We start from the raw sequence: 205,342 nt of genomic DNA on the forward strand, positions 1-205,342 counted from the left end.
CAGCGGCGCCACCGGCGTACCGGGTGCGGTAGCAGGGTCATCCCGGTCCAGCGTAGCCGACAGCGCCCGCAAGGGAGCGGCGGTGATGAGGTCAAGCGCAGTTTCGCTTTTGCTCTGCCAGGTCTGCAGGTGATCCAGGGCCGAGGGGTGGATGCTGTCGGTCATGCGCGGCCTGTCCAGTTGGCAGCACCAGTTGCAGGCCGGTCCAGGAGCCTCCGGACGCAGGCTATGTGAAGGGGCATGGGCGAAACGCAGCAGGCATGCACGACAGGGTCTCCTCGTTGAAATCTGTCGCCTATGCTCGCTGCCTCCGGCACACCGCACAATCTGTCATATTGGAAGCGAGACTTTTGTTTTTTCGAAACCTACCCAGATCCAGTACATACCCGAGGGTGCCATGCAGTTCGACCTCAAAGATCTAAGACTCTTTGTTTTGATAGCACAGACTGGAAGTTTGACAAGGACTTCAGAGCAATCACATCTATCTCTGGCGGCCACCAGTGCACGCATCCGGGCACTGGAGGAACAGGCAGGCATGCCTTTGTTGATTCGAGAGGCTAGAGGGGTACGACTGTCGGCCCCCGGTGAGGCCTTTCTGCACCATGCGCGGGCCATGCTGCAGCAGTCACGTCAGCTTCAAGCCGATCTGCAGGAGTATGGCGCGGGGCTGCGCGGCCATGTGCGTGTGTTCGCCAACACCACGGCAGTCACGGATTTCATGCCCGACATCCTGGCCGCCTACCTCACTGAGCATCCCCATATCAACGTGGATCTGCAGGAGCGCCCGAATGCAGGCATTGCTGCCGATATCCGCGACGGCCGCGCCGACCTGGGCATTGTTGCCGGAACCGTGGACACCCATGGACTACGCACCATGCATTTCAGCACCGACCGACTGGTGCTGGTGACACCTGATGCGCCGCGCTGGGCCGAGCTGGATCATGTGGCGTTCTCCGAGGTACTTCACGAGCGCTTTGTGGGCATGCACCGCGGCAGCACGCTGCAGACCTTTCTCGACCAGCTGAGCCAGCAACTCGGGGCTACGCTGAAGCTGCGCATACAGTTGTCCAGTTTCGACACCATGTGCCGCATGGTCGCTGCCGGCGTAGGCATCGCTGTCGTGCCTGAGACGGCGGCACTGCGCTATCGCGGCACGCAGCGCGTATGCCGTGTGCCGCTGACCGATGCCTGGGCCGTGCGTCCCCGCTATATGCTGGTGCGCGCAGAGCAGCCTGTATCGGCGCAGTTGCAGGAGTTGATCGAGGCCATCGCGGTCTATCACGAGCACATGTGAAAAAGCGCTGTCCTGGCGGTTAGAACGACGCGGCAGCGAGCACGCGCGTGCGCAGACGCGGCAGGTCGATGACCGTGATACCGCCGTATTCGATCTCGATCAACCCTCCTGCGGCCAGGCGGCGCAGCGCCGCGTTGCAACGCTGGCGCGACAAGCCAGAGAGATTGGCGATCTCCTCTTGGGAAACACGCAGGCGCGGGTCGCTGCCCGGGTGCAGCCAGGGGTGGAACAGGCCCACCAGTGCACGCGCCACCTGACTGTCGGTATCAAGCAGATGGTGGGCCGCAAAGTTGCCTAGAAACCAGTGCATGCGCTCGTTGATCTGACGCAGCAAAAAGGCTTCGAAGCTGCGCTCGCTGCCGCGCAACCACTCGAAGACCTCGGCAGGCATCAAGGCCACGCGGCTGTCGCGCAGCGCGATCACGTCTGCCGTGCGCGCCACTCCGCGCAGCACCGTTCCCTCGCCGAACCAGCTGCCCACCGACAGGCCGCCCAGCGTGACCGAGCGACCGTCGGCGCTGCTCACCGACCATTTGAGCAGCCCTTCGATGGCGCCATACCAGTGCCGGGGCGCATCGCCCATGCGGCACAGCGCAGTGCCCGCGGGCAGGTCCACCTCGCGCATCTCGGCACGCACGCGTTCGCGCACGGCAACGTCGAGCGCGGGAAACCAGGCCGAGCCGGACAGCAGTTCATCGAGGGTGGGACGGGCCGCGGCCGTTGAGCGGTGATGACGGACGATGGTGAAGCTCCTTGCGTACTTACCCCGAGGTCAAATGTCATCGCAACGACTGATTAGTGAAGGGGTGAAAAAAATAATAGCTGACGACCCAACCCCACGCATCAGGAGACGCCATGAGCAAGCGCAAGGTGATCGTGACCATTGCCCCCACGGGCGGCATGGCCCACAAATCGCAGAACCCCTATCTCCCTACCCAGCCGGACGAAATCGCCGAGGACGTGGTGCGCTGCTGCAATGCGGGCGCCAGCGTGGCCGCCATCCATGCGCGCCGCCCCGACGACGGCGCCACCTGCAATGCCGACATCTACCGCGACATCAACACCCGCATCCGCGCTGCGGGCTGCGACATCGTGATCAACAACTCCACGGGCGGCGGCGTGCACGGCGACATGGTGCGCGAGCTGCAGGGCGGGCGCTGGGAAATCGCCTGGGAGGAGCGCATCAAGGGCATGGACGCAGGCGCCGAAATGTGTACGCTGGATGCAACCACGCTGAACCTGAGCTTCGGCGGGCGCGAGATCCTCATGGACACACCGCTGTCCCGGGGCCGCGAACTGGCCGTAGGCATGAAGGCGCGCGGCATCAAGCCAGAGTGGGAGGTCTTCGCCCACACCCACATCCTGCAGGACGTGACCACGCTGATCGAGGAAGACCACGATGCCGCACCGCACTTCATCAACCTGGTGATGAACGTCCACCGCAACTTCCAGAACGCCATGCCGTTCTCTCCGCGCTACCTGCAGCAGATGGTGGACGTTCTGCCCGCCAACAGCATCTTCTGCGTCAGCGGCATCGGTCCCTCGCAGCTGGAGGCCAATGTGGCTGCGCTGCTGCTGGGCGGCCATGCGCGTGTGGGGCTGGAGGACAACCTCTACTACCGCCAGGGCGAGCTGGCCACCAATGTACAGCTGACCGAGCGCATCGTGCGCCTGATCCGCGAGCTCGACATGGAGCCCGCCACACCCGAGGAAGCGCGTCAGATCATGGGGCTGCAACGCAGTGGCATGCCGCTGCCCGCGTTCGCGCCCGCCGCCATGGCACAGGCAGCCTGAACCGCACACGACGCAGCACAGTTCGCACAACAACGAGGAGACAGCATCATGAACTTCACATGCAAGGCCCTGGCGGGCGCCTTGACGCTGGCCGGTGCGGCCACGGCAGCAGCCCAGATTTCGGACGATGTGATACGCATAGGCTTCATCAGCGATATGTCGGGCGTGTACCGCGACTACGACGGACCTGCAGGCGCAGAAGCCATACGCATGGCCATCGCCGACATGGGTGGTGCCATCAACGGCAAGAAGATCGAGCTGGTGGCGGCCGACCACCAGAACAAGGCCGACATCGCCGCAGCCAAGGCGCGCCAATGGTTCGACGTGGAGCGCTTCGACATGCTGATCGGCGGCGTGAATTCGGGTGCGGCGATTGCCATGGCGGGCGTGGCTCGCGACAAGCGCAAGCCCTATTTCGTGGTCGGCTCGGGCGCCTCCAGCCTCACCAACGAGCAGTGTTCGCCCTACACGGTCATGTATGCCTACGACACGGTGGCCATGGCGCGCGGAACGGCCAGCGCCGTGCTCAAGAGCGGCGGCAAGCGCTGGTTCTTCGTGACGGCCGACTATGCCTTCGGCAATGCGCTTCAGGCCGATGCCGCCAAGGTGCTCGAAGCCGGCAGCGGCAACGTGGCCGGTGCGGTCAAGCACCCGCTGGGCGCCAGCGACTTCTCGTCCTTCATGCTGCAGGCTCTGGCCGCCAAGCCCGATGTACTGGCCCTGGCCAATGCGGGTGGCGACACGGTCAATGCGATCAAGTCGGCAGCGGAATTCGGGCTGGCGCAGAAGATGAAGCTCGCGGGCATGATCATCACCATTCAGGACGTGCACGCCCTGGGCCTGAAGACGGCACAGGGCATGTATCTGACCGACAGCTGGTACTGGAACCAGAGTCCCGAGGCCAGCGCATGGGCGCGGCGCTTCTTCGACAAGCACAAGCGCATGCCTACCTCCTTCCATGCGGGCGACTACTCCGCCACGTTGCAGTACCTCAAGGCCGTGCAGGCCGCGGGCACGGATGATGGCACCAAGGTGATGGAACAGCTCAGGAAGACCCGTTTCAACGACATGTTCGTCAAGGATGGCTGGCTGCGCGCCGACGGCCTGATGGTGCATGACATGCATCTGATGCAGGTGAAGACGCCGGCCGAATCCAGAGAGCCCTGGGACTACTACAAGGTGGTCGAGACCATCCGGGGCGAGGCCGCCTGGACTACCCGCGCAGAGACACGCTGCACACAATGGAAGACATCATGAGCGCGGCCGCACCCGCGATACGGCGCGTTGCCGTGGTTGGCACCGGCGTGATCGGTGCCAGCTGGGCGGCATTCTTTCTGGCGCACGGCCTGGAAGTGACGGCCACCGATCCTGCACCCGGCGCCGAACAGCGCCTGCGCGAAGCGGTGCAGCGCCACTGGCCAACCATGCAACGCATGGGACTGACGGATGGAGCTTCGCCCGAGCGCCTGCGCTTCGACGCCACACTGGAGCGTGCGCTGGACGGCTGCGACTTCGTGCAGGAAAGCGGCCCCGAGCGCGCCGATTTCAAGGCTGACCTCTATGCGCGCCTGGACGCTGCCACGCCGCCGCAGGTGCTGCTGGCCAGCAGCAGCTCGGGCCTGCCGGTCAGCGGCATGCAGGTGCGCTGCAAGGCGCCGCAGCGCGTGGTTCTGGGACATCCCTTCAATCCGCCGCACCTGATTCCGCTGGTGGAGGTGGGTGGTGGCGATGCCACCTCGCCAGACAGCATTCAGCGCGCCATGGACTTCTATGCAGCGCTGGGCAAGCGCCCCATTCACGTGCGGCGCGAGATCGCTGGCCACATCGCCAACCGCCTGCAGGCCGCGCTGTGGCGCGAGGCCTTTCACCTCGTTGACCAGGGCGTGGCCAGCGTCAGCGACATCGACACGGCCATCGCCCACGGCCCCGGACTGCGCTGGGCGCTGATGGGGCCATTCATGAACCTGCATCTGTCTGGCGGACAGGGCGGCATTCAGCATCTGCTGGAGCACCTGGGCGGCCCCATCGAGAGCTGGTGGCACGATCTTGGCAATCCAGCCATGACGCCGGCGCTCAAGGCTCATGTGGTGCAGGGCGTCACCGAGGCGCGCGGCATGCGCGATGAGGAGGAGCTGGAACGCACACGCGACGAGCTGCTGACCGACCTGATACGCGCCAAAGCCCAGGGTTCGCTGTTCTGAGCCCACCTGGAGGAGCACGCATGCAAGCCATAGACTTCCTGTCCGATCCGCAACAGATCGCCCCGCCGAGCAGCCTGCGCACCGATTTTGACGACGGCAGCTTCGTGCTACGATCGCCCGTGGCACTGAGGCCCTATGCGCGCTGCGTGGGCGACTGGCTCGAGCGCTGGGCGCGCGAAACACCTGCGACGCCGGCTCTGGCCGAACGCACGCCCGACGGCTGCGGCTGGCGCATGCTCCTCTGGGGCGAGCTGCGCGAGGCCGTGGGACGCACGGCCCAGGGGCTGCTGGACCTGGATCTGCCCCCCGGCCCGGTGGTCATCCTGTCGGACAACGCCATCGATCACGCGGTGCTGATGCTGGCCGCCATGCACGTGGGCCGGGCAGCCTGCTCGCTGTCCAGCGCCTATTCACGCACGGCGCGCGACTTCGGGCGGCTGCGCCAGATGCTCCAGGCACTGCAACCCGCGCTGATCTACGCATCGGATGCACGCGTGTACGGACCGGCACTGGCGGCCTGCGAAACCCGCGCGCCCTGCGTCTTCAGCGCGCATGCACAGCACTGGCCGGGGGGGCTGGATTTCGGGGCGCTGATGGCCAGACCCGAGACAGTCTCCGTGCGCACCGCCTATGAAGCCATCGCGCCCGACACGCATGCCAAATACCTGCTGACCTCGGGCTCCACCGGCACGCCCAAGGTGGTCATCAACACGCACCGCATGCTGTGCGCCAACCAGCAGCAAATGGCGCAGACCTGGCGCTTTCTTGAGCAGGAAAAGCCCGTGCTCGTGGACTGGCTTCCCTGGAGCCACACCTTCGGCGGCAACCACAACCTGCATCTGGTGCTGGCACATGGCGGCACGCTTTACATAGACGAGGGCCGGCCCGCGCCGGGTCTGATCGAAAAGACGGTGCGCAATCTGCGCGAAGTCCGCCCCACGCTGTGGTTCAACGTGCCGCGCGGCTTCGACATGGTGTTGCCGCTGATGGAGGCCGACGACACGCTGGCAGCGGACATCCTCTCACGCCTGCGGCTGGCCTTCTACGCGGCAGCGGCGCTGGCCCCCTCCACCTGGAGGCGGCTGGAGGCAGTGGCCGCACGCGTGCGCCCGGGCCGACCGCTGTGGCTGACCACGTCGTGGGGATGTACCGAGACTTCGCCAGCCATCACGTCGGCCCACTGGCAGCTCGCTGGCGCGGGTTGCATCGGTGCACCTCTGCCCGGGCTGGAGCTCAAGTTCGTGCCCAACGGCAACAAGCTGGAAATGCGCGTGAAGGGCGTGTCGGTGTTTCCCGGCTATCGCCATGCACCACGCGAAACGGCTGCGGCCTTCGACGAGGAAGGCTACTACCGCATTGGCGACGCCGGCTTTGTCGTGGACGAGCTGCAGCCCGAGCGCGGCGTCATCTTCAACGGCCGCGTGGCCGAGGATTTCAAGCTCTCCAGCGGCACCTGGGTCTCGGTGGGAACGCTGCGCGTGGAACTGGTGTCGCGCCTTGCACCACTGGTGCAGGACATCGTCATCGCAGGCCACGACCGCGACGAGCTCGGTTTGCTGGTGTTTGCCTCGCCCGCGGGCGCGGCCGACCCTGCGGCCCTGACACAGGCGCTGCGCCGCGTGATGCATGAGCAGCGCAATGCTGGCGCGGGCAGCTCGCAAAGCCCCGGCTGCGCGCTGGTGCTGGTGGAGCCACCCGACGCAGAGGCCGGCGAGATCACCGACAAGGGCTATATCAACCAGCGCGCGGTGCTGGCGCGGCGCGCCGATGCGGTGCAACGTCTGTTCGCTTCAAAGGATGCATCGGTCATTCGCTGCAATAGCTAAAACCATAGCATCCATCGCAAGTCAGTATTCAAATCTTGACTCAAACAATCCAGATCTGAAGTATTACAAGCGATGACAGCTATCAAATCAAATAGTCGCGTCAGGCGTGCTTCGCCTGCTCCAGCTCCTGCGCCAGCGTACGCACGAGCTCAGCCGCAGGCATGGCGCGAGCCAGCGGTGCGCCCTGGCCGGCCCAGTGCGCGGCATAGTCGCTGCTGCCCTGCGCGCTGGCTGCCTGGTGCAGCGCCTTGCCTGCGTCATACACCATGGGATAGGCGGGCAGTGCTCCCGCATAGTCTCGCCCCAGCTGGTGCAGACGGTTGAACATGCCGCGCGCAGGACGCCCGGAAATGGCGGCGGTGATGGCCGTGTGCTGTGCGCTGTCGCCTTGCAGCTCGGCGCGGTAGGCCTGGCTGGCAGCGGATTCGGGGCAGAGGATGAAGGCCGTGCCCATCTGCACGGCACAGGCTCCGAGCTGCAGCGCGGCGGCAATGCCCGCCCCGTCCATGATGCCGCCTGCGGCGACCACGGGCAGGCGGGACTCGCGCGCCAGCAGCCGCACCAGCGCCAAAGTCCCCATCAGTCTGTCCTGCTCGGGCACGAAAGCGCCGCGATGGCCGCCCGCCTCCATGCCCTGAGCCACGATCACATCCACCCCGGCCTGCTCGATCTGGCGCGCCTCATCGAGACTGGTGGCACAGGCCAGCGTGATGATGCCGGCAGCGCGCAAGGCATCGACAAAGCCCTGCTCCGGCAGGCCGAAATGAAAGCTCACCACGGCGGGGCGCAGCTCCAGCAGCATGGCCTGCAACCGCGCATTGCCCAGCGCAGACTCGTAGATGCAGCGCAGGCCAGACGGCACGGACGCGCCGTAGCGCTCGAACTCCGGCGCCAGATAGCGCAGCCACTGCGCTTCGCGCTCGGCATCTGCGACCGGCGCACGGTGACAGAAGAGGTTGACGTTGAAGGGGCGATCGGTCAGCGCACGCGTCTGCTCGATGTGCTGGCGCGCCTGCTCGAGGCCGTAGGCGCCTATGCCGACCGAACCCAGGGCGTATGCATTGCTCACGGCAGCCGCCAGCTGCGGGGTCGAGGTCCCGGCCATCGGGGCCTGAATGATGGGATGCTGCAGACCCAGACCTGTCATCCACAAAGGTAGTTTGCTCATCGCACGTCTCCTGGTTGTCACTTTTCGATATGGATCATTGCGCCGCGCGGGCCAGGCGGCTGGAGGCCACCAGCAGCGCCCCCAGGCCCAGCGCCGCGCAGCCCAGCACGAACAGCTGGCGATAGCTGCCGCTGCTGGCGTAGACAAATGCCATCAGATAGCCGGAGCTGGCCTGCAACAGCGCAAATGCCGCCGTGGCATAGCCCCACATTTTCTTGTGCTGGCCGGGGCCGATGAGCTGCATCAGATAACCCGAGGTGATGGCCGCCATGCCCGGTGACAGCGCCCCCACCACAAAACCCGACAGCGCATGACCGCCGAAACCGGCCCAGACCAGCGGCAGGCCGATGGCCACGGCCTTGAGGGCATAGGCGCCCGTGGTCGTTCCCCACCAGCCCCAGCGCGTGGCGCAGTAGGCCGCACACAGCGGCCCGATCATCGCGCCAAGCCCGAAGAATGCCCATTGCGTCGAAGCATAGGCGCCGCCCAGCTGCAGCTCGCGATCCAGGTAGTCCACCCAGAACACGGTGTGCGGCACAAAGCCGAAGGCGTCGCAGGCATAGGCGGTCAACACCAGGATCACCGCCAGGCTCCATGGCGTTGCACCGGACGTTGCGGCCGTCGCCGTGGGCTGGACCGCCACCGGCGCATGCAGCGGGATCTGGCGCGCGGCATGCCATCCGCTGTAAAGCGCCAGCGCACATAGCGCCGTCAGCGCCCACCAGACCGCGCTCAGGCTGCTGCGCGCAAACATGGGCACCAGGGTGGCGGCCAGCAAGGCTCCCACGCCAATGCCGCAGAACATCAGCGGGCCCAGCGTGGCGCGGCGCTGCGGTGCGGCCGCAGCCATGGCCACCGACGGGCCCAGCACCATCAGCGCGGCCCCGGCAATGCCCGAGATCAGCCGCCAGACAAAGAACAGGGCCATGGGCTGGGGCAGGCTGCAGCCGGCAAAGCTGAGCATCACGGCCACCCAGCAGATCACCAGCACGCGCAGCGCGCCCATGCGCTCGGCCAGCGGCGCGGCGACCAGGGCCCCGATCAGATAGCCGAGCAGATTGGCGGCCCCCAGGTAAGCCACCTGCTCGCCGCTGAACCAGCCCGCATGGACCATCTGCGGCATCAGCGCCGTATAGGCGAAACGGGCCAGGCCGACGCCGCTCAAGGTGGCCATGAAACCGGTCAACAGCAGGGGAAGTTCTTTGCGCTCGATCACAGCTCGGGTTCCGGAGGGTAATTGGCATCAAGCCTAAACGCTGTGACGCGATCATGTCCAATGATTCAAAATGATGACTTGCATCTCATTTCAAGATATTGGAGCCGCATATGCAACTCAAATCCCTGCGCATGTTCGAAGCCGTCTGTGAAAGCGGCAGCTTTGGTGCCGCTGCCCAGCGGCTGCACACCGTGCAGTCCAATGTCACGGCCCATATCAAAAAGCTCGAGGACGAAGCGGGCGTGCAGCTGCTGATGCGGGCCAACCCGGTCTTTCCCACTCCGGCCGGACGTACGCTGCTGGAATCTGCGCGGCAGATGCTGCAGTCGCATGATCAGGTGCTGGCCATGCTGCAAACCCGGCAGTTTGCTGCCGGCCAGGTCAAGGGGGCCTTGCGCATAGGTTCCATGGAAACCACCGCCGCCCTGCGCCTGCCGCCCCTGCTGGCCAAGTTGCGCAGGCTGCATCCGGGCATAGACCTGGAACTGGATGCCCAGCCCACGGCCGCCTTGCTGATGGAGCTGGCAGCCGGCCACATCGACTGCGCCTTCATCAATGGAGCCGCACCGCAGAGCGAGCTGCATTCCTGGCCGCTGTTCCGCGAAGAGCTGGTGCTGGTCAGCGGACAGCCGCTGACGCGCTTCCCCACTGCGGCGGACTTCGGCAACGCCGTGTTCCTGGCATTCCGCCAGGGCTGCAGCTACCGCCAGCGGATCGAGCTGCTGATGGCTTCGATGGGGGTGACGGCGGTGCGCATCATGGAGCTGGGCATGCTGGACACCATCCTCGGCTGCGTGGCAGCCGGCATGGGTTATGCGCTGCTGTCGCGCTCTCTGGTCGAAGCTCAGCAACAGCGCTTTGGCGTGCACTGGATGACCTTGCCCGGCAGGAGCGGACAGGAGCTGGCCTTTGTCGATACCTGTTTTGTGACCGCCGCCGTTGAAGGCTGGTCTCCCGCATTGCACGCATTTGCGCAGGTGTTGGGCGTCGATCCCCGAACCGCGCAGGCACGGCCCGTGCCGCTGGCCCTGGCTGCCTGAGCACGCCAGGCATCACGGCTGCATCAGCGCACGGCGGTATTGCAAGGCCTCGGCCAGATGGGCCTGCGTGATGGAATCAGAGCCAGCCAAATCGGCAATGGTGCGTGCCACCTTCAGGGCCCGGTGCGTGCCGCGCGCCGACCAGCCAAGGCGCGCTGCAGCCTTGTGTGCAAAGGTCAACGCCTCGGGCTCCAGCTGCAGATGCGTGTCGAGCTGCACCCCCTGCAACTGATGATTGGGCAGGCCCTGGCGCTGCAAGGCCTTGTCCCTGGCCGCACTCACGCGTTGCTGCACGGCAGCGCTGCTCTCGCCCTCGGGCGCTGCCAGCAGCTCCTGGGGCGACAGTGCCGCCACCTCCACATGCAGATCGATGCGGTCCAGCAAGGGCCCGCTGATGCGCGCCTGATAACGCGCCACCTGATCGGGCGAGCAGCGGCAGGCCCTGATGCGCGATCCCCAGTAGCCGCAGGGGCAGGGATTCATGGCGGCCACCAGCTGGAAACGGGCCGGAAACTCCGCCCTCTGCACGGCCCGCACGATGGTGATGCGCCCGGTCTCCAGCGGCTCGCGCAGGGCCTCCAGGGCGCTGCGCGCGAACTCGGGCAGCTCGTCCAGAAAAAGCGCCCCGCAATGGGCATAGGAGATTTCGCCAGGCCGGGGCGGAGAGCCGCCGCCGACCAGCGCAATGGAGCTGGCCGTGTGATGAGGCGCGGCAAACGGTCGCTGGCGCCACAGCTGCGGCGTGAAACGGCCGCTGAGGCTGGCAATGGCTGCGGCTTCGAGCGCTTCCTCGTCGGTCATGCCCGGCAGCAAGCTGGCAAAGCGCTGGGCCAGCATGGATTTTCCCGAACCCGGAGGGCCGATCATCAGCACACCATGTGCGCCGGCAGCTGCAATTTCAAGCGCGCGCTTGGCCTGCATCTGGCCGCGCACCTCGCGCAGATCCAGCGACTGCAAGGAGGCCTCGGCAGGTCTGGAGTGCACCCGCTGCCAGCCCTCCACGTCATCGCCCTGCTCCGCCAGGGTGGCGTCATGCGCAATGAACTGCCTGACCACATCCAGCAGATGCGCAGCGCTGAAGACTTCGATGGCCGGCACGAAAGCGGCCTCCTGCGCACTGTCCGGCGGCAGCACCAGCCGCACGCGGTGCTGCTGACGCTGCAAGGCCAGCGCCGTTGCCAGGGCCCCGCGCACCGGGCGCAGCGCACCGGTCAGGGACAGCTCACCCGCAAACTCATAGTCGGCAAGCCGCTGAGCATCGATCTGCCCGCTGGCCGCCAGAATGCCCAGCGCTATTGGCAGGTCAAAGCGGCCGGAATCCTTGGGCAGGTCTGCGGGAGCCAGATTGACCGTGATGCGCTGGTTGTTCGGGAACTGCAGCCCCGCATTGACGATGGCCGCGCGCACACGCTCGCGTGCCTCCTTGACCTCCACATCCGCCAGGCCCACCAGGGTGAACGAAGGCAGGCCGTTGGCCAGATGGACCTCCACAGTGACGCCTGGTGCCTGCAAGCCCAGCAAGGCACGACTTTGAACCAGAGCCAGACCCATCACGCCCCTCCCCTTCAAGCCGGACTGTAGGGTCTAGCGTATGCGCCAGCAGCTCAAACAGGCAATAGGGGTGTGCACAGGCCGTCAGCCGGCGGCGTCATCACGGGCAGGCGGCCTGCCGGCGGCCCGCCCACGACGGCGCTCGGCCTTGGGAAAGCTGCCCTGCTCCTGCATGCGGGCCGCCCGATTGCGCACGCGCTCGAACACCTGCGACAGCACCTGAAGCTCGGCATCGCTGACGTCGCCGAGCAGCTCCTGGTTGATTGCCTGAATCTGCGGAAACAGCTGCACATGCAGCGCCAGCCCGGCTGGCGTCAGCTGGACCATGGCCTGGCGTCCGTCGCCGGCCATGCCCTGCTTGTGCAGCAGCCCCTTGGCAATCAGCGTGGAGATGGTGCGCGAGGTGCGCGTGCGATCGAGCTGCGCCAGCTCCGCGAGCCGGGACGGCTGCATGGCGCCCTTGGTGGCCAGCAGGCCGATCATGCGCCACTCGCGCCGGGTAATGCCGAAGCCGCCCTCGCACAGGCGCACCACCATGGTCCCGGCAGAGCTCATCAGGCGGGCCAGATGGTAGAGGAACAGATCGTCCAACTCGGACGGCTGCCGCCAGGGGTGGCGCTGCACCTTGGTCATGGATGTTTGTGGGTTTTCTCTAGGAATGATGGATTAGATCCATTATCGAGTCACTGCTTACAGTGGCTCCAAAGAAAACGACAGGAGACACCATGCCTTGCACCCGTATCGCCCGCCGCACTCTGGCCGGGCTGGCGGCCGCCGTGCTGCTCACGGCAGCCCATGCGGCCGATACCTGGCCCGCCAAGCCCATACGCATCATCGTTCCCACACCGCCCGCCGGCCCGTCCGACATCGCCGTGCGCCCGCTCGCAGCGGCCGTGCAGAAGGCCCTGGGCCAGGCCGTGATCGTGGAGAACCGGGCCGGGGCCAATGGCAATATCGGGGCAGCCGAGGTCGCCCGCGCCCCAGCCGACGGCTACACCTGGCTGTGGGCCATGGACCCGGTGCTCACCGTCAACAAGCATATCTACAAGAACATCGGCTACTCCAGCGATGCCATCGTGGTGCTCAATGCCGCCGCCAGGTTCTCGCAGACCCTGATCTGCAACCCCGGCCTCGGCTTCAAGTCCGTCAAGGACATGCTGGACGCCGCCAAGTCGCGCGAGCTGACCTATGCCACGGGTGGCGCGGGCTCGCCCGGCCATCTGGTCATGGAGTCCCTGCTGTCCAGCACCGGCGTGAAGATGGTGCATGTGCCCTACAAGGGGCCGGCACCGGCCATGCAGGACCTGATGGGCGGCCAGGTGGATTGCGGCTTCCTGGCCGCCCCCACGGTGCTGCCCCAGATCCAGAGCGGTCGCGTCACCGCCCTGGCCACCACGGGGCGCACGCGCTCGCCCCTGCTGCCCGCATTGCCCACGATTGCCGAGTCCGGCTACCCCGACTTCGACGGCACCTACTGGCTGCTGCTGGCCGCCCCCAAGGGCGTTCCTGCCGAGATCCAGAAGCGCTTTCTCGCTGCCATGGATGCCGCCATCCGCTCGCCGCAGCAGCAGGAGCGGGTCAAGGCCGTGGATATCGAGATGGTGGGCAGCAGCCCCGAGCAGGCCCAGGCCAGGGTGCGCGAGATCTCGGACAAATGGGAAGCGCTGGCCCGCAAGATCAATCTGAAACCCGATTGAGGCCGCAGGCCTGGCCGCCGCCCGCCCGAGCTGTTCTGCCCGGTGTCGACGCGCACTTACACTGCCCACTTTCCCATCAGCAATGGCGTGAGACCGCGGCGCGGATCACAGACCAGGAGAGACATGACGATGCAAAGAAGAATCTTCGGCAAGCTCGCGGCGGGGCTCGGCCTGAGCGCAGGATTGCTGGGCAGCGGCGCGCTGCAGGCCCAGGAGACCCATGCCCTGTTTCCCAACAAGACACCGCTGCGCATGGTGGTCGGCTATCCGCCCGGCGGCGCCACCGACCGCGTGGCACGCATCGTGGCCGACCGCCTGCAGGCCCGGCTGGGCAGCCCGGTGATCGTGGAAAACAAGCCCGGCGCGGGCGGCCGTCTGTCGGCCCAGTACGTGAAGAACGCGCCCGCCTCCCAGCCCGCCGTGCTGCTGGCCAATCCCGCCGTGATGGTGGTGGCGCCGCTGGTGTTCCCGGACTCGGGCTACGACCCGGAAAAGGACTTCCGCCCCATCAGCGAGGTGAACCGCTACGAATTCGGCCTGGCCGTCGCCAGCGCCGTGCCCGTGAAGGAGCTGCCGCACCTGCTGGCCTGGCTCAAGGCCAATCCGCAGCAGGCCAATTTCGGCGTACCGGCCACGGGCAGCCTGCCGCACTTTTTCGCGCTGATGCTGGGCGAGACCGCCAAGGTGCCGGTCGAGGTCGTGGGCTACAAGGGCTCGGGCCCGCTGCTCACCGACCTGATGGGCGGGCAGATCCCCATCGCCGTGGACACCTTCGACACCCAGATTGCCCAGCACGAAGCGGGCAAGCTGCGCGTGCTGGCCACCTCGGGCGAGCGCCGCAGTGCCATGGCGCCCGGCATTCCCACGCTCAAGGAGCTGGGCGTGAACCTGGTCGGCACGGGCTGGAACACCTTGTTTGCCCCGCAGAGCATGGCGCCGGCCACGGTGCAGCGCCTGTCCCAGCTGGTGCAGGAGGTGATGAAGGAAGCCGACACGCAGCACAAGTTCGCCGCCTCCAACCTGGTGCCCGTGGTCAGCAGCGCGCAGGACACGGAAAAAATGCTCAAGGCCTACCGCGCGCAATGGGCGCCGGTGGTGCAGCGCTCAGGCTTCAAGCCCTGATATTTGAGGAGCACCTATCGCTTGTCACTAAACATTTTCAGCATCAAATCTATTCAGAATCCTTTGTTAACAGGCGATAGAAGCTCCTGTTTTTGAATGTTCTCCGCTCTCCCATGACCGACTCCCGCCCCAACCTGATCTTCATCCTGGCCGATGACCTCGGCTATGCCGACCTGGGCTGCACCGGTGCGCGCGATGCACACAACAACGCCACCGACGTCTCGCCGCGCCTGGACGCCATGGCCGCCCAGGGCCTGCGCTTCACGCGCGGTTACTCCAACTCCTCGGTGTGCTCGCCCACGCGCTTTGCGCTGGCCACGGGCCGCTGGCAGTACCGCCTGCGCGGTGCGGCCGAGGAACCCATCGCCAGTGTGCATGGCGACAAGGTGCTGGGCCTGCCGCCCGATCACCCCACGGTGGCCTCGCTGCTGCGCGATGCCGGCTACGCCACGGCCCTGGTCGGCAAATGGCATCTGGGCTACCCTCCGCATTTCGGCCCGCGCCTGTCGGGCTACGAGGAGTTCTACGGCTTTCACGCCGGCGGCGCCGACTACTTCGCCCACTGCGATCCGCGCGGGCGCCCCGACTTCTGGCGCAACGAGGAGCCGCACACCGAAGACGGCTACCTGACCGATCTGCTGAGCCGCCGCGCCGTGGACTTCGTCAAGCGCCAGACGGCCGAGCAGCCCTTCTACCTCTCGCTGCACTACAGCGCGCCGCACTGGCCCTGGCTGACGCGCGAGGACCGCGCCGAGTCCGAACGCCTGCAAGGCATGGGCAAGCATATCGACGGCGGCTCCATCGACACCTATCAGCGCATGATCCATCACATGGACGAAGGCATCGGCTGGCTGCTGGATGCGCTGGAGGAAAAAGGCATGAGCGAGAACACGCTCATCGTCTTCACCAGCGACAACGGCGGCGAGCGCTTCTCCAATACCTGGCCTTTCGTGGGCCAGAAGATGGACCTGCTCGAAGGCGGCATCCGCGTGCCTTTGCTGGCCCGCTGGCCGGCGCGCATGACGGCCGGTGCCGTCTGCGACACGCCCAGCCTGACCATGGACTGGTCGGCCACCTTCCTGGCTGCAGCGGGCGTAGCCGCACATGCCGACTATCCGCTGGACGGCATCAGCCTGCTGCCCCTGATGCAGGATCAAAGCTGGGTGCCCGAGCGCGACCTGGCCTGGCGCATGAAGCACCGCGAGCAAAAGGCCTTGATACGCGGCGACTGGAAATATCTGCAGATCGAAGGCATCGAGTACCTGTTCCACATCGGCAACGACCCGCGCGAGCGCGCCAATCTGCGTGATCGCGAGCCCCGGAAGCTGGCCGAGCTGCGCAGCGCCTGGGAGCATTGGAATCAGGACTTGCCGCCGATTCCGGAGGAAGCCAAGGTCTCGCTGGTATTCACCAAGGCAGACCTGCCGCAGGCCAGCTTCTGAGCTGCGCGCGACCTGCAAGCCCATCGCCCTGGCGGTGGGCTTTTTTGCGTCTGCGCCCAAACAAAGAGCATGCACTCACTTGCAAATCACCTGTTTGGTGCAAAAAGCCGCGCAAAAGCCGGGCCATGGCGGTGCATCGCAAAAACGCACCGTTTTGGTGCAGTCCATCCAGCCCACCAGCCAGGTGGCGAAAGTTGCGCTCAGTGATTGTGAAAATTCGTAGCTTTTTGTACTCGACAGCTATGGCCCGCTGCCTGTTTCAGCCCGATGACGGCGAACCGCGCCGCGGCGGCCGCAGAGACTGGCACGGTCTGTGCTTTAAGAGTTCATCCGAGATTTTTGCCACGAAATTTTCAAACCGGAGGAACCCTGAATGCCTAGTCCCGCTGCAAGCCGTTTCAAGACTTTCGCCAAGACCGCTGCCCTGGCCTGCGCCGTTGTCGCCCCCATGTGGGCCCATGCACAGCTCTCCGCCAACGTCGCCCTGACCACCAACTACAAGTTCCGCGGTCAGGACCAGGACGCCAGCCGCACCAAGGCCATCAAGCCTGCGCTGCAAGGCGGCTTCGACTACACGTTCGGCGAAAGCGGCTTCTACGTCGGCAACTGGAACTCCTCCGTGGACTGGCTGCCCGGCAACTCGCTGGAAACCGACTTCTACGGCGGCTACAAGTTCAAGGCCGCCGATGTGGACTGGGACGTGGGCATGCTGACCTATGTCTACTCTGGCAATGCCAACGGCAACACCACCGAGATCTACGGCTCCGGCACCTATGGTCCGTTCACGGCCAAGTACTCGCACACGGTGTCCAAGGACTACTTCGGCTGGGCCGGCGCCAAGGCGGGCTCGGGTCTCAAGGGTCGCAACACCGGTTATCTGCAGTTCTCCTACAGCCAGGAAGTGATGCCCAAGGTGACACTGAAAGCATCAGTTGGTTACACCCATTTCTCCAGCGACATCAAGGACCTGGGCGTTCCCAACTATGTGGACTACAGCGTCGGTGGTGCCTATGACCTGGGCGACGGCTTCTCTGCAGCAGCAGCGGTGACCGGCGCCAACAAAAAGGCCTACTTCGGCGATGTGAACAAGGCGCGTCTGATTCTGACGCTCTCCAAGACTTTCTAATTTTTCAGGAGCACGTCATGAAAATGGTGATCGCCATCATCAAACCCTTCAAGCTCGACGAAGTGCGTGAAGCTCTTTCTCAAATCGGTGTCCAAGGCATCACCGTGACCGAAGTCAAGGGCTTTGGCCGTCAGAAAGGTCACACCGAGCTGTACCGCGGTGCCGAGTACGTGGTGGACTTTCTGCCCAAGCTGAAGATCGAGGCCGCGATTGCCGACGATCTGGTGGACGCCGCCATTGACGCCATCGAGGGCGCGGCCCGCACCGGCAAGATCGGCGACGGCAAGATCTTTGTGCAGGCGCTGGAGCAGTCGATCCGTATCCGTACAGGAGAAACCGGCGACGCGGCCCTGTAAAGGCTCAGTCTCTCTGGAACCGTTTTGAGAAAGATTGCCATGACCAAGAAATTATTGAGCGCAGGCCTGGGACTGGGCCTGCTGGCTGCAAGCGCTGCTGGCTTTGCCCAGGAAGCCGCCACCGCAGCCGCCGCAGCAGCACCTGTGGCCGAAGCCGCAGCCGAGGCTGTTCCCACCCTGAGCGCCGGCGATACCGCCTGGATGCTGACCTCGACCATGCTGGTGATCCTGATGGTCATCCCCGGCCTGGCACTGTTCTACGGCGGCCTGGTGCGCAGCAAGAACATGTTGTCCGTGCTGGCGCAGGTCTTCGTGATCTTTTCGCTGATCACCGTGCTGTGGGCCATCTACGGCTACTCGCTGGCCTTTGGCGGGGAAGGCAAGTTCTTCGCGGGCTTCGACAAGCTGTTCCTCATGGGCATCACGCCTGACACGCTGTCGTCCATGCTCAAGACCATCCCCGAATACGTGTTCGTGGCCTTCCAGTCCACCTTCGCCGCCATCACCGTGGCGCTGATCGTGGGTGCGTTCGCCGAGCGCATCAAGTTCGCGGCCGTGATCGTGTTCTCCGTGCTGTGGTTCACCTTCAGCTACATCCCCATGGCCCACATGGTGTGGGGCGGTGGTCTGCTGGGTGCCGATGGCGCACTGGACTTCGCTGGCGGCACCGTGGTGCACATCAACGCCGCCGTGGCCGGCCTGGTGGGTGCCTACATGCTGGGCAAGCGCATCGGCTTCGGCAAGGAAGCCCTGCCTCCTCACAGCCTGACGCTGACCATGGTGGGCGCTTCCCTGCTGTGGGTGGGCTGGTTCGGCTTCAACGCCGGCTCTGCCGGTGCCGCCAACGGCATTGCCGGCCTGGCCTTCATCAACACCATCCTGGCGACCGGCGCTGCCGCCATCTCCTGGATCGTGGCCGAAGCGCTGCTGCGCGGCAAGGCCTCCATGCTGGGCGCTGCCTCGGGTGCTGTGGCCGGTCTGGTGACCATCACGCCCGCTGCCGGTTTCGTCGGCCCCATGGGCTCCATCGTCATGGGCATCATCGCAGGCCCTCTGTGCTTCTGGGGCGTCTCCGGCCTGAAGCACCTGCTCAAGGTCGACGACGTCTGCGACGTGTTCGGCGTCCACGGTGTCGGCGGTATCCTGGGTGCCATCCTGACCGGCGTGTTCTGCGCCAAGGGTCTGGGCGGTATCGAGCCCGAGGGCTACAACATGGCCCATCAGCTGTGGGTGCAGGTCGAGAGCGTGCTGGTGACCATCGTCTGGTCCGGCGTGGTCTCCTACGTGGCCTACAAGATTGCCGATCTGACCGTGGGTCTGCGTGTCTCGGAAGAGTCCGAACGCCAAGGCCTGGACATCACTTCCCATGGTGAGGTGGCCTACACCCGCTAATCGGCAGGCTCTTCGCAAGTTCAGTTTCATTACGTTGCCCCGCAGTGCAAGCTGCGGGGCTTTTTTTATTCACGCCTGCTTTTCAAAAAAATCAAAGATCGGCCCTTCCTGCCCCGGGGGCGCCCCGGCTACCATGCAGGCCATGGATTCAGCCACCAGCCAAATCAATCAGCTCAGCGAGCGCATTCGCGCCGCTGCCAGTGACAAGACCCCGCTGCGCATCTGCGGCGGCGGCAGCAAGGACTTCTACGGCCTGCGCCTGCAGGGCGAGCCGCTGTCCACGCGCGCGCTCAGCGGCATCGTCAGCTATGAGCCCAGCGAGCTGGTGGTCACCGTGCGCGCCGGCACGCCGCTGGCCGAGCTGGAAGCGAGCCTGGCCGCCCAGGGCCAGTGCCTGGCCTTCGAGCCGCCGCACCTGGGTGCCGGCAGTACCGTGGGCGGCATGGTCGCCGCAGGCCTGTCGGGCCCGTCGCGCGCCAGCGTGGGCGCAGTGCGCGATTTCGTGCTGGGCCTGGAGATGATCAACGGTCAGGGCGAGCTGCTGCGCTATGGCGGCCAGGTCATGAAGAATGTGGCCGGCTATGACGTCTCGCGCCTGATGGCGGGCAGCTGGGGCACGCTGGGCCTGATCACCGAAGTCAGCCTCAAGGTCCTGCCCGTGGCTCCAGCCGAGGCCACGCTGCGCTTTGACGCCTGCAGCCAGGCGCAGGCACTGGACTGGCTCAATCACTGGGGCGGTCAGCCGCTGCCGCTCAATGCCAGCAACTGGCTGGAAGAAGACGGCAAGGGCACGCTGTATCTGCGCCTGCGCGGTGCCCGCGCGGCCGTGCAGGCTGCCACGCTGCGCCTGGGTGGCGAGCGGCTGGACAATGATGCCGTCGCCGCCGACTGGAGCGCCAGCCGCGATCTGAGCCTGCCCTGGTTCCAACAGCGCGCTGCCAATCATTGTCTGTGGCGTCTGTCCGTTCCCGCGACCGCAGCACCGCTGCAATTGCCCGGCGATGCCGGCGGCCCCTTGATCGACTGGCATGGCGCACAGCGCTGGGTGCAGGCCCCGCGTTCGGCCGCCGCAGCCCTGCAGCAGCTGGCGCAGGCAGCCGGTGGCTCCGCCTCGCTTTTCAGGGCCGAGGAAGGCAGCCAGACAAGCGCCAATAGCGATCTCGACACGCATGCACAGGCCAGCCCGGCAGGCCGCACATCGGCACAGCTGCATGTCCGTCTCAAGCAGGCCTTCGACCCCGCCGGCATTCTCAATGTGAACCGTCTCTCGGCGCATTGGTAAGAACAAGGACAGCACCCCATGCAAACCAATCTCGCGCCCGAATACCGTGCCACGCCAGAAGGCCAGGAGGCCGAAGCCATCTTGCGCAAATGCGTGCATTGCGGCTTCTGCACCGCCACCTGCCCCACTTACCAGACCCTGGGCGATGAGCTGGACGGCCCGCGTGGCCGCATCTATCTGATCAAGCAAGTGCTCGAAGGCCAGACACCCACGCGGGCCACGCAGCTGCACCTGGACCGCTGCCTGACCTGCCGCAACTGCGAATCCACCTGCCCCAGCGGCGTGCAGTACGGCCATCTGGTCGATATCGGCCGCAAGATCGTCGATGAACAGGTCGAACGCCCCACGGGCGAGAAGCTGCAGCGCTGGCTGCTCAAGGAGGGCATGAACTCCCCGCTGTTCGCCCCCGCGTTGAAGCTGGGCCGCGCCGTCAAAGGCCTGCTGCCCGAGTCGCTGGGCGAAAAAATACCGGCCACCCAGGATGCCGGGGCCTGGCCCGCACGGGAACATGCGCGCAAGGTGCTGCTGCTGGCAGGCTGCGTGCAGCCTGCCATGATGCCGCGCATCAACTACGCCACGGCCCGCGTGCTGGACGCCATGGGCGTGCAGACCGTGATTGCCGACAAGGCCGGTTGCTGCGGCGCGGTGAAATTCCACCTCAACGACCAGGACGGCGGCAAAGCCCAGATGCGCGCCAATATCGACGCCTGGTGGCCGCTGGTGGAACGCGGCGAAGTCGAGGCGATCGTGATGAACGCCTCGGGCTGTGGCGTCACCGTCAAGGAGTACGGGCATCTGCTGCGGCTGGAGCCGCAATACGCGGACAAGGCCGCGCGCATCAGCGCCTTGACCCGCGACCTCAGCGAATTGCTGCCCGACATGCTGCCCGAGCTGGTGGACAAGCTCAAGGACCGCATCACGGTGCCCCGGGCCCCCGTGGCCTACCACCCGCCCTGCACGCTGCAGCATGGGCAGAAATTGCGCGGCGGCGTGGAGGCGGGCCTGCGCGAGCTGGGGTTCGATCTGCGCGTGGCGCGCACCGAATCTCATCTGTGTTGCGGCTCTGCCGGCACCTACTCGGTGCTGCAGCCCGAAATCTCGCACCAGTTGCGCGACCGCAAGATCGCCGCACTGGACGAACCGTTCGCGCCCGAAAAGCCCGCAGCGATTCTCTCGGCCAATATGGGCTGCATCGTCCATCTGCAAAACGGCACCGAAGTCCCGGTCATGCACTGGGTGGAGCTGCTGGATCAGGCGCTGGCCACCGGCTGACACCCCCGCATGCCACTGCAGTTTGCAATGCTGGCATGATTGGGGGTTTTGTTTTCCCAGGCCCACGGGCTTTGCCATGACTGAAATCGTGTCTGAATCACAAGAGCAGAAAGCCACGCAAGCGGCATCGCAGCACAGCGTGCAGGACTCGCAGCCCGGCTCACGCTCGCGCCGAGGCGGCCGTGGCCGCCAGAACCCGGCTCCTGCAGCCAAAGCCGCCCCGCAGGCCACACGTCCGCAACATCCCTTGCTGGAGCAGCTGGCGCAGTGGCACCCGGCCCTGTTCGGCGAGCAGTTGCTGCCCTTCAAGCGCGGCATTTTTGAAGACCTGCTGGCCGCCCACCCGGAGCTGGACAAGGACGCTCTCAAGAGCGCGCTGCAGCAGCACACCCGCTCCGGTCGCTATCTGGCGGCCATGGCCAGCGGCCAGCAGCGCCATGACCTGAGCGGCCAGCCCGTGGAGGCCACGCTGCCCGAGCATGTTCACCACGCGCTGATCGAAGTCTTCCGCCGCCGCCAGCAGCGCACGCAGGAAGACCTGACGCCCAAGCTACGCAACCGTATCGTCGTCGCCTACGAAGCCTCCGGTCTCACGCGCGAGGATTACGCCGAGCGCGTGCAGGGCCGTGACGAAAAGACCAATGCGCTGGTGGCCGATGCGCTGGCCGAGGCCGACGCCCGTGCCGCCAAGGACGAAGCGCTGCTGCGCTCCTTCCAGCTCAGCGGCCAGACTTCGGAGCAGGAGTTCGCCGAGATGTACGGCATGAATCCGCGCCAGGTCGCCCAGCAGCTGGAACGCGCGCGTCGTCGCCAGCAGAATATTCAATAAAAAATAGCTGCTGATGCCCATTTAATAGGCACCAGCAGCTATTGATTTTGAATAGATCAGGCCGCGCCGTAGCCCATGACGGCCTTGGTTTCCAGGAAATCGCGGAAACCGTGCTCGCCCCATTCACGGCCATTGCCTGACTGCTTGTAGCCGCCGAACGGCGCATTGAAGTCAGGCCCCGCGCCGTTGAGGTGCACCATGCCTGTACGCAGGCGCGCGGCCACGCGGCGCGCACGCTCCAGGCTGCCCGACTGCACATAGCCCGAGAGGCCGTACACCGTGTCGTTGGCCATGCGGATGGCGTCTTCCTCGTCGTCGTAGGGAATCATCACCAGCACGGGACCGAAGATTTCCTCGCGCGCGATGGTCATGTCGTTGCTCACGTCGGCAAACACCGTGGGTTTGACAAAGTAGCCCCGGGTCAGCCCCTCGGGGCGGCCCGTACCGCCCGCCACCAGGGTCGCGCCCTCTTCAATGCCCTTGCGGATAAGGGCCTGGATCTTGCCCCATTGCGCCTCGCTGACCACGGGCCCCATGTGCATGCCCTCGGCCAGCGCATCGGCCACGGTCGCTGCGGCGGCAACGCTGCGCGCGATCTCCACGGCCTGACCATGCAGGGCGCGCGGCACGAACATGCGCGTGGGGGCATTGCAGCTCTGGCCCGAATTCATCAGCACCGCCTGCACGCCCTGGGTCACGGCCTTTTGCAGGTTGGCGTCGTCCAGCACGATGTTGGCGGACTTGCCGCCCAGTTCCTGGGCCACGCGCTTGACGCTGTCGGCCGCGGCCTTGGCCACGGCAATACCTGCGCGCGTGGAGCCGGTGAAGGTCATCATGTCGATGCCCGGGTGGGAGGACATGGCCTCGCCCACGCCGGGGCCGTCGCCATTGACGAGGTTGAAGACGCCGGGCGGCACGCCCGCCTCGTGCAGCACCTCGGCCACGAGCAGGGCATTGAGCGGAGCGACCTCCGAGGGCTTGAGCACCATGGTGCAGCCAGCAGCCAGGGCCGGAGCGACCTTGCACATGATCTGGTTGATGGGCCAGTTCCAGGGCGTGATCATGCCGACCACTCCCACGGGTTCATGCACGACGGCCGTGCTGCCCTGCACCTGTTCGAAGGCGAAGTTCTTGAGGACCTCGATGGTGGAGCCCAGATGGGCTACCCCCATGGCGGCCTGCGCCGCCTTGGACAGCCACAGCGGCGCCCCCATCTCCTGCGAGATGGTCTGCACAAAGTCGCCGTAGCGGCGCTGGTAGACCTCCAGCACCTTGGCCAGCAGGGCCAGGCGCTCTTCGCGGCTGGTGCGCGAGTAGCTCTCGAAGGCGTGGCGTGCGGCGGCCACGGCCTTGTCCACGTCGGCGGCCGAGCCCATGCTGATGCGGGCGATGGCCTGCTCGCTGGAGGGATTGATGACGTCCAGGCTGCGCGGGCTGACCGGGTTCACCCATTGGCCGTCGATGTAGAACTGCAGATGGTCTTGCATAAGGCTGTTTCCTTGGTATCGAGTCAAAAGAAGAGGTTTGCAATCTGGGCCCGCCGGTGCGTGGCTGGGACGCACCGGCGGGCCGGCGGTCCGGCGTACCGGCGTGGTGAAGTGCAGGCTTCAGGGCTTGGGCCGAATGGCGTCCGCCGTGCCCTGGATGAAGGCCTTGAGGGACTCCACGTCATCGCCCGACAGCTTGCCCGTGAAGTCCGGCATGCCGCGCGCCATGGCCGGGCCCTTGAAGACGAAGTTGGGCAGGTTCTCGATATAGCTCGCGTCCATATAGCCCAGATTGGGAATGTTGCCGCCACGGTCCACTCCCGGCACGCCGTGACAGAAAACACAGTTGGCCACATACAGCATGGTGCCGGCCTCGACCTTGGCGGGATCGTATTTCACGCCCTGCAGCAACTGGCCCGTGCGCTGGGCCACGAACTCCGGCATCTTGGCCTTGCCGCCCACAACGAAGGTATAGACCGTGCCCGGCCCCTGGCGCTCGGTGGCGCGTGCAGCCAGACCGTAGACACCGCCCCAGCCCACGGCCACCGAGACATACTGCTTGCCGTCCACCATATAGGTGCTGGGCGCTGCCACCACACCGGTGCCCGTGGGCGCTTCCCACAGTTTCTCGCCGCTGGCCGCGTGATAGGCCACGAGGCGGCCATCAGCCGTTCCCTGGAACACCACATTGCCAGCCGTAGTCAGCGTGCCGCCGTTCCAGGGCGAGACATGCTCCACGCTCCAGGCGGCCTTTTGCGCAACGGGGTCCCAGGCCAGCAGGCGGCCGAAAGGTTTGCTCTTGGGCGGCTCGGCATTGAAGAACTTGGCCGTGTTCCAGCCAGTGCCCGACTGGGGCTTGCCCGGTTCGGCCTGGTTGAACTCCCATTTCTTGTCGTCCATCAGGTTGACGGGCACGTTCTGCGCAGGCAGATACACCAGGCCCGTCTGCGGGTTGAAGGACATGGGGTGCCAGTTGTGCGCGCCATACGGGCCCGGCACCGCGTCCTGGGGCTTGCTGCCGTCGCGCGCTGCGGCAATGCCGATGGGCTTTCCGTGCTTGTCGTAGCCGCTGGCCCAGTTCACGGGCACGAAGTTCTTGGCCGAGATGAACTTGCCGTTGGTGCGGTCGAGCACGAAAAAGAAACCGTTCTTGGGCGCATGCAGTATGACCTTGCGCGGCTTGCCGGCGATCTTGATGTCGGCGAGGATCATGGGCTGGGTGGAGGTGTAGTCCCAGTTGTCGCCCGGTGTTTCCTGATAGTGCCACTTGTATTTGCCGGTGTCGGGATCAAGGGCCACGATGGAGGCCAGATACAGGTTGTCGCCGCCCTTGGGGCTGCGCACCTTGTGCGACCAGGGCGAGCCATTTCCCGTGCCCACGTACATGGTGTTGAGCTCGGCATCGAAGGTCATGCTGTCCCACATGGTGCCGCCGCCGCCGGCCTCCCACCATTTGCCGCTGGGGTCCCAGGTCCTGGCGGCGCGCTTCATGGACTCGTCCTCGAAGGGTTTGGACGGATCGCCGGGTACGCTGAACCAGCGCCATTTCTGCTCGCCGGTCTCGGCGTCATAGGCCGTGATATAGCCGCGCACGCCATATTCGGCACCGCCGTTGCCGATGATGACCTTGCCCTTGAACACGCGCGGCGCGCCGGTGATGGTCAGCGACCCCTTCTGCCCCTCAAAGGTATTCTTGTGCCAGACCTCCTTGCCGGTGGCGGCGTCCAGCGCGATCAGACGGCCATCCCACGCACCCACATAGACCTTGCCCTTCCACAGCGCCACGCCGCGGTTGACGACGTCGCAGCACCCCTTGAAGCCGGTGCTGCGGTCGATCTGCGGGTCATAGGTCCAGATCCTGTTGCCGGTACGGGTGTCGATGGCATGCACCACGCTCCATGAAGCGCTGACGTACATGATGCCGTCCACGACGACAGGCGTGGCCTCCACGCCGCGCGTGGACTCGAGGTTGTACGACCATGCCAGGCCAAGGTCCTTGACGTTGGCGGCATTGATCTGATCGAGGCGGCTGTAGCGGGTCTCGGCATAGTCCACGCCGATGGTGGGCCAGTCAGGGGTCTTGGCAGCATTGGCGCGGATGAAGGCGCCGTCGACGCGCTGCACGGCGGCAGCGGCCTGCGCTGCGGGGTCGGTTTGCGCGAAAGCCGCTGCGCTCCCCAGGCAGGCGGCCAGCATCCAGGCCATGCGGCCGGGCCATCCATGAGAGTTGTCGATCAGCCGTTTCATCGATGTCTCCTGTTGTGATTGCTATGCCGCAAAGCATGGTGTATCGCCTGTTTTTCTTCATGATCGGGATTTCCCCAGGCTCGAACTGTTCCATTGCGGAACACATTGACCGCTCCTGCGAACAGCCTGGACATGACATGAGCGTTGATGAGCCACGCGCGATGGACGCGCTACAGCAGTGCTTCTCGAGCACCGGTGCGGAGCGTGCCCTGCAGGCTCGCCGCCAGTTCTTCGAGGCCGGCATACGTCCCTCGGGCCTGGTCAGCGAGGCGGTCATCCAGTCCTGGCTGCGCAGCCAGCGCCAGCATTGCAATGGACGGCGGCTGGCTCTGGCTCCCGTCAGCCCCAGCCGGCTGCATGCCACGCAGGAGCGCTGCCGCGGCCTGCTGCTCGCGCTGCAGCACGAGCTGCCAACCCTGGAGCAGGCCCTGGCGGGCACCGGCACGCGCGTGATGCTGACGGACGACAAGGGCATCGTGCTCCATGTCTCCCCGGCATCCATGCGGCCCCGTGACGAGCGGGTCGGCCTGAACATGTCCGAGCAGGCCATGGGCACGACCGCACCGGGCATCGTCGCCGCCACCGGCCAGGCCTGCACCGTCACCAACGGCGAGCACTATTTCGACGAGCTGCACGCCTTCCGCTGCGCAGCAGCACCGATACGCGACGTGCACGGCCGCCTGGCCGGGGTGCTCAACCTGATGGTGGAGGAGCAGCATTTCAGCTTCGGCGCCAGTCCCGTGGTCGGCATGTACGCCACGACCATCGAAAACACCTTGCTGCAGGCGCAGTCGCACGAGCATCTGGTGCTGCGCTTTCAGGTGACGCCAGCCCTGCTGCATACGCCGCTGCAGGCGCTGATGGGCGTGGCCGCCGATGGCCGCGTCGCCTGGATGAACGGCACCGCTGCCCAGCTCATCGGCCAGCCCGGGCATGCAGCGTGCAGCGCGCTGGAGCTGCTGGGCCATGATCTGCCGCGATTGCTGCAACTGAGCGGCCAGCCCGGCCCCGCGCCCCTGCGCCTGGCCAGCGGCCTGGGCGTCTGGATGCAGGCGCATCTGCAAACTTCGCACGGCCTTGGCACGCACCTGGACGCCAGCAGCGCGGAAGACCTGGCCTGCCCCGTAGCCCCCGAAGCAACGCATGTCGCCGAGGCACCGCCTCTCGCGACGCTGCGCGAGCACGGCGCGCAGCTGATCAGGGATACGCTGGACCAGCATGGCGGCAATGTCTCCCAGGCCGCGCGCGCCCTGGGCATCTCGCGCGGCACGCTGTACCGCCGTCTGCGTGGCAGTCGGGATGGGGCGTTCTGAGCCCATTCCCGACCCACGGCGCAAGACTCTTTTGCGTTCACCCAGGGTTACGCCCTACCCCGCACGGCCCCACAATCCTCGCCGCGCTGCACCAGCCTGCAGCCAAGGAGCTTTTGTATGTGGTTGGGTTTGTCGCTGTTTTATGTGGGTGCCGTGCTGTTTCTCAACGGCCTGTGGATGCTGGGCAAGATTGCCGACAAGGAAATCTGGGTCATCAACATCTTCACCGGCGTGGTGTCGCTATGCATTGGCCTGGCCAGCATATTCGGCCCGGCGGCCGACGCGGCATCGGTCAAGAGCGGTGCGCTGACCCTGCTGTTCGCATTCACCTATCTCTGGGTGGCTTTCAATCGCTTCAGCGGTGCTGACGGCCGGGGTCTGGGCTGGTTCAGCCTGTTCGTGGCGGTCACCGCCGTTCCCGTGGCCCTGGATACGCTGACCAGCGCCAGCTCGGGGCTGGACTGGTGGATGGGCGTCAACTGGGCTGCCTGGGCCGTGCTCTGGGCCTTGTTCTTCGCACTGCTGGCCCTGAGGAAGAGCATTGAGCGCCCCACGGGCTGGCTGTGCATCGCGCAAGGCGTGCTCACGGGCTGGGTTCCCGGATATCTGATCCTGGCCGGCAAGCTCCTGTAACCCGGCCAGCGCTTCGCTGCGGCGCGGCTCCCGCAGGATGCTCTGGTGTCGCTGCGGGCTACTTTCTCGGGATTCTGCCCAAGGTCGCCAGCAAGGCCGCGCCCATGATGAGGGCGCCACCGGCCAGCGTGCGCGCCGAAAGCGCCTCATGGGCGATCAGCACCGAGGAGACACTGGCAAACACCACTTCGCTGAGCATGACTACCGAAGTCACGCCCGACGGCAGATGGGCGGCACCGAATTGCAGGGCCCAGTTGCCCAGCATCAGCAGCACGGCCAGACCCAGCGCCACCTGGACCCAGCTGCCGTCGAAGGCCGGAAAGCCCGGCACCACGCCCAGGCTGCTGGCGCTCAGGGCTGTCAGCAGGCCCATGCTCATGCAGCCGGCAAACATGGCCAGCATGCGGGCCTGGGCCGGAATGCCTTGAAAGCGGCGCAACAGCACATTGGTCAACGCGAACATGAAGCCGCCAAACACGGCCAGCGCATCGGCCAGGGTCAGTCCGGCAAACAGCCCCGACAGCGAGGCATCGGCGGGCAGCAACACCAGCACCACACCGCCAAAGGCCAGCAACAGCCGCAGCAGCGCCATCGGCGTGGGCTTTTCGCCCAGCAGCTTCCAGGCCAGCAGTACCGCCCAGGCCGGCATGAGATAGAACAGCAGGATGACGCGCACCACGTCGCCCACGGTCACTGCCCAGTTGAAGGCCACGTTGTTCAGGCCCGAGCTGGCCGCCAGCAGCAGGAGCACCGGGTATTGCCAGGCCTGCCTCAGGCTGGCCGGGCGCAGCGTCAGCAGACCAGCCAGCACCAGTGCATACATCAGTGCCGTGGCCCATAGCGGATGCAGGCCGGCCTCATGCATGAGACGAAACGGCCACCATGACAGACCCCAGATCAGGGCATTGAGCAGCAGCGCAAATACAGGCAGTGGACTATGCATAAAAAAGGCTTCTAACGCTTACTCTGCAAGCGCTAGAAGCTATTGATAGTGTAGTAAATGCAGCGCGCTGGCTGCAGGGCTTCAATGGCAGTCGCGACGGGCGATGTCCAGCAGTTTCTCGACCTCTTGCGGGTGCTTTTTGCAGTTATTCCAGTGCCAGAGGCCGATCAGCACCATGGTAGCGGCGACCAGCAGACCGAATACCGTGATCGCACCAAAAGCAGTCAATCCCATTTTGGTGGACAGGCTGTAGAAACCGCCCATGGCCAGGATGGCCAGCTGCTCGTTGAAGTTCTGCACCGCAATCGAGCGACCCGCACCCATGAGGTTGTGGCCGCGGTGCTGCAGCAGCGCATTCATGGGAACGACCAGGAAGCCGCCCAGACCGCCAAGCAGAATGAGGAAGGGCACGGCCACCCAGAGATTGTCGATAAAGATCATGCAGACCACGAGCAGGCCCATGAGCACGCCCATGGGAATCACCCGCGTGGCATTGTCCAGGCGCATGCGCATGGAGGCCAGCACCGCACCGACGGCCGTGCCTATGGCCACCACCCCTACCAGGGCAGATGCCTGGGTGGTGCTGTAGCCCAGGGCCGCAGCGCCCCAGGCCAGCACGATGTAGCGCAAATTGCCCGACGCGCCCCAGAACAGCGTGGTCGTGGACAGCGAGATCTGGCCCAGCTTGTCGGCCCACAGGCGTTTGCTGCAGCGCCAGAAATCAGGCAGCAGGCCCAGCAGATTGGCAAGCAGGCTCTTGCTCGGGTCTTCACGCAGCGGACGCATGGCCACGCCTGTCAGCGGGATGTGCAGATTGAACCAGGCCGCCACGATGTAGATCAGGATCAGCACGGCAATCGCGGCCTCGGCCGGGCTATCCACGCCGGTGCTGAAATACGGGAAGTCAAAGCCCAGCAGATGCTCGGAGATGGTCGGCCCCACCAGTTGGCCGCCCACCAGCACTCCCAAAATGATGGAGGTGATGGTCAGGCCCTCGATCCAGCCATTGGCCTTGACCAGCTGGGAGGCCGGCAGCAGCTCGGTCAGGATGCCGTACTTGGCCGGCGAATAGGCCGCTGCGCCCAGGCCGATGATGGCGTAGGCGATCAGCGGATGATGGCCGAAAAGCATCATCAGACAGCCCACCACCTTGATGGCGTTGCTGATGAACATGACCCGTCCCTTGGGCAAGGCGTCCGCAAAGGCTCCGACAAAGGGCGCCAGAACCACGTAGAACAGTGCGAACATGGGCACCAGGGCAGCACGTTGCCACTCGGGGGCACCATTGGCACGCAACAGCTCTACAGCGGTCACAAACAAGGCGTTGTCTGCCAGCGAGCTGAAAAACTGCGCTGACATGATGGTGTAGAAACCGCGCTTCATGAATTAGCTGTAACTGGCACCGGGCGGACCGATGCCAAGAAATAAGAGACCCCGTGGCAAGTGACTGGCGGTTATATCACGCAGGCTCCGGCTGACAGTGCCAGAATCCCACTGGTCTGATTGAGAAAAACCATGCCTCGTCCCATTACTGTCACCATCCATCCTGAAGCCGTTCGCCACAATCTGGAGCGGGTACGGCAAGCCGTCCCGGATGCCAAATTGTGGTCCGTGATCAAAGCCAACGCTTATGGCCACGGTATCGAAAACGTGTTTGAGGGGCTGCGAGCGACGGACGGTTTTGCCATGCTGGACCTGGATGAAGCCCAGCGCGTGCGCCAACTGGGCTGGCGCGGCCCCATCCTGCTGCTCGAAGGCGTGTTCGAGCTGCGCGACCTGGAAATCTGCTCGCGCCTCGGTATCTGGCATGCCGTGCACTGCGACGAACAGATCGACTGGCTGGCCGCCCACAAGACCCAGGTCGGTCACCGTGTATTCCTCAAGATGAACAGCGGCATGAACCGGCTGGGCTTTACACCCGAGCGTTTTCGTGCGGCTTATGCGCGGCTGAACGCCCTGCCCCAGGTCGACGAGATCTCGTTCATGACCCATTTCAGCGATGCCGACGTGGCACATGGCATCGACCATCAGCTCAAGGTCTTCCACGAAACCACGCTGGACCTGCCCGGCGAGCGCAGCATCAGCAACAGCGCCGCCACCTTGTTGTATGGCGATGAGAGCAATGTGCGCTGCGACTGGGTGCGCCCCGGCATCGTGCTCTACGGCAGCTCGCCAGACTTCCCCGCTCACGACGCGGCCCACTGGGGGCTTGAGCCGACCATGACGCTGTCGTCCAAAATCATAGGCATTCAGGAGCTGCAGCCCGGAGATACCGTGGGCTATGGCTCGCGCTTCCAGTGCGACGCTCCGCTGCGTCTGGGTGTGGTGGCCTGCGGCTATGCGGACGGCTATCCGCGCGTCTGCCCCACAGGTACGCCGGTGCTGGTGGAAGGTGTGCGCACCCGCACGCTGGGCCGCGTCAGCATGGACATGATGGCCGTGGACCTGAGCCCCGTGCCCAGGGCCAGACAGGGCAGCGAGGTCACGCTCTGGGGCCGCGCCAGCAATGGCGCCGTGCTGCCCATCGACGAGGTGGCCGCTGCCGCCGGCACGCTGGGCTATGAGCTGATGTGCGCCGTGGCTCCCCGCGTGCCCAAGCTGGTGGAAGGTGTGGGCAGGTAGGCCGCGGGCAGCGACTTCTTGATGAACTCAGAAGGCGTGCGACATGCCTGCGCCCAGCGAGGTGCTGCCGCCCTTGTGGTCCAGCCGCTGGTGGCCCAGGCTGAGGTATAGCGTGGTGCGTCTGGACAGCGCATGGTCTGCGCCCAGCGAATAGAACAGACGGGTATCGTCATCGAGCTTCTGCCGCCCCACGCCGGCCCTGAGCGTGGTCTGTGCGGCCAGCTTGTGCGTAGCACCGACCGAGAGCACGCGCGAGCGCCCCAGGCCCTGTGCCCTGCGGCTGTCGTCGGTCGAAGCCATCAGCGTCGTTTCGCCCAGTGTGGTGACGCCCAGCCGGTACTTGACGGCCCCAAACAAGGCCCGGTCGCCGCTGCCGTTGCGGTCAAGCGCCAGCAGGCCTGACAGCGGGCCACGGGCATATTCCAGCGATGCCGCATAGGGCTTGCCACCGCCCGCTCCCTGGGTACGCTCAGGCGATCCGCTCAGGTGCAGGGTGAAGCCGCCAAGCGTGGGCGAGTCATAGAAAATGCCGTTCGGCGTACGGCCGAATTCGGGCGCGCCGTTGTTGCTGACACGATCCGTGGGCGCGTAATAGAACCACTGGTACCAGGCCGAGGAGGCCACGCGATTGATATGGCCCCAGGGATCGAACTTCCAGTCATGGGCCCAGAGTGCCGACAACGCCCGCCCCAGGCGCACATGCCCCCAGTCGCCGCGCAGGCCGACGGTGGATTCACCGTGCCAGAAGGGCTTTTGCCCAAAGCCTTCGTTCAGACCGGTGTCCAGATCCAGCCGGTGGCTGAGGCGAAACGTGGTCTTGAGTCCGCCTCCCAGATCCTCGACACCCGAAAATGTGATGTGGCTGCGTTGAATCGTGCCCAGTTGTGCCGTGCCCTTGAAGTCGCGATAAATGCCCAGATCAAGCAGACCGCTGATCTGGACCTGGGAAGACTGGCCCCATGCCGCACCCAGCGCAAACATGCCCAGCGACGCGGCCAGACCTCTAGAAAAACCTATCAAAATCGCTCCTGGCTGCGAGGTTGAGAATCAAGAATCCGCACGCGCCCAAGCGCGATCGCACCACGGGCCCACGAACGGACCAGGGGTCGGAGAGTTCGGTTTGTTAACGGTCAAATCGACGAAGACCAGAGCCAGGGCCTTGTGCGCCCCTGGCCTGACAGTGCAGGCCCCGCCGCCCGGCAGTGTCAGCCTGCCAGCTCCTGCAGCGCCGCCAGCAGCTGGTTCACGTCTGCCTCGGTGTGCAGCGCCGACAGGGCGATGCGAAGCCGTGCCGTGCCCACAGGCACGGTGGGGGGACGGATCGCCGGCACCCATAGGCCATGACGGCTCAACCCCTCCATAAGGCTGAGCGCAGCGTCGTTGCCGCCCACCACCAGCGCCTGCACGGCGGTGTCCGATGGCAAAAGCCGCCAGCCCTTGCCCTGCAACAAGGGCTGCAGACCCGCGCGCAACTGGGCGATACGGGCCTGCAACTGCAGGCGCAGGGCGCTTTCCTGCTCTATCAGCTGCAGACTGGTTTGCAATGCACGCGCCAGCATCGCGGGTGCAGCTGTCGCAAAGGTATAGCTGCGCGTTTTCTGCAGCAGCCACTCGATCAGCAGTTCATGCCCTGCCACAAAGGCGCCCGAGACGCCGGCCGCCTTGCTCAGCGTGGCCATGTACAGCACGCGTGGCGAAGCATTGGCCCCCGTCAGCCCTGCGGCCGCCAGGCTGCCGCGGCCTTGCGGGCCAAGCACGCCGAAGCCGTGGGCATCGTCGAGCAGCAACAGGGCGTCGTAACGCTCGCACAACGCCAGCAGACCCTCGATATCAGCCACATTGCCGTCCATGCTGAAGACGGCATCGCTCACCACCAGCTTGCGCTGCACCGCGCAGGCAGCCAGCAACTGCTCCAATGCGGCCAGGTCGCCATGCCCGAAACGGTGGATCTGCGCGCGCGATAGGCGGCAGCCATCGATCAGGCTGGCGTGGTTCAGAGCGTCCGAAAAAATGGCATCGTCCGCGCCCACCAACGCCGGGATGATGCTGGCATTGGTGGCAAACCCGGCATAGAAATAAAGCGCACGGGGCAATTGCACAAAGCGGGCCAGCTCTTCCTCCAGCGCGGCATTGGCCGTGCTGTGGCCGTTGACCATGGGAGAGCCGCCCGAGCCTACGCCAAAGTCCTGCGCCCCCGCGCAGGCCGCCTCGATCATGGCTGGGTGCTGGGCCAGCCCCAGATAGTCGTTGCTGCAGAACTGCAGCATGGGCTGCCCGTCGACCAGAATGCGCGCGCCTTCCAAGGGCGCCACGGTACGGCGGGTGCGGCGCAGTGCGGCGGCGTCCAGGGCAGCCAGCTGCCGTGGAATATCCTGCAGCCAGAAATTGGAAGATGTGGTCATTGCCATTCCTTGGGCAAAGAGAAACTGGTCAGGCGAGGATCGGGATTGGCCTGCCAGGGAATATCGGCCAGCAGCGGCGCACCAAGCCGTCCCAGCTGGTTGCGCAGCCAGTCCATGTTTTCCTCCGGCACCAGCATCTGTGGCTCCACACGGCTGGCCACCCAGCCCGCCAGCGGCAAGCCGGCGGCGCGAATCGCCTCGGCCGTCAGCACCGCATGGTTCAGGCAACCGAGCTTGAGGCCCACCACCAGCACCACCGGCAGCTGCAGCGCCACGGCCAGATCGGCAATGCACAGAGTCTCGGACAGCGGCACGCGCCAGCCGCCCGCGCCCTCGACCACCACGGCATCGGCCTGCGCCGCCAATTGCCGGTAGGCGTCCAGAATCGGAGCCAGCGTCACCTCCACGCCCGCGCGCCGGGCCGCGATATGCGGCGACATGGGATCTGGCAGCAGCACGGGGTTGTCCAGCGCCGCCGGCACAGCCAGCGTGGAGGCAGCGCGCAGGGCCACCGTGTCTTCGTTGACCCAGCCGCCCTGCCCGTCGGGATCGGCGCCTGCGGCCACGGCCTTCATTCCCGCCACGCGCGAATGATGGGCTGCCAGCGCGTGCAGCAGTGCGCAGCTGGCCAGGGTCTTGCCCACACCGGTATCGGTGCCCGTGACGAAACAGCCGATCATGCTTTTCCCTTCTTCGCGGCAAGCTCCGCTTCCTGCTGCAAGGTGGTGTTCAGCGCGGTCAGCGCGGCCTGACCCAGGTGGGTGATATCGGCATCGTCCAGCACATAGGGCGGCATGCAGTACAGCGTGCGTCCTATGGGGCGCAGCAGCAGGCCCAGGTCCAGCGCCGCCTGGTTGTAGCGCTGTGCAAAGTCCGGCAAGGAGGTATCGATGTCCCAGGCCCAGATCATTCCCTGCTGGCGCGCGTTGCTGACGCGGGGGTGAGCATTCAGCCCGGCGAATGCAGCACTGATTTTTTCAGCCAGTTGCCGGTTGGCAGCCAGCTGGTCCAGCTGCTCGAACAGCTCCAGCGTGGCCACGGCAGCGCGGCAGGCCAGCGGGTTGCCGGTATAGGAGTGCGAGTGCAGAAAGCCGCGCGCAGCATCGTCGTCATAAAAGGCGGCATAGACCTCATCGGTCGTCAGCACGGCAGACAAGGGCAGCGTGCCGCCCGTCAAGCCTTTGGACAGGCAGATGAAGTCCGGTCTGACACCTGCCTGCTGATGGGCAAACAGGCTGCCGGTACGGCCAAAGCCCACGGCGATCTCATCCACCACCAGATGCACTGAATAGCGATCGCACAGCGCCCGGGCCAGACGCAGGTATTCGGCGTCATGCATGGCCATGCCGGCGGCGCACTGCACCAGCGGCTCCAGAATCAGGGCAGCAGTCTCCTGGTGATGCACTTGCAGCCAGGCCTCCAGGCCCTCTGCTGCGCGGCGCGCCACATCGGCAGCGGATTCGCCGGGCCGGGCCTGGCGTGCATCGGGGCTGGGCACGGTGGCCGACAGGCGCACCAGAGGGCCGTAGGCGTCGCGGAACAGCGCAATATCGGTCACCGACAGCGCGCCTACGGTCTCGCCGTGGTAGCCGCCGGCCAGACCCACGAAACGGTGCTTGGCAGGCTGCCCCTGGTTGCGCCAGTAATGGGCGCTCATCTTCAGCGCGATCTCGGTGGCCGAAGCGCCGTCGCTGCCGTAGAACGCATGGCCCAGGCCGGTCAGGCCGGCCAGGCGCTCGGACAACTCGACCACGGGGGCGTGGGTGAAACCGGCCAGCATCACATGATCGAGCTTCTGCAACTGCTCGGTCAGCGCCGCCCGGATATGCGGATGCGAATGACCGAACAGATTGACCCACCAGGAACTGACTCCGTCCAGATAGCGACGGCCATCGGTATCCACCAGCCAGGGACCGCTGGCATGGTCGATGGCAATCGGCGGCGCGGCTTCGTGCCGCTTCATCTGGGTGCAAGGGTGCCAGACATGGCGCACGCTGCGGCCGGCAAGACTGTGGTCCATCAAAAACTCCTGAGGCGAATCACCGCCTTGCCAGATCGCAGGCACGGCAGGGCCCGACCTGCGCAAGATGCCAGGCTAGGCAATCCGGAAAGAGAAGCCCCGACGCAATGGCCGGGGGAGATTCAGGGATCAGCTTGCGGCCGATGTCCCCAGGCCCTTGAGGCCCAGCTTGCGCATCAAGCTTGTATCGGCCTCCACATCGGGATTGCCGGTCACCAGCAGCTTGTCGCCGTAGAAGATGGAATTGGCCCCGGCCATGAAGCACAGGGTCTGCACGGCCTCGCCCAGTTGCTGACGGCCCGCCGACAGGCGCACACGGGCCTTGGGCATGGTGATGCGCGCCACGGCGATCACACGCACGAAGTCCAGCGGATCCACCGGCTCGCTGTCGGCCAGCGGCGTGCCGGGCACGGGCACCAGGCTGTTGATGGGCACGGACTCGGGATAGGGCTGCATGTTCGCGAGCTGGGCAATCAGGCCGGCACGGTGGACCTCGGTCTCGCCCATGCCGATGATGCCGCCGCAGCACACGCTGATGCCCGCATCGCGCACGGCCGCCAGCGTGTCCAGCCTGTCCTGGTACTGGCGCGTGCTGACCACATCCTTGTAGTACTCGGGCGCGGTATCGAGATTGTGGTTGTAGTAGTCGAGACCCGCATCGCGCAGCGATGCCGCCTGGTGCGGCTGCAGCATGCCCAGCGTGGCGCAGGTCTGCATGCCCAGCCCCTTCACGGCACCGATCAGCTCGTTCATCTTCTCGATGTCGCGGTCCTTGGGCGCGCGCCAGGCGGCGCCCATGCAAAAGCGGGTGGCTCCGGCATCCTGAGCGGCCTTGGCGGCGCGGGTGACTTCCTCCACGCTCATCAGTTTCTCGGCCTTCACTCCCGTATCGAACTCGGCCGACTGCGGGCAGTAGCCGCAGTTCTCGGGGCAGCCGCCGGTCTTGACGGACAGCAGGGTCGCCAGTTCGATCTCGCCCGCCGGCCAGTGCTCGCGATGCACGCTCTGGGCGCGGTGCAGCAAATCCAGAAATGGCATATCCAGCAGGGACTGCACTGCCTCCACGGGCCAGCGCTGCGCTTCGGGGGCCGCGACGGGCTTGGCCGGCGCATGCCAGTGCATGGTCTGGCTGCCGCAGGCGGCGGCTTGCTGCGCGTCGGCGGCGCGCACTGGGTTGTCTTGCTCGGGCACGGAATAGGACATCGCGGTCTCTCCTCAATCGGGGGAATGCCGCGCATTTTGGGCAAAAAAATCAAGGATTTACAGAGCCCGCATGCAAATAGTTGCCCACCAAAGAGTTGCCGCAAGAAGCGCTATCTTTGAATGCCATTTCATTGCATTTGACAGATTTTCAGCGCACATTCGAAACATTCAGCCATAACTTCCGTCAACTGCCACCCTTGTGCACTCAATTCAGCGCAATGCATCGGATTCATGCGTTGAATTTCAACGAGGAAGAGCGTAGATATCGGCAAAAAACACAGTATTTGGCGGTTTTTGCCAGGACAAGGCCTGGATCAGGGCCAGAAACGGTGCTGGGCCGTCCGCGCAAAGGCGGACAAACACCCCAAAACTGGCGGATTTAATTCCCTCAACTCTTGTTGGACATTCGCGCCGGGCGCAAAAAAGCCGCAGCAAGGCTGCGGCTGGAGGACGGGAGGCTGGGGTTCAGAAAGCGTGAGCCATGCCAACACCGAACGAAGTTCCCGAGTCCGCACCGTACTCGTAGCTCTTGCGCCCCAGGCTGGCATAGAGCGTGGTGCGCTTGGACAGCGCGTAGTCGGCCCCCAGGGAATAGAAATGGTTGGTCTGCTCCTGCATGCGCTGGCGGCCATAGCCGGCCTTCAGCGTGGTCTGCCCCATCTGGTAGGTGGCACCCAGCGTCACGGCCTTGGCCGAGAGTGCCGTCTGGGCCACGCGCGAATAGTCCCAGGCGGCCATCACGGCGGCCGCGCCAAAGCGGTATTTGCCAGCCACGAAAGTGTCCTTGTCTCCGCTGCCGTTGCGCTCGAAGGCCAGCATGCCGCTCAGGCTGTCAGAGTCGTAGTTGAGGGAGGCCGAATAGCCACGCCCCTCACGGCGCAAGGTCAGCGGCACCTCGGTTCGCTCCGGCGAGGCGCTCAGATGCAGGGTGAAACCGCCCACCGTGGGCGAGTCGTAAAAAATGCCGTTGGCCATGCGCCCATATTCGGCCGTGCCGTTGTTGCTGTAGCGGTCGGTAGGCGTGAGGTAGTGCCACTGGTACCAGGCCGGCGAGGAAATGCGGTTGAAATTGGCCCAGGGGTCGAACTTCCAGTCCTGCGACCACATGGCCGACAGGGCGCGGCCCAGGCGCAGATGACCAAAGCCGCCTTGCAGGCCCACCGTGGACTCGTCATGCCAGAACGGCTTGCTGCCCTGATCCTCCAGACGCCCGGTGTCGATATCGAAACGCGCGCTCAGGCGGAAGGTGGCCTTGAGACCGCCGCCCAGATCTTCCCAGCCCGCAATCGCCAGATTGCTGCGCTGGATCGTGCCGGCCTGGGCCGTGCCATCAAAGCCGCGATAGATGCCGCCGTCGATCAGACCGCCAATGCTGACGTTGGAAGACTGGGCTGCCGCAGGCAGAGCGGCAGACAAAAGAGTCAAACATGTGGAACAAGCAATGCCAGTACGCAAGCGCATGCCGGTGGTTCTCCTTGAATTGTGAAGTCACTGCCCCCGCAGCCAGCCCATGGCACAGCAGAAGACAGAGAAGGTCGAAGACCTGTGAGATGAGGCGATGACAGGCAGTCAGGCACTGCCTGATGCACTGAAGACAGCCGGAACATGGATGGCAGCGGGGCTGCCAATTCCGACCCGAGAAGCCTGCTCAAAAAGCAGGCAACGGGACGCATTATGAAAGTCTGGCCTGCACAGAGTCCAGTCCGCCGTCAGCTTGGTTCAGCCGCTGCGCGCCACGCCGGAAGCGGCCCAGATGCGATTCATCTCGCTGCAAAAAGGCTGGGCACAGGGTGCCAGACCCTGGTACTGACAGCCTTCGGTCATGCACAAATTCGAACGGTGCTCGCTATTGCGGCGCGGCACAGGCAGGGCATTGGCAGCCTGGGCTGCTGCCATCATCAGCCAGGGATCGGACTTGTTCTGCAGCAGCTGCTGCACTTCCTGCGCCAGCGCCGGTGCGGGCATGGCCAGAGGCAGACCGGCCATCTGTGCCGGAGTCGCCTGAGCAGCGCTCGCCGTGACGGGCTGCAACTCCAGCCACAGCAATGCGCTGGTAGCAAGCGTGCTGGTCGCCGCAGGCGACTGCGGCTGCACCACCAGAGCCAGAGGACCGCTACTCAAGACACCCGGATCTGCCATGGGCAGGCGCAGGGTCGTCCCCGTTCCCAGGGCTGCCGGAATGCTTGCCGCACCCACAGCCTGCGCCCAGGCGGCTGGCACCTGCAATGTCAGAGAAAAGCTGCGCTCGCCTTGCGGTGTGACCAGCGTGCCCTGCTGCACCAGCCAGTTCTGCAGCTGGGGCAGACGCGGTGTGGCAGCGCCGCCAGCAGCGGTTGCAGCCATGCCCTGCTGTGCCTGCTCCAGCGCCACGGCCGCCGTGGGCGACATGGCCGCAGCCGTCTGCAAAGCCGAGCTGGGCGGCTGCGCGCCGGACACCGCAGCCTGCGCCAAGGCCTGCATCAGCGCAACCGATCCCTGCTGGCCGGCCAGCAGTTGCAAGGGCTGGGTCTGTCCCTGCAGGCTGACCTGAACCTGCGCGAGCAGGCTTTGCACAAACTGCTGCACGGCCGCTGGCAGGCCCTGACTGGGCCAGCTCGCCGCAGGCGCACCGGGCTGGGCCTGCACCTGCAGGGCCAGTTGCGCAATCAGATGTTCAAAGGCCTGGATCTTGAGGTTCTGCAAGGTTTGCGGCGACCACTGCACGATGCTGGTCGCCGGGGGCGTCGCCTGAGCGGCGGGCAGTTGCTGCGCTGCGGGAAGATCCGGGACAGCGGCTGCAGCCACATTACCGGCCTGCGCAGCCGCCTGACCCGTGGGCACGGACACGGGCAGTACGGAGGCAACGGGTTGCAGTGGTGCAGTCATGCGGTCGTCGGTGGCGGGGCATCAAAGCCGGAATCAGGCCATTGTGCCCGCCCCTGCAGACAAGCATCGGAAAAAGAGCTGCCGGTGCTTGTGGCTCAAGCACCAGGGCTGCCCGGATCGTGCCGGGGCCGCATGGTTCACGCGGGTCAGGGGCGAACCATTGCGGGCGGAATCAGGCTTCGGCCGGGTAGAACAGCTTGCGCGTGGCCGTGGCCTGCACGGCCTTGGCAATGGCACCGATATGGTCGGGTGTGGTGCCGCAGCAGCCGCCCACGATATTGACCAGACCTTCGGCCGCGAATTCGTGCACCAGACGGCTGGTGATCTCGGGCGTTTCGTCAAAGCCGGTGTCGCTCATGGGATTGGGCAGGCCGGCATTGGGGTAGCAACTGATAAAGGTGTCGGGAGCCGCCTTGGCCAGCTCCTGCACATAGGGACGCATCAGCGTGGCGCCCAGCGCGCAGTTCAGGCCCACGGACAGCGGGTTGCTATGGCGCACGCTGTGCCAGAAGGCGGTCACGGTCTGTCCGCTCAGAATCCGGCCCGAGGCATCGGTGACCGTGCCGCTGATCATGATGGGCAGGCGCTCGCCGGTCTGCTCGAAGGCCTCGTCCACGGCAAACAGCGCGGCCTTGGCGTTGAGGGTGTCGAAGATGGTCTCGACCAGGATCACGTCGGCACCGCCTTCAATCAGCGCCAGCGTCTGCTCCAGATAGGCCTGGCGCAGCTGCTCGAAGGTGATGTTGCGCGCAGCCGGGTCGTTGACATCGGGGCTGATGGAGGCCGTCTTGGGTGTGGGGCCCAGGGCACCGGCCACATAGCGCTTGTGATCGGGCGTGCTGTACTTGTCGCAGGCCGCACGCGCCAGCTGCGCGCTCTTGAGGTTCATCTCATAGGCCAGATCGGCCATGTGATAGTCCTCCTGCGCAATCGTGGTCGCACCAAAGGTATTGGTCTCGATCAGATCGGCACCGGCAGCCAGGTATTTCTCATGGATGTCGCGAATCACGTCGGGACGGGTCAGCGACAGCAGCTCGTTGTTGCCCTTGACGTCATAGGCGAAGTCCTTGAAGCGCTCGCCCACAGCGTCGGCACCGGCATAGCCTTCGCCGCGGTACTGCGCCTCGCCCAGCTTGAAACGCTGAATCATGGTGCCCATCGCACCGTCAAGAATGACGAGGCGCTTGGCAAGCGTTGCGGGCAGCTCCTGGGCTCGGGTGTAGGCGGGGGTGGGGTGCGACTGGCTCATAGACCGCCATTGTAGGAAAGCTGGCAGGCTTTGCCGGGCAGCCGGGCATTGCCCTGCCGCCAGCGCCTATTCCGATGGCTGGCCTGCCGGGTAGCGAGCCTTGGCCATGCGGAACGTCAGATTCCAGCGCTCACTGCCAAGCAGCGGGTGCTGGCCCGGCTTGAGCGGGGCGACACCATGAAACACCAGGCGCGAAGGCCCGCCCCAGACCAGCACATCGCCATGGTTGAGCGCAAGGCGCCGGGTGGAACTCTGGCGCGTCAGCCCGCCCCAGAGAAAGCTGCAAGCCAGGCCCAGCGAGACCGAGACTATGGGCGCCGCAAAGTCATGCTCGTCCTGGTCGCGGTGCAAGCCCATGCGCGCACCCGGCTGATAGCAGTTGATCAGGCAGGCATCGGGCGCAAAGCCCGGATAGCCGGCCAGCGCCGCGGCCCTGGCGGCCTGCTCGCCCAGAAAAGCCGGGATGGCAGGCCAGGGCTTGCCGGTCTGCGGATCGGCAGCGCTGTAGCGGTAACCCTGCAGATCCGAAATCCAGCCCCAGCCGCCGGCGTTGGTGATCGCCACCGACATGAACTTGCCGCCGGGCACCTGCATGGTGCGAAACGCTGCCCGTGTCTGCAAGGCCCTCACCTCGGCCACCCAGCGCTGCTCCTCGGCTGTCGCAAAGCCGCGCAGCAGCACGGCACCGTCATCAATGATTTCGGCGGGCAGGGGTTCGTCAGGAAACAGCGAAAGCGTCATTGCAACGCCATCATAGGCCTGGCCGATGGCTGCCCCTCCCAGCCGCCAGCCAGCGCCTGATACAACGCCACGGCGGCACGCAGGCCACGCACGCGGCTGTCGGCCGCAGCGTCCTGGGCCGCGTAGAGGTCGCGCTGCGCATCCAGCACCTCGTACAGGCCCACGCTGCCCAGGCGGTAGCGGCGCTGCGCGAGCTGCTCGGCCCGTGCTCGCTGCTCGGCGGCCTGGGCCAGATGGGCATCCTCGGTGCGGGTGCGTGCCAGGCCCACCAGGGCGTTCTCGGTGTCCTCCAGCGCCAGCAGCACGCTTTGCTGGTACTGGGCCAGCGCGACCTGGGCGCCCGCTTCGCTGGCAGCGATGCGCGCGCGTACGCGGCCCACGTCGAGGAAAGACCAGTCCACGCCCAGGAACACGTTGCGGCTGGCGCTACCGGCCTCGAACAGCGCTCCCGTGCTGGGAGCAGAGCTGCCCAGCAGACCGCCCAGAGACAGGCGCGGGAACAGCTCTGCCGTGGCCACGCCCACCCGCGCCGTAGCGGCATGCAGACGCGCCTCGGCGGCGGCCACATCGGGGCGACGGCGCAACAGCTCGGCGGGCGTGCCGGGAGCGATGCTCTGCGGCAACTGCGGCAACGCCGCCGGCGCGTCCAGCGCCGCGATCAGAGCCTCGGGCACCTGGCCGGTAAGCACGGCCAGCCGGTGCTGGGCCACGGCGATCCGGGCCTGCAGCGCCGGAATGCGCGAGCGCGTGCTCTCCAGCTGCGCCTGGGCGCGCGCCAGGTCGAAGTTGGTGCCGCTGCCATGCGCCAGCCGCAGCTGCACCAGGCGCAGCGTGTCCTGCTGATTGGCGGCATTGGCCTCGGCCAGATGCAGGCGCTGCTGCCAGCCGCGCAGATCGGCGTAGCCGGCCGCGACCTGGGCCGCAATGGCGACCTGCAGCGCAGCCAGATCGGCGGCACTGGCGCGCAGGTCGGCGCTGCCGGCCTCGATGTTGCGACGCACACGACCAAAGAGGTCCAGCTCCCAACTCGCGTTGATGCCGGCGCTGTAGCTGCGCTGGCTGCGCGGCCCGCTTTGTGCCCCGCTTGGTGCCTGGCTTTCGCTGCGTCGTTGCTGCAGCGCCTGGCCCGATATGGTGAGCGTGGGGAGCTGATCAAGACGGCTTTCTCCCAGCAGGGCCTGGGCCGCATCGAGTCGCGCCAGCGCACCGCGCAGCTCCTGGTTGGCCCGCAGGGCCTGCTCTACCAGCTGCGTCAGTTGCTCATCCTGGAACTGGCGCCAGAACGCGGCATCGGAGCCGGTCTCGGGGGATGCCAGCTGCGGGACTGCAGACGGCTCGGCCCGCGCGAACTGCGCGCCGGCCTGGGGCAGCTCGGGCGCGCGGAAATCGGGGCCGACCGCACAGCCTGCCAGCAGGGCCGAAAGGCCCGCCACGGCACATGCCAGCGCATGCCGACGCAAGGGTTTGCAGATCTCAGACATGACTGCCCTCCAGGGATGCGGGTGACACAGCAGAGGCCGGCTGGACGGGCGCGCAAGCGGCCAGCGAACGGCCCGAAAAACGGCGCAACGTGACGTAGAACACCGGCGTGAGGAAGAGGCCGAACAGGGTCACGCCCAGCATGCCCGAGAACACCGTCACGCCCGTGGCCGCCTGCACCTCGCTGCCCGCGCCGCTGCCGATCAGCAAGGGCACGGCACCCGCGATGAAGGCGATGGAAGTCATGACGATGGGCCTCAGCCGCAAACGGCAGGCCTGCAGCGCGGCATCGACTGTTGCCGAACCGCGCATCTCCAGCTCGCGTGCGAACTCCACGATCAGAATCGCGTTCTTGCAGGCCAGACCCATGAGCACCACCAGACCAACCTGCACGAAGACATTGTTGTCCCCCCCGGCCAGCCATACGCCAAACAGCGCCGCGCAGATGCAAACGGGCACGATCAGGATCACGGCCAGCGGCAGGGTCCAGCTCTCGTAGAGCGCGGCCAGCACCAGAAACACCAGCATCACGGCGATCACGAAGACCACGGCTGCGGCGTGGCTCTGCTCGACCTGCTGGTAGCTCAGATCCGTCCAGGCCAGCTCGATCCCGCGCGGCAGCGTGCGCTGCGCGATCTCCTGCAGCTTGGTCAGCACCTCGGCCGAGGACAGCAGGCGCGGATCGGAGTCGCCGATCAGGTCGGCGGCCGGAAAGCCGTTGTAGCGCAGCACCGGATCGGGTCCGTAGCTGGGCACCACGGTGACCATGGAGCCTATGGGCACCATCTCGCCGCGCGCATTGCGCGTGCGCAGCTGGGCGATGTCCTCCACGGCCTGGCGGTAGTCGGCATCGGCCTGCAGCATTACGCGCCAGACGCGGCCGAAGGCGTTGAAGTCGTTGACGTAGACCGAGCCCAGATAGGCCTGCAGGGTCTGGAACAGATCGGTCAGCGCCACGCCCTGGGCCTTGGCCTTGATGCGGTCCACCTTCACTTCCAGCTGCGGGATGTTGGACTGGTAGCTGCTGACCGGGTAGGTCATGCCCGGTGTCTTGGCAATCTCGGCCTGAAAGGCCTCAAGCGCCTGCTGCAGCGCTGCATAGCCCAGGCCCGCGCGATCCTGCAGGAACAGCGAATAACCCGATCCGTTGCCCAGGCCCTGGATGGGGGGCGGCATCAGCGCATAGGCAAAACCGCCCTCGATCTGCGCGAACTTGGCGCCCAGCTCGGCATTGATGGCCTCGGCGCTGCGTGTGCGCTCGCCGAAGGGCTTGAGCATGATGTAGGAGCTGGTCAGATTGGGCGTGGTCGTGGACTGCAGCGCATTGAAGCCCGCGAAGGCGGCGACCATGTCCACGCCATCCACGCTCTTGGCCGTCTCCACCATCTGGCGCGTGAGCGCATCGGTGCGGTTCAGCGAAGCGCCCTCGGGCAGCTTGGCACCGGCAAACAGGTAGAGCTTGTCCTGCATGGGGATGAAGCCCCCGGGCACGGCGTGGAACAGCACGGCGGTGCCGGCCAGCAGTGCCGCATAGACCGCGAACACCAGGCCGCGTCGACGCAGCGAGCGCCCCACCGAATTCTGGTAGCCGTGGGCGCTGCGGTCGAAGAAGCGGTTGAAGGGCCGGAAGAACCAGCCCAGGCCCTTGTCGATGACACGCGCCAGCGCGTCGCGCGGTGCGCCGTGCGGCTGCAGCAGCTTGGCCGCCAGTGCCGGCGACAGGGTCAGCGAGTTGATGGCCGAGATCACCGTGGAGATGGCGATGGTCACCGCGAACTGCTGGTAGAACTGGCCCGTGACGCCGCTGAGAAAGGCCATGGGAACGAAGACCGCACACAGCACCAGGGCGATGGCGATGATGGGCCCGGAGACCTCCTTCATGGCCAGATGGGCCGCCTCCTGCGGGCTGTGGCCCTGCTCGATGTAGCGCTCCACGTTCTCGACCACGACGATGGCGTCGTCCACCACGATGCCGATCGCCAGCACCAGGCCGAACAGCGTCAGCGTGTTGATGGAATAGCCCAGCAGGTACAGGCCCGCAAAAGTGCCGATGATGGACACGGGCACGGCCAGCAGCGGAATGATGGAGGCGCGCCAGGTCTGCAGAAAGACGATGACCACCAGCACCACCAGGATCACGGCCTCGATCAGCGTGCTCTGCACGGCCTTGATCGAGTCGCGCACAAAGACCGTGGGGTCCCAGACGGATTCGAAGGCCACGCCTTCGGGCAGGTCCTTGGAGAGCCGGTCCATGGCCGCGTAGACCTGCTCGGCCACGCCCAGCGCATTCGCTCCCGGCGACAGGAAGATGCCCACGGCTGCCATGTTCTTGGTGTCGCTCCACGAGCGCAGCGTGTAGTCGCTGGCGCCCAGCTCGATGCGCGCCACGTCGGCCAGACGCACGACCTGACCACCTTCGCCGCTCTTGAGCACGATGTCGCCGAACTCTTCGGCCGTCTTCAGCCGCCCGCGCACATTGATGGACAGCAGCTTGTCGGACTTCTGCGCACTGGGCTCGGCGCCCAGCTGGCCGGCCGAGACCTGGATGTTCTGCTCGCGGATCGCGGCGATCACCTCGCCGGCCGTGAGCTGGCGTGCCGCCACCTTGTGCGGGTCCAGCCAGACGCGCATCGCATAGTCGCCGGCGCCGTAGATGCCCACATCGCCCACGCCGGGAATGCGCGCCAGCACATCCTTGATCTTGAGCGTGACATGGTTGCGCAGATACAGCGCATCATGCGCGCCGTCCCGGGACACCAGGCCCACGTACATCAGCGGCGTGGACGCCTGCTTCTGCGTGGTCACGCCGAACTGCCGCACCTCCTCGGGCAGCCGGCTCTGGGCCTGGCTGACGCGGTTCTGCACGCGCACGGCTGCGGTGTCCGGGTCGATCTCGGGGCGGAAGGTGGCAACCACCTGCAGGCTGCCGTCCGAAGCCGCGACCGACTTCATGTACATCAGGCCTTCGACCCCGTTGATGGCTTCCTCCAGCGGCACGGCCACCGACTCGGCGACCTCCTTGGGATTGGCCCCCGGATAGGTGGCGCGCACCACCACGCTGGGCGGCACGACCTCGGGATATTCGCCCACCGGCAGCTGCGGAATGGCCACCAGGCCAACGGCGAACATGATGATGGAGAGCACGACCGCGAAGATGGGCCGGTCTATGAAGAATTTGGAGAAGTCCATGGCACTCCCCCTTACTGCGCAGCGGCGGGCACGGGCTGCGCGGCCGCTGATGCCACCGGCCTGGGATTGACGGGCATGCCGGGGTAGTAGATGCGCTGCACGCCGCCCACCACCAGCCGGTCACCCGCTGCCAGGCCTTTTTCCACCAGGCGCCGGCCATCGACCATGCGACCCAGCGTAAGGTCGCGGCGCTCGGCCAGATTGCCTTCGCCCACCACATAGACGTACTTGCGGTCCTGGTCGGTGAGCACGGCCTTGTCGTCGATCAGCAGCGCCTGGGTCTCGGCCTCCTGCCGCTCCGGGCCGCTTTGCATCTGCACGCGTGCGAACAGGCCTGGCGTCAGCATCCGGTCGGGGTTGGCCAGGCGCGCGCGCAAACGCATGGTGCCCGTGCCCGGCTGGAGCTGGTTGTCGCTGAAGTCCAGCGTGCCCGCATGGGCAAAGCCGCTGTCGCCAACCAGGGCGACGCGCACCGCGCGGCCCTGGCCGCTCAGGCCGGCCTTCTGGTAGCGCAGAAAGCTGTGCTCGTCGGCATCGAAATACGCATACACCGGGTCCTGCGAGACCAGGGTGGTCAGCACGCTCTGGTCGGCCTGGGCCATATTGCCCACGGTGAGCAGTGCGCGGCTGGCACGGCCCGTGATGGGCGCGCGCACCTCGGTGAAGTCGAGCTGCAGCCGTGCGGTGGCCAGCTCGGCCTCTGCCGCACGCACCTGGGCCGTGGCCTGGGTCAGCGTTGCGGCCCGCGTGTCGGCTTCCTCGCGCGAGACCGCATTCTCGGCCACCAGCTGGCGCGCGCGCTGGTCCTGCGTCTGCGCCAGCCCGGCAGCGGCACGCGCGCGTTCGAGCTGGGCCTGGGCGCTGGCCAGGGCCGCGCGGTAGGGCCGCTGGTCGATCACGAACAGCAGTTGGCCTTTCTTCACCTCCTGGCCCTCGGCGAAGGCGATGCGCTCGATATAGCCCGACACGCGTGAGCGCAGCTGCACCGACTCCACGGCCTCGATGCGGCCGTTGAACTCGTCCCAGGGGCGTATGGCCTGCAAGGCGACCTCGGCCACCTGTACCTCGGGCGCGGGCGGCGGGCCGTTGCTGGCATGGGCATCGCCCGCGCCGGGACGGCCGCAGCCTGAAAGCAGGGCCAGCGCCGCGAGGCCGCCGGCCAGCAGCAAGGGCCGCAGCGGCGGCGTGGAATGGACTGACATATGGACTCTCCCTGAATGAATGCGCCCGCCCTGCTGGCGGCAGCAGGCCTGACGGAACGACCGCCTCTGCCGATAAGACGCAGGAGCGGCCATGCTTGTGACAAGCATTGGCAGGTGGCTGGAAGAGATTCAATAAAGATAGCTGCTATCGCTTTTCAATAAACAACTTCAGGCACAAAACTATCTGAAATCGTTTTTCATCAAGCGGATGCAGCTATGAATAGCAGAAGAACTCCGACCAGCGCATGGGCCGTTGATTGCGGCTCCACCGGCTATCGATCACAATCGCGGCATTCTTCAAGTTCAAGTGAACTTTAAGTCAAGCCCCGGAGAAAGACATCATGAAAATTGAGGATGATCCGCTGATGAGCATCAGCGACTTCGCGCAGCGCAGCGGCGTCAACGCATCGGCGTTGCGCTACTACGAGTCGCTGGGTCTGATCGAATCGGTGCGAAGCAGCAGCGGAAGGCGACGCTACCACCGTTCGGGCCTGCGGCGCATCGCCTACATCGTGTTTGCACAGCGCGTTGGGTTCACGCTGGAGGAGATCGCCGCGCAGCTGGCGCGGTTGCCGACGCGGCATGTGCCCACGGGCGGCGACTGGCAGAAGATGTCGCGCATCTGGCAGCAGCGGCTGGACGAGCGCATCGACGAGCTGCAGCGCCTGCGCGACAGCCTCAACCAGTGCATAGGCTGCGGCTGTCTGTCGCTCAAGGTCTGCAGCATGTACAACCCCGGCGACCAATGCCAGCGCGGCGGCCCGGGGCCGCGCCGCTGGCTAGGCGACGAGCTGCAGGCCGAGGGCCACTAGCCTCGGCTCAGCGGCCGCTGGCTTGGGCGAAGGCCAGCACGGCCTGCAGCAGACGCTGCATGGTGGGCTGGATGCGCGCCGCGACCTCGGGCAGGTAGTCGAACGGCATCTGCTCCTGCATATAGCTGGACTGCGTCATCTCCAGCTGCACGGCGTGGAAGCCCTGCTCCGGCTGACCATAGTTGCGCGTGATGAAGCCGCCCTTGAAACGGCCATTGAGCACGCTGGTGTGGTCCGGTGCCTGCCGTGCAATGTCCAGCAGCTGCTGGGCCAGTGCCGGCGCGCAGCTCTTGCCGTCGGCGGTGCCCAGGTTCAGGTCGGGCAGCTTGCCCTCGAAAAAGCGCGGCAGCACCGAGCGGATGCTGTGCGCATCCCACAGCATGGCCACGCCATGCTGGCTCTTGATGCGATCGAGTTCGGCGCGCAGTTGCGCATGATAGGGCTGCCAGTAGAGTTCGCGGCGGCGCGCGACTTCGGCCTCGTCGGGCTCCAGGTCCTTGCTGGCATAGAGAGGCTCGCTGTCGAAGCCGTCGACCGGGCACAGCCCCGTCACGCTCTGGCCCGGATAGAGGCTGGCACCATCGGGCGGACGATTCAGATCGATGACATAGCGCGAATGCGTGGCGGCCAGAATGGATGCGCCCAGTGCCTTGGCGAAGTCGTAGAGCTGCGGCATGTGCCAGTCGGTGTCATGAACTTCGCGCCCTTCGGGCGTGAGCTTGGCCGCAATGTCGGCCGGCACATGGGTGCCGGTATGCGGCATGGAAATCAGCAGCGGTGCCGTACCCTGGTGAAAGACAAAGGGGGCGATGGCTTGGCTCATGGAGCGTCTCTCTTCTGTCAAAAATCTGAATGCAGCCGCCCTCAGGCGTTCTGCAGCAATGCCTTGCGGGTCTGCACAAAGCCTTGCTGAGCGACTTCGTGCAGCGCATGGCGGCCTGACTGCACGCGCTGCTGGCCGCGAACCCAGACATCGGCAATGGCCGAAGTGCGATGGCTGGCAAACACATGGGCCGCATGACCGCTGTCGGCAGGCAGCCCGTTGAGGGCGACATGGCGGGCATCGAGCACCACGAAGTCGGCCTGCTGGCCTACGGCCAGACCAGCAATGGCGCGACCCGAAGCCTGGGCACCGCCGGCCACCGCCTGCAAGGTCATGGAGGTCGCCACCTGGGGCTGGGCGCCGCCGCCAAGCACATTGCGCTGGCGCAGGCTCAGGCGCTGGCTGTATTCGAGCATCAGCAGCTCTTCGGCGGCATTCACCGAAGCATGGCTGTCCGAGCCAATGCCCCAGCGGCCGCCATGCCTGAGCCACAGCGGCATGTCGAAAATGCCGTCGCCCAGATTGGCTTCGGTGGTGGGACAGATGCCGGCCACGGCCGCGCTGCGTGCCGCGCCTGCATATTCCTCGGGCGTCATGTGCGTGGCATGGATCAGGCACCAGCGCGCATCGACGGGTGCATGGTCGAGCAGCCATTGCACGGGGCGCTGACCGCTCCAGGCCAGGCAGTCATCCACCTCTTGGGTCTGCTCGGCGATATGGATGTGCACCGGAGCCTTGGGCAGCATGGCGTGCAGGCCTGCGAGCGCGGTCTTGAGGCTGTCCGGCGGCACGGCGCGCAGCGAGTGCGGAGCCAGGCCCAGAGCTGCCTGCTGCGCCCTGGTCACGGGCTCCAGTTGCTGCAGCAGGGAGAGCATGCTGTCCGTGCTGCGAATGAAGCGGGCCTGATCCTCGCGAGGCGGCAGGCCCCCGAAACCGCTGGTCTGATAGAGCACGGGCAGCAAGGTCATGCCGATGCCGGTCTTCTGCGCCGCACGCAGCAGCGCCAGGGACAGGCTGGCGTCGTTGGCATAGGGCTTGCCACCGGCATCATGGTGCACATAGTGGAACTCGCACACCGAGGTGTAGCCCGCCTCCAGCATCTCCAGGTACAGCCAGGTCGCAATCGCCTCCAGCGCCTCGGGCGTCATGCGATTGGCAAAGCCGTACATCAGCTTGCGCCAGCTCCAGAAACTGTCCTGCGCCTGACCGCGGAATTCGGTCAACCCGCCGAACGCGCGCTGGAAGGCGTGCGAGTGCAGATTGGGCATGCCCGGGATCAGCGGGCCGGCCGCCTTGGCGGCGTCCTCCGCCTCCCCGGCCTCGCCGCTTTGCGGGTCCACATCGGTCAGCACTTCGGTCAGCTGGCCGCTCTCGTTCCAGCTCAGCAGGACATTGCGCGCCCAACCCGTGGGCAGCAAGGCGTCTGCGGCAAACAAGGTACGCGAAATGGATGAGGATGCAGTCATGGTGATGGTCTCTGTGAGGCGAAAAAGATCAAACCGCGCAGCTCATGCAGTCACGCGCTCAGTCTGCTCCATCGCAGCGAGCAAAGCCAGAACAAAACGCGCGTTGTCCTTCTCGGTACCTATGGATACGCGCAGAAAATTCTCGAAACCGGGCTCCTTCCAGGGCTTGACGATCACGCCCTGTCTGAGCAGCGCCTCCGTCACCGGTGCATTGGGACGGCCCAGGTCGAGAAACAGGAAGTTGGCTACCGAAGGCGCAATGCGCAGACCTTGCAGCGGCTGGCCCGGCTCTGCCAGCGCCAGCAGCTGTCTGCGCAGATCCTCGCGCAGCGCCACCGTGGTCGCCACGCCGCTGCGCATGTGCGCAGGATCGTTCCAGGCCGCCAGCGCCGCGCGCTGGGCTGCCATGTTCACGTTGAAGGGCGAACGCACCTTGTCCATCAGGCTCACCAGCTCGGCGCTGTCGGCCATGCCGTAGCCCACGCGCAGACCGGCCAGGCCCCAGGCCTTGGAGAAGGTGCGCAACACGATCCAGGGTCCGACCCGCGCATCCAGCATGGCCAGCACATCGGGGTAGTCGTCGTCATGCAGCGCGTATTCGTAATAGGCCTCATCCACCACCAGCACGGTGTTGGCGGGCGTGGCCTCCAGCACCTGCGCAAACTGCGCAGCATCCAGCATGCAGCCCACGGGGTTGGACGGGTTGGGCAGGAAGGCGATCTTCGGGGCCTTGGCCACGGCAGCGCACCAGGCGCTCACATCGAAGCCCAGTTCCTCGTTCAGTTCGAGGAGCTCGACCTCCGCGCCCATCATCTTTGGATAGATTTCGTGCAGGCCGAACACGGGACGCTGGGTCACCACCAGATCGCCGGGAGCGAGAAAGACCTCGCAGAGAATCTTGATCAGGTCTTCCGAGCCGTCGCCGAACACCAGACGCCCGGCGGGCAGCCCGGTGCGCTCGGCAATGGCTTCGCGCAAGGCCGTGCAGTTGGCATCGGGGTAGTTACCCACATCGTTGGCCACCTCGGCAATCGCCCGGCGCACCGAGGCGCTGGCACCGAAGGGATTTTCATTGCTGGCCAGTCGCGCGATATCGGTCACGCCATAACGCGCCCGCACCGCTTCATTGGACAGGCCGGCGTTGTACGCGGGCAGCGGGCGCACCTGGGCACGGGCCAGCGAAGCCACCAGAGAATTCGTCATAGATCAAACACCTTTCCGGGATTCATCAGGCCCATGGGATCGAGGGCCAGCTTGATGGCCCGCATCGCCGCCAGCTCTGCGGGCGTGCGGCTGTTGCTCAGATAGGGCTTTTTGTGCAGGCCGATGCCGTGCTCCGCGGAGACGCTGCCCTGCATCTCGCCCACGATGCGGTAGAGAAGCTCCTCCACCTGCTCGCATTCGCCGTTGACGGTCTTGCCATCCACCGAGACATGGAGATTGCCGTCGCCCACATGGCCGAAGTACAGAGCCTGGTGACCGGGCCAGCGAGTGGCAAAGGCCTGCATGCAGGCTTCGGCAAAGCGCCCGATGTCGGCCTGGGGCAGGCTTACATCGAAGTTGATGGCGGGATGCATATTGTTGTTGAGCTCGGCCGGTGCCTCGCGCAGCTTCCACAGCTGCTGCACCTGAGCGCCCGACTGGGCCACGATGGCATCGAGCACCTCGCCGGCTTCCATGGCTTGCTCGAGCACCTGCTGCACATCGCCTTGCAGCTGCGCCTCGTTCTTGCCGTCCACATTGATCAGGGCCAGCAAGGGGTAGCGCTGCTCAAAAGGCGCAGCGAGCTTGAGCCAGGCCATGGAGGCCTGCACAAAGCTGTCCCACATCAGCTCATAGGCCGCGACGCTGTTGCCGAAGTGCGATTGCATGCGCTTGAGCACGGCCAGCGCCGAGTCGAAATCGGGCATGGCCACCAGCGTCGTGGCCGTGGCCTGCGGCGCCGGACGCAGGCGCAGTAGAACGCGCGTGATGATGCCCAGCGTGCCTTCGGCACCGATGAAGAACTGCTTGAGGTCGTAACCCGTGTTGTTCTTGATCATGGGGCGCAGCATGGGCAGCACCGTGCCGTCGGCCAGCACCACCTCCAGGCCCAGCACCTGCTCGCGCATCATGCCGTGCTGCAGCACTCCGTTGCCGCCCGCGTTGGTGGAGACATTGCCACCGATCTGGCAGCTGCCGCGAGCGCCGAGATCCACGCCGAACACCATGCCGACATCGACGGCAGCCTCCTGCACTGCTTGCAGGGTGACGCCGGCCTGCACCTGCATCAACCCGGTCTGGGCATCGATGTCCTCGATGCGGTTCATGCGATCAAGCGACAGCGCGACAGCACCCTCCGTAGGAACCGCGGCACCGGCCAGCCCGGTCAGCCCACCCTGCGGAACCACCGCAATCCTGTGGGCGCTGCACAGACGCATGACGGCGCTGACTTCCTCCGTGGTGCGTGGGCGCACCAGCGCCAGCGGCTGCTGGGGCGGCGTGCCGCTCCAGTCGGTGCGGCTACGCTCCGGCGTGTCCGTGCCGCGCAGGGCCACATCGGCGCCCAGGGTGGAAATCAGTTCATTGAGAAATTGTTCGTGAGACATCAGCAACCTTTCGCGCTCCCCGCTTCAGGCTTTGGCTTGCTGCGCAATCCGGCCCTGGCGCACCACAGTGCAGTCCGGCTTGCTGCCGAACCAATAGGCCAGCTCTGCAGCCCGCTGCACGGGCCAGAGCACGAAATTGGCGGGACGGCCCACGGCAATCAGGCCTTGCTCGTCCTGCAGGCCCAAAGCATGCGCAGCGTGCCGGGTGATGCCGGCCAAAGCCTCGGGAACCGTCAGACGGAACAGCGTGCAGGCCATATTGGCCATGAGCAGCAAGCTCAAGCACGGGGAGGTACCCGGATTGTGATCCGTAGAAACGGCCATCGGGACCTTGGCAGCCCTTAATTCCTCAATCGGAGGCACTTTGGTGTCGCGCAGCGTGTAGAAGGCCCCGGGCAGCAGCACGGCCACGGTGCCAGCCTTCTTCATCTCGGTGATGCCGTGCTCGGACAGGTGCTCGATATGGTCGCAGGAAAGCGCGCCATAGCGGGCCGCGAGGGCAGCACCCTCCATATTCGACAGCTGCTCGGCATGCAGCTTGACGGGCAGGCCCAATGCCTTGGCCGCCTCGAAGACCTGCTCGGTCTCGGCCAGCGAGAAGGCAATGCGTTCGCAGAACACATCGACGGCATCGACCAGGCCTTCGGCGGCCAGCGCCGGCAGCATGACCTGACAGACCAGATCCGTGTATTCCTGGCTGCGGCCCGCATACTCAGGCGGCAGCGCATGCGCGCCCAGAAAGGTGGTGCGCACGGTCACTGCACACAGCTCGCCCAGGCGCCTTGCGGCACGCAGCTGCTTGCGCTCGTGCTCCAGGGCCAGTCCGTAGCCCGACTTGATCTCGATGGCCGTCACACCTTCGGCCAGCAACTGTTCCAGACGCGGCAACGCCAGCGCCACCAGCTCGTCCTCCGAAGCCTCGCGCGTGGCCCTGACGCTGGAGACGATGCCGCCGCCGGCCCTGGCCACTTCCTCGTAGCTGGCACCGGCCAGGCGCATGGCGAACTCGCCCGCGCGCTCGCCGCCATAGACCAGATGGGTGTGGCAGTCGATCAGGCCTGGCGTGGCCAGTCGCCCTGCGCCATCGTGCCTGGGCAGCGCCAGGTATTCGGCTGGCATGGCGTCCTGCGGTCCCACCCAGACCATTCGGCCCTCCTGCACCACGATGCAGGCCAGCGTGCCTTCGGGAATATCCGCCACCTCGGAAACATACAGCTCCGGCGCCAGACGCAGGTTGTGCCAGCAGCCGTCGGCGGAGACTGCGGGATGGGGATTAGCTTGCGCCATGGCGATGCTCCTCGTGTTCGATGACGACAATTCAGGCTATGAAACTCCTGATTTCATAGCTACCAGCGCCTGCCCCTTTTAACTTTTCAGATCAATCTTCATTGAAACGTCCGTTACAAAGGCGCAAACCGCTCCTGTTTCAGGTGTGCGCTGTCAGGCTGACCAGGATCAGCCTGGCATCCTCGCCCTGCGGCACCAGCGACTCGGCCCCGGTACTGCTCCACCACAGGCCCTGGCCGGTCTCCAGCACCCGGCCGTCGGCAGCTTTCCAGCTGCCCTGCAGCACCATGCACAGTCCCGCAGCGCTGAGCCCCGGCTCGGCCTGGCCGGCGAGCAGCTCCAGCCCTGCCGACCATTGTCCACGCCGGGTCATGACATTGAAATCGCTGGACGGCCCGCCCTGCAGATCGCAATCGAGAGCCGTATCGCCCGAAAAGGCGAAGGGCTGCCAGCGATCGGTCAATGCGTGCTCGATCTGGCCCTGGACGCTGTGCAGCCGCACCCCGTCGCCATCGAGCAGCATGATCTGGCGGTCTATGCCCGGAAATGCCGAAAACGGGCCTGCCTGGGCAATCGTGGCCACGCTCACGCGCCAGCCAAAGCTGTCCATGCCCGCGCCCTGCGGCCAGCAGGCAATCTCGCGCGTGCTGCCGCCCCCGTTCTTCCAAGGGCTGGGCGCAATCTGGTTCAGGTCAAAGCGTTGCATCGATCAAAAGCACAAAAACTACAACAAAACGCAGCTTAAAACTGGCGCGCCCCAGGCGAGAGACAGCGAGGAAGGGCCGCCCCGCACCGAGGCTGTCGTCCCCCTCCCGCGCAGCGAGAGAGGGGGAAGGCGCGTAAGCGCCTCAGGGGGTGACAGTTACTTGACCATCGGCAAGTTGAGCCCATGGCGCTTGGACGCTTCCACGGCAATCTCGTAGCCTGCATCGGCATGGCGCATCACGCCGGTGGCGGGATCGTTCCAGAGCACGCGGTTCAGGCGGGCCGCAGCCTCGTCCGTACCATCGGCCACGATCACAACGCCGGCGTGTTGCGAGTAGCCCATGCCCACGCCACCGCCGTGGTGCAGGCTGACCCAGGTGGCGCCGCCCGCCGTGTTGAGCAGGGCGTTGAGCAGCGGCCAGTCGGAGACGGCGTCGGTGCCGTCCTTCATGGCTTCGGTCTCGCGGTTGGGGCTGGCCACCGAGCCGCAGTCCAGGTGGTCGCGGCCGATCACGATGGGCGCCTTGAGTTCGCCGTTCTTGACCATTTCATTGAAGGCCAGGGCCGCCTTGTGGCGCTCGCCCAGACCCAGCCAGCAGATGCGCGATGGCAGGCCCTGGAAGGCGATGCGTTCCTTGGCCATGTCCAGCCAGCGGTGGGTGTGCTTGTTCTCTGGGAACAGCTCCTTGATCTTGGCATCGGTCTTGTAGATGTCCTCGGGATCGCCCGACAGCGCCACCCAACGGAACGGGCCCTTGCCTTCGCAGAACAGCGGACGGATGTAGGCAGGCACAAAACCGGGGAAGTCGAAGGCGTTCTTCACGCCTTCGTCCAGGGCCACCTGGCGGATGTTGTTGCCATAGTCCACCGTGGGAATGCCCATGGCCTGGAAGTCCAGCATGGCCTGCACATGCTGGGCGCAGCCCTTGGCGGCGGCCTTCTTGAGCGTGGGGTGCTGGCCGGGGTCGGCCGCGGCGGCGTTCCATTGCTCCACGGACCAGCCCACGGGCAGATAGCCGTTGATCAGATCATGGGCGGAGGTCTGGTCGGTCACGATGTCGGGACGGATGCCGCCGGCCTTGGCACGCCTGACCAGCTCGGGCAGGACTTCGGCCGCATTGCCCAGCAGCGCGATGGAGACGGCCTCGCCCTTTTCGGTGTGATGCTTGATCAGGGCCAGCGCGTCGTCGATATCCTTGGCCTGCTTGTCCACATAGCGGGTGCGCAGGCGGAAGTCGATGCTGGACTGCTTGCATTCGATGGCCAGCACGCAGGCGCCGGCCAGCACGCCGGCCAGCGGCTGGGCACCACCCATGCCGCCCAGGCCGGCAGTAAGAATCCACTTGCCGGTCAGGTCGTTGTTGTAGTGCTGGCGGCCGGCCTCGACAAAGGTCTCGAACGTGCCCTGCACGATGCCCTGGGCACCGATGTAGATCCAGCTGCCGGCCGTCATCTGGCCGTACATGAACAGGCCCTTCTGATCGAGCTCGTTGAACTTTTCCCAGTTGGCCCACTTGGGCACCAGGTTGGAGTTGGCCAGCAGCACGCGCGGCGCATCGGGGTGGGTCTTGAACACGCCCACGGGCTTGCCCGACTGGATCAGCAGCGATTCGTCGGCTTCGAGCTTCTTGAGCTGAGCCAGGATTTCGTCATAGCACTCCCAGTTGCGGGCCGCGCGGCCGATGCCGCCGTAGACGACGAGCGCCTTGGGGTTCTCGGCCACATCCGGATCCAGATTGTTCTGGATCATGCGATAGGCCGCTTCGGCGAGCCAGTTCTTGCAGTGCAGCTCGCTGCCGCGGGGAGCGCGGATTTCTCGGCTGGCGTCGTAGCGGGGGTCTTGCTTGGCCGCGCTGATGATGGCGTCGTTGGCGTTCATGGTCGTATCCTTCAAGAATGGGTGGGAGGATTCAGCCGGCTTGCACGGCGTAAGTGGCACCAGCAAAGTTCCTGTCTGCGCCTGTGGTCGCGGCAGGAGCAGGGCTGGGGTAAATCATCTGGCCGGGCACGTTCATGCTTCTCCTGGCCAGCGGGTAGTAGACGAGCGAGGTGACGATCAGGCTCACGATCCAGGAGATGTCGGCACCGTTCATGGCCTTGGCCAGCGGGCCCACATACATGGCCTGGTTGATGAAGGGAATCTGCACCACAACGCCCATCACATAGCAGGACAGGGCCGTCCAGTTGTAGGCGCCATAGCGACCCTGGCTGTCATAGAGCGCCGGGATGTCCACTTTTTCCTTGGAGACCAGGTAGTAGTCCACCAGATTGACGGCGCTCCAGGGAACGAAGACGGTGAGCAGCAGCAGCACGAAGTTCTTGAACGTGGCCAGGAAGTTGGAGCTGGCCAGCAGGGCCACCAGCACCGTCACCAGCACAAAGCCCAGGATGTAGAGCAGGCGCGATGTCGCGGTGAACTGCGTTTTCCGGTTGAAGGCGCTGACCGTTGTCAGCACGGTCATGAAGCCGCCATAGGCATTGAGGCAGTTCACGGTGAGCTTGCCGGTGACGATGACCAGGTAGATCACCACCGCCAGCGGGCCAGCCAGCTGGCCCATGAAGCCGACCTGGTTCTTGATGAAGTTGGCGCCCAGGGCGGCGACCAGCACACCGAAGGTCATGGCCAGCTGCGAGCTGATGACGCTTCCGCTGAACGTGGTCCAGAAGGTGGCGGCGGTCGAGGTCTTGGTGGGCAGATAGCGCGAATAATCGGCCACATAGGGGGCGAACGTCATCTGCCAGCCTGCCGACAGGGCCATGGCCGTGAGAAAGCTGGCCCAGGTGAAAGGCTTCTGGCCGAACGCCGAGACCACATCGAACTGGTGGCACAGCTGCCAGGCCAGATAGCCAAAGCCCAGAATGCCGACCACGGTGGAAATGCGCCCCACCACATGGATGAGCCGGTAGCCCACCACGGCGACCAGGGCCGTGAGGGCGCCGAAGATGATGATGCCGACCGCAGGGCTGTGGAAGCCGAACATCAGATTGATGGCCTGACCCGAGAGCACGGTGCCCGTGGCCGCGAAGCCCACATACATCAGGATCACCAGCACCAGCGGCAGGGCCGCGCCCTTGACGCCGAACTGCACGCGGCTGGAGATCATCTGGGGCAGCCCCAGGCGCGGCCCCTGGGCCGAGTGCAGCGCCATGACGATGCCGCCGAGAATGTTGCCGATCACAAGACCGAGGATGGCGGTCATGGCTTCGGCGCCGAACACCACGGCCAGGGCGCCGTCCACCACCGCCGTGATCTGCATGTTGGCACCGAACCAGAGAGTGAACTGGCTGGAGGGCGTGCCGTGGCGCTCGCTCTCCGGAACCATGTCGATGGTTCTGCTCTCGATGGCGCCAGAGGAACCCAGCGTTGCTGTATCAATACTCATGAAATTGCTCCGTCAATCCCTCTGGATGTCTCTTATATGTCCGAACAACTTTCATTAATTTCCATAAAGTTGTCTATACGAATTTTGTGATTTACTCCTGCCAACGTCAATCATCTAGACAGCTTTTCTAATCCGAACAAACCCTATGTCGCGAACCGATACCACCGCCGCCGTACCTGCGTTCCAGCGCATCAAAGACCATGTGCTGCAGCAGATCCACAGTGGCGTATGGCAGGAAGGCCAGGCCATTCCCAGCGAGGCTGCGCTGGTCAAACAGTTCAATGTGGCGCGCATGACAGTCAACCGTGCCTTGCGCGAGCTCAGCGACGAAAAGACACTGACGCGTGTCCAGGGCTCGGGCACGTTCGTGGCCCAGCAGAAGTACCAGGCCACCCTGGTCGAGCTGCGCAATATCGCCGACGAAATTGCGGCTCGCGGTCACCGCCATCGGGGGGAGCTGCAGCGTCTCGAGCGCAGCAAGGTCGACACCGCCCTGCTGCGCCAGTTCGAGCTGAACGCCGCCCCCCATCTGTTTCACTCCGTGGTCGTGCACTTCGAAAACGATGTCCCCATCCAGGTCGAAGACCGCTATGTGAACCCGGCCGTGGCTCCCGACTATCTGAGCCAGGACTTTGCAAGCCAGACGCCGAATGCCTATCTGGTGCGCGTGGCTCCACTGCAGGGCGTGAGTTTCTCCATCGAGGCGAGCATGCCCACGCCAGAGGTGGCGGAGCTTTTGCGCATGGAGGTCACCGAACCCTGTCTGGTGCTGCGCCGCAGAACCCGCTCCCAGGGCCAAGTGGCCTCGGTTTCGGCCCTGTGGCACCCGGCATCGCGCTACCAGTTCGCGGGCAGCTTCTGACCCGCCGCCCGGGCAAGCGCTGCCGGAATGTCGCCCTGCCGCAGCGAGAACCGCTACTGCCCGATGCTTGCGGCGTGACGACATGGCGCTGGCTCAGGCCGCGTTGCTCGGCAGAATGCTCTGCAACACCTCGGGCCAGGCGGTTTCCAGCGCCCACAGTCGCATGATTTCGATATCGGGCGCCAGGTAGCGGTCCTTGTCCAGATAGGGCACCTGACTGCGGATCAGCGCGTACTGCTCCTCGATCAGCGGCGAGCTCTTGAGTCGGCGGTCGAAGTCCATGCCCTGGACTGCGGCCATGGCCTCCACACCCACGATCACCGCCGTGTTCCTGGCCATGTCGGCCAGGCGACGCGCGCCATAGGTGGCCATGGAGACATGGTCTTCCTGGTTGGCCGAAGTGGGCAGACTGGTCACGCTGCTTGGGTGCGCCAGACACTGGTTTTCGGCCGCCAGGGCGGCCGCCGTGACCTGGGCAATCATGAAGCCCGAGTTGACGCCGCTGTCCTCGATCAGGAAGGCCGGCAGGCGCGACAGTCCGGTGTCCAGCAGCAAGGCCATGCGACGTTCGGAGATGGCACCGATTTCAGCAATCGCCAGCGCCAGGATGTCGGCCGCAAAGGCCACGGGTTCGGCATGGAAGTTGCCGCCCGAAATCACATCGCCGTTGTCGAACACCAGCGGATTGTCCGAGGCGGCATTGGCTTCTATGACCAGCACGCGCCCAGCATGGCTGAGGTTGTCCAGGCAGGCACCCATGACTTGCGGCACGCAGCGGATGGAATAGGGATCCTGCACACGTCCGCAATTGGGGTGCGAGGGATCGATGGCACTGCCGTCCAGCAGGGAACGCACGGCGGCGGCCACGGCAATCTGCCCCTGCTGGCCTCTGGCCTCGTGAATGCGCGCATCGAAGGGCTTGATGGAGCCCTGTATGGCTTCCAGCGTCAGGCAACCGGCCACCAGGCCTGCGGCCAGCACGCTTTCAGCCTGGAACAGACCCGCCAGCGCCAGCGAGGTGGAGACCTGGGTGCCGTTGAGCAGTGCCAGCCCTTCCTTGGGGCCCAGCACAAAGGGCTCCAGACCGATATGTTTCATGGCTTCGCGGCCGGAGACGAGCTTGCCGTCCACTTTGGCCTGCCCCTCGCCGATCAGCACGCAGGCCAGGTGCGACAGTGGCGCCAGATCGCCCGAAGCGCCCACCGAACCCTTGGAGGGAATCACGGGCAGGACATCGGCATTGGCCAGCGCCAGCAGCGCGTCCACCAGCGCCGTGCGGGCTCCCGAATGCCCGCGGGCCAGACTCACGGCCTTGGTGGCCAGAACCAGACGCACCACATGGTCCGGCAGCGGATCACCCGTGCCCACGCTGTGCGAAAGCACCAGATTGCGCTGCAGCTCGGCCAGACGCTCATGCGCGATCTTGGTCGAAGCCAGTTTGCCGAAACCGGTGTTGATGCCGTAGACCACCTGGTCTTCATCGACGATGTGCTGCACATGCGCTTCGGCCTTGCGCATGGCGCCATAGGCGGTCTGCGCCATGCTGAGCTGCACGCCGCCGTCCTGAATGCGGCGCAGCTGAGCCAGCGTGAGCTCGCCGGGATGCAGTTCCAGTTCGGAGTTCGAGAGCTCTTGGGTGGTGGTAGTGTTCATGGCTATACCTGTCTATACAGTCAAGAGAAACAAAAACGTACTGAGGGATTCAAGGGCCTGGCCGGGATCAGCCGCCGTGCACTGAATCGGTTCGGAAACGGCTACCGAGTCGGTAGCGCATGCCTGGATGCACGCAATGCACCCAGGTGATCGGGACGCCGCGCAGCCAGGTACGGCGCGTGAGCATCAGGCAAGGCTGGTCGATAGCCATCTGCAGCAGTCGGGCCTGTTCGGCCGTCGGCAAGATCGCATCGACCACATGTTCGATCTGGTCGTACTGCACATTGCGCACCAGATAGACCGAGGGCTGCACGGCAGAGAAATCCTGGTCCATGAAGTCAGGGACCAGCCGGGGGTTCACATAGCGGTCTTCGATCTGCACCGGCAGCTCGTTTTCGAAGTGCACGCCGTGCAGATGAAAGACCGAAGCGCCGACCGCGAGATCCAGCGCCGCAGCGACTTCGGGCGAGGCGGACTCGCGGCGCATATCGAGCAGCTCGAAGCGATGATCGTGGCCGCGCTGGGTGATCTCTTCACCGATATTGGCAATGCGCAGCAGGGTCGATTGCGGCTTTTCTTCGGCCACGAAGGAGCCGACCCCCGCCACACGCACGATCACGCCCTGCTCGGCCAGCTCGCGCAGTGCGCGGTTCACCGTCATGCGCGCCACGCCGAACTCGTTGACCAGCTCCTGCTCGGAAGGCACGCGCGCACCGGCCGCCAGCGAGCCGTCGCCGATCTTGCGCAGCACATGGTCCTTGACCTGCTGATACAACGCGAGCGGCATCTGGGCTGCAGGAGCCGTTTTACGCTGGGCAGGATCTCGGACATTCATGATGCGGGCCTCAGTGAGCAGCCGCAGCCAGTGACTCGGCGCGAATCTCTTCCGTCAACCGGGCCTTGAGCTCCATGAACTCGGGCGAGGTCTTGACGGTGTAATGCCGAGGGTGCGGCAGGTGAACCGGAATGTCCGCCTTGATGCGCCCCGGACGCGCGCTGAACACGGCCACGCGATTGGCCATGAAGATGGCTTCATCGATATCGTGGGTCACGAACATCACCGTCTTGCGTTCGGCCTCCCAGATGCCCAGCAGCAATTCCTGCATCAGCACCCGGGTCTGGTTGTCCAGCGCACCGAAGGGCTCGTCCATGAGCAGGATCTTGGGGTCGTTGGCCAGCGCACGCGCGATCGCCGTGCGTTGCTGCATGCCGCCCGACAGCTGCTTGGGATAGTGATTCTCGAACCCGCGCAGGCCCACCTTGGCAATGAAGTAGTCGCTGCGCTCTTTTTGGACGGCTTCGCTCACGCCTTTCTCGCGCAGCCCGAAGCGGATGTTCTGGGCCACGGTCAGCCAGGGGAACAAGGTATAGCTCTGAAACACCATGCCGCGGTCGGCGCCGGGCTCCTGCACCAGCTTCCCGTCCAGCAGCACCTGCCCCGTCGTCGGGAAATCCAGACCCGCAACAATGCGCAGCATCGTCGATTTGCCGCAGCCGGAGGGCCCGAGAATGGTCACGAAATCGTTCTCCCGGACCTCGAAATCCACCGGCAGCAGCGCCTGTGTGCTGACGCCTTTGTGGCTGGTGAAGGTGCGCGAAACGCCTTGAATGGACAGCTGGTTCATCACAGGGAACTCCATTCGAACATGCGACGGTTGACGGTTTTGAAGATGAAATCCGACACCAGACCGATGAGCCCGATGATGATGATGCCGAAGATGATCTGTCCGGTATTGAGCAGTGCCTGACTGTCGGTGATCATGTGTCCGATGCCCGAGGACGAGCCGATCAGCTCGGCAACGATCACATAGGTCCAGGCCCAGCCCAGAACCAGACGCAGGGTTTCCGCAATGCCAGGGGCAGCACCGGGAATCAGCACCCGCTTGACGATGCCGGTATTGCTGGCGCCCAGGGTGTAGGCGGCCTCCACCAGGTCCTTGCGCGCACCGCCCACGGTCACAGCCACCATGAGGGTGATCTGGAACACCGAGCCGATGAAGATGACCAGCAGCTTCTGGGCCTCGCCCACGCCGGCCCAGAGGATCAGCAGCGGAATAAAGGCCGAGGCGGGCAGGTAGCGGCAGAACGAGACAAAGGGCTCGAAGAACGCCTCCACGGGCTTCCAGGCCCCCATGGCAATGCCCAGCGGCACGGCCACGATGCTGGCCAGGATGAAGCCGCCCATGACGCGCCATACGGTCATGCCGATGTCATGGTGAAAGTCGAACTCCGTGAACAGCAGAATGCCTTCGCGCAGCATCGTCAGCGGGCTGGCGAGAAAGGTCGGAGAGACCAGTCCGCCAAAGGTGACGGCCGACCAGATCAGCAGGAACAGCACGAAGAAGCCCGTGCCCAGCAGCCATTTGGCCTTGGGACTGACAGGCTCCAGAGGGGCCATATAGCGCCGGCGAGCCGGCCTCACGGAAGGCGATGCCACCTGAACCGATGCGGGTGATGCAGACTTGATAGAAGGTGATACCGCTTCCATGTGCAACCTCTTTGCGCTTACTTGATGAAGCTGGCGTCGTACATGACGCCGTAGTTCTCAGGAATGCTGCGAATCACGCCGGCTTCCTTGAGGATGGCGGCAGACTCCTTCATGAAAGGCAGCAGATCGCTGGCAAAGAACTTCTGGTTGGCCTCCTTGTCCGACCATTTCAGAAAGGCTGCCGACTTGCCGAACTGCTCGCCGCTTTGCTTGACGGCCGCACCCATGATTTCGTAGCTCTTTTCCTTGTCGGAGTTGATCATGGCGATGGCATCGAAATAGGACTGGGTCAGCGCCTTGGCGGCTGCCGTGTTGGCCTTGAGCCACTTGGGATCGCAGCCCACGGTATCCATCACCATCGGGTAGTCGATGGTGGTGGCCAGAATCTTGCCGGCGCTGGGGTTGGCGCGCACCGTGGACAGGTAGGGCTCATAGGTCATGGCCGCATCGTTCTGCCCGGAGACAAAGGCCTGGGCCGCAGGCTGGGGCTCCAGCGACACGGTCTTGATGTCCTTCATGGTCATGCCATTCTTGTTCAGCATCCAGGCCAGACCGAAGTAGGGAGCCGTGCCCGGTGCGCTGACGGCGACGGTCTTGCCTTTCAGATCGGCGAAGTTCTTGACGTCGTTGCGCACGGCAATGCCATCTGCGCCATAGGACTTGTCCATCTGGAAGATCTGCACGATGGGCACGCCATTGGTGTTCCAGGCCACATGCGTCTCCACGGTGGTGGCGGCACATTGCACGGCACCCGAGGCCAGAGCCAGATGCCGGTCCTTCTGGGGAATCATCTTGATTTCGACATTGAGGCCGTTCTTCTTGAAGATCCCGGCCTTGTCCGCGAGCGTCAGCGGCGCGAAGCCTGTCCATCCCGACATGCCCAGGACGATCTTGGTCTCCTGAGCCGCTGCATGTTGTGCAGCAGACACTAGAACGGTTGCGGCTAATGCCAGTTGCCAGATTGGAACGCGACGTGTCGATTTCATGGGACTCTCCTCGGTCGATGCCAGAGCAGTTCGGTTGTTGATGCGGACTTCAAGCCTTGCACGACAGTGCAGACAGCGAAGTTTGCGATTGCTGATTGAACATGTATATACAGGCTTACCCGAGCGTCATAGATGCCGCATTTCCCAGCTGTATAGACATGAGTCAACAATCCACAAGAGCAAGCTATGTGCCAACTCGCTCGCCCAGAGACCGCCTCCGCCGGCTCCTGGGGACGCGCACCAAAACCGCACCCGGGTTGCGCTAGTCGGGTGCAATCACGCTTTTTGCCACGGTCAGAAATGGTGCAATCAGCGCCGAGGCATTGCTCCTGGGCACCGACAGCACCACGGCCTGCTTGGCGACGCGGCCCTTGATTCTTTTGCAGACCAGCCGCTTGCCGTCGTGGGTTCGGTCGACCACCGGCCGCGTGGTCAGAACGCTGACGCCATGCCCGTTGGCGACCATGGAGCGGACAAGCTCTATCGACGCCAGTTCATAGTTCACCGTGGGAACCACGCCCGCTTCCCGAAACAGCGAGAGAAAGTATTCGCGGCTCTGCGGCAGGTTGATCAGCAGCAACGGCGACTGGGCCAGCTCCGCCAGGCTCACGCTGGGCGCCGCAGACAGGGCATGCCTGGCAGGCAACAAGGCATAGGGCGGCAATGCGGCAACCGGGTGCATGGTCAGCAAAGGGCGAGCCAGGCCCAGGTCATATTGCAGTGCGGCATGAATCTCCCCGCGCTCCACTTGCCGCGTCAGGGAGGCGATGTCCCCTTCGATCAGCTCGATATCTATGGACGGGTGGCGCTTTTGCATCTGGGTGAGCAACTGCGGAATCCACAGCGCGCCCAAAGTGCTCAGAAAGCCCAGCCTCAGCGTGCCGGAAACCGCCTGCTTGCGTGGCTCCTGAAGCAGTTGCGCTGCTTCGAGCAGGCTCAGGGCCTCCCGGCTTCTGGCCAGCCCGGCCGCGGTCAGGTCCAGTCCGACGGCATGTTTGCGCACGAACAGTTGCTCGCCCCATTGGGCTTCGAGGTCGGCAATCGCCTTGGAAATGGAGGGTTGTGAAACATTGGTGGCCAGCGCCGCCCTGGCCGTGCTGCCATGGCGTGCCGCAGCCACGAAGTACTCCAGCTGTCGCAGATTTATCTGAATCAATTTTTCGAATCCAGTGAATGGGAAATGAATATTTTCCATTGATTCATGTTTTGGGCAGCATGCAGACATCGCTTCAGATCAACAGCGGGAATCCCATGCCTGAATCCACCGAAAAATCTGCATCCCGTCCGCTGGACGGCATCCGCATCCTCGACTTCACCCGGGTTCTGGCGGGCCCCATGTCCACGGCCTTGCTGGCCGATCTGGGCGCGGAAGTCGTGAAGGTGGAGCCGCCCCAGGGCGACGACTACCGCGCCATCGGACCCATGAAGAACGGGCAAAGCGCCTTGTTCACGGTCATGAATCGCAACAAGCAAAGCCTGGTGCTGGACCTCAAGCATGCGGACGCGGTCGCCGTGGTGCATGAGCTGGCCCGGCAGGTCGACGTGGTGGTCGAGAACTTCAGGCCTGGCGTAGCCGAGCGCCTGGGCATCGGCCCCGAAACGCTGCGCGCCCTCAATCCCCGGCTGGTGTATGTCAGCGTCTCCGGCTTCGGCCAGACCGGCCCGCTGGCCCACCGCCCTGCCTACGACATCATTGTTCAGGCCATGAGCGGCCTGATGGAGGCCACCGGCGAGTCGCAAGGTGCGCCCACCCTGGTCGGCGAAGCGGTCAGCGATGTGGTTGCAGGCCTGTTTGCCTCCTGGGCGACACTGGCGGCCCTGCTGCAGGCGCAGAGAACCGGAGTCGGTCAGCATGTCGATGTCGCCATGTTCGACACCACGCTGAGCTTTCTGGCGACATCGATGTCGCGCTATCTGTTCACCGGCCAGCCTGCGCGGCGTGTGGGCAACCGGCATCCGCTCTCGGCGCCGTTCGGCGTCTACAGGGCACGTGACGGCCATTACGCCCTGGCCGTGCTTAACAAGAAGCTGTTCGATGCCACCGCAGCCGCCATGGATCTGCCCGAGCTGGCCAGCGATCCGCGCTTTGCCAGCGACGAAGCCCGCTCGGCCAACGAGCCCGCCTTGCGCGCCGCGCTGGAGGGCTGGAGCACGCAGCACGATGTGGCCGATGTGGTCGCGCGGCTGGAGAGCGCAGGGGTTCCCGCAGCTCCCATCTGGAATATCGAGCAGGCCCTGAATTCCGAGCAGATCCGCTCGCGTGGCCTGCTCTGCGAGGTCGAGGACGAACGCCTTCCGGGCCTGCAGCTGCCGACACAGCCCGTGCACTTCAGCGGCGCACTGCCCAATCGTGCGCAACGCGCACCGGCCCTGGGCGAACACACGGAGCTGCTGCTGCAAAGCTGGCTGGGCCGCAGCACGGACGCCATTGCCGCCTTGCGCGAAGCAGGCGCCCTGGGTTGATTTTGATAGCAAGAAAACAAGGAGAGACCGCCATGTCATTGATTCGTCTGGGCGCGACCGAAGAAGATCAGGCCGTTGCCGATGCCGTTGCACGCTTTGCCGAGGAAACCCTGGCGCCCTTGGCCCAGGCCATGGACGAGGAAGCCTTTTCCGCCACGCGCCATGTGCCCGGCCTTTCCGCGCTGGGCGTGATGGGCATGAATCTGCCGGAGCGCTTCGGTGGGCCGGGCGTCACCCCCACCGCCATGCTGATGTCGCTGGTCGCCATCTCGCGTGCCTGTGCAGCGACCTCGTCCATGATCGGTGCCCACTACCTGGGCACGGATGCCGTTCTCATTGGCGGCGATGACAGCCAGCGTGAGCAATGGCTGCCGCGCTGCGCCAGCGGGGAATGGCTGGCGGCCTTCGCGCTGACCGAGCCGCGTGGCGGCTCTCACCCTGCAGACATGCGCACCCGGGCCGTGCGCGACGGCGACGACTATCTGATCACGGGCGTCAAGCACTTCATCTCGAATGCGGCAGAGGCCCGCTTCATGGTGGTCTTCGCCAAGACCGATGCGGAGGCTGCGGCACGCGGTGTCAGTGCCTTCATCGTGCCGCGCGAGCTGCCCGGCATACAGATTTCGTCGCCCGAAAAGCTCATGGGCATCCGCGGCGGCCATGCTTTTGAAGTTTCGCTGGACGGCGTACGCGTCCCGGCGGCCAATCGCCTCGGCGCCGAGGGCACCGGCTTCAAGACCGCCATGAAAGTGCTGGACAACAGCCGCCTGGACGTGGCGGCGACCTCGCTGGGCATCGCCGAGGCCGCGCTCAAGGCGGCGGCCGACTGGGCCAACCAGCGCCTGGTGGGCGGCGAACCGATCGCCAACAAGCAGGGCATACAGTTCAAGCTTGCCGACATGAAGCTGCGCCTGGAAGCTGCCTGGGGCCTGACCATGCAGGCCCTGGCACTGCGCCAGCAGGGGCAGCCCTTCACCCAGCAGTCGGCCATGGCCAAGCTGTTCGCCTCGGAGATGGTGAGCTTCGTGACCGACGAAGCGTTGCAGATCCATGGCGGCTACGGCTATACCCGTGAGATGCCGCTGGAACGCTATGTGCGCGACGCCCGCATCCTGCGCATCTACGAAGGCTCTTCCGAGATTCAGCGCACCATCATCGCGCGCTCCGTATTGAACGCATAGAAAGGCGCAGCGGCATCCGGCCGGATTTGCTGGTGTAATCCACTCCATGGACAAACACTCTTCCATGTCGCTGCACGGGAAAATTCTCACCGAGATCGAACAGAACATTCTCAGTGGCCGCTGGCCGCCCGGCTATCGCATCCCGTCGGAGATGGAGCTGACCGTCCATTACCAATGCTCGCGCATGACGGTGAGCAAGGTGCTGAACAAGCTGGCAGAGGCCGGTCTGCTGGTGCGCAAGCGCAAGGCGGGAAGCTTTGTGACGCGCCCGCAAACCAGCTCTGCCGTGCTCGAAATCCCCGATCTGCGCCAGGTGGTGCTGGGCATGGGTCAGGAGTATTCGAGCAGGCTGCTCGGCCGCACGCAGCGGCGCAGCACGCGCGAGGACATGGAGGCCATGCGCATGGTCCGGCCGGCCGCCATCGTCCATGTGCTGTGCCTGCACATGGCGGGATCCCGGCCGTTCTGTATCGAAGACCGCCTGATCAATCTCGAATCCGTGCCGGACGCCGAGCACGAGCCGTTCACCGAGCACAGCCCCAGCTCCTGGATGGTCAACCATGTGCCCTGGAGCTCGGCCGAACACCGCATCCGCGCCGAGGCAGCCAGCGAGGAAACCGCCGGCCTGCTGGAGATCAAGCCCGGCTTTCCCTGCCTGGTGATCGACCGCCGCACCTGGACCGGGCAGTTGCCCATCACCTTTGTGCGCCTGACCTATCCCGCCGATCTCTACGAGCTGGATGCGCATTTTTCGCCCTCCACCATAGGGCAGGCTGGCTGATTGCGCATAACCCGGCCCGGGCAGCGCGTCGGGTCGCGGCGCACAATAGGGCCAGTCCTGATGCTTGCATCTGAGGTCAAATCCACCTCAAACCCATATACAGCAAGCGCTACCAGCTATCGATTCAAGAGTACCCGGTGTCTTCCGCGCAATCCATTCTGCAAGCCGTTTTTGGCTACGAGCAATTCCGTGGCCCCCAGCAGGCCATCGTCTCGCATGTCATCAACGGCGGCGATGCGCTGGTGCTCATGCCCACGGGCGGCGGCAAATCACTGTGCTATCAGGTTCCGGCCATTGCGCGCCAGCAACTCGGCCATGGCGTGACGATCGTGGTCTCGCCGCTGATCGCGCTCATGCACGACCAGGTCGGCGCACTGCATGAGGCCGGCATCAGCGCCGCCTATCTGAACTCCACCCTGAGCTACGACGAGACGCAGGAGGTGGAGCTGCGCCTGCAAAGCGGCGACATCACCCTGCTCTACGCCGCTCCCGAGCGACTCAACACGCCGCGTTTTCTGGGTCTGCTCGACGACCTGCATGCCCAGGGCAAGCTGTCGCTGTTCGCCATCGACGAAGCGCATTGCGTGAGCCAGTGGGGACACGACTTCCGCCCCGAATACCGCGCGCTGAGCGTGCTGCACCAGCGCTATGCCGATGTGCCGCGCATCGCGCTGACGGCCACTGCCGATGCGCTGACGCGCGCCGACATCATCGAGCGCCTGCAGCTGGAAGCGGCCCAGCATTTCATCAGCAGTTTCGACCGCCCGAACATCCGCTACAAGATCGCCGAGAAAAAGGACGTCAGCAACCAGCTGCTGCGCTTTATCGAACGCGAGCACGAGGGCGAGGCCGGCGTGGTCTACTGCCAGTCGCGCAAGCGTGTCGAGGAGCTGGCCCAGACCCTGGTGCAAAACGGCATCAATGCCCTGCCTTACCACGCGGGCCTGCCCCAGGAAATGCGCCAGAACCATCAGGACCGTTTTCTGCGCGAAGAAGGCGTGGTGATGTGCGCCACGATTGCCTTCGGCATGGGCATCAACAAGCCCGATGTGCGCTTTGTGGCCCATGTGGACATGCCCAAGAACATCGAGGGCTACTACCAGGAAACCGGCCGTGCGGGCCGCGACGGCCTGCCCGCCGATGCCTGGATGGCCTACGGTCTCAGCGACGTGGTCAACCAGCGCCGCATGATCGACGAGAGCCCGGCCGAGGAGCAGTTCAAGCAGGTGATGCGCGGCAAGCTCGATGCCCTGCTCGGTCTGGCCGAGGCCACGGACTGCCGCCGTGTGCGCCTGCTGGCCTATTTTGGCGAGCAGTATGGGCAGGAGCCGAGCCTGGATGGCAAGCCATTGCAGGCCGTTGCCCGCACCCATTGCGGCAACTGCGACAACTGCCTGGAGCCGCCCGCGCTATGGGACGGCACGGATGCGGCGCGCAAGCTGCTTTCCACCATCTTCCGCGTGCACGAGGCCAGCGGCCTGACCTACGGTGCGGGCCACATCATGGACGTGCTGCGCGGCAAGGAGACGGACAAGGTCACGCAGTACGAGCACGACAAGGTGTCCACCTTCGGCATCGGCAAGGAGTATTCGGAGCCGCAGCTGCGCGCCGTGATGCGCCAGTTGCTGGCCACGGGGGCCCTGGGCCTGCACAAGGTAGTGAGCGAAAACAGCGGCCATGTGTTCGACACCCTGTGTCTGGCCGCGGGCTCGCGTGCCGTGCTCAAGGGCGAGATACAGGTGCAGCTGCGCGAGGCCGTGGCCGCTTCACGCAGCAAGAAGCAGAGCAAGAAGTCCGCCGCCAATGCGGCTGCGGTCAATCTGGGCCCCGATGCACAGGTTCGCTTCATCAACCTCAAGGCCTGGCGCGCCGAAGTGGCCAAGTCTCACAATCTGCCGGCCTATGTGATCTTCCACGACGCCACGCTGGCATCGATTGCCGAACTCAATCCCCAGAGCCTGCAGGAGCTGCGGGGCGTGAGCGGCATGGGCACCAAGAAGCTCGATGCCTATGGAGCCGAGGTGCTGCGCGTGGTGGCCCTGGGCTGATCGGCCCGCCGCGGCGGCCTCCGCGCCACCTGGCCAGCCTGTGGCGACTCGGCCCCGGGGCCTTGGGCCTGCAGAAACCGCAGCGGCAGAGCTGCCATGCCGGTTTCAAGTCCTTGATGCCGCAGCAAGCCGGCAATAAGGACCTCTCCACAATTCCCACACAAATGCTCGACAGCCCGGAAATATTGCAAACGCACACTGCTGCCGCATACCGTTGACCGAATCCATTTTTGCGGAGCGCTTTCTGCTGTGATCAATACTGCCCAATTGCTGGCTGACGAAGCCAAATACTGCTCGTTTGGCGACACCGTCCACTACGTCAATCCTCCGAAGATCTTCACGGGCTGCGAAGGCAGCTATATGTACGACGATGCCGGCACGTCCTACCTCGATCTGCAGATGTGGTATTCGGCCGTCAACTTCGGCTACAAGAACAAGCGTCTTGAAGCCAAGATGATCGAGCAACTGCAGGAGCTGCCCCAGGTGGCCAGCCAGTATCTGCACCCCACCAAGATCGAACTGGCCAAGTTCATTGCCGAAGACGCCAAGGGCAAATGGGGCCATGACGGCCGCGTGCACTTCAACGTGGGCGGCGCGCAAGCCATCGAGGACTCGCTGAAGGTCGTGCGCAACGCCAGCGGCGGCAAGAGCCTGATGTTCGCGTTCGAAGGCGGCTACCACGGCCGTACGCTGGGCGCTTCCTCGATCACCTCCAGCTACCGCTATCGCCGCCGTTTCGGCCACTTCAGCGACCGAGCACAGTTCATCCCCTTCCCCTACCCCTTCCGCCGCCCCAAGGGCATGACGGCAGAGGAGTACGCGGAATCCATCGTGGCCGACTTCCGTCGCAAGTTCGAAAACGAATACCACGCGGTCTGGGACCCCAAGACCAACCAGTGCGAATACGCAGCCTTCTACATCGAGCCCATTCAGGGCACCGGTGGTTACGTGATCCCGCCTGCCAACTTCTTTACCGGCCTGAAGAAGGTGCTGGACGACCACGGCGTACTGCTGGTGGTCGATGAAATCCAGATGGGCTTCTGGCGTACCGGCAAGCTGTGGTCGGTGGAAAACTTCGGCATCCAGCCCGATGTGCTGGTGTTTGCCAAGGCCCTGACCAATGGTCTGAATGCGCTGTCCGGCCTGTGGGCTCGCGAAGAGCTGATCAACCCCACGGTGTTCCCGCCCGGCTCCACCCATTCCACCTTTGCCTCCAACCCGCTGGGTACGGCCCTGGGCCTGGAAGTCATGAAGATGACCCACGAGATGGACTTCGGTCGTCAGGTGCGCGAATCGGGTGCCTACTTCCTCGAAGGCCTCAAGGAGCTGCAGAAGCGCCACAAGGAAATCGGCGATGTGGACGGTCTGGGCCTGGCGCTGCGTGCCGAAATCTGCACCGAAGACGGCTTCACGCCCAACAAGGCGCTGCTGGACAAGATGGTGGACATCGGCCTCGAAGGCGGCCTGGAGTACCAGGGTCAGAAGCGCGGCCTGGTGCTGGACGTGGGCGGCTACTACAAGAACGTGATCACCTTCGCTCCGTCGCTGATGATTTCGCGCAGCGAGATCGACGAAGCCATGGTGCTGCTGGATCAGTTGCTGACCAAGGCCAAGAAGGCCTGATTCCCAAAAGCGGCTTTGCCTGGGCGGCCCCGCCGCTTCCCCCTCTCTCTTCGGGAGGGGAACGACAGCCTCTCTGTGCGGCGGCGGGGGCCGCCCAGGTCTTGCTCGCTGTCTCTTGCTTGGGTTGTGCCAGTTTTCTGCGTTGCAGACACACTCAGGCGCCATCAAAACCGACTACAAAAAGGCGAAATGGCGACGGAAAATTTCCGCAACCAGCTCGAACCCAGTGGCTTGCTGCAGCAGTTCACCAACCATCCTCCAGAAGGCTTTGCCTTGCTGAAGGAATGGCCGGCGCCAGCATTCACCGCCCCTTTCGATTTGCTGACCACCGCAGATGACGCGCTCAAGGCGCGTCTTTTGTCGTGGCCGGGCGGCCGCTGGCTGAGCACCAAGCTCAGGCTGACCACGGACTTCATCGGCACCACCGTCAGCGAATATGCGCCGCTGCCGCGCGTCGTGGATGCCGCGACGCTGGCCCGGCAGCTGCGCGCCATGGCCGGGCGCACCCTGCTCACCATCGTCAAGGATTTGCCCCAGGCATCGCCCCTGCTAAGCGAGGAAGACAACTGCTTTGCGCAGGAGTTGGCTGACACGCTTTCGGAGCAGGGGTTCATTGCCCTCGAAGGCCAGGCCCTGGCCTATGTGCCCATCAGCTTTGCCAGTGCGGACGAGTATCTGGCCGGCCTGTCCAAAAACCGCCGCAGCAGCCTCAGGCGCAAGCTCAAAAGCCGCGCACAGCTCTCCGTCCAGCGTATCCCCACCGGCGCAGCCTTTGCCGCTGATGCCCGGGTGGATGCCTACTACGCGCTGTTTGATGCGGTGTACGCGCAAAGCGACATTCACTTCGACAAACTCACGCGCGGCTTCTTTGCCGACTTGCTGCGCGATGCGGACAATGGCGGCATGGTGTTCGAGTATCGCGACGCGCAAAGCGATGCGCTGCTGGGCTGGAATCTGTGCTTCGAGCATGACGGCAAGCTGATCGACAAATACATAGGCCTGTCCTACCCCGCAGCGCGCGAAGCAAACCTCTATTTCGTGAGCTGGATGGTCAATCTCGAATACGCACTGGAGCGGGGTCTGTCCCACTATGTGGCGGGCTGGACCGATCCCGAGGTCAAGGCCCAGCTCGGCGCCAGCTTCACCATGACGCAACATCTGGTCTTCATCCGCAACCCCTTGCTGCGCGCTTTGGGCCGGCGCTTTTCCGGTCTGTTTGAAAGCGATCGCCAGTGGAGTGACAAGCCATGATGCAACAAACACCTGTGGTGCTGGATGTCGACGGATCGGTTGGCCCGCTGACCCAGGAAAGGCGCTTGCCGCTCGCTGATTGGCAGGAGCTGGTGCGCTTTGGCTGCGGCCTGCGCAGCTTCAGGCGCTTCAGCCAGGCCATGCAGGAGCAGCTGCCCGCGCAGCACGGCACCGTGCTCATGGGCAGCGGCGACTTTCACCATCTGAGCTGGCCGCTGATCGAGCGCTGCATCGCCCAGAAGGGCTTCAGTGCCAAGCATCCGCTGCGCGTGGTGGTGCTGGACAACCACCCCGACAATATGCGCTTTCCCTGGGGCGTGCACTGCGGCTCCTGGGTGCGGCGCGTGGCCATGCACCCCGCCGTGTCGCAGGTCCATGTGGCAGGCATTACCTCGCAGGACATTGGCTCGGCCCACGCCTGGGAAAACTATCTGCGGCCGCTGCGCGCCGGCAAGCTCACCTACTGGAGCTGCGGCGTGGACACCGGCTGGGCCAGGCGCGTGGGCGCGGGCAAGGCGTTTCGCAGCTTTGCCGATATCGCCGAGCTGGTACAGGCGCTGTCCAGCCATCTGCATGACTGGCCGCAGGACACGTATCTGAGCATAGACAAGGATGTGTTCGCCGCCGAAGTCGTACGCACCAACTGGGACCAGGGCCGGATGCTGGAAGAGCAGGCCGTGCAGCTGATCGATGCGCTGCGCGGACAGATCGCGGGCAGTGACATCACGGGCGACGTGTCGTCATGGCACTATGGCACCTGGTGGAAACGACTGATGAGCGCGGGCGACGGCCAGGACACACAGATTGACGCCGCTACGCTGGCCGGCTGGCAGGCCGGGCAACATGCATTGAACCAGCGGCTGATACAGCGCATAGCACTCAGCAGCACGAGTTAGAGCGATTTCACCGATCACTTTTCAACACTTCGCTTCAAGGAGCTGACATGCTGGATCGGTTGACCGAAAAATTGCTGCAACACGCATTTGCACCTCTGGTCACCACGGGACGGCTCGAAGTCATCACTCCTTCAGGAAAGGCGCTAATCTTCGGCGACGGCGGCCAGCCTCAGGCGCGCCTGCGCTTTGCCGACAGACGCGCCGTCCTTGCGCTGCTGCGCGACCCCGACCTCAACTTTGGCGAGCTGTTCATGCAGCAGCGCCTGCTGGTCGAGCAAGGCACGGTCTACGACGTTCTGGAGCTGGTGCTGCGCGGTGCGAGGCATGTGCCCGTCAGCGCCACGGTGCGCGTGCTCGATGCCTGGCGCATGAAGCTGCGGCCCTTGCTGCAGAACAATCTGCGCGGCAAATCGCGTGCCAACGTGGCGCATCACTACGATCTGGACGACCGGCTCTATCAGCTGTTTCTCGACAGCGAGCGCCAGTACTCCTGCGCCTATTTCGAGCAGGGAAGCGAAGACCTGGAAACGGCACAGCTGGCCAAGAAGCGCCATATCGCCGCCAAACTGCTGATCGAGCCGGGCCAGCGCGTGCTCGATATCGGCTGCGGCTGGGGCGGTCTCTCGCGCTATCTGGCCGAGGTGGCCGGCGCCGACCATGTCACCGGCATCACGCTGTCCACGGAACAACTGGCCGGCGCGCGGTCCAGGGCCTCGCAGTCCATCCATGGCGAGCGGCTGGAGTACCGGCTGGAAGACTACCGCGACATGAATCGCGAAACACATGGCCCCTTCGAACGCATCGTCTCGGTCGGCATGTTCGAGCATGTGGGCACGAGATTCCATGACGCCTTCTTCCGCAAATGCCATGAGCTGCTCAGCGAGGACGGCGTGATGCTGCTGCACTTCATCGGCAACAGCGATGTGCCCGACTTCAACAATCCCTGGATAGAGCGCTACATCTTTCCCGGCGGCCATATTCCGTCGATGTCGGAGTTCACGCCGGCCATCGAGCGCGCGGGGCTGGTGATCTGCGATATCGAGGTGCTGCGCCTGCACTATGCCCAGACCCTGCGCCTGTGGCGCGAGCGCTTCATGGCACGCCGCGCCGAAGCTGCAGCCCTGTATGACGAGCGCTTCTGCCGCATGTGGGAGTTCTATCTGTCCATGTCGGAAACCGCGTTCCGCTACCAGGACATCGCCATCTTCCAGGTTCAGCTGGCGCGCAGGCAGGATGCCGTGCCGCTGACGCGCGACTATGTGCACCAGCGCGAAGGGACACTCAAAAGCAGGGAGGCGGCCCTGGGCCTGACCGCGCCAGCCATGGCGGGCGCTGCAAAAATCAAAGCATCTACCGCTTGACTGGTATCGATTTAAACATCAAAAAGGCTTGAAGTCTTTTCATATCAAGCGCAACAAGCTATCGTTTCCTAAACATCAGGCATGTTGAACCACGGACCGGAGGTGGCCCGCCAGTTCGGCAAACCGTGCCTCATCCAGCCACGGGCTGTTGCTGATGGCCAGCAGGCGCTGCGCCCAGTCACGCGCCTGGCCGACGGTGTCGCCCCGCGCAGCACCCAGCACATGGTCGTAGCGGCCATAGTCGGGCAACACATGGACAAAGGGCAGGGACAGACCCCAGCCACTACCCCAGTGCGCGCGCAGCACGGCGTCCCTTGCCTGCTGGCTGGGCATGCGCAGCAGGATCACCGGCCACACGCCCCGCGCCCCGGGAACGGCATCCTGCACGACTTCCAGCCCGCAGGCCTGTAACCGGGCGATGCGCAAACCGGCCTGCTCGGAGGTCTGTTGCTGAAATGCTGCCAGCCGCCGCAATGCCTTGGCACCCACGCTCTGGCGCCAGCGCCCCAGACGGTGCTGGGGAATGAGATCGTCGAAGTCATCGCCTGCGGCCTCTACCCAATCACCGCGGGACAGTGATTTCTGCAGCGGCTTGCCGTAGGCCATGCGCAGCCCGCAGGGCCGGTAGAGCATGGCGTAGCCCAGCAGCTCGATGCTGCGGCGCAGCTCCCACCATGGGCTGAGGCGCGTGGCGGCGCCGGCGGCGTGCAGCGCGGCACGCATGGAGGGCTCGCGTGCCATCAGCACGCCGCCTTCAAAAGTGCTCAGCCCCTTGCCGACGGCCAGGCTGAAGAAACCGATGTCGCCCTTGAGGCCCACCGAAGCTGCGTCGCTGCGTGCGCCCAGCGCCTGGGCCGCATCCTCGATCACATAGGCGCCCACGGCACGCGCGCATTGCAGGGCGGCGTCCACATCGGTCACACGTCCGCACAGGTGGGTTGGCAGCACGGCCAGTGTCCGGTCGCTGCACAGGCGCTGCAGGCAGACCGGGTCCATGTCCAGCGCATCGGCACGCAGATCGCACAGACGCAGCTGCAGCCCGCACTGCGCAATCGCCAGCGCCACCAGCGGACAGGTATAGGCCGGTGCAACGACTTCGCTGCGCCCCGGACTGAGGGCGTGCAGGCTGCGCAGGGCCACCATCAGGGCCGAGGTGCCCGAGCATTCGAGCTGCACCTCCTCCACGCCCAGCCACGCGGCCAGCTGCGCTGCCAGGCTGCCCGCCCCCGAGGGCCAGAGATCGCCGAGCTGCAGTGGCAGGCCTGCCGTTGGCGGCACGGTGGGCTGGCGCATCTCAGGCGGCCTGCTCGGCCTCTGGCTTCTCGCTCACGGCCAGGCACATGATGCCGGCCACGATGAACAGACAGCCAATGATCTGCGGCCAGCCAATGGGCTCGTTGAACAGCCAGTACGAGATCGCCAGCACCGAGATGATCTCCAGATGCGAGGCGGCGAATGCCGGGCCGATGGGAGCGTGCTTGAGCAGGCTCATCCAGGTGAAAAAGGCCCCGATGTAGCCCACGAAGGCACCGTAGATCCAGGGCTGGCTGAACACGCGCAGCAGCCAGCCGGTCGAGAACTCCAGCGGCAATGCGGAATCACCGGCCTGCTTGAAGCTGAGCTGCGCCAGCGTGTCAAAGGCCATGAGAACCAGAAAGCCGACAATGTAAAAACGCTTCATAGCCGACAGCCCTCAATGCAATCCAACGATGGCCACGCCTATGGACACCAGCACGATGCCGGCCACGCGCATGGGCGCGAGCTTTTCACGAAACAGCACCCGGCCCAGAATCATGATGGCAACGATGTTGATCGAGCCCAGCAGCACCCCGTCCGACAGCGGCACCAGCGACAGAAACGCCAGCCAGACCAGAAACTCCGCGACATAGCAGGCAATGCCCACCCACAGCCAGGGCCTGGCCAGCATGAAGCGCCAGCGCTCCGTGCCATTGCGATGCCCGGGTTCACTGGCCGCGGCCTTGAAAGCCAGCTGTCCGCCACTGTCCACCAGCACATTGAGTATCCACAGCGTCACCACCAGGGGCGAGAGATCACTACCCATTCGCACCCCTGGCAGGCGCCGCCGAGCTGGCAATGCGCGCGATGAATTCGTTGAGTTTGGCAATCACGGTGCGGCGCTCGCGGTCGATGGTGATCATGTGATAGCAATTGTCCAGCAGCACCAGCTCGACATGGGCGTTGACCGCGCCGCGCTGGATATCGTGGGCATTGCTGACCGAGGAAATATCGTCTTCCCGGGCATGAATGACCAGACAGGGCGAGCGCAGCTGCGCCAGTCGGGTCTGCACATTCGCAGACAGGGCGCGCAGCTCGATGACGCTCCACCAGGGATTGCCGGGCAGACCCGCCGCAGAGCTGTCGCCGCTGTTCATCTGCTCGACCACGCGCGCGCGCAAGGCCTCGTCCTTGATGCCATAGGGCGGCGCCTCCATGAAGACGCTGTTGCGACCGATGCCCAGCAGGCGGAACAGCGGCAGCAGGAACGCCAGCTTGGTATAGGCCGGAATGCTCCAGCCGTCATAGCGGAAGGTGGTGGACAGCGCACAGACGCCGGCCACCTTGTCGGGATGGCGCTCGGCCACGGCCAGCGACAGCAGCGCCCCCATGGACAGACCGCCGACCACCACATGGTCCACATGCAGCGAAAAGCGCTGCAGACCCGACTCCACACTTGCCAGCCAGTCCGTCCAGCGCGCGGCCACCAGGTCTTCCATGCTGCCGCAATGTCCTGCCAGTTGCACCCCGTAGACCGTGAAGCCCTGCTTGTTCAGACCTTTGGCGAGCAGGCGCATCTCGGCCGGCGTGCCGGTCAGGCCATGAATCAGCAGCACGCCCGTGCGGGCATTGCGGCCTTCGCCGGGCATGACGAACTCATGCGGCGTCACGCACAGCTGCTGCAAATCCGGCTGCTGCAGCAGCCCCAATCCATCGGCGGCATTCATGCAGTCTGCTCCATGCCGAGCAAGACCTGCTCCAGCAGCTGGGTGGCCTGCGCAAAATGCTCGAAGCGCGCATGGGCAATCCCCTGGCTCTCGCAATAGTCGATGAGCTTGTACTTGGCCAGCACGAAATCCGCCTTGCCGGAAACGCAGAAGTCCGACGTGCTGTCGCCGATATAGAGCACCCGCCCATGCACCGCCTGCTGCTCGGCAAGGCGCTCGCACTTGCAGTTGCCGCTGGCTCGTGCGCAGTGATTGCTGGCCCAGGGCGAATCCAGTCGCCAGCTGCGCTCTCCCGTCTGCACCAGATGATTGGCGATGACTTCCAGATCCCCGAGTCCATGGCGTGCGAGCACATGGCGAATCGCATAGTCGATGCCGTCGCTGACGACTTGCACCTTGATGCCATGCAGCCTGGCCTCGGCCACGAAGCCGGCAAAGTGCTCGTCGATCGCTATGCCGTCCAGATGGTTCTGCAGCTCGGCCTCGCTCATGTCCAGCAGGGCCACCTGACCCTTCATGCATTCGCGCGAGCCGATCTCGCCACGTTCCCAGGCGTCTTCCAGTTCCTGCCAACCCGGCTTGCCAAAGCGGTTGAGCAGGGTATCGGTCACGTCCAGCAGGCTGATGGTGCCGTCGAAATCGCTTTGCACCATCCAGCCGGTCGAAGCTGTACCTGCAGGCGACGGGAAAATCTGAATGCGCTTATTCATGGAAACTGACCCTCACGTTCTGACCGACCTTGACATTGGCGGGCGGCTGGTCAAATGCCAGCACGCATTCCACAACTCTTACCGGGCCCCGCTGCGCGTCGTCCTGCAGCCGGGCCGTGCCGTAGACGGGACTGATGCGCAGCACGGTCGCAGCAGGAAACTCCTGGCGGGCAGCGCTGCCGTCTGCGTCAACGACCACCTGGGCTTTCATGCCTTCGCGAATCGCCGTCACATAGCTCTCGTTGACTTCGGCCCGCACGATCAGGGGGCGCTTGGGCAGCAGCACGGCCACCGGGCTGCCGCTTTGCAGCATGCTGCCGCCCTGGGCCAGCAGGCGCACCACGACGGCGGCCTCGGGCGCACGCAGCTCGTGGCGCTGCAGCAGGGCCCGCAGCTGCTCTGCCTTGCGCTTGGCGACCGTGACTTCCGCAGCCGCAATATCCACTTCGGACTGTGCGTCGCGCAGAGCCTGCACGGCCTCGTCCACACTCTGCAGATCCGCCGCGCCCTGTTTGGCTGCAGCCTGCCAACGCGTCAGCGTGGCCTTGAGCGCGGGCAGGCGATCCTGGCGCGTCTTGAGCTTGGTCTGTGCCAGCTGCAGCTCGGACTCCGCCACCGCCAGATCGGCACGCGCCGCATCGTCCGCGAGACGCAGCACCAGCTGGCCTTTCTGCACGCTCTGACCTTCCTTGACCAGCAATTGCTGCACCATGCCCGATGCGGCCGACGACAGATCGAGCAGACCGCCTTCGACGTCGATCTTGCCCCGCGCAACCGCCACCTGGCTTTGAGGCTTGGTCTGGGCTGCAGCCGGTGTGACCACGGAGGCCGCGTCCTGAGACGGAGAGCACCCGCCCAGCATCAGCACGGCCGCCGCCAGCAGCGGCGCGCCCGACACAATGCTGAGACGAAATGGGCTTGGGTTCATTGTTTATTCCTTGATGGGGCTGTTCTGGCGCCAGTCGCTGCGAATGGCGCCGTCTTCCATGCCCAGCACGCGATCGGCGTGGCGCACCAGACGCGGGTCATGGCTGACGCAGAGCACCGTGGTGCCGTGCTTGCGCGCTGCGCGGTGCAGCAAGTCAATGACGCGCTGACCGCTCTCGGCATCCAGTGCACTGGTGGGCTCGTCGGCAAACAGCAGACGGGGCTGCTTGGCCATGGCACGTGCGATGGCCACACGCTGCTTCTCGCCGCCCGACAGCTGGGCCGGGCGCATATGACTGCGGTGCGAGAGCCCCACTTCATCGAGCGCCTCCTTGGCGCGGCGCGATGTCTCGGCGCTTCTGAGGCCCATATAGCCCAGCGGCAGTTGCACCTGCTCCAGTGCCGTCAAGGCCGGAAACAGATTGAAGCCCTGGAAGACGAAGCCCGTATGGCGCAGACGAAATTTCTCCAGCGCCGCCGTGCCGAGCCTGGCCAGGTCCTCGCCCAGTGCCAGCGCATGGCCGGCATCGGGCTTTTGCAGTCCCGACATCAGCGACAGCAGCGTACTTTTGCCGCAGCCCGACGGGCCGGAGATCAGGCTCAGCTCCCCCGCGTAGAGGCTGACGGACAGCCCTTGCAGCACATGTACCTGGACGATGCCCGACACAAAGGACTTGTCGAGGCGCACGGCCTCGAGACTGGGCACAGCCTCCTTGGCTGCAGCAGGTGTTTTGACGCGTTCCATGGTCTCGGCTTGCATGTTTCAGGCCTTAACGCAACAGGGTTGCCGGGTCGGCACGCAGCAGGCTGCGCATGGCGCCCAGACCCGACAGCAGCGACAGCACGGCCACCAGAAAGCCGCAGGCGAGTACTGCGGACAGGTTGAGGGCCACAGGGACGCGATAGGCGGCTGCAATGCTGAGCAGCACCGCGCTGGCCAATGCCGCCAGCACAAAGCCCAGACCGCCAATCCAGCAGGCCTGCTCGACCACCACGCGGCCCAGGGCCGCCCGGCTCACGCCCAGGGCATTGAGCACCGCATACTCGCGGGCGGATCCTGCCACCACCGCCTTGAGCGACTGGCTGGTCACGATGGCGCCCACCAGGCAGACGATGACGGCCATGAAGAGCACGCCGGCACCGGCGCCGGTATCGAGCATCCAATAACGCTGAGAGCGGCGCGCAAAGGCATCCGCCGTCCAGACCTCGTACGGGCCGAAGCTGCTGCTGGACTGGCTCAATCTCGCCTGTGCCTCGCTTGCCTTGGCTCCTTGCTTGAGACGCGCCACGAAATAGGTGCTGCCATGCTCGGCACTGGTTTCTGCAATTTCACGGGCCGTGCTGAGCGATGCGATCACGTTGACGCCGCCCAGCCCGCGCAAGCCGTCGACGGCAGCCACGATCTTGACCGCATGGTTGTTGATCCAGGCCGTGCTGCCTTCCTGCGCACCCAGAGTCCCCAGGTCCGCCCTGTCCACAATCACGGCACCGGGTTCGCGCAGCAGCTGTCGCTGCCAGGAGGTGAGCACCTTGGTGAACATCATGGAGTTGTCCGCAGTGCTGACGCCCGAGAGATAGACCGACACTCCGCCTCCGGTCGCGCCCTGGGCGCCGGCGCGAGCTCGCCAGTCGCCATCGACCCAGACATAGGATTCCACGGCCGCGACATCGGGGTCCATGCGCAGACGCATCTCCACATCGCTGCCGATATTGCGCCCGAAGTTTACGCTTTGCGTACCCGGATAGCCCACCCAGAGGTCAGCCGAAGAAGCCGTCACGTAGATCGCCGCAGAGCCGAAGATGCCCAGCACCAGGGCGGCCTGCATGGCCAGCAGAACGCCCGAAAATCCCACGGCGAACACCGAGGGGACAAAGCGCCTCCACTCATAGATCAGCGTCTTGCGCGCCAGGGCAATCATGGCTGGACCTCGGAGACCGCGGCATCGATGGGCGCAGCGCCCACGGCCTTGTAGAGCGCCACATAGGCCAGCGCCTCGGCAGCCCTGGCGGTTGCCAGCTCGCTCTGGTTGAGCAGGCTGGCGCGGGCGTTGTCGATACCCGCAAATTCGCTGGACAGGCCGAGTTGCTGACGCACTGCCTGGGCCTTCTCGCGCCCGGCATGGATCTGCCTCTCGGACTGCAGCAGCTGCTGCCTTTGCTGCTGGGCGGCAACCGCCGCCAGCGCCGATTCCGCCTCGGCAATACCGTTGAGCACAGCCTGGCGGTAGGCCTTGATGCTGGCCTGCAACGCCAGCTCCTTGCCGTCCGCCACGGCACGGCGGCGACCCCAGTCAAAGAGCGGAATATCGATCTGCGGACCGACCATGGGGATGGAGTCCGAAGTCGTGCGGTGATTGCGCGTCAGGTTGTAGGCATACAGCAAGGACCCCGTCAGGGTCAGCCGCGGATAGAGCGCCGCGCGCGACACGCCGACCTCGGCCGCGGCCTGCTCCACCGCAGCCTCGGCACTTTGAATATCGGGGCGATTGCGCAGCAGGTCTGCCGGCAGCACGGCAAGTGCCTGTACTGCGGGCAACGCGGCATCGCCACTGGGCTGCAGCCATTGCGGCTCGGCGCGCTCGCGCCCCAGCAGGGCTGCCAGCGCATGGGCGGCACGCGCCTGGGCTTCGTTCAGGGTGGACAGCTGGGACTCTGCGGTGCGCAGCTGCAGCTGTTGCTGCTCCAGAGACTGGGCATCGGCCAGCCTCTGCGCATGCCGAACCTGCAAGAGCTGCAGCTGTCGCTGTGCTTGCTGCAACTGCTTTTCGGCGAGACTGCGCTGCACCTGGGCCAGCCGGATATCGAGATAGCGGTGCACCACATCGGCCACCAGGGCCACCCGCGCCGCATGCAGCTGGGCTTGCGCGTCCAGCACACCGGCCGCGCCTGCACGGCGTGCTGCGGCGGAATCGCCAAACAGGCCCAGATCCCAGCTCACATCAATGCTGGCATGAAAGTAGGTGTCAACTGCCGCAATATCCTGCAAGGTCCGCGCTCCGGTATTGACCGTGGGGCGAAAAGCCGCATCGGCCGTGCCTGCCAGCAAGCGCTGCTGACGCAGGCGCAGCACGGATTGAGCCACGTCAAGGTTCTGGGACAGCGCCTCGTCCACCAGCGCATTCAGCGCGGGGTCATTCCAGGCACGCCACCAGCGGGCCAGCTCCGCAGGGTCCGACTTTTGAGCCGACTCCTGCTGCTGCCACTGAGATGGCGTGGTCCGGTCCAGCCTGACTGCCTCGGGCGCAGCACAGCCTGCCAGCAACGACAAGGCGCACAGACACAGGCTGCCCATGCGAAGACGCGAGACGTGGGAGGGAAATATCACAGCGCAGTTGGCTCAAGCTATAGGTGTCACCCGGGAACCTGCAGAAAGCAGAAACAGCTTTCCATCCTCGCCATTGGACGGCAGCAAGCTTTCGCCAGATTGCAGGGTTTATGTAGGAATTATGGAGAGCCGCTGCCATTCGTTTATTGCAGCGGCAACGCACATAATGTGCAAACAACAAGATTCAGGGAGTCCCGCAGATGCATGACTTTGCTGCACAAAAAACCATGGCTACTTTTGCTCAACCTGCTTCCACGCCCCTGGTGCTTGTAGTCGAAGACGAACCCGCCATTGCCGGCGTGCTCAGCGCCTATCTGGAACGCGACGGCCTGCGCATCCGCATGGCGCAGGACGGCGAGGAGGCCCTGCAAAGCTTTCGCCAGCTGCGCCCGGACCTGGTGCTGCTCGACATCCACCTGCCCAAGGTCGATGGCGTGGATGTGCTGCGCATGATTCGCAACGACAGCGATGTCCCCGTCATCATGGTGACGGCCCTGGCCGACGATGTGGACAAGCTGCTGGCACTGCGCCTGGGGGCGGACGACTATGTGGTCAAGCCTTTCAACCCTCCCGAGGTGGTGGCACGGGTACGTGCCGTGCTGCGCCGCACCCAGGCCAAGCCTGCGCCGGTGGCAGCCCCCATTCGCGTCGGACCCATAGAGATCGACGTGGAAGCCCATAGCGCAGCCGTCTACGACGATGCGGGCCAGGCCGTCCCCCTGGCGCTGACGCTCACGGAATTTCGACTGCTGGCCTGTCTGGCGGCCCAGCCGCGCCGCTGTTTTTCACGCGCCTACCTGATTGAGAACTGCCTGCCGGAAAGCGACGCTCTGGAGCGGGTGATCGACTCCCATCTCTCCAAGCTGCGCCGCAAGCTGCAACTGGCCGGACAGGACGGACTGATCGAGACCGTGCGCGGTATTGGCTATCGTCTATGGCCCTGGGACTGAACCGCATCTGGGTCCGCTTTGGCCTGTGGATCACGGCGGCCGTGCTGCTGGCCATTGCCTCGCTGGCGATTGGCGTGCTGGCGTTTTCCGAGCTGCAGTACCGCGAGTTCTATCGCCACCTGCCAAGCCCCGTCAAGACCGAGCTGGAAGCGCTGAAGTCCCAGGATCTGGAGGACAGCCCCAGAGCCTTGCAGATCTACTCCGAGTACTGGGAAGGCGACCGCCTGTTCGGCGAGAAATGGTCGCTGGTCATCGGTCTGGCCGTCAGCCTGCCTTTCGGCATGGCCGTGGGTTTCTGGATCTCCCGCCGCATCACCAGTCCGCTGGCCTCCATGGTGGAAGTGGCTGCGCGCGTGGAGCGCGGCGACCTGGCCTCCAGGGCCGTCAAGGGCAATGCCCATGGCGAGATGGCAGAAATGATCGATGCCTTCAACGGCATGGTCGATTCGCTGGAGACCCTGGAAGCGGAGCGGCTGGCCACGGCCGCCTCCATCTCCCATGAGCTGCGTACCCCTTTGACGGTGCTACAGGCAAGACTGCATGCGATCTGCGACGGCGTCATCGACTCCAGCCAGGCCGAAATGAAGACACTGCTGGCCCAGGTCGAGCACCTGGGACGACTGGTCGGCGACCTGCACACCCTGTCAATGGCCGACGCCGGGCAGTTGTCCCTGCGCAAGGAACGCATAGACCTCGCCGCACTGGTCGGCGATGTCGTCGAGGAGCTGCACCCGCAGCTGCAAAAGCTGGACATGGCCTTGTCACTGGATCTGCCCATGCAGGACGGCGATGGCAGCACCGACATCAAAGCCGACACCGACCGCTTGCGCCAGATCACCACCAACCTGATCAGCAATGTGCTGCGTCATGCCAGCAGCGGCCATTGGCTGAGCATCCGGGTGCATGCGAGCTCAGACCACCAGAACCAGTCATGGGTGATTCTGGAAGTGGGCGATGCGGGCCCCGGCCTTGCCGCCGAGGTCCAGGCCCATCCGTTTCAGCGGTTTGTCCAGGCACCAGGCAAGCGCCGCCGGGAAGGCTCGGGCCTGGGCCTGTCCATCGTCAAGGCTCTTGTGACCTCACAGGGCGGCACCGTCAGCACGGGCGTCTCCGAGCGTGGCGGTGCCCTGTTTACGGTGCGCTTTCCGCGTCTCTGACTCTGGAGTCCGCGTTCAGCCCCGGATAGAGATCGGCCATGATCTGCTGCAGGCTTTGCGAGAGCAGCTCCGTGATGGCGACTCTTTGCGCATCGGTGGCCACCCCTGCGGCATTTGCTTCGCGCAACTGCGCCCAGAGTGCCGCCCATTGCGCAGCATGTGCCTGCACCGCGACCTGGGCCAGCTCACTCCATTGGCTGGGTGCCGCCGGGCTGGTGTAACGCCCGCGACCGCGGCCAAAGTGCGAGATCAGCAGGTACTTGAGCAGTACCTGGCTCACGCTGGCGTTCAGATAGTCGCCAGAGAGTCGAAAGCTCTGCTGCTCCTGGTCGAACATCTTGTTCGCTCCCCAGGCCACGCCTCCAAAGGTGAGGGCCCCCAGCAGCGCGCCCACCAGGGCACCGGCACCCAGCGTCAAGCCTCCGGCCATCAGATCGGCCCCCAATCCTGTGGCCGCACCGGCAGTCAACGCACCCCACAAGCTGGCCGCCTGCGCATCCACAGGCGTGGTGATCTGAAGCTGGCTGCGCAGTTGCTCCTGAATCTGACTGGCCGCCTGACCGTCGAGTCCATGAATCTCGAGCAAGCGCTGCGTGGTCTGCACATCCGCCTGACGCAAAGTCTGCAGCAGCCGCTGCACGGCCGCCCTGGCCTGGGCTCCGAGCCGCTCTTCACCCTCTGCCGGTTTGCCCAGCTTGGCGGTGAGCTGGCTCAGGCTTTGCCAGGCACGCGCCAGCAGCCTGCCTTGCTCGGGATCGAGCTTTTCATGCAGCCCCGCAGCCGTCAGCAGCTGCTCTGCCATGACCGCCAGACTCGCCTGCTCGCGCTGTTGCTGCTGCCAGGCCCGCTGCTCCAGCAGACGCTGGTAGGCGGGCTGTTTGGAGCTGGGCAACAGTGGCGCAATGCTCTGCATCATCCTGCGCTCATGCCACCAGCTGCGCGTGAAGGCGTCGAGCACGAGCACGTCGCGCACCACGCTGTGAAAGCTCTGCGTCGCCTGCTGCCAGCGCCGCAGATCCTGCTGCGTTTGAGCGGCCGTGGTGTCGCTGCCGATCTGGTTGAGCAGCACGATGACCGGCTTGTTCAACCAGGCCAGTATGTTCATCTCGGCGCTCCAGTAGCCGGCATCCGCCGGGTCTTCTGCGGCGTTGACAAGGTAGAGCATCACATCCGCATGATCGCGCGCGGCGAGCAGGGCGCGCTGGCTCAGGTAAAAAGGCTTGTCGCGCCAGCGATCCCAGACATTGCTGAGAAACCAGCCCAGCGGATTGCCTTGCTGCCGCAGGCGCTCATAGAGCCGCACGGAGTCGCCGAAACCCGGTGTGTCCCAAAGCCACAGCTCATCACCCTGCTGCGTTTTCTGAAGCAGATAGCGCTGTGACTGCGTGGTCACATGGGCGGCATCATCAATCTCGCCGACGTCGTCGGCCATCAGCGTACGGGTCAGCGTGGTCTTGCCGATATTGGTGTGCGACAGCAGACACCACTGAACGCTGCTGTCGATTGGAACCAGTTCCTTGCTCTCGCTCATCATCACACTCCTGCGCCGGGCACCAGGGTCGCGTTCAATCCCGCGCTGCGCACAAATTCCCGCCACAGCTGCTCGCGCTCCTGCACGCGCGCCGGGGCACCGCTGTTGCGCGCACGAAAGTCCGCCGCCCATAGCCACACATCGGTCTGCGCGCCCCAGCGGTTCAGTACCTGCGCCAGCAGCACGCCGTGGATTTCCGCCTCGGGCGTAGCGGCCAGGTTGAGCAACAGCACCTGCTGTGCGTCAACGACCGCAGCGTCCGGCAAGGGCGATCCATAGGCCAGCACCGGCAGCAGCGCAAGCTGCGCCCCAGCGCCGTAGCTCTGCGCCACATGGTTGCGCAGGGCGGCTTCGCGCTCGGGCGTGATGTCCAGGCTGTAGGGCTGCACCAGCAGCGCCGTGGCGCGCCCCGCCCAGTCACGCTGCAGCTTCTGGAAATAAGGCTGCTGCAGCGGCAAGGTCAGATGCTGGCTCAACCACCAGACCCTGGCACCCTGCCACAGCGCAAGCAGCAGGCGCGGCACCACCACCATCAAGCCCAGCAACCAGCTGTAGAGCTGCACCCAGCGCGGCCCCGCATCTGCGGCATCACCGGCCGACCAGCCTTGCAGCGCCTGGATCTGGGCCAGACTCCACGGAGCCAGACCCAGCAGATGCTGTACCGGCGCAAACAGCAGATTCAGACAGGTCTGCACGGCGGAGGGCGAGAGAAACGTGCTCTCCCAGCCCACTTGATAAGCCCTGGTCAGGCCGGTCAGCCATAGCGATGCCAGCGCACCCAGCGCCAGCATGGCGGCCCCCAGATGCAGGCACACAAGCCATTGCGCGTGGCGCGGCCGCTGGTTGACCTGCCACCAGTTGCGCTCGAAGTTCAGCGCCATCTTGCGCAGCCCCGTGCCGCGCGAAACACTCCACTTCCTTGCCTGCAGCTTCTGCAGCCAGCCGCCGGGCGCTGCCGCAGCGCCCTGCCCCTGTTCGGGCTCCAGCGGAGCAATCACCGCCTTCTTGTGCCGCACCAGACTGCGCAGCCAGGTCAGCAGCAACAGCGCATAGACCAGCAGATTCCACAGCACGATACCGATCAGGGAGGCAGAGAGCAGGTCCACCCGATGCGGGTCGGTGATCGCATGGCCCGCAAAACCCAGCGCAAACGCCGCAGCCATTACGGCCAGCACCATCCAGCGCGAAATGCCGGCGCGCTGCCGGGCCATCGCGCGTATGTCGGCAGGCAGCTGCGCCGCAGCAATCACGCGTTGCGCCCGCTCATGCAGAAAGCCTTCGAACGCCGCACGGCCGCCGCCCCTGGTCTTGCCCTGGGCATGCAGACACTCCTGCGTGATGGCAGTGCAGCGCTCGGCCGTTGGCAGCGCCTCGTGCGCAGCGGCAGTTTCCAGAGCATGGGCAAAGACAATATCGCGGGCTGAGCTGGCTTTCATGCCCTTATTGTGTTTCAGAGCAAGAGAGGGCGTCGCAAATATCAAAACAATAGCTGTCAGCACATTCTTCGTGGGGGCTGCAGGCATTTCTCACGACTCTTCCATCGGGACTTGCCTGCAAGCGCCCCAAGCCCGCCATGTGCTATGAATGCAGCTTTGCTGCACAACACCCCAGGAGACAAGCCATGACCCAGAACCCCCAAGCCATGCCCGATGCCCAGGGCTTCTTCGGCCCCTATGGCGGCCAGCTCGTGCCACCCGAGCTCAAGCAATGCATGGACGAGATCGCAGCAGCCTATGAAGAGATCGTCAAACGCCAGGATTTCCAGGACGAGCTGGCCGCACTGTTTGCCGACTATGTGGGCCGACCCAGCCCCATCTTTCACGCCAGACGCCTGTCCGATCAGCTGGGCGGCGCGCAGATCCATCTCAAGCGCGAGGATCTGAATCACACGGGGGCGCACAAGATCAACCACTGCCTGGGCGAGGCACTGCTGGCCAAGTTCATGGGCAAGAAAAAAGTCATTGCCGAGACCGGCGCCGGCCAGCATGGCGTAGCCCTGGCCACGGCCTGTGCACTGGTGGGCATTCCCTGCGAGATTCACATGGGCCAGGTGGATATCGAGAAGGAACACCCCAACGTCACCAAGATGCGCATTCTGGGCTGCAATCTGGTGCCCGTCACGCGCGGCGCGGCCACGCTGAAGGAGGCCGTGGACAGCGCCTTCGAGGTCTATCTGCAGGACCCCGTCAACACCATTTACGCGATTGGCTCGGTGGTCGGCCCCCACCCCTTTCCCATGATGGTGCGGGACTTCCAGTCCATCGTCGGTCGCGAGGCACGCGAGCAGTTCCAGACCCGGCACGGCAAGCTGCCCGACCATGTGGCAGCCTGCGTGGGCGGGGGCAGCAATGCCATGGGAATCTTCACGGCCTTCCTGGGTGACGCGTCCGTGCATCTGGTGGGCGTGGAGCCTGCCGGCGAGGGCGTGGACAAGCCCGGTCGCCATGCCGCCACGCTGTCGGTTGGCAAGCCCGGCGAGATTCACGGCATGAAGTGCTATGTGCTGGAGAACGCCGACGGCACGCCGGCCGCCGTGCACAGCATCGCCTCGGGCCTGGACTACCCCGGCGTGGGCCCGCAGCACAGCTATCTCAAGGACATAGGGCGCGTGGACTACCAGTCTGTGGACGATAAGGAATGCCTGAATGCCTTCATGACGCTGTCGCGTGTGGAGGGCATCATCCCGGCACTGGAAAGTGCGCACGCCGTGGCCTGGGCCATGCGCGAAGCGCCAGGGCTCGGCAAGGACCAGCATATTCTGGTCAATCTCTCGGGACGCGGCGACAAGGATGCCGATTACGTCGCCAGGAAGCTGGGGCTGTAACAGCCGTATCCCGCACAGTGCTGCCACCCCGCAGCCCTGTGCTTCGGAGCGTGAAATGCTCTGAGGGCACGGTCACACAACCGTCATCAACAACCGCAAGCATGAGGCGATATCCATCCATGCCTGAAACCATGTCCCATACCCGCCACCCCGTCTTTGCTCTGACCTTGCTTGCCGCCCTTGCCCTGAGCGCCTGTGGCGGTGGAGACGGCCCGACGCCGGCACCTGCGCCGCAGTTTCTGACGCTGGACGGCAAGCAGCCCCAGGTCATCGCCCACCGCGGCTATTCGGGGCTGTACCCCGAGCAGACACAGATGGCGTATGAGAAAGCCATCGATGCCGGTGCCGACATGATCGAGCTGGACATGCACCTGAGCCGCGACTGCCAGCTGGTGGCACGCCACAACGCCTGGCTCAGTGACAGCACCAATATCGCCGAGGTCGCCAAGATCAATGCCTATGTGGCTGGCCGCAAGCGCAACACGCCCGGCGTGCTGGTCAACGTGAAGTACCCGCCCATTGCCGCCAATGGCCCCGCGCAGTACCTGAGCGACCGCATCGATCCGAACAATCAGAAGTCGGTGCTGCAGGCTCTGGTGGTCGATGGCGAGGACCACACCGGCGACTGGTCCATCTCGGACTTCACCCTGCATGAGCTGCGCACGCTGTTTGGCGGCACCACGCTGGACAACCGCGCCGATCGCCCCAGCGAATGGAATGGCAAGCTGCCACTGATCAGCGCACAGGATGTGATCGATATCGCGCTCGCCAAGGGCAAGGCGGCAGGCCGCACGATTGCCGTCTACGCCGAGACCAAGAACCCTTACTGGAACAACCAGCAGGCCATTGCCAACAGCTGCGGAACGGGTGAGCACCCCTTCGAGGACGCCGTGATGGCGCTGCTGGACAGGAACAATCTCAACCGCAAGGAAGCGCCCATCTACATCCAGAGCTTCGACCCCGACAGCCTGAAGTATCTGCGCAAGGCAGGCATGCGGGCCAAGGGAGTGCAGCTGATCGATGGCAACGACTACAACTTCAGGGACGGCTCCGTCGGCTATATCACTGCCGACGAATGGACCTTCATCAGCGGCCGCCCCTATAGCTGGACTCTGGCCGGCGATGCGCGCACCTTCGCGGTCATGCAGACGCCGGCAGGCCTGGCCGAGATCAAGACCTATGCCGACGGCATCGGTCCCTGGAAACCCCAGGTGCTGGCCCATTCCGTCGTTCCCTACAAGGACGGTGCAGGCCTCAAGGACGTCAACGCGCTCAAGGACACCGGCCTGATCGCCAATGCGCACAAGGCCGGTCTGGTGGTGCACAGCTTCACCTTCCGCAGCGAGGCCAGCCGGCTCGCGGGCATCTTCAAGGGCGACCCGCTGCAGGAATATCTGGCTTACTACCGTCTGGGCATTGACGGCGTATTCACCGACTTCACGGCCGATGGCGTGAAGGCCCGCGATGCCTATATTGCCGAGCTGAAAAAGCAATAGGCCAGGCTCGTTGCCGCCGCAGCCTGCGGCGGCGGACTGCCACGGCCCACAGGCATTGTGATCCGTGACGCCAGGCTGTGATCCGGCTTGTGCCTCAGCGCAGCCCGCCGATATAGCGTGCCGAGGTGCGCAGTATCTCGGCGGCCTTGGTGGTGACCGAGCTATCGCTCTGTGCGGTCTCGGCCGGCGCCGCATGCCGAGGCTTGTCGCCGCTCCAGCTGTCCTGCAGGCGCCGGGCCAGGCGCGCCAGCTCTTCGTCCTGTTGCTCTCGCGCATGCTCCAGCGCAAAAGCCACCATGGCCTGTGCATAGGCCTGGTTGCAGGCCATCCATTCGGTATCGGTCACCCGGCCTGTCTTGCGGCGCAACACCACATGCAGATGTGCGGCCACTGCCACTCGCTCGCTGTCCTCCATACACCGCTCCTGTCTTTGATGGATCACTAGTGCTGACGCTCCAGATGCAGGCTGATATCCAGGCCTTCCATTTCCTGCACGGCATCCACCCGCAACGGCATCAGCAGACGGATCAGCACCAACACCCCGGCCGTGGCTGCGGCGCTGTAGGCAGCCACCGCTGCCACGGCAATCAGCTGATTCAGCACCGTGGCGCCTGTGCCCGCGATCAGGGGATCGGCAAACACCGCCGTGAGGATGGAACCGGCAATGCCGCCCACGCCGTGCACGCCGAAGACATCGAGCGAGTCGTCGGCCCCCAGCCGGCGCTTGAGCCAGGTTGCGCCCCAGAAGCAGACAGCGCCCGCAATCAGGCCTATCCACACCGCACTGCCCACCTGCACAAAGCCCGCAGCCGGGGTGATAGCCACCAGTCCGCCCACCATGCCCGAGAGCAGGCCCAACAAGGTCGGTGCGCCGCGCACAAGCCACTCCACCACCATCCATGCCAGTCCCGCGGCCGAGGCCGCCACCAGCGTGACCACAAAGGCCAGCGCTGCACGCCCGTCGGCGGACAGGGCCGATCCGGCGTTGAAGCCGAACCAGCCGAACAGCAGCAACGCCGTGCCCATGGCCGTCCAGCCCAGGCTGTGCGGCTCGAAGGGCTCGGTGCCATAGCCACGCCTGCGCCCCATCATGAAGGCACAGACCAGCGCCGCCACACCCGCGTTCACATGCACCACGGCACCGCCGGCAAAGTCCAGTGCGCCGAGCTGGTTCAGCCAGCCGCCGCTCTCCCACACCCAGTGCGCCACCGGGGCATAGACCACCACGCTCCACAGCGCGGCAAACACCAGCAGGGCCGCAAAGCGCATGCGCTCTACCACGGCCCCCACGATCAGCGAGGTGGTGATGATGGCGAATGCGGCCTGGAACAGGGCATAGGCAGCCTCGGGCAGATGCGGCGCCAGGTGGCTGACCGAGATCACGCTGCGCCGGCCATCAAAGTGCAATGAGGCAAACCAGGCGCGCCCCAGATTGCCAAGCCAGGGAGAATCGGCAGTAAACGCGAGCGAGTAGCCGAGGCCGAACCAGGTCAGGGTCACCACACAGGCCACCGCGAACACGGCCACCATGGTGTTGACCACATTCTTGCGACGCACCAGCCCCGCATAGAACAGGGCGATGCCCGGCAAGGTCATCAGCAAGACCAGCGCCGACGCAACCATGACCCAACCGGTATCTGCCTTGTCGATGGCAGTCAATGGCACCATTTCCATGCACTCCCCCCTGCTTGTTTGCTTTGACAAGAAAAGGAAGCAGGTTCCATGCCAGTGCCATGTCTATCTTCTGTCGCTGCATTACTGATAGCAGTCCGCGCTTTTTCATCAATGAGTTCAAGCTCGTTGCATATGAATCAGGGCTTGCAGCTTGTGCTTGGGCCTGAGCCCGTTATGCTCGACAAGGTCCATCGTTGCTGCACTGATTCATGACCTGGCTGCTGCTGACTCTTCATGTATTGCTGATCACCGGTTTCGGCCTGCGTATCCTGCTGCGCCGGGACATGCGGCCCGACGTGCGCCTGGCCTGGCTCATGGTCATCGTGCTGCTGCCCTATCTGAGCTGCCTGCTGTACTACCTTTTTGGCGAGGTAGCCCTGGGCCGCGTACCAGGCCGCAGAAGACTCAATGTGCGCGAGTTCTGCCAGCCCCACAGCAGCGCCGCTACCGATGCCGACCGCAGCCCGCAGGCACTGCCGACCATTCCCGGTCAATGGCTGCCGGCCTTTCGCTATGCCTCGTCCATCAACGGCTTTGTGCCGCGGCCCGGCCACAGGGCCGAGCTGATGCGCGATGGCGCGCATGCCCGGGCGCAGATGCTGGCCGACATGGATGCCGCACGCCACGAGATCAATGTGCTGTACTACATCTGGCTGGACGACGGCACCGGCACCGATATGGCCCATGCCCTGATACGCGCCGCGCAGCGCGGCGTGACCTGCCGTGCCATGGTCGACGGACTGGGATCGCGCGCACTGACGCGCTCGCCACTGTGGCAGCAGATGCGGCAGGCCGGCGTGCACCTGGCGATTGCCCTGCCCATCAGCAATCTGCTCAAGGTCATGCTGACCAGCCGCATCGACCTGCGCAACCACCGCAAGATCACGCTCATAGACGGCAGGATCAACTATTGCGGCAGCCAGAATTGCGCCGACGAGGGCTTTCACATCAAGGCTCGCTATGCACCCTGGGTGGACATCATGCTGCGCCTGCAGGGACCCGTGGTCATGCAGATGCAGCAGGCCTTTGCCAGCGACTGGGCGCAGTCCGATGCGAGCTTTGCACCACCGGCAATAGAGGCCGAGGCCGAGGCCGGTGCTGCCGCTGACGACGGCTTCCATGCCGTTGCGATTGCCGAAGGGCCGACGGAAAGAGCACGCTCAACACCCCAGCTGGTTGCCAGCCTGCTGGCCTGCGCGCAGCGCGAGGTCGTGATCTCCACCCCCTACTTCGTGCCCGACAGCACGGTGCTCGATGCCTTGTGCGCCGCAGCGCTGCGTCAGGTGCAGGTCACGCTGATCCTGCCCGCCCGCAATGACTCCTGGATAGTCGGTGCCGTCAGCCGCAGCCACTACTGGCGGCTGCTGAGTGCCGGCGTCCATATCCACGAATTCCGCCCCGGCCTGCTGCATGCCAAGACCCTGTGCCTGGACGGCTCGGTCAGCCTGATCGGCTCCACGAATCTGGATCTGCGCAGCTTTGACCTGAACTTCGAGAACAATGTGCTGCTGCATGACGAAGCCATCACCGAGGCCATCCGTCAGCGCCAGCAAAGCTATCTGCGCGAGTCCGATGCAGTGACGCTGGAACAGGTGCGTGCCACCCGCTGGTGGAAACGCATCTGGGACAACCTGCTGGGTGCCCTGAGCCCTCTGCTGTAGACCCTGGTGCCCAAACTTTGGGCATGCTCACCGCCCGCGCACCACGCACGTGCACACAGGCTGCCGATCTCGCACCAGGACGGACAACCACCCCGATTTCATGCATGAAAGTCAGGGCTGACCCTCTTCGAAATTACGGAAATCTGCAGGAATACCCTCTGCTGGCACGCCTTTCGCTTGCCTACATTCTTGTATGCAAGTTGCAGTCAACTTGCATACAAGATTCCACAACTTGCGAAAGACGACTATGCGCCGCTTTGTCAGATCACTGTTCGGACAGGTGGTGATCGCACTCATACTGGGTGTGCTCGCCGGACTACTGGCCCCTGAATGGGCCGTGAAACTCAAACCCCTGGGTGATGGCTTCATCAAGCTCATCAAGATGATCATTCCCATACTGGTGTTCTGCGTGGTCGTGCACGGCATTGCCGGCGCGGGCGACCTCAAGCGCGTCGGTCGCGTGGGCGTCAAGGCCCTGATCTATTTCGAGGTGCTGACCACCATCGCCCTGGGCATGGGCCTGGTGCTGGCCTTTGTCTTCGAGCCCGGTGTGGGCATGAACGTGGACACCAGCAAGCTCGACGCCTCGGCCATGGCGGCCTACGCCAGCAATGCCGACAAGCTGACCAGCGGCGGCACGGTGGATTTCTTGATGAAGCTCATTCCCACCACCGTGGTGGAAGCCTTCGCCAAGGGCGACGTCCTGCAGGTGCTGCTGTTCGCCGTGCTGTTCGGCTGCGCGCTGACCATGCTGGGTGAGCGCGGCAAGCCCGTTTCCGAGCTGGTGGACACCTTGTCCATGGCCCTGTTCAAGGTCATGGGCATCATCATCAAGCTGGCACCGCTGGGCGTGCTGGGTGCCATCTCCTTCACCGTGGGCCAGTACGGCATAGGCTCGCTCAAGCAGCTGGGCATGCTGGTGGCGCTGTTCTACGTTTCGGTGCTGATCTTCGTCTTCGTGGTGCTGGGCCTGGTGATGCGCCTGTCGGGCTTCAGCCTGATCAAGCTGCTGCGCTATCTGCGCGAGGAACTGACCATCGTCTTCGCGACCACCTCCTCTGACAGCGTGCTGCCCCAGATCATGGCCAAGCTGCGCAACATGGGTGTGCGCGACTCCACCGTGGGCCTGGTGATTCCCACCGGCTATTCGTTCAACCTGGACGCGTTCTCCATCTACATCACACTGGCAGCGGTCTTCATCGCCCAGGCCACCAACACCCCGATCAGCATGTCCGACCTGCTGACCATCCTGGCCATCGCGCTGGTGACCTCCAAGGGTGCGCACGGCGTACCGGGCTCGGCCATCGTGGTGCTGGCCGCCACCCTGCATGCCATCCCCGCCATCCCTGCGATCGGCCTGGTGCTGGTACTGTCGGTGGACTGGTTCATAGGCATTGCACGCGCTCTGGGCAATCTGATCGGCAACTGCGTGGCCACCGTGGCCATCGCCGCCTGGGAAGGCGACATCGACCGCGAACGTGCCCATGCGGTACTTGACGGCAGAGCTGAGCCACGGACCGAGAACGAAGAGCCTGCATCTGCTATGGTGCCGCCTGCCATAGTCCCCATCCCTCAGTCCAGCCATTAATAAAGCCAGCAATGACTCCTGCCTCTCCCCAGCACATCGCGGAACGCGTCGTCGAAGCCATCCTGGCCCAGAAACTGGCACCCGGCGAACGACTGGGAGAGCAGGAGCTGGCCAACAACTTCGACGTCAGCCGCACCGTGGTGCGCGAAGCGCTGATGCAGCTGCAGGCTCGCGGCTTTGTCCAGGTCCAGGCCCGCAGGGGCTGGTACGTGGTCCAACCCTCTGCTGCCGAGGCTATGGACGCGTTCTCTGCCCGGCGGATCATCGAGACCGGCATCTTGCAGGAAGCTGGCAAGCCGCTGCAGCGCGTCATCACCAGGCTGCGCCGCCATATCGCCCAGGAGCAGAAAGCCATCGCCGGTGCGGACAGCGCTACGCGCTCCTTCCTGCTTGCGGATTTCCATGTCTGCCTGGCCGAACAGATGGGCCACCGGCTGCTGGCCGACACGCTGCGTGATCTGACGGCACGCACCACCCTGGCGGCCACGCTCTATCAGTCCACGCACAGCGCCAGCCAATCCTGCGCCGAGCACGAACGCATCGTGGCCGCCCTGGAACGCGGCGACACCGAGGGTGCCAAGGCGCTGCTGCTGGAACATATAGGCATGGTGGAGCGTTCGCTGGAAATCCGTGCAACCGGGACCGAGGAGCCCGGTGACCGACTGCGTGCCACGCTCGCACCTGTGCTCAAGAAGTAGCCCCTGAGCGGCGCACTCCAAACCCAAAAGCCAGGGTCGTCCCTGGCTTTTTTCATTCGCAAAGCATGCCTGTGAAGCGGGTTCAGCCCAGATTTGGCGCCAGATAGCGGCGCAGCTCCTCGATATCCATCGCACGTCGCTGAGCCATGTCGGCGAGCTGGTCTTCGCCGATCTGGCCCACGTTGAAGTAGCTGGCCTCGGGATTGCCGATGTAGAAGCCGCTCACGCTGGATGCCGGGTTCATGGCCAGGCTCTCGGTCAGCGTCATGCCGATCTCATCGGCCTGCAGCGCCTTGAACAGGTCGATCTTGGCCGTGTGATCGGGGCAGGCAGGGTAGCCGGGCGCGGGGCGAATGCCCTTGTAGGCTTCCTTGATGAGTTCCTCGTTGCTCAGGTCCTCGTCTTCGGCATAGCCCCACAGATCCTTGCGCACGCGCTGGTGCAGGCATTCGGCAAAGGCTTCGGCCAGGCGGTCGGCCAGGGCCTTGAACATGATGCCGCTGTAGTCGTCCAGCGCAGCTTCGAATTCCTTGTCCTTCTTTTCGGCGCCGATACCGGCTGTCACGGCAAACAGGCCGGCATAGTCGGCAATGCCCGACTCCTTGGTGGCCACAAAATCGGCCAGGCAGCGGCTGGGGCGCATCACAGGCCGTCCATCCGGGCCGTCCACGGCCTGCTTTTCGGTCTGCTGGCGCATGCCGTACCAGGTGGTCAGCACCTGGCTGCGCGATTCGTCGGTGTAGAACACGATGTCGTCGCCCACGCGATTGGCCGGGAACAGGCCCATCACGCCATTGGCCTGCAGCCAGCGGCCGTCGATGATCTTCTGCAGCATGAGCTTGGCATCGGCCAGCACCTTGCGCGCTTCCACGCCCACGACCTCATCGTCGAGGATGGCCGGGTAGGGACCCGCCAGATCCCAGGTCTGAAAGAACGGGCCCCAATCGATGTACTGGGCAATTTCGGCCAGGTCGAAGTTATTGAACACGCGACGGCCCAGGGTGCGCGGCACCACGGGGGCATGGTTCACCACGGCAGCATTGGCGCGGGCCTGCTCCAGCGTCCACAGCGGCGTCTTCTTCTTGTTGGCATGCTGGGTGCGCACCTTGTCGTAGTCGGCGCTCAGCTCGTCCAGATAGGCCTGCTTGCCTTCGCCCAGCAGGCTCTGCGCCACGCTGACCGAGCGCGAGGCGTCGGGCACATAGACCACGGGGCCGTCGTACTTGGGCGCAATCTTCACGGCCGTATGCACGCGCGAGCAGGTCGCACCGCCGATCAGCAACGGAATCTTCTTGATGCGGAAGTAGTCGTCCTTGTCCATCTCGCCGGCCACATACTGCATCTCCTCGAGGCTGGGAGTGATCAGGCCCGACAGGCCGATGATGTCCGCGCCCTCGGCCTTGGCCCTGGCCAGGATCTCGTGACAGGGCACCATCACGCCCATGTTGATGACTTCGAAGTTGTTGCACTGCAGGACCACGGTGACGATGTTCTTGCCGATGTCGTGCACATCGCCCTTGACGGTGGCGATGACGATCTTGCCCTTGCTGGTCACGTCCAGGCCCGCCGCTTCCTGCTGGCGCTTCTCTTCCTCGATATAGGGCACCAGGTGGGCCACGGCCTGCTTCATCACGCGCGCGGACTTGACCACCTGGGGCAGGAACATCTTGCCGGCACCGAACAGGTCGCCGACGATATTCATGCCATCCATGAGCGGGCCTTCGATCACGTGCAGCGGGCGGCCGCCGCCCTGCACCACGATCTGCTGGTAGGCCTCTTCGGTGTCTTCGGTGATGAAGTCGGTGATGCCGTGCACCAGGGCGTGCGACAGACGCTCGCCCACGGTCTTCGGTGCCTCGGCCGTGCCGCGCCACTCGAGCTTCTTGCTGTCGTCCTTGGCCGCGCCCTTGGCGCTGTCGGCGATCTCCAGCAGACGCTCGGCTGCATCGGGGCGGCGGTTGAGCACCACATCCTCCACGCGTTCGCGCAGCTGTGGCTCCAGGTCGTCATACACACCGACCATGCCGGCATTGACGATGCCCATGTCCATGCCAGCCCCGATCGCGTGATAGAGGAATACGGTGTGGATGGCCTCGCGCACGGGGTCGTTGCCGCGGAAGGAGAAGCTCACGTTGGAGACGCCGCCCGAGACCTTGGCGCCGGGCAGGTTCTGCTTGATCCAGCGCACGGCCTCGATGAAATCGACGCCGTAGTTGTTGTGCTCTTCGATGCCGGTGGCCACGGCAAAGATGTTGGGGTCGAAGATGATGTCCTCGGGCGGGAAGCCCACTTCGTCGACCAGAATGCGGTAGGCGCGTTCGCAGATCTCGATCTTGCGCGCAAAGGTGTCGGCCTGGCCTTTTTCGTCAAACGCCATCACCACGGCGGGCGCGCCATAGCGCTTGACCAGCTTGGCGTGCTTCTTGAACTCCTCGATGCCCTCCTTCATGGAGATCGAGTTGACGATGCCCTTGCCCTGCAGGCAGCGCAGGCCGGCCTCGATCACGTCCCATTTGGAGCTGTCCAACATCACCGGCACCTTGGCGATATCGGGCTCGGAGGCAATCAGATTCAGAAAGCGCACCATGGCGGCCTTGCTGTCCAGCATGGCCTCGTCCATGTTCACATCGATCACCTGGGCACCGTTTTCCACCTGCTGGCGCGCCACGGCCAGCGCTTCCTCGTACTGCTCGTTCAGGATCAGGCGCGCAAAGGCCTTGGAGCCGGTGACGTTGGTGCGCTCGCCCACGTTGACGAACAGCGTCTCATCGCCGATGAAGACAGGCTCCAGGCCCGACAGGCGCATGGGAGGAATGGCGGTGGAAGGGGTAGCAGCGGACATCAGCTCACCTGTGTGAAAACCAGAAACAGAATCGAAAACAGGTGAGCGCCGTTGTCAGTACGGGCAGATCGCCAACCGGATCTGCCACCCCGAGCCTGACGGGTCAAACATCTCTGGGATGACCGGCTGCAGCGCTCCTCGGGGGTGAAGCCCGACATTCTACGGCGAGGGCGGGCAATCAGGGCTTCAAGGCGCTTTGCCCATTGGCGGCAGAGGCGCGCTGCCTGCGGATGGCTATAGCAGATTCGACTTTGCGCACTCCAGAAACAGGAGCACGGTAAAAGGTAATTTCGCAAAACACGAATGTAGCCATCTCATTTCAAGCATATTCGTGGCATGGTGCGCATCCGCAAGGAATGACGCACACCGCTTTCCTGCTCTCAAGCAGCCCGGCACCGACGGGCCGCCGGCCATGAGTGGGCAAGCACCTACAGCCCCTATCTTTGAGTCTTTGGCACCATCGACAGCAAATGTCCGGTCCATGTGCTCAGCCATGCACAGCCGATGGCCTGCCATTCGCGGACAGGCAATCCGGCCGTCGCATGGAACCCCCTGGAGATCCTCATGAACGTGACCTTCGGCGCGTACTACACCCTCATCATGGCCGTGCTTGTGCTCATGCTCGGCAAGCTCATGACCAGACATATCCGCTTTCTGCGAGACTTCAATATTCCCGAGCCGGTGTCCGGCGGCCTGGTCGTGGCGGCCATCATCTTCATGCTGCATCAGACCACGGGACTGGCGCTGAGCTTCGAAGGCAGCCTGCAGTCGGCGTTCATGCTGGTGTTCTTCTCCTCCATCGGCCTGAGCGCGAACTTCGCCAAGCTGCGCGAGGGTGGCTCTGCGCTGTTCCTCTTCCTGGGTGTGATTGCCGTCTTCATCATGATGCAGAACATCGTGGGCGTGAGTCTGGCTTCCTTGCTGGGACTCGATCCGCTGATCGGCCTGGTCGCGGGCTCCATCACGCTGGTGGGCGGTCACGGTACGGCCGGAGCCTGGGGCTCGGTGCTGGAAAACCAATACGGCCTCACGGGAGCCACCACCCTGGGCATTGCCTGCGCCACTTTCGGCCTGATCATCGGCGGCCTGGTGGGCGGCCCGCTGGCCAAGCGGCTGATCACGCGCCATCAGCTGGCCCAGCCGCTGACCGAGTCCGAGCAGCTGCGCGCCGATGCGCCCACCGTGAGCGAAGGCAGCGCGGTCGCCAACTTCGAGTCGCCCAACAAGGCTCCGCGCCTGATCACGGCCGATGCGGCGGTGGAGACGCTGGCCCTCTTCGCGGGCTGCCTGGCCTTTGCCGAATTCATGACCGGCCTGACCATGGGAACAGTCATCCAGCTGCCTACCTTTGTCTGGGCGCTGGGCGGCGGCGTGGTCATCCGCAACGTGCTGGACTATATGTTCGGCTTCAAGGTCTTTGACCGCGCCATCGACGTGTTCGGCAATGCCGCGCTGTCCATCTATCTGGCCATCGCGCTGCTGTCGCTCAAGCTGTGGGAGCTGACCGACCTGGCCGGCCCGCTGATGGTCATTCTGGCCGCGCAGGCCATCGTCATGACGCTGTACGCGGCCTTCGTGACCTTCCGCATCATGGGCCGCAACTACGATGCCGCCGTGCTGGCCGCCGGCCACTGCGGCTTCGGCATGGGCGCCACGCCCACGGCCGTGGCCAATATGCAGGCCATCACCAACCAGTACGGACCTTCGCACAAGGCCTTTCTGATCGTGCCCCTGGTCGGTGCCTTCTTCATCGACATCATCAACGCCTTTGTGCTGCAGGCCATGCTCAGCATTCTTCGCTGACCGCTGCATCAGGCCCAAAAAAGAAAGCGTGTTCCCGGTAAACAGGAACACGCTTTTTTCATGGCTGCCCACGCTTGCCGGGCAAGCGTGACAGGCAGGTCAGGCCGGGATCAGGCCGCCACAGCCTGGGCCGAAGCCGGCAGGCCGAAGAGGCGGTCGAACGCCCAGTTGAAGGCAAAGGTGTAGACCATGAAGAACACCAGCAGGCCAGCTTCCATGACGGCGGCTTCCCACAGCGAGATGCCGAACCACCAGGCCATCAAGGGGATCAGCATGGCGGCGATGCCGCCTTCGAAACCGATGGCATGCACCACACGGCGCATCAGGGAACGGCCCTTGACGCTCTGGCGCGCTTCCCATTTCTCGAACAGGTAGTTGAAGCTCAGATTCCAGCAGATCGCGATCACCGAGGCGGCCACGGCCATGACGCCGGAATCGCTGGCCTTCTGACCGATGGCCATGAAGATCAGGCTGGAGACGATGATGGCGATGGTTTCGTACAAGCCCACGTAGAGGATGCGACGCTTGGGGCCCTGGAGGCCCGTGGCTTTGATGGGGGCTGCAAAGGCAGCGGTATTTTTGAGAGACGCGGCAGAGGAGGAAGCGGATGCCATCGCTGAGGCTTGTTGAGACATGGGCCGCAGTGTATGTTCTGGAAATTGAAGATAAAAGTCAGTTCCTATCAATTTTTCTGACAGATCGACACCATGCCCTTTAGCGCCGACCAGGTCCCGCTTTTTCTCGCCGTGCTCGATGCCGGCTCCTTTTCAGCAGCTGCACGCAAGCTGGGGCGTGTGCCGTCGGCCGTCAGCATGGCCATTGCCCAGCTGGAGGCAGAGCTGGACCTGCAGCTGTTCGACCGCAGCGGACGCGAGCCCGTGCCCAGCGCCGCGGCCCGCGCACTCGAGCCCCAGGCGCGCCTGCTGGCCGAGCAGCTGCAGCTGCTGAACTGGCAGGCCCAGAGCCTGCACGCAGGGCTGGAAGAGCGGCTGACGCTGGCCATCGCCCCCGAGCTGCTGGCCACGCACTGGAGCGAGCCGCTGCACCAGCTGGTGCAAGAGTTTCCGGCCCTGCCCATCGAGGTGCTCGCGGCGCCTCAGGTCGATGCGCTGGAGCTCTTGCATGCGGGCCGCGCCCATCTGGCCCTGGTGTTCGAGCGGCCCGCCATGGATGGGCGCGAGGGTTTCCAGGAAATGGGCCGCGAGACGCTGGTGGCCGTGATGTCGCCGCAATTCGAGCCCTGGAAGCAGGCGCTGGCCGAGCATGGACCGGGCCGCTCCGCACCGCCGCAGCTCACGGTGGAGCAGCTGGCCGCCACGCGCCAGGTGCTGGTGGCCAGCCGCGACCCGCAGCAGACCGATCCGCGCTTTGTGTTTGCACGCCAGCTCTGGCGCACGGACAGTCACCAGGCAGCGCTATCGCTGATCGGCGCAGGCCTGGCCTGGGGCTGGCTGCCCAAGGGACTGGTGGAATCGCATATCGGCAGCGGCGCGCTGATGGAGATTCCCGTGCTCAACCTCAGCAACGGCACGACCTTGTTTGTGGACTGGGTCTGGTCCAAGGAGCGCCCCCAGGGCCTGGCCACGCGGCGCTTTGTGGAACTCATGGGCAGGCAGCCCACGGGCCGCTGAGCCCGGCGCGCGGCACTAGGCTTCTCGCCCCAGGCTGGCGCGCGCCGCGGGCGCCAGCAGCGCCGCGAACTCGCGCGCCGCAGCGCTGTAATGGCTGCCGCGACGCCACAGCAGTCCGGCCGTACGCACCAGCTGCGGGCCCACCAGGTGTATGGCCACCATATCGCTGGCCTGCTGGGCCGCGCGCTCGGGCACGATGGTGGCCATGTCGCCCCAGCGGCACAGCGCGATCAGCGATTCCACCGAGCCCATTTCCACACGCAGGCTGGGCGTGACGCCCGCGTCGCGCAGGCCGTTGTCGATCAGACTGCGCGTGTAGAAGCTGCGCGGCAGCAGCGCCAGCGGCACGTCGACCAGCGACTTGACCGCCAGCGTGCGCCGCCCGGCCAGCGCATGCGAGGGATTGACCAGCAGCATCATGCGTTCGTCGAACAGCGGCAAGGCCTCGAGTTCGGTGCGCTGCGGCGGATGAAAGCTCACGCCCAGGTCCAGGCTGCCGTCGAGCAGGCCGGCCTCCACGGGCGGCGCCAGCAGCTCGCGCACCACCACGTTGACCTTGGGATAGGCGCGCGTGAAGGCCGCCACGGCCGGCGCGACCAGGGTGTTGAGAAAGGTGGGGATCACGCCCAGGGTAAGGGCGCCGGTCTGCAGCTCGCTGAGATCGGCCAGCGCCATGCGCCCGGCCTCGATCTCGTGCAGTGCGCGCTCGGCATAGTTGCGGAACACCACGCCGGCCTGCGAGAGCTTGAGCCCGCGGCCTATGCGCTCGAACAGCACCATGCCCAGCTCCTCCTCCAGCTGACGCAGGCCGTGCGACAGCGTGGACTGGGTCACGAACAGATTGCGCGCCGAGGTCGTCAGGTGCTCGGTCTTGGCAATGTCGACAAAGTAGCGCAGCTGGCGCAGTTCCATGGGCGGCTTCCGGGTAGATACATCGATGTCATCGAACAATACCTCAAAAATAATTCAGTAGATCAACAGCATTCATGGATTTACGCTGGCGACCATCGCAGCCATGCAGCTGCCCGCCCCAACGCCTTCCGCCCTCACGGCCTCTTGCCCATGACCACCAGCTTCCCCATCGAACGCATTACCGCGCGCATCCTGGACATTCCCACCATACGCCCGCACAAGCTGTCGTTCGGCGCCATCAACCGCCAAAGCCCGGTCATCGTCCAGCTGTGGCTGCGCAACGGCGCCACGGGCTTCGGCGAGGCCGCCACCATCGGCGGCCCGTCGTGGAACGAGGAGTCGCCCGAGAGCATCTACCACGCCATCACCAACCATCTGGCCCCGGCCCTCGCGGGCCAGGACGGCGCGCGCATCGAGGCTTGTCTGGCCCGCATGGACCTAGCCTGCCGCGGCAATGCCTTTGCCAAGAGCGCCGTGGAAATGGCCTTGCTCGACGCCGTGGCACGCAGCCTGCAGGTTCCCGTGTGGCAGCTGCTGGGCGGCAAGCAGCACGACAGCCTGCCCCTGGCCTGGACGCTGGCCAGCGGCGATGTGGAACGCGACCTGGCCGAGGCCCAGCTGCGCCTGGACCAGGGCCGCCACCGCATCTTCAAGCTCAAGATCGGTGCCCGAGCGCCCGAGGCCGATCTGGCCCACGTGAGCCAGATCGCGCGCGGCCTGCAGGGCCGCGCCACGCTGACCGTGGACGTGAACCAGGCCTGGGACGGTGCCACGGCGCGGCGTTTTCTGCCGCCCATGATCGAGGCCGGCGTCAGCCTCATCGAGCAGCCCGTGGCCCAGTGGAACGTGTCCGCGCTGCGCGAGCTCACGGCCACGCTGCCGTCCACTGCCCTTGTCATGGCCGATGAGAGCGTGTGCACGCCGCACGACGCCATGCGCCTGGCGCGCGAGCAGGCCTGCCACGTGTTCTCGCTCAAGGTCGCCAAGCACGGCGGTCTGCTGCGCACGCGCCAGGTCGCCGCCATCGCCCAGGCCGCCGACATCGGCTGGTACGGCGGCACCATGCTCGAAACCTCGATAGGCTCGGCCGCCTCGGCCCATGTGTTCGCCACGCTGGGCGGGCGCCACCACAACTGCGAACTGTTCGGCCCCCAGCTGCTGGTGGACGACATCGTGACCGAGCGCATGCCGATTGCCGACTTCGCCCTGCAGTTGCCCGACGGCCCCGGCCTGGGCGTGGAAGTGGATCCGGCCCAGCTCGACCGCTTCGACCGCGCGCGCCAGGGCCTGCAACCCACGCACATCGACCTCGCTGCCGCAGCTTCATCCGCCCCCGTGTCTGCGCCTGCCCCTTCAGTCCGCTGACACCGCACCAACTACAACATTCATCTTCAGGAGACATCCACCATGCAACGCCGCCTTCTCTGCACCCTCGCCGCCCTGCCCGCCGTCCTCGGCCTGAGCGCCCTGGCCTCCGCCGCCCATGCCCAGACGCCCGAGGCCAACTGGCCCAGCAAACCCATTCGCTGGATCGTGCCCTTCCCGCCGGGCGGCGCCATGGATGCCATCGCCCGCACCCTGGGTGAGAAGGCCGCGCGCACGCTGGGCCAGCCCTTCGTCATCGAGAACCGCCCCGGCGCGGGCGGCAACATCGGCGCCGACTTCGTGGCCAAGTCCCCGGCCGACGGCTACACGCTGATGATCACCTCCATCGGCATGGCCACCAACAAGCCGCTGTACCGCAAGCTCAGCTATGACCCGATCAAGGACTTCGCGCCCGTGGGCGTGCTGGCCGTGGTGCCCAACATCCTGGTCACCAACTCCACCCAGCCCCAGATCAAGAGCGTGGCCGACGTGGTGGCCGCGGCCAAGGCCGCGCCGGGCAAGCTGACCTATGCCTCGGCCGGCAACGGCACCTCCATCCACCTGGCCGGCGAAGTCTTCACCTCGCTGGCGGGCGTGGACATGCTGCACATCCCCTACAAGGGATCGGGCCCCGCCGTCTCCGACCTGCTGGGCGGCCAGGTCAACTACATGTTCGACTCCATCACCTCGGCGCGTCCCCACATCCAGTCGGGCAAGCTGCGCGCGCTGGCCGTGACCACGGCCAAGCGCTCGACCAGCATGCCCGACGTACCCACCATGGAGGAAGCCGGCATCAAGGGCTATGAAGTCTCGCCCTGGTTCGCCGCCTTCATGCCCGCCGGCACGCCGCCGGCCATCGTGAAGAAGCTCAACCAGACCTTTGTGGCCGCCATGAAGCAGCCCGACGTGATCGAGCGCTTCCAGGCCATAGGCGCCGAGGTCGTCGGCTCCACGCCCGAGGAAGCGGCGCGTCACCTGCAAACAGAAAGCCAGCGCTGGACACGACTGATCAACGAGCGCGGCATCCACATGGACTGAATGCGCCACGCCCGTGCGGGTCGGCCGCCGCTTGAGCAGCCGCCGGCCATGCGCTAGGCTGGACGCTTCGTCACACCATTGAGGGCCGCCGCCCATGCCGCAATCGATCTTCACCAGCAGCGATGCCGCGCTGCGCGAACGCTGGAAGGCCCTGCAACCGGGCGCCGCTGCCGTCAAGGCCGGGCGCTGCGAGCTGGCCGGGTTCGATCCCGGCGCCAAGCCCTTCTCGGGCGGCAGCAAGTCCCAGGACAAGGCCGGCGTCGAAGCCCTGGCCGAGGAGCTGGACGCACTGCAGAACCTGTTCTATGCCGACCGGCGCTTCAAGCTGCTGGTCATACTGCAGGGCATGGACGCGGCCGGCAAGGACGGCACGCTGCGCGCTGTCTTCGGTCGCATGTCGCCGCTGGGCGTGCGCTCCGTGGGCTGGAAGGCGCCCACCGAGGTGGAGAAGTCCCACGACTACCTGTGGCGCATCCACCAGCAGACGCCGGGGGCGGGCGAGATCGTGCTCTTCAACCGCAGCCAGTACGAGGATGTGCTGGTGCCCGTGGTCAACGGCTGGCTCACGCCCGAGCAGCAGACCCAGCGCTATGCGCAGATCAACGACTTCGAACGCATGCTCAGCGAGACCGGCACGGTGATCGTCAAGTTCATGCTGCACATCAGCAAGGACGAACAGCGCGAGCGGCTGCAGCAGCGGCTGGACGACCCCTGCAAGCACTGGAAGTTCGACGAGAACGACCTCAAGGTGCGCGCCCAGTGGGACGACTACCAGCAGGCCTACGGCCGGCTGCTGGCTGCCACGCACACGCCATGGGCGCCCTGGACGATTGTGCCCGCCGACTCCAAGACCCACCGCAATCTGATGGTGGCCACGGTGCTGCGCGAGGTGCTGGGCAATCTGGAACTGAAATACCCGCCCGGCGCACCGGGGCTGGATCACATCCAGGTCCGGTGATACGGACAGCGCCCGCAGCCAGCAGACATCGGCACTGCGCTTCGCTCTCATAAAAAGAGCTTATATCGCTTGTGATCAATGACTTTCAGAATAAAAAGTATCTGAAATCATTCATCAACAAGCGGTAGAAGCTCCTTTTTTATGCCGCCAGGATGGATCAGAACTGCCAGCCCAGTGCGCCCAGGCCGTCGAACTCCATCTCGAAGCGATCGCCGGCCTGAAGCGGCATGCAGCCGCACCAGGTTCCTGTCGTCACCACGGTGCCGGCAGGCACGCTGCCGTATTCGCGCGCCACATGCTGCAGCCAGTCCACCAGCAGCCAGGCCGGATCGCCCAGGCTGTGCGTTCCGGTGAAGCGCTGCGGCGAGCCGCCATTCACGGTCACCGTGCACAGCTGCTGCGCCCAGTCGCGCCCGGCGATGACGGAAGCGCTCTGCCACTCGCCCAGCGCCAGTCCGCCATGGCACTGGCCGTCCGCCAGCAAGGCCAGGGCCGGGGCCTTGGTGCCGTCGCGCCAGCGCACATCCACCCATTCCACGGCCACGCAGACGGCGTCCACCAATGCCAGCGCACTGTCGTAATCGAGGGCTGCGGCCTGCTCTGCGCTCACCTCCCGGCCTATGCGCAAGGCGATCTCGGCCTCGGCATTGCGCAGATTGAAGACAGTGGCCGGCGCAGGCACCGGATTCAAGCCCTGACGAATGCCGTCCTCGGGCAGCGGCACATGCAGCAGCGCGGCATTGCGCCCCGGGCCGCCGGACTTCCAGTAGCGCGGCGCGCGATCGGCGGGCCACCAGTTCCAGCTGCGCGCCAGCGCGCTCTGCACGGCACGCGCATCGGCGGCCTCGCGCATCAGCACTGCCACGTCGGCGCCCCGGGCCTGGGCCGTGCCCAGCTTGCGCGACCACCACAGCGCATCGGCCGTGGCATAGCTGTCTTCAGGCAAATCGGGCCACAGTGCCTTCCAGTCAGGCAGCACCTCGTCCTGCGTCTGCAGCTCGGGCGCCAGGCCTATGGGCGGGGTATTCGCAAACGGTGCAGGGCCGCACCAGCCGCTTTGGCAATCTTGGTTTTCAGACATGGCGGCAATGATGGCAAATTTCCTGTCGCCCCGCCACTCATCCGGCACCCGGACCGCATCCAGAGCGGCTTTCCGATGGTTATGCACAAAACGCATAGCATCTCAAACAAGAAGCCTTGGACAGGAAAATTCGGCGCGCGCACACTGTGAATCCCGGACAGCAAGGGCTTACAACGACCTTGCTCCACTCAGTCAACCAGGCCTACATCATGCAAGCCAAAGACTCTTCAGCGCTGTCCACAGCGCATGCTCTGCCTTCCTACCTCAACCCCGATCATCTCGGTCCCTGGGGCATTTATCTGCAACAGGTCGACCGTGTCACCCCCTATCTGGGCTCGCTGGCCCGCTGGGTGGAAACGCTCAAGCGCCCCAAGCGCATCCTGGTCGTCGATGTGCCCATCGAGATGGACGATGGCCGCATCGCCCACTTCGAGGGCTACCGCGTGCAGCACAACCTGAGCCGCGGCCCCGGCAAGGGCGGCGTGCGTTTCCACCAGGATGTGACGCTGTCCGAAGTGATGGCCCTGTCGGCTTGGATGAGCATCAAGAATGCAGCCGTGAACGTGCCCTACGGCGGCGCCAAGGGCGGCATCCGCGTCGATCCGCGCCAGCTGTCCAAGGCCGAACTGGAGCGCCTGACCCGCCGCTACACCAGCGAAATCGGTCTGCTGATCGGCCCCACCAAGGACATTCCGGCACCTGACGTGAACACCAACGGCCAGGTCATGGCCTGGATGATGGACACCTACTCCATGAACACGGGCGCCACGGCCACCGGCGTGGTCACGGGCAAGCCCGTGGACCTGGGCGGTTCGCTGGGTCGCGTCGAGGCCACAGGCCGCGGCGTGTTCACCGTGGGTGTGGAAGCTGCCAAGCTGACCGGCCTGAATGTGCAGGGCGCACGCGTGGCCGTGCAGGGCTTCGGCAATGTGGGCGGCACGGCAGGCAAGCTGTTTGCCGACGCCGGCGCCAAGGTCGTGGCGGTGCAGGACCATACGGGCACCATCCGCAACGCCAACGGCCTGGATGTGGCGGCCTTGCTGGAGCATGTGGGCAACACCGGCGGCGTGGGCGGCTTTGCCGGCGCCGAGGCCATGGATGCAGCCGACTTCTGGGGCGTGGATTGCGACATCCTGATCCCCGCGGCACTGGAAGGCCAGATCACCAAGGACAACGCAGGCCAGATCAAGGCCAAGCTGGTGATCGAAGGCGCCAACGGCCCCACCACCCCCGAGGCCGACGACATCCTCAACGAAAAAGGCGTGCTGGTTCTGCCCGACGTGATTGCCAATGCCGGCGGCGTGACCGTGAGCTATTTCGAGTGGGTGCAGGACTTCTCCAGCTTCTTCTGGACCGAGGACGAGATCAACGCCCGCCTCGTGCGCATCATGCAGGAAGCCTTTGCCGGCGTCTGGGCCGTGGCTCAGGAGCACAAGGTGACGCTGCGCACCGCCACCTTCATCGTGGCCTGCAAGCGCATTCTCCACGCCCGCGAAGCGCGCGGCCTGTATCCATAAGCAGACCCTGAGGCGCTTTGCGCCTCCCCTGGCCGGGCGCCCCCTCTCCACAGGCTTCGTGCCAACGGAGGGGGCGATGCCTTCGCCGGGGCAACCCGGCCGCGAGGCGGCACTTGCTCGGCATCTCTTTCTTGGGATGTGCCTGTTTTAGTGCGAGCACAACGAAAAAAGCCTTCTGTTTCCAGAAGGCTTTTTGTTGGTTGCGCGAGAAGGATTTGAACCTCCGACCTTTGGGTTATGAGCCCAACGAGCTACCAGACTGCTCCATCGCGCGGTAATTTGTTTCTCAACAGCAGCTGCTGTGTCGATAGGCGCAATTGTAGCCTAAATCGGCCTGTCATGCGGAGCAGTTATATAAACGCGCGCTTTTCATGGTTACTGGCTCTGAAATTTGTCGCCCGCTCCGCATGGGCGGCAGCATTTGCGGCCCGGGCCAGTCGGTATAGTTGCCGCCCATGGCCAAAGAGAAAACCACTTTCACCTGCAACGCCTGTGGCGGCACCAGCCCGCGCTGGCTGGGCAAATGCCCGGGCTGCGGCGCCTGGAACAGCCTGGTCGAGACCGTGGCCGACTCCGCCTCGGGCGGTAAGAACCGCCTGAGCCAGCCCCAGGGCTATGCAGGCCTGGCCAATGCCCAGCCCGTCACCCCGCTGTCGGCCATCGAGGCCCAGGATGTGGCGCGCACCCCCAGCGGCATCGAGGAGCTGGACCGGGTGCTGGGCGGCGGCGTGGTCGAAGGCGGCGTGGTGCTGATCGGCGGCGACCCCGGCATAGGTAAGTCCACACTTCTTTTGCAAGCCATGGATGCATTGCACCGTATCGGCCTGCCCACGCTCTATGTGACGGGCGAGGAAAGCGGCGCCCAGGTGGCGCTGCGCTCGCGCCGGCTCGGGCTGGACAACAGCCAGGTCAATGTGCTGGCCGAGATCCAGCTCGAGAAAATCCTGGCCACCGTGGAGGCCACCCAGCCCGCCGTGGTAGTCATCGACTCGATACAGACCGTGTATTCGGACCAGCTTTCCTCGGCTCCGGGCTCCGTGGCCCAGGTGCGCGAATGCGCGGCCCATCTCACGCGTGCGGCCAAGACCACAGGCATCACCATCATTCTGGTCGGCCATGTAACCAAGGACGGCGCGCTGGCCGGCCCGCGCGTGCTCGAGCACATGGTGGACACGGTGCTCTACTTCGAAGGTGACACGCACAGCAACTTCCGCCTGGTGCGCGCCATCAAGAACCGCTTTGGTGCCGTCAACGAGATCGGCGTCTTCGCGATGACGGAAAAAGGCCTCAAGGGCGTGACCAACCCCAGCGCCATCTTTCTGAGCCAGCACAGCGAGCCCGTGCCCGGCAGCTGCGTGCTGGTGACGCTGGAGGGCACGCGCCCCATGCTGGTGGAAATCCAGGCCCTGGTGGACCAGGGCGGCCCGGCTGCGCGTCGCCTCTCGGTCGGCCTGGACCGCGACCGGCTGGCCATGCTGCTGGCCGTGCTCAACCGCCATGCAGGCGTGGCCTGCGCCGACCAGGATGTCTTCGTCAATGCCGTGGGCGGCGTGCGCATCAACGAGCCGGCAGCGGATCTGGCGGTGATGTTGGCAATCACTTCCAGCCTACGCGGCAAGTCGCTGCCCAAGGGCTTTATCGCGTTTGGCGAGGTCGGTCTGGCCGGCGAGGTGCGCCCTGCACCGCGCGGTCAGGAGCGACTCAAGGAGGCGGCAAAGTTGGGATTCACTATCGCCGTGGTTCCCAAGGCCAATGCCCCCAAGAAGCCCATCGCCGGCCTGACCATTCATGCCGTGGAGCGCGTGGATGAGGCCATCAACATCGTGCGTGGCATTGGCTGATGTATTTTGATAGCTGCTTGCGCCTTTCAGCCCTCAATTTCAGCTAATAAATTAGTTGAAATCGTTGATTGAAATACGTATTCAGCTACTGTTTTTGAAAACCCCTTGGTCACAGCAGCCTGTGTGGGCATACGCACTGTCCGCAACCTCAAACCCATACCCTCGTAAGACAATAAGCCCATGAATTTGCGCAATATTTTGGTTCCCCTGGGCTTGATCGTGCTGATGATCGCAGCCTACAACTCTGCGGGCTGGCCTGGCGTGGCGGCCGTGGCAGGCGGCATCCTCATGTGGGGGCTGCTGCACTTCACGCGCCTGATGACCATCATGAAGAAGGCGTCGGACCGGCCTATCGGCTATGTGGGCAGCGCCGTGATGCTCAATGCCAAGCTCAAGCCCAAGGTCCCGCTGGTCCATGTGGTGGCCATGACCCGCTCCCTGGGCCAGCGCCTGTCCGAAGAAGGCCAGAGCCCCGAGATCTACCGCTGGACCGACGGTACACAGTCCCATGTGACCTGCGAGTTCGTCGGCGGCCGTCTCATGAAATGGGAGCTGCAGCGTCCCGAGCCCAAGGAAGACCTGAACCCGACTACTACGGAAGCAACAGCCCGGACATCGGAGCCGACCTCCCCCTAAAATGGCAGCTTCAGGAGACAAGCGCTGCCGCCTATCCGGCAGCAGCGCCCGCCGAACACACAACCCATAGAGGATGGTTTTATGAGCCCTGTTGTTCCCTCGATGTCCGACCGCGACGGAAAGATCTGGATGGATGGCCAGCTGGTGGAGTGGCGCGATGCCAAGATCCATGTGCTGACCCACACACTGCACTATGGCTGCGGCGCCTTTGAAGGCGTGCGCGCCTACGAAACCGAACAAGGCACGGCCATCTTCCGCCTTGAAGAGCACACCAAGCGCCTGTTCAACAGTGCCAAGATCCTGCGCATGCAGATCCCGTTCAGCCAGGAGCAGGTCAATCAGGCCCAGGTCGAGGTGGTCAGGGCCAACGGCCTGAAATCCTGCTATCTGCGCCCGCTGACCTGGATTGGCGACCGCAAGCTGGGTGTCTCGCCCAAGGGCAACACCATCCACCTGATGGTGGCGGCCTGGGCCTGGGGCGCCTATCTGGGCGAGGAAGGCATGCAGCGCGGCATCCGCACCAAGATTTCCAGCTTCACCCGCCACCATGTGAACATCACCATGAGCCAGGCCAAGGCGGTGAGCAACTACACCAACTCCATCCTGGCCAATACCGAGGCTCTGGACGACGGCTACGACGAGGCCATCCTGCTGGACGCATCGGGCTTTGTCTCCGAAGGCTCGGGCGAGAACATCTTTGTGATCAAGGATGGCGTGATCTACACCCCCGACCTGTCCGCCGGCGCACTCAACGGCATCACGCGCAACACCGTGCTGCACATCTGCAAAGACCTGGGCCTGGAAGTGGTGCAAAAGCGCATCACCCGCGATGAGCTGTATATCTCGGACGAGCTGTTCTTCACCGGCACCGCCGCAGAAGTCACGCCCATCCGTGAAGTGGACCGCATACAGATCGGCGAAGGCCGCCGTGGCCCGATTACCGAGAAAATCCAGACGGCCTATTTCGACATCGTCAACGGCCGCAACCCCAAATACGCACACTGGCTCACCAGAGTGTGAATTCCCCTGAGTGGCTTTTCCGCTTCCCCCTTGGGAGGCGCATCGTCGCTCAGGGATGGCCCTTGCTCGGTGCTTCTGACTTCAGTTGCGCCCGCATTGCCGGCCATGCTTCATTTTTGAAAACACGAAAGACACGAGAAATGACCACGAACGCCGTCGTCGAACTGGCCGCCAAAGACCTGAATGCCCAGGGTGGTGTGTTCTGCCCCAGCCCCAAGGCCGATATGAAGCTGTGGAACAGCCACCCCAAGGTCTACCTGGATGTGGCCAAGACCGGCGACGCCAAGTGCCCTTATTGCGGCACGACCTACCGCCTCAAGGCCGGCGAGGTGTTTGCCGGCGGGCATTGATTCCCCCGAGCCCCAAGGCATCTGGTCGCTCCAGCGAACGACCAGATGCTTTTTTCATTTGCGAGCCACGATAGCGAGCCATGCGCATTCTTCACTTTGTTACCGGAGGCTTCTCCGGCGCCACCCAGGTCGCCGTGGACCTGAGCCTGGCCGCGCTGCGCACGCCCGGCCATGAGGTTCTGCTGGTGCTGCGCCGCAAGCCCAGCACGGATGAACGCAAGATCGAGGCCCTGCGCCAGCAAGGCCTGCAGGTCGTCGTGGTGTCCAACTGGCTGCATGCGCTCACCGTCTGGGAGCTGCGCAAGATCATTCGCGGCTTCAAGCCCGATGCGGTGTTCGCCCATGGTTTCAGTGACCATATCTGGGGCCGCCGCGCGGCCGCGGCCGAAGGCGTGGCGCATATCTTTCATGTGGAGCACAACTCGCGCGAGCGATACACGCCGCGTCGTCTGCGCCAGGCCCTGGCGCTGGAGCCGTTCACCCAGGCCCACATCGGCGTCTCCGAAGGCGTCAGGACCAGCCTGGTCGAGCGGGGTTTCCCGGCCGAAAAATGCATTGCCATCTGCAACGGCATCGATCTGACGCGCTTTGCCCAAGATGCCATTCCCCAGCACTGGCAGGAGCGCGAGCCGGCGATTTACATGGCTTCACGCTTTGCGCGCCAGAAGGATCACGACACGCTGATCAGGGCCATGGCCGCTCTCAGGCAACGCGGCCTGACGCCCACACTCTATCTGGCCGGTGCAGGCAAGAGTTCGCTCAGGGCCAGAGCCGAGCGGCTGGTGGCCGAACTGGGGCTTGAGCAGCAGGTTCGCTTCCTGGGCAATGTCTCGGACCTGCCCCAGCGACTGTCCAGGACGCAGATCTTTGTTCTGGCCACGCATTGGGAAGGCATGCCTCTGGCCCTGGTGGAGGGCATGGCTGCAGGCTGTGCCTGCGTCGTCTCCGACGTCATCGGAGCCCGGGAAGTCGTAACTCCCGAGGTGAACGGCCTGCGGGTGCAGGAGTCAGACCCCGACTCCATGGCGGATGCACTGCAAAGACTGCTCCAGGACCCAGACCTGGCCCAGCGCCTGGGCTCGGCAGCGCGTGCTCATGCACTCAGCCACTATGGGCGCGAGCAGATGTGGGGCCAATATCAAAGGCTGCTGCCGGTCAAGGCTTGAGCACCGCCGAGACCTGAGGTTTTGCGGCCCGGAAATTGCCCCAGTTCAATGCCAGCTTCATCTTGAATTTGCGTATTTTCTGCAGGCGGTTCGTCGGTGCCGCCTGCTGGGCCCAGATGCTGCTGACCTCGCTGGTGTCGTCCAGGGCAATGACCGAGGGATAGACACCGTAAACACGCAGGTCGTTTTCAAACCAGAAGCGGATATCCACATCCACCGGCCGGTCGAAGGGAACACGCGCCTCCAGCATCTTGCGGGCACCGGAGCGGCTGATGACGTAACCAGCGGCAAAGCTGGGCACCCGCTGATAGGAGATCAGCTGCAAAGACCCTTCTACCAGCGGCCCTTGGTTGGCTATCTTTTCCGGCTCGCGTCCATAGAGCTTGATCATGTCCCAGCTGCCATCGGCGGGCAGGGCTTCGATCGCCGCCAGCGCCTGGGGCAAATCCGGCAGAAGCCGCACATCGTCCTCGAAGACCACCATGGCAGGCGCATCGCCATCCAATAGCTGCTGCCATGACCGCAGATGGCTGGCGTAGCAGCCCTTCTCTCCGTTGCTCAGGGGTTTGAAGTAGCGACCATGGCTTTGAGGGGCACAGAAGTAATGTCTTTGCTCGGCCTGCGACAGATCCGCCCACCACACGGCAGGCAGGCGCGATGCCGCCAGCCCCATTTGCGCGAACTGCGCAGTCATGCGCTCGCGACGCTCCGCGTCCTTGGACAAATTGATAAAGACAATGGGTAATGACGACATACACTTCTGCACCGAACACAAGACCTGCAGTGTAGGTTGAAGCCCATTGCCTCGCAGAAGAACCCGATACAACTATGAATGTGCCTACATCCGTCGCGCCTCAACCCGGCCAGCCCGGCAAGCGGGCGGCTTCCCTTGCTCATGCCCTGGATACCGCCTGCTTTGCATTCTTTGCACTGAGCCTTTGCGTGCCTTCGGGCTACTCCTACGGATCCACGGCCCTGGCTCTTCTGGCTCTGGCCGGTTCCGTCGCCGCTCGCCCCAAAGGCCCTGCTCGGCGTGAAACCCTGGTGCTGGTGGGGCTGATGCTGGTGCTGGGACTGCTCTGGAGCCTGTCCTTTGATCGCTGGTTCTCGGCGGCAGGCTGGGGCTACGGCGCGAAATATGCCTTGGCCGCTCTCAGCCTCTGGTATCTGTGCAAATCGGGTGTCCGGCTCTCGGCCATTGTCTGGGGCCTGGCCCTGGGCTGCGCGGGTGCCCTGGCCATTGCCGTGTACCAGGCCGGCGTGCTCAAGATGCCGCGTGTATCCGGCTTTACCAATGCCATCCAGTATGGCGGCATCGCCATGTACCTGGGTTTTGCCACCTTGTCGCTGGCCGTGCTGGGCCGCTGGAGCAAGTCCCGGGCCGCTGCCCTGGGCCTGCTGGGTGCATGCGGTGTCTTTGCGTCCTTTCTTTCCGACTCCCGCGGCTCCTGGGTGGTGATACCGCTGCTGATCGCGGCCATCTGGCTGATGGCCTGGCTCAATGGCTACAAGCGTCTGGCCAGCATGGCTGCGGCAGCAATGCTCATGCTGGGGCTGATCGTGGCAGTGCCTGCCTACCAAAAGCTGGAACAACGCAGCGCCGAAGCCGCCCGGGAAGTCTCGCAGTATCTGCAGGATCCCCAGAAATATGCGGTGACCTCGGTCGGCCAGCGCCTGGAGCAATGGCGGCTTGCGATTCATCTGATTGAACAGCGCCCCTTCAGTGGCTGGGGACTGGCTGGCTACCCTGCGGCCAAGAAACAGATGGTCGATCAAGGCCTGGCCCATCCCTCGGTCATGGAGTATGGGCATGCGCACAACGAAATCCTGGACATGTGGGTCAAGCGCGGGCTGCCAGGCCTGATCCTGCTGCTGGCGTTCTATGCCGTGCCTGCCGCGATTTTCTGGCCCACGCCGCGCCGGCTGGCACGTGCCGATGCGGCGCAGCGCCCCAGGCTGCTGGCCCTGCGTGCAGCAGCCACCCTGCTGCCACTGGCTTATTTCGGCTTTGGCTGGACCCAGGTATTCTTCGCGCACAACAGCGGCAACATGTTCTACATCTTCAGCCTGGCCGTGCTCTGGGGCGGTATCTGCAGGCTGGAAGCCCGGGCTCCCGCATCGGCTCAGGACTGAGCCCTGCCCGGCAAGCCCAGGGCCAGGGCTCCCAGAGCCCCCTGGCCCAAGGCAAAGACACCATACAAGAGGCCGACCCCGACGGCCAGAACCGCAGGCACGCCGAACGGAGCCAGCGCCGCAACGGCTGCGGCTTCACGGGTGCCCCAACCGCCCACACTCACAGGCAGTGCCGCCATCAGGAATATGGGGGCGATGACGAAGCCCCAGGCAGCCGGCGGCAAATGCAGGCCCAGAGCCATGGCGCCACAGGCCAACGCTGCGGCGGACAGCAATTGCACCAGGGCCGAGGATGCGGCTTGCAGCCAAAGCTGGGACAGAAAGTCGGGGCTGTCGGCTGCCATGCGCACAGGCTCCAGCCAAGCGCCGGGCAGCCTGAACCAGTTGCTGCGCAAACCCTGCAGCAAGGCCCAGGGCAGCAGCAGCCAGATCACGGTGACAGCAAGCAGCAGCGTGATGAAGAGAGCGGTATTCAGGCGCACCCAGGGAGCCAGGGTGGAAGCGCAAGCCACCGCACCCAGACCGCCGATCGCGCACAGCATCCACAGGCCGCTGACCCTATCGAGAATCACCGAGAGATTGCTGGCCGCCTTGGCCTGCCCGGTCTTCTGCAGCGCTATAGCGCGATAGACATCACCGCCCACCACAGCGCCGGGCAGCAGCACATTCAGGCCGATGGCCTGAAAGTACCAGCGCATGCTTGAGGCCACCGGCATCTGGGCCCCCAGCCACCGCGCCATGGCACGCCAGCGCCATGCCGAGACGACGTTGGAGGCGATGGAAATCCCGAAACCTCCCAGCAGCCACCAGGGGTTGGCCTGTTGCAGCCGGCCCCAGAGTTGAACGGGGTTGGCGAAGTAGACAACGGCGGCCAGCAAAGCGATGCCCATCAGGGCCCGGACAAACGCCTTACGCGTCTTGCTCACAGGAGCGTGGTCTCGGTTTTCGCAGCCTTGTTTTCGGCCCTGTATTCGACGGAGCCGTAATCCTTGGCGTAGTACTGAAGACCGCTGCCCGACTCGTAATAGATACGTGTCAGCAGCTCGCCGATCAGACCTGCCGCGATGAACTGCATGCCCATCAGCACCAGCATGACCCCTGCCATCAACAGGGGGCGGCCGCCAATCGATTCACCCATGATCTTCTGCGCCAGCAGCCACAGCAGAATCAGCACGCCAGGCGTGGCCATCCACAGTCCCATGCCGCCAAAGGCATGCAGCGGGCGCTGGCGAAAACGCATGAAGAAGACAATGAAGATCAGATCCAGAATCACCCGGAAAGTGCGATCTATGCCGTACTTGGAGACACCGCGCGTGCGTGCATGGTGACGCACCGGAATCTCCGTGATACGCGCGCCGGCATCACGCGCCAGCGAGGGAATGAAGCGGTGCATCTCACCATACAGGCGAATGCGGTCGATGATTTCGCGGCGGTAGGCCTTCAGTGCGCAGCCGTAGTCATGCAGCTGCACATTGGTGAACTTGGAAATCAGGCGGTTGGCCAGCACCGAAGGCAGACGACGCGACAGCGCCTTGTCCTGGCGGTTCTTGCGCCAGCCCGAGATCATGTCCACATCGGGATCGTTTTCCAGACGCTCCAGCAACAGCGGAATGTCGCCGGGTTCGTTTTGCAGGTCGGCATCCAGCGTGACCACATAACGGCCGCGCACGCGGTCAAAACCGGCCTGCAGGGCGCTGGACTGCCCGTAGTTGCGTACCAGACAGACGGCACGCACCCAGGGATGCTGTTCGGCCAGCTCGCGCAGACGCTTGGCACTGCCATCCGTCGAGCCATCGTCCACCGCAATCAGTTCGTAGCTCAGCGGCTGGGTGCGCATGGCCTCGTCAATACGGGCCACCAAGTCGGGCAGATTATCGAACTCGTTATAAACAGGAACAACGATGGAAACTTCGGGATTGGAATCGTGCACGGACGTCATGCTCAATGATTTTGGATAACAGTCACCTATACTAACTGAATACCCCAGGTGCCATTTGCGCCAGGCCCATTGTTTGGCCTGCAAAGCCAAGCGCAATCGTAAGTGCGCACTATCAAAACATGTGCACTCGCCAAATCCTATGGCATCAAACTCCTCGACTTCTATTCGCCCCGACTGGCAGCAAGCCCTATATGCCAAGCCATGGATATGGCTGGCTCTTTTAGTTTGTGCCCATATCGTTTCCCGCATCAGCATTTCCGCGGGCATGAAATGGGATGAGTCCGAACAGATTCTCTGGGCCCAGCAATTGCATCTGGGTTATGGCCCGCAGCCGCCTCTGTATACCTGGATGCAATGGGCGGTCTGCCAGGTTCTCGGCCCCTCGGTGCTGGCACTGGCCCTGCTCAAACATCTGCTGATCGCCCTGACCTATTGCCTGGCCTGGCTGGCGGGCCGGGAGTTGCTCGATCGCAAGGGCGCTTGGTGGGTGGCCGCAGGTCTGCTGCTGATGCCGCCTTTCGGCTGGGACTCGCTGCGTGACCAGACCCATACGGTGATGGTGACGGCCATGACCATGGGCTTGTGGTGGGCGGTACTGCGCCAGGTTCAAAAGCCGCAAGTCATTAATTTTGTCTGGATCGGCCTCTTCTGCGGTCTGGGCATGCTGTCCAAATACAGCTATGCCATGCTCATTGGCGCCTTGTTCGTGGCCTCCATGACGGTGACACAGGTACGTCGCGCCATCTTCGCCAGGGGCTGGTGGCTGGCTCCGCTGGTGGGCTTGCTGGTGTTTGCGCCCCATGCCTTCTGGCTGGCCTCGCACTGGGGCATGGCAACCACCGAGACCGTACAGAAGATGTCCATCTCCACCGAGGCTTCGCATCTGAAAGGTCTGGGCAATCTGCTCAAGGCCCTGCTTTCCACCCTGGGTCTGTGGCTGATTGCCGCCGTGCTCAGCTATCGCTCCAGACTCTGGAAGCCCGGCACCGACGCGTCTTTGCCCAGCCAGGAATGGGCCAGGCCTTTGCTGCGCAACTACCTGCTCATCATTGCTGTCTGCCTGCTGGGCATGGTGCTGGCAGCTGATGTCACGGACTTCAAGCAGCGCTGGATGCTGCCTCTGACGGCCATTGCACCACTGGCCCTGTATGTCTGGCGCCCGGCACTGCTGGAGCAGGGCGTGGGCCGCATGTTCACCGTCTTCGTCATCGTCTTTGCCCTGATCTTTCTGATCATGGCCACGCTGCGCCCCTGGCAGGGCGGTCGCAAGAACGATCCCGACGAGCTCAACCATCCGGTCAAGACACTGGCCCAGGAACTGCGCAAGGCCGGTTATGAGGGCAAGGGCGTCATCGTCGGCTCGGACCATATGATGGCTGCCATGCTGCATTCGCAGTTCCCGCAAACCTACGCCCTGGGCTGCTCCGATGGTGCACAGCTGAGGCAGTGCCTGTCTCAGGCCGGCGCCGATACCGCAGGCGGCCTGCTGTTGATCACACGCGCCGACAAGCCCGTCGCGGGCTGGTGGGACGGCATCTTCACCACCCAGGCAAAAACCGCGCTGCAGACACTGAACATGCCTTTCGAGAAAATGCCTGCCAGCGCAACACCTGCGCAATACCAATATCTCTGGATTGCCCCATGAATCCCGTTCTGATCACCGGCTGTGCCGGCTTTATCGGCATGCATTGCGCCAAGCGACTGCTTGAGCAAGGTGTGCCCGTGGTTGGCATCGACAACCTCAACAACTACTACGACGTGGCGCTCAAGCATGCCCGCCTCGCCGAGTTGCGCCCACACGCCCACTTCCGCTTTGTGGAACTCAATCTGGCGGACCGGCAAGGCATGACCGACCTGTTTGCCGAGGTAGCCCCCAGCAAAGTTCTGCACCTGGCCGCACAAGCCGGGGTGCGCTATTCCATCGATCAGCCCGACGACTACACCGACTCGAATCTGCTGGGCTTTGGCAATGTCCTGCAAGGCTGCCGCAAACACCAGGTGGAGCATCTGGTCTATGCCAGCAGCTCCAGCGTCTATGGTGGCAACACCAAGATGCCGTTTGCCGAAAGCGATGCGGTGGACCACCCCATCAGCTATTACGCAGCCACCAAGAAGGCCAATGAGCTGATGGCCCATAGCTATGCGCACCTGTACGGCATTCCCACCACAGGTCTGCGCTTCTTCACGGTATATGGTCCCTGGGGCCGCCCCGACATGGCCTTGTTCAAGTTCACCAAGGCCATGCTGGCCGGCGAGAGCATCGATGTCTATGGCGAAGGCAAGCTGGTGCGCGACTTCACCTATATCGACGATATCGTCGAAGGCGTCATGCGCGTGCTGGACAAGCCCGCCACGCCCGACGCCAGCTATGACAGCCAGAACCCCAACCCTGGCACCAGCACTGCGCCCTATCGCATCTTCAATATCGGCAACAGCGCCCCCACCGTGCTGATGGACTACATCGCCGCCTTGGAGGGCGCCCTGCAAATTACCGCTCGCAAGCAAATGCTGCCCATACAGCCCGGAGACATGCACAGCACGTCGGCGGACACAAGAGCCCTGCAAGCCTGGGTCGGGTTCTCGCCAGCCATGCCCATGGCCACCGGCGTGCAGCATTTTGTGGATTGGTATCGCTCTTTTTATCGCGTGTGAAAGCTGATGTATTTGTGACTCTTGGGGGCCACAAGATCTGGGAGCCAGCCATGGCCTGGGCTATGTCTCCATAGGCCGCCCCGCCCAAACACCGCACAGAAACAAAAAGCCCCGCAGGCCGAAACCTGCGGGGCTTTTTTTGGGGGAGCCGGATCAGACCAGAGGCAGACAGATCACAAAGCTCGCACCGCTACGGCCGTCCTGGCGTGCCTCGCAGTGCACCGTGCCACCATGCCGCTCGGCGATCGAGCGCACCAGCGACAGGCCAAGACCCACACCGCCGGAGCGCTCGCTGGCGCCAGGCAGGCGATAGAACTTTTCGAAAATACGCTCACGCTGCGCCTGGGGAACGCCAGGGCCATGGTCCTCGACGCGAATCACGGCCATACCGTCCTGCCTGGACAAGGACAGCGTGATCTCGCCCTCGCTGTAGCGGCGCGCGTTCTCCAGCAGATTGCGCACGGCGCGGCGCAGCAGTTTCGCGATACCTTGCACCTCCAGCGGACCATCGGTCTGCATCTCCAGATCGGCATCGATGCGTGCACATTCCTCGGCCGCCAGACCGATCAGATCGACCGACTCCACCGTGCCCACATCGACCTCGCTGGAGTCCAGCCGGCTGGCCAGCAGGATCTCGTCAACCAGTTGATCCAACTCGCCAATATTGCGCTGGATCTCGGCCTTGGCACGTGCACTGGCCGGATCGTCGCCCATGAACTCCAGGCCCATGCGGATGCGCGTCAGCGGCGAACGCAGCTCATGCGAGGCATTGGCCAGCAGAGACTTGTGAGAGGTCATCAAGGTCTCGATACGCGCGGCAGCGGCATTGAACTGGTGTGCAAGATCCGCCACCTCATCATGGCCATGCTCGGGTACGCGCACCGACAGATCGCCCTCGCCGAAGCGCTTGACGCCGCGCTGCAGGTTTTCCAGACGTTTGAGCAGGCGACGAATGATGGGGAACACGCCCACAACCACCGCCACGCCGACCAGGCCCAGCATCCACAGAAAGCCGAACGGTGGCCGCAGCCAGAAGGCCACGGCACCATCACGCGGCGGAGGGCGGCCCTCACGCCACTCGCGCGGCGCCATCCACAGCTCATAGACCTGCCCGTCCCTGGCGGCAATTTCAAAACGCACGCCATCTACGGGCGAGCCGGAGATGCGGTTGCCACGCCCCTCCACCAGCACCTCGCCCTCGGGACCTTTGAGCACCATCTCGCGCGATGGCGGGGTGGTGCTGTTCTGCGCGCGCTGTTCCTCGGCAATATTCCAGGCCCAGGCCACGCAGAGCGTGAGCACGGCCACGCCGACCACCACGGCCAGCCAGATGCGCAGATACAGGCGCTGAGAGAAGACATGCAGCAGCTTCATCAGTCTTGTTGCTTGGCAAAAACATAGCCCACACCGCGCACCGTGAGAATGCGCTTGGGAGCCTTGGGGTCAGCCTCGATCGCGGCGCGGATGCGGCCCATGTGCACGTCGATCGAACGATCGAAGGCCTCCAGTTCGCGGCCTCTCACGGCTTCCATGATCTGGTCGCGCGTCAGCACGCGACCGGCGCGCTCGGCCAGCGCCACCAGCAGATCGAACTGGTAGGAAGTGAGATCGGCCTGCTGCTCGCCCACCGACACGGTACGGGCATCACGATCGATTTCCAGGCTGCCGAAGCGCATGACGGCATTCGCGGGTGCCGTCTGGCTCTCGCCACCTTTGCGGCGCAGGATGGCGCGAATGCGGGCCAGCAGCTCGCGTGGCTCGAAAGGCTTGGGCAGATAGTCGTCGGCGCCCAGCTCAAGGCCGATGATGCGGTCCATGGGATCGCCCTTGGCGGTCAGCATCAGCACCGGGACCTGTGCGGGGGCACCAGGCATGGAACGTATGCGGCGGCAGACTTCAAGGCCGTCCATATCCGGCAGCATCAGGTCCAGGATCACCAGATCGGGCAGCTCGACCGAGCCGCCATCGCTGGGCTGCAGCTGTTCCAGGCCGCTCTTGCCATCGGCCATATGGGTCACTTCCAGGCCGTTATTGCCCAGATAATCGCTCACCATTTGCGCCAGGCGAACGTCGTCCTCAATCATCAGAAGTTGGTGCGTGCTCATAGGGGGCAGTGTAGTCATGCTCGCGCCTCGATATTTCTTCAAGGCACCATGCTGCAGCACGCAGATGATCTGCTCTTGTCTGGCGCGTAAAGTTCGGTAAACGCTACACGCCTCAAAAAACAATAGCTAACAGCGCTTTCCCATCAAGCACCAGAGCCCATTTTCACTCTTGATGCCAGGAAAATCAGCAGCAGCACCGGGAAGCCCATCAGCGCCGTGGTGTGGAAGAACGACTCGTAACCATAAGTATCGACAAACACCCCCGAGAAGCCCGCCAGCCACTTGGGCGCCAGCAGCATCATGGAGCTGAACAGCGCATATTGCGTAGCCGAGTACTGCACATTGGTCAGGCCCGAGAGATAGGCGATGAAGGCTGCCGAGGCGATCCCCCCGGCGAGATTGTCGGCACTGACCACCCAGACCAGCGCCGCGACGTCGTGGCCGCGCGTGGCCAGCCAGGCAAACAGCATATTGGTGCAGGCCGACAGCACGGCTCCCAGCATCAGCACACGCATCACGCCCCAGCGCACGGCCATGGTGCCGCCCACGAAGCCGCCCAGCAGCGTCATGATGACGCCGAACACCTTGGTCACGGCTGCCACCTCTTCCTTGGTGTAGCCCATGTCCACATAGAACGGGTTGGCCATGATGCCCATGACCACGTCGCTGACGCGATACAGGCCGATCAGCGCCAGCAGCAGCAGCGCCTGCCACCGATAGCGGCCGATGAAGTCGGCAAATGGCGCAATCAGCGCGCCCTTGATCCATTCGGCGGCATTGCGTGCCGGTGCCATGGGGCGGGTTTCAGGCTCGGGCGAGAGCAGCACCGTGATCATGCCTACCAGCATGCTTGCCGCCATGGCCGTATAGGCCACATGCCAGGCTTGCACCATATAGCCCTGCACATCCCCCTGCACCTGTGCCGCCACCCACAGAACGCCGGCTCCGGCCCAGATCATGGCTAGGCGATAACCGGTCTGGTAGGTGGCAGCCAGGGCCGCCTGGTCGTCGAGCTTGGCGGACTCTATGCGATAGGCATCAAGCGCTATATCCTGCGTGGCCGAGCCGAAAGCCACCAGCACTGCGCACCACACCAGGGGTTGCAGCGATTGCTTGGGGTCCATGAACGACATGCCAAGCAGGCCCGCCACGATCAGCAGCTGCGAAAACAGCAGCCAGCTGCGGCGGCGGCCCAGCATCCGCGTCAGCGCCGGCAGGGGCAGACGATCCACCAGCGGAGACCACACCCATTTGAAGGCATAGGCCAGACCCACCCAGCTCAGGAATCCGATCGTCGTGCGGTCGATATCGGCCTCGCGCAGCCAGAAGCTCAGGGTACCCAGCACCAGCAGCAAAGGCAGGCCGGCCGAAAAGCCCAGAGCCAGCATGCGCAGGCTGGTGGGTTGAGCGTAGACCTTGAAGGCCTGACTCCAGCTGCGCTTGGGCTTGATGGCGACGTCTGCGGAAGAGGGATTGCTGCTTGTTTGGGACGACTCGGTCATGGTCTGATTCTCTGAGGCAGAGGGCATTATCGGTTGCCCGTGCCAGTCGCCGGGCGCTACCATTGCCCCGACCGCCGTCTCTTTCTGTAAGCAGGATTGACCCATGAGCCGTGACACCGCATCCCCGCGCCCTGTGCTTGACCAGGCACAGGCATCGGTGCGCAGTTACAGCGGCGAGCATCAGGCCCATGCCCACGACTATGTCCAGATCCTGTTTGCGCTGCAGGGCCGCATGGAGCTGGAGGTGGCCGGCAGACCCAGCTTTGTAGACAGCGCCTGCGGCATGGTCATCCCTGCAGGGGCCGACCATGGTTATCTGGCCGCGCCGCAAACCCAGGTACTGGTGATCGATGCGCCCATGGCCGAGGGGCTGGACAAGCTGCGCCGCTTTGCCGTGCCACCGGCGCTGCGCTTTCCTCAGTCGAGCCTGTCGGCCGCCGCGCAAATGGCACTGGTGCTGCAGGCCCCAACCTTGCTGCAGCGGCGTGGACTGGATCTGCTGCGGCTGCAGCAGCAGGTCCAGGCCGCCTTGCACGAAAGCTGGCCCACGGCCAGACTGGCGGGCTTGATGCACCTGAGCGTGGCCCAGTTCCATGCCCGTTTTGTGGAGCTGACTGACCGCACCCCGCAGGACTGGCTGCGCGGCCTGCGTCTGGATGCTGCCGTGCTGCAGCTCAAACAGGGGACGGCACTCGAAGCGACCGCCTTGCGCTGCGGCTACGCCTCGGCAAGCGCCCTGGTCTATGCATTGCGGCGCGAACGCGGCGTGACATCGCGTCAACTGCGTGAGCCGCGTTGAGCCGGCGCACTTCAAGCGTTTCTCGACAGATGGGCGGCCCGGGCCCGCGCATGATGGCTCACTCATGTCTGTCACTTCCGCTATCTCTTCCTCATCGTCCCGAAATGCTTTGGGTCCTGTCGGTCTGGTACTGGCCGCCGCCATGCTCTGGGGTACCACGGGCACGGCACAGTATTTCGCGCCCGCACAGCTCTCGCCCTACTGGGTGGGCGGCCTGCGCATGGTCATGGCCGCACTGTTCTTTGGCGCGCTGGCGCTGCTGCTGGACCGAGGCCATGCACGCCAGCCCATGCGCTGGGCGCGTATCGTGTTCTGCGGCCTCTGCATGGCCATCTACAACCTCAGCTTCTTTGCCGGCGTCAAGGCCAGCGGCGTGGCCCTGGGTACGGCGCTGGCCATAGGCAGCGGCCCCATCTGGGCCGGTCTGATGCAGGCCGTGGTGCAAAAGCGCATGCCCAGCTCCCAATGGTGGCTGGGCACCTGCACCGGCGTGGGCGGAGGCATTGTCATGGCGCTGGCCGCCAGCGACAGACAGCATCTGCCATGGGCGGGCATGGCCCTGTGCCTGCTCGCCGGTCTGTCCTACGCCGCCTACGCCCTGGTCAATCAGGCCCTGGTGATGCAATCGCGTGTAGCCACGGTCAATGCCTGGGTCTTTGCCTATGCGGCCCTGCTGTCGCTACCCGTTTCGGCCTGGCTGGGCGGGCCGCTGCAGATCAGCGCCGAAGGCTGGGCCGTGGTGATCTATCTGGGCATGGTCGCCACGGGATTTGCCTATCTGCTGTTTTCCGTGGGCCTGCGCGGCATGTCTGCCGCGACCGGTGTGGCCCTGAGCAAGGCCGAGCCAATCACCGCCTTTGCGCTGTCGCTGCTGGTGGTGGGCGAGCGGCCGGCCTGGTGGTCCGTGCTGGGTCTGCTCGGCGTGATCGGCGGTCTGTGGCTGGTGGTGCAGGCAGAGCGCAAGACTGCAGAAACCGTCTGACCCGAGGCCGGCTGCAGCTCGCTTAGACTTGGCGCTCATGCACGCCCTCATCTCATCCCTGCGCCTGCCCGCCACCCGCAGTTGCCTGCTGCTTGCACTGGCCTGCGCGCCGCTGATGCCTGCACAGGCGCAGGTGGAGGTCGGCAAGGCATCCGTCATGCGTCAGCTGGTGCCGGCCGAGACGCTGGAGAACTCGGCGACCCAGCAGTACCAGGAGCTGCTGCAGAAAGCCAAGGCCCAGGGTGCGCTGGCAGATGCCGGCAACCCGCAGCTGCAACGCCTGCGCACCATTGCCCAGCGCCTCATCCCTTATGCCGCGCAATGGAATCCGCGCGCCAGCCAATGGCGCTGGGAGGTCAACCTCATAGGCAGCAAGCAGATCAACGCGTTCTGCATGCCCGGCGGCAAGATCGCCTTCTACACCGGCATCATCGACCAGCTCAAGCTCACGGATGACGAGATCGCCATGATCATGGGCCACGAGATGGCCCATGCCCTGCGCGAGCATTCGCGCGAGCAGCTGGCCAAGAACCAGGCCACCAGCATAGGCATATCGCTGGGCGCGCAACTACTGGGTCTGGGCGATATCGGCAATGCTGCGGCACGGCTGGGAGGGCAATTGCTCAGCCTCAAGTTCAGCCGCAACGACGAAAGCGATGCCGATCTGGTCGGACTGGAGCTGGCAGCCCGCGCCGGCTACAACCCGCAGGCCGCTGTGAGCCTGTGGCGCAAGATGGGCCAGGCCACCGGCGAAGGCGGCATAGGCTTTCTCTCCACGCACCCGACAGGCCCCGATCGCATCCGCCAGCTGGAAGGAAACGTGCCGCGCGTCATGGGCCTGTACGAGCAGGCACGCAGGCGCTGAACACCGGCGACAAGGCGGCTGAAAACCCGCTTTTCGCCAGCCATGCGGCGCTCTATATTGGGCTGTGACAAGCGCACAGCACAGGAGTGATCGCACATGCAGGCCCTGGACACCCATGAAGTCTTCAACCAGTTCGATGAGCTGACCGACATCAACCTGCTGCAGGCAGATACTGCCTTGCAGGAAGTGCTGCAGCGCCAGCAGGCCCAGAGCTTTGTACCGGCCCTGAGCCGCTTTGCCCAGCAGCTTGGCGAAAAGCAGAACTGGGAGCATGCCGAGCTCGCCAACCACCATACCCCCGAGCTGCAGCGCTTCGACGCGCGCGGGCGTGTGCTTGATGCCGTGGAATTCCACCCCAGCTGGCATCGCCTCATGGAGCTGTATCGCGAGCAGGGTCTGATCTCTCTGCCCTTCGAGAGCCAGGGTCGCGGTCGCTGGAGCGCCTGGGCCGCCGGCTTCTACCTGCACGGCCAGGTGGAGCAAGGCACGCTATGCCCGGCCACCATGACCACAGCGGCCATCCCCGTGCTGCAAAAAGAGCCGAGGCTCTGGAGCCAGTTGAAGGCCCAGTTGTTCAACCACGAGTACGACGCACGCGATCTGCCGCTGGCCCAGAAAAAATCCATCTGGATAGGCATGGGCATGACGGAAAAACAGGGTGGCTCGGACGTGCGCGCCAACACCACGGTGGCCCGTCCGGTGCATGAGGGCGGCCGCGGCGGCGAATATCTGCTGCGCGGCCACAAATGGTTTTTCTCGGCCCCCATGTGCGACGCCCATCTGGTGGTGGCGCGCATGGCCACGGCAAGCGGCGACCTCGGCGGTCATGCCTGCTTTTTCGTGCCGCGCTGGCGCCCCGATGGCAGCAAGAACCCGGTTCGTGTGCAGCGCCTCAAGGACAAGGTTGGCAACCGCAGCAACTCCAGCGCGGAAGTGGAGCTGCAGGACGCCTGGGGCATTCTCATGGGCGAGGAAGGACGCGGCATTCCCACCATCATCGAAATGGCCAGCTATACGCGCTTGAACTGCGTGCTGGGCAGCGCAGCCATTGTGCGCAGCGCCACCGTGCAGTCGATTGCCTATGCACGTCAGCGCTCGGCCTTTGGAAAGCATCTTGCAGATCAGCCGCTGATGGCCTCCGTACTCGCGGATCTGGCACTCGAAAGCGAAGCCTCCATGCAGCTCGCCATGTATCTGGCGCAAGCCTATGAGTCGGAGGCCGACGGCGACCTGCTGGCTCGTGCCTGGAAACGCATCATGACTCCGGCCGCCAAGTTCTGGGTCTGCAAGCGCTCGGTGGAGATCACGGGCGAAGCCATGGAGGTCTTTGGCGGCAACGGCTATGTGCAGGAAAGCATCGTCTCGCGCCTGTTCCGTGAAGCGCCGGTCAACTCCATCTGGGAGGGCTCGGGCAATGTGATGTGTCTTGACGTTCTGCGCGCCATGGGCCGCGAGCCAGAAGCTGCGCGCCTGCTGCTGCAGGATCTAGGCGATATGGCTGCCGACCACCCCCTGCTGACGGCGATGGCGCAATCGCTGGCCAGGCGCCTGTCTGCCGCACCCGATGCACTGGAGCCGCAAGCGCGCCGACTGGTGCAGGACTTGTGTCTGCTTGCCCAGGCCTGCCTGCTGCACAGGCACGCGCCCGCGGCCATGGCCGATGGCTTCATCCAGACCCGCCTTGGCGCACAAGGCGGGTCCATGGTGGTCGGAGCGTTCGACCCTGCGGGGCTCGATATCGCAGCCATACTTGAGCGCGCCCTGCCCGCCTGAATCCGCTCAGGCCGCGACCAGTGTCTTCAGCTGCCTGAAGCTTTGCGCCAAGCTCTTGCCGCTGGTGTCCAACACATGGTCGGCCTTGGAATAAAAGGCCGATCGGCCGTCCAGAATCCGGCGCAAATCGTCCATGGCCTCAGGGTTGGCCGCCATGGGCCGCGTGTCGCCCTGGGCCACGACACGGCCCATATGCTCGTCGGGCTGGGCCTGCAGCCAGACCGTGGTGCAGTGGCTGAGCAACTCATTGAAGGTCGCGGGGTCCGAGACAATGCCACCCGGAGTGGCAATCACCACATCGCTGTAGATCTGCACAGCCTCTTCCAGTGCACGACGCTCGTAACGGCGATAGGCACCTGCGCCATAGAGGTCGTAGATCTCGCGCACGCTGCAGCCGGCCACCCGTTCGATCTCCTGATTCAGCTCCAGAAACGGCACATTCAGCTGCTCTGCCAGCATGCGGCCCAGCGTGGACTTGCCCGCGCCGCGCAGGCCTATCAGGGCAATGCGAGAAGCCCGGTGCGGGTCTCCACTGGGCGCCGTCCCAAGAATCTCTCCGGCCGCCAGCCGCACGCGCTGCAGATCGGCCTCGCTGCGGCCCTCGAGCAACTCGCGCAGAAGCAGCCATTCGGCGCTGGCCGTCGTCACATCGCCCAGCAACTCGGCCATGCTGCACTGAAGTGCCTGTGCGATCTGCTGCAGCACGAGGATGGAGACATTACCCGTGCCGTATTCGAGATTGGCCAGATGGCGCTCGGACACCACGGCCGCAGAAGCCAGCCCGCGGCGCGTGAGACCGCGGCGCGCACGCAGATTGCGCACCCTCTCGCCCAAGGCCTGCAGCAACGGGCTTTTGCCCGCCTCATCCCCTTCCGCAACCGACGCGGATGCCATGTCTAACTGATCCATAAAGCTCCTCAGAGGCCGTGAATGATAAACAGTCGGGGTTAACGCGAATCATGCAATATATTGCTTGACACTGCATTGTCTCGTATTTATCTTTTAATTGCACGCACAATATTGCATGTTTCACCAAAGATTTGATGCTGATCAGAACAGCACTTCAGGAGACCCCCATGACTGAGTTACTGGCCAACCATATGGCAGGCCGCTGGCAAACCGGCAGCGGCCCGGGCAGTTTGTTACGAGATCCGGTACTGGGGGCCGAGCTGGTGCGTGTCGACGCCACCGGGCTTGATCTGGGTGCCGCCTTTGCCTTTGCACGCGACACCGGAGGCAATGCCTTGCGCGCCCTGAGCTACGCCCGGCGCGCCAGCCTGCTGGCCGATATTGCCGCCGTGCTGCAAAGCCGGCGTGACGCGTACTACGAGATCTCCACCGCCAACAGCGGCACCGTCAGAAACGATAGCGCCGTCGATGTGGACGGCGGTATCTACACCCTGAATCAATACGCCAGATGGGGCGCAGCGCTGGGCGACGCCAGACATCTGAGCGACGGCGAAGCCGTCGCGCTGGCCAAGGACGGAGCCTTTCTGTCCCGCCATATCCAGGTTCCGACGCGCGGTGTGGCGCTGTTCATCAACGCTTTCAACTTTCCTGCCTGGGGACTGTGGGAAAAGGCGGCACCGGCCCTGCTCTCGGGCGTGCCCGTCATTGTCAAACCGGCCACGGCCACCGCCTGGCTGACACAGCGCATGGTCAAGGATGTGATCGACGCCGGCATATTGCCCCCGGGCGCGCTGTCCATTGTCTGCGGCAGTGCCGCCGGCTTGCTGGATCAGCTGCAGCCCATGGATGTGGTCTCCTTCACAGGGTCTGCGGACACTGCAGCGACCATCCGCTCTCACGCGGCCATCAGCCGCCATTCGGTGCGCAGCAATATCGAGGCCGACAGCGTGAACTGTGCAATGCTGCTGCCCGGCCATGGCCCGGACAGCGAAGCCGCCGCCTTGCTGGCGCGTGAAGTGGTGCGCGAAATGACGGTCAAGTCCGGCCAGAAATGCACGGCCATACGCCGCGTGCTGGTGCCGCAGGCCCTGTATGACACCCTGGCCCAGGCCATCAGTGCGCAGCTGGCGAAGATCTCCGTGGGCAACCCGCGCAACGACGCCGTGCGCATGGGATCTCTGGTCAACCGCGAGCAGTACGACAGCGTGCAGCAAGGCCTGGGCCGCTTGCTGGAACACACCACGGCCCTGCATGACGGCCGGCGCAATGCGCTGATCGATGCCGACCCGGCGATTGCGGCCTGCGCCCAACCCGTGCTGCTGGGCACCCAAGACCCCGATGGCAGTGCACTCGTGCATGACATGGAAGTCTTTGGCCCGGTGGCCACGCTCCTGCCCTACCGTGACCTGGCCCATGGCCTGGCACTTGCGCATCGCGGCCAGGGCTCGCTGGTCTGCTCGATCTACGGTGATGACGACCAGGCCCTGGCCGCCAGCGCCACCGAGCTCGCCGCCAGCCACGGCCGCGTGCACGTGGTCACGCCCGCTGTCGCCAAGCTGCATACGGGCCATGGCAATGTCATGCCCCAGTCCCAGCATGGAGGTCCGGGCCGCGCCGGTGGCGGCTCCGAACTCGGCGGCCTGCGGGCACTGGATTTCTATCATCGCAAAAGCGCCATACAAGCTGCACCGCAGGTTCTGCAGGCACTGGCCGAAACGACGGGAGCATGAGCCATGACCGACTTCAGCCAAGCTTTCAACTTTGCCCAGCATCTGTTTGATCTCAACCAGGGGCGCGGTGACAAGAACGCCTACACCGATGACCAGGGCACGCTCAGCTATGCGCAGTTGCAGGAGCAGGCCCGCCGCATGGCCCACGGCCTGCTCGCCGCCGGCATCCATCGCGAGGAGCGCGTGCTGCTGGTCATGCACGATATGCGCGAGTGGGTGATCTCCTTTCTCGGAGCCATGTACGCAGGTGTGGTGCCGGTGGCGGTGAATACCTTGCTCACCGCAGCCGACTACGCCTACATGCTCGAACATTGCCGAGCGCAGGCGATTCTGACCAATGGCGCGCTGGTTCCCGTGGTGCAGCAGGCCCTGGAGCAGGCGCAGCATGAGGTCAACCATATCTGGGTCGCCAGACCCGAGGAAGCATCGCCAGGCCTGCCACCGGCCTTCGAGGCGCTGCAGCCTTGGCTGCAGCAGCAAACGCCACTGGCCCACGCAGCCAGGACCATGGGCGACGACCCCGGCTTCTGGCTCTATTCCTCAGGCTCCACCGGCAAGCCCAAAGGGGCGGTGCATACCCATGCCAACCCCTACTGGACGGCCGAGCTGTATGGCAAACCAGTGCTGGGCCTGAACGAAAACGATGTCTGCTTTTCCGCCGCCAAGCTCTACTTCGCCTACGGCCTTGGCAATGCCCTGACCTTCCCTCTGAGCGTGGGAGCCAGCGTGGTGCTGATGGCCGAGCGCCCCACGCCGGAAGCCACTTTCAGACGCTGGACCGAGCACCGGCCCACAGTGTTTTTTGGAGCGCCTACGGGCTTTGCGGGCATGCTGGCTCACCCCGCCTTGCCGACACGCGAACAGGTCAGCCTGCGTATGTGTTCGTCGGCCGGCGAAGCCCTGCCGGCCGAGGTTGCCCAGCGCTTCAAGAACCACTTCGGTGCCGATATAGTGGATGGCATCGGCTCCACCGAAATGCTACATATCTTCCTCTCCAACCGCCCGGACGATATACGCTACGGCAGCACCGGAAAGCCTGTGCCCGGCTATGCGGTGGAGCTGCGCGGCGAGGACGGACAGCCCGTGGCCGATGGCGAGATCGGCGATCTCTACATCAAGGGCCCGAGCGCTGCCCTGATGTACTGGGCCAACCGCGACAAGACGCGCGACACCTTCCAGGGCGCCTGGCTCAAGAGCGGCGACAAATATGTGCGCGATGCCGATGGCTACTACACCTATGCGGGCCGCAGCGACGACATGCTCAAGGTCAGCGGCATCTATGTCTCGCCATTCGAGGTCGAGTCCACGCTGCAGCAGCACCCTGCCGTGCTGGAAGCGGCCGTGATCGGCGTGACCGACGAGCAGGGCCTGACCAAGACCAAATCCTATGTGGTGTGCAAGCCCGGACAGAGCGCCAGCGAGGACGAACTCAAGGCCTTTGTGAAGAACCGGCTGGCTGCCTACAAATACCCGCGCTTCATTGAATTCGTGGACGAACTGCCCAAGACCGCAACCGGAAAGATCCAGCGCTTTCGCTTGCGGGAACTGGACACGAAACCGCGCTGACGGCCTGCTGCAAGCGCGCAAAAAGCGTTAGCAACAGCGTCATCCAACTAGGGCAATCGCTGGTATTGCTTTAAACCTAAAGTTGTTAGAGTGCGCTCGTGCATCAGTGCGAACCCCAGCACCACAGCCAGTCATATCCCTTGATCTGAGAACAAGCCGGCATTCATCCATCAACCAGCAGGAGACAAGCATGAGCAAGCAATGGGCAATATGGAGCGCAATCGCACTGGCTGCCGCCGCAAGCGGCAGCAGCGCCATGGCGCAGGAGAAGATCAAGGTCGGCTTCATGCTGCCTTTCAGCGGCACTTATGCAGCTCTGGGCGTGGCGATCGAGAACGGCTTTCGCATGCAGGTCGCCGAACAGGGCGGCAAGCTGGGCGGACGCGAGATCGAATACTTCAAGGTCGACGACGAATCCGACCCCGCCAAGGCCACGGACAACGTCAATCGTCTCATCAAGCGCGACAAGGTCGACGTGATCATCGGTACCGTGCACTCCGGCGTGGCGATGGCCATGGCCAAGGCCGCCAAGGAAAGCGGCACCGTGCTCATCGTGCCCAATGCAGGAGCCGATGCAGTCACCGGCCCCATGTGTGCTCCCAATATCTTCCGCAGCTCCTTCTCCAACTGGCAGACCGCCTATCCCATGGGTTTGGTTGCCGCCAAGGAGGGCAAGAAGACCGCCATGACCATCACCTGGAAATACGCGGCGGGTGAGGAAGCGGTGAATGGCATGAAGGAAGGCTTCGAGAAAAGCGGCGGCAAGGTCACTAAGCAGCTGACGCTACCGTTTCCCAACGTTGAATTCCAGGCCCTGCTGACCGAGATCGCAGCGGCCAAGCCCGATGCGGTGTTCTCCTTCTTTGCGGGTGCAGGTGCCGTGAAATTCGTCAAGGACTATCACGCCTCTGGCCTGTCCAAGACCATTCCGCTCTACGGACCGGGCTTTCTGACCGACGGCACGCTGGACGCCCAGGGCGAGGCCGCCCAGGGCATGCTGACCACGCTGCACTATGCCGACGAACTGGGCACGGCGCGCGACCAGGCCTTCCGCACCAACTACGCCAAGAACTACAAGCTGCAGCCCGATGTCTATGCCGTGCAAGGCTATGACGCAGCGCAGATGCTGGCCGTGGGCCTGAAGGCGGCCGGCGGCGACATCGGCAAGAAGGATGTCTTCCGCACCGCCATCGAAAAAGCCACGATTGCCAGCCCGCGCGGCGACTTCACCTTGAGCAAGGCCCACAACCCCGTGCAGGACATCTATCTGCGCAAGGTCGACGGCAAGGAAAACAAGAAGATCAGCGTGGCGGTGAAGGCGCTGGCGGACCCGGCCCGCGGCTGCCGCATGTAACAGAAGCAAGCCATACCGCCCTGGATACGTCGCTGCTCTGCGCATGCCGCACCTTGGGTGCCGGCCCCGGCAGAGCGCCTCGTCTCCAACGCGAATCCGTGATTCGCGGGGCGGTAGCTGCCGCTGCTTCAGCCCTCCCGCTTCAACAAGGATTGCCGTGGATCTCGCCACTTTTCTGGTGCAGTGTCTGAACTCGATTCAGTACGGACTGCTGCTGTTTCTGCTGGCCTCCGGCCTGACGCTGATCTTCGGCATCATGGGAGTGATCAACCTCGCCCATGGCAGCTTCTACATGATCGGAGCCTACGTGGCGTTCTCGCTGGCACCTTATCTGGGCCAGCATTTCATCACCATGCTGCTGGTCGGCGTGGTGCTGGCCGTGGTGCTGGGCTATTTTCTCGAATGGGCATTCTTCAGCTTTCTCTACGAACGCGATCACCTGCAGCAAGTGCTGATGACCTATGGCCTGATCCTGGTGTTTGAAGGCCTGCGCGCCATCCTTGTAGGCAACGATGTGCATGGCGTGGAAAAGCCGGCCTGGCTGGCCGGCAGCTTTCCTCTCATGGGCATGATGCAGTACCCCTGGTACAACGTGTTTGCCGCCGCTGCCTGCCTGCTGGTGGCGCTGCTGATGTACTACACCGTCAACCGCACGCGCCTGGGCATGATGATTCGCGCCGGTGCCAGCAACCGCGACATGGTGCGTGGCCTGGGCATCAACATCAAGCGCCTGTACCGCATCGTGTTCGCCGTGGGCGTGGCCCTGGCTGCCCTGGCCGGCATGATCGCGGCGCCCATGAGTTCGGTCTATCCGAACATGGGCTCCAGCGTGCTCATCATCTGCTTTGTGGTGGTGGTCATCGGCGGCATTGGATCGATTACCGGAGCGCTGATTGCCTCGCTGCTGGTGGGCTTTGTGGATACCTTCGGCAAGGTGTTCTTCCAGGAACTCAGCGGTATGAGCATCTATCTGCTGATGGCCGTGATCCTCGTATGGCGCCCTGAAGGCCTGATGGGGAAAAGATGATGAAGTTTCCCTTGAGCTCCTTCGCGCCTTCCCCCTCTCTCGCTACGCGAGAGGGGGACAACACCTTCGCTGCGGGATGGACCTTGCCCGGTGTCCCCTGCTTGGTTCATGCCAGTTTTGCAAGCAGTGCCAAGGATCATTGATATGAGCGACACCTCCTATACGCCGCTGCCGCAATCCAATCAGGCCTATGCCGAAGCCCCTGCCGTCACCAACCAGAGCCGCCCGATTCGCGCGCACAGCGTCTGGGTAGGGGTGGTGCTGCCGCTGGCCGCCGCAGTGCTGCTGGCGGCCGCCCAGCCCTTCTGGTCGGCCTATCTGTCCGATCTGGTGGTCAAGATCATGATCCTGTCCATCTTTGCGCTGAGCCTGCATATCCTGGTGGGCGGCGCAGGGCTGGTCAGCCTGGGCCATGCAGCCTACTTCGGCCTGGGTGCCTATGCGGCGGTGAAGGCCGCTGGCCAGGACGGCAGCAACTTTCTCGTCATGCTGGGCGCCGCAGTCGGCGTCTCGGGCCTGTATGCGCTGGTGGTGGGCGCCCTGAGTCTGCGCACCAAGGGCGTGTACTTCATCATGGTCACGCTGGCATTCGCGCAACTGGCTTTCTTCGTCGTGCACGACGTGGGCTACTTTGGCGGCAGCGACGGCATCTACCTGATGCAGCGCCCGGCCATCGGAGCACTGGACATGGAAAGCAGCAGCACGCAGTACTTCGTGGTACTGGCCGCACTGGTGCTGGTCTATGCCTTCATCGCCATGCTGCGTCACTCCCGCTTCGGCCATGCGCTGGCCGGTATCCGGGTCAACGAGCAGCGCATGCGCGCTGCCGGCTTTGCCACCTATGGCTACAAGCTCGCCGGCTTTGTGATCGCCGGTGCGCTGGCGGGGCTGGCGGGCTTTCTGCTGGCCGCACGCGATGCCGTGGTCAACCCCGAACTGCTGGCCTGGCACCATTCCGGCGAGGTCCTGCTGATGCTGATTCTGGGCGGTGTGGGTTCTCTGCGCGGTGCGGTGCTGGGCACCATCACCTTTGTGCTGCTCAAGGAGCTGCTGAGCACCCATGCCATCGTGGGCAATGCCGCAGACCACTGGCAGCTGACGCTGGGCCTTGCCATCATCGCGCTGGTCGCGCTGCTGCCCAAGGGCCTGGTCGGCATCAACGATAAATGGCAGAAGAAGGCAGCAGCGCGGACCGGCAAGTCGCCAGAAGCTGTCGAGCAAGGAGCGGATCATGGCTGATGCAGGCAATGCTCCAAAGATGTCCGTGCGCGGCCTGACGCGGCGCTTTGGCGGGCTGGTGGCCGTGAACAATGTGGACCTGGATCTGCATCAGGGCGAGGTCCATGCCGTCATCGGCACCAACGGCGCAGGCAAGTCCACGCTGATCAACATGCTCTCGGGCGAGATAGCGGCCAGCAGCGGCAGCATTGCACTTGAAGGCCAGGACGTCACGCAGATGCCGCAGCCACTGCGCGCCAAGGCCGGCATCGGCCGCAGCTACCAGCGCACCACCATCTTCCCTGAGTTCACGGTGCTGGAGAACTGCCGGCTCACGGCCCAGGCCCAGGCAATGCCCAGGCCCTGGCGCATCTGGGAGTCGGCCCAGCATTGCGCGGCCAGCATGCAACGGGCGCAATCTGCGCTGCAGCGCGCCGGTCTAGCCCAGCATGCCGGGCGCATCGCCGGCAGCCTGAGCCATGGTGCCAAGCGTCAGCTGGAAGTCGCCATGTGCCTTGCCACGGCACCGCACGTGCTGCTGCTGGACGAACCTCTGGCAGGCATGGGCGCCGAAGAGACAGAACGCATGCTGGAGCTGCTGCAGGAGCTCAAGTCCGCACATGCCGTGCTGCTGGTGGAGCACGATATGGATGCCGTTTTTCGCATTGCCGATCGCATCACCGTCATGGTCAACGGCAGCGTGGTGGCCACGGGCACGCCCGATCAGATTCGCAACGACCCGGTCGTGCGCACCGCCTATCTGGGAGAGGAAGAGCATGCTTGAAACAAAGCACCCCCTGAGCGGCTCTGCCGCTTCCCCCTCTCTCGCTGCGCGGGAGGGGGACGGCACCATCGCTGCGGGGCGGCCCTCGCTTGGTGCCTCTGGCACAGGCACGCGCCCACATTCCGGGGCTTCGAACCATGCCATGTTCAGCCTGCAGGAGGTGCACAGCTTCTACGGCGACAGCCATATCCTGCACGGCATCTCGCTGGATCTGCCCCAGGGCCAGGCCGTGGGCCTGCTGGGCCGCAACGGCATGGGCAAGACCACGCTGATCCGTACGCTGATGGGCTATGTGCCGGCGCGTTCGGGCCAGGTGTTTGCCGATGGCAAGGACGTGACGAATTCCGCCCCCGAGAAAATGGCGCGTCTCGGCATTGGCTATGTCCCCGAAGGGCGCGGCGTCTTCCCCAACCTCTCCGTCAAGGAAAACCTCTTGATGAGTGCCAGAGCCGGCCTGGACGGCAGCCGGGGATGGACCTACGAGCGTGTACTGGAAACCTTTCCACGCCTCAAGGAGCGACTGTCCAACGGCGGAGATCAACTCTCGGGCGGCGAGCAGCAGATGGTCTCCATCGGCCGCGCGCTGATGACCAACCCCCGCCTCATGATTCTCGACGAAGCCACCGAGGGGCTGGCTCCGCTGGTGGTGGCCGAAATCTGGCGCGTGATTGCCCAGATCCGCGAGACCGGCATCTCCACGCTGATCGTGGACCGCGACTACAAGAAGGTGCTGGCCCATACCGACAAGGCCGTGGTGATGGAAAAAGGCCGGCTGGCCTTGCAGGCGGAGTCTGCGGATCTGCTGCAGCAGCCGCAGAAGCTGTCGGTGTTGCTGGGAGTGTGACTGTCGTCTTGTTGTGATAGCTGTTCACGCCTGATAGATAAGCGTTTGAGACCTCCTCCGTTTGATGTTTGGAGTGAAACTGGGTACCTGATTTATGGACAGAGGCCGGGACGAAACCCGGCCTATATCCTCAAAACAAAGCGGTCTCGCAAACCAAAACCTACTGAACCCCGCCCAACGAAGCAGCATCCAGTCGCACATTCTTTGCGGCCTCGGGCGGCAGGATCGCCATCGTCAGGCTGCAGTTGCAGGTCAGTTTGCCTTCCTCATCGCGCAGCTCCACCGCCCAGACATGCGTGGTGCGCCCGAGGTGCGTGGGCCGCGCCGTGGCGGTGATCCAGCTGCCCTTGCGGCCTGCGCGCACATGGCTGGCGGTCACGCTCAGTCCCACGCAGCGATAGCCTTCGGGAATGCTGCAGGCCGCAGCCATCGACCCCAGCGTCTCGGCCAGCACCACGCTGACACCGCCGTGCAAGATGCCGTAGGGCTGGCAGGTGCGTTCATCCACATGGATGCGGGCGCGCACATAGTCGTCGCCGTATTCGGTGAACTCAATGCCCAGATGGGAAATTGCAGTGTTTGCGCTGCCTGCGTTCAGCGCTTTCAGATCGAGCTCTCGGGTCCAGATCGCCATACCAGTCCTTGTGGTGCATGAAAAAAGGACGCTCCTTGCAGAGCGTCCTTCGATGCTAAGGACTTGGAGCAGCAGACGCCAGCACCAAGCGGACTAGCTCGCAGCGATCAGCCCACCCACACCCCGAGTCAGAGACACCAAGCAAGGGGCTAGGCGGCCCCACCGCCCCGCAGCAATGGTGTCGTCCCTGGGGGAAGCCGCGAAGCCGCCCAGGCGCAGCAGCTCAGCGGGAGCCTATTCAGGCGCGCATATCGCCCTTGTCCATGAAGCGCTGATGCCAGGACAGCGCCTCGGTCAGGATATGGGGCGTGTGCTGTGCACCCTGCTGGCGCGAGCGGTCGAAATAATCCTGCAACTGGGCGCGGTAGTCCGTATGGACGCATTGGTCGATGATGACCTGCGCACGCTGCTTGGGCGACAGGCCGCGCAGATCGGCCAGACCTTGCTCGGTGACGATGATCTGGGTGTCATGCTCGGTGTGGTCCACATGCGAGCACATGGGCACGATGCAGCTGATCTTGCCGTCCTTGGCCACCGAGGGCGTGACGAAAAAGGACAGATAGCCGTTGCGGGCAAAGTCGCCCGAGCCGCCGATGCCGTTCATCATGCCCGTGCCCATGACATGGGTGGAGTTGATGTTGCCGTAGATGTCGGCTTCGATCATCGAGTTCATGGCGATGATGCCCAGGCGGCGCACCAGCTCGGGATGGTTGGAGATTTCCTGCGGGCGCAGGATGATGCGCTCACGGTAGAAGTCGATGTTGTCCTCGAAATCCTTGTAGGCTGCCGCAGACAACGAGATGGAGGTGGCCGAGGCCTTGCTCATCTTGCCCGCGCGCAGCAGATCCAGCATGCCGTCCTGCAGCACTTCGGTAAAGCCCAGCAGGTTCTCGAACGGGCCGGTCAGCAAGCCTGCCAGCACGGCATTGGCCACATTGCCCACGCCCGACTGGATGGGCAGCATTTCCTTGGGCAGGCGGCCCATCTTCATCTCGTGGGCCAGGAAGTCGATGATGTAGCCCGCGATCTTCTGCGAGTTTTCGTCCGGTGTGGCAAACACATTGTCGCGGTCGCCCTTGTGGGTCTCGACCACGGCGACAACCTTGGCGGGGTCCACCTTCAGGTAGGCATCGCCGATGCGGTCGTCGGCATGCGTCATGTTGATGGGCATGCGGCGCGGCGGGATGGCCGTGCCGTAGTAGATGTCGTGCATGCCCTCCATCCGGGCAGGCGGCTTGGTGTTGACCTCCAGAATCACCTTGTCGGCAATCTCCAGCCAGGTCTTGTTGTTGCCCACGGCCGTGGACGGGATCAGCAGGCCGTCGGCGGTCACGCCCAGTACCTCGATCACGGCGACGTTCATATGGCCCAGAAAGCCGAACCAGGCATGCTGCGCCACGTGGGACAGGTGCATGTCGATGAAGTCGATCTCACCTGAGTTCACGGCCTTGCGCGCGATGGGATCGGTGTTGAAGGGCAGGCGCTGACCCAGGGCATGGGCTTCGGCCATCACGCCATCGCACTCGGCGGCGGTGGACGCGCCGGTCCAGACATTGATCTTGTAGGGCTTGCCCTGGGCATGCTCGGCCTTGGCGCGGGCCGCAATGGCCTGGGGCAATGCCTTGGGGTAGCCGGCTCCGGTGAAGCCGCTCATGCCGACATTGACACCGTGGGGAATCAGGGCGGCTGCCTCTTCGGCCGTCATGACGCGCGAGAGGAATTCTGGGTAACGTACGCGATCTGCGATGGACATTGCATGCTCCAACTAAAAAAAACCGCCCGGGTAGGGCGGCATATCTCCAGCGAGAAATGTTACCAGCGCGGAACATTAATACCGGGATTCTCGGCAAAGGCCCCGCGCTGCTGTCAGGGGAATGTTCCCCCGATTACATGTTGGCACTCACTTGGCCTGTACCTTGGTTTCAGATTTGCGCTCGCCCATGGCCAGCAGTGCGTACAGGATGATGGCGCCGAAGGTGGCGCAGCCGATGCCGCCCAGCGCGAATTCGCCGAACCTCAGCGTGAATTCTCCGGTACCCAGAATCAGGGTGATGGCAGCCACGATCAGGTTCTTGGTGTCGGAAAAGTCCACCTTGTTGTCCACCCAGATCTTGGCGCCGGCAATGGCGATCAGGCCGAACACCACGATGGAGACACCGCCCATGACGGGCAGGGGAATGGCCTGGATCAGCGCACCGAACTTGGGCGAGAAGCCCAGCAGCACGGCCAGCAGGGCCGCCACAAAGAACACGGCCGTGGAGTAGATGCGGGTCGCCGCCATCACGCCGATGTTTTCGGCATAGGTGGTCACGCCCGTGCCGCCGGCGGCGCCGGAGACCATGGTGGCCACGCCGTCACCGATGAAGGCCCGGCCCATGTACTGGTCCAGGTTCTTGCCCGTCATGGCCGTCACGGCCTTGATGTGGCCCAGGTTCTCGGCCACCAGGATGATGACCACGGGCACGATCAGCAGCATGGCGTTGCTGGTGAACACCGGCGCATGGAAGCTGGGAATGCCGAACCAGGCGGCATTGAGCACGCCGCTCAGATCCACGGGCTTGCCCCAGCCCAGGCCGTTGGTGAAGACGGCGTAGAGCACGCTGGCAATGATCAGGCCGATCAGAATCAGCAGGCGCTGCAGCATGCCGCGCGTGAACACGGCCACCAGCGCCACGGACACAAAGGTCAGCGCCTGCATCCAGGATTCGAAGTTGTTGGACGCCATGTTCTTGATGGGAATCGAGGCCAGGTTCAGGCCGATGATGGCCACCACGGCGCCCGTCACCACGGGCGGCATGAAGCGTTCGATCCAGGCCGTGCCCACCATCTGCACCAGCAGGCCGACCAGCATGTAGACAAAGCCGCAGGCAATGATGCCGCCCAGCGCCACGCCGATATTGGCGTTGGCAGGTCCCTGGCTGGCCACATAGCCGGTGGCGATGTTGACCACGCCGATGAAGGCAAAGGAAGAGCCCAGATAGCTGGGCACCTTGCCGCCGGTGATGAGAAAGAAGATCAGCGTGCCGATGCCGCTCATCAACACCGCCAGATTGGGATCGAACCCCATGAGGATGGGAGCCAGCACCGTGGAGCCGAACATGGCGATCACGTGCTGGATACCCATCAAACCGGTCTGCGTCCAGGGCAGTCGCTCATCGGGGCCGATGACGCCACCGCCCTGCAAGACATCGGACGATCGCTCCGTCCATTGAAACATTCCCATCCCATCGCTCCTTGGAGATATAAAAAACGGAGCAGATTATGGCAAGCAGTGCTTGCCCGCTGGGGCCGTGCAAGCACTGGTAAACCAGGGACTGTGGTCTCTCGCACACGCGGGAAAACGGCTGCACCAGGGCAAACTATCAAATACATAGCTTGCAGCGCAATACCGTCAATGAATTAATGGATAAACAGATCTAAAGTTGTTTATCAGCAAGCGCTAGCAGCTATCAAATTCACTGCTTCTGCTTCTGCTGCAGCGCACGCGCAATGCGATCGCGCTTGACCGTGGGCTTGGGCACCTTGAACGGGAACCACATGCGCACATCCTCCTCCAGCCCGATGCCGTGCATGAAGTTGTAGATGGCCTTCTTGAGCGCCGCGCCCAGTGCGTCGTGATCGACGCCCGTAGGGTCGATGAAGGGGCGGTCGTTCTTGGCAAAGTTGCCCTCGGGCAGCGGCGGCAGCTCGATACCGTATTCCTCGGGGTTGAGGCCCACGGGCGAGTGCACGGTGCAGCTGAAGCGGTGAAAAAAGCCGCTTTGAATGCAACCGTTGAGAAACAGCTGGCGCACATACTCGAGCGCGTCCACCGTGTCCTGCACGGTCTGCGTCGGAAAGCCGTACATCAGATAGGCATGGACCAGAATGCCGGCCTCCGAGAACGCCTTGGTCACGCGTGCCACCTGGTCCACGGTCACGCCTTTTTTCATCAGCGCCAGCAGCCGGTCGGACGCCACTTCCAGACCGCCAGAGATGGCAATGCAGCCGCTGTCGGCCATCAGCTCGGCCAGCTCGGGTGTGAAGGTCTTCTCGAAGCGCACATTGCCCCACCAGGAGATGCCGGCATTGCGCGCAATCAGCTCCTGCGACAGCGCCTTGAGCGCCTTGGGCGGCGCGGCTTCATCGACAAAGTGAAAGCCGGTCTGGCCGGTCTCGGCGACGATGGCCTCGATGCGGTCGGCCAGCACGGCAGCGCTGGCGCCCTCGTAGCGCCCGATATAGTCCAGGCTGACATCGCAGAAGCTGCACTTCTTCCAGTAGCAGCCATGGGCCACGGTGAGCTTGTTCCAGCGCCCGTCGCTCCATAGACGGTGCATGGGGTTGAGCATGTCCAGCAGCGACAGGTATCGGTCCAGCGGCAGACCGTCCCAGGTGGGCGTTCCAACCTCGGCAAACGCGATGTCGGACTCCATCATGTTCACGTACTGCACCTTGCCGTCGTCGCCGCGCACAAAGGTGCGCACCAGACGCGATCTGCCGCGCTCGCCGCGCAGATGCTCGAGCAGCGCCAGCAGCGGGCGTTCGCCCGCATCCAGCGTCACGAAGTCGAAGTAGTCGAACACGCGCGGCTCGGCCAGCTCGCGCAGCTCGGTGTTGACAAAGCCGCCACCCAGCACGGTGGCAATCTGCGGAAAGCGCCGCTTGATGGTCTGCGCAATGCGAAACGCCGCATAGGCCGAGCCCGGAAAGGGCACGGACAGCAGCACCACCGTGGGCTGGTGACGCTCCACGGCCTCCAGTGTCAGGCGCTCCAGCACCTCGTCCACCAGATTGGGCTCTGCCTCCAATGCGCTGGCCAGCGGATCGAAAGTGGGCTGGCTGCCGGCCAGCGACTCGGCATAGCGCACGAACTCGAAGCGCTCGTCCACGGCATCGCGCAGCACATCGGCCAGATCGTTGAGGTACAGCGTGGCCAGATGCTTGGCCTTGTCCTGCAGTCCCAGGGCCCCGAAAGCCCAGCCCAGCGGATCGCCGCCTTCCTCGTCCTCATACACATCGAGCGTGGCAAAGCGCGGGCCTTCGGGCAGAAAGTGGCGCCCCACGATGCGGTGAGCCAGCGTGGAGTCTCGCCCCTGCAAGAACGCAATCGTGGGCGCAATCGTGGCCAGATAGCGCTCCTGCTGCGCGACAAAGGACTGCACGGCAGGCGTGTGCTTTTTGGCAGGCAGGCTCCGGATGCGCTCGGCCACGGCGCGCAGGCCATCTGGCGAGAGCAGCTGCAGCACCAGGGCCAGTGCCAGGTCTTCCTGCATGGCGGTGATGCCGCGCGAGCGCAGAAAGCCCGTCAGGTAGGCCGTGGAGGGGTAGGGAGTGTTGAGCTGCGTCATCGGCGGAATGACGGCCAGCACGCGGGTGGGCAAAGCGGACATGGGGTGCGGGTCGCCGGCATGCGCCGTTGACGGTGTAGACAGGCCCCGATTATCGGTTTGACCGCGCATCCGTGCTGCACAGGTGACATCTGCGAGGGCCACCACCAATGACTTGCACGGACTGCAGCGCTAGGCTGAGGCCATGTCCTGTGCCTCCCCCAACACCGCCCCCTATATTCCCCAGATCCGGCTGTACCAGAACTGGCTGCGTGAAACGCGCGGCATGAGCTTCGCCGACTATGACGCGCTGTGGCGCTGGTCGACCAGCGATCTTGATGCCTTCTGGCAAAGCATCTGGGAGTACTTCGACCTGCAGTCGCCCACGCCGCACAGCGCGGTGCTGGCCAGCAACACCATGCCCGGAGCGCAATGGTTCCCGGGCGCGCAGGTGAACTATGTGCAGCAGGTGCTGCGCCATGTCCAGCCCGCCCATGCCGCCGGCATGCCGGCCGTCATCAGCCGCAACGAGCAGGGCCTGCAGCGCGAGCTGAGCTGGCCCGAGCTGCAGCGTCAGGTGGCGTCCCTGGCCCTGCATCTGCGCGCCCAGGGCGTCGCCAAGGGCGACCGCGTCGCGGCCTATCTGCCCAATATTCCCGAGGCCATGGTCGCCTTTCTGGCCTGCGCCAGCCTGGGCGCCATCTGGAGCATCTGCGCACCCGACATGGGCACCCATGCCGTGCTCGACCGCTTCAAGCAGATTGCACCCAAGGCGCTGATCGCCGTGGACGGCGTGCATTACGCAGGCAAGGACATAGACCGCCGCGAGGTCCTGCAGGAGCTGCGTCAGGGCCTGCCCAGCGTGCAACACGTGGTACTGGTGCCCAATCTGAATACCTCGATAAAGATAGCTGACACCGCAGACTACACAAGCGTTACAGCGAGAAATGATGCCGATACCGCTGCCTTTGAGCCCGAATGGCTAGCGTTCGACCATCCACTGTGGATCGTCTACTCCAGCGGCACCACCGGCCTGCCCAAGCCCATAGTCCACGGTCATGGCGGTATGGTGCTGGTGGCCCTGCAGCTCAAGGGTCTGCACAACGACATCGGCTGCAGCTACGAGCCCAACAGCTGGGGCGAGCGCTACCACTGGTACAGCTCCACGGGCTGGGTGATGTGGAATGCCCAGGTCTCGGGCCTGCTGGGCGGCACAACCTGCGTGATCTTTGACGGCAGCCCCGGCGGCAGCAAGGACAAGCCCGACTGGGGCACGCTGTGGCGCTTCGCGGCCGAGACCGGCGTGACCAGCTTTGGCTCGGGTGCGGCCTTCTACGCCAACTGCATGAAGGCCGGTGTCGATCTGTCGGCCTGCGGGGATCTGTCACGCATACGCGGGCTGGGAAGCACGGGCTCGCCGCTGTCTGCCGAGGTACAGCAGTGGGGAACAGACCAATTCGAGAAACTGGGCCGCGCCAATATTTGGTGGAATAACTTATCCGGCGGCACCGACTTTGCGGGCGCCTTTATCGGTGGCAACCGCGATCTGCCGCTGGTGCCCGGCGTCATGCAATGCCGCCAGCTGGGCGCAGCCGTCGAAGCCTGGAACGAAGAGGGCCAGCCCGTGATGGACGAGGTCGGCGAGCTGGTCTGCACCCAGCCCATTCCATCCATGCCGCTGTTCCTGTGGGGCGATGCGGACGGAAAAAGGTATCTATCGAGCTATTTCGACATGTACCCGGCGGGCCATGGCCGCCAACCCGGCGGCGGTGACGGCCCGGCAGCAATGGGGCCGGTCTGGCGTCATGGCGACTGGATCAAGCTGCTTGGCGAGGGCGGCTGCATCATCTACGGCCGCAGCGACGCCACCATCAACCGCCACGGCCTGCGCATGGGCACCAGCGAGATCTACAGCGCCGTCGAGGCCCTGCCTGAGGTGCTGGACAGCATGGTGGTGGACCTGGAATATCTGGGCAAGGACAGCTATATGCCGCTGTTTGTCGCCCTGCGCCCCGGCGTGGAGCTGGATGCTGCCCTGCGCGAGCGCATCAACAAGGCCATCCGCTCGGCACTGTCGCCCCGCTTTGTGCCCGACGATATCTTTGCCGTGGCCGAGATCCCGCGCACGCTCAGCGGCAAGAAGCAGGAACTGCCCATCAAGAAGCTGCTGCTGGGCCAGCCCCTTGCCAAGGTGGTCAACAAGGACGCCATGGCCAACCCCGGCTGCCTGGACTGGTACGAGGGCTTTGCCAGGGAATACCTGGCCAAGGCAGAGACGGTGGCCTAACGCCCGGTAAACAGAGGCTGGCGCTTCTCGCGCCAGGCCGCGCCACCTTCCTTCAGATCGGCCGATTCGATGGTGGCCTGCACGGCAGCATCGATGCCGGCCTTGTCATGCACGCCACGGACAATGGCGTTGAGGTGCTTCTTCATGCCCAGCAAGGCCAGCGGGGCCATGCCGGACAGCGTGTTCTGCAGCTGCGCCACGCGCTCGCCGATATCTGCGCCGTCCGCCAGATCGGTCAGAAAGCCGCAGTCCTTCATCGCCTGGGCCTGTAGCTTCTCACAGGTCAGAAACAGGCGCTTGGCCGTATCCAGGCCCAGCCGGGTCACATAGCGCTCCAGGCCCGAGCCGTAGAAATGCAGGCCCAGCCGCGCGGCGGGCATGAACATCTGGCTGTTGGCACCGCCGACGCGGAAGTCGCAGGCCAGCGCCATATCGGTGGCACCACCAAACACCCCGCCCTGGATCGCGGCAATCGTCACGGCGCGGCAGTTTTCCACGGCATCCACCATTTCGCCGAAGGAGCTGCCCTCGTTCTGGCTGTTGGCAATCTCGGCTATGTCGTAGCCGCTGCAGAAATGCCGGCCCACCGCCTGCAGCGTCAGCACCAGCACGGCCGGGTTGGCATTGACCTCATCGATCTGGCGGCGCAGCACGCTCAGGTCTTCGGGCAGCAGTTTGTTGGCAACGTCGGGTCGGCGCAAGGTGATGCTGGCACAGGCGCCCTGGATCAAAAGCTCTGGAGACATGACTGTATTTTCATCCAGACCTGTGCAGATAGGGGCCTCTGAGGTGCATCAAGTGTTGCAGTGCAAACACTCGGTGACCTTATCTTTTGCCGGTTGACAGGTACACTTTGTCGTCCTCATAGAGCACCTGATGTGCGCTGATCCCATCCATGTCTGTTGAACCGACCGGCGCCGAGCGCCCCAGCTTTGACCTCAAGAGCGCGCAACTGCCGGTGCTTTCCGTGGTGCTTCGCAGCACCGACATGCAGGCACTGGCGCAGGATCTGGCACGTCGTCTGGCCGACGACCCCGATTTCTTCGACAACGACCCCGTGCTCATCGACCTCAGCCAGGTGTCTGAAGCCGAGCAGGAGATCGACTTCCCGGCCCTGCTCGAGGCCCTGCGCAACCACCGTACCGTGCCGGTTGCCGTGCGCAGCGGCAGCGAGGCCCAGATGGAGGCGGCCAAGGCCCTGGGGCTGAGCGCAGCTCCCGATGCCATGCCGGCGCGTCGCGCCGAGCCGGAAATCCACGAGATCATTCGCGAGGTGGAGGTCGAGGTGCCCGCGCCTCTGGCCGATGCCGTCATCGTGGACCGGCCGCTGCGCTCGGGCCAGCGCGTCTATGCCAAGGGCACCGACATTGTGGTTCTGGACATGGTCAGCTATGGTGCCGAGGTGATTGCCGACGGCAACGTCCATGTCTATGCGCCGCTGCGCGGCCGCGCCGTGGCCGGGGCCAGCGGCAATACCAGCGCCAGAATTTTTAGCACTTGCATGGAGGCGCAACTGCTTTCCATTGCAGGTATCTACCGCACAATTGAAACCGATCTCCCCAAAGAAGTCGCCGGCAAAGCTGCCAAGGTGCGTCTTGAAGGAGAAAAAATCATTATCGAGCCGGTATGAGACACACCGGACACCCTATCAACCTGCCCCATTTGTCTTAAAGGAATCGTGCAAACATGGCCAAAATCGTCGTCGTGACCTCCGGCAAAGGCGGTGTCGGCAAGACCACCACCAGCGCCAGCTTCGCATCCGGCCTCGCTCTGCGCGGCCACAAGACCGCAGTGATTGACTTCGATGTGGGTCTGCGCAATCTCGATCTGATCATGGGCTGCGAACGCCGCGTGGTCTATGACCTCATCAATGTCATCCAGGGCGAAGCCAATCTGAACCAGGCCCTGATCAAGGACAAGCAGTGCGAAAACCTGTTCGTGCTGGCCGCTTCGCAGACCCGCGACAAGGAAGCCCTGACGCAGGAAGGCGTGAAGAAGGTGCTGGACGATCTGTCCGCCATGGACTTCGAGTTCATCATCTGCGACTCGCCCGCCGGCATTGAAAGCGGCGCACTGATGGCCATGCACTATGCCGACGAGGCCCTGGTGGTGACCAATCCCGAAGTCTCGTCGGTGCGCGATTCGGACCGCATTCTGGGCATGCTCAGCTCCAAGACCGAACGTGCCGTCAAGGGCGAGAGCATCAAGGAACATCTGCTGATCACGCGCTACAACCCCAACCGCGTGGAAGACGGCCAGATGCTGTCGCTGGAGGACATTCAGGACATTCTGCGCATCGAGCTGATCGGCGTGATCCCCGAATCCGAAACCGTGCTCCAGGCTTCCAACCAGGGCATTCCGGCCGTGCACATGCAAGGCACCGACGTGGCCGAGGCCTATCAGGACGTGGTGGCACGCTTCCTGGGCGAAGAAAAACCCATGCGCTTTACCGAAGCCGTCAAGCCCGGCTTCTTCAAACGCATGTTTGGCGGGAGGTAAGCCATATGTCCATGTTGTCGTTTCTGCTCGGAGAGAAGAAAAAATCCGCCTCGGTCGCCAAGGAGCGTCTGCAGATCATTCTCGCCCGTGAACGCGTGGGCGGCGAAAGCGGCAAGCCCGACTATCTGCCGGCCCTGCAAAAAGAGCTGATGGCCGTGATTTCCAAGTATGTGGACATCAACCCCAATGACATCAAGGTACAGCTGGAGCGCCAGGAAAACCTTGAGGTTCTGGAAGTCAAGATCGAGCTGCCGGACGCCACACGCGGCTGATACCAACTCATCTGTTCAAAAAATGGGCCTCTGAGGCCCATTTTTCATGGTGCTTCCACCCGGCGCCTCGCGCAGTGCGAAAACGCGGGTGTCGCGCCTCATTCCCGCACCGGCTCCCGCATGGTCACCAGCTCCTCGGCCACGGTCGGGTGTATGCCTATGGTCGCATCGAACTGCTGCTTGGTCGCGCCGCATTGCAGCGCCACGGCAAAGCCCTGCATCAGCTCGCCCGCGCCCTCGCCCACCATATGCACACCGCGCACGCGCTGGTCGGCCTTGGAGACGATGAGCTTGAGGAAGACGTTCTCGGGCTCGGCCCCCATGCGGTTGGTCAGCGGCCTGAAGCTGGACTGGAAGACCTGCACCGCGCCAAAGCGCACGCGCGCCGCCTCCTCGGACAGTCCCACCGTGCCCACCTGCGGATGGGAGAACACCGCCGTCGGCACCAGTTCGTAGTCGGGGGCGCTCTTGTCGCCCTGACCGAACAGACGATGGGCGACCACCGAGCCCTCGGCCAGCGCCACGGGCGTCAGGGCCATGCGATCGACCACGTCGCCCACGGCATGGATGGATGGCACATTGCTGCAGAAATGCTGGTCCACCTCGATGGCGCCCTGGTCGTTGACCTTGACCCCTGCCGCCTCCAGCCCCAGTCCTTCGATCAGGGGCACGCGACCCGTGGCGTACATCACGCAGTCCACCACCAGTTGCTCGCCGCTCTTGAGCTGCAGGTGCAGGCCGTCCGCCTGCTTGTCTATGGCCTGGATCTCATCCTCCCAGCGGAAGTTCACGCCCAGCTGGGCCATCTCCTGGCCCAGGTGCAGACCGAGGTCGGCATCAAAGCCGCGCAGCAGCTGCTGGCGACGGTGCAGCAGGGTGGTCTCTGCGCCCAGGCCGTTGAAGATGGAGGCGAACTCCACGGCGATATAGCCACCGCCCACGACCACCACGCGCCTGGGCAGCTGCGGCAGGTGGAAAGCCTCGTTGGAGGTGATGGCATGCTCGATGCCCGGGATATCGGGCAGGCTGGGCGTGCCACCCGTCGCGATCAGGATATGGCGGGCATGCAGGGTCTGCCCGTTCACCTGCACGCTATGCGGCCCTGAGAGCTTTGCACGGCCGTGGATGACGGCAACCCCTGCGCCGGCCAGCATGCGGCCGTAGACGCCGTTCAGACGCTCGATTTCGCGGTCCTTGTTGGCAATCAGCACAGGCCAGTCGAAACGCGGCTGCTCCAGCTGCCAGCCAAAGCCCCGCGCCTCCTCGGCCAGCTGGCTGAAATGCGCTGCATGGCTGAGCAGCTTCTTGGGGATGCAGCCCACGTTGACGCAGGTACCGCCCAGCTGGGCGGCTTCCACCACGGCCACACGGGACCCCAGGCCGGCAGCCACGCGGCTGGCGCGCACGCCCCCCGAGCCGCCGCCTATGACCAGAAAGTCGTAATCAAAGTCTTGTTGCTGCATGTTCTGTCTCGCTGGTTGGGAGGTTCAAAGCAGATGCTTGCTGCTTTGAACTCTACAAGACAAGACTGCCGCAGGTGGTTTAACGCAGCGTTAAACCACCTGCACGACCCAGTTTGGCCGGCGCACGGCTTAGAACGGCTTGTCACCCTTGACCGTGGCGCGGTGCATGCGACGCACGGCCGGGAAATAGTCCTGAATCGCGTAATGCTGGGTGGAGCGGTTGTCCCACATGGCAATGGTGTTGGGCTCCCAGTGCAGGCGCATCTGGTATTCCAGAATCGCGGGCTGGCGCAGCAGATAGTTCATCAGATCCTGCTGCTGGGCATGAATTTCGTTGGCCGAGCGGAAGCTGTCGAAGTGCGAGCTGAAGTTGGCGAAATGCGTGACGAAGGTTTCGTTGACGTAGAGGATCTTTCGGCCGCTTTCGGGGTGGGTGCGCACCACCGGGTGCACCACGGGCGGATATTTGTCGCGCGCCTGGGCCTGCTGCGCGGGCGTCATGCGCGCGCCGAACGAGGGCAGGATGTCATGCACGGCATACAGGCTGGCGATCTGCTGCTTGCGCGTCTCGGGCAACTGCTCGTAGGCCTGCTCCATATTGATCCAGACCGTGTCGCCGCCGACCTCGGGGCATTCCACGCAGCGCAGCACCGAGGCCATGGATGGGGTATCGCGCCAGGAGACATCGGTGTGATAGACGTTCTCGGTGCCCGGGATCTTGCTGTTGCCGCCGAGCAGCACCAGCTCGGGATGGTCGGGGTGATGGGGAAATACCGGGTGCAGCTCCAGCTCGCCGAAGCGGCGTGCAAACGCCACATGCTGGGCAGGCGTGATGTTCTGCTCCCGAAACACCAGCACCTTGTGCGCCACCAGCGCCTGGCGCAGCTCGCGCGTCTGCTCCTCGCTCATGGGCTGGCGCAGGTCTATGCCCGAAACCTCCACGCCGATGGCGGGTGAGATGCGCCTGAGTTCGAGCCCCGTGCTGCTTGCCGCGGCCACCTTGCGCTGGGTATGGGCCGGCCTGTCTTCGCAATCGATCATGATGTGTCTCCAAAGCGTTGCACCAATGTCCTGCGGCATGGCGCTGCAGGCCTGGGTGCAATCTAGGGCGGGCCTTGGAGATCGGTATCGTTCAAGTCGACTAGGTAGGGTTCCCAGTCGGCAGCCGGCCTTACCTGACGAAGCCGTGGGCGTGCATATGGCCTGAGTGGTAGAGCAGCGGCGCGCGGTCGGCATGGTGCTCGCAGCGTTCCACCTCGCCGATGAAGAGCAGATGGTCGCCCTCCTCATGCTGGCGCAGATTGCGGCACTCGAAGACCGCGCTGCAGCCCTCCAGCAGCGGCACGCCATGCTCGGAGTCATGGTGCTGCGTATGGCTGAACCGGTCCGCTCCCTTGCGTGCAAACAGCTCGGCCAGCGGCTTTTGCGAAGCCGCCAGCACATGGATCGCGTAGTGGGTGCTGTGGCGGAACACGGGCAGGGAATTGGCCTTCAGACCCAGGCTCCAGAGCACCAGCGAGGGCGCCAGCGACAGGGCGTTGAAGGAGCTGACCGTGGAGCCCACCGCATGGCCCTCTGCACTGCGCGCCGTGATGATGGTCACGCCGGTGGCAAATTGCCCCAGCGCATCGCGAAATTCGCGCTGCGAGAAAGGCAAGGCCGAACGCAAGACGGAGGTAGGCAAGGCGGAGTTCACGAAATTCAGAGCTCAGGTCAGCGACCACAACGGTGCGCCACGGTTCAAGATCAGCAGATCCCAGGGAGCATCTGCAGGGCTTGAGCAATTATCAACTTGAACCTAGCCGGTCACAATCCGTAAGGGCTTAAGGCCAGAATCATCAATTTTGATAGCTTCTGACGCATGACTGCAAAGGCCTGCAGTCCAAAATCCTCATCAGTCCTGGGTCTGAACTGCCAGCAGTCCCTGACCGGCCTGCTGCGCCAGCCAGCCGCCGACCTTGGCCTTGCTGCAGCGCTGCAGCTGCATCAGCAGCGCATGTTCGGGCCAGGGCAGGGCATGGCGCTCGCACAGGTCCTGCTGCATGCGGGCCAGCAGGGCCGCCGCCATCTCGGCATCCGCCAGCGCCCGGTGGGCGCGGCCCGTGGAAGGCAGGTGCAGATAGCGCGCCAGATTGCCCAGGCTGTGACTGGGTGCCTGCGGATAGATGCGGCGCGACAGCAGCACGGTGCAGGCAAACAGCTGGGGCGCAGCCTCGCCCGCCAGTGCCAGCTCGGCCTGCCAGAACTTGCTGTCGAACGATGCGTTGTGGGCCACCATGGGTGCGCCGCCCACAAAGCGGGCTGCATCGCGCATCACCTCGGCGGCGGGCGGCGCCGTGCGCAGCATCGCGTTGGTGATGCCGGTGAGCTCGGTGATGAAGGGCGAGACCCAGGCCCCGGTCTGCATCAGGCTCTGGAAGCGGTCCACCACGCGGCCCTGCTCCAGCAGCACGATGGCCACCTCGGTGGCCCTGGCGCCCTGGGCGGGCGTCATGCCCGTGGTTTCAAAGTCGATGACGGCGATCGCAGCACTCATAACTGCATTGTGCCGTGGCCGGCGCCTCAGTCCGTGCCCAGCTCGTCTTCTCCGGGCAGACCCAGGCTTTGCACCACATGCTCGAGGATGCGGAACAGCTGCTCGCTCTCGGCGCTGCCCAGTTGCTCCTCGATCTCGGAGTAGATGGTTTCGAAATGCGGCACGATCTGCGCCACCATCTCCTGCCCGGCGGGCGTGAGGGCGAACTCGGAGCCCCGCAGATCGGCCACATGGCGGCCGCGCTTGATGAGCAAACGCCCTTCCAGCGTCTTGAGCAGGCGCGAGAGGCTGGGCATGCTGATGAAGGTCAGCTGCGACAGCTCCATGGGACGCAGACGCCTGTCGGCCACCGACATGATGCGCAGCACGCGCCATTGCTGCTCGGTCAGTCCGTGCGCACGCAGCGAGGGACGAAAGCGCACCATGACCGCCTCGCGGGCCTTGAGCAAAGCCATGGGCAATGAGCGCGCGAAGGAACGTGAAGTGTCAAGGGCAGAAGTGATGTCGTGCTGGGTCATGGCATGGACGAGTTGCTGGCGTGATTGTATGTAAGAGCCCCACGCAGCGATACCGTCAATCCGGGCAAAAGAGTCAGCCAGCCCGTACTCGTCCTGCAGTCCTATGCCCTGTCTCAGGCCGACGCGATCCGCGCACCGCGAGCGATCTCGGGGGCCGGCTCGTCCCAGAACCGGAAATCCAGCGCCGGGCGCTCGCCGCTCATCAGGGCCGCCATGGCCTTGCCCGACCCCGCACCATGCGTCCAGCCCAGGGTGCCATGCCCGGCATTGACCCAGATTCCGGCAGCCTGAGTCGCACCGATGCAGGGAATGTTGCTGGGCGTGGCGGGCCGCAGACCGCACCAGAACTGCGGATCGCCGCCCTGCTCGGGCAGGCGCGTGTCGCAGACGCCGGGCATCAGCTCCTCCACGCGCCTGACCAGCATCTCGCAGCGCGCCCTGGCCGTGGGCGTGTCCAGACTCAGATCGAAGCCGCCCAACTCAATGGTGCCGGCCACGCGCAGGCGGTTGCCCAGACGGCTCATGGCGACCTTGCGGCTGTCGTCGATGGTGGAGACCATGGGGGCTTTTTCGGGCCGCAGCAGCGGCAGGGTGGCGCTATAGCCCTTGCCCGGGTAGATGGGTACATGCACGCCCAGAGGCCTGAGCAGCAGCGGCGTGTAGGAGCCACAGGCGACCACCACGGCATCCGCGCTCAGCATGCGCCGGGCGCCATCGCTGCCGCCGCGAAGCTGCACCTGGGCAGGCTTGCCCCGGCGCGCCGGCTGCAGGCTCAGGATGTCGTGGCCGTAGAGGAACTGCACACCGGCCTGGGCACAGAGGTCGGCCAGCTTTTCGGTGAACAGACGCGCATCACCGGACTCGTCCGTGGCGGTGAACGTGCCACCCGCAATCTGCGCAGCATAGGGCGTGAATGCAGGCTCGATGGCCAGCAGCTCTTCGCGGCTGACCAGACGGCGCTGCACACCGTATTGCCGCATCAGCTCCACGCCTTCGGCGGCCTCGGCAAACGCTTGCGGGCTGCTGTAGAAATGGGCAATGCCGCGCTCCAGCCGCTCGAACTCGATACCGGTCTTCTGGACCATGTCCTTGAGCGCCAGATGGCTGTAGGCGCCCAGCGCCACGATCTGCTGGACATTGCGCGCAAAGGCGCGGTCATTGCACTGGGCCAGGAACTGCAGGCACCAGCGCCATTGCGCGCTTTCGAGCCGGGGCCGCAGCAGCAGCGGAGCCTGTTTGTCGAACATCCATTTCAGCGCCTTCCAGGGCGCCTGGCGATTGGCCCAGGGCTCGCAGTAGCTGACCGAGATCTGGCCGCCATTGGCATAGCTTGTCTCCAGGGCCGGACCGCTCTGGCGGTCCACCACGGTGACTTGATGACCGCGCTCGCGCAGATGCCAGGCGGTGCTGATGCCGATGATGCCGGCGCCCAGGACGATGATGTTCATGCGGCCAGTGTCTGCACTCTTGCAGGCAAACAAAAGCAGCATTAAATTTTCAGCAGTTTCATCAGAAATGCTAATGGAATAGCCATGAGTTCCTGGGACCCTGTTGCGCTGGAATGCCTGGCCGCCATCGTGGAGGAAGGCGGCTTCGAGCGCGCCGCGCAAAAGCTGCACATCACCCAGTCGGCCGTGTCCCAGCGCCTGCGGGCGCTGGAGGCGCAGGTGGGCTCGGTGCTGGTGGAGCGCACGCGCCCCGTCAAGCCCACCAGCGCTGGCCGCTTGCTGCTCAAGCATGCCAAGCAGCTGCGCCTGCTGCGCGCCGATCTCGCGCACGAGCTGCAGGAGCTGGCACCGCAGACCGGACAGAGCCTGGCCGGCGAAATCGTCTCCATCGCCATCAATGCCGACAGCATTGCCACCTGGGCCATGACGGCCCTCGACGAGCTGGTGAAGAGCGGCCTGCCGCTGGAGGTGGTGGTCGACGACCAGGACTTCACGCAGGAGCTGCTGCGCTCGGGCCAGGTCATGGGCTGCGTCACCACGCTGGGTCAGGCCCTGCGCGGCTGCACGGTGCAGCCCCTGGGCGCCATGCGCTATGTGGCCGTGGCCTCGGCCGAGTTTGCCCGGCAAAGACTGCCGCAGGGGCTGACGCGCAAGAACTTCAACCAGCTGCCCTATCTGTCCTTTAACCGCAAGGACGATATGCAGGCCGAGTTCGTGGCGCGCTGCCTGGGCCTGCGCAATGTGTCGCTGCAGCACCAGATCCTGCTGCCCAGCTGCGAGGCGCAGGTGCGCGCCGTGCGTGCCGGCTGGGGCGTGGGCGTGCTGCCGCAGCTGCTGGTGCAGCCAGCGCTGGAGGCCGGCGATCTGGTCGAGATTGCGCCCGGCCATGCACTGTCCATCGCGCTGTTCTGGCATTGCTGGAATCTGGAGTCGCGCGTGCTGGCCCATGTCAGCCAGGCCTTGCTGGGCAAGGCCCGGCAGCTGCTGCAGGTCGATTGATGCCGGCCATAGAAAAAGGCCGTGCTTTGCAGCACGGCCTTGCGAGAGCGGTTCAAACGGAGGTACTTTGGTTTTTGTAGCTGTGGACGCTCATCTATCCTTGATTTGACGCCGTTTTATGCCTGATGTATATGCACATCAAGCGCAAGCAGCTATGAAAATCAGCGAATCAGCAGCACGGGGATGGTGCAGCCCGCCAGCACCTGAGAGCTGACCGAGCCCATGACCAGGCGGCCCAGCGCGCCGTGGCCATGCGTGCCCATGGCGATCAGGTCGAACTTGCCGTCCTGCGCGGCGTGGATGATGGTGTCGGCAATGGGGCCGACCTTGGAGATGCTGTGCGCCTCGACGCCACGCGCCTTCAGGAACTCCTGCACGGGCTGCAGGATCTTGGCGGATTCTTCGTCGTAGTACTGCTCCACCACTTCCTTGCCCAGCGCAGCGCGTGCACGCGGAGGCAGCAACGGCTGCACGGTGATGATGGTGTACTCATGGCCCGTGCCCAGCATCTCCTGATGCGAGGTCAGATAGGCCAGCATTTTCTGGGTGTAGGCACTGCCGTCCACAGCGAGCAAGATCTTCATACCAATTTCTCCTTGTTGATGTCTCGAGCCTAAGGGCTAGGGACAGTCAGCATCTTGACTTGGCTCAAGTCAATTGTCGATGCCGGCAGAAAGTCCTCCTGCTCTCCCTTGCGGGCATAGCCGAGAGGATTGGCCACCACGCGGCATTGCCAGGCGCTGCCGTCCTCGCGCCGGCCGCTGGCGATGTAGTCGCTGGCGCAATGCAGATGGCCGTGCAGCCAGAGCTGGGCATGGGGCAGAAAGTCGTCCATCACATTGCAGAAACCGGCCGTGCCGGGCACCAGCCCGTAGCGCGGATCGGCGCTGCGCAGGCTGGGCGCAAAGTGGGTCACGGCCACCGTGGACCCGTCAAACGGCTGCTGCAGCGCGGCGCGCAGCCAGTCCTGGCAGAGCAGGCTTTCCTCGCGCATGGGCGCGGCCAGAAACGGCTCGCCCTGGCGGCTGCCGCCGGTCTTTTGCAGATAGAAATTGGCGGCGCGAAAAGCCTTCTCGCGCAGCCTGTGCAAACGCGTGGCATCGCTCACGCCCTCATGCATGGCCATGGCGTCGAAGTCGCTCCACAGCGTGGTGCCGATGAAACGCACGCCGTCCATGACCACGGTTTCACGGTCGAGCCAGATCAGGCCCAGCTTGTCGCACACGCGCTGCAGGCGCAGTCTCGCCTCGTCGAAGTCCTGCATGTCGTACTCGTGATTGCCGGGCACGAACAGCACGGGCGTGGGCCAGGCCGCGTATTGCGGCAGCGGCGAGAAACGCTCCAGCCCGAAGTTCTCGCCATCGACCTGGCTGCTGCTCTGGTAGGAGCCGATATCGCCAGCCAGCACCAGCACATCGGCGCCGGCCGCCGGCTGGGCCACGAATTGGGGGTGGACTTCAAGGTGCAGGTCGGACAGCAGCTGGATCTTCATGCGGCTAGTTTAGTCAACCATGCTGGGTGACCTGGGCCGAACCATTGGCAAAGGTGATCTCAGCCGAGCGCGTCAGCGTTTTCAGCAGCCAGTCATAGGCCTGCGGGTGCGGGCCGCGCCGGCGCCACAGCGCATCCACATGCACGGGCGTGACATCGAAGGGCAGATCGCGCAACTCCAGCTGATCGCCCATGCCGGTCACGGGCACGAAATGGCGCGGCAGGATGGTCAGCAGATCGGAATTGATCACCACGCGCGCTGCGGTGAAGAACTGGTTGACGGTGAGCACCACTTCGCGCGAACGCCCCAGCGAGGCCAGGGCCTCGTCGATGAAGCCGAAGGAGCGGCCCGAGAAGCTGACCAGCATATGGCGGGCCGCGCAGTAGTTGTCCAGTGTCAGCGGCACATGCGCCAGCGGGTGGTCCTTGCGCATCACGCACAGGTACTCGCTCTCGTACAGGCGGCGGCTGTCAAACGCCACCAGACCGCCGGCCTGTGCACGCGCCGTCAGATCGGCCAGCACGGCGGGGAAATAGCCCACGGCCATATCGGCCTCGCCATCGTCGAGCAGGGATCTGGGATCGCGCGTGGTCAGCGGCAGCAGGCGTATGCCCAGGCCCGGTGCCTCGCGCTCCAGGATCGGGTACAGCGGCGGAATCAGCGTGGCGGCCGTGGCATCGGCCATGGCGATCACGAACGTGGTGCTGGCCGTCTCGGGATCGAACTCGTCCGGTGCGAGTGCGCCCTCCAGATGCTGCAGGGCCTCGCGTATCACCGGCCACAGAGCCTGGGCGCGCGGCGTGGGCTCAACGCCCTGCCCCTGGCGCACCAGCAGCTCGTCGCCCAGGACCTCGCGCAGCCGGCGCATGGCATTGCTGACCGCCGGCTGGGTGATGCTGAGCTTGTGCGCCGCGCGCGTGAGACTGCGTTCGGACATGACCTCATCGAAGACGCGCAGCAGATTCAGATCCAGAGAGCGAAAGTTCAAAGACATGGCATCACCCGATACATCACTACCGTGAATGCTACAGATTCAAAATATAAATTTGAACATACCTAGGGTAATCCCTATAGTTACACCTATTCCCCGGGCAATTCGCCAAAAGCGTGGGTCAAAGGGTTAACTGCCATGAGCAACTTTATTTACAACTCCTACTGTGTCGAGCACCCTGGTGTGGTGCGTATCTATCAGGCCAGCGACGAACGCATGGCCGCCATTGCCGCCGAACATGAAGCGCAATCCCAGTCCCGATCGCACTGGATGGTGCTGGCCGTGGTGCTTGCCGCTCTGGCCGCCGGCGTATTCCAGGCCACCGAGACCTGGAGCGACGGTCATATGATGGCTGCCTGGATGGTTCTGTGGGCCATGGCCTTTGCCAGCATCGCCCTCTTCTCCCAGCCCGCCCGCCGCGCCATCAATCTGGTGCGTACCGGCTACCGCGCCTGGGTCAAGAGCCGCCAGCAAGCCGCTGCCGATGAACGCGTCTGGAACGCTGCGCTGCAAGATGCCCGCCTGATGGCCGATCTGGCCCGTGCCATGGATCGTCAGAGCCGCTAAGCGTCCGGACCGCTTCCCCCGAAAAGCCGCTGCCCACAAGGCCGCGGCTTTTTGCATGGGGAAATAGAGTCAAACAAGCCTCTATCCCAGATTTAGAAAGTGCTTACAGCTACAAAAATAAAAGCAAACAAAAAGCCCTGCTGAAAAAAATCAGCAGGGCTTTTTTAATGTGCACAGTCTCAGCCAGGGACACCGCGCAAGGGCCGCCCCGCCGCGCTGGTGTCGTCCCCCTCCCATAGCGCGAAGCGCGTAGAGAGAGGGGCGCCCTGCTAGGGGGAAGCCGCGCAGCGGCTCAGGGGGAGAATCAAGCGCTCAAGCGCTTTTCCAGCTCAGCCTTGGTATCCAGCATGGCCTTGGGCAGGTTGTAAGCCAGCTTGTCGAAATGCTCGCCGTGCAGCTTCATTTCCTCGGCCCAGGCAGCCTTGTCGATATTGGTCACGCTGTCGAACTGGGCGGCGTTGAAGTCCAGGCCGCTCCAGTTGATTTCAGCGTACTGGGGCGCAATACCGAAGGCGGTTTCCTGACCTTGGGCCTGGCCTTCCAGACGGTCGATCATCCACTTCAGCACGCGCATGTTCTCACCGTAGCCGGGCCAGACGAACTTGCCTTCGGCGTTCTTGCGGAACCAGTTGGTGGTGAAGATCTTGGGCAGGGTTGCGCCCTGGCCTTCGATCTTGGCGCCCAGGTCCAGCCAGTGCTGGAAATAGTCGCTCATGTTGTAGCCGGCGAAAGGCAGCATGGCGAAGGGATCGCGACGCACCACGCCTTGTGCGCCAAAGGCGGCGGCGGTGGTCTCGGAGCCCATGGTCGCAGCCATGTACACGCCTTCGGTCCAGTCACGGGCTTCAGTCACCAGAGGCACGGTGGTGGAGCGACGGCCGCCGAAGATGATGGCGTCGATCTTCACGCCCTTCTGGTCGTCCCAGGCTTCGTCCAGCGCGGGGTTGTTGGTGGCAGCCACGGTGAAGCGGGCATTGGGGTGGGCGGCCTTGGCGCCGGTTTCCTTGGCGATCTGGGGCGTCCAGTCCTTGCCTTGCCAGTCGATCAGGTGATCGGGCAGCTTGCCCTGGTCCTTTTCCATGCCTTCCCACCACACGTCGCCGTCATCGGTCAGGGCCACGTTGGTGAAGATCACGTTCTTGTCCAGGCTCAACATGCAGTTCGGGTTGGTCAGCATGTTGGTGCCGGGAGCCACGCCGAAGTAACCGGCTTCGGGATTGATGGCGCGCAGCGAGCCGTCAGCCTGGGGCTTGATCCAGGCGATGTCGTCGCCGATGGTCGTGACCTTCCAGCCGTCGAAGGCCTTGGGGGGCACCAGCATGGAGAAATTGGTCTTGCCGCAGGCGGAGGGGAAGGCGGCAGCCACGTGGTACTTCTTGCCTTCGGGGTTGGTGACGCCCAGGATCAGCATGTGCTCGGCCAGCCAGCCCTGGTCGCGGCCCATGGTGGAGGCGATACGCAGCGCAAAGCACTTCTTGCCCAGCAGCGCATTGCCGCCGTAGCCCGAGCCGTAGGACCAGATTTCGCGGGTTTCGGGATAGTGAACGATGTACTTGGTCTTGCTGCAAGGCCAGGTGGTTTCGTCCTTCTCGCCTGCGGCCAGAGGTGCGCCGATGGTGTGCACGCAGGGCACGAACTCGCCGCTGGTGCCGATCACGTCATACACGGCCTTGCCCATGCGGGTCATGATCTTCATGTTGACGGCCACATAGGGGCTGTCGGACAGCTCGATGCCCACGTGGGCGATGGGCGAACCCAGCGGGCCCATGGAGAAGGGCACCACGTACATGGTGCGGCCAGCCATGCAGCCGTCGAACAGAGGGTTCAGCGTGGCGCGCATCTCGGCAGGGTCCATCCAGTTGTTGGTGGGACCTGCGTCTTCCTTCTTGGCGGAGCAGATATAGGTGCGGTCTTCCACACGGGCCACGTCCGAAGGATCGGTCCAGGCCAGGAAGGAGCCGGGGCGCTTGGCCAGGGGCTTGAAGGTACCGGCATCCACCAGTTGCTGGCACAGCGCGTCATATTCGGCTTGCGAGCCGTCGCACCAATGGATCTGGGCGGGCTTGCACAGCGCAGCCATTTCGGCGACCCAAGCGATGAGCTTGGGGTTCTTGACGTAATCGGGAGCCTGGATGTTCAGGCTTTGCACAGCGGCGTTCATGGGGGAAGTCCTTCAATTAAAAACCAATTTTTCAAAGAAGCATCCTCTGTAGTCCGAGCCGGATGCGTCTTTGAAAAAAGGCTTTTGAAGGTGTCTCGCTTGCTTTCCCTAGCGCCTGTTGGCGCCTGCAGTCCATCCGATTAAGTCAAAACAACCTTGTTTTGAATAGCGGCGGGACATCGATTCTAGGGAGGGGCTTCGAATTTGTCAGCAATTCACTGGCAATAACTATGCATCTTATGCATCAAAGTATGTGCATTTCAAACATTGATGACGTGTTCGGATATAAAAAAACCCCGCATCGCGGGGTTGGGTCAGCCAGGGTTGGAATGCCTTGAGCAGGTGTCGGCCTCAGGCCATGTTCACGGCAATGAAGGCCAGCAGAAACATCATCACCGCACCGGCGGCCGGAATGATGACGGGGATGTAGGGAACCACGGCTTCGGCCGCATCCTGCGGCTCGTGGTCGACGGCGGGATCATGTGACATGCGATCAATGCTCCTTTCAACAATGGTTGACAGGCATTCTGGCGCAGAGGCCGCTGTCACCCGCTAGGGGAAAGCCCGCCAGCGAGCACATCAGCCAATGCGCTCGGCTTCCATGCCCGCCGCGCGCAGAGCCTGCAGCACCTGCTCCACATGGGGCTGATTGCGAGTCTGCAGCACCAGTTCGATCTCCACATTCTGCGCGGCCAGCATGGTGAAGGCACGCTGGTGGTGCACCTCCTCGATATTGGCCCCGGCAGCGGCCACGGTGGTGGTGATCTGGGCCAGCACGCCGGGCACATCGCGCGCGCTGACGCGGATGCGGGCCAGACGGCCGGAGCGCACCATGCCGCGCTCGATGATGGCGGCCAGCAGCATGGGGTCGATGTTGCCGCCCGACAGCACCAGACCCACCTTCTTGCCCTTGAACTGCGCCGGATAGCGCAGCAGAGCCGCCAGGCCTGCCGCGCCCGCGCCTTCGACCAGCGTCTTTTCGATCTCCAGCAGCATGAGCACGGCCTGCTCGATATCGCCCTCGTCCACCAGCAGCAAATCATCCACGCAGCGCTGCACCACTTCCTGGGTGATGAGGCCTGGCTGGGTCACCGCAATGCCTTCGGCAATCGTCGACGTGCCCATGGGCAGATCGGTATGGCGCAGCGCATTGACCATGGAAGGAAAGCGCTGGGTCTGAACCCCCACGACTTCGATCCCCGGCTTGATGGCCTTGGCCGCCGTCGCGATGCCCGCGATCAGGCCGCCGCCGCCAATGGCAATCACCAGCACATCCAGATCGTTCTGGGCCTGCAGAATTTCCAGTGCCAGCGTGCCCTGGCCGGCGGCAATCGCCTCGTCGTCATAGGGATGGACAAAGGTCAGCTGCTGCTCCTGCGCCAGCTGGTAGGCATGGGCACGGGCCTCGGCCAAGGTGTCGCCATGCAGCACCACCTCGGCGCCGAAGCCGCGCGTGCGCTCCACCTTCACACCCGGGGTGAAACGCGGCATGACGATGACGGCACGCAAGCCCAGACGTTGCGCGTGATAGGCCACGCCCTGGGCGTGGTTGCCCGCGCTCATGGCGACCACGCCGCGTGCGCGCTCGGCATCGCTGAGCATGAGCAGCTTGTTCAGCGCGCCGCGCTCCTTGAAGGATGCCGTGAACTGCAGGTTCTCGAACTTGAGATAGACCTGCGCCCCCGTGATCTGCGAGAGCGTGCGTGATTCCACAAAAGGAGTTTGAAGGACGGCGCCATTCAGGCGCGCAGCGGCGGCTTGGATATCTGCAAAGGTCAGCATGGTGAAGCCATTTTGCAAGCAGCCCATCATCCCGCGCCAGTGCCGGGTTTGCCGACCAGCAGCCTTGGCCTCGATCGCTCTCCAATTGATAGCTTCAATCCTTTTATAGAAAAAGGATTTCTTGCAAAAACACCTGAATTTCAGTGTCGTGCAGCGATTGACGAGCAGCTAAGGATTTCCCTTAGTTAACGCAAAACATGCAACATAGTGCCTAAAACCGCGTGCATTTTTTTGAGCCATCTGCATAATTGTGCCTACACCTAGTCAATAACTGCACTATTTTTCATCTCAGCAGGAGCCGAGCATGCAGCAGCAAACCGTCGTCGATTACCGCACCGACCCCAGCCAGTACCGGCACTGGTCGTTTGAAGTGGATGGCAATATCGCCCGGCTCAAGCTGGACATTGCCGAGGACGGCGGTATACGCCCCGGCTACAAGCTCAAGCTCAACAGCTATGACCTGGGCGTGGACGTGGAACTGCACGATGCACTCAACCGCATCCGCTTCGAACACCCGCAGGTGCGCTCCGTCATCGTCACCAGCGGCAAGGAGCGCATCTTCTGCTCGGGCGCGAATATCTTCATGCTCGGCGTCTCGTCCCACGCCTGGAAGGTGAACTTCTGCAAGTTCACCAACGAGACGCGCAACGGCATGGAGGACAGCTCCCGGCACGACGGACTCAAGTTCGTCGCCGCCGTCAACGGCGCCTGTGCGGGCGGCGGCTACGAGCTGGCGCTGGCCTGCGACGACATCGTGCTGATCGACGACCGCTCTTCCTCGGTATCGCTGCCCGAGGTCCCGCTGCTGGGCGTGCTGCCCGGCACGGGCGGGCTGACGCGCGTGACCGACAAGCGCCATGTGCGCCACGACCTGGCCGACATCTTCTGCACCAGCGTGGAAGGCGTGCGCGGCCAGCGTGCCGTGGACTGGCGACTGGTGGATGCGATCGCCAAGCCCGCGCAGTTTGCCGAGGTGGTGCAGCAACGTGCCGCAGCACTGGGCGAGAGCAGCCCGCGCCCGGCTTCGGCCCAGGGCGTACAGCTTGCCAGGCTGCAACGCGAGCAAAGCCCGGGCGGCCTGCACTATCGACACGTCAGCGTGCAGATCGATCGCAGCAAGCGCAGCGCCACCATCACGGTCAAGGCCCCCCGTGGCGAACAGCCCGCCAGCCTTGAAGCCATAGAAAGCGCAGGCGCCGCCTGGTGGCCGCTGGCCATGGGCCGCGAGCTCGACGACGCCATCCTGCATCTGCGCACCAACGAGCTCGATGTGGGCACCTGGATTCTCAAGACCGAGGGCGATGCGCGCGCCGTGCTGGCGGCGGGCCAGACCCTGGTGACGCACCGCGATCACTGGCTGGTGCAGCAAACCACAGGCCTGCTGCGCCGTACCTTTGCACGCCTCGATGTGTCGTCGCGGTCGCTGTTCGCCTTGATCGAACCCGGCTCCTGCTTTGTCGGCATGTTGGCCGAGCTGGTCTTCTGCGCCGATCGCGCCTACATGCTGGTGCTGCCCGACGAACCCGAGCGCGAGCCCGTCATCGAGCTCGATGCCTTCAACTTCGGCCTGCTGCCGCTGGTCAACGATCAAAGCCGTCTGCAGCGCCGCTTCTATGAGGAGTCCGAGCCGCTTGAGGCCGCGCGCGCTGCCGTTGGCAAGCCGCTCAACGGCGATGCCGCGCAACAGCTGGGACTGGTCACCGCCGCACTGGACGATATCGACTGGGAAGACGAGATCCGCATCGCCATGGAAGAGCGTGCCGCGATGTCGCCCGACGCGCTCACGGGCCTCGAAGCCAATCTGCGTTTCGCCAGCCAGGAAAACATGGTCACGCGCATCTTCGGGCGTCTGTCGGCCTGGCAGAACTGGATCTTCAACCGCCCCAACGCGGTGGGCGAAAAAGGGGCGCTGAAGCTCTACGGCACCGGACAGAAAGCCGGCTTCGATTTCAACAGGGTATGAGCCAACGGCCCTGACTCGGCGTCCGCCGGTCGCTCAGCACCAGTTTCAAGCGACTACACGGCTTCATGAATCGGCAAAACATCACAGGAGACTCCCCATGAGCAGCATCGACTACAGCCAGAAGATTCCCAACAACGTGGACCTCAGCGGTGACCGCACGCTGCAGCGTGCGCTGGAGAGCTGGCAGCCCAGCTTCATCCGCTGGTGGGACGATGTGGGCCCGGAAGGATCGACCAACTACGACGTCTATCTGCGTACCGCGGTGAGCGTGGATCCGCAGGGCTGGGCGCAGTTCGGCTACGTCAAGATGCGTGACTATCGCTGGGGCATCTTCCTGAACCCGGCGGATCAGGAACGCAGCATTCATTTTGGCGATCACAAGGGCGAGAAGGCCTGGCAGGACGTGCCCGGCGAGCACCGCGCCAACCTGCGTCGCATCATCGTCACGCAAGGCGATACCGAGCCTGCGTCGGTGGAGCAGCAGCGCCACCTGGGCCTGACCGCGCCGTCCATGTACGACCTGCGCAATCTGTTCCAGGTCAATGTGGAAGAAGGCCGCCATCTCTGGGCCATGGTCTACCTGCTGCACAAGCATTTCGGGCGTGACGGACGCGAGGAAGCCGAGGCCCTGCTGGAGCGCCAGAGCGGCGATGAAAACAACCCGCGCATTCTGGGCGCCTTCAATGAAAAAACGCCGGACTGGCTGGCGTTCTTCATGTTCACCTACTTCACCGACAGAGACGGAAAATTCCAGCTCGCAGCGCTCGCCGAATCCGCGTTCGACCCGCTGGCGCGCACCACCAAATTCATGCTGACCGAAGAGGCGCACCACATGTTCGTCGGCGAGTCCGGCGTCTCGCGCGTTCTGGCACGCACCTGCCAGGTCATGAACGAGCTCAAGACCGACGATGTGAACAAGCTGCGCAATGCGGGCGTCATCGATCTGCCCACGATCCAGCGCTATCTGAACTTCCACTACAGCGTGACCATCGACCTGTTCGGCGCCGACCAGTCGAGCAATGCCGCCACCTTCTACAGCTCGGGCCTCAAGGGCCGCTACGAAGAGGGCAAGCGCGAGGACGACCACAAACTGCACGAGCAGAACTACAAGGTGCTGGAAGTGGTGGACGGCAAGTTGCAGGAGAAGGAAGTGCCCATGCTCAACGCCTTGAACGAGGTGCTGCGCGACGACTACATCAAGGACAGCAATGCCGGTGTGGGCCGCTGGAACAAGGTGATGGAAAAGGCCGGCATCGACTTTCGCCTGACGGTGCCGCACAAGGCCTTCAACCGCCAGATCGGCGCGCTGGCAGGCGTGCGCATCAGCCCCGACGGCCGCCCCGTGAGCGAGCAGGAATGGCTGACCAGGAAGAGCGAGTGGCTGGCCAGCGACGACGACCGCAGCTTTGTCGCATCGCTGATGAAGCCATGCCTGGAGCCGGGCAAGTTCGCCGGCTGGATTGCGCCCCCCGTAATGGGCATCAATCGCCAGCCCGTGGACTTCGAGTACGTGAAATTTTGATACCCCCTGAGCGGCTGAGCCGCTTCCCCCAAGGGGGACGACATCCTCGCGGCGGGGCGACCCTTGCTCGATGTCACTGAGTTGGGTTGCCACGGTTTGGAGAACAAAATGAGCACCATCACGCTGATTGAAAACGGCATCCTGAAGCAGCATCTGATCGACCCGGAGATCTGCATTCGCTGCAACACCTGCGAGGCGACCTGCCCCGTGGACGCCATCACGCATGACGACAACAACTATGTAGTCATGGCGGACAAGTGCAACGGCTGCATGGACTGCATCTCGCCCTGCCCCACCGGCTCCATCGACAACTGGCGCCTGGTGTCGACAAGCAAGCCCTACAGCGTGACCGAGCAACTGGGCTGGGAGAGCCTGCCCGAAGAACTTTCTGCCGACGTGCTGGCCGCCGCGCAGACGACCGAGAATGCCGTCGATGTGCAGGACCTGAGCCAGGCCCAGGCCGTGATTGCGGCCGCTGCCGGTCTGGCCGAAAGCGGCGCTGCGGAAGTCTTTCGCGCAGCCAGCTATGGCGCCACCACACCGCCCTGGTCTGCCGCCCATGCCTACACCAATCTGCATGGTCCCAAGGCTCCGGTGACGGCCACGGTGGTGGGCAATCTGAACTGCACGGAAGCCGGCTTCGACAACGAGACCCACCATATCGTGCTGGACTTCGGCGCCATGCCTTTTCCAGTGCTCGAAGGCCAGTCGCTGGGCATTGTCCCGCCCGGTGTGGATGCCGGCGGAAAGCCCCATGTGGCGCGCCAGTACTCGATTGCCAGCGCCCGCAACGGCGAGCGCCCCGGCTACAACAATCTGGCATTGACCGTGAAACGCGTGGTCGAGGATCACCAGGGCCAGCCCGTGCGAGGCGTGGCCAGCAACTATCTCTGCGATCTGCAGGTAGGTGACAAGGTGCAGGTCATCGGTCCGTTCGGCAGCAGCTTTCTCATGCCTAACCACCCGCGCTCGCACATCGTGATGATCTGCACCGGCACGGGCAGCGCGCCCATGCGCGCCATGACGGAGTGGCGCCGCCGCCTGCGCAAAAGCGGCAAGTTCGACAGCGGCAAACTGCTGCTGTTCTTCGGCGCGCGCACGCCTCAGGAGCTGCCCTATTTCGGCCCCTTGCAGAACCTGCCAAAGGATTTCATCGACATCAACTTCGCCTTCTCGCGCGTGGCCGGCCAGCCCAGGCGCTATGTGCAGGACGCCATGCGCGAGCGCTCGGCCGACCTCATGGAGCTGCTGCGCGACGACAACACGCACATCTATGTCTGCGGTCTCAAAAGCATGGAGGACGGCGTCGTGCTGGCACTGCGTGATGTGGCCCAGCAAGCAGGACTGGGCTGGGACGAACTGGGCTCAAGGCTCAAGCGCGAAGGACGTCTGCACCTGGAAACCTACTGACGCCTGCAGCCCTCGCCCCCGTCTGCGGCCAACAGGATCCGCGCATCAAGGCGGTGGCGGCATGTCATGCCCTTGACAGCGCAGCCCCTGCCAGCGCCCTACAGTGCAACGACCATAACCCACGAAAGACATGGCATGAATGCACGGGCGAACTTTCTGCGCATGCAAGACAGCACGCGTGAAGACTGGCAGTTGATCGGCGGCGAATTCGCACACTTCACCAGCGGCCTGCCCGATCGGGTGATGGCCCATCTGAAGCTGCTGGAAGGCGACTATGGCGGCTTTCCGGTGGACCGCTATACCCACTCCCTGCAAACCGCCACGCGCGCGCTGCGCGACGGCCGCGACGAGGAGTATGTGGTGTGCGCACTGCTGCACGACATTGGCGACACCCTCGGGTCCTTCAACCACCCCGACATAGCCGCAGCGGTTCTCCAGCCCTTTGTGAGCGAGGCCAACCACTGGATGGTCCAGCATCACGGCATCTTCCAGGGTCACTATTTCTTCCATCACATCGGCCTGGACAGGGACATGCGCGAGCAGTTCCGGGAGCATCCGCACTACACGCGCACGGCCGAGTTCTGCGAACTCTATGACAACCCGGCCTTTGATCCCCGGGCCGAGACCCTGCCCTTGAGCGAATTCGAGCCCATGCTGCGCCGCCTGATGCAGCGGCCCCGGCAAAGCATCTACAAGGCCGCCATGGAATCAACGATGCAAGACGCCCGGAAGTCGTAGCACACGCCGGCATGGCGCCTGCCGCAATCATCAAAAGATGAGCTGTTATCGCTGGCCCATCAACAAACCTGGCAATGATTCAGTCCATGTTTGTTTTTCCGCAGGCGGTTGCAGCTCATCTTTTTGATGCGCCCTGGCCCGCTCCGCAAGCGTGCTGCCGTCGCAGCTAATGCGCGTAGGCGTCCTGTGCCAACGCGCAGGCCAGTATCCAGGCCGGGTCCACCAGCTCGGCGCCGCGGGCCTGCGATGCCTGCGGAAGGGCCAGCGGAATCTCGGTACAACCCATGATCACGGGCACGGCGCCATGGCGCTGCAGCAGCGGCGCCAGCGCCTCGCCGAAGCATTGCACAGCCAGCGGCATATCGCCCTGCTTCACGCCCTCGTAGATGCCTTGCATGAGCCGGGCCCGGCCCGCCGGTCCGGGCCGCAGTGCGGCAATGCCGCAATCGGCCAGCGCCGCGTCGTAGAGCCCGCTGTCATAGGTGCCGTCCGTGGCCAGCACCAGGGCCTGGCGCGCGCCGCCTGCCTTCAGGTACAGCGCCGTCTGCTGCGCGATGTGTAGCACACGCAACTGCGGGAAAAGCGCCTGTATCTGCCCATGCCAGGCATGGGCCGTGTTGCAGGCCAGGGCCACGCTGCGCACGCCCAGGGCCGCGAGCCGGCCCGCACCCTGCAGCAGATGCGCAGCCGGGCCCGCAGGGGACTGCGGATCGCTGCGCAGCGCCTGTGTGCGATCGGGCATGGGCAGCTGTACCAGCCAGTGCTCGGGATAGGCCTGGTCGTGCACGGGCAGACCCTGGCCCTGCAGATGCCGGGTGCAGGCCTGCACGAACAGGCGCACGAAATCCGCGCCCGCTGCAGGCCCCATGCCGCCGAGAATGCCGACCGCCTGCATCTCAGAACGCCGGCTTGTCGCCGCGCTCCTGCACGTTGCGCTGCAGCTGCTCGCTCATGGGCAGACCCAGGGCCGCGTTCTTGGGCGGGATGGGCTGCATGAACCATTTGTCGTAGAGCCTGGCGAAGGCGCCCGACTTCATCAGGTCGCCGATCACGCCATCCACCAGCTGCTTGAACTGCGGGTCGTCCTTGCGCAGCATGCAGGCATAGGGCTCGACCTGCAGCGCATCGGCCACGACGTGGAAATCCTTGGGATTCTTGGCGTTGGCGATCAGGCCGTAGAGCAGGATGTCGTCCATGCCGAAGGCCGCGGCGCGGTCATTCTCGACCAGCAGAAAGCCGTCGGCATGGTCCTTGGCCATGACGATGTTCATGCCCCAGCCCTGCTCGGCATTGGCCTTGCGCAGCACCTGCAGATTGGTGGTGCCGGTGGTGATGGCCGCTGTCTTGCCCTTGAGGTCGGCATAGCTTTGGATGCCCGAGCTCTTCTTCACCAGCAGCCGTGTGCCGGTGTAGAAGTGATTGATGGCAAAGCCCACTTCCTTGGCCCGCACCGTGTTGTTGGTGGTCGATCCGCACTCCAGGTCTATGGTGCCGTTGGCCAGCAGCGGCATGCGGTTCTGCGAGGTCACGGCCTGCCAGCGCACCTCCAGCGCGGGCAGATTCAGCACCTTCTTCACGGCTTCGGCGACTGCCTGCGACAGCTCCACGGTCATGCCGATGGGCTTGCCGTTGTCCAGGTAGCTGAAGGGCACGGAGGACTCGCGGTAGGCCAGCGTGATGCGCCCGCTGTCGCGCACCTTGGCCAGGGTATCGGCATGGGCAGAGCCCAGAAAACCCAGGCTCAGTGCCGCACAAAGCACGGTGGAGTGAAGTTGCATGCGGTGTCTCCTCTTCGGTGGTGGATGTGCCGCCAGTGTAGAAAGCGCGCCCGGCTCCGGAGGATGACAATATCGGGCTGGTCCATGCCTCTGGTTTATGGGTGACAGCGCAGGCACCGCCATGCTCCGGGTAAACACCGCGACCGGGGGCCAACCGGCCGCACGCATCGCGCGAGCAGGCCATAACCTGGGTGCATACCCTGCATGCCAAATGCCATGGCTGTCTGGCCCCGCACGGGCCTACAGTGCGACAGCATGGAGAAACGATCAATGCATGTCTGTATCGTGGGCGCCGGCATCGTCGGCCTGGCCACTGCCTATGCGCTGCAGCGCGCGGGCTGCCGCGTCACGGTCCTGGAACGCGGGCCTGGCCCGGCAGCGGGCGCCAGCGGCGGCAACGGCGCGCAGCTCAGCTATTCCTATGTGCAGCCGCTGGCCGATCCCGGCATCTGGAAGATGCTGCCGCAGCTGCTGCTGGAGAAGGACTCGCCGCTGGCCCTGCGCCTGCGCGCCGATCCCGCCCAATGGGCCTGGGGACTGCGCTTTCTGGGCGCCTGCAATGCGCGCGCCTCCATGGCCGGCACGCAGGCGCTGCTGAAGCTGGCCGCCGAAAGCCGACAGATTTTCGAGAGTCTGCAGGCGCAGGAGTCCCTGAGCTGCGCACTGCATACGCCGGGCAAACTGGTGCTGTACCAAACGCAGCAGGGCCTGGATGCCGCGGCCCGGCAGGTGGCCCTGCAATCGCGCCTTGGCGGCGCCAGCCAGCAGGTGGTGGATGCGGCAGTCGCCGTGCGCCTGGAGCCCGCGCTGGCAGGCTACGCGGGCCGCATGGCGGGCGCCGTTCATACCCCCAGCGAAAGCGCCGCCGACTGCCGCCAGCTGTGTGAGCAGCTGGCGGCGCTGCTGACCGCACGCGGCGCCGAGCTGCGCTACGACACCGAGGTGCTGGGCTTCGAACGCCAGGGCGACGCCGTCACCGGCCTGCGCACCGCCGCAGGCCTGCTGCAGGCCGAGCACTACGTGCTGGCCAGCGGCTGGGAAAGCCAGGCCCACGCGCGCCAGCTGAGCCTGCGCATTCCCGTCTATCCGCTCAAGGGCTACAGCATCACCGTGGACATACCGGCCGACCACACCCACGCCGCGCCACGCGTGAGCGTGACCGACACCGCGCGCAAGGTGGTGTTCGCGCGCCTTGGCGAGCGCCTGCGCGTGGCCGGCATGGTGGAGATCATCGGCCGCGACACACGCATCGATCCGGCCCGTATCGACAGCCTGCGCCGCTCCACCCAGCAGGTCTTTGCCCAGTTGCCGCTGCAGGGCTCGCTGCACCCCTGGAGCGGCATGCGCCCGGCCACACCCACGGGCCTGCCCATCACCGGCCGCCAGCGCGGCGGACCGCGCAATCTGTGGCTGCAGACCGGCCATGGTGCACTGGGCCTGACGCTGGCCTTCGGCTCGGCACAGCGGCTGGCGGCGCAGATGCGCGCAGCCTGAACGCGGGCCTGCTCAGGAGGCGCTCAGAAGCTCCCGCAGAGCCTTGTGCATTTCCTGGGTCATGGCACGCGCCAGCACCGATCCCGGGCGCTGGGGCAGGCTCAGCGCGTTCACGCCCACGGTGATGCGCGGCAACAGCGGCACCACGTGCACGCGGCGCCGGTCGGCCGCCAGGGCCGTGCAGCCGTCCATGATGGCCGCACCCAACCCATACTCGGCCATGGACAGCGCCGCATGGTAGGTCTGCACCGTCACCACGGGCGACAGCCCCACACCATGCTCGCGGCAGGCCTGACCCAGGCGCATGCCCAGCGGGTCGCGCGCATCAAGCGCGACCACAGGCAGCTCGGCCAGATCCTTGAGTTCCATGCCTTCGGCGCGCACGCGCGAAGGCGGCAGCAGTCCCTTGGGCAACACACAGAACATGTCGACCTCGGCCAGCAGTTCGTGCTCCAGCGCGGGCTGGCCCGCGGAGCTGATCACGAAGCCCACATCGGCCTCCTGCAGCAGCAGGGCCGACACCACCTGCGGCGTGTGCAGCGCCTGCACGTGCACCTGGACCTTTGGATGGCGGCGCCTGAAGCCCGCCACGGCGCGCGGCAGCACCTCGCGGCTGAGCGCAAACACCGTCAGCACATTGAGCCGGTCGGCCGACTGGCCGTGGCGCAGGTTGGCGGCCAGACGCTGCACCTCGTCGAGCTGCTCGAACAACTTCTCGATATGCGGAAACAGGGCCAGCGCTTCATTGGTCGGCGTCAGCCGCCCCCGCGCGCGCTGGAACAGCGCAAAGCCCATCTGCAACTCGGCATGCTGCAGCGTGCGGCTGACCGCAGGCTGGGTGACGTTGATGAGGCGCGCAGCCGCGCTGACGCTGCCCGTCTGCATCACGGCATTGAAGACTTCGATATGTCGCAGACGCATGCCCGGTCTCCCGCCCCTGCCTCACTCGGACTGGGCGCGCGCCAGGCGTTCGCTCTTCCAGTACACATCGTCGCCGCCGTCGATGCGGTTGAGCACGCGGGCCAGCACAAACAGCAGATCGGACAGGCGATTCAGATACTGGCGCGGAGCGGCTCGCATGGCCTCGGCCTGCTCCAGCGCCACCACCTGGCGTTCTGCACGGCGCGCCACGGTGCGACATACATGGGCCTGCGCGGCAGCGCGCGTGCCGGCCGGAAGGATGAACTCCTGCAGGCGCGGCAACTGTGCGTTGTAGTGGGCCAGTGCGTTGTCGAGCTGCAGCAGCGCATCCTCCTTGAGCAGCTCATAGCCCGGCATGGACAGCTCGCCGCCCAAGTTGAACAGCTGGTGCTGGATGTCGATCAGCAGGTCGCGCACATCCTGGGGCATCGGCTCGCACAGCAGCAGACCGATATGCGAGTTCAGTTCATCCACATCGCCCATGGCATGCGGGCGGCCGCTGTTCTTGGAAACGCGGGTGTTGTCTCCGAGGCCGGTGGTTCCGTCATCTCCGGTGCGGGTGGCGATTTGCGTGAGGCGGTTGCCCATGAGTCATCCCTTGTCAAAGCTGCGATTTTTCGGGGCCGGCACGGCCCTCAGATACGGCCGCCATTGTGCGTTACAGCCCGCAGGCAAATGTAGTCTGAGGCAACAGCAGGCAAAAGTGCTGGCCCTTTGCCGCCTCACAGGGTGCAATGCACTCCTGTTATCGCATAGAGAAGGAATGCCATTCATGAACAAGAAGAATCTGCTCAATTGCAAGGTCTCGTCATTCGAAGTCGTCAGCGTGGTGCTGTTCTCCGCACTCACCCTCGGCGGGGGCATGGCTTTTGCACAAACCGGCAGCGGCAATGCCGGCGAGAACAAGGAGCCGGCGCGCATCGTGCAATCGGGCGCGGCCACCGGCGTGCAGCAGGCCCCCACCGCCAAGAACAGCGTGCAGGCGGCCTTCGAGCGTGCCGACGCCAATCGCGACGGTCAGCTCAGTGCGCAGGAAGCGCGCCAGCTGCCCGCCATTTCCCAGCGCTTCGAAGAGATTGACAGCGACCGCAACGGCCAGCTGTCACGCGCCGAATTCGACAAGGGCGCTCAGCAGTACTGAGACCTTGCCGCGGCGATTTCCGGATCACGCCGCGGCGCTGAGTTCCTCCTGCGGCAAGGCAAACTCGGCCCCGGCATAGTCCAGGCGAATCTCGAACTCGCGGCGCATCAGGCGCTGCGCCCAGTCTTCAACCAGGCTGCGCTGCGCAGCACTCACCCCGGCCCCCATTTCCAGCCGAACCAGACTCGGCTCCTCGAGGCCGAAGGCACGATAGCCACCCAGTGGCAGCAGGCCCCGTGCATGGTCCTCGACGGCGCGAAACAAGGCCTCGCCGGAGTCGCAGATCGCCGAGGCTACAAACACCTCGGGGTCGCGCGCCACCCAGTCCAGCACATTGCCGATCTGCGCCACGCCATGTGCGCGGCAGGCCTGCGTCACACCGGGGCGGCCGCCATCGATCATGGCAAACACAATGTCCAGGTCCGTCTGCTCGACCATGGCCGAAACACAGGTGCGGGCCCAGCCGGGACGATGCTGATGACCACAGAACTGGGTGACGAGCTGCCCCTCAAAACCGGCGCGCCTGAGCCCGTCCGCATAGGCCGCGCGGCCACGCAGACCCGGCGGCACCTTCTCGCCCGAGAAATGGCCCACCTTGCCCGTCTTGCTCCACTGGCTGGCCAGCACGCCGGCGAGGAAGGCCGACTGCTCCTGCAGCACCTCGTAACGCGCCACATTGGCTGCCGTCCAGCTGCCCTGCGTCACCGCAAAGGCCTGCTCGGGCCAGCGCTCGGCCAGGATCTGCACCGGACCGTCACCCTGGCCGCCATGCGCCAGAATCAGCGCGTAGCGACCACCGCACAATGCGGACATTTCGGCTGCCCGCTGCTGGGCCGACTGGCCGGCCACCCAGAACACATCGACCTCGTGGCCGGCCTCTCTGGCCTTGTGCGCTCCGCGCAGTCCCGATTCGTTGAAACTGCCCTGTCCTTCGGGGCCAAACAGCACCACGGCATAGCGTGGCTTACGGGGTGAATACAGTTTCTCGCTGCTCATCGTTGTCTCTTCTGCTTAAAGTTTTGCACCTGTTTTCTTCGCGATATCTCCCCAGGCCAGATGCTGGTCCGCAATCAACTGGGTGAAGGCTTTGGATTCCATGTCCCGGGTCACGAATCCCTGGGCTTCCAGCGTCTGCGCAAACTCGGGACGCGCACTGATCTGCCGCACCGCGCTGGCGATTTTTTCGGCCAGAGCCCTGGGCAGGCCAGCCGGTGCCGAGATGCCGACGAAGTTCTCCGAGACCAGCTGTGCCAGTCCCAGTTCGGCCACGCTGGGCACCGTTGGTGCCTGCGCCACGCGGCGTGAGGATGTCAGCGCCAGCAGTTTGAGCCGGCCCTGCTTGTGCAGCGCAATGTTCTGCGGCAGCGCATCGATGGCCAGCTTGATATGGCCGCTGAGCAGATCCGCACGCATGGGGCCGGCGCCGCGGTAGGGCACATGCTCCATGGACAGCTTGAGCGTCTGTGCAAACTGCTCGCCCACCAGATGGCCCACCGAAGCGGCGCCGCCGCTGCCAAAGGCGACGGGAGCAGGCTGCTCCTTGATCCAGCTCACCAGCTCGCTCAAGCTGTTGACGGGCACCGAAGGGTGCACGGCAAACACCGTGGGCACTGCGCCGATGTAGGCCAGATGTTCGAAGCTGCGCAAGGGGTCGTAGCCAGGGCTTTGCAGCAGCGATGGCGCTATCGACAGTGCCGCCGAATTGGATACCAGCAGCGTGTAGCCGTCGTTAGCGCTGTGCGCCACGATCTGCGCGCCAATCGACGAGCCCGCACCGGGCTTGTTGTCTATGACCACGCTCTGGCCCAGCTTCTCGGCCAGCGCGGGAGCCAGCACCCGGGCCACGATATCGCTGGAACCGCCCGGCGGAAAGGTGACGACCAGTTTGATGGGCCGCGTTGGCCAGGCCTGCGTCTGCGCGGCACCCACATGCCATGCCCCGCCCAGCATTCCTGCCGCCGACACCCCGGCCAGCCCCTGAATGAATGATCTGCGACCCGTATCGCGCATAGCTCCGCCCTCCGAACTGCTTTTTTGGTTTGAAGCGAGCTCTGCAGCGCACGCCATGAGGCTTGCCAATATAGGCACACCCGGCACAAACCCTAAACACTGAATTCTCATTAGCTAGGGCGAAACTTATCTATGTGCTCGCACAAGGCGGCTGCGCTGCCGCGAAAGCCACGATGTCTGCCAAGGCATGCGCAAAACCAGCCGCCGCCGCTTCCTGCGCCCTGGCCTAGTGCGCAATACGTACACGCCCGGATGGGACCTGGTGGTATTCTTTTTCTCCTCTGGAGACCCCGATGAACGCACCCGTTGCCCATACCTCGCTGCAGCCCGATTTCGTGCAGCGCCCCATCCCCGAAGAATTTCTGCAGGCTCTGCAAACACGTTTCGGCAGCCAGTGCTCCACGGCCTTGGCCGTGCGCGAGCAGCATGGCCGCGACGAAGGCGCGATTGCCGCGCCCCCGCCGGCAGCCGTGGTGTTTGCCGAATCCACCCTGGACGTGCAGGACGCCGTCAGGCTCTGCGACCAGTACGGCGTGCCCGTGATTGCCTATGGCGCCGGTTCGTCGCTGGAAGGCCATCTGCTGGCCGTGCAGGGCGGCATCACCATCGACGTCAGCCGCATGAACCGCGTGCTCTCGGTCAACACCGAAGACCTGACCATCACCGTGCAGCCCGGCATCACGCGCAAGGCCCTGAACGAGGCCATCAAGGACACCGGCTTCTTCTTCCCCATCGATCCCGGTGCCGACGCGTCGATCGGCGGCATGACCTCGACCCGCGCCAGCGGCACCAATGCCGTGCGCTACGGCACCATGCGCGAGAACGTGCTGGCCCTGGAAGTGGTGACGGCCAATGGCGAAGTGGTGCGTACCGGCAACCGTGCCAAGAAGAGCGCTGCCGGTTACGACCTGACCCGTCTGCTGGTGGGCAGCGAAGGCACGCTGGGCATCTTCACCGAGATCACGCTGCGCATCTACCCGCTGCCCGAAGCGGTGAGCGCAGCCATCTGCTCTTTTTCGAGCATCGAAAACGCCGTGCACACGGTGATCCAGACCATCCAGATGGGCATTCCCATTGCTCGCGTGGAACTGGTCGATGTGAATTCCGTACGCATGGTCAACGCCTACAGCAAGCTGTCCCTGCGCGAGGAGCCCATGCTGCTGATGGAGTTCCACGGCTCGCCCACGGGCGTGAAGGAGCAGGCCGAGATGGTTCAGGACATTGCCCATGAATTCGGCGGCAATGCCTTTGAATGGGCCGAGCGCCCCGAGGACCGCACGCGTCTGTTCACCGCACGCCACAACGCCTATTTCGCGGCCGTCTCCAGCGTGCCCGGCTGCCGCTGCATCACCACCGATGCCTGCGTGCCCATCAGCCGCCTGGCCGATGCGCTGCTGGAATGCGTGACCGAGGCCGATGCCAGCGGCATCCCCTACTTCTTGGTCGGCCACGTGGGCGACGGTAACTTCCACTTCGGTTATCTGATCGACCCCGACAACGACGCCCAGCGCGAGCAGGCCGAGCAACTCAACCACACGCTGGTGGCACGCGCGATTGCGCTGGGCGGCACCTGCACGGGCGAGCACGGCATCGGCATCCACAAGCAGGGCTTTTTGCTCGAAGAGGCGGGAGCCGGTGCGGTGCAGATGATGCGTGCCATCAAGCAGGCTCTGGACCCCAAGAACATCCTGAACCCGGGCAAGATCTTTCAGCTGCAGTGAGCCTTGCTCACGCTGGCTGAAAGTGCGCCAACCATGAAAAAAGGGCCTGCAGTTGCAGGCCCTTTTCTGTTCTCGGATCGACGCTTTACTTGCCGACCTTGAGCTGACCGCCGCGACCCAGGCCGCCCTTGACTTCCTGCGCCTTGTAGTTGCGCAGCGAGATCACCATATTGTTGTAGGCGTCCATGAAGGCAGCCACGGTGGCCTTGCCTTCGGGTGTGCGCGAGAAGCCGCCAAGACCGCCGCCCACGCCGCCGCCGAAGGCACCCAGTGCAGCGCCGAAGTTGGTCGCCGTGGAGTTGCCTTCGGAGATGGAGATCTGCACGCCCGAACGGATGTCGAACATGCTCAGCGTCACCACCGAAGCCTTGCTCTGCATGGCGCCGCCGATCAGCGTGCCCACGTTGCCGAACAGACCGCCCACGCCGGCAGCCAGCTGGCCGGTGGCATCGTTGTCGATGATGATGGAGGGCTCCATGTAGTAGTCAGCGGCCACGCGCTGGCCCTTTTGCTGCCTGGAGCCGGCACGGAATTCGCCCGAATTGCGCTGCTTGTCGGTGATCGCCGACATCTTGCTTTCAGTGCGGTTGTTGCCCACCGAGGTGATCACAAAGCAGTTGGACTGCTGCACGGCCAGGCGGATCAGAGGCTCGATGGTGGTGATCTTGGTGGCCGCGCCGAAGCTCGCATACCACTCCTTGCCGCGACCGTCGTCCACGGCCAGCGTGCCCAGAGGCGCGTCGCAACGCTCGAGAGAAGCGTTGGCATTCACGCTGGTGGCGCCGCCCGCTGCGCCGGTGGCAGCCGTGGGAGCCGTGCCGGTGGAAATGGTGCCGCCGCCGGGGGTCACGCAACCGCCCAGTGCCAGGGCCGATGCGATGGCTGCCAGACGCAGCGTTGTCTTCTTGGACATAGAGATGCTTTCTACAAATGAAAAATGTTGAGGCGCTCGACGCGCTTCAGCGGTAATACCAGCCCGACGAGCCCCACACCAGGTAGTAGGGCGCGCTCACGTACCAGCGATTCCAGGACTTGCGTTCGTCCTCGATGGCCTGATAGCGAGCATGAGCATTCTGTTTGGCGGCCTGCGCCTGGGGCAGCAGAGACTTGGCTTCCTTGAAGCCCTTGGCGGCGGCGCGCGACAGCCAGGCCTCGGCTTCGGCGGGGTCCGGACCCATTTCTTCAAAGCCCAGCAGATACAGGCGGCCGAGCGCGAACTGGGCCGGGCCATGACCGGCATCGCCGGCCTTGCGCATCCACTCGATGGCCTGATAGCTGTTGCGCTCCACGCCGTCGCCGCGCAGATAGCGCAGACCCAGGTCGTAGGCCGCGCGAGGATCGGCCTGGGTTTTCTGCAGATCGGCTTCGGCCCTTTGCACCAGGGCCGCCTGGCGGCGTTCAGCTTCCGGATTGACCGGCTCGCCACGGAAGGTCGCGACATTGCGCGGCAGCTCGGAGCAGTTGTTGCCTTCGCACAGACGCACCGTAGGCGACGCAGGTGCCAGCTGATCCTGCGGCGTCTGTGCCGCGCATGCCGTCAGCGCAAGAGCTGCCAATGAAAGGCTTGGTAGAGCCAGGCGCATGAATCACTCCTCTTGATTTTCCGCCGGTGAAAGCCGAAAAGTATACATAAGCAAAAAATGGTAATTTTTACGGCGAGATGAACGCCCGCATACCCCTCCTTGGGGGGGTAATTTGCACAATATACAAGTGGCGATGCAGTGAGTACTTGCGTTGCATCACCCGGTCGCACACCTGCATAAGATCCTTCACAAAATTAACAATCTGATGGAAAACAAATCGTCTTTCCTGGTATGGCCTCTGCCTGCGCTGCTGACGTGGCTGCTGGCCTGGGTCGCCTTCTTTGCGCTCGGCCATATCGTCGTCTGGTGGCTGGCCTTGCTGCTGGCGGGTGCCGCCAGCTCGGCCGCCAGTCTCTGGGGCAACAGCTGGTGGCGCCGCCTGCTGATTGCCGCAGGCTTTCCGCTGTCGTTTCTGGTGCTCAGCGCCAGCCAGCTGCCCGCATGGGGATGGTTGCTGCCGCTGGCCTTGCTGTTGCTGATCTACCCGCTCAATGCCTGGCGCGATGCTCCCGTCTTTCCGACGCCATTGCATGCGCTCAAAGGATTGGCAAAGGTCGTGAGGCTGCCCGACCAGGCACAGGTGCTGGATGCCGGCTGCGGCATGGGCGACGGCCTGCGCGCGCTGCGCAGCGAGCTGCCGCAGACCCGTCTCCAGGGCCTGGAGTGGAGCTGGCCGCTGGTGATTGCCAGCGCCCTGCGCTGCCCCTGGGCACGCGTGCGGCGGGGCGATATCTGGCTGGCCGACTGGAGCGGCTATCAGCTGGTCTATCTGTTCCAGCGGCCCGAGAGCATGGGCCGCGCCGCCGTCAAGGCCGCCACCGAGATGCAGCCCGGCAGCTGGCTGGTCAGCCTGGACTTCCAGCTGCCCGGCGTGGAAGCGACGGCCTGCCTGCAAGGCAATAGCCGCCACAAGGTCTGGATCTACGCCATGCCGCTGGATGGCGCAGAACGCGGCTGAACCGCTTTATTTGGCTGCGCCGCTGGCCTTGCTCACATAGAGAGCAACAGCAGCGATGTCGGCTTCGCTCATCGTGGCCTTGAAGGAGGGCATGGCACCGATGCCATCCTTCAGGGCACGTGCCACACGGGCTGCATCGGGCTGCAGCTCGTCCAGCACGGGGCCGATGGCACCTTCGGCTCCGGCATCCTTGAGGGTATGGCACACCGCGCAGGCAGGGACGGCAGCCGTGGTGAACAGCTCTTTGCCGCGCGCCATCTGGGCGGCCTGATCGGCATGGGCGGCAGTGCCTGCCAGGATGGTCAGCAAGAGGGCAGCGAGGGTGGGTTTTGTCTTCATCATTGTTCTTGGGGAAATGCGATGCATCGTGGTTTGGATAGCCATGGCCGGGCCCCTTCTTCGGCGCCTGGCATGGGCAGCGAGTGCGGCGCTCAGGCCACGGTGACGGTGACCGCGTGGTCGGCCCAGCTGGTGTTGTTGTAGCCGCTCTGGTTTTCACCACGCGTCTCGGGCTGCACATTGCCCCTGACGTCGGTTGCGCGACTGGCCAGCTGGTAGGTGCCCTTGGGCAGCTGGGCCGGGAGCACGAACTGACGCCAGGCATAGCGGCCCATATCGGGGCCCACCAGACGGGCCTGCTTCCAGCTCTTGCCGCCGTCGATGGAGACCTCCACCCCCTTGATGGCATGCATGCCGCCAAAGGCCACGCCCTGAATCTGTACTAGCCCAGCGGCCCGGTTTCCGTCTTCGGGAATGGGGCTGTTGATCCAGGACTTGACGCTCATCTCCTGCACCGACGGCTGGCTGGGATCGCCCTTGCTGCCCGGAGGCGAGATGCGGTAGCCGTGCGACATGATGTGCGCTTCGCTTTCATTGGCAGTAAAGGCCAGCTGCTTGATGTACTTGATGTTGTTCACGCCGGTGTAGCCCGGCACGATCAGGCGCAGCGGTCCGCCATGGGCCAGTGGCACGGGCTCACCGTTCATCTCCCAGGCCAGCAGCGCGTCTTCCATGGCCGACAGGGGCACGGAGCGCTCCACCAGCACGCTCTTGGGGTCCAGGCCTGCAGGCAGTACCTCGCCGCCCGTACCCGTCATGTAGAGCATGCCGCCGGCCACGCCACCCAGGGCCTTGACCACATCGCGCACGGGCACACCGCTCCAGACCACGCAGCCTGCAGCGCCCACGGTCCATTGCGTGCCGCTGGGCTTGGAGGGGAAGAAGCCACGGCCGTTGCCCGAGCATTGCAGCACCATGGTCACGGTCTCCAGTCCCATGGTCTTGAGTTCACGCAGGCTCAGTTGACGAGGCCGGTTCACGCCATCGATCTGCACCGCCCATGCATCGCGGTCGGCCACGATGCTCTCGGGCGGCGTCGGCAGGTTGTTGCGCACATAGAGCTGGCTGGTGGGAGTGACCACGCTGGAGCCAAACGCGCTGCGCCGGGTCTCGATGGTGGTGGAGCTGTGCACGATCACGGCATCGGCATTCTTGAAGCCGGCATAGCCGGGCAGAGGCTTGGCGGCAGGCGCAGCTGCCTGTGCCACGGCCTGGCCCTGGAAGCTGGCCAGACCGGCCGCAGCCAGTGCACTGGCGCTACCCGCGAGCAGGCGACGACGCGGCAGGGATGTGGGTTGTTGCATGATGTCTCCTCGTTGTTTGTGGTGAATAGATCCGGTTCAGCCATCGACTTTCTCGGGGGCTCCCAGGGCGCGTGATGCCACGGCCAGAGCCTGTTTCTTCTGCGCAATCAGCACCAGCGGGCGGCCTTCGCGCGAGCGCACCACCTGCCAGTAGCTGTTGGCCCACCAGCCCTGGCCGTCTGCAATCCGCTGGGGCTGCTCGAAGGCCAGCACGGTGACGATGCCGCCTTTCTCGAAAAAGGTGGTCAGGTGATAGGCGCGGCTGCCGTCGATGTCGCAGGGCCGCATGAGCTGGGTGTAGCCGGGCAGCTTGCGGTCGGCGGGCCAGTCCATGTGCCGGGCCATCTCGGCCTCGGCGATGAACTGGCCGCGCAGCGTGCGCTCGTAGTACTCATGCTCGATGGCCGAGCGCACCATCTGCGGCGGACGCAGGCCGAGCACGCTGCCCCACGCGGCGCTGCCGAGGATCGCTGCCGCACACAATGCCTGCAGCCCACGGCGGGCATACCAGGGCGTGTGGCGCAGCAAATGGGCCGGCGGCTCGCCGGGCTCGAAGGCCAGCGCCAGCTCGGCACGGGCGCGCAGGTCGAAATCGGTGTCTTCGGGGCGGTCTTGGTGTTTCATGGTGCGCGCTTTCTCAGCGGTATCACGCTGGCAGCAGCGCAAGATTCGATGGCGGCCCCGGCGGGATGGCGCGCCGGCTCCTGCAGCACCGTCTTGAGCGCTTCACGGGCCCGCGCCAGGCGCGAGAGCACGGTGCCCGGTGCAATATCCAGCGCCTCGGCCATCTGGGCCGTGGGCATGTCGTCAAAGTAGTACAGCACCAGCACTTCGCGATGGATGGGGGCAATGCGGCTCAGCGCCTTGACCACGTCCAGTTGCACATCGAGTGCCTCATGGTGATTCACGCCCTGCTCACAGGATTCTTCCAGCGGCTGAGCCTGCAGCTGCCCGGGATCGAAATGCCTGAAGGCATGACGGCGCATGATCTGGAACAGCCATGCCCGGGCCATGCTCTGGTCGCGCAGCTGGTTGCGAAAACGCCAGGCGCTGGTGAAGCAGTCCTGCACCACATCCTCGGCCGTGGCGCGCGAGCCCGTCAGTGCCCAGGCACTGCGCAGCAAGAAGCGGTAATGCTCGCGCACCCACTGGTTGTAGCGCGACTCGGCAGAGAAGATCATGGTGATAAAGAGCGCTGGCCTGCTGCTTTCATTCCATGCCGCCGCAAAAATTTTTCGCAGGCCCCCAGAGACGGGAAGAGAAGACCCGCAGCGCTGTCAAATCAATCGCTGGCAGCCGTGACCTTGGTGTGCATGCCGAAGAACTGCGCCGGCGGCATGCCGACGGTGCGGCGCACCATCGCGCTGAAGGCGCTGGGGCTGTAGTCCAGCTCGGCCGCAATGCGCTGAATCGGCCAGTTGCGCGCCGCCAGACTGACGGCATGGGCCAGCACCACCTGCTGACGCCACTGGGTAAAACTGCATTCCAGCTGCTGGCGAAACAGCCGCGCCACGGTGCGCGGGCTGGCCCCGGTATCGCGTGCCCAGTCCTCCAGCGTCTCGTTGCGCGTCGGGTCGGCCAGCACGGCCTCGCACAGCAGGCGCAGGCGCTTGTCCTGGGGCAGGTTCACGCCGAGCTGCACAGCGCTGGCGCGGCGCAGCTCCTCAAGCAGCAGCTCACTCAGATGGTGCTCGCGCGCCCTGTCCTGCTCGGACAGCTGCAGGCTGTCATCGGGCAGGGTGGGCAGCTCTCGCACCACGGCACGCAGCAGGTCCGAAGCATTGAGCACCCGACATTGACGCCAGACAGCCTCCTGCTCGGGCCCGACATCGGGGCCGCAATGCCCATGAGACTGGAAGAAGTAAAGCGTGCGCAAATCGGCGCTTTCCACCATGGTCACCGTATGCTCCATGCCAGGCGGCACCCACAGCGCACGCGACGGCGGCACGATATAGGTGCCCTGCGCCACCGTCAGGCGGATGGTGCCCGTGGTGGAGATCGCCAGCTGCCCCCAGGGATGACGGTGGGGCCTGACCTGGGTGTCTGCCTCCAGCCAGCGACATTTGGCGCGTACCGGGCGCTGAGCCGTGGGTATGTAGAGATGGGGCGTCAGCGTCTCCACATAGGCGGAGGCCTTGCCTGCACGCAGGGGTCCGGAGTCTTGGAGGCTGGGCATATGGATTGGCTGGTTTGCGATAGCAATTGGCAGACTATCGCATACAAGACGAGACCGCTCTGCCTAAGATGCGATATATGAACCGCCCTGCCTCCACAACATCCCAAAACCAGGCGCCAGAGACACTGCGCAGTGATGCGCGCACCATCGGCCTCATCGGCCTGGCCCATGGCTCGTCGCACTTCTTCCACCTGCTGCTGCCGCCGCTGTTCCCCTGGCTGATCCAGGAATTCGGCTACAGCTATGCCGAGCTCAGCGTCATGGTCTCGCTGTTCTTCATCGTCTCCGGCACCGGCCAGGCGCTGGCCGGCTTTGCGGTGGACCGCTTTGGTGCCCGTCCCATCCTGTTTGCCGCCCTCGGCAGCTTTGTCGTGGCCGGCCTGATTGCGAGCACGGCACAGGGCTACAGCATGCTGCTGGCCGCAGCCTTTTTTGCGGGCCTGGGCAATGCGCCTTTCCACCCCGTGGACTTCACCATCCTCAACAAGCGCGTGTCGCAGCAGCGCATAGGCCATGCGTTCTCGGTGCACGGCCTGTCGGGCAATATCGGCTGGGCGCTGGCGCCGCTGTTCATGGCCGGCATCACCACGGCCACGGGCTCCTGGCGTCTGGCCTGCCTGTGCGGCGCCATCTGTGCCGCCATGGTGCTGGCCATCATGGTCTTCAACCGCGACGCACTCGACGACCGTGCCGAAGCCGCCGGCGCGGCCGCCAAGCCCGCCGCCGGCGCCGTTGCCGCCCCCCAGGAACACCCCATGGCCTTCATGAAGCTGCCATCGGTGTGGCTGTGCTTTTCCTTCTTCTTCTGGAGCACCTGCGCGCTCAGCGCCATCCAGAGCTTTGCCAGCCCGGCCCTGCAATCCATGTACGGTCTGCCGCTGTCCGTGACGGCGCTGATCGTCACCGGCTATATGCTGTGCGGCGCTGCGGGCATGGTGGTGGGCGGCTTTCTGGTCGGCCGCGTGCAGCGGCTGGAGAAGGTGATCTCCATCTGCATGCTGGGCTCTGGCCTGCTGCTGTTTGTCGTCGGCACGGGCTGGCTGCCCGGCATGGCGGCCGTGATCGTGGCGTCCATCGCCGGTCTGGGCACGGGCCTGGCCGGCCCCTCGCGCGACATGCTGATCAAGCGCGCAGCGCCCCCCGGCGCCACGGGCCGCGTCTACGGCACGGTGTATTCCGGCCTGGATCTGGGCTTTTGCCTGGCCGCGCCGGTCTTCGGCTACATGCTGGACCACCAGATGACGAACGCCGTGTTCTACGGCTCGGCGATTGCGCTGGTGCTGTCCGTGGTCTCGGCCGTCATCGTCGGCGACGGCGTGAGCAAGAAGACCAAGGCCCATCTGGCCGCGGCCTGAGCCGCAGGCGCAACCCACCAAGCCCTGCCTGCGCAAGCTGCAGGGCTTTTTTGTTGCCGCGAGAAATCAAGTTACCCTGGTATTTATCCCTAGTCCCTCAGCGCTGAGGCCGCAAACACGGCTGCTAAGCTGAATTCCCTGAGCGGTGCATCACGCCGCCTTTCCTGCCGTGGCCCTATCCGGGAGCGGCCCGCCCCCCCTCAAGGAGAATTTCTATGCGTTGGAACACGCCCTCTGCCCCTTTGCTGCGCGCCCTGCCCCTGGCCCTGGTGTTGGCCTTCGGCTCTGCCCAGGCTGCCCCTCAGGCCGAATGGCTGGAGCATGCAAAAAAGGAGCAGCAGCCCTACCTGGATACGCTGCGCGATCTGGTGCATATCGAGTCCGGCAGCAAGGATGTGGCGGGCGTGAAGAAGATTGCCGAATACATTGCCGGCAAGCTGCGCGCCCAGGGCGGCAAGGTCGAGATCATCGAGCCCAGCGACATCTACCGCCTCGATGACACGCCCGAGAAGGTCGGCCCCATGGTGCATGCCGAATTCAAGGGCAAGGGTAGCAGTCGCATCATGCTGATCGCGCATATGGACACCGTCTATCTGCCCGGCATGCTCAAGGACCAGCCCTTCCGCGTCGACGGCGACAAGGCCTATGGCCTGGGCATTGCCGACGACAAGCAGGGCGTGGCCCTGATCATGCATATCGTGCCCCTGCTCAAGAAGCTGGGCATCGAGGACTACGGCACGCTGACCGTGCTGATCAACGGCGACGAGGAAATCAGCTCGCCCGGCGCACGCAGCACCATCACCCGCCTGGGGGCCGAGCAGGACGCCGTGTTCAGCTTTGAAGGCGGCGGCACCGACGGCAGCCTGCGCCTGGCCACCAGCGGCATCGGCGCCGCCTACCTCAAGGTCACGGGCAAGGCATCGCATGCGGGCGCCAAGCCCGAGGACGGCGTGAATGCGCTGTACGAACTGTCGCACCAGCTGCTGCAGATGAAGGATCTGTCCCAGCCCCAGGACGGCCTCAAGCTCAACTGGACGGTGTCCAAGGCCGGCACCAACCGCAATGTGGTTCCCGCCGAAGCCACGGCCCAGGCCGATGCCCGCGCGCTGCGCGTGGCCGACTTCACGGCGCTGGAAAAAGCCATGCAGGACAAGATCGGCAGCAAGCTGCTCCCCGCCAGCAAGGTGGAGCTGAAGTTCGAGGTGCGCCGCCCGCCGCTGGAAGCCAATACCACGGCGCGCAAGCTGGCCGCCCACGCCCAGGGCATTTATGAGCAGGAGCTGAAGCTGCCCATGAAGGTCATGGACAAGGCCACGGGCGGCGGCACGGATGCGGCTTTTGCGGCCCTGAAGGCCAAGGGCGGCGTGATCGAGGGCTTCGGCCTGTCAGGCTATGGCGCGCATTCCAACGATGCCGAATACGTGCAGATCAACACCATCGTACCGCGCCTGTATCTGGCCGCCCGCATGATCCAGGACCTGTCGCGCGGCCAGATCAAGTAAGCGCTTTTGATAGCTGCTTTCGCATGATCTGCTTCGGTTTAAGTACAAAAGCGATCTGAAAATCAACAGGAGCTTGCGCTGCAAGCTCCTGTTTTTTTATGCTCCGGACCCGGGCCAACACCCGCCATGGGCATTGCCACCGCGCCTGATCCGAACCCGCCTCGCCCGAGTTTCCAGAGTTCTGTCGCCTAGCCAACAGACTGCCGGCACACGAGTGTCTACATTCATCGGATCAACGATGAAGGAGAGTCGCCCGTGAGCCAAGAACCCTTGAACATCCCCAGCGTCCGGCATCTGGTCAGCCCCGAGGAATGGCAGTTGCGCGTGGACCTTGCCGCCTGCTACCGGCTGGTGGCGCTGTACGGCTGGAGCGATCTGGTCTTCACCCACATCAGCGCGCGGCTGCCGGGCCCCGGGCATCACTTTCTCATCAACCCCTACGGGCTGATGTTTGACGAGATCACGGCCTCTTCGCTGATCAAGGTGGACCTGGGCTGCAACAAGCTCATGGACTCGCCCTTCCCCGTGAACCCGGCCGGCTTCGTCATCCACAGCGCCGTGCACGAGGCCCGCGCCGATGCGCAATGCGTGATCCACACCCACACGCGTGCCGGCGTGGCCGTGGCGGCCCAGAAGAACGGTCTGCTGCCCATCAGCCAGCAGAGCACCTTTGTCCTGGGGTCCCTGGCCTATCACGTCTACGAGGGCGTGGCCTTTCGCGAGGACGAGAAGCCGCGTCTGCTGGCCGACATGGGCGAGGCCAACTTCCTCATGCTGCGCAACCACGGTCTGCTGACCTGCGGCCCCACGATTGCCGATGCCTTTCTGTCCATGTACGTCTTCGAGTCCGCCTGCCAGATCCAGATCGCGGCCCAGTCCGGCGGCACCGAACTCACCGAGGTCAACCCGCAGATTCTGCAGGGCATCGCCCATGCCATGAAGGTGCAGACCGGCGGAATGGGCGGCCAGTTTGCCTGGCCTGCCCTGCTGCGCAAGCTCGAACGAATCGACCCCGGCTACCGCAGCTGAACGCTGCGCGCGCACAAAAAAAGAGCATCTGTGGATGCTCTTTTCGCTTGCTTGGGCCCAAGAATCAGACTTCGCCGCGCAGCTTTTCGATGAGGCCGTTGAGCTCCTCCAGCGAGCCAAACTGGATGGCGATCTCGCCCATTTCCTGCTGCTTGCCGTGGCGGCGCACGGTCTTCTTGATGCGCACCTCGACATCGGCGGTGAGCAGGTCGGACAGCTCTTCCTCGATGCGTTTCACGTCGCGCGACTTGCCATCTTTCTTGGCCTTCTGGCGCGTCAGATTGAACTCGGCACCGATCTTCTTGACCAGCGACTCGGCCTCACGCACCGACATCTTCTTGGCCGCGATCTGGTTGCCTGCCGTGATCTGGGTGGCCCGGTCCAGCGTCAGCAGCGCCCGTGCATGGCCCATGTCGATATCGCCGGCCATCAGCATGGTCTGCACGGGCTCGGCCAGATTCAGCAGGCGCAGCAGATTGGTGGCAGCACTGCGCGAGCGGCCCACGGCCTGCGCGGTCTGCTCGTGGGTCAGGCCGAACTCCTTGACCAGACGGGCCAGACCCTGCGCCTCTTCCAGCGGATTCAGGTCTTCGCGCTGAATGTTCTCGATCAGTGCCATGGCCGCTGCCGCCTCGTCGGGCACCTCGCGCACCAGCACCGGCACCTCGGACAGACCCGCGATATGCGCGGCACGGAAGCGCCGCTCGCCAGCAATGATTTCGTACTTGCCGGCGTTGTCGCCCCGGGAGAGCTGGCGCACCAGAATCGGCTGCATGATGCCCTGGGCCTTGATGCTCTCGGCCAGCTCGTACAAGGCGCCTTCGTCCATGCGGGTGCGCGGCTGGTACTGGCCGGCCACCATCACATTGAGTGCCAGGGAGCTCGGCAGATTGGCCTGAGACCCGCTCGCGGCGACCTGCTCTGCTTCGCTGACCTTGGGGCCCAGCAGGGCTTCCAGACCACGTCCCAGGCCCTTGGGTTTCTTAGTCACCATTGCTGAATTCTTTCTTTAAAGGGAGAGCAGCAGCTCATGCCCGGCTTCCCATAGTCCCAGTCCGCTGGCCGTGTTGATATGGCCTGCGGCACCCGCATTCACAAAACGGCTGCCCCAGCCCTGTGCCATGGTCTGTGCGCGTGCTACCGAGCAGTTGGGGTCGTTCTCGCTGCCCACCAGTATCGACGGGAAGGGCAGCTTTTGCAGCAGCACAGGCGACCAGCCGGGCAAAGCGCCGCGCAGGCTTTCCTGCTCCGTATCACCGGGGGCCACCAGCAGAGCGCCGCGCACCTTGGTTTTCGCAACCTGAGAATGCGCCGCCCACCATGCCACCAGAATACAGCCCAGGCTGTGCGCCACCAGCGTCACGGGGGCAGGAGCGTCGAGCACGGTTTCCTGCAGGCGAATGCTCCAGTCCCCACGCAGCGGATGCTGCCAGCTGTGCTGCTCCAGTCGCTGGTAGCCGTACCGGTCCTGCCACAGACTCTGCCAGTGGCCAGGGTCGGAGTTCTGCCAGCCGGGAAGCAGCCAGACATGCTGCGGGTTCAGTGCTTCAGAGGTCATGGTCGTTAAAGATGGCTGGATGGGAGACTGGGAGCTGTTTCACGTGAAACACTCACATTTTCTTGATGCGGCGCACCATCTCTTCGGCGAACTCGACAAAGGCCTTGCTGCCCTTGGCCGAGGCATCGAATACCACGCCGGGCAGGCCGTAGCTGGGTGCTTCGGCCAGGCGCACATTGCGCGGGATCACGGTATCGAACACCTTGTCGCCGAAATGCTCCTTGAGCTGGTCGCTGACCTGTTGCTGCAGCGTGGTGCGCGGATCGAACATCACGCGCAACAGACCGATGATCTGCAGGTCGGGGTTCATATTGGCATGCACCTGCTTGATGGTGTTGACCAGATCGGTCAAGCCTTCCAGCGCAAAGTACTCGCACTGCATGGGAACGATCACGCCATGCGCCGAGCACAGACCGTTCAGGGTCAGCATGGACAGCGAAGGCGGGCAGTCGATCAGCACGAAGTCGTAGTCGGCAGCCACGGCCTGCAGAGCGGTCTTGAGACGCTCGTTACGACGCTCCAGCGAGACCAGCTCGATCTCGGCGCCCGACAGCTCACGGTTGGCGCCCAGCACGTCATAGCCGACCTGCTCGGACTTCTGGGCTACTTCCTTGACGCTGGCGTTTTCCAGCAACACGTCGTAGACCGTCAACTCCAGCGCGCGCTTGTCCACGCCGGAGCCCATGGTGGCATTGCCCTGCGGGTCCAGGTCGATCAGCAGCACGCGCTGGCCGACCTTGGCCAGACCGGCGGCAAGATTGACCGTGGTCGTGGTCTTGCCCACTCCACCCTTTTGATTGGCAACGCAGAAAATTTTGGCCATTGAACTTCTCTTTTAGTTGGCGGCCAGCTTGAGGCCAAAACCGATCAGAAACACACCGGCTGTTTTTTCCAGCCACTTCACCACGGCCGGATTGGCACGCAGACGCTCTGCCAGCACCGTGGTCAGCGTCACCACGATGACGCTGTAGATAAAGGTAATTGCCGCCACCGTGGCAGCCATCACGCCAAAGGTGATGGCGCCCTGATGCCGGGCCGGGTCCACGAACATGGGGAAGAATGCCATGTAGAACACGATGGCCTTGGGGTTCATCAGGGTGATCAGAGCACCCTGGCGGAAATACTGGCGCGGCTGGATTTCAATGGCCGGCGCATCGCCAGGCTTGGCCGTGAGCAGCTTGTAGCCCAGCCAGGCCAGATAGGCCGCCCCCACCCACTGCACGGCGTGAAAGGCCGCCGGATAGGCGGCCAGCACCGCTGCCACACCGGCCACGGCCAGCCACATCAGCACCTGATCGGCAGCCATCACACCCAGGCAGCATGCAAGGCCCGCTCTCCATCCGCCCTTGCCCGTGGAGGTAATCAAGGCCAGATTGCCTGGTCCAGGGATCAGCAAGAAAACGGTAACGGCGGCTGCGAAAGCGCCGTAATCAGAGATGCCAAACATTCAAACCCTGCGCGATGGAAAACAGCAAGTTTATGCGAGGGCCATGACCGGCGCATCTGCATTGCGCAGATGTTGCCTGACACAGTATGTAAAAAGGCACTTTGCTCCCCTTGGAAACAAAGTGCCTCGGCCGAGCTTTACCGCTCAAGAAGCCAGCTTCAACCAGATGACGCAGCGCTCGGCGTCCAGGCCGGGCACGGCCAAAGGTTCCACGTGAAACACCTTCACATCGGCGGGCAAGGCGGCAATCTCGTCGTCGGGGTGCTTGCCCTTCATGGCAAACCAGATGCCGTCCTCGGCCAGAGCCTTGCGCGACCAGGTAGTGAAATCCACCAAGGACGCAAAGGCGCGGCAGCTGATGACCGGATAGCGGGTCTTGAGGTTTTCCACCCGATCATGAATGCCGCGCAGATTGGGCAGGCGCAAGGCTGCCGCCACCTGCTGGATGAATGCGGCCTTCTTGCCCACGGTATCCACGCAGTTCACATCGATCTGCGGGCAGCAGATGGCAAACACCACGCCGGGCAGACCTCCGCCCGAGCCCACGTCCAGCAGCGGCAGGCGCTTGCCCTCTTCCACCGGCTGGCGGTTCACATGCCGAAGCAAGGCGGGCACGGCAGCCAGGCTGTCGAGCAGGTGATGTGTCAGCATCTCCTGGGGATCACGCACCGACGTGAGGTTGTAGACCTTGTTCCACTTCTGCAGCAGATCCATGAAGGACATCAGCAGATCGATCTGGGCCGGGGCCAGTTCCAGCTGCAATGCCTGGACGCCCTGCTCCAGCTGGGTACGCAAAACCTGGCTCATGCGGAAGCCTCTTCGTTCTGAGTGGTGAAGCCCTTGAAGCCGCCTTTTTTCAGATGCACCATGAGCAGCGAGATCGCCGCCGGCGTCACCCCCGAAATACGCGAAGCCTGACCCAGGGTTTCGGGCCTGTGCTTTTGCAGCTTCTGGCGCACCTCGAAGGACAGCGCTGCCACCTGCATATAGTCGAAGTCCAACGGCAGACGCAGACGCTCGAAATGGGCTGCGCGTTCGACTTCATCCTTCTGGCGGTCGATATAGCCCGAGTACTTGGCGGCGATCTCCACCTGCTCGATCACCGGGGCACTGAGCTCACCCAGAGCCTCGGGCTGCACATCGGCACTGGCGTACTTGCCCTGGTTCATGCCCATGAGCTTGTCGTAATCGACTCCGGGGCGACGCAGCAGGTCGAACAGGTTGTATTCGCGTTCCATGGCCTTGCCCAGCACACGCTCGGACTCTTCTGCAGCAACCACACGCGGATTCACCCAGGTGGACTTGAGGCGCTCTGTTTCACGTGAAACAGCATCGCGCTTGCGGCTGAAGGAATCCCAGCGCACATCGTCGACCAGGCCCATCTGGCGACCCGCTTCGGTCAGGCGCATATCGGCATTGTCTTCACGCAGCTGCAGGCGGAACTCGGCGCGGCTGGTGAACATGCGGTAGGGCTCGGTCACGCCCTTGGTGATCAGATCGTCGACCAGCACGCCCAGATAGGCCTCGTCACGGCGCGGCATCCAGGGGCCTTCGCCACGGCACTGCAGTGCTGCGTTCAGGCCAGCGAACAGACCCTGGGCTGCTGCCTCCTCGTAGCCGGTCGTGCCATTGATCTGACCAGCAAAGAACAGACCCTGGATCTGCTTGGTCTCGAAGCTGCTCTTGAGCGAGCGCGGATCGAAGTAGTCGTACTCGATGGCATAGCCGGGGCGCAGGATATGGGCGTTCTCCAGCCCCTTCATGCTGCGCACCAGTTCGTACTGAATGTCGAACGGCAGGCTGGTGGAGATGCCGTTGGGGTAGAACTCGTGCGTGGTCAGGCCTTCGGGCTCAAGGAAGATCTGGTGGCTTTCCTTGTCCGCGAAGCGGTTGATCTTGTCTTCCACGCTGGGGCAGTAACGCGGACCCACACCCTCGATCTTGCCGGTGAACATGGGACTGCGGTCAAAGCCGCTGCGGATGATCTCGTGCGTGCGCGCATTGGTGTGCGTGATCCAGCAAGGCATTTGCCGGGGATGCATCGCACGGTTGCCCATGAAGCTGAACACGGGCACTTCACCCTCGTTCACGCCGCCGGGCATGCCGTCGCCAGGTTGCTCCTCGCACTGGCTGAAGTCGATGCTGCGGCCGTCGATGCGCGGCGGCGTGCCGGTCTTCAGACGGCCCTGAGGCAGCTGGAGCTCCTTCAGGCGTGCCGACAGGCTCACGGCCGGTGGATCGCCCGCACGGCCAGCCGCATAGTTGTTCAGGCCCACGTGGATCTTGCCGTCGAGGAAGGTACCCGCGGTCAGCACCACGGTGCGGCTGCGGAACTTGAGGCCCACCTGGGTGACGGCACCGACCACGCGGTCGCCCTCCACCATCAGATCATCCACGGCCTGCTGGAAGAGCCAGAGATTGGGCTGGTTTTCCAGCATCTCGCGAATCGCGGCCTTGTACAGAATGCGGTCGGCCTGGGCACGCGTGGCACGCACGGCCGGGCCCTTGGAGCTGTTCAAGATGCGGAACTGGATGCCGCCCTTGTCGGTTGCCAGGGCCATGGCACCGCCCAGGGCATCGACCTCCTTGACCAGGTGACCCTTGCCGATGCCGCCGATGCTGGGGTTGCAGCTCATCTGCCCCAGGGTTTCGATATTGTGGGTCAGCAGCAATGTCTTGCTGCCCATGCGTGCAGCGGCCAACGCGGCCTCGGTGCCGGCGTGGCCGCCACCGACCACGATCACGTCAAATTCCTGTGGGTACAACATATTTCTGCTCCGGGCCAAGCCCGGCCCTAGCCCCTGCACGAGGCAACCATGCCTCGGCTCTCATGGCAGGCGGACATGTTTTCGCGCCATGTCCAGCCCTGCGGGGAACCTGCAATTTTCCCACCATTGGCGCAACAATGCCTTGGCAGGGGGGTTTCACGTGAAACATGGCAGCCAGAGCCACGGCCTAGATGTTTGCCCTGATGGCCCTGCCTACGCATGAAAAATGCAATCGCTCTGTGCTGCAATGACTGCATGCAAATCCTCATTTTTGCGGGCAGTACCCGCCAAGACTCGTACAACCGCAAGCTGGCCAAGGTGGCCGCCTCCATCGCCCGGCAGCGAGGTGCAGAGCCCAGCCTGCTGGAGTTGTCGGACTACGACATCCCGCTCTATAACGCCGACCTCGAAGCGCAGGGCACGCCTGCCGATGTCATTCGCCTCAAGCAGGCCATGCACAGCCATGCGGCCTGGATTGTCTGCAGCCCCGAGTACAACGGCAGCTACCCTGCCCTGCTCAAGAACGCGATCGACTGGGCCTCCAGCCCGGTCAAGGGCGACGCACAGTGGTCCGATGGCGTTCTGCCCTTTCGCAACAAGGTCGTCGGCATGGCCAGTGCCTCGCCCGGAGGTCTTGGTGGCCTGAGAGCACAGTCACATCTCGCTGCGCTGCTATTGAATCTGGAATGCTGGGTCGCGCCGCGCAGCCATGCCGTGAGCCAGGCAGGCGAGGCCTTCGATGCCCAGGGCCATCTGGTGCGCACACAGAACCAGCAAGGCATGGAGGCACTGGTGCAGCAGGTGCTGTGGGCCGCAACACGCCTGGGCTGAGCAATCCCCCACGGATACGGACTACTTGCTGTCGGCGGCGTATGCACATGACATGCAACCGGTTTAGCATGGGCGCTTGTCTTTTCATTGCATAGAGAGCCACTCACCATGAAGCTTTACTACAGCCCCGGCGCCTGCTCCCTGTCTCCGCACATCGTGCTGCACGAAGCAGAGCTGCAGCATGAAACCGTGATGGTCAGCACCAAGAGCCACAAGCTCCAGGATGGAACCGATTACTACGGCATCAATCCGCTGGGCTATGTGCCCTTTCTGGTGCTGGACAACGGCGACACCCTGCACGAAGGTCCGGCCATTGTTCAGTACCTGGCCGACCTGGCTCCCGAGAAAAACCTGGCGCCCGCCAACGGCACCGTGGCCCGCTACCACCTGCAGGAATGGCTGAACTTCATCGGCACCGAGGTGCACAAGGGCTTCGGCCCCTTGTTCAACCCGGCAACGCCTGAAGACTACAAGCCCTTGGCGCGCGCCAATCTGCTCAAGCGCCTGAGCTGGGTCAACGAACAGCTCGCCAACAAGACCTATCTGATGGGCGATCAGTTCACCGTGGCCGATGCCTACTTTTTCACGGTCACCGGATGGGCCCAGTTTGTGGGCCTGGACATCTCCGAACTCCAGCATATTCAGGCCTACCGCGAGCGCATTCTGGCCCGTCCCGCCGTGCAGGCCGCCATGAAGGCAGAAGGCTTGCTGAAGTAAGTTTTTTGACACCCATGCACACTCAAAAGCTCGGTACCCACCGAGCTTTTTTTCATCTGGAGTTCTGCATGACCTCATTGTTCGACCCGATTGAAGCGGGCAGTCTGCACCTGCCCAACCGCATTGCCATGGCCCCGCTGACGCGCAACCGTGCGCCCGACGCAGTCCCCACGCCGCTGATGCAGACCTACTACGTCCAGCGCGCCTCTGCCGGGCTGCTGATCAGCGAAGGCACGGCCATCAGCCACCAGGGACAGGGCTATGCCGATGTACCCGGTCTCTATGGTCAGGAGCAGCTGCAGGCCTGGAAGAAAGTCACCGATGCCGTGCATGCCAAGGGCGGGCGTATCGTCACCCAGCTCTGGCATGTGGGCCGCATCTCCCATACCGTGCTGCAACCCGACCTGCAGGCACCGGTCGCACCCTCGGCGCTGACGGCCCGCTCCAAGACCTTTGTGATCGACCGCGAGACGGGACAAGGCCAGTTCGTCGCCACCTCGGCGCCGCGCGCCCTCGAGCAGCAGGAGCTGCCGGAGATTGTTTACAGCTTCGCCACCGCCGCACGCGAGGCCGTGCAGTCGGCTGGCTTCGATGGCGTGGAACTTCATGCAGCCAACGGCTATCTGCTCGACCAGTTCCTCAAGACCGGCACCAACCAGCGCAGCGACGACTACGGCGGCAGCATCGAAAACCGGGCCCGCCTGGTGCTGGAATGCGTGCGCGCTGTGGCCGATGCCATCGGTGCCGGCAAGGTCGGCATCCGCATCTCTCCGGTCACGCCGGCCAACGACATCGTGGACGCGGACCCGCAGGCGCTGTTCGAGTATCTGGTGCGCCAGCTCGCGCCGCTGGGCCTGTCCTATATCCACGTGATCGAAGGCGCAACAGGCGGTCCGCGCGAGCTCGCAGATCGCCCCTTCGACTATCAGGCACTCAAGCAGGCCTATCGCTCTGCGGGCGGCAAGGGAGCCTGGATGGTCAACAACGGCTATGACCGCGAGCTGGCCATGCGTGCCGTGGAGAGCGGCTATGCCGATGTCGTGGCCTTCGGCAAGGCCTATATCTCCAACCCCGACCTGGTGCGCCGCCTGCACGACGACCTGCCGCTCAATGCCTGGAACAGCGCACGCTTCTACGGGGGCGGCGCCGACGGCTATACCGACTACCCTGCACTCGCCAGCCAGTAAACGCCATCCATCCGGCTGCAGCCTTCTTCGATCGCGCCGGCAGCCATTGCGTGAAAAACAAAAAGCCCGGTGCATCGCTGCAACCGGGCTTTTTTGACGGCGCAAGCCGCTTAGAACGCGCTTACGTTCTAAAGGCTCAGGCCTGTTCGAGCAACTGCTGCTTCTGGCCGGGCAAGGCCGCCTGGGCGGAAGCCAGTGCCGCCGGCGCCATGCCGGGATGTGCCGCAGCTCTGGGGCTGCGCTGGGCGGCATGCACCGCGCCGCCGGCCAGCTTGAACTGGCTGACCAGCTGGGCCAGTCGCGCCGCCTGCTCGCGCAGGGACTCTGCGGCGGCAGCCGACTCTTCCACCAGGGCCGCGTTCTGCTGGGTCATGCGGTCGATGTCGCCCACCGCCTGGTTGACCTGACTGATGCCCAGCGACTGCTCGCTGGATGCCGCGGTGATCTCGCCGATGATGTCGCCCACACGCTGTGCGCTGTCCACGGTCTCCTGCATGGCCTTGCCGGCGCTTTCCACCTGACGCGCGCCCACATCCACGGTCTGCACGCTGGTGTTGATCAGCGACTTGATCTCGTTGGCGGCCTGGGCCGAACGCTGGGCCAGGCTGCGCACTTCGGCCGCCACCACGGCGAAGCCGCGTCCCTGCTCGCCCGCACGGGCTGCTTCCACGGCCGCATTCAGCGCCAGGATATTCGTCTGGAAGGCGATGGAATCGATCAGGCCGATGATGTCGCCGATCTTGCGGCTGGAGGCCGAGATCTCCTGCATGCTGTTGACGGCCTGGCCGACGATCTCGCCGCCCTGCACGGCCGTCGAAGAGGCCGAGGCTGCCAGTTGGTTGGCCAGCTGCGACGACGATGCGGTCTGCTGCACCGTGGCCGTCAGCTGGGCCAGCGAGGCGACGGTTTCCTGCAGATTGCTGGCCGTCTGTTCGGTACGCGCCGAAAGGTCCTGGTTGCCCGTGGCAATTTCCTGGCTGGCCGTTGCGATGTTGCCGCTTGCATCGCGCACCTGGGCCACCGTGGTGCCCAGCGACTGCTGCATCTGATCCAGCGCGCGCTGCAGATCCGTCAGCTCGTCCTTGCCGCTGACCTCGGCCTTGAGCGACAGATCGCCGCCGGCAATCGTCAGTGCCATCTGGCGGGCCACTTCAAGCGGACGGCAGATGGACAGCATATTGAGCAGGGTCAGCGGAATCACCACCACCAGCGCCAGGATCACGGCCACCACAAACATCCAGCGTGTCTGGTCGGCCACGTCGCGCTCGGCCGCAGCCAGTGCGTCGGCCTGCTCGCGCAGCAGCTTGTCCAGTTGCGCCAGCAGCTTGTCGGCCTCCATGACTTCGGCCAGGGCCTTGCCGCTCATGCGGTTGGCCGTCGTCGCCGAGTCATAGCCGCCGGCTTCGAGCTGACGCGCAATGGGCTCGAACAGCTTGCGATAGCTGTCGAGGTGGCCAATGATGCTCTTGGTCAGCTGCGCATCCTGCGCGTTCTGGTCGGTCACGAACTTGCCCAGCGTCGCCTTGGACTTGTCGATGTTCATGACCCATTGCTGATAGGCCTTGCGCACCTCTTCAGGCTTTTCGTACTGGATGACCATGTCCTTCTCGCTGGAGCGGATGCCGCCCAGCTCGGTGCGCAGCTGCGCCATATGGCCCGATTTGACAAAGGCGTTGCTCAGAAACTCCTGGCTCATGTCCTGGATGCGGAACATGCCCAGCATCCCGGCGCCCCCCAGCAAGCCCAGCAACACCATCACCACACCAATGGCGCCCATCATGCGCGTGCGGATGGTGAAGCCCCGCATCATTTCCAACAGACTCATGAATCTCTCTCCACTTTGAACGACTGGCATTGTCGGGCCAGAACTTGCAAATTGTTTCAGATTGTCACCGACACCGAGAAAAACCCGTGACTGCGATGCCCAAGCCATGGCGATCTGCAAGATGACAACGTCTTATCGGCAGACTTTGCGGCTTATCAACCCTGCCCGGACCCAAGTCTTGTCAAAGGCTTGACCTTGTCATGATGTTAGGGTTGACCATTCAAGGCATCGAGTCCGCCAGCCCGGTCGACTCACTTTCTGAAGGAGCCATCCATGCAACAAGTTTTTGAAGTTCAAGGCATGACCTGCGGCCACTGCGAGCGTGCCGTCAGCAACGCCATCCAGGGCGTCGATGCCCAGGCACAGATCAAGATCGACCGCGCAGCCAACCGCGTGGAAGTCGAAACCGGCGCCAGCCGCGAAGCCGTGGCAGCGGCCATTGCCGAAGAAGGCTACAAGGTCGCCTGAACGCTGCCCACCCACCGCGTCAGCACCTCACGCAAGGCATCAGGAGGCCGCTGGCGCGTTTTTTCAGGACTAGCCATGCCCAACCACCCACCGACACAAAAAATCGCTCAGAACTGGCCTGTCGTCATCGGCGAGGCCGCACGTCGCGCCGGGGTCTCTGCGCGCATGGTGCGTCACTACGAAGCACTGGGCCTGCTGCCGCCCGTGCACCGCACCGACAGCGGCTATCGCCAGTACACCGAAGCCGATGTGCACGCACTGCGCTTCATTCGCCGCGGGCGCGATCTGGGCTTTTCCATGGACGAGATCGCCACCCTGCTCGGCCTGTGGCAGGACCAGGGCCGCGCCAGCAGCCAGGTCAAGGCCATTGCGCAAAAGCACATCGCCACGCTGACCGAGCGCATTGCCGCCATGCAATCCATGCAGCGCACGCTGCAGACCCTGGTGCATTGCTGCCACGGCGATGACAGGCCGGACTGCCCCATCCTCGACGACCTGGCCAGCGCCGACACCGACCTGACGCCGGCGCATCATGAACCCACGGCGCCCCGGCGCAGGACTGCTGCCTGAGACGGCTTGCGGGTTTCACGTGAAACCCTCGTGGCCCGCGCAGGGCGGCGTCAACAACGAGACATGTTGCACTGCAGCAAATACTGCAGAATACTCTGTGCGATGAATGCGGTTGCTCTCATTCATCTTTTCAAATCATTCAAGCACAAGCATTGCCCATGCAATGCAGGAGACAAACCATGAGCACCAGAGACATCTTCGTTGTCAGCGCCGCGCGCACGGCCATCGGCACTTTTGGCGGCAGCCTCAAGGACGTTCCCAACGCCCAGCTGGCCACCACCGTGGTCAAGGCCGCCATTGCGCGTGCCGGCATCGCCGCCGACACCGTGGGCCATGTGGTGATGGGCAACGTCATCCCCACCGACACGCGCGACGCCTACCTGTCCCGCGTGGCGGCCGTGGATGCTGGCTGTTCCATCGAAACCCCTGCCTACAACGTCAACCGCCTGTGCGGCTCCGGCCTGCAGGCCATCGTCTCGGCGGCGCAATCCATTGCGCTGGGCGACTGCGAAGTGGCGATCGGCGCCGGCTCCGAATCCATGAGCCGCGGCCCCTACTTCGACACGGCCTCGCGCTGGGGCGCACGCATGGGCGATGCCAAGAGCATCGACTACATGCTGGGCATCCTGCACGATCCCTGGCAAAAAATGCACATGGGCATCACCGCTGAAAACGTGGCCGAACGCTACAAGATCAGCCGCGTGATGCAGGACGAACTGGCGGTCATCAGCCAGCAGCGCGCCGCTGCCGCCATCGAGGCCGGCCGCTTCAAGGAACAGATCGTTCCCGTGGAAATTGCCAGCCGCAAGGGCGTGGTGCTGTTCGACACCGACGAACATGTGCGCGCCGCCACCACGCTGGATACCCTTGCCGGCATGAAGCCCGCGTTCAAGAAGGAAGGCGGCACGGTCACCGCCGGCAATGCCTCCGGCATCAACGACGGCGCGGCCGCCGTGCTGATGATGAGCGAGCAGGCCCTGAAGTCTTCCGGCGCCAAGCCCATTGCCCGCCTGGTCGGCTACGCCCACGCAGGCGTCGATCCCGCATACATGGGCATCGGCCCGGTCCCCGCCACGCAGAAGGTGCTGGCACGCACCAGTCTGAAGATCGAGCAGATGGACGTGATTGAAGCCAACGAAGCCTTTGCCGCCCAGGCCTGCGCCGTGATTCAGGAGCTCGCACTGGACCCTGCCAAGGTCAACCCCAACGGCTCCGGCATCTCCCTGGGCCATCCCGTGGGTGCCACCGGCGCCATCATCACCACCAAGGCCTTGTACGAGCTGCAGCGCACCGGCGGCCGCTATGCGCTGGTGACCATGTGCATCGGCGGCGGCCAGGGTATCGCCGCGATTTTCGAGCGCGTCTGATACCGCGTTTCAGGGCACCGAAGAGCCCATGAAAAAGGCCTGCCAGATCACTCCGGCAGGCCTTTTTTTGATAGCTTCTAGCGCTTGCTGCTACTTGATTTCAGCATCATTAAATACTGAAATCCTTGATTGAAAAGCGCAAGCAGCTACATCATCCATAGCATCAGAACGGCGCCTCTTCAGGGGCCGTATCGGCGGGCGCGGTGGCCGGGCCGGTGAACGAGCCCTGCCCGCGTCCCTGTGCCAGACGCACGGGCAAAGTCTCTGCCGCAGGCGCCGACGACAGCGATGCCGGCAGGCCGTCGCCCAGACCCGTGCGCCCTTCCCCGCCCAGCGCCTCGATCAGATCGGGAATCAGACGCGACAGCTCGCCCGTGGCAATCGTCACATCGGTATCGAAACCGCCGTCATCCTGGGATTGGCCATCCATCACCGCATCGAGCAGCGCGATCTTCTTGATCTGCAGACCTTCGCTGAGCACAAAGCTCACGCGGTCATCCCATGTCATGGCCAGCTTGGTCGGCAGCTTGCCATGCTCGATATGCTGGCGCACCTCGTCGATGTCGAGCGGATGGCGTGCATAGCGCACCACGGCCTTGGACTCATCGGCAGCCTTGAGCTCGCACTCGCGGTCGATGGAAAAACCAGCGGGCGGCTCCTGCGTCATCAGCCAGTGCGCCATGGCGGCCTGCGGACTGGTCTGCGTATCCAGCAGCGCCAACGCAAAGCCCGGCAGACCTTCGACCAGCAGCGTCACGATCTCGTCGGCACGACCTTGCGCACTGGTATCGAGCACCAGCGTGCGCGCCTGCGGATCGATCCAGACCCACATGCTGCCCTGCTTGGTGAAGGCCATGGGCAGCAGGTCCAGCTTGGCCTCGTCCTTGAGCTCCTTCTTCTCCTTCTTGCCGGGCTTGCGGCCCTCGGTCTTTTCGATGTGCTCGGCCTTCTCGTTGACCTTGCGGTTGAGCACGCTGGCCGGCAGCATCTTGGACTCGCTCATGAAGCGCATCACCCATTGACCGGCCACGCTTTCCGCCAGCGGGCCATGGGGCTCGCCGCGCGGCGGCACCCAGCCCACGGAACGCTCCTGGGTCGCGCCGCACTCCTCAAACACCGTCTTTTGCAGCGCATCTTCCAGCAGCTGCAGATCGCCCTGCCAGCTCTCGGCAATGCGATAAACAATCATGTTCTTGAACATCAAAAACCTTTGCTAAACCTTCAATCGTCGCCAGCTCCAGCAGCTGGATCTCGCGGAAAAAAATCGGCCGCCAACGCAGCCCATGCATGCATTGTTGCGCAGTCGCAGCCACTCAAACTTATCAATACTTTACAGAGCGGCTGCAAAACCTCACGTCTCAGAAACATGGGGGGTCCACACTTCAGTCATCCGCTACCGAATGCCCATTCAGGAGCAAGACCAGGCGGCCACTTCTTCCACTTCCACAGAAAAGGAAACAGACATGACCCGCTTTCGCCAGACACTGACCGGCGCCGCCGTGGCAACCGCCCTGCTCGCCTCGCTGAGCCTGCCCAGCTTTGCCCAGACAGCTCCCGCAGAGCAGCCTGCAGCCGCCCAGAAAGCACCCGATTCGCACAAGCACCAGCGTGGTGACAAGCGCGGAGACCGCATGGAGCATATGAAGCAGCGCATGGAAAAACTCAAGGCCGACCTGAAGCTGACGCCTGCGCAGGAAGCCGCCTGGACCACCTACACCCAGGCCATGAAGCCCGGCGAACGCCCTGCCCGCGGCGACCGCGAAGCCTTTGCCAAGTTGACCACTCCCGAGCGCATCGACAAGATGCGTGAAATGCGCGGCAAGCACATGGCCGAGATGGACCGCCGCGCCGAAGCAACCAAGGCCTTCTACGCCCAGCTCAATGCCGAGCAGAAAAAGACCTTCGATGCAGCCACCCTGCGCATGCATCATCCGCACGGCCCCCATGGCCACCATGGCGGCAAACCCGGTCAGGAGCGCCCTGCAGCGCCTGCCCC

At 64.4% G+C, this 205,342-nt stretch carries 182 protein-coding genes, 1 tRNA gene, 1 pseudogene and 1 riboswitch; of the genes and pseudogenes, 85 read left to right on the plus strand and 99 right to left on the minus strand.

The genetic code is table 11. From position 1 onward, the window contains the following. Positions 1-165 (minus strand): annotated as a pseudogene (locus ACLBXN_RS16570) (acyl-CoA dehydrogenase); the annotation flags it as partial. Between the two features lie 232 nt (positions 166-397). Here ACLBXN_RS16570 and ACLBXN_RS16575 point away from each other — a divergent pair. Further along, positions 398-1,294 carry a LysR family transcriptional regulator gene (locus ACLBXN_RS16575; RefSeq protein WP_447612864.1) on the plus strand — a complete coding sequence of 299 codons (897 nt, stop codon included), beginning with the start codon at positions 398-400 and terminating at the stop codon, positions 1,292-1,294. Positions 1,295-1,313: 19 nt separating this feature from the next. Here the strand turns inward: ACLBXN_RS16575 and ACLBXN_RS16580 are convergent, their stop codons facing one another. Beyond that, on the minus strand, positions 1,314-1,943 hold the full coding sequence (locus tag ACLBXN_RS16580) for a Crp/Fnr family transcriptional regulator (RefSeq protein WP_447612865.1): 630 nt from the start codon (positions 1,941-1,943) through the stop codon (positions 1,314-1,316). 206 nt (positions 1,944-2,149) lie between these two features. On the opposite strand from ACLBXN_RS16580, the gene ACLBXN_RS16585 reads away from it, so the two are divergent. The 4 genes from ACLBXN_RS16585 to ACLBXN_RS16600 are packed head-to-tail and all read left to right on the plus strand — an operon-like array spanning position 2,150 to position 7,115. After that, entirely contained in the window at positions 2,150-3,088 is a 939-nt protein-coding gene (locus ACLBXN_RS16585; protein ID WP_407714822.1) for a BKACE family enzyme, read from the plus strand. A 48-nt stretch (positions 3,089-3,136) separates the two neighbouring features. After that, positions 3,137-4,345 (plus strand): ABC transporter substrate-binding protein, encoded by a 1,209-nt coding sequence (locus tag ACLBXN_RS16590; RefSeq protein ID WP_407714821.1) that lies wholly within the window; start codon positions 3,137-3,139, stop codon positions 4,343-4,345. Beyond that, positions 4,342-5,289, plus strand: coding sequence for a 3-hydroxyacyl-CoA dehydrogenase NAD-binding domain-containing protein (locus ACLBXN_RS16595; RefSeq protein WP_447612866.1), 948 nt, complete (start codon positions 4,342-4,344; stop codon positions 5,287-5,289). Before ACLBXN_RS16590 ends, ACLBXN_RS16595 begins: the two co-directional genes overlap by 4 nt. 20 nt (positions 5,290-5,309) lie before the next feature. Further along, on the plus strand, positions 5,310-7,115 hold the full coding sequence (locus ACLBXN_RS16600) for a feruloyl-CoA synthase (RefSeq protein WP_447612867.1): 1,806 nt from the start codon (positions 5,310-5,312) through the stop codon (positions 7,113-7,115). A 100-nt stretch (positions 7,116-7,215) separates the two neighbouring features. Here ACLBXN_RS16600 and ACLBXN_RS16605 read toward each other — a convergent pair whose 3' ends face one another. Beyond that, positions 7,216-8,283 (minus strand): NAD(P)H-dependent flavin oxidoreductase, encoded by a 1,068-nt coding sequence (locus ACLBXN_RS16605; RefSeq protein WP_447612868.1) that lies wholly within the window; start codon positions 8,281-8,283, stop codon positions 7,216-7,218. A gap of 34 nt (positions 8,284-8,317) precedes the next feature. Continuing rightward, positions 8,318-9,499: a YbfB/YjiJ family MFS transporter gene (locus ACLBXN_RS16610; protein WP_447612869.1), complete on the minus strand. Its 1,182-nt coding sequence runs from the start codon at positions 9,497-9,499 to the stop codon at positions 8,318-8,320. Between the two features lie 110 nt (positions 9,500-9,609). Between ACLBXN_RS16610 and ACLBXN_RS16615 the strand changes: the two genes are divergently transcribed. Beyond that, positions 9,610-10,539: a LysR substrate-binding domain-containing protein gene (locus ACLBXN_RS16615; RefSeq protein ID WP_447612870.1), complete on the plus strand. Its 930-nt coding sequence runs from the start codon at positions 9,610-9,612 to the stop codon at positions 10,537-10,539. A 12-nt stretch (positions 10,540-10,551) separates the two neighbouring features. On the opposite strand, the gene ACLBXN_RS16620 is transcribed toward ACLBXN_RS16615, so the two are convergent. Next, entirely contained in the window at positions 10,552-12,090 is a 1,539-nt protein-coding gene (locus ACLBXN_RS16620) for a YifB family Mg chelatase-like AAA ATPase (RefSeq protein ID WP_447612871.1), read from the minus strand. 84 nt (positions 12,091-12,174) lie between these two features. Continuing rightward, entirely contained in the window at positions 12,175-12,723 is a 549-nt protein-coding gene (locus ACLBXN_RS16625; RefSeq protein ID WP_447612872.1) for a MarR family winged helix-turn-helix transcriptional regulator, read from the minus strand. Between the two features lie 92 nt (positions 12,724-12,815). Between ACLBXN_RS16625 and ACLBXN_RS16630 the strand changes: the two genes are divergently transcribed. The 9 genes from ACLBXN_RS16630 to ACLBXN_RS16670 all read left to right on the plus strand — a co-directional run bounded on the left by ACLBXN_RS16630 (position 12,816) and on the right by ACLBXN_RS16670 (position 22,608). Then, positions 12,816-13,787 carry a tripartite tricarboxylate transporter substrate binding protein gene (locus tag ACLBXN_RS16630; protein WP_447612873.1) on the plus strand — a complete coding sequence of 324 codons (972 nt, stop codon included), beginning with the start codon at positions 12,816-12,818 and terminating at the stop codon, positions 13,785-13,787. 129 nt (positions 13,788-13,916) lie between these two features. Then, entirely contained in the window at positions 13,917-14,909 is a 993-nt protein-coding gene (locus ACLBXN_RS16635; RefSeq protein ID WP_043007149.1) for a Bug family tripartite tricarboxylate transporter substrate binding protein, read from the plus strand. 113 nt (positions 14,910-15,022) lie between these two features. After that, on the plus strand, positions 15,023-16,351 hold the full coding sequence (locus tag ACLBXN_RS16640) for a sulfatase family protein (protein WP_447612874.1): 1,329 nt from the start codon (positions 15,023-15,025) through the stop codon (positions 16,349-16,351). Positions 16,352-16,724: 373 nt separating this feature from the next. Next, on the plus strand, positions 16,725-17,477 hold the full coding sequence (locus tag ACLBXN_RS16645) for a TorF family putative porin (protein WP_052224023.1): 753 nt from the start codon (positions 16,725-16,727) through the stop codon (positions 17,475-17,477). A 17-nt stretch (positions 17,478-17,494) separates the two neighbouring features. After that, positions 17,495-17,833: a P-II family nitrogen regulator gene (gene glnK / locus ACLBXN_RS16650; protein WP_003059648.1), complete on the plus strand. Its 339-nt coding sequence runs from the start codon at positions 17,495-17,497 to the stop codon at positions 17,831-17,833. 39 nt (positions 17,834-17,872) lie between these two features. Further along, positions 17,873-19,225: an ammonium transporter gene (locus ACLBXN_RS16655; protein ID WP_043007067.1), complete on the plus strand. Its 1,353-nt coding sequence runs from the start codon at positions 17,873-17,875 to the stop codon at positions 19,223-19,225. Positions 19,226-19,358: 133 nt separating this feature from the next. After that, complete coding sequence (glcE, locus tag ACLBXN_RS16660; RefSeq protein WP_447612875.1) at positions 19,359-20,507, plus strand: glycolate oxidase subunit GlcE; 1,149 nt, start codon at positions 19,359-19,361, stop codon at positions 20,505-20,507. A gap of 18 nt (positions 20,508-20,525) precedes the next feature. Then, positions 20,526-21,779, plus strand: a complete 1,254-nt coding sequence (gene glcF, locus ACLBXN_RS16665; RefSeq protein WP_447612876.1) for a glycolate oxidase subunit GlcF — start codon at positions 20,526-20,528, stop codon at positions 21,777-21,779. Between the two features lie 76 nt (positions 21,780-21,855). Next, positions 21,856-22,608 (plus strand): ProQ/FinO family protein, encoded by a 753-nt coding sequence (locus ACLBXN_RS16670; RefSeq protein WP_447612877.1) that lies wholly within the window; start codon positions 21,856-21,858, stop codon positions 22,606-22,608. Between the two features lie 56 nt (positions 22,609-22,664). Here ACLBXN_RS16670 and ACLBXN_RS16675 read toward each other — a convergent pair whose 3' ends face one another. Both ACLBXN_RS16675 and ACLBXN_RS16680 read right to left on the minus strand, forming a co-directional pair. Then, entirely contained in the window at positions 22,665-24,095 is a 1,431-nt protein-coding gene (locus ACLBXN_RS16675; protein ID WP_447612878.1) for an aldehyde dehydrogenase family protein, read from the minus strand. A 120-nt stretch (positions 24,096-24,215) separates the two neighbouring features. Continuing rightward, positions 24,216-26,342 (minus strand): PQQ-dependent dehydrogenase, methanol/ethanol family, encoded by a 2,127-nt coding sequence (locus ACLBXN_RS16680; protein WP_447612879.1) that lies wholly within the window; start codon positions 26,340-26,342, stop codon positions 24,216-24,218. 161 nt (positions 26,343-26,503) lie between these two features. On the opposite strand from ACLBXN_RS16680, the gene ACLBXN_RS16685 reads away from it, so the two are divergent. Continuing rightward, positions 26,504-27,655 (plus strand): helix-turn-helix domain-containing protein, encoded by a 1,152-nt coding sequence (locus ACLBXN_RS16685; RefSeq protein ID WP_447612983.1) that lies wholly within the window; start codon positions 26,504-26,506, stop codon positions 27,653-27,655. Between the two features lie 117 nt (positions 27,656-27,772). After that, complete coding sequence (locus tag ACLBXN_RS16690) at positions 27,773-28,288, plus strand: AmiS/UreI family transporter (protein WP_343677047.1); 516 nt, start codon at positions 27,773-27,775, stop codon at positions 28,286-28,288. Between the two features lie 58 nt (positions 28,289-28,346). On the opposite strand, the gene ACLBXN_RS16695 is transcribed toward ACLBXN_RS16690, so the two are convergent. Further along, complete coding sequence (locus ACLBXN_RS16695; protein WP_447612880.1) at positions 28,347-29,231, minus strand: DMT family transporter; 885 nt, start codon at positions 29,229-29,231, stop codon at positions 28,347-28,349. An 81-nt stretch (positions 29,232-29,312) separates the two neighbouring features. After that, positions 29,313-30,614, minus strand: coding sequence for a lysophospholipid transporter LplT (gene lplT, locus ACLBXN_RS16700; RefSeq protein ID WP_447612881.1), 1,302 nt, complete (start codon positions 30,612-30,614; stop codon positions 29,313-29,315). A 132-nt stretch (positions 30,615-30,746) separates the two neighbouring features. Here lplT and alr point away from each other — a divergent pair, with 132 nt between their 5' ends. After that, positions 30,747-31,853 carry an alanine racemase gene (alr, locus tag ACLBXN_RS16705; RefSeq protein ID WP_447612882.1) on the plus strand — a complete coding sequence of 369 codons (1,107 nt, stop codon included), beginning with the start codon at positions 30,747-30,749 and terminating at the stop codon, positions 31,851-31,853. A 27-nt stretch (positions 31,854-31,880) separates the two neighbouring features. Here alr and ACLBXN_RS16710 read toward each other — a convergent pair whose 3' ends face one another. The 12 genes from ACLBXN_RS16710 to ACLBXN_RS16765 form a co-directional block, all read right to left on the minus strand. Further along, entirely contained in the window at positions 31,881-32,834 is a 954-nt protein-coding gene (locus ACLBXN_RS16710) for a porin (RefSeq protein ID WP_211458389.1), read from the minus strand. A gap of 224 nt (positions 32,835-33,058) precedes the next feature. Continuing rightward, positions 33,059-34,255 carry an 8-amino-7-oxononanoate synthase gene (bioF, locus tag ACLBXN_RS16715; protein ID WP_447612883.1) on the minus strand — a complete coding sequence of 399 codons (1,197 nt, stop codon included), beginning with the start codon at positions 34,253-34,255 and terminating at the stop codon, positions 33,059-33,061. Further along, positions 34,252-34,935: a dethiobiotin synthase gene (gene bioD / locus ACLBXN_RS16720; protein WP_447612884.1), complete on the minus strand. Its 684-nt coding sequence runs from the start codon at positions 34,933-34,935 to the stop codon at positions 34,252-34,254. Before bioD ends, bioF begins: the two co-directional genes overlap by 4 nt. After that, positions 34,932-36,275: an adenosylmethionine--8-amino-7-oxononanoate transaminase gene (gene bioA, locus ACLBXN_RS16725; RefSeq protein WP_447612885.1), complete on the minus strand. Its 1,344-nt coding sequence runs from the start codon at positions 36,273-36,275 to the stop codon at positions 34,932-34,934. The genes bioD and bioA overlap by 4 nt, the downstream gene beginning before the upstream one ends. 129 nt (positions 36,276-36,404) lie before the next feature. Then, positions 36,405-37,397, minus strand: coding sequence for a biotin synthase BioB (gene bioB / locus ACLBXN_RS16730; protein ID WP_211458391.1), 993 nt, complete (start codon positions 37,395-37,397; stop codon positions 36,405-36,407). A 546-nt stretch (positions 37,398-37,943) separates the two neighbouring features. Beyond that, the gene (locus tag ACLBXN_RS16735) at positions 37,944-38,939 is read right to left on the minus strand and encodes a porin (RefSeq protein WP_447612886.1); all 996 of its coding nucleotides are present in this window, start codon (positions 38,937-38,939) and stop codon (positions 37,944-37,946) included. A 258-nt stretch (positions 38,940-39,197) separates the two neighbouring features. Beyond that, on the minus strand, positions 39,198-40,343 hold the full coding sequence (locus ACLBXN_RS16740) for a Fe-S oxidoreductase (protein WP_447612887.1): 1,146 nt from the start codon (positions 40,341-40,343) through the stop codon (positions 39,198-39,200). 172 nt (positions 40,344-40,515) lie between these two features. Then, positions 40,516-41,592, minus strand: a complete 1,077-nt coding sequence (locus tag ACLBXN_RS16745) for a homocysteine S-methyltransferase family protein (RefSeq protein ID WP_043007031.1) — start codon at positions 41,590-41,592, stop codon at positions 40,516-40,518. 66 nt (positions 41,593-41,658) lie between these two features. Further along, positions 41,659-42,333: a DNA oxidative demethylase AlkB gene (gene alkB, locus ACLBXN_RS16750; RefSeq protein ID WP_447612888.1), complete on the minus strand. Its 675-nt coding sequence runs from the start codon at positions 42,331-42,333 to the stop codon at positions 41,659-41,661. Continuing rightward, positions 42,330-43,814, minus strand: a complete 1,485-nt coding sequence (locus ACLBXN_RS16755; protein WP_447612889.1) for an efflux transporter outer membrane subunit — start codon at positions 43,812-43,814, stop codon at positions 42,330-42,332. The genes alkB and ACLBXN_RS16755 overlap by 4 nt, the downstream gene beginning before the upstream one ends. Further along, a complete protein-coding gene (locus tag ACLBXN_RS16760; protein WP_447612890.1) occupies positions 43,807-47,001 on the minus strand; it encodes an efflux RND transporter permease subunit in 3,195 nt (1,064 codons plus the stop codon). Before ACLBXN_RS16760 ends, ACLBXN_RS16755 begins: the two co-directional genes overlap by 8 nt. 11 nt (positions 47,002-47,012) lie before the next feature. Beyond that, the gene (locus ACLBXN_RS16765) at positions 47,013-48,203 is read right to left on the minus strand and encodes an efflux RND transporter periplasmic adaptor subunit (RefSeq protein ID WP_447612891.1); all 1,191 of its coding nucleotides are present in this window, start codon (positions 48,201-48,203) and stop codon (positions 47,013-47,015) included. A gap of 341 nt (positions 48,204-48,544) precedes the next feature. On the opposite strand from ACLBXN_RS16765, the gene soxR reads away from it, so the two are divergent. Continuing rightward, on the plus strand, positions 48,545-49,015 hold the full coding sequence (gene soxR / locus ACLBXN_RS16770) for a redox-sensitive transcriptional activator SoxR (protein WP_043002921.1): 471 nt from the start codon (positions 48,545-48,547) through the stop codon (positions 49,013-49,015). Between the two features lie 7 nt (positions 49,016-49,022). Here soxR and hutG read toward each other — a convergent pair whose 3' ends face one another. The 8 genes from hutG to ACLBXN_RS16810 form a co-directional block, all read right to left on the minus strand. Continuing rightward, on the minus strand, positions 49,023-49,838 hold the full coding sequence (gene hutG / locus ACLBXN_RS16775) for an N-formylglutamate deformylase (protein WP_211458059.1): 816 nt from the start codon (positions 49,836-49,838) through the stop codon (positions 49,023-49,025). Between the two features lie 41 nt (positions 49,839-49,879). Beyond that, positions 49,880-51,304, minus strand: a complete 1,425-nt coding sequence (locus ACLBXN_RS16780; RefSeq protein ID WP_447612892.1) for a formimidoylglutamate deiminase — start codon at positions 51,302-51,304, stop codon at positions 49,880-49,882. Positions 51,305-51,346: 42 nt separating this feature from the next. Next, on the minus strand, positions 51,347-52,507 hold the full coding sequence (locus ACLBXN_RS16785; RefSeq protein WP_447612893.1) for a histidinol-phosphate transaminase: 1,161 nt from the start codon (positions 52,505-52,507) through the stop codon (positions 51,347-51,349). Further along, entirely contained in the window at positions 52,504-53,892 is a 1,389-nt protein-coding gene (locus tag ACLBXN_RS16790; protein ID WP_447612894.1) for an FAD-binding oxidoreductase, read from the minus strand. The genes ACLBXN_RS16785 and ACLBXN_RS16790 overlap by 4 nt, the downstream gene beginning before the upstream one ends. 24 nt (positions 53,893-53,916) lie before the next feature. After that, the gene (gene hutI / locus ACLBXN_RS16795) at positions 53,917-55,179 is read right to left on the minus strand and encodes an imidazolonepropionase (RefSeq protein ID WP_447612895.1); all 1,263 of its coding nucleotides are present in this window, start codon (positions 55,177-55,179) and stop codon (positions 53,917-53,919) included. Positions 55,180-55,318: 139 nt separating this feature from the next. Then, positions 55,319-55,885, minus strand: coding sequence for a HutD/Ves family protein (locus ACLBXN_RS16800; RefSeq protein ID WP_447612896.1), 567 nt, complete (start codon positions 55,883-55,885; stop codon positions 55,319-55,321). 156 nt (positions 55,886-56,041) lie between these two features. Then, a complete protein-coding gene (gene hutU, locus ACLBXN_RS16805; protein WP_447612897.1) occupies positions 56,042-57,763 on the minus strand; it encodes a urocanate hydratase in 1,722 nt (573 codons plus the stop codon). 31 nt (positions 57,764-57,794) lie between these two features. Further along, entirely contained in the window at positions 57,795-59,267 is a 1,473-nt protein-coding gene (locus ACLBXN_RS16810; RefSeq protein ID WP_447612898.1) for a purine-cytosine permease family protein, read from the minus strand. A gap of 145 nt (positions 59,268-59,412) precedes the next feature. On the opposite strand from ACLBXN_RS16810, the gene hutC (ACLBXN_RS16815) reads away from it, so the two are divergent. Then, positions 59,413-60,129: a histidine utilization repressor gene (hutC, locus tag ACLBXN_RS16815; protein ID WP_211458067.1), complete on the plus strand. Its 717-nt coding sequence runs from the start codon at positions 59,413-59,415 to the stop codon at positions 60,127-60,129. A 93-nt stretch (positions 60,130-60,222) separates the two neighbouring features. Here hutC (ACLBXN_RS16815) and hutH read toward each other — a convergent pair whose 3' ends face one another. From hutH to ACLBXN_RS16845, 6 genes are all read right to left on the minus strand, one after another. Further along, positions 60,223-61,782, minus strand: coding sequence for a histidine ammonia-lyase (gene hutH, locus ACLBXN_RS16820; protein WP_447612899.1), 1,560 nt, complete (start codon positions 61,780-61,782; stop codon positions 60,223-60,225). Between the two features lie 67 nt (positions 61,783-61,849). Next, on the minus strand, positions 61,850-62,617 hold the full coding sequence (hutC, locus tag ACLBXN_RS16825; protein ID WP_003059699.1) for a histidine utilization repressor: 768 nt from the start codon (positions 62,615-62,617) through the stop codon (positions 61,850-61,852). A 10-nt stretch (positions 62,618-62,627) separates the two neighbouring features. Continuing rightward, complete coding sequence (locus ACLBXN_RS16830; RefSeq protein ID WP_034375140.1) at positions 62,628-63,407, minus strand: ABC transporter ATP-binding protein; 780 nt, start codon at positions 63,405-63,407, stop codon at positions 62,628-62,630. Beyond that, the gene (locus tag ACLBXN_RS16835) at positions 63,407-64,270 is read right to left on the minus strand and encodes an ABC transporter permease (protein ID WP_343677025.1); all 864 of its coding nucleotides are present in this window, start codon (positions 64,268-64,270) and stop codon (positions 63,407-63,409) included. Before ACLBXN_RS16835 ends, ACLBXN_RS16830 begins: the two co-directional genes overlap by 1 nt. A 17-nt stretch (positions 64,271-64,287) precedes the next feature. Beyond that, positions 64,288-65,256 (minus strand): ABC transporter substrate-binding protein, encoded by a 969-nt coding sequence (locus tag ACLBXN_RS16840; protein ID WP_034363122.1) that lies wholly within the window; start codon positions 65,254-65,256, stop codon positions 64,288-64,290. Between the two features lie 262 nt (positions 65,257-65,518). Continuing rightward, a complete protein-coding gene (locus ACLBXN_RS16845; protein WP_447612901.1) occupies positions 65,519-66,451 on the minus strand; it encodes a LysR substrate-binding domain-containing protein in 933 nt (310 codons plus the stop codon). Between ACLBXN_RS16845 and ACLBXN_RS16850 the strand changes: the two genes are divergently transcribed. The 8 genes from ACLBXN_RS16850 (at position 66,430) to ACLBXN_RS16885 (ending at position 76,860) form a co-directional block, all read left to right on the plus strand. After that, positions 66,430-67,719 carry a CaiB/BaiF CoA transferase family protein gene (locus ACLBXN_RS16850; protein ID WP_447612902.1) on the plus strand — a complete coding sequence of 430 codons (1,290 nt, stop codon included), beginning with the start codon at positions 66,430-66,432 and terminating at the stop codon, positions 67,717-67,719. The genes ACLBXN_RS16845 and ACLBXN_RS16850 overlap by 22 nt on opposite strands. A gap of 32 nt (positions 67,720-67,751) precedes the next feature. Next, positions 67,752-68,900, plus strand: coding sequence for an acyl-CoA dehydrogenase family protein (locus ACLBXN_RS16855; RefSeq protein WP_447612903.1), 1,149 nt, complete (start codon positions 67,752-67,754; stop codon positions 68,898-68,900). 46 nt (positions 68,901-68,946) lie between these two features. Further along, positions 68,947-69,681, plus strand: a complete 735-nt coding sequence (gene hutC, locus ACLBXN_RS16860; RefSeq protein WP_230629809.1) for a histidine utilization repressor — start codon at positions 68,947-68,949, stop codon at positions 69,679-69,681. A gap of 137 nt (positions 69,682-69,818) precedes the next feature. Continuing rightward, entirely contained in the window at positions 69,819-71,729 is a 1,911-nt protein-coding gene (gene recQ, locus ACLBXN_RS16865; RefSeq protein ID WP_447612904.1) for a DNA helicase RecQ, read from the plus strand. Between the two features lie 249 nt (positions 71,730-71,978). Continuing rightward, a complete protein-coding gene (locus tag ACLBXN_RS16870) occupies positions 71,979-73,352 on the plus strand; it encodes an aspartate aminotransferase family protein (protein WP_012836646.1) in 1,374 nt (457 codons plus the stop codon). 189 nt (positions 73,353-73,541) lie between these two features. Continuing rightward, positions 73,542-74,603, plus strand: coding sequence for a peptidogalycan biosysnthesis protein (locus ACLBXN_RS16875; RefSeq protein WP_447612905.1), 1,062 nt, complete (start codon positions 73,542-73,544; stop codon positions 74,601-74,603). Beyond that, complete coding sequence (locus ACLBXN_RS16880; RefSeq protein WP_447612906.1) at positions 74,600-75,499, plus strand: arginase family protein; 900 nt, start codon at positions 74,600-74,602, stop codon at positions 75,497-75,499. Before ACLBXN_RS16875 ends, ACLBXN_RS16880 begins: the two co-directional genes overlap by 4 nt. Positions 75,500-75,546: 47 nt before the next feature. Then, positions 75,547-76,860: a class I SAM-dependent methyltransferase gene (locus tag ACLBXN_RS16885; RefSeq protein WP_447612907.1), complete on the plus strand. Its 1,314-nt coding sequence runs from the start codon at positions 75,547-75,549 to the stop codon at positions 76,858-76,860. Positions 76,861-76,935: 75 nt separating this feature from the next. Here ACLBXN_RS16885 and ACLBXN_RS16890 read toward each other — a convergent pair whose 3' ends face one another. Genes ACLBXN_RS16890 through ACLBXN_RS16930 form a run of 9 tightly spaced genes read right to left on the minus strand, consistent with a single transcriptional unit; the run spans position 76,936 to position 84,752 of the window. Continuing rightward, the gene (locus ACLBXN_RS16890) at positions 76,936-78,153 is read right to left on the minus strand and encodes a DegT/DnrJ/EryC1/StrS family aminotransferase (protein ID WP_447612908.1); all 1,218 of its coding nucleotides are present in this window, start codon (positions 78,151-78,153) and stop codon (positions 76,936-76,938) included. Between the two features lies 1 nt (position 78,154). Beyond that, a complete protein-coding gene (locus ACLBXN_RS16895) occupies positions 78,155-78,541 on the minus strand; it encodes a DMT family transporter (RefSeq protein WP_003069549.1) in 387 nt (128 codons plus the stop codon). A 12-nt stretch (positions 78,542-78,553) separates the two neighbouring features. Beyond that, the gene (locus tag ACLBXN_RS16900) at positions 78,554-78,922 is read right to left on the minus strand and encodes an EamA family transporter (RefSeq protein ID WP_003071857.1); all 369 of its coding nucleotides are present in this window, start codon (positions 78,920-78,922) and stop codon (positions 78,554-78,556) included. Beyond that, entirely contained in the window at positions 78,915-79,823 is a 909-nt protein-coding gene (locus ACLBXN_RS16905) for an alpha/beta hydrolase (RefSeq protein WP_447612909.1), read from the minus strand. The genes ACLBXN_RS16900 and ACLBXN_RS16905 overlap by 8 nt, the downstream gene beginning before the upstream one ends. Beyond that, a complete protein-coding gene (locus ACLBXN_RS16910) occupies positions 79,820-80,533 on the minus strand; it encodes an MtnX-like HAD-IB family phosphatase (RefSeq protein ID WP_447612910.1) in 714 nt (237 codons plus the stop codon). Before ACLBXN_RS16910 ends, ACLBXN_RS16905 begins: the two co-directional genes overlap by 4 nt. Beyond that, positions 80,526-81,461 carry an HlyD family secretion protein gene (locus ACLBXN_RS16915; protein ID WP_407714780.1) on the minus strand — a complete coding sequence of 312 codons (936 nt, stop codon included), beginning with the start codon at positions 81,459-81,461 and terminating at the stop codon, positions 80,526-80,528. The genes ACLBXN_RS16910 and ACLBXN_RS16915 overlap by 8 nt, the downstream gene beginning before the upstream one ends. Positions 81,462-81,464: 3 nt before the next feature. After that, on the minus strand, positions 81,465-82,220 hold the full coding sequence (locus ACLBXN_RS16920; protein ID WP_447612911.1) for an ABC transporter ATP-binding protein: 756 nt from the start codon (positions 82,218-82,220) through the stop codon (positions 81,465-81,467). 10 nt (positions 82,221-82,230) lie between these two features. Beyond that, on the minus strand, positions 82,231-83,379 hold the full coding sequence (locus ACLBXN_RS16925; RefSeq protein WP_343677011.1) for an ABC transporter permease: 1,149 nt from the start codon (positions 83,377-83,379) through the stop codon (positions 82,231-82,233). Further along, positions 83,376-84,752: an efflux transporter outer membrane subunit gene (locus ACLBXN_RS16930; protein WP_447612912.1), complete on the minus strand. Its 1,377-nt coding sequence runs from the start codon at positions 84,750-84,752 to the stop codon at positions 83,376-83,378. The genes ACLBXN_RS16925 and ACLBXN_RS16930 overlap by 4 nt, the downstream gene beginning before the upstream one ends. Before the next feature lie 233 nt (positions 84,753-84,985). Here ACLBXN_RS16930 and ACLBXN_RS16935 point away from each other — a divergent pair, with 233 nt between their 5' ends. After that, complete coding sequence (locus tag ACLBXN_RS16935; protein ID WP_447612913.1) at positions 84,986-85,735, plus strand: response regulator; 750 nt, start codon at positions 84,986-84,988, stop codon at positions 85,733-85,735. Then, on the plus strand, positions 85,720-86,892 hold the full coding sequence (locus ACLBXN_RS16940) for a sensor histidine kinase (RefSeq protein ID WP_211458081.1): 1,173 nt from the start codon (positions 85,720-85,722) through the stop codon (positions 86,890-86,892). Before ACLBXN_RS16935 ends, ACLBXN_RS16940 begins: the two co-directional genes overlap by 16 nt. Here the strand turns inward: ACLBXN_RS16940 and ACLBXN_RS16945 are convergent. Both ACLBXN_RS16945 and ACLBXN_RS16950 read right to left on the minus strand, forming a co-directional pair. Continuing rightward, positions 86,867-88,423: a DUF3482 domain-containing protein gene (locus ACLBXN_RS16945; RefSeq protein WP_447612914.1), complete on the minus strand. Its 1,557-nt coding sequence runs from the start codon at positions 88,421-88,423 to the stop codon at positions 86,867-86,869. The genes ACLBXN_RS16940 and ACLBXN_RS16945 overlap by 26 nt on opposite strands. Before the next feature lie 2 nt (positions 88,424-88,425). Continuing rightward, on the minus strand, positions 88,426-89,859 hold the full coding sequence (locus ACLBXN_RS16950) for a DUF2868 domain-containing protein (protein WP_447612915.1): 1,434 nt from the start codon (positions 89,857-89,859) through the stop codon (positions 88,426-88,428). A 185-nt stretch (positions 89,860-90,044) separates the two neighbouring features. On the opposite strand from ACLBXN_RS16950, the gene trpB reads away from it, so the two are divergent. Further along, positions 90,045-91,247, plus strand: coding sequence for a tryptophan synthase subunit beta (trpB, locus tag ACLBXN_RS16955; protein ID WP_029158518.1), 1,203 nt, complete (start codon positions 90,045-90,047; stop codon positions 91,245-91,247). Between the two features lie 131 nt (positions 91,248-91,378). Then, positions 91,379-92,743 carry a glycerophosphodiester phosphodiesterase family protein gene (locus ACLBXN_RS16960; protein ID WP_447612916.1) on the plus strand — a complete coding sequence of 455 codons (1,365 nt, stop codon included), beginning with the start codon at positions 91,379-91,381 and terminating at the stop codon, positions 92,741-92,743. A gap of 94 nt (positions 92,744-92,837) precedes the next feature. Here ACLBXN_RS16960 and ACLBXN_RS16965 read toward each other — a convergent pair whose 3' ends face one another. Next, positions 92,838-93,158 carry a hypothetical protein gene (locus ACLBXN_RS16965; RefSeq protein ID WP_003071883.1) on the minus strand — a complete coding sequence of 107 codons (321 nt, stop codon included), beginning with the start codon at positions 93,156-93,158 and terminating at the stop codon, positions 92,838-92,840. Between the two features lie 26 nt (positions 93,159-93,184). Further along, positions 93,185-94,417 carry an ammonium transporter gene (locus tag ACLBXN_RS16970; protein ID WP_167007316.1) on the minus strand — a complete coding sequence of 411 codons (1,233 nt, stop codon included), beginning with the start codon at positions 94,415-94,417 and terminating at the stop codon, positions 93,185-93,187. Between the two features lie 209 nt (positions 94,418-94,626). Here ACLBXN_RS16970 and cls point away from each other — a divergent pair, with 209 nt between their 5' ends. The 3 genes from cls to ACLBXN_RS16985 all read left to right on the plus strand — a co-directional run bounded on the left by cls (position 94,627) and on the right by ACLBXN_RS16985 (position 98,364). Continuing rightward, a complete protein-coding gene (gene cls, locus ACLBXN_RS16975; protein WP_447612917.1) occupies positions 94,627-96,078 on the plus strand; it encodes a cardiolipin synthase in 1,452 nt (483 codons plus the stop codon). A gap of 247 nt (positions 96,079-96,325) precedes the next feature. Beyond that, the gene (locus ACLBXN_RS16980; protein ID WP_447612984.1) at positions 96,326-97,666 is read left to right on the plus strand and encodes a C4-dicarboxylate transporter DctA; all 1,341 of its coding nucleotides are present in this window, start codon (positions 96,326-96,328) and stop codon (positions 97,664-97,666) included. A gap of 11 nt (positions 97,667-97,677) precedes the next feature. Next, positions 97,678-98,364: a GntR family transcriptional regulator gene (locus ACLBXN_RS16985; protein ID WP_343677003.1), complete on the plus strand. Its 687-nt coding sequence runs from the start codon at positions 97,678-97,680 to the stop codon at positions 98,362-98,364. 82 nt (positions 98,365-98,446) lie between these two features. On the opposite strand, the gene metH is transcribed toward ACLBXN_RS16985, so the two are convergent. Then, on the minus strand, positions 98,447-101,206 hold the full coding sequence (gene metH, locus ACLBXN_RS16990; protein ID WP_447612919.1) for a methionine synthase: 2,760 nt from the start codon (positions 101,204-101,206) through the stop codon (positions 98,447-98,449). Between the two features lie 36 nt (positions 101,207-101,242). Next, positions 101,243-101,352, minus strand: a riboswitch (S-adenosyl-L-homocysteine riboswitch). Positions 101,353-101,770: 418 nt separating this feature from the next. Between metH and gltS the strand changes: the two genes are divergently transcribed. After that, positions 101,771-103,009, plus strand: a complete 1,239-nt coding sequence (gene gltS / locus ACLBXN_RS16995) for a sodium/glutamate symporter (protein ID WP_447612920.1) — start codon at positions 101,771-101,773, stop codon at positions 103,007-103,009. A 110-nt stretch (positions 103,010-103,119) separates the two neighbouring features. Here gltS and ACLBXN_RS17000 read toward each other — a convergent pair whose 3' ends face one another. Beyond that, positions 103,120-103,623 (minus strand): PACE efflux transporter, encoded by a 504-nt coding sequence (locus ACLBXN_RS17000; protein ID WP_080757766.1) that lies wholly within the window; start codon positions 103,621-103,623, stop codon positions 103,120-103,122. Positions 103,624-103,716: 93 nt separating this feature from the next. Between ACLBXN_RS17000 and ACLBXN_RS17005 the strand changes: the two genes are divergently transcribed. Continuing rightward, the gene (locus tag ACLBXN_RS17005; protein WP_447612921.1) at positions 103,717-104,640 is read left to right on the plus strand and encodes a LysR family transcriptional regulator; all 924 of its coding nucleotides are present in this window, start codon (positions 103,717-103,719) and stop codon (positions 104,638-104,640) included. 15 nt (positions 104,641-104,655) lie between these two features. On the opposite strand, the gene ACLBXN_RS17010 is transcribed toward ACLBXN_RS17005, so the two are convergent. Next, positions 104,656-105,552, minus strand: a complete 897-nt coding sequence (locus ACLBXN_RS17010; RefSeq protein ID WP_407714767.1) for a LysR substrate-binding domain-containing protein — start codon at positions 105,550-105,552, stop codon at positions 104,656-104,658. A gap of 150 nt (positions 105,553-105,702) precedes the next feature. Here ACLBXN_RS17010 and ACLBXN_RS17015 point away from each other — a divergent pair, with 150 nt between their 5' ends. The 3 genes from ACLBXN_RS17015 (at position 105,703) to ACLBXN_RS17025 (ending at position 108,913) form a co-directional block, all read left to right on the plus strand. Further along, positions 105,703-106,917, plus strand: coding sequence for a muconate cycloisomerase family protein (locus tag ACLBXN_RS17015; protein WP_447612922.1), 1,215 nt, complete (start codon positions 105,703-105,705; stop codon positions 106,915-106,917). Between the two features lie 42 nt (positions 106,918-106,959). After that, complete coding sequence (locus ACLBXN_RS17020; RefSeq protein WP_447612923.1) at positions 106,960-107,955, plus strand: tripartite tricarboxylate transporter substrate binding protein; 996 nt, start codon at positions 106,960-106,962, stop codon at positions 107,953-107,955. A 94-nt stretch (positions 107,956-108,049) separates the two neighbouring features. Then, positions 108,050-108,913 carry a PPK2 family polyphosphate kinase gene (locus tag ACLBXN_RS17025; protein ID WP_447612924.1) on the plus strand — a complete coding sequence of 288 codons (864 nt, stop codon included), beginning with the start codon at positions 108,050-108,052 and terminating at the stop codon, positions 108,911-108,913. Positions 108,914-109,070: 157 nt separating this feature from the next. Here ACLBXN_RS17025 and ACLBXN_RS17030 read toward each other — a convergent pair whose 3' ends face one another. Continuing rightward, complete coding sequence (locus ACLBXN_RS17030; protein ID WP_447612925.1) at positions 109,071-109,994, minus strand: fumarylacetoacetate hydrolase family protein; 924 nt, start codon at positions 109,992-109,994, stop codon at positions 109,071-109,073. 209 nt (positions 109,995-110,203) lie between these two features. On the opposite strand from ACLBXN_RS17030, the gene ACLBXN_RS17035 reads away from it, so the two are divergent. Continuing rightward, positions 110,204-111,511 carry a Glu/Leu/Phe/Val family dehydrogenase gene (locus ACLBXN_RS17035; RefSeq protein WP_043003323.1) on the plus strand — a complete coding sequence of 436 codons (1,308 nt, stop codon included), beginning with the start codon at positions 110,204-110,206 and terminating at the stop codon, positions 111,509-111,511. Positions 111,512-111,708: 197 nt separating this feature from the next. On the opposite strand, the gene ACLBXN_RS17040 is transcribed toward ACLBXN_RS17035, so the two are convergent. After that, a tRNA-Met gene (locus ACLBXN_RS17040) sits at positions 111,709-111,785 on the minus strand. Between the two features lie 181 nt (positions 111,786-111,966). Here ACLBXN_RS17040 and radA point away from each other — a divergent pair. The 5 genes from radA to ACLBXN_RS17065 all read left to right on the plus strand — a co-directional run bounded on the left by radA (position 111,967) and on the right by ACLBXN_RS17065 (position 116,524). Then, on the plus strand, positions 111,967-113,352 hold the full coding sequence (gene radA, locus ACLBXN_RS17045) for a DNA repair protein RadA (RefSeq protein ID WP_003059793.1): 1,386 nt from the start codon (positions 111,967-111,969) through the stop codon (positions 113,350-113,352). Positions 113,353-113,532: 180 nt separating this feature from the next. Further along, complete coding sequence (locus ACLBXN_RS17050) at positions 113,533-113,988, plus strand: glycerate kinase (RefSeq protein WP_447612926.1); 456 nt, start codon at positions 113,533-113,535, stop codon at positions 113,986-113,988. Positions 113,989-114,069: 81 nt separating this feature from the next. After that, positions 114,070-115,008: a branched-chain amino acid transaminase gene (locus ACLBXN_RS17055; RefSeq protein WP_003059799.1), complete on the plus strand. Its 939-nt coding sequence runs from the start codon at positions 114,070-114,072 to the stop codon at positions 115,006-115,008. A gap of 140 nt (positions 115,009-115,148) precedes the next feature. Next, positions 115,149-115,358, plus strand: a complete 210-nt coding sequence (locus tag ACLBXN_RS17060) for a zinc-finger domain-containing protein (RefSeq protein WP_003059801.1) — start codon at positions 115,149-115,151, stop codon at positions 115,356-115,358. An 80-nt stretch (positions 115,359-115,438) separates the two neighbouring features. Next, on the plus strand, positions 115,439-116,524 hold the full coding sequence (locus tag ACLBXN_RS17065; protein WP_447612927.1) for a glycosyltransferase: 1,086 nt from the start codon (positions 115,439-115,441) through the stop codon (positions 116,522-116,524). Here ACLBXN_RS17065 and ACLBXN_RS17070 read toward each other — a convergent pair. Continuing rightward, positions 116,514-117,278 carry a glycosyltransferase family 25 protein gene (locus ACLBXN_RS17070; protein ID WP_447612928.1) on the minus strand — a complete coding sequence of 255 codons (765 nt, stop codon included), beginning with the start codon at positions 117,276-117,278 and terminating at the stop codon, positions 116,514-116,516. The two genes, ACLBXN_RS17065 and ACLBXN_RS17070, sit on opposite strands and share 11 nt — an antisense overlap. Positions 117,279-117,352: 74 nt before the next feature. Here ACLBXN_RS17070 and ACLBXN_RS17075 point away from each other — a divergent pair, with 74 nt between their 5' ends. Further along, positions 117,353-118,657: an O-antigen ligase family protein gene (locus ACLBXN_RS17075; RefSeq protein ID WP_447612929.1), complete on the plus strand. Its 1,305-nt coding sequence runs from the start codon at positions 117,353-117,355 to the stop codon at positions 118,655-118,657. Here the strand turns inward: ACLBXN_RS17075 and ACLBXN_RS17080 are convergent. Continuing rightward, complete coding sequence (locus ACLBXN_RS17080) at positions 118,648-119,547, minus strand: lysylphosphatidylglycerol synthase transmembrane domain-containing protein (protein ID WP_447612985.1); 900 nt, start codon at positions 119,545-119,547, stop codon at positions 118,648-118,650. The two genes, ACLBXN_RS17075 and ACLBXN_RS17080, sit on opposite strands and share 10 nt — an antisense overlap. A gap of 32 nt (positions 119,548-119,579) precedes the next feature. After that, positions 119,580-120,596, minus strand: coding sequence for a glycosyltransferase family 2 protein (locus ACLBXN_RS17085; protein ID WP_447612931.1), 1,017 nt, complete (start codon positions 120,594-120,596; stop codon positions 119,580-119,582). A gap of 265 nt (positions 120,597-120,861) precedes the next feature. On the opposite strand from ACLBXN_RS17085, the gene ACLBXN_RS17090 reads away from it, so the two are divergent. After that, positions 120,862-122,241, plus strand: coding sequence for an ArnT family glycosyltransferase (locus tag ACLBXN_RS17090; protein ID WP_447612932.1), 1,380 nt, complete (start codon positions 120,862-120,864; stop codon positions 122,239-122,241). Continuing rightward, the gene (locus ACLBXN_RS17095; RefSeq protein WP_447612933.1) at positions 122,238-123,248 is read left to right on the plus strand and encodes an NAD-dependent epimerase; all 1,011 of its coding nucleotides are present in this window, start codon (positions 122,238-122,240) and stop codon (positions 123,246-123,248) included. The genes ACLBXN_RS17090 and ACLBXN_RS17095 overlap by 4 nt, the downstream gene beginning before the upstream one ends. A 153-nt stretch (positions 123,249-123,401) precedes the next feature. Here ACLBXN_RS17095 and ACLBXN_RS17100 read toward each other — a convergent pair whose 3' ends face one another. The 3 genes from ACLBXN_RS17100 to ACLBXN_RS17110 all read right to left on the minus strand — a co-directional run bounded on the left by ACLBXN_RS17100 (position 123,402) and on the right by ACLBXN_RS17110 (position 126,855). Continuing rightward, entirely contained in the window at positions 123,402-124,622 is a 1,221-nt protein-coding gene (locus ACLBXN_RS17100) for a HAMP domain-containing sensor histidine kinase (RefSeq protein WP_043003212.1), read from the minus strand. Then, a complete protein-coding gene (locus ACLBXN_RS17105) occupies positions 124,622-125,353 on the minus strand; it encodes a response regulator transcription factor (RefSeq protein ID WP_343676984.1) in 732 nt (243 codons plus the stop codon). The genes ACLBXN_RS17100 and ACLBXN_RS17105 overlap by 1 nt, the downstream gene beginning before the upstream one ends. 143 nt (positions 125,354-125,496) lie before the next feature. Beyond that, positions 125,497-126,855, minus strand: a complete 1,359-nt coding sequence (locus ACLBXN_RS17110) for an AmpG family muropeptide MFS transporter (RefSeq protein ID WP_447612934.1) — start codon at positions 126,853-126,855, stop codon at positions 125,497-125,499. Positions 126,856-126,958: 103 nt separating this feature from the next. Between ACLBXN_RS17110 and ACLBXN_RS17115 the strand changes: the two genes are divergently transcribed. The 4 genes from ACLBXN_RS17115 (at position 126,959) to ACLBXN_RS17130 (ending at position 131,274) form a co-directional block, all read left to right on the plus strand. Next, on the plus strand, positions 126,959-127,654 hold the full coding sequence (locus ACLBXN_RS17115; RefSeq protein ID WP_447612935.1) for a helix-turn-helix domain-containing protein: 696 nt from the start codon (positions 126,959-126,961) through the stop codon (positions 127,652-127,654). 109 nt (positions 127,655-127,763) lie between these two features. Then, positions 127,764-128,636, plus strand: coding sequence for a DMT family transporter (locus tag ACLBXN_RS17120; protein ID WP_447612986.1), 873 nt, complete (start codon positions 127,764-127,766; stop codon positions 128,634-128,636). 37 nt (positions 128,637-128,673) lie between these two features. Beyond that, complete coding sequence (locus ACLBXN_RS17125; protein ID WP_211458107.1) at positions 128,674-129,501, plus strand: M48 family metallopeptidase; 828 nt, start codon at positions 128,674-128,676, stop codon at positions 129,499-129,501. Positions 129,502-129,597: 96 nt separating this feature from the next. Continuing rightward, positions 129,598-131,274: an acyl-CoA dehydrogenase family protein gene (locus tag ACLBXN_RS17130; RefSeq protein WP_447612936.1), complete on the plus strand. Its 1,677-nt coding sequence runs from the start codon at positions 129,598-129,600 to the stop codon at positions 131,272-131,274. A gap of 6 nt (positions 131,275-131,280) precedes the next feature. On the opposite strand, the gene ACLBXN_RS17135 is transcribed toward ACLBXN_RS17130, so the two are convergent. Continuing rightward, entirely contained in the window at positions 131,281-132,183 is a 903-nt protein-coding gene (locus tag ACLBXN_RS17135; protein WP_003059848.1) for a helix-turn-helix transcriptional regulator, read from the minus strand. A gap of 167 nt (positions 132,184-132,350) precedes the next feature. On the opposite strand from ACLBXN_RS17135, the gene ACLBXN_RS17140 reads away from it, so the two are divergent. From ACLBXN_RS17140 to ACLBXN_RS17170, 7 genes are all read left to right on the plus strand, one after another. Further along, positions 132,351-133,913, plus strand: a complete 1,563-nt coding sequence (locus ACLBXN_RS17140; protein ID WP_447612937.1) for a 3,4-dehydroadipyl-CoA semialdehyde dehydrogenase — start codon at positions 132,351-132,353, stop codon at positions 133,911-133,913. A 3-nt stretch (positions 133,914-133,916) separates the two neighbouring features. Continuing rightward, on the plus strand, positions 133,917-135,479 hold the full coding sequence (locus ACLBXN_RS17145) for a benzoate-CoA ligase family protein (protein ID WP_447612938.1): 1,563 nt from the start codon (positions 133,917-133,919) through the stop codon (positions 135,477-135,479). 190 nt (positions 135,480-135,669) lie between these two features. Further along, positions 135,670-136,833, plus strand: a complete 1,164-nt coding sequence (locus ACLBXN_RS17150; protein ID WP_043003219.1) for an ABC transporter substrate-binding protein — start codon at positions 135,670-135,672, stop codon at positions 136,831-136,833. 157 nt (positions 136,834-136,990) lie between these two features. After that, a complete protein-coding gene (locus ACLBXN_RS17155) occupies positions 136,991-137,860 on the plus strand; it encodes a branched-chain amino acid ABC transporter permease (RefSeq protein ID WP_043370423.1) in 870 nt (289 codons plus the stop codon). A gap of 144 nt (positions 137,861-138,004) precedes the next feature. Then, positions 138,005-139,099, plus strand: a complete 1,095-nt coding sequence (locus ACLBXN_RS17160; protein WP_043003221.1) for a branched-chain amino acid ABC transporter permease — start codon at positions 138,005-138,007, stop codon at positions 139,097-139,099. Continuing rightward, on the plus strand, positions 139,092-139,862 hold the full coding sequence (locus ACLBXN_RS17165) for an ABC transporter ATP-binding protein (RefSeq protein WP_407714749.1): 771 nt from the start codon (positions 139,092-139,094) through the stop codon (positions 139,860-139,862). Before ACLBXN_RS17160 ends, ACLBXN_RS17165 begins: the two co-directional genes overlap by 8 nt. A gap of 142 nt (positions 139,863-140,004) precedes the next feature. Continuing rightward, positions 140,005-140,706 (plus strand): ABC transporter ATP-binding protein, encoded by a 702-nt coding sequence (locus tag ACLBXN_RS17170; RefSeq protein ID WP_447612987.1) that lies wholly within the window; start codon positions 140,005-140,007, stop codon positions 140,704-140,706. A 160-nt stretch (positions 140,707-140,866) separates the two neighbouring features. Here ACLBXN_RS17170 and ACLBXN_RS17175 read toward each other — a convergent pair whose 3' ends face one another. The 4 genes from ACLBXN_RS17175 to ACLBXN_RS17190 form a co-directional block, all read right to left on the minus strand. Beyond that, on the minus strand, positions 140,867-141,340 hold the full coding sequence (locus ACLBXN_RS17175; RefSeq protein ID WP_043003224.1) for a PaaI family thioesterase: 474 nt from the start codon (positions 141,338-141,340) through the stop codon (positions 140,867-140,869). 238 nt (positions 141,341-141,578) lie between these two features. Beyond that, positions 141,579-143,093: an acetyl-CoA hydrolase/transferase family protein gene (locus ACLBXN_RS17180; protein WP_447612939.1), complete on the minus strand. Its 1,515-nt coding sequence runs from the start codon at positions 143,091-143,093 to the stop codon at positions 141,579-141,581. Between the two features lie 147 nt (positions 143,094-143,240). Next, the gene (locus ACLBXN_RS17185) at positions 143,241-144,563 is read right to left on the minus strand and encodes a solute carrier family 23 protein (protein WP_043003226.1); all 1,323 of its coding nucleotides are present in this window, start codon (positions 144,561-144,563) and stop codon (positions 143,241-143,243) included. Between the two features lie 232 nt (positions 144,564-144,795). Further along, positions 144,796-146,712, minus strand: a complete 1,917-nt coding sequence (locus ACLBXN_RS17190) for a B12-binding domain-containing radical SAM protein (protein WP_447612940.1) — start codon at positions 146,710-146,712, stop codon at positions 144,796-144,798. Positions 146,713-146,854: 142 nt separating this feature from the next. On the opposite strand from ACLBXN_RS17190, the gene ACLBXN_RS17195 reads away from it, so the two are divergent. Continuing rightward, complete coding sequence (locus tag ACLBXN_RS17195; RefSeq protein WP_447612941.1) at positions 146,855-148,936, plus strand: acetoacetate--CoA ligase; 2,082 nt, start codon at positions 146,855-146,857, stop codon at positions 148,934-148,936. On the opposite strand, the gene ACLBXN_RS17200 is transcribed toward ACLBXN_RS17195, so the two are convergent. Next, positions 148,933-149,682 carry an enoyl-CoA hydratase/isomerase family protein gene (locus ACLBXN_RS17200; RefSeq protein ID WP_447612942.1) on the minus strand — a complete coding sequence of 250 codons (750 nt, stop codon included), beginning with the start codon at positions 149,680-149,682 and terminating at the stop codon, positions 148,933-148,935. The two genes, ACLBXN_RS17195 and ACLBXN_RS17200, sit on opposite strands and share 4 nt — an antisense overlap. 149 nt (positions 149,683-149,831) lie before the next feature. On the opposite strand from ACLBXN_RS17200, the gene minC reads away from it, so the two are divergent. The 3 genes from minC to minE are packed head-to-tail and all read left to right on the plus strand — an operon-like array spanning position 149,832 to position 151,707. Further along, on the plus strand, positions 149,832-150,566 hold the full coding sequence (gene minC / locus ACLBXN_RS17205; RefSeq protein ID WP_407714744.1) for a septum site-determining protein MinC: 735 nt from the start codon (positions 149,832-149,834) through the stop codon (positions 150,564-150,566). Positions 150,567-150,622: 56 nt separating this feature from the next. Continuing rightward, positions 150,623-151,435, plus strand: coding sequence for a septum site-determining protein MinD (minD, locus tag ACLBXN_RS17210; protein ID WP_003059885.1), 813 nt, complete (start codon positions 150,623-150,625; stop codon positions 151,433-151,435). A 5-nt stretch (positions 151,436-151,440) separates the two neighbouring features. Next, positions 151,441-151,707: a cell division topological specificity factor MinE gene (minE, locus tag ACLBXN_RS17215; RefSeq protein WP_003059887.1), complete on the plus strand. Its 267-nt coding sequence runs from the start codon at positions 151,441-151,443 to the stop codon at positions 151,705-151,707. Between the two features lie 98 nt (positions 151,708-151,805). Here minE and gorA read toward each other — a convergent pair whose 3' ends face one another. The 6 genes from gorA to ACLBXN_RS17245 all read right to left on the minus strand — a co-directional run bounded on the left by gorA (position 151,806) and on the right by ACLBXN_RS17245 (position 157,714). After that, positions 151,806-153,170: a glutathione-disulfide reductase gene (gorA, locus tag ACLBXN_RS17220; RefSeq protein WP_447612943.1), complete on the minus strand. Its 1,365-nt coding sequence runs from the start codon at positions 153,168-153,170 to the stop codon at positions 151,806-151,808. Positions 153,171-153,299: 129 nt separating this feature from the next. Continuing rightward, positions 153,300-154,211, minus strand: a complete 912-nt coding sequence (locus tag ACLBXN_RS17225) for a TauD/TfdA dioxygenase family protein (protein ID WP_447612944.1) — start codon at positions 154,209-154,211, stop codon at positions 153,300-153,302. A 130-nt stretch (positions 154,212-154,341) separates the two neighbouring features. Further along, the gene (locus tag ACLBXN_RS17230; RefSeq protein WP_034406713.1) at positions 154,342-154,866 is read right to left on the minus strand and encodes a flavin reductase family protein; all 525 of its coding nucleotides are present in this window, start codon (positions 154,864-154,866) and stop codon (positions 154,342-154,344) included. 198 nt (positions 154,867-155,064) lie between these two features. Further along, on the minus strand, positions 155,065-155,706 hold the full coding sequence (locus tag ACLBXN_RS17235) for a 3'-5' exonuclease (RefSeq protein ID WP_211458122.1): 642 nt from the start codon (positions 155,704-155,706) through the stop codon (positions 155,065-155,067). Between the two features lie 26 nt (positions 155,707-155,732). After that, positions 155,733-156,224: a homoprotocatechuate degradation operon regulator HpaR gene (gene hpaR / locus ACLBXN_RS17240; RefSeq protein WP_407714741.1), complete on the minus strand. Its 492-nt coding sequence runs from the start codon at positions 156,222-156,224 to the stop codon at positions 155,733-155,735. Between the two features lie 113 nt (positions 156,225-156,337). Next, positions 156,338-157,714, minus strand: coding sequence for a D-amino acid dehydrogenase (locus ACLBXN_RS17245; RefSeq protein ID WP_447612945.1), 1,377 nt, complete (start codon positions 157,712-157,714; stop codon positions 156,338-156,340). A 42-nt stretch (positions 157,715-157,756) separates the two neighbouring features. Between ACLBXN_RS17245 and ACLBXN_RS17250 the strand changes: the two genes are divergently transcribed. Next, entirely contained in the window at positions 157,757-158,671 is a 915-nt protein-coding gene (locus ACLBXN_RS17250) for a LysR family transcriptional regulator ArgP (RefSeq protein ID WP_043003237.1), read from the plus strand. Positions 158,672-158,832: 161 nt separating this feature from the next. On the opposite strand, the gene ACLBXN_RS17255 is transcribed toward ACLBXN_RS17250, so the two are convergent. From ACLBXN_RS17255 to ACLBXN_RS17265, 3 genes are read right to left on the minus strand one after another with little or no spacing between them, the layout of a single operon-like run. Further along, positions 158,833-159,255 carry a universal stress protein gene (locus tag ACLBXN_RS17255; protein WP_167007445.1) on the minus strand — a complete coding sequence of 141 codons (423 nt, stop codon included), beginning with the start codon at positions 159,253-159,255 and terminating at the stop codon, positions 158,833-158,835. A gap of 29 nt (positions 159,256-159,284) precedes the next feature. Continuing rightward, a complete protein-coding gene (locus ACLBXN_RS17260) occupies positions 159,285-160,163 on the minus strand; it encodes a metallophosphoesterase (protein WP_447612946.1) in 879 nt (292 codons plus the stop codon). Between the two features lie 13 nt (positions 160,164-160,176). Then, positions 160,177-161,157 carry a LysR family transcriptional regulator gene (locus tag ACLBXN_RS17265; protein ID WP_447612947.1) on the minus strand — a complete coding sequence of 327 codons (981 nt, stop codon included), beginning with the start codon at positions 161,155-161,157 and terminating at the stop codon, positions 160,177-160,179. A 135-nt stretch (positions 161,158-161,292) separates the two neighbouring features. Between ACLBXN_RS17265 and ACLBXN_RS17270 the strand changes: the two genes are divergently transcribed. Then, entirely contained in the window at positions 161,293-161,721 is a 429-nt protein-coding gene (locus ACLBXN_RS17270; RefSeq protein WP_003059907.1) for a hypothetical protein, read from the plus strand. 304 nt (positions 161,722-162,025) lie between these two features. On the opposite strand, the gene ACLBXN_RS17275 is transcribed toward ACLBXN_RS17270, so the two are convergent. The 3 genes from ACLBXN_RS17275 to ACLBXN_RS17285 form a co-directional block, all read right to left on the minus strand. Further along, a complete protein-coding gene (locus tag ACLBXN_RS17275; RefSeq protein ID WP_043003241.1) occupies positions 162,026-163,882 on the minus strand; it encodes a phosphoenolpyruvate carboxykinase (GTP) in 1,857 nt (618 codons plus the stop codon). Between the two features lie 351 nt (positions 163,883-164,233). Further along, positions 164,234-164,371, minus strand: a complete 138-nt coding sequence (locus ACLBXN_RS17280) for a hypothetical protein (RefSeq protein WP_167007454.1) — start codon at positions 164,369-164,371, stop codon at positions 164,234-164,236. Between the two features lie 90 nt (positions 164,372-164,461). Then, positions 164,462-165,664, minus strand: a complete 1,203-nt coding sequence (locus ACLBXN_RS17285; RefSeq protein ID WP_211458127.1) for a threonine ammonia-lyase — start codon at positions 165,662-165,664, stop codon at positions 164,462-164,464. Here ACLBXN_RS17285 and ACLBXN_RS17290 point away from each other — a divergent pair. From ACLBXN_RS17290 to ACLBXN_RS17310, 5 genes are all read left to right on the plus strand, one after another. Next, a complete protein-coding gene (locus tag ACLBXN_RS17290; RefSeq protein ID WP_447612989.1) occupies positions 165,605-165,853 on the plus strand; it encodes a hypothetical protein in 249 nt (82 codons plus the stop codon). The genes ACLBXN_RS17285 and ACLBXN_RS17290 overlap by 60 nt on opposite strands. Before the next feature lie 115 nt (positions 165,854-165,968). Then, a complete protein-coding gene (gene boxC, locus ACLBXN_RS17295; protein WP_447612948.1) occupies positions 165,969-167,627 on the plus strand; it encodes a 2,3-epoxybenzoyl-CoA dihydrolase in 1,659 nt (552 codons plus the stop codon). Positions 167,628-167,724: 97 nt separating this feature from the next. After that, on the plus strand, positions 167,725-169,149 hold the full coding sequence (boxB, locus tag ACLBXN_RS17300; RefSeq protein WP_253232862.1) for a benzoyl-CoA 2,3-epoxidase subunit BoxB: 1,425 nt from the start codon (positions 167,725-167,727) through the stop codon (positions 169,147-169,149). 108 nt (positions 169,150-169,257) lie between these two features. After that, positions 169,258-170,559 carry a benzoyl-CoA 2,3-epoxidase subunit BoxA gene (gene boxA / locus ACLBXN_RS17305; protein ID WP_447612949.1) on the plus strand — a complete coding sequence of 434 codons (1,302 nt, stop codon included), beginning with the start codon at positions 169,258-169,260 and terminating at the stop codon, positions 170,557-170,559. Positions 170,560-170,694: 135 nt separating this feature from the next. Then, positions 170,695-171,297 (plus strand): HD domain-containing protein, encoded by a 603-nt coding sequence (locus tag ACLBXN_RS17310; RefSeq protein WP_050873095.1) that lies wholly within the window; start codon positions 170,695-170,697, stop codon positions 171,295-171,297. Between the two features lie 166 nt (positions 171,298-171,463). Here ACLBXN_RS17310 and ACLBXN_RS17315 read toward each other — a convergent pair whose 3' ends face one another. Both ACLBXN_RS17315 and ACLBXN_RS17320 read right to left on the minus strand, forming a co-directional pair. Further along, positions 171,464-172,192 (minus strand): aspartate/glutamate racemase family protein, encoded by a 729-nt coding sequence (locus ACLBXN_RS17315; RefSeq protein ID WP_447612950.1) that lies wholly within the window; start codon positions 172,190-172,192, stop codon positions 171,464-171,466. A 1-nt stretch (position 172,193) separates the two neighbouring features. After that, positions 172,194-173,075, minus strand: a complete 882-nt coding sequence (locus ACLBXN_RS17320) for an amino acid ABC transporter substrate-binding protein (RefSeq protein ID WP_447612951.1) — start codon at positions 173,073-173,075, stop codon at positions 172,194-172,196. A gap of 270 nt (positions 173,076-173,345) precedes the next feature. Here ACLBXN_RS17320 and ACLBXN_RS17325 point away from each other — a divergent pair, with 270 nt between their 5' ends. Next, positions 173,346-174,569, plus strand: a complete 1,224-nt coding sequence (locus tag ACLBXN_RS17325; protein ID WP_447612988.1) for a D-amino acid dehydrogenase — start codon at positions 173,346-173,348, stop codon at positions 174,567-174,569. Positions 174,570-174,581: 12 nt separating this feature from the next. On the opposite strand, the gene ACLBXN_RS17330 is transcribed toward ACLBXN_RS17325, so the two are convergent. Both ACLBXN_RS17330 and ACLBXN_RS17335 read right to left on the minus strand, forming a co-directional pair. Next, complete coding sequence (locus ACLBXN_RS17330) at positions 174,582-175,490, minus strand: LysR substrate-binding domain-containing protein (RefSeq protein WP_043003249.1); 909 nt, start codon at positions 175,488-175,490, stop codon at positions 174,582-174,584. A 21-nt stretch (positions 175,491-175,511) separates the two neighbouring features. After that, positions 175,512-176,078, minus strand: a complete 567-nt coding sequence (locus tag ACLBXN_RS17335; protein WP_447612952.1) for a cob(I)yrinic acid a,c-diamide adenosyltransferase — start codon at positions 176,076-176,078, stop codon at positions 175,512-175,514. Between the two features lie 184 nt (positions 176,079-176,262). Here ACLBXN_RS17335 and ACLBXN_RS17340 point away from each other — a divergent pair, with 184 nt between their 5' ends. After that, positions 176,263-176,631, plus strand: a complete 369-nt coding sequence (locus ACLBXN_RS17340; protein ID WP_043003328.1) for an EF-hand domain-containing protein — start codon at positions 176,263-176,265, stop codon at positions 176,629-176,631. Between the two features lie 24 nt (positions 176,632-176,655). On the opposite strand, the gene ACLBXN_RS17345 is transcribed toward ACLBXN_RS17340, so the two are convergent. Both ACLBXN_RS17345 and ACLBXN_RS17350 read right to left on the minus strand, forming a co-directional pair. After that, complete coding sequence (locus ACLBXN_RS17345; protein WP_447612953.1) at positions 176,656-177,627, minus strand: BMP family lipoprotein; 972 nt, start codon at positions 177,625-177,627, stop codon at positions 176,656-176,658. Positions 177,628-177,642: 15 nt separating this feature from the next. Continuing rightward, complete coding sequence (locus ACLBXN_RS17350) at positions 177,643-178,641, minus strand: Bug family tripartite tricarboxylate transporter substrate binding protein (RefSeq protein WP_447612954.1); 999 nt, start codon at positions 178,639-178,641, stop codon at positions 177,643-177,645. Between the two features lie 293 nt (positions 178,642-178,934). Here ACLBXN_RS17350 and ACLBXN_RS17355 point away from each other — a divergent pair, with 293 nt between their 5' ends. Continuing rightward, positions 178,935-180,362 carry an FAD-binding oxidoreductase gene (locus ACLBXN_RS17355; RefSeq protein ID WP_211458135.1) on the plus strand — a complete coding sequence of 476 codons (1,428 nt, stop codon included), beginning with the start codon at positions 178,935-178,937 and terminating at the stop codon, positions 180,360-180,362. A gap of 85 nt (positions 180,363-180,447) precedes the next feature. Here the strand turns inward: ACLBXN_RS17355 and ACLBXN_RS17360 are convergent, their stop codons facing one another. Both ACLBXN_RS17360 and ACLBXN_RS17365 read right to left on the minus strand, forming a co-directional pair. Next, on the minus strand, positions 180,448-181,275 hold the full coding sequence (locus ACLBXN_RS17360) for a hypothetical protein (RefSeq protein WP_003059942.1): 828 nt from the start codon (positions 181,273-181,275) through the stop codon (positions 180,448-180,450). A gap of 46 nt (positions 181,276-181,321) precedes the next feature. Beyond that, positions 181,322-181,945: a tetratricopeptide repeat protein gene (locus ACLBXN_RS17365; RefSeq protein ID WP_003059943.1), complete on the minus strand. Its 624-nt coding sequence runs from the start codon at positions 181,943-181,945 to the stop codon at positions 181,322-181,324. Between the two features lie 205 nt (positions 181,946-182,150). Between ACLBXN_RS17365 and ACLBXN_RS17370 the strand changes: the two genes are divergently transcribed. Further along, positions 182,151-182,903 carry a class I SAM-dependent methyltransferase gene (locus tag ACLBXN_RS17370; RefSeq protein ID WP_447612955.1) on the plus strand — a complete coding sequence of 251 codons (753 nt, stop codon included), beginning with the start codon at positions 182,151-182,153 and terminating at the stop codon, positions 182,901-182,903. 6 nt (positions 182,904-182,909) lie between these two features. Here ACLBXN_RS17370 and sorU read toward each other — a convergent pair whose 3' ends face one another. The 5 genes from sorU to ACLBXN_RS17395 form a co-directional block, all read right to left on the minus strand. Beyond that, positions 182,910-183,245: a SorU family sulfite dehydrogenase c-type cytochrome subunit gene (gene sorU / locus ACLBXN_RS17375; protein WP_019042914.1), complete on the minus strand. Its 336-nt coding sequence runs from the start codon at positions 183,243-183,245 to the stop codon at positions 182,910-182,912. A gap of 89 nt (positions 183,246-183,334) precedes the next feature. After that, positions 183,335-184,546 (minus strand): SorT family sulfite dehydrogenase catalytic subunit, encoded by a 1,212-nt coding sequence (gene sorT, locus ACLBXN_RS17380; protein WP_447612956.1) that lies wholly within the window; start codon positions 184,544-184,546, stop codon positions 183,335-183,337. Positions 184,547-184,582: 36 nt separating this feature from the next. Continuing rightward, entirely contained in the window at positions 184,583-185,170 is a 588-nt protein-coding gene (locus tag ACLBXN_RS17385) for a hypothetical protein (protein ID WP_003059950.1), read from the minus strand. Then, positions 185,167-185,727, minus strand: a complete 561-nt coding sequence (locus ACLBXN_RS17390) for an RNA polymerase sigma factor (RefSeq protein WP_447612957.1) — start codon at positions 185,725-185,727, stop codon at positions 185,167-185,169. The genes ACLBXN_RS17385 and ACLBXN_RS17390 overlap by 4 nt, the downstream gene beginning before the upstream one ends. 101 nt (positions 185,728-185,828) lie before the next feature. Next, positions 185,829-186,722 (minus strand): AraC family transcriptional regulator, encoded by an 894-nt coding sequence (locus ACLBXN_RS17395; protein ID WP_447612958.1) that lies wholly within the window; start codon positions 186,720-186,722, stop codon positions 185,829-185,831. A gap of 77 nt (positions 186,723-186,799) precedes the next feature. Here ACLBXN_RS17395 and ACLBXN_RS17400 point away from each other — a divergent pair, with 77 nt between their 5' ends. From ACLBXN_RS17400 to ACLBXN_RS17410, 3 genes are all read left to right on the plus strand, one after another. Beyond that, the gene (locus tag ACLBXN_RS17400) at positions 186,800-188,077 is read left to right on the plus strand and encodes an MFS transporter (RefSeq protein WP_447612959.1); all 1,278 of its coding nucleotides are present in this window, start codon (positions 186,800-186,802) and stop codon (positions 188,075-188,077) included. A 215-nt stretch (positions 188,078-188,292) separates the two neighbouring features. Continuing rightward, positions 188,293-189,579, plus strand: coding sequence for a M20/M25/M40 family metallo-hydrolase (locus ACLBXN_RS17405; RefSeq protein WP_447612960.1), 1,287 nt, complete (start codon positions 188,293-188,295; stop codon positions 189,577-189,579). A 255-nt stretch (positions 189,580-189,834) separates the two neighbouring features. Next, positions 189,835-190,608, plus strand: a complete 774-nt coding sequence (locus ACLBXN_RS17410; RefSeq protein WP_447612961.1) for a class II aldolase/adducin family protein — start codon at positions 189,835-189,837, stop codon at positions 190,606-190,608. A 64-nt stretch (positions 190,609-190,672) separates the two neighbouring features. On the opposite strand, the gene ACLBXN_RS17415 is transcribed toward ACLBXN_RS17410, so the two are convergent. The 6 genes from ACLBXN_RS17415 to mnmG all read right to left on the minus strand — a co-directional run bounded on the left by ACLBXN_RS17415 (position 190,673) and on the right by mnmG (position 196,381). Continuing rightward, positions 190,673-191,602 carry a ParB/RepB/Spo0J family partition protein gene (locus ACLBXN_RS17415; protein WP_043003264.1) on the minus strand — a complete coding sequence of 310 codons (930 nt, stop codon included), beginning with the start codon at positions 191,600-191,602 and terminating at the stop codon, positions 190,673-190,675. A gap of 15 nt (positions 191,603-191,617) precedes the next feature. Beyond that, complete coding sequence (locus tag ACLBXN_RS17420; protein WP_179627304.1) at positions 191,618-192,166, minus strand: alpha/beta hydrolase; 549 nt, start codon at positions 192,164-192,166, stop codon at positions 191,618-191,620. A gap of 52 nt (positions 192,167-192,218) precedes the next feature. Continuing rightward, entirely contained in the window at positions 192,219-192,989 is a 771-nt protein-coding gene (locus ACLBXN_RS17425; protein ID WP_003059963.1) for a ParA family protein, read from the minus strand. Between the two features lie 12 nt (positions 192,990-193,001). Beyond that, complete coding sequence (locus ACLBXN_RS17430; protein ID WP_407714718.1) at positions 193,002-193,613, minus strand: LysE family translocator; 612 nt, start codon at positions 193,611-193,613, stop codon at positions 193,002-193,004. A 144-nt stretch (positions 193,614-193,757) separates the two neighbouring features. Continuing rightward, positions 193,758-194,420 carry a 16S rRNA (guanine(527)-N(7))-methyltransferase RsmG gene (rsmG, locus tag ACLBXN_RS17435; RefSeq protein ID WP_447612962.1) on the minus strand — a complete coding sequence of 221 codons (663 nt, stop codon included), beginning with the start codon at positions 194,418-194,420 and terminating at the stop codon, positions 193,758-193,760. Beyond that, on the minus strand, positions 194,417-196,381 hold the full coding sequence (gene mnmG / locus ACLBXN_RS17440; protein ID WP_447612963.1) for a tRNA uridine-5-carboxymethylaminomethyl(34) synthesis enzyme MnmG: 1,965 nt from the start codon (positions 196,379-196,381) through the stop codon (positions 194,417-194,419). Before mnmG ends, rsmG begins: the two co-directional genes overlap by 4 nt. Before the next feature lie 219 nt (positions 196,382-196,600). On the opposite strand from mnmG, the gene ACLBXN_RS17445 reads away from it, so the two are divergent. From ACLBXN_RS17445 to ACLBXN_RS17455, 3 genes are all read left to right on the plus strand, one after another. Then, positions 196,601-197,212 (plus strand): NADPH-dependent FMN reductase, encoded by a 612-nt coding sequence (locus tag ACLBXN_RS17445; protein ID WP_447612964.1) that lies wholly within the window; start codon positions 196,601-196,603, stop codon positions 197,210-197,212. A 108-nt stretch (positions 197,213-197,320) separates the two neighbouring features. Further along, a complete protein-coding gene (gstA, locus tag ACLBXN_RS17450; RefSeq protein WP_211458148.1) occupies positions 197,321-197,929 on the plus strand; it encodes a glutathione transferase GstA in 609 nt (202 codons plus the stop codon). 68 nt (positions 197,930-197,997) lie between these two features. Beyond that, on the plus strand, positions 197,998-199,116 hold the full coding sequence (locus ACLBXN_RS17455) for an alkene reductase (RefSeq protein ID WP_447612965.1): 1,119 nt from the start codon (positions 197,998-198,000) through the stop codon (positions 199,114-199,116). A 136-nt stretch (positions 199,117-199,252) separates the two neighbouring features. Here the strand turns inward: ACLBXN_RS17455 and ACLBXN_RS17460 are convergent, their stop codons facing one another. After that, on the minus strand, positions 199,253-200,941 hold the full coding sequence (locus ACLBXN_RS17460) for a methyl-accepting chemotaxis protein (RefSeq protein ID WP_447612966.1): 1,689 nt from the start codon (positions 200,939-200,941) through the stop codon (positions 199,253-199,255). A 273-nt stretch (positions 200,942-201,214) separates the two neighbouring features. Between ACLBXN_RS17460 and ACLBXN_RS17465 the strand changes: the two genes are divergently transcribed. From ACLBXN_RS17465 to ACLBXN_RS17475, 3 genes are all read left to right on the plus strand, one after another. After that, positions 201,215-201,409 (plus strand): heavy-metal-associated domain-containing protein, encoded by a 195-nt coding sequence (locus ACLBXN_RS17465; protein ID WP_003059978.1) that lies wholly within the window; start codon positions 201,215-201,217, stop codon positions 201,407-201,409. A 75-nt stretch (positions 201,410-201,484) separates the two neighbouring features. Then, on the plus strand, positions 201,485-201,979 hold the full coding sequence (cueR, locus tag ACLBXN_RS17470) for a Cu(I)-responsive transcriptional regulator (RefSeq protein ID WP_211458151.1): 495 nt from the start codon (positions 201,485-201,487) through the stop codon (positions 201,977-201,979). 179 nt (positions 201,980-202,158) lie between these two features. After that, positions 202,159-203,346, plus strand: a complete 1,188-nt coding sequence (locus ACLBXN_RS17475) for an acetyl-CoA C-acyltransferase family protein (RefSeq protein ID WP_447612967.1) — start codon at positions 202,159-202,161, stop codon at positions 203,344-203,346. 163 nt (positions 203,347-203,509) lie between these two features. Here ACLBXN_RS17475 and ACLBXN_RS17480 read toward each other — a convergent pair whose 3' ends face one another. Beyond that, the gene (locus ACLBXN_RS17480; protein WP_447612968.1) at positions 203,510-204,547 is read right to left on the minus strand and encodes a recombination-associated protein RdgC; all 1,038 of its coding nucleotides are present in this window, start codon (positions 204,545-204,547) and stop codon (positions 203,510-203,512) included. Positions 204,548-204,809: 262 nt separating this feature from the next. Between ACLBXN_RS17480 and ACLBXN_RS17485 the strand changes: the two genes are divergently transcribed. Then, positions 204,810-205,342, plus strand: a 533-nt coding sequence (locus ACLBXN_RS17485; protein WP_447612969.1) for a Spy/CpxP family protein refolding chaperone, incomplete at its 3' end; no start/stop codon positions are given.

It is taken from the genome of Comamonas sp. C24C, from assembly GCF_053345995.1.

Excerpts from the sequence above, each read along its gene's own strand:
- ACLBXN_RS16575 (WP_447612864.1), top strand. The coding sequence starts at position 398 with ATGCAGTTCGACCTCAAAGATCTAAGACTCTTTGTTTTGATAGCACAG.
- ACLBXN_RS16585 (WP_407714822.1), top strand. The coding sequence starts at position 2,150 with ATGAGCAAGCGCAAGGTGATCGTGACCATTGCCCCCACGGGCGGCATG.
- ACLBXN_RS16590 (WP_407714821.1), top strand. The coding sequence starts at position 3,137 with ATGAACTTCACATGCAAGGCCCTGGCGGGCGCCTTGACGCTGGCCGGT.
- ACLBXN_RS16595 (WP_447612866.1), top strand. The coding sequence starts at position 4,342 with ATGAGCGCGGCCGCACCCGCGATACGGCGCGTTGCCGTGGTTGGCACC.
- ACLBXN_RS16600 (WP_447612867.1), top strand. The coding sequence starts at position 5,310 with ATGCAAGCCATAGACTTCCTGTCCGATCCGCAACAGATCGCCCCGCCG.
- ACLBXN_RS16605 (WP_447612868.1), bottom strand. The coding sequence starts at position 8,283 with ATGAGCAAACTACCTTTGTGGATGACAGGTCTGGGTCTGCAGCATCCC.
- ACLBXN_RS16615 (WP_447612870.1), top strand. The coding sequence starts at position 9,610 with ATGCAACTCAAATCCCTGCGCATGTTCGAAGCCGTCTGTGAAAGCGGC.
- ACLBXN_RS16620 (WP_447612871.1), bottom strand. The coding sequence starts at position 12,090 with ATGGGTCTGGCTCTGGTTCAAAGTCGTGCCTTGCTGGGCTTGCAGGCA.
- ACLBXN_RS16625 (WP_447612872.1), bottom strand. The coding sequence starts at position 12,723 with ATGACCAAGGTGCAGCGCCACCCCTGGCGGCAGCCGTCCGAGTTGGAC.
- ACLBXN_RS16630 (WP_447612873.1), top strand. The coding sequence starts at position 12,816 with ATGCCTTGCACCCGTATCGCCCGCCGCACTCTGGCCGGGCTGGCGGCC.
- ACLBXN_RS16635 (WP_043007149.1), top strand. The coding sequence starts at position 13,917 with ATGCAAAGAAGAATCTTCGGCAAGCTCGCGGCGGGGCTCGGCCTGAGC.
- ACLBXN_RS16640 (WP_447612874.1), top strand. The coding sequence starts at position 15,023 with ATGACCGACTCCCGCCCCAACCTGATCTTCATCCTGGCCGATGACCTC.
- ACLBXN_RS16645 (WP_052224023.1), top strand. The coding sequence starts at position 16,725 with ATGCCTAGTCCCGCTGCAAGCCGTTTCAAGACTTTCGCCAAGACCGCT.
- glnK (WP_003059648.1), top strand. The coding sequence starts at position 17,495 with ATGAAAATGGTGATCGCCATCATCAAACCCTTCAAGCTCGACGAAGTG.
- ACLBXN_RS16655 (WP_043007067.1), top strand. The coding sequence starts at position 17,873 with ATGACCAAGAAATTATTGAGCGCAGGCCTGGGACTGGGCCTGCTGGCT.
- glcE (WP_447612875.1), top strand. The coding sequence starts at position 19,359 with ATGCAGGCCATGGATTCAGCCACCAGCCAAATCAATCAGCTCAGCGAG.
- glcF (WP_447612876.1), top strand. The coding sequence starts at position 20,526 with ATGCAAACCAATCTCGCGCCCGAATACCGTGCCACGCCAGAAGGCCAG.
- ACLBXN_RS16670 (WP_447612877.1), top strand. The coding sequence starts at position 21,856 with ATGACTGAAATCGTGTCTGAATCACAAGAGCAGAAAGCCACGCAAGCG.
- ACLBXN_RS16675 (WP_447612878.1), bottom strand. The coding sequence starts at position 24,095 with ATGCAAGACCATCTGCAGTTCTACATCGACGGCCAATGGGTGAACCCG.
- ACLBXN_RS16680 (WP_447612879.1), bottom strand. The coding sequence starts at position 26,342 with ATGAAACGGCTGATCGACAACTCTCATGGATGGCCCGGCCGCATGGCC.
- ACLBXN_RS16685 (WP_447612983.1), top strand. The coding sequence starts at position 26,504 with ATGGACGCGCTACAGCAGTGCTTCTCGAGCACCGGTGCGGAGCGTGCC.
- ACLBXN_RS16690 (WP_343677047.1), top strand. The coding sequence starts at position 27,773 with ATGTGGTTGGGTTTGTCGCTGTTTTATGTGGGTGCCGTGCTGTTTCTC.
- ACLBXN_RS16695 (WP_447612880.1), bottom strand. The coding sequence starts at position 29,231 with ATGCATAGTCCACTGCCTGTATTTGCGCTGCTGCTCAATGCCCTGATC.
- lplT (WP_447612881.1), bottom strand. The coding sequence starts at position 30,614 with ATGAAGCGCGGTTTCTACACCATCATGTCAGCGCAGTTTTTCAGCTCG.
- alr (WP_447612882.1), top strand. The coding sequence starts at position 30,747 with ATGCCTCGTCCCATTACTGTCACCATCCATCCTGAAGCCGTTCGCCAC.
- ACLBXN_RS16710 (WP_211458389.1), bottom strand. The coding sequence starts at position 32,834 with ATGTTTGCGCTGGGTGCGGCATGGGGCCAGTCTTCCCAGGTCCAGATC.
- bioF (WP_447612883.1), bottom strand. The coding sequence starts at position 34,255 with ATGACCACATCTTCCAATTTCTGGCTGCAGGATATTCCACGGCAGCTG.
- bioD (WP_447612884.1), bottom strand. The coding sequence starts at position 34,935 with ATGATCGGCTGTTTCGTCACGGGCACCGATACCGGTGTGGGCAAGACC.
- bioA (WP_447612885.1), bottom strand. The coding sequence starts at position 36,275 with ATGGACCACAGTCTTGCCGGCCGCAGCGTGCGCCATGTCTGGCACCCT.
- bioB (WP_211458391.1), bottom strand. The coding sequence starts at position 37,397 with ATGCACTGGCATGCGCCGGCCAAGCCCGTCGCGGCCCCCGAAGCGCAG.
- ACLBXN_RS16735 (WP_447612886.1), bottom strand. The coding sequence starts at position 38,939 with ATGCGCTTGCGTACTGGCATTGCTTGTTCCACATGTTTGACTCTTTTG.
- ACLBXN_RS16740 (WP_447612887.1), bottom strand. The coding sequence starts at position 40,343 with ATGACTGCACCACTGCAACCCGTTGCCTCCGTACTGCCCGTGTCCGTG.
- ACLBXN_RS16745 (WP_043007031.1), bottom strand. The coding sequence starts at position 41,592 with ATGAGCCAGTCGCACCCCACCCCCGCCTACACCCGAGCCCAGGAGCTG.
- alkB (WP_447612888.1), bottom strand. The coding sequence starts at position 42,333 with ATGACGCTTTCGCTGTTTCCTGACGAACCCCTGCCCGCCGAAATCATT.
- ACLBXN_RS16755 (WP_447612889.1), bottom strand. The coding sequence starts at position 43,814 with ATGTCTGAGATCTGCAAACCCTTGCGTCGGCATGCGCTGGCATGTGCC.
- ACLBXN_RS16760 (WP_447612890.1), bottom strand. The coding sequence starts at position 47,001 with ATGGACTTCTCCAAATTCTTCATAGACCGGCCCATCTTCGCGGTCGTG.
- ACLBXN_RS16765 (WP_447612891.1), bottom strand. The coding sequence starts at position 48,203 with ATGTCAGTCCATTCCACGCCGCCGCTGCGGCCCTTGCTGCTGGCCGGC.
- soxR (WP_043002921.1), top strand. The coding sequence starts at position 48,545 with ATGAAAATTGAGGATGATCCGCTGATGAGCATCAGCGACTTCGCGCAG.
- hutG (WP_211458059.1), bottom strand. The coding sequence starts at position 49,838 with ATGAGCCAAGCCATCGCCCCCTTTGTCTTTCACCAGGGTACGGCACCG.
- ACLBXN_RS16780 (WP_447612892.1), bottom strand. The coding sequence starts at position 51,304 with ATGACTGCATCCTCATCCATTTCGCGTACCTTGTTTGCCGCAGACGCC.
- ACLBXN_RS16785 (WP_447612893.1), bottom strand. The coding sequence starts at position 52,507 with ATGACGAATTCTCTGGTGGCTTCGCTGGCCCGTGCCCAGGTGCGCCCG.
- ACLBXN_RS16790 (WP_447612894.1), bottom strand. The coding sequence starts at position 53,892 with ATGTCTCACGAACAATTTCTCAATGAACTGATTTCCACCCTGGGCGCC.
- hutI (WP_447612895.1), bottom strand. The coding sequence starts at position 55,179 with ATGGCGCAAGCTAATCCCCATCCCGCAGTCTCCGCCGACGGCTGCTGG.
- ACLBXN_RS16800 (WP_447612896.1), bottom strand. The coding sequence starts at position 55,885 with ATGCAACGCTTTGACCTGAACCAGATTGCGCCCAGCCCTTGGAAGAAC.
- hutU (WP_447612897.1), bottom strand. The coding sequence starts at position 57,763 with ATGAACGCCAACGACGCCATCATCAGCGCGGCCAAGCAAGACCCCCGC.
- ACLBXN_RS16810 (WP_447612898.1), bottom strand. The coding sequence starts at position 59,267 with ATGAGTATTGATACAGCAACGCTGGGTTCCTCTGGCGCCATCGAGAGC.
- hutC (WP_211458067.1), top strand. The coding sequence starts at position 59,413 with ATGTCGCGAACCGATACCACCGCCGCCGTACCTGCGTTCCAGCGCATC.
- hutH (WP_447612899.1), bottom strand. The coding sequence starts at position 61,782 with ATGAACACTACCACCACCCAAGAGCTCTCGAACTCCGAACTGGAACTG.
- hutC (WP_003059699.1), bottom strand. The coding sequence starts at position 62,617 with ATGAATGTCCGAGATCCTGCCCAGCGTAAAACGGCTCCTGCAGCCCAG.
- ACLBXN_RS16830 (WP_034375140.1), bottom strand. The coding sequence starts at position 63,407 with ATGAACCAGCTGTCCATTCAAGGCGTTTCGCGCACCTTCACCAGCCAC.
- ACLBXN_RS16835 (WP_343677025.1), bottom strand. The coding sequence starts at position 64,270 with ATGGAAGCGGTATCACCTTCTATCAAGTCTGCATCACCCGCATCGGTT.
- ACLBXN_RS16840 (WP_034363122.1), bottom strand. The coding sequence starts at position 65,256 with ATGAAATCGACACGTCGCGTTCCAATCTGGCAACTGGCATTAGCCGCA.
- ACLBXN_RS16850 (WP_447612902.1), top strand. The coding sequence starts at position 66,430 with ATGGGAAATGAATATTTTCCATTGATTCATGTTTTGGGCAGCATGCAG.
- ACLBXN_RS16845 (WP_447612901.1), bottom strand. The coding sequence starts at position 66,451 with ATGGAAAATATTCATTTCCCATTCACTGGATTCGAAAAATTGATTCAG.
- ACLBXN_RS16855 (WP_447612903.1), top strand. The coding sequence starts at position 67,752 with ATGTCATTGATTCGTCTGGGCGCGACCGAAGAAGATCAGGCCGTTGCC.
- hutC (WP_230629809.1), top strand. The coding sequence starts at position 68,947 with ATGGACAAACACTCTTCCATGTCGCTGCACGGGAAAATTCTCACCGAG.
- ACLBXN_RS16875 (WP_447612905.1), top strand. The coding sequence starts at position 73,542 with ATGGCGACGGAAAATTTCCGCAACCAGCTCGAACCCAGTGGCTTGCTG.
- ACLBXN_RS16880 (WP_447612906.1), top strand. The coding sequence starts at position 74,600 with ATGATGCAACAAACACCTGTGGTGCTGGATGTCGACGGATCGGTTGGC.
- ACLBXN_RS16885 (WP_447612907.1), top strand. The coding sequence starts at position 75,547 with ATGCTGGATCGGTTGACCGAAAAATTGCTGCAACACGCATTTGCACCT.
- ACLBXN_RS16890 (WP_447612908.1), bottom strand. The coding sequence starts at position 78,153 with ATGCGCCAGCCCACCGTGCCGCCAACGGCAGGCCTGCCACTGCAGCTC.
- ACLBXN_RS16895 (WP_003069549.1), bottom strand. The coding sequence starts at position 78,541 with ATGAAGCGTTTTTACATTGTCGGCTTTCTGGTTCTCATGGCCTTTGAC.
- ACLBXN_RS16900 (WP_003071857.1), bottom strand. The coding sequence starts at position 78,922 with ATGGGTAGTGATCTCTCGCCCCTGGTGGTGACGCTGTGGATACTCAAT.
- ACLBXN_RS16905 (WP_447612909.1), bottom strand. The coding sequence starts at position 79,823 with ATGAATGCCGCCGATGGATTGGGGCTGCTGCAGCAGCCGGATTTGCAG.
- ACLBXN_RS16910 (WP_447612910.1), bottom strand. The coding sequence starts at position 80,533 with ATGAATAAGCGCATTCAGATTTTCCCGTCGCCTGCAGGTACAGCTTCG.
- ACLBXN_RS16915 (WP_407714780.1), bottom strand. The coding sequence starts at position 81,461 with ATGAACCCAAGCCCATTTCGTCTCAGCATTGTGTCGGGCGCGCCGCTG.
- ACLBXN_RS16920 (WP_447612911.1), bottom strand. The coding sequence starts at position 82,220 with ATGCAAGCCGAGACCATGGAACGCGTCAAAACACCTGCTGCAGCCAAG.
- ACLBXN_RS16925 (WP_343677011.1), bottom strand. The coding sequence starts at position 83,379 with ATGATTGCCCTGGCGCGCAAGACGCTGATCTATGAGTGGAGGCGCTTT.
- ACLBXN_RS16930 (WP_447612912.1), bottom strand. The coding sequence starts at position 84,752 with ATGGGCAGCCTGTGTCTGTGCGCCTTGTCGTTGCTGGCAGGCTGTGCT.
- ACLBXN_RS16935 (WP_447612913.1), top strand. The coding sequence starts at position 84,986 with ATGCATGACTTTGCTGCACAAAAAACCATGGCTACTTTTGCTCAACCT.
- ACLBXN_RS16940 (WP_211458081.1), top strand. The coding sequence starts at position 85,720 with ATGGCCCTGGGACTGAACCGCATCTGGGTCCGCTTTGGCCTGTGGATC.
- ACLBXN_RS16945 (WP_447612914.1), bottom strand. The coding sequence starts at position 88,423 with ATGAGCGAGAGCAAGGAACTGGTTCCAATCGACAGCAGCGTTCAGTGG.
- ACLBXN_RS16950 (WP_447612915.1), bottom strand. The coding sequence starts at position 89,859 with ATGAAAGCCAGCTCAGCCCGCGATATTGTCTTTGCCCATGCTCTGGAA.
- trpB (WP_029158518.1), top strand. The coding sequence starts at position 90,045 with ATGACCCAGAACCCCCAAGCCATGCCCGATGCCCAGGGCTTCTTCGGC.
- ACLBXN_RS16960 (WP_447612916.1), top strand. The coding sequence starts at position 91,379 with ATGTCCCATACCCGCCACCCCGTCTTTGCTCTGACCTTGCTTGCCGCC.
- ACLBXN_RS16965 (WP_003071883.1), bottom strand. The coding sequence starts at position 93,158 with ATGGAGGACAGCGAGCGAGTGGCAGTGGCCGCACATCTGCATGTGGTG.
- ACLBXN_RS16970 (WP_167007316.1), bottom strand. The coding sequence starts at position 94,417 with ATGGAAATGGTGCCATTGACTGCCATCGACAAGGCAGATACCGGTTGG.
- cls (WP_447612917.1), top strand. The coding sequence starts at position 94,627 with ATGACCTGGCTGCTGCTGACTCTTCATGTATTGCTGATCACCGGTTTC.
- ACLBXN_RS16980 (WP_447612984.1), top strand. The coding sequence starts at position 96,326 with ATGCGCCGCTTTGTCAGATCACTGTTCGGACAGGTGGTGATCGCACTC.
- ACLBXN_RS16985 (WP_343677003.1), top strand. The coding sequence starts at position 97,678 with ATGACTCCTGCCTCTCCCCAGCACATCGCGGAACGCGTCGTCGAAGCC.
- metH (WP_447612919.1), bottom strand. The coding sequence starts at position 101,206 with ATGTCCGCTGCTACCCCTTCCACCGCCATTCCTCCCATGCGCCTGTCG.
- gltS (WP_447612920.1), top strand. The coding sequence starts at position 101,771 with ATGAACGTGACCTTCGGCGCGTACTACACCCTCATCATGGCCGTGCTT.
- ACLBXN_RS17000 (WP_080757766.1), bottom strand. The coding sequence starts at position 103,623 with ATGGCATCCGCTTCCTCCTCTGCCGCGTCTCTCAAAAATACCGCTGCC.
- ACLBXN_RS17005 (WP_447612921.1), top strand. The coding sequence starts at position 103,717 with ATGCCCTTTAGCGCCGACCAGGTCCCGCTTTTTCTCGCCGTGCTCGAT.
- ACLBXN_RS17010 (WP_407714767.1), bottom strand. The coding sequence starts at position 105,552 with ATGGAACTGCGCCAGCTGCGCTACTTTGTCGACATTGCCAAGACCGAG.
- ACLBXN_RS17015 (WP_447612922.1), top strand. The coding sequence starts at position 105,703 with ATGACCACCAGCTTCCCCATCGAACGCATTACCGCGCGCATCCTGGAC.
- ACLBXN_RS17020 (WP_447612923.1), top strand. The coding sequence starts at position 106,960 with ATGCAACGCCGCCTTCTCTGCACCCTCGCCGCCCTGCCCGCCGTCCTC.
- ACLBXN_RS17025 (WP_447612924.1), top strand. The coding sequence starts at position 108,050 with ATGCCGCAATCGATCTTCACCAGCAGCGATGCCGCGCTGCGCGAACGC.
- ACLBXN_RS17030 (WP_447612925.1), bottom strand. The coding sequence starts at position 109,994 with ATGTCTGAAAACCAAGATTGCCAAAGCGGCTGGTGCGGCCCTGCACCG.
- ACLBXN_RS17035 (WP_043003323.1), top strand. The coding sequence starts at position 110,204 with ATGCAAGCCAAAGACTCTTCAGCGCTGTCCACAGCGCATGCTCTGCCT.
- radA (WP_003059793.1), top strand. The coding sequence starts at position 111,967 with ATGGCCAAAGAGAAAACCACTTTCACCTGCAACGCCTGTGGCGGCACC.
- ACLBXN_RS17050 (WP_447612926.1), top strand. The coding sequence starts at position 113,533 with ATGAATTTGCGCAATATTTTGGTTCCCCTGGGCTTGATCGTGCTGATG.
- ACLBXN_RS17055 (WP_003059799.1), top strand. The coding sequence starts at position 114,070 with ATGAGCCCTGTTGTTCCCTCGATGTCCGACCGCGACGGAAAGATCTGG.
- ACLBXN_RS17060 (WP_003059801.1), top strand. The coding sequence starts at position 115,149 with ATGACCACGAACGCCGTCGTCGAACTGGCCGCCAAAGACCTGAATGCC.
- ACLBXN_RS17065 (WP_447612927.1), top strand. The coding sequence starts at position 115,439 with ATGCGCATTCTTCACTTTGTTACCGGAGGCTTCTCCGGCGCCACCCAG.
- ACLBXN_RS17070 (WP_447612928.1), bottom strand. The coding sequence starts at position 117,278 with ATGTCGTCATTACCCATTGTCTTTATCAATTTGTCCAAGGACGCGGAG.
- ACLBXN_RS17075 (WP_447612929.1), top strand. The coding sequence starts at position 117,353 with ATGAATGTGCCTACATCCGTCGCGCCTCAACCCGGCCAGCCCGGCAAG.
- ACLBXN_RS17080 (WP_447612985.1), bottom strand. The coding sequence starts at position 119,547 with ATGGGCATCGCTTTGCTGGCCGCCGTTGTCTACTTCGCCAACCCCGTT.
- ACLBXN_RS17085 (WP_447612931.1), bottom strand. The coding sequence starts at position 120,596 with ATGACGTCCGTGCACGATTCCAATCCCGAAGTTTCCATCGTTGTTCCT.
- ACLBXN_RS17090 (WP_447612932.1), top strand. The coding sequence starts at position 120,862 with ATGAAATGGGATGAGTCCGAACAGATTCTCTGGGCCCAGCAATTGCAT.
- ACLBXN_RS17095 (WP_447612933.1), top strand. The coding sequence starts at position 122,238 with ATGAATCCCGTTCTGATCACCGGCTGTGCCGGCTTTATCGGCATGCAT.
- ACLBXN_RS17100 (WP_043003212.1), bottom strand. The coding sequence starts at position 124,622 with ATGAAGCTGCTGCATGTCTTCTCTCAGCGCCTGTATCTGCGCATCTGG.
- ACLBXN_RS17105 (WP_343676984.1), bottom strand. The coding sequence starts at position 125,353 with ATGAGCACGCACCAACTTCTGATGATTGAGGACGACGTTCGCCTGGCG.
- ACLBXN_RS17110 (WP_447612934.1), bottom strand. The coding sequence starts at position 126,855 with ATGACCGAGTCGTCCCAAACAAGCAGCAATCCCTCTTCCGCAGACGTC.
- ACLBXN_RS17115 (WP_447612935.1), top strand. The coding sequence starts at position 126,959 with ATGAGCCGTGACACCGCATCCCCGCGCCCTGTGCTTGACCAGGCACAG.
- ACLBXN_RS17125 (WP_211458107.1), top strand. The coding sequence starts at position 128,674 with ATGCACGCCCTCATCTCATCCCTGCGCCTGCCCGCCACCCGCAGTTGC.
- ACLBXN_RS17130 (WP_447612936.1), top strand. The coding sequence starts at position 129,598 with ATGCAGGCCCTGGACACCCATGAAGTCTTCAACCAGTTCGATGAGCTG.
- ACLBXN_RS17135 (WP_003059848.1), bottom strand. The coding sequence starts at position 132,183 with ATGGATCAGTTAGACATGGCATCCGCGTCGGTTGCGGAAGGGGATGAG.
- ACLBXN_RS17140 (WP_447612937.1), top strand. The coding sequence starts at position 132,351 with ATGACTGAGTTACTGGCCAACCATATGGCAGGCCGCTGGCAAACCGGC.
- ACLBXN_RS17145 (WP_447612938.1), top strand. The coding sequence starts at position 133,917 with ATGACCGACTTCAGCCAAGCTTTCAACTTTGCCCAGCATCTGTTTGAT.
- ACLBXN_RS17150 (WP_043003219.1), top strand. The coding sequence starts at position 135,670 with ATGAGCAAGCAATGGGCAATATGGAGCGCAATCGCACTGGCTGCCGCC.
- ACLBXN_RS17160 (WP_043003221.1), top strand. The coding sequence starts at position 138,005 with ATGAGCGACACCTCCTATACGCCGCTGCCGCAATCCAATCAGGCCTAT.
- ACLBXN_RS17165 (WP_407714749.1), top strand. The coding sequence starts at position 139,092 with ATGGCTGATGCAGGCAATGCTCCAAAGATGTCCGTGCGCGGCCTGACG.
- ACLBXN_RS17170 (WP_447612987.1), top strand. The coding sequence starts at position 140,005 with ATGTTCAGCCTGCAGGAGGTGCACAGCTTCTACGGCGACAGCCATATC.
- ACLBXN_RS17175 (WP_043003224.1), bottom strand. The coding sequence starts at position 141,340 with ATGGCGATCTGGACCCGAGAGCTCGATCTGAAAGCGCTGAACGCAGGC.
- ACLBXN_RS17180 (WP_447612939.1), bottom strand. The coding sequence starts at position 143,093 with ATGTCCATCGCAGATCGCGTACGTTACCCAGAATTCCTCTCGCGCGTC.
- ACLBXN_RS17185 (WP_043003226.1), bottom strand. The coding sequence starts at position 144,563 with ATGGGAATGTTTCAATGGACGGAGCGATCGTCCGATGTCTTGCAGGGC.
- ACLBXN_RS17190 (WP_447612940.1), bottom strand. The coding sequence starts at position 146,712 with ATGTCCGCTTTGCCCACCCGCGTGCTGGCCGTCATTCCGCCGATGACG.
- ACLBXN_RS17195 (WP_447612941.1), top strand. The coding sequence starts at position 146,855 with ATGTCCTGTGCCTCCCCCAACACCGCCCCCTATATTCCCCAGATCCGG.
- ACLBXN_RS17200 (WP_447612942.1), bottom strand. The coding sequence starts at position 149,682 with ATGTCTCCAGAGCTTTTGATCCAGGGCGCCTGTGCCAGCATCACCTTG.
- minC (WP_407714744.1), top strand. The coding sequence starts at position 149,832 with ATGTCTGTTGAACCGACCGGCGCCGAGCGCCCCAGCTTTGACCTCAAG.
- minD (WP_003059885.1), top strand. The coding sequence starts at position 150,623 with ATGGCCAAAATCGTCGTCGTGACCTCCGGCAAAGGCGGTGTCGGCAAG.
- minE (WP_003059887.1), top strand. The coding sequence starts at position 151,441 with ATGTCCATGTTGTCGTTTCTGCTCGGAGAGAAGAAAAAATCCGCCTCG.
- gorA (WP_447612943.1), bottom strand. The coding sequence starts at position 153,170 with ATGCAGCAACAAGACTTTGATTACGACTTTCTGGTCATAGGCGGCGGC.
- ACLBXN_RS17225 (WP_447612944.1), bottom strand. The coding sequence starts at position 154,211 with ATGATCGATTGCGAAGACAGGCCGGCCCATACCCAGCGCAAGGTGGCC.
- ACLBXN_RS17235 (WP_211458122.1), bottom strand. The coding sequence starts at position 155,706 with ATGAGTGCTGCGATCGCCGTCATCGACTTTGAAACCACGGGCATGACG.
- hpaR (WP_407714741.1), bottom strand. The coding sequence starts at position 156,224 with ATGACCCAGCACGACATCACTTCTGCCCTTGACACTTCACGTTCCTTC.
- ACLBXN_RS17245 (WP_447612945.1), bottom strand. The coding sequence starts at position 157,714 with ATGCTGCTTTTGTTTGCCTGCAAGAGTGCAGACACTGGCCGCATGAAC.
- ACLBXN_RS17250 (WP_043003237.1), top strand. The coding sequence starts at position 157,757 with ATGAGTTCCTGGGACCCTGTTGCGCTGGAATGCCTGGCCGCCATCGTG.
- ACLBXN_RS17255 (WP_167007445.1), bottom strand. The coding sequence starts at position 159,255 with ATGAAGATCTTGCTCGCTGTGGACGGCAGTGCCTACACCCAGAAAATG.
- ACLBXN_RS17260 (WP_447612946.1), bottom strand. The coding sequence starts at position 160,163 with ATGAAGATCCAGCTGCTGTCCGACCTGCACCTTGAAGTCCACCCCCAA.
- ACLBXN_RS17265 (WP_447612947.1), bottom strand. The coding sequence starts at position 161,157 with ATGTCTTTGAACTTTCGCTCTCTGGATCTGAATCTGCTGCGCGTCTTC.
- ACLBXN_RS17270 (WP_003059907.1), top strand. The coding sequence starts at position 161,293 with ATGAGCAACTTTATTTACAACTCCTACTGTGTCGAGCACCCTGGTGTG.
- ACLBXN_RS17275 (WP_043003241.1), bottom strand. The coding sequence starts at position 163,882 with ATGAACGCCGCTGTGCAAAGCCTGAACATCCAGGCTCCCGATTACGTC.
- ACLBXN_RS17280 (WP_167007454.1), bottom strand. The coding sequence starts at position 164,371 with ATGTCACATGATCCCGCCGTCGACCACGAGCCGCAGGATGCGGCCGAA.
- ACLBXN_RS17285 (WP_211458127.1), bottom strand. The coding sequence starts at position 165,664 with ATGCTGACCTTTGCAGATATCCAAGCCGCCGCTGCGCGCCTGAATGGC.
- boxC (WP_447612948.1), top strand. The coding sequence starts at position 165,969 with ATGCAGCAGCAAACCGTCGTCGATTACCGCACCGACCCCAGCCAGTAC.
- boxB (WP_253232862.1), top strand. The coding sequence starts at position 167,725 with ATGAGCAGCATCGACTACAGCCAGAAGATTCCCAACAACGTGGACCTC.
- boxA (WP_447612949.1), top strand. The coding sequence starts at position 169,258 with ATGAGCACCATCACGCTGATTGAAAACGGCATCCTGAAGCAGCATCTG.
- ACLBXN_RS17310 (WP_050873095.1), top strand. The coding sequence starts at position 170,695 with ATGAATGCACGGGCGAACTTTCTGCGCATGCAAGACAGCACGCGTGAA.
- ACLBXN_RS17315 (WP_447612950.1), bottom strand. The coding sequence starts at position 172,192 with ATGCAGGCGGTCGGCATTCTCGGCGGCATGGGGCCTGCAGCGGGCGCG.
- ACLBXN_RS17320 (WP_447612951.1), bottom strand. The coding sequence starts at position 173,075 with ATGCAACTTCACTCCACCGTGCTTTGTGCGGCACTGAGCCTGGGTTTT.
- ACLBXN_RS17325 (WP_447612988.1), top strand. The coding sequence starts at position 173,346 with ATGCATGTCTGTATCGTGGGCGCCGGCATCGTCGGCCTGGCCACTGCC.
- ACLBXN_RS17330 (WP_043003249.1), bottom strand. The coding sequence starts at position 175,490 with ATGCGTCTGCGACATATCGAAGTCTTCAATGCCGTGATGCAGACGGGC.
- ACLBXN_RS17335 (WP_447612952.1), bottom strand. The coding sequence starts at position 176,078 with ATGGGCAACCGCCTCACGCAAATCGCCACCCGCACCGGAGATGACGGA.
- ACLBXN_RS17340 (WP_043003328.1), top strand. The coding sequence starts at position 176,263 with ATGAACAAGAAGAATCTGCTCAATTGCAAGGTCTCGTCATTCGAAGTC.
- ACLBXN_RS17345 (WP_447612953.1), bottom strand. The coding sequence starts at position 177,627 with ATGAGCAGCGAGAAACTGTATTCACCCCGTAAGCCACGCTATGCCGTG.
- ACLBXN_RS17350 (WP_447612954.1), bottom strand. The coding sequence starts at position 178,641 with ATGCGCGATACGGGTCGCAGATCATTCATTCAGGGGCTGGCCGGGGTG.
- ACLBXN_RS17355 (WP_211458135.1), top strand. The coding sequence starts at position 178,935 with ATGAACGCACCCGTTGCCCATACCTCGCTGCAGCCCGATTTCGTGCAG.
- ACLBXN_RS17360 (WP_003059942.1), bottom strand. The coding sequence starts at position 181,275 with ATGTCCAAGAAGACAACGCTGCGTCTGGCAGCCATCGCATCGGCCCTG.
- ACLBXN_RS17365 (WP_003059943.1), bottom strand. The coding sequence starts at position 181,945 with ATGCGCCTGGCTCTACCAAGCCTTTCATTGGCAGCTCTTGCGCTGACG.
- ACLBXN_RS17370 (WP_447612955.1), top strand. The coding sequence starts at position 182,151 with ATGGAAAACAAATCGTCTTTCCTGGTATGGCCTCTGCCTGCGCTGCTG.
- sorU (WP_019042914.1), bottom strand. The coding sequence starts at position 183,245 with ATGATGAAGACAAAACCCACCCTCGCTGCCCTCTTGCTGACCATCCTG.
- sorT (WP_447612956.1), bottom strand. The coding sequence starts at position 184,546 with ATGCAACAACCCACATCCCTGCCGCGTCGTCGCCTGCTCGCGGGTAGC.
- ACLBXN_RS17385 (WP_003059950.1), bottom strand. The coding sequence starts at position 185,170 with ATGAAACACCAAGACCGCCCCGAAGACACCGATTTCGACCTGCGCGCC.
- ACLBXN_RS17390 (WP_447612957.1), bottom strand. The coding sequence starts at position 185,727 with ATGATCTTCTCTGCCGAGTCGCGCTACAACCAGTGGGTGCGCGAGCAT.
- ACLBXN_RS17395 (WP_447612958.1), bottom strand. The coding sequence starts at position 186,722 with ATGCCCAGCCTCCAAGACTCCGGACCCCTGCGTGCAGGCAAGGCCTCC.
- ACLBXN_RS17400 (WP_447612959.1), top strand. The coding sequence starts at position 186,800 with ATGAACCGCCCTGCCTCCACAACATCCCAAAACCAGGCGCCAGAGACA.
- ACLBXN_RS17405 (WP_447612960.1), top strand. The coding sequence starts at position 188,293 with ATGCGTTGGAACACGCCCTCTGCCCCTTTGCTGCGCGCCCTGCCCCTG.
- ACLBXN_RS17415 (WP_043003264.1), bottom strand. The coding sequence starts at position 191,602 with ATGGTGACTAAGAAACCCAAGGGCCTGGGACGTGGTCTGGAAGCCCTG.
- ACLBXN_RS17420 (WP_179627304.1), bottom strand. The coding sequence starts at position 192,166 with ATGACCTCTGAAGCACTGAACCCGCAGCATGTCTGGCTGCTTCCCGGC.
- ACLBXN_RS17425 (WP_003059963.1), bottom strand. The coding sequence starts at position 192,989 with ATGGCCAAAATTTTCTGCGTTGCCAATCAAAAGGGTGGAGTGGGCAAG.
- ACLBXN_RS17430 (WP_407714718.1), bottom strand. The coding sequence starts at position 193,613 with ATGTTTGGCATCTCTGATTACGGCGCTTTCGCAGCCGCCGTTACCGTT.
- rsmG (WP_447612962.1), bottom strand. The coding sequence starts at position 194,420 with ATGAGCCAGGTTTTGCGTACCCAGCTGGAGCAGGGCGTCCAGGCATTG.
- mnmG (WP_447612963.1), bottom strand. The coding sequence starts at position 196,381 with ATGTTGTACCCACAGGAATTTGACGTGATCGTGGTCGGTGGCGGCCAC.
- ACLBXN_RS17445 (WP_447612964.1), top strand. The coding sequence starts at position 196,601 with ATGAAAAATGCAATCGCTCTGTGCTGCAATGACTGCATGCAAATCCTC.
- gstA (WP_211458148.1), top strand. The coding sequence starts at position 197,321 with ATGAAGCTTTACTACAGCCCCGGCGCCTGCTCCCTGTCTCCGCACATC.
- ACLBXN_RS17455 (WP_447612965.1), top strand. The coding sequence starts at position 197,998 with ATGACCTCATTGTTCGACCCGATTGAAGCGGGCAGTCTGCACCTGCCC.
- ACLBXN_RS17460 (WP_447612966.1), bottom strand. The coding sequence starts at position 200,941 with ATGAGTCTGTTGGAAATGATGCGGGGCTTCACCATCCGCACGCGCATG.
- ACLBXN_RS17465 (WP_003059978.1), top strand. The coding sequence starts at position 201,215 with ATGCAACAAGTTTTTGAAGTTCAAGGCATGACCTGCGGCCACTGCGAG.
- cueR (WP_211458151.1), top strand. The coding sequence starts at position 201,485 with ATGCCCAACCACCCACCGACACAAAAAATCGCTCAGAACTGGCCTGTC.
- ACLBXN_RS17475 (WP_447612967.1), top strand. The coding sequence starts at position 202,159 with ATGAGCACCAGAGACATCTTCGTTGTCAGCGCCGCGCGCACGGCCATC.
- ACLBXN_RS17480 (WP_447612968.1), bottom strand. The coding sequence starts at position 204,547 with ATGTTCAAGAACATGATTGTTTATCGCATTGCCGAGAGCTGGCAGGGC.